179 protein-coding genes, 3 tRNA genes and 1 pseudogene (1 of these 183 only partly in view) are annotated in these 230,686 nt (G+C 38.7%); 82 read left to right on the top strand and 101 right to left on the bottom strand.

Annotated elements, in window-relative coordinates:
- Positions 1–184 precede the first annotated feature (184 nt).
- Together ACLLO5_RS19890 and ACLLO5_RS19885 are read right to left on the bottom strand one after the other, a co-directional pair.
- Positions 185–631: a type II toxin-antitoxin system VapC family toxin gene (locus ACLLO5_RS19890; RefSeq protein WP_413172223.1), complete on the bottom strand. Its 447-nt coding sequence runs from the start codon at positions 629–631 to the stop codon at positions 185–187.
- On the bottom strand, positions 628–873 hold the full coding sequence (locus ACLLO5_RS19885) for a hypothetical protein (protein ID WP_413172221.1): 246 nt from the start codon (positions 871–873) through the stop codon (positions 628–630). Before ACLLO5_RS19885 ends, ACLLO5_RS19890 begins: the two co-directional genes overlap by 4 nt.
- A 447-nt stretch (positions 874–1,320) precedes the next feature.
- Here ACLLO5_RS19885 and rpsO point away from each other — a divergent pair, with 447 nt between their 5' ends.
- The 3 genes from rpsO to aroF all read left to right on the top strand — a co-directional run bounded on the left by rpsO (position 1,321) and on the right by aroF (position 3,411).
- Positions 1,321–1,590 (top strand): 30S ribosomal protein S15, encoded by a 270-nt coding sequence (gene rpsO / locus ACLLO5_RS19880; RefSeq protein WP_347608929.1) that lies wholly within the window; start codon positions 1,321–1,323, stop codon positions 1,588–1,590.
- Between the two features lie 12 nt (positions 1,591–1,602).
- Positions 1,603–2,073 carry a PAM68 family protein gene (locus ACLLO5_RS19875; protein ID WP_413172220.1) on the top strand — a complete coding sequence of 157 codons (471 nt, stop codon included), beginning with the start codon at positions 1,603–1,605 and terminating at the stop codon, positions 2,071–2,073.
- A gap of 279 nt (positions 2,074–2,352) precedes the next feature.
- Positions 2,353–3,411 (top strand): 3-deoxy-7-phosphoheptulonate synthase, encoded by a 1,059-nt coding sequence (gene aroF / locus ACLLO5_RS19870; protein WP_413172218.1) that lies wholly within the window; start codon positions 2,353–2,355, stop codon positions 3,409–3,411.
- A 248-nt stretch (positions 3,412–3,659) separates the two neighbouring features.
- Here the strand turns inward: aroF and ACLLO5_RS19865 are convergent, their stop codons facing one another.
- From ACLLO5_RS19865 to ACLLO5_RS19855, 3 genes are all read right to left on the bottom strand, one after another.
- On the bottom strand, positions 3,660–4,538 hold the full coding sequence (locus ACLLO5_RS19865) for a hypothetical protein (protein ID WP_413172216.1): 879 nt from the start codon (positions 4,536–4,538) through the stop codon (positions 3,660–3,662).
- Between the two features lie 71 nt (positions 4,539–4,609).
- Positions 4,610–5,203, bottom strand: a complete 594-nt coding sequence (locus tag ACLLO5_RS19860; RefSeq protein WP_413172215.1) for a DUF1517 domain-containing protein — start codon at positions 5,201–5,203, stop codon at positions 4,610–4,612.
- 79 nt (positions 5,204–5,282) lie between these two features.
- Entirely contained in the window at positions 5,283–6,839 is a 1,557-nt protein-coding gene (locus ACLLO5_RS19855; RefSeq protein ID WP_413172214.1) for a pentapeptide repeat-containing protein, read from the bottom strand.
- Between the two features lie 82 nt (positions 6,840–6,921).
- On the opposite strand from ACLLO5_RS19855, the gene ACLLO5_RS19850 reads away from it, so the two are divergent.
- A complete protein-coding gene (locus ACLLO5_RS19850; protein ID WP_413172213.1) occupies positions 6,922–7,761 on the top strand; it encodes a prephenate/arogenate dehydrogenase in 840 nt (279 codons plus the stop codon).
- 196 nt (positions 7,762–7,957) lie between these two features.
- Here the strand turns inward: ACLLO5_RS19850 and ACLLO5_RS19845 are convergent, their stop codons facing one another.
- Complete coding sequence (locus tag ACLLO5_RS19845; protein WP_413172212.1) at positions 7,958–8,665, bottom strand: ROK family protein; 708 nt, start codon at positions 8,663–8,665, stop codon at positions 7,958–7,960.
- Between the two features lie 269 nt (positions 8,666–8,934).
- Between ACLLO5_RS19845 and ACLLO5_RS19840 the strand changes: the two genes are divergently transcribed.
- Both ACLLO5_RS19840 and ACLLO5_RS19835 read left to right on the top strand, forming a co-directional pair.
- The gene (locus tag ACLLO5_RS19840) at positions 8,935–9,441 is read left to right on the top strand and encodes a 2TM domain-containing protein (RefSeq protein ID WP_413172211.1); all 507 of its coding nucleotides are present in this window, start codon (positions 8,935–8,937) and stop codon (positions 9,439–9,441) included.
- A gap of 520 nt (positions 9,442–9,961) precedes the next feature.
- On the top strand, positions 9,962–12,025 hold the full coding sequence (locus tag ACLLO5_RS19835; protein ID WP_413172209.1) for a protein kinase domain-containing protein: 2,064 nt from the start codon (positions 9,962–9,964) through the stop codon (positions 12,023–12,025).
- Between the two features lie 29 nt (positions 12,026–12,054).
- Here ACLLO5_RS19835 and ACLLO5_RS19830 read toward each other — a convergent pair whose 3' ends face one another.
- Positions 12,055–13,320, bottom strand: coding sequence for a tetratricopeptide repeat protein (locus ACLLO5_RS19830; protein WP_413172207.1), 1,266 nt, complete (start codon positions 13,318–13,320; stop codon positions 12,055–12,057).
- 288 nt (positions 13,321–13,608) lie between these two features.
- On the opposite strand from ACLLO5_RS19830, the gene ACLLO5_RS19825 reads away from it, so the two are divergent.
- The 3 genes from ACLLO5_RS19825 to ACLLO5_RS19815 all read left to right on the top strand — a co-directional run bounded on the left by ACLLO5_RS19825 (position 13,609) and on the right by ACLLO5_RS19815 (position 19,532).
- Entirely contained in the window at positions 13,609–15,054 is a 1,446-nt protein-coding gene (locus ACLLO5_RS19825) for a TIGR03032 family protein (RefSeq protein WP_413172206.1), read from the top strand.
- Positions 15,055–15,177: 123 nt separating this feature from the next.
- Positions 15,178–18,855, top strand: a complete 3,678-nt coding sequence (locus ACLLO5_RS19820) for an FG-GAP-like repeat-containing protein (RefSeq protein WP_413172204.1) — start codon at positions 15,178–15,180, stop codon at positions 18,853–18,855.
- Positions 18,856–18,917: 62 nt separating this feature from the next.
- Positions 18,918–19,532 (top strand): hypothetical protein, encoded by a 615-nt coding sequence (locus tag ACLLO5_RS19815; RefSeq protein ID WP_413172203.1) that lies wholly within the window; start codon positions 18,918–18,920, stop codon positions 19,530–19,532.
- A gap of 77 nt (positions 19,533–19,609) precedes the next feature.
- On the opposite strand, the gene ACLLO5_RS19810 is transcribed toward ACLLO5_RS19815, so the two are convergent.
- Both ACLLO5_RS19810 and ACLLO5_RS19805 read right to left on the bottom strand, forming a co-directional pair.
- On the bottom strand, positions 19,610–20,278 hold the full coding sequence (locus ACLLO5_RS19810) for a 2OG-Fe dioxygenase family protein (RefSeq protein ID WP_413172202.1): 669 nt from the start codon (positions 20,276–20,278) through the stop codon (positions 19,610–19,612).
- Positions 20,279–20,508: 230 nt separating this feature from the next.
- Positions 20,509–21,621: a diguanylate cyclase domain-containing protein gene (locus ACLLO5_RS19805; RefSeq protein WP_413172201.1), complete on the bottom strand. Its 1,113-nt coding sequence runs from the start codon at positions 21,619–21,621 to the stop codon at positions 20,509–20,511.
- 164 nt (positions 21,622–21,785) lie between these two features.
- On the opposite strand from ACLLO5_RS19805, the gene sfsA reads away from it, so the two are divergent.
- The 5 genes from sfsA to ACLLO5_RS19780 all read left to right on the top strand — a co-directional run bounded on the left by sfsA (position 21,786) and on the right by ACLLO5_RS19780 (position 27,457).
- Positions 21,786–22,511 (top strand): DNA/RNA nuclease SfsA, encoded by a 726-nt coding sequence (gene sfsA / locus ACLLO5_RS19800; RefSeq protein WP_413172200.1) that lies wholly within the window; start codon positions 21,786–21,788, stop codon positions 22,509–22,511.
- Between the two features lie 281 nt (positions 22,512–22,792).
- The gene (locus ACLLO5_RS19795) at positions 22,793–23,977 is read left to right on the top strand and encodes an NAD(P)H-quinone oxidoreductase subunit H (protein WP_413172199.1); all 1,185 of its coding nucleotides are present in this window, start codon (positions 22,793–22,795) and stop codon (positions 23,975–23,977) included.
- A 359-nt stretch (positions 23,978–24,336) separates the two neighbouring features.
- Positions 24,337–24,876 carry a GAF domain-containing protein gene (locus ACLLO5_RS19790; protein WP_413176139.1) on the top strand — a complete coding sequence of 180 codons (540 nt, stop codon included), beginning with the start codon at positions 24,337–24,339 and terminating at the stop codon, positions 24,874–24,876.
- A 176-nt stretch (positions 24,877–25,052) separates the two neighbouring features.
- Positions 25,053–26,264, top strand: coding sequence for a class I SAM-dependent methyltransferase (locus ACLLO5_RS19785; protein ID WP_413172198.1), 1,212 nt, complete (start codon positions 25,053–25,055; stop codon positions 26,262–26,264).
- Positions 26,265–26,578: 314 nt separating this feature from the next.
- Positions 26,579–27,457: an NAD(P)-dependent oxidoreductase gene (locus tag ACLLO5_RS19780; RefSeq protein WP_413172197.1), complete on the top strand. Its 879-nt coding sequence runs from the start codon at positions 26,579–26,581 to the stop codon at positions 27,455–27,457.
- Between the two features lie 292 nt (positions 27,458–27,749).
- Here the strand turns inward: ACLLO5_RS19780 and ACLLO5_RS19775 are convergent, their stop codons facing one another.
- The 15 genes from ACLLO5_RS19775 to ACLLO5_RS19705 all read right to left on the bottom strand — a co-directional run bounded on the left by ACLLO5_RS19775 (position 27,750) and on the right by ACLLO5_RS19705 (position 41,692).
- Positions 27,750–28,298 (bottom strand): single-stranded DNA-binding protein, encoded by a 549-nt coding sequence (locus ACLLO5_RS19775; protein WP_413172195.1) that lies wholly within the window; start codon positions 28,296–28,298, stop codon positions 27,750–27,752.
- 326 nt (positions 28,299–28,624) lie between these two features.
- Positions 28,625–29,857 carry an FAD-dependent oxidoreductase gene (locus ACLLO5_RS19770; protein ID WP_413172194.1) on the bottom strand — a complete coding sequence of 411 codons (1,233 nt, stop codon included), beginning with the start codon at positions 29,855–29,857 and terminating at the stop codon, positions 28,625–28,627.
- A 226-nt stretch (positions 29,858–30,083) separates the two neighbouring features.
- A complete protein-coding gene (hypB, locus tag ACLLO5_RS19765; protein ID WP_413172193.1) occupies positions 30,084–30,920 on the bottom strand; it encodes a hydrogenase nickel incorporation protein HypB in 837 nt (278 codons plus the stop codon).
- Positions 30,911–31,252 (bottom strand): hydrogenase maturation nickel metallochaperone HypA, encoded by a 342-nt coding sequence (gene hypA, locus ACLLO5_RS19760; RefSeq protein ID WP_413172192.1) that lies wholly within the window; start codon positions 31,250–31,252, stop codon positions 30,911–30,913. Before hypA ends, hypB begins: the two co-directional genes overlap by 10 nt.
- Positions 31,253–31,382: 130 nt before the next feature.
- Positions 31,383–32,486 (bottom strand): hydrogenase expression/formation protein HypE, encoded by a 1,104-nt coding sequence (hypE, locus tag ACLLO5_RS19755; protein ID WP_413172191.1) that lies wholly within the window; start codon positions 32,484–32,486, stop codon positions 31,383–31,385.
- A 118-nt stretch (positions 32,487–32,604) separates the two neighbouring features.
- Positions 32,605–32,820 carry a tautomerase family protein gene (locus ACLLO5_RS19750; protein WP_413172190.1) on the bottom strand — a complete coding sequence of 72 codons (216 nt, stop codon included), beginning with the start codon at positions 32,818–32,820 and terminating at the stop codon, positions 32,605–32,607.
- Between the two features lie 24 nt (positions 32,821–32,844).
- A complete protein-coding gene (gene hypD / locus ACLLO5_RS19745) occupies positions 32,845–33,996 on the bottom strand; it encodes a hydrogenase formation protein HypD (RefSeq protein ID WP_413172189.1) in 1,152 nt (383 codons plus the stop codon).
- Positions 33,997–34,065: 69 nt separating this feature from the next.
- Entirely contained in the window at positions 34,066–34,314 is a 249-nt protein-coding gene (locus ACLLO5_RS19740; RefSeq protein ID WP_413172188.1) for a HypC/HybG/HupF family hydrogenase formation chaperone, read from the bottom strand.
- Positions 34,315–34,584: 270 nt separating this feature from the next.
- Positions 34,585–36,942, bottom strand: coding sequence for a carbamoyltransferase HypF (gene hypF / locus ACLLO5_RS19735; protein ID WP_413172187.1), 2,358 nt, complete (start codon positions 36,940–36,942; stop codon positions 34,585–34,587).
- Positions 36,943–36,981: 39 nt separating this feature from the next.
- Positions 36,982–38,127 (bottom strand): hypothetical protein, encoded by a 1,146-nt coding sequence (locus ACLLO5_RS19730; protein ID WP_413172186.1) that lies wholly within the window; start codon positions 38,125–38,127, stop codon positions 36,982–36,984.
- Between the two features lie 193 nt (positions 38,128–38,320).
- Positions 38,321–39,088, bottom strand: coding sequence for a Uma2 family endonuclease (locus ACLLO5_RS19725; RefSeq protein WP_413172185.1), 768 nt, complete (start codon positions 39,086–39,088; stop codon positions 38,321–38,323).
- A 127-nt stretch (positions 39,089–39,215) separates the two neighbouring features.
- Positions 39,216–40,028: a NifU family protein gene (locus ACLLO5_RS19720; RefSeq protein ID WP_413172184.1), complete on the bottom strand. Its 813-nt coding sequence runs from the start codon at positions 40,026–40,028 to the stop codon at positions 39,216–39,218.
- Positions 40,029–40,121: 93 nt separating this feature from the next.
- Positions 40,122–40,346 carry a hypothetical protein gene (locus ACLLO5_RS19715; protein ID WP_413172183.1) on the bottom strand — a complete coding sequence of 75 codons (225 nt, stop codon included), beginning with the start codon at positions 40,344–40,346 and terminating at the stop codon, positions 40,122–40,124.
- A gap of 9 nt (positions 40,347–40,355) precedes the next feature.
- Complete coding sequence (locus ACLLO5_RS19710) at positions 40,356–40,619, bottom strand: hypothetical protein (protein WP_413172182.1); 264 nt, start codon at positions 40,617–40,619, stop codon at positions 40,356–40,358.
- 89 nt (positions 40,620–40,708) lie between these two features.
- On the bottom strand, positions 40,709–41,692 hold the full coding sequence (locus ACLLO5_RS19705) for a hypothetical protein (RefSeq protein WP_413172181.1): 984 nt from the start codon (positions 41,690–41,692) through the stop codon (positions 40,709–40,711).
- Positions 41,693–42,398: 706 nt separating this feature from the next.
- Here ACLLO5_RS19705 and ACLLO5_RS19700 point away from each other — a divergent pair.
- The 5 genes from ACLLO5_RS19700 to ACLLO5_RS19680 all read left to right on the top strand — a co-directional run bounded on the left by ACLLO5_RS19700 (position 42,399) and on the right by ACLLO5_RS19680 (position 47,351).
- A complete protein-coding gene (locus ACLLO5_RS19700; RefSeq protein WP_413172180.1) occupies positions 42,399–43,361 on the top strand; it encodes a hydrogenase in 963 nt (320 codons plus the stop codon).
- A 129-nt stretch (positions 43,362–43,490) separates the two neighbouring features.
- A complete protein-coding gene (locus tag ACLLO5_RS19695) occupies positions 43,491–45,086 on the top strand; it encodes a nickel-dependent hydrogenase large subunit (protein WP_413172179.1) in 1,596 nt (531 codons plus the stop codon).
- A 215-nt stretch (positions 45,087–45,301) separates the two neighbouring features.
- A complete protein-coding gene (locus ACLLO5_RS19690) occupies positions 45,302–45,724 on the top strand; it encodes a hypothetical protein (RefSeq protein WP_413172178.1) in 423 nt (140 codons plus the stop codon).
- A gap of 346 nt (positions 45,725–46,070) precedes the next feature.
- Positions 46,071–46,946 carry an ABC transporter permease gene (locus ACLLO5_RS19685; protein ID WP_413172177.1) on the top strand — a complete coding sequence of 292 codons (876 nt, stop codon included), beginning with the start codon at positions 46,071–46,073 and terminating at the stop codon, positions 46,944–46,946.
- A 30-nt stretch (positions 46,947–46,976) separates the two neighbouring features.
- Positions 46,977–47,351: a hypothetical protein gene (locus ACLLO5_RS19680; RefSeq protein WP_413172176.1), complete on the top strand. Its 375-nt coding sequence runs from the start codon at positions 46,977–46,979 to the stop codon at positions 47,349–47,351.
- A gap of 79 nt (positions 47,352–47,430) precedes the next feature.
- Here the strand turns inward: ACLLO5_RS19680 and ACLLO5_RS19675 are convergent, their stop codons facing one another.
- Complete coding sequence (locus ACLLO5_RS19675; protein ID WP_413172175.1) at positions 47,431–47,868, bottom strand: peroxiredoxin; 438 nt, start codon at positions 47,866–47,868, stop codon at positions 47,431–47,433.
- Between the two features lie 234 nt (positions 47,869–48,102).
- Here ACLLO5_RS19675 and ACLLO5_RS19670 point away from each other — a divergent pair, with 234 nt between their 5' ends.
- The 4 genes from ACLLO5_RS19670 (at position 48,103) to ACLLO5_RS19655 (ending at position 51,023) form a co-directional block, all read left to right on the top strand.
- On the top strand, positions 48,103–48,507 hold the full coding sequence (locus ACLLO5_RS19670) for an Npun_F0494 family protein (RefSeq protein ID WP_413172174.1): 405 nt from the start codon (positions 48,103–48,105) through the stop codon (positions 48,505–48,507).
- Between the two features lie 276 nt (positions 48,508–48,783).
- On the top strand, positions 48,784–50,259 hold the full coding sequence (gene cobQ, locus ACLLO5_RS19665) for a cobyric acid synthase CobQ (RefSeq protein ID WP_413172173.1): 1,476 nt from the start codon (positions 48,784–48,786) through the stop codon (positions 50,257–50,259).
- Between the two features lie 17 nt (positions 50,260–50,276).
- The gene (locus ACLLO5_RS19660) at positions 50,277–50,516 is read left to right on the top strand and encodes a 2Fe-2S iron-sulfur cluster-binding protein (RefSeq protein ID WP_413172172.1); all 240 of its coding nucleotides are present in this window, start codon (positions 50,277–50,279) and stop codon (positions 50,514–50,516) included.
- A 135-nt stretch (positions 50,517–50,651) separates the two neighbouring features.
- Positions 50,652–51,023: a DUF6464 family protein gene (locus tag ACLLO5_RS19655; RefSeq protein WP_413172171.1), complete on the top strand. Its 372-nt coding sequence runs from the start codon at positions 50,652–50,654 to the stop codon at positions 51,021–51,023.
- 87 nt (positions 51,024–51,110) lie between these two features.
- On the opposite strand, the gene fmt is transcribed toward ACLLO5_RS19655, so the two are convergent.
- Entirely contained in the window at positions 51,111–52,112 is a 1,002-nt protein-coding gene (fmt, locus tag ACLLO5_RS19650; protein WP_413172170.1) for a methionyl-tRNA formyltransferase, read from the bottom strand.
- 952 nt (positions 52,113–53,064) lie between these two features.
- Here fmt and ACLLO5_RS19645 point away from each other — a divergent pair.
- Entirely contained in the window at positions 53,065–54,342 is a 1,278-nt protein-coding gene (locus ACLLO5_RS19645) for a hypothetical protein (RefSeq protein WP_413172169.1), read from the top strand.
- Between the two features lie 541 nt (positions 54,343–54,883).
- On the opposite strand, the gene ACLLO5_RS19640 is transcribed toward ACLLO5_RS19645, so the two are convergent.
- The 6 genes from ACLLO5_RS19640 to ACLLO5_RS19615 all read right to left on the bottom strand — a co-directional run bounded on the left by ACLLO5_RS19640 (position 54,884) and on the right by ACLLO5_RS19615 (position 58,581).
- On the bottom strand, positions 54,884–55,495 hold the full coding sequence (locus tag ACLLO5_RS19640; protein WP_413172168.1) for an exopolysaccharide biosynthesis protein: 612 nt from the start codon (positions 55,493–55,495) through the stop codon (positions 54,884–54,886).
- 39 nt (positions 55,496–55,534) lie between these two features.
- A complete protein-coding gene (locus ACLLO5_RS19635) occupies positions 55,535–56,410 on the bottom strand; it encodes a lipid kinase (RefSeq protein WP_413172167.1) in 876 nt (291 codons plus the stop codon).
- 607 nt (positions 56,411–57,017) lie between these two features.
- Positions 57,018–57,191, bottom strand: coding sequence for a hypothetical protein (locus ACLLO5_RS19630; protein ID WP_413172166.1), 174 nt, complete (start codon positions 57,189–57,191; stop codon positions 57,018–57,020).
- A 797-nt stretch (positions 57,192–57,988) separates the two neighbouring features.
- Positions 57,989–58,060, bottom strand: a tRNA-Thr gene (locus ACLLO5_RS19625).
- Positions 58,061–58,148: 88 nt separating this feature from the next.
- A tRNA-Tyr gene (locus tag ACLLO5_RS19620) sits at positions 58,149–58,234 on the bottom strand.
- A gap of 53 nt (positions 58,235–58,287) precedes the next feature.
- Entirely contained in the window at positions 58,288–58,581 is a 294-nt protein-coding gene (locus tag ACLLO5_RS19615) for a hypothetical protein (protein ID WP_413172165.1), read from the bottom strand.
- Between the two features lie 48 nt (positions 58,582–58,629).
- On the opposite strand from ACLLO5_RS19615, the gene ACLLO5_RS19610 reads away from it, so the two are divergent.
- A complete protein-coding gene (locus ACLLO5_RS19610) occupies positions 58,630–64,059 on the top strand; it encodes an AAA family ATPase (protein ID WP_413172164.1) in 5,430 nt (1,809 codons plus the stop codon).
- Between the two features lie 381 nt (positions 64,060–64,440).
- Here the strand turns inward: ACLLO5_RS19610 and ACLLO5_RS19605 are convergent, their stop codons facing one another.
- From ACLLO5_RS19605 to ACLLO5_RS19590, 4 genes are all read right to left on the bottom strand, one after another.
- Complete coding sequence (locus tag ACLLO5_RS19605; RefSeq protein ID WP_413172163.1) at positions 64,441–66,636, bottom strand: NAD(P)-binding protein; 2,196 nt, start codon at positions 66,634–66,636, stop codon at positions 64,441–64,443.
- Between the two features lie 98 nt (positions 66,637–66,734).
- The gene (locus tag ACLLO5_RS19600; protein WP_413172162.1) at positions 66,735–67,868 is read right to left on the bottom strand and encodes an acetoacetate decarboxylase family protein; all 1,134 of its coding nucleotides are present in this window, start codon (positions 67,866–67,868) and stop codon (positions 66,735–66,737) included.
- A gap of 285 nt (positions 67,869–68,153) precedes the next feature.
- The gene (locus ACLLO5_RS19595; RefSeq protein WP_413172161.1) at positions 68,154–68,354 is read right to left on the bottom strand and encodes a hypothetical protein; all 201 of its coding nucleotides are present in this window, start codon (positions 68,352–68,354) and stop codon (positions 68,154–68,156) included.
- Positions 68,355–68,372: 18 nt separating this feature from the next.
- Positions 68,373–68,867, bottom strand: coding sequence for an ureidoglycolate lyase (locus ACLLO5_RS19590; RefSeq protein ID WP_413172160.1), 495 nt, complete (start codon positions 68,865–68,867; stop codon positions 68,373–68,375).
- A 484-nt stretch (positions 68,868–69,351) separates the two neighbouring features.
- Between ACLLO5_RS19590 and ACLLO5_RS19585 the strand changes: the two genes are divergently transcribed.
- Complete coding sequence (locus ACLLO5_RS19585) at positions 69,352–70,743, top strand: response regulator (RefSeq protein WP_413172159.1); 1,392 nt, start codon at positions 69,352–69,354, stop codon at positions 70,741–70,743.
- Positions 70,744–70,930: 187 nt separating this feature from the next.
- Here ACLLO5_RS19585 and obgE read toward each other — a convergent pair whose 3' ends face one another.
- The 4 genes from obgE to ACLLO5_RS19565 form a co-directional block, all read right to left on the bottom strand.
- A complete protein-coding gene (obgE, locus tag ACLLO5_RS19580; protein WP_413172158.1) occupies positions 70,931–71,968 on the bottom strand; it encodes a GTPase ObgE in 1,038 nt (345 codons plus the stop codon).
- A gap of 105 nt (positions 71,969–72,073) precedes the next feature.
- On the bottom strand, positions 72,074–73,282 hold the full coding sequence (locus ACLLO5_RS19575; protein WP_413172157.1) for an RNA-guided endonuclease InsQ/TnpB family protein: 1,209 nt from the start codon (positions 73,280–73,282) through the stop codon (positions 72,074–72,076).
- A gap of 123 nt (positions 73,283–73,405) precedes the next feature.
- On the bottom strand, positions 73,406–73,534 hold the full coding sequence (locus tag ACLLO5_RS19570; RefSeq protein ID WP_413172156.1) for a four helix bundle protein: 129 nt from the start codon (positions 73,532–73,534) through the stop codon (positions 73,406–73,408).
- A gap of 107 nt (positions 73,535–73,641) precedes the next feature.
- Positions 73,642–74,301 (bottom strand): Mo-dependent nitrogenase C-terminal domain-containing protein, encoded by a 660-nt coding sequence (locus tag ACLLO5_RS19565; RefSeq protein WP_413172155.1) that lies wholly within the window; start codon positions 74,299–74,301, stop codon positions 73,642–73,644.
- Between the two features lie 110 nt (positions 74,302–74,411).
- Here ACLLO5_RS19565 and ACLLO5_RS19560 point away from each other — a divergent pair, with 110 nt between their 5' ends.
- Entirely contained in the window at positions 74,412–75,509 is a 1,098-nt protein-coding gene (locus ACLLO5_RS19560; protein WP_413172154.1) for a glutamate--cysteine ligase, read from the top strand.
- Positions 75,510–75,634: 125 nt separating this feature from the next.
- Here the strand turns inward: ACLLO5_RS19560 and ACLLO5_RS19555 are convergent, their stop codons facing one another.
- Both ACLLO5_RS19555 and ACLLO5_RS19550 read right to left on the bottom strand, forming a co-directional pair.
- Positions 75,635–77,464, bottom strand: a complete 1,830-nt coding sequence (locus ACLLO5_RS19555) for a peptidoglycan D,D-transpeptidase FtsI family protein (RefSeq protein WP_413172153.1) — start codon at positions 77,462–77,464, stop codon at positions 75,635–75,637.
- Between the two features lie 97 nt (positions 77,465–77,561).
- Positions 77,562–78,230, bottom strand: a complete 669-nt coding sequence (locus ACLLO5_RS19550) for a hypothetical protein (RefSeq protein WP_413172152.1) — start codon at positions 78,228–78,230, stop codon at positions 77,562–77,564.
- A gap of 291 nt (positions 78,231–78,521) precedes the next feature.
- Between ACLLO5_RS19550 and ACLLO5_RS19545 the strand changes: the two genes are divergently transcribed.
- The 4 genes from ACLLO5_RS19545 to glgB all read left to right on the top strand — a co-directional run bounded on the left by ACLLO5_RS19545 (position 78,522) and on the right by glgB (position 82,730).
- Positions 78,522–78,815 carry a hypothetical protein gene (locus ACLLO5_RS19545; protein WP_413172151.1) on the top strand — a complete coding sequence of 98 codons (294 nt, stop codon included), beginning with the start codon at positions 78,522–78,524 and terminating at the stop codon, positions 78,813–78,815.
- A 227-nt stretch (positions 78,816–79,042) separates the two neighbouring features.
- Positions 79,043–79,711: a glutathione S-transferase family protein gene (locus tag ACLLO5_RS19540; RefSeq protein WP_413172150.1), complete on the top strand. Its 669-nt coding sequence runs from the start codon at positions 79,043–79,045 to the stop codon at positions 79,709–79,711.
- 31 nt (positions 79,712–79,742) lie between these two features.
- Positions 79,743–80,057 (top strand): hypothetical protein, encoded by a 315-nt coding sequence (locus ACLLO5_RS19535; protein ID WP_413172149.1) that lies wholly within the window; start codon positions 79,743–79,745, stop codon positions 80,055–80,057.
- A gap of 381 nt (positions 80,058–80,438) precedes the next feature.
- Positions 80,439–82,730 (top strand): 1,4-alpha-glucan branching enzyme, encoded by a 2,292-nt coding sequence (glgB, locus tag ACLLO5_RS19530; protein WP_413172148.1) that lies wholly within the window; start codon positions 80,439–80,441, stop codon positions 82,728–82,730.
- Positions 82,731–82,871: 141 nt separating this feature from the next.
- Here glgB and ACLLO5_RS19525 read toward each other — a convergent pair whose 3' ends face one another.
- The 5 genes and pseudogenes from ACLLO5_RS19525 to ACLLO5_RS19505 form a co-directional block, all read right to left on the bottom strand.
- Positions 82,872–83,492, bottom strand: coding sequence for a hypothetical protein (locus tag ACLLO5_RS19525; protein ID WP_413172147.1), 621 nt, complete (start codon positions 83,490–83,492; stop codon positions 82,872–82,874).
- 67 nt (positions 83,493–83,559) lie between these two features.
- A pseudogene (locus tag ACLLO5_RS19520) lies at positions 83,560–85,404 on the bottom strand (type ISP restriction/modification enzyme); the annotation flags it as partial.
- An 8-nt stretch (positions 85,405–85,412) separates the two neighbouring features.
- Positions 85,413–87,122: an IS66 family transposase gene (locus ACLLO5_RS19515; protein WP_413172145.1), complete on the bottom strand. Its 1,710-nt coding sequence runs from the start codon at positions 87,120–87,122 to the stop codon at positions 85,413–85,415.
- A gap of 51 nt (positions 87,123–87,173) precedes the next feature.
- A protein-coding gene (locus tag ACLLO5_RS19510; RefSeq protein WP_413172144.1) for an ISKra4 family transposase occupies positions 87,174–88,240 on the bottom strand; the annotation gives its coding sequence in 2 pieces (ribosomal slippage) (positions 87,174–88,084 and positions 88,084–88,240; 1,068 coding nt in all).
- A gap of 120 nt (positions 88,241–88,360) precedes the next feature.
- Positions 88,361–89,545 carry an N-6 DNA methylase gene (locus tag ACLLO5_RS19505; protein WP_413172143.1) on the bottom strand — a complete coding sequence of 395 codons (1,185 nt, stop codon included), beginning with the start codon at positions 89,543–89,545 and terminating at the stop codon, positions 88,361–88,363.
- A 299-nt stretch (positions 89,546–89,844) separates the two neighbouring features.
- Here ACLLO5_RS19505 and ACLLO5_RS19500 point away from each other — a divergent pair, with 299 nt between their 5' ends.
- The 4 genes from ACLLO5_RS19500 (at position 89,845) to ACLLO5_RS19485 (ending at position 93,448) form a co-directional block, all read left to right on the top strand.
- Positions 89,845–90,168, top strand: a complete 324-nt coding sequence (locus tag ACLLO5_RS19500) for a DUF6825 family protein (protein WP_413172142.1) — start codon at positions 89,845–89,847, stop codon at positions 90,166–90,168.
- A gap of 136 nt (positions 90,169–90,304) precedes the next feature.
- Positions 90,305–91,990 (top strand): ABC1 kinase family protein, encoded by a 1,686-nt coding sequence (locus tag ACLLO5_RS19495; RefSeq protein WP_413176138.1) that lies wholly within the window; start codon positions 90,305–90,307, stop codon positions 91,988–91,990.
- A 17-nt stretch (positions 91,991–92,007) separates the two neighbouring features.
- Positions 92,008–92,742, top strand: a complete 735-nt coding sequence (locus ACLLO5_RS19490) for a Stp1/IreP family PP2C-type Ser/Thr phosphatase (protein ID WP_413172141.1) — start codon at positions 92,008–92,010, stop codon at positions 92,740–92,742.
- Between the two features lie 505 nt (positions 92,743–93,247).
- Positions 93,248–93,448, top strand: a complete 201-nt coding sequence (locus ACLLO5_RS19485; RefSeq protein WP_413172140.1) for an NblA/ycf18 family protein — start codon at positions 93,248–93,250, stop codon at positions 93,446–93,448.
- Positions 93,449–93,942: 494 nt separating this feature from the next.
- Here the strand turns inward: ACLLO5_RS19485 and ACLLO5_RS19480 are convergent, their stop codons facing one another.
- The 8 genes from ACLLO5_RS19480 to kdpA all read right to left on the bottom strand — a co-directional run bounded on the left by ACLLO5_RS19480 (position 93,943) and on the right by kdpA (position 104,641).
- Positions 93,943–95,544 (bottom strand): serine/threonine-protein kinase, encoded by a 1,602-nt coding sequence (locus ACLLO5_RS19480; protein WP_413172139.1) that lies wholly within the window; start codon positions 95,542–95,544, stop codon positions 93,943–93,945.
- A 199-nt stretch (positions 95,545–95,743) separates the two neighbouring features.
- Positions 95,744–96,190 (bottom strand): hypothetical protein, encoded by a 447-nt coding sequence (locus ACLLO5_RS19475; RefSeq protein ID WP_413172138.1) that lies wholly within the window; start codon positions 96,188–96,190, stop codon positions 95,744–95,746.
- A 151-nt stretch (positions 96,191–96,341) separates the two neighbouring features.
- Complete coding sequence (locus ACLLO5_RS19470) at positions 96,342–97,511, bottom strand: anhydro-N-acetylmuramic acid kinase (protein ID WP_413172137.1); 1,170 nt, start codon at positions 97,509–97,511, stop codon at positions 96,342–96,344.
- Positions 97,512–97,588: 77 nt separating this feature from the next.
- Positions 97,589–98,683, bottom strand: a complete 1,095-nt coding sequence (locus tag ACLLO5_RS19465; RefSeq protein ID WP_413172136.1) for a sensor protein KdpD — start codon at positions 98,681–98,683, stop codon at positions 97,589–97,591.
- A gap of 24 nt (positions 98,684–98,707) precedes the next feature.
- A complete protein-coding gene (kdpC, locus tag ACLLO5_RS19460) occupies positions 98,708–99,307 on the bottom strand; it encodes a K(+)-transporting ATPase subunit C (protein ID WP_413172135.1) in 600 nt (199 codons plus the stop codon).
- A 441-nt stretch (positions 99,308–99,748) separates the two neighbouring features.
- On the bottom strand, positions 99,749–100,351 hold the full coding sequence (locus tag ACLLO5_RS19455; protein WP_413172133.1) for an IS607 family transposase: 603 nt from the start codon (positions 100,349–100,351) through the stop codon (positions 99,749–99,751).
- 294 nt (positions 100,352–100,645) lie between these two features.
- On the bottom strand, positions 100,646–102,796 hold the full coding sequence (gene kdpB, locus ACLLO5_RS19450) for a potassium-transporting ATPase subunit KdpB (RefSeq protein WP_413172132.1): 2,151 nt from the start codon (positions 102,794–102,796) through the stop codon (positions 100,646–100,648).
- Between the two features lie 159 nt (positions 102,797–102,955).
- Entirely contained in the window at positions 102,956–104,641 is a 1,686-nt protein-coding gene (kdpA, locus tag ACLLO5_RS19445) for a potassium-transporting ATPase subunit KdpA (RefSeq protein ID WP_413172131.1), read from the bottom strand.
- An 873-nt stretch (positions 104,642–105,514) separates the two neighbouring features.
- On the opposite strand from kdpA, the gene ACLLO5_RS19440 reads away from it, so the two are divergent.
- From ACLLO5_RS19440 to ACLLO5_RS19425, 4 genes are all read left to right on the top strand, one after another.
- The gene (locus ACLLO5_RS19440) at positions 105,515–106,453 is read left to right on the top strand and encodes a DMT family transporter (RefSeq protein WP_413172130.1); all 939 of its coding nucleotides are present in this window, start codon (positions 105,515–105,517) and stop codon (positions 106,451–106,453) included.
- A gap of 468 nt (positions 106,454–106,921) precedes the next feature.
- Positions 106,922–108,589 carry an alpha/beta hydrolase gene (locus tag ACLLO5_RS19435; protein ID WP_413172129.1) on the top strand — a complete coding sequence of 556 codons (1,668 nt, stop codon included), beginning with the start codon at positions 106,922–106,924 and terminating at the stop codon, positions 108,587–108,589.
- Between the two features lie 140 nt (positions 108,590–108,729).
- The gene (gene truB / locus ACLLO5_RS19430; protein ID WP_413176137.1) at positions 108,730–109,605 is read left to right on the top strand and encodes a tRNA pseudouridine(55) synthase TruB; all 876 of its coding nucleotides are present in this window, start codon (positions 108,730–108,732) and stop codon (positions 109,603–109,605) included.
- 326 nt (positions 109,606–109,931) lie between these two features.
- Entirely contained in the window at positions 109,932–110,732 is an 801-nt protein-coding gene (locus ACLLO5_RS19425; protein WP_413172128.1) for a DUF928 domain-containing protein, read from the top strand.
- A gap of 9 nt (positions 110,733–110,741) precedes the next feature.
- Here the strand turns inward: ACLLO5_RS19425 and ACLLO5_RS19420 are convergent, their stop codons facing one another.
- The 9 genes from ACLLO5_RS19420 to ACLLO5_RS19380 all read right to left on the bottom strand — a co-directional run bounded on the left by ACLLO5_RS19420 (position 110,742) and on the right by ACLLO5_RS19380 (position 121,431).
- Positions 110,742–111,038 (bottom strand): hypothetical protein, encoded by a 297-nt coding sequence (locus ACLLO5_RS19420; RefSeq protein ID WP_413172127.1) that lies wholly within the window; start codon positions 111,036–111,038, stop codon positions 110,742–110,744.
- Between the two features lie 34 nt (positions 111,039–111,072).
- Positions 111,073–113,196: an ATP-binding protein gene (locus ACLLO5_RS19415; RefSeq protein ID WP_413172126.1), complete on the bottom strand. Its 2,124-nt coding sequence runs from the start codon at positions 113,194–113,196 to the stop codon at positions 111,073–111,075.
- Positions 113,197–113,623: 427 nt separating this feature from the next.
- Entirely contained in the window at positions 113,624–115,708 is a 2,085-nt protein-coding gene (locus tag ACLLO5_RS19410) for a TonB-dependent receptor plug domain-containing protein (RefSeq protein ID WP_413172125.1), read from the bottom strand.
- 325 nt (positions 115,709–116,033) lie between these two features.
- Positions 116,034–117,344 carry an energy transducer TonB gene (locus ACLLO5_RS19405; protein WP_413172124.1) on the bottom strand — a complete coding sequence of 437 codons (1,311 nt, stop codon included), beginning with the start codon at positions 117,342–117,344 and terminating at the stop codon, positions 116,034–116,036.
- Between the two features lie 57 nt (positions 117,345–117,401).
- Positions 117,402–118,319, bottom strand: a complete 918-nt coding sequence (locus tag ACLLO5_RS19400) for a tetratricopeptide repeat protein (protein ID WP_413172123.1) — start codon at positions 118,317–118,319, stop codon at positions 117,402–117,404.
- An 86-nt stretch (positions 118,320–118,405) separates the two neighbouring features.
- Positions 118,406–118,741 carry a cytochrome c6 PetJ gene (petJ, locus tag ACLLO5_RS19395; protein WP_413172122.1) on the bottom strand — a complete coding sequence of 112 codons (336 nt, stop codon included), beginning with the start codon at positions 118,739–118,741 and terminating at the stop codon, positions 118,406–118,408.
- A gap of 274 nt (positions 118,742–119,015) precedes the next feature.
- Positions 119,016–119,354, bottom strand: coding sequence for a cytochrome c6 PetJ (petJ, locus tag ACLLO5_RS19390; RefSeq protein ID WP_413172121.1), 339 nt, complete (start codon positions 119,352–119,354; stop codon positions 119,016–119,018).
- Between the two features lie 291 nt (positions 119,355–119,645).
- Positions 119,646–120,137 carry an N-acetyltransferase family protein gene (locus ACLLO5_RS19385; protein WP_413172120.1) on the bottom strand — a complete coding sequence of 164 codons (492 nt, stop codon included), beginning with the start codon at positions 120,135–120,137 and terminating at the stop codon, positions 119,646–119,648.
- A gap of 124 nt (positions 120,138–120,261) precedes the next feature.
- The gene (locus ACLLO5_RS19380; protein ID WP_413172118.1) at positions 120,262–121,431 is read right to left on the bottom strand and encodes an RpoD/SigA family RNA polymerase sigma factor; all 1,170 of its coding nucleotides are present in this window, start codon (positions 121,429–121,431) and stop codon (positions 120,262–120,264) included.
- Between the two features lie 751 nt (positions 121,432–122,182).
- Here ACLLO5_RS19380 and priA point away from each other — a divergent pair.
- The 3 genes from priA to galK all read left to right on the top strand — a co-directional run bounded on the left by priA (position 122,183) and on the right by galK (position 127,291).
- On the top strand, positions 122,183–124,717 hold the full coding sequence (gene priA / locus ACLLO5_RS19375) for a primosomal protein N' (RefSeq protein ID WP_413172117.1): 2,535 nt from the start codon (positions 122,183–122,185) through the stop codon (positions 124,715–124,717).
- Between the two features lie 287 nt (positions 124,718–125,004).
- Complete coding sequence (locus ACLLO5_RS19370) at positions 125,005–126,114, top strand: M24 family metallopeptidase (RefSeq protein WP_413172116.1); 1,110 nt, start codon at positions 125,005–125,007, stop codon at positions 126,112–126,114.
- A 124-nt stretch (positions 126,115–126,238) separates the two neighbouring features.
- Entirely contained in the window at positions 126,239–127,291 is a 1,053-nt protein-coding gene (galK, locus tag ACLLO5_RS19365) for a galactokinase (RefSeq protein WP_413172115.1), read from the top strand.
- A 191-nt stretch (positions 127,292–127,482) separates the two neighbouring features.
- Here the strand turns inward: galK and ligA are convergent, their stop codons facing one another.
- Together ligA and ACLLO5_RS19355 are read right to left on the bottom strand one after the other, a co-directional pair.
- Positions 127,483–129,537, bottom strand: coding sequence for an NAD-dependent DNA ligase LigA (ligA, locus tag ACLLO5_RS19360; RefSeq protein WP_413172114.1), 2,055 nt, complete (start codon positions 129,535–129,537; stop codon positions 127,483–127,485).
- A 452-nt stretch (positions 129,538–129,989) separates the two neighbouring features.
- Positions 129,990–131,051, bottom strand: a complete 1,062-nt coding sequence (locus ACLLO5_RS19355) for a hypothetical protein (RefSeq protein ID WP_413176136.1) — start codon at positions 131,049–131,051, stop codon at positions 129,990–129,992.
- A gap of 157 nt (positions 131,052–131,208) precedes the next feature.
- Between ACLLO5_RS19355 and ACLLO5_RS19350 the strand changes: the two genes are divergently transcribed.
- From ACLLO5_RS19350 to ACLLO5_RS19340, 3 genes are all read left to right on the top strand, one after another.
- The gene (locus ACLLO5_RS19350; protein ID WP_413172113.1) at positions 131,209–132,195 is read left to right on the top strand and encodes a glycerophosphodiester phosphodiesterase; all 987 of its coding nucleotides are present in this window, start codon (positions 131,209–131,211) and stop codon (positions 132,193–132,195) included.
- 214 nt (positions 132,196–132,409) lie between these two features.
- A complete protein-coding gene (gene chrA / locus ACLLO5_RS19345; RefSeq protein ID WP_413172112.1) occupies positions 132,410–133,582 on the top strand; it encodes a chromate efflux transporter in 1,173 nt (390 codons plus the stop codon).
- A 61-nt stretch (positions 133,583–133,643) separates the two neighbouring features.
- On the top strand, positions 133,644–134,384 hold the full coding sequence (locus ACLLO5_RS19340; protein WP_413172111.1) for a class I SAM-dependent methyltransferase: 741 nt from the start codon (positions 133,644–133,646) through the stop codon (positions 134,382–134,384).
- A gap of 300 nt (positions 134,385–134,684) precedes the next feature.
- On the opposite strand, the gene ACLLO5_RS19335 is transcribed toward ACLLO5_RS19340, so the two are convergent.
- Positions 134,685–136,121 carry an MFS transporter gene (locus ACLLO5_RS19335; RefSeq protein WP_413172110.1) on the bottom strand — a complete coding sequence of 479 codons (1,437 nt, stop codon included), beginning with the start codon at positions 136,119–136,121 and terminating at the stop codon, positions 134,685–134,687.
- A gap of 73 nt (positions 136,122–136,194) precedes the next feature.
- Here ACLLO5_RS19335 and ACLLO5_RS19330 point away from each other — a divergent pair, with 73 nt between their 5' ends.
- The gene (locus ACLLO5_RS19330) at positions 136,195–136,698 is read left to right on the top strand and encodes a phosphoribosyltransferase (protein WP_413172109.1); all 504 of its coding nucleotides are present in this window, start codon (positions 136,195–136,197) and stop codon (positions 136,696–136,698) included.
- Positions 136,699–136,855: 157 nt separating this feature from the next.
- Here the strand turns inward: ACLLO5_RS19330 and ACLLO5_RS19325 are convergent, their stop codons facing one another.
- The 3 genes from ACLLO5_RS19325 to dnaK all read right to left on the bottom strand — a co-directional run bounded on the left by ACLLO5_RS19325 (position 136,856) and on the right by dnaK (position 142,790).
- Entirely contained in the window at positions 136,856–138,970 is a 2,115-nt protein-coding gene (locus ACLLO5_RS19325; RefSeq protein WP_413172108.1) for a PhnD/SsuA/transferrin family substrate-binding protein, read from the bottom strand.
- Positions 138,971–139,574: 604 nt separating this feature from the next.
- The gene (locus ACLLO5_RS19320; protein ID WP_413172107.1) at positions 139,575–140,570 is read right to left on the bottom strand and encodes a DnaJ C-terminal domain-containing protein; all 996 of its coding nucleotides are present in this window, start codon (positions 140,568–140,570) and stop codon (positions 139,575–139,577) included.
- Positions 140,571–140,729: 159 nt separating this feature from the next.
- Positions 140,730–142,790 carry a molecular chaperone DnaK gene (dnaK, locus tag ACLLO5_RS19315; protein WP_413172106.1) on the bottom strand — a complete coding sequence of 687 codons (2,061 nt, stop codon included), beginning with the start codon at positions 142,788–142,790 and terminating at the stop codon, positions 140,730–140,732.
- 250 nt (positions 142,791–143,040) lie between these two features.
- On the opposite strand from dnaK, the gene ACLLO5_RS19310 reads away from it, so the two are divergent.
- The 3 genes from ACLLO5_RS19310 to ACLLO5_RS19300 are packed head-to-tail and all read left to right on the top strand — an operon-like array spanning position 143,041 to position 146,427.
- Positions 143,041–143,889: a M28 family peptidase gene (locus tag ACLLO5_RS19310; protein ID WP_413172105.1), complete on the top strand. Its 849-nt coding sequence runs from the start codon at positions 143,041–143,043 to the stop codon at positions 143,887–143,889.
- A 58-nt stretch (positions 143,890–143,947) separates the two neighbouring features.
- Positions 143,948–145,396, top strand: a complete 1,449-nt coding sequence (locus ACLLO5_RS19305; RefSeq protein WP_413172104.1) for a site-specific DNA-methyltransferase — start codon at positions 143,948–143,950, stop codon at positions 145,394–145,396.
- 5 nt (positions 145,397–145,401) lie between these two features.
- Positions 145,402–146,427, top strand: a complete 1,026-nt coding sequence (locus tag ACLLO5_RS19300; protein ID WP_413172103.1) for an XcyI family restriction endonuclease — start codon at positions 145,402–145,404, stop codon at positions 146,425–146,427.
- Between the two features lie 23 nt (positions 146,428–146,450).
- Here ACLLO5_RS19300 and ACLLO5_RS19295 read toward each other — a convergent pair whose 3' ends face one another.
- Complete coding sequence (locus ACLLO5_RS19295) at positions 146,451–147,359, bottom strand: bestrophin family protein (protein ID WP_413172102.1); 909 nt, start codon at positions 147,357–147,359, stop codon at positions 146,451–146,453.
- Between the two features lie 360 nt (positions 147,360–147,719).
- Between ACLLO5_RS19295 and ACLLO5_RS19290 the strand changes: the two genes are divergently transcribed.
- The 4 genes from ACLLO5_RS19290 to ACLLO5_RS19275 all read left to right on the top strand — a co-directional run bounded on the left by ACLLO5_RS19290 (position 147,720) and on the right by ACLLO5_RS19275 (position 150,106).
- Complete coding sequence (locus ACLLO5_RS19290; RefSeq protein WP_413172101.1) at positions 147,720–148,037, top strand: 2Fe-2S iron-sulfur cluster-binding protein; 318 nt, start codon at positions 147,720–147,722, stop codon at positions 148,035–148,037.
- Positions 148,038–148,187: 150 nt separating this feature from the next.
- Positions 148,188–148,370, top strand: coding sequence for a hypothetical protein (locus ACLLO5_RS19285; RefSeq protein ID WP_413172100.1), 183 nt, complete (start codon positions 148,188–148,190; stop codon positions 148,368–148,370).
- A 47-nt stretch (positions 148,371–148,417) separates the two neighbouring features.
- Entirely contained in the window at positions 148,418–149,515 is a 1,098-nt protein-coding gene (locus tag ACLLO5_RS19280) for a DUF3326 domain-containing protein (protein ID WP_413172099.1), read from the top strand.
- A gap of 6 nt (positions 149,516–149,521) precedes the next feature.
- Entirely contained in the window at positions 149,522–150,106 is a 585-nt protein-coding gene (locus ACLLO5_RS19275; RefSeq protein WP_413172098.1) for a CPBP family intramembrane glutamic endopeptidase, read from the top strand.
- A gap of 97 nt (positions 150,107–150,203) precedes the next feature.
- Here the strand turns inward: ACLLO5_RS19275 and ACLLO5_RS19270 are convergent, their stop codons facing one another.
- From ACLLO5_RS19270 to ACLLO5_RS19255, 4 genes are all read right to left on the bottom strand, one after another.
- Entirely contained in the window at positions 150,204–150,692 is a 489-nt protein-coding gene (locus tag ACLLO5_RS19270) for a plasmid segregation centromere-binding protein ParR (protein WP_413172097.1), read from the bottom strand.
- Between the two features lie 8 nt (positions 150,693–150,700).
- Positions 150,701–151,840, bottom strand: coding sequence for a ParM/StbA family protein (locus ACLLO5_RS19265; RefSeq protein ID WP_413172096.1), 1,140 nt, complete (start codon positions 151,838–151,840; stop codon positions 150,701–150,703).
- 234 nt (positions 151,841–152,074) lie between these two features.
- Positions 152,075–152,698 carry a DedA family protein gene (locus ACLLO5_RS19260; RefSeq protein ID WP_413172095.1) on the bottom strand — a complete coding sequence of 208 codons (624 nt, stop codon included), beginning with the start codon at positions 152,696–152,698 and terminating at the stop codon, positions 152,075–152,077.
- 163 nt (positions 152,699–152,861) lie between these two features.
- A complete protein-coding gene (locus ACLLO5_RS19255; protein WP_413172094.1) occupies positions 152,862–153,944 on the bottom strand; it encodes a Gfo/Idh/MocA family oxidoreductase in 1,083 nt (360 codons plus the stop codon).
- A gap of 520 nt (positions 153,945–154,464) precedes the next feature.
- Here ACLLO5_RS19255 and queC point away from each other — a divergent pair.
- Positions 154,465–155,139 carry a 7-cyano-7-deazaguanine synthase QueC gene (gene queC / locus ACLLO5_RS19250; protein WP_413172093.1) on the top strand — a complete coding sequence of 225 codons (675 nt, stop codon included), beginning with the start codon at positions 154,465–154,467 and terminating at the stop codon, positions 155,137–155,139.
- Positions 155,140–155,211: 72 nt separating this feature from the next.
- Here queC and ACLLO5_RS19245 read toward each other — a convergent pair whose 3' ends face one another.
- Positions 155,212–156,570, bottom strand: a complete 1,359-nt coding sequence (locus tag ACLLO5_RS19245; RefSeq protein WP_413172092.1) for a hemolysin family protein — start codon at positions 156,568–156,570, stop codon at positions 155,212–155,214.
- 54 nt (positions 156,571–156,624) lie between these two features.
- Entirely contained in the window at positions 156,625–157,326 is a 702-nt protein-coding gene (locus ACLLO5_RS19240) for a hypothetical protein (RefSeq protein WP_413172091.1), read from the bottom strand.
- A gap of 431 nt (positions 157,327–157,757) precedes the next feature.
- Here ACLLO5_RS19240 and ACLLO5_RS19235 point away from each other — a divergent pair.
- Together ACLLO5_RS19235 and ACLLO5_RS19230 are read left to right on the top strand one after the other, a co-directional pair.
- Positions 157,758–157,830: transfer RNA gene (locus ACLLO5_RS19235), tRNA-Ile, on the top strand.
- A 699-nt stretch (positions 157,831–158,529) separates the two neighbouring features.
- Positions 158,530–159,978, top strand: coding sequence for a glycoside hydrolase 100 family protein (locus ACLLO5_RS19230; RefSeq protein WP_413172090.1), 1,449 nt, complete (start codon positions 158,530–158,532; stop codon positions 159,976–159,978).
- Between the two features lie 165 nt (positions 159,979–160,143).
- Here the strand turns inward: ACLLO5_RS19230 and ACLLO5_RS19225 are convergent, their stop codons facing one another.
- The 4 genes from ACLLO5_RS19225 to ACLLO5_RS19210 all read right to left on the bottom strand — a co-directional run bounded on the left by ACLLO5_RS19225 (position 160,144) and on the right by ACLLO5_RS19210 (position 164,300).
- Complete coding sequence (locus tag ACLLO5_RS19225; protein ID WP_413172089.1) at positions 160,144–160,407, bottom strand: DUF4351 domain-containing protein; 264 nt, start codon at positions 160,405–160,407, stop codon at positions 160,144–160,146.
- Positions 160,408–160,410: 3 nt separating this feature from the next.
- The gene (locus tag ACLLO5_RS19220) at positions 160,411–161,235 is read right to left on the bottom strand and encodes a DUF2887 domain-containing protein (protein WP_413172087.1); all 825 of its coding nucleotides are present in this window, start codon (positions 161,233–161,235) and stop codon (positions 160,411–160,413) included.
- 838 nt (positions 161,236–162,073) lie between these two features.
- On the bottom strand, positions 162,074–163,897 hold the full coding sequence (locus ACLLO5_RS19215; protein ID WP_413172086.1) for an SUMF1/EgtB/PvdO family nonheme iron enzyme: 1,824 nt from the start codon (positions 163,895–163,897) through the stop codon (positions 162,074–162,076).
- Between the two features lie 7 nt (positions 163,898–163,904).
- Positions 163,905–164,300, bottom strand: coding sequence for a hypothetical protein (locus tag ACLLO5_RS19210; protein ID WP_413172085.1), 396 nt, complete (start codon positions 164,298–164,300; stop codon positions 163,905–163,907).
- Positions 164,301–164,570: 270 nt separating this feature from the next.
- Between ACLLO5_RS19210 and ACLLO5_RS19205 the strand changes: the two genes are divergently transcribed.
- Positions 164,571–165,911 (top strand): 16S rRNA (cytosine(967)-C(5))-methyltransferase, encoded by a 1,341-nt coding sequence (locus tag ACLLO5_RS19205; protein ID WP_413172084.1) that lies wholly within the window; start codon positions 164,571–164,573, stop codon positions 165,909–165,911.
- A 57-nt stretch (positions 165,912–165,968) separates the two neighbouring features.
- On the top strand, positions 165,969–166,391 hold the full coding sequence (locus ACLLO5_RS19200; RefSeq protein ID WP_413172083.1) for a TerB family tellurite resistance protein: 423 nt from the start codon (positions 165,969–165,971) through the stop codon (positions 166,389–166,391).
- Between the two features lie 138 nt (positions 166,392–166,529).
- On the opposite strand, the gene psb35 is transcribed toward ACLLO5_RS19200, so the two are convergent.
- On the bottom strand, positions 166,530–166,727 hold the full coding sequence (psb35, locus tag ACLLO5_RS19195; protein ID WP_413172082.1) for a photosystem II assembly protein Psb35: 198 nt from the start codon (positions 166,725–166,727) through the stop codon (positions 166,530–166,532).
- A gap of 341 nt (positions 166,728–167,068) precedes the next feature.
- Positions 167,069–169,360, bottom strand: coding sequence for a transglycosylase domain-containing protein (locus ACLLO5_RS19190; RefSeq protein ID WP_413176135.1), 2,292 nt, complete (start codon positions 169,358–169,360; stop codon positions 167,069–167,071).
- A gap of 385 nt (positions 169,361–169,745) precedes the next feature.
- Here ACLLO5_RS19190 and folK point away from each other — a divergent pair, with 385 nt between their 5' ends.
- Both folK and ACLLO5_RS19180 read left to right on the top strand, forming a co-directional pair.
- Positions 169,746–170,234, top strand: a complete 489-nt coding sequence (folK, locus tag ACLLO5_RS19185) for a 2-amino-4-hydroxy-6-hydroxymethyldihydropteridine diphosphokinase (RefSeq protein WP_413176134.1) — start codon at positions 169,746–169,748, stop codon at positions 170,232–170,234.
- A 103-nt stretch (positions 170,235–170,337) separates the two neighbouring features.
- A complete protein-coding gene (locus ACLLO5_RS19180) occupies positions 170,338–170,886 on the top strand; it encodes an NUDIX hydrolase (RefSeq protein ID WP_413172081.1) in 549 nt (182 codons plus the stop codon).
- A gap of 136 nt (positions 170,887–171,022) precedes the next feature.
- Here ACLLO5_RS19180 and ACLLO5_RS19175 read toward each other — a convergent pair whose 3' ends face one another.
- Entirely contained in the window at positions 171,023–171,559 is a 537-nt protein-coding gene (locus ACLLO5_RS19175) for a DUF1634 domain-containing protein (protein ID WP_413172080.1), read from the bottom strand.
- Between the two features lie 10 nt (positions 171,560–171,569).
- Entirely contained in the window at positions 171,570–172,394 is an 825-nt protein-coding gene (locus tag ACLLO5_RS19170; RefSeq protein ID WP_413172078.1) for a sulfite exporter TauE/SafE family protein, read from the bottom strand.
- A 543-nt stretch (positions 172,395–172,937) separates the two neighbouring features.
- Here ACLLO5_RS19170 and ACLLO5_RS19165 point away from each other — a divergent pair.
- Complete coding sequence (locus ACLLO5_RS19165) at positions 172,938–173,735, top strand: sulfite exporter TauE/SafE family protein (protein ID WP_413172076.1); 798 nt, start codon at positions 172,938–172,940, stop codon at positions 173,733–173,735.
- Here ACLLO5_RS19165 and ACLLO5_RS19160 read toward each other — a convergent pair.
- Positions 173,732–174,511: a phosphate ABC transporter ATP-binding protein gene (locus tag ACLLO5_RS19160; RefSeq protein ID WP_413172075.1), complete on the bottom strand. Its 780-nt coding sequence runs from the start codon at positions 174,509–174,511 to the stop codon at positions 173,732–173,734. The two genes, ACLLO5_RS19165 and ACLLO5_RS19160, sit on opposite strands and share 4 nt — an antisense overlap.
- A gap of 396 nt (positions 174,512–174,907) precedes the next feature.
- Between ACLLO5_RS19160 and ACLLO5_RS19155 the strand changes: the two genes are divergently transcribed.
- The 4 genes from ACLLO5_RS19155 (at position 174,908) to ACLLO5_RS19140 (ending at position 178,989) form a co-directional block, all read left to right on the top strand.
- Complete coding sequence (locus ACLLO5_RS19155; protein WP_413172073.1) at positions 174,908–176,131, top strand: tetratricopeptide repeat protein; 1,224 nt, start codon at positions 174,908–174,910, stop codon at positions 176,129–176,131.
- A 284-nt stretch (positions 176,132–176,415) separates the two neighbouring features.
- Positions 176,416–177,258: a DUF2382 domain-containing protein gene (locus tag ACLLO5_RS19150; protein WP_413172072.1), complete on the top strand. Its 843-nt coding sequence runs from the start codon at positions 176,416–176,418 to the stop codon at positions 177,256–177,258.
- Between the two features lie 154 nt (positions 177,259–177,412).
- Complete coding sequence (locus ACLLO5_RS19145; RefSeq protein ID WP_413172071.1) at positions 177,413–178,324, top strand: DUF2382 domain-containing protein; 912 nt, start codon at positions 177,413–177,415, stop codon at positions 178,322–178,324.
- Between the two features lie 137 nt (positions 178,325–178,461).
- Entirely contained in the window at positions 178,462–178,989 is a 528-nt protein-coding gene (locus ACLLO5_RS19140; protein WP_413172070.1) for a YsnF/AvaK domain-containing protein, read from the top strand.
- Between the two features lie 156 nt (positions 178,990–179,145).
- Here the strand turns inward: ACLLO5_RS19140 and ACLLO5_RS19135 are convergent, their stop codons facing one another.
- Positions 179,146–180,327 (bottom strand): MFS transporter, encoded by a 1,182-nt coding sequence (locus ACLLO5_RS19135; protein ID WP_413176133.1) that lies wholly within the window; start codon positions 180,325–180,327, stop codon positions 179,146–179,148.
- Positions 180,328–180,414: 87 nt separating this feature from the next.
- Between ACLLO5_RS19135 and ACLLO5_RS19130 the strand changes: the two genes are divergently transcribed.
- On the top strand, positions 180,415–181,323 hold the full coding sequence (locus ACLLO5_RS19130; RefSeq protein ID WP_413172069.1) for an ion channel: 909 nt from the start codon (positions 180,415–180,417) through the stop codon (positions 181,321–181,323).
- Between the two features lie 162 nt (positions 181,324–181,485).
- Positions 181,486–182,694: an RNA-guided endonuclease InsQ/TnpB family protein gene (locus tag ACLLO5_RS19125; RefSeq protein WP_413172067.1), complete on the top strand. Its 1,209-nt coding sequence runs from the start codon at positions 181,486–181,488 to the stop codon at positions 182,692–182,694.
- 509 nt (positions 182,695–183,203) lie between these two features.
- Here ACLLO5_RS19125 and ACLLO5_RS19120 read toward each other — a convergent pair.
- Positions 183,204–183,566 carry an ArsR/SmtB family transcription factor gene (locus tag ACLLO5_RS19120; protein ID WP_413172066.1) on the bottom strand — a complete coding sequence of 121 codons (363 nt, stop codon included), beginning with the start codon at positions 183,564–183,566 and terminating at the stop codon, positions 183,204–183,206.
- Between the two features lie 208 nt (positions 183,567–183,774).
- Here ACLLO5_RS19120 and hetL point away from each other — a divergent pair, with 208 nt between their 5' ends.
- The gene (gene hetL, locus ACLLO5_RS19115) at positions 183,775–184,488 is read left to right on the top strand and encodes a heterocyst differentiation pentapeptide repeat protein HetL (RefSeq protein WP_413172065.1); all 714 of its coding nucleotides are present in this window, start codon (positions 183,775–183,777) and stop codon (positions 184,486–184,488) included.
- A gap of 104 nt (positions 184,489–184,592) precedes the next feature.
- Here hetL and acsF read toward each other — a convergent pair whose 3' ends face one another.
- Positions 184,593–185,648, bottom strand: a complete 1,056-nt coding sequence (acsF, locus tag ACLLO5_RS19110) for a magnesium-protoporphyrin IX monomethyl ester (oxidative) cyclase (RefSeq protein ID WP_413172064.1) — start codon at positions 185,646–185,648, stop codon at positions 184,593–184,595.
- Positions 185,649–185,917: 269 nt separating this feature from the next.
- Here acsF and hemF point away from each other — a divergent pair, with 269 nt between their 5' ends.
- The 5 genes from hemF (at position 185,918) to ACLLO5_RS19085 (ending at position 190,186) form a co-directional block, all read left to right on the top strand.
- Positions 185,918–186,982 carry an oxygen-dependent coproporphyrinogen oxidase gene (gene hemF / locus ACLLO5_RS19105; protein ID WP_413172063.1) on the top strand — a complete coding sequence of 355 codons (1,065 nt, stop codon included), beginning with the start codon at positions 185,918–185,920 and terminating at the stop codon, positions 186,980–186,982.
- 88 nt (positions 186,983–187,070) lie between these two features.
- Entirely contained in the window at positions 187,071–187,910 is an 840-nt protein-coding gene (locus ACLLO5_RS19100) for an acyl-CoA desaturase (RefSeq protein ID WP_413172062.1), read from the top strand.
- 114 nt (positions 187,911–188,024) lie between these two features.
- Positions 188,025–188,669 carry a bifunctional 4-hydroxy-2-oxoglutarate aldolase/2-dehydro-3-deoxy-phosphogluconate aldolase gene (locus tag ACLLO5_RS19095; RefSeq protein WP_413172060.1) on the top strand — a complete coding sequence of 215 codons (645 nt, stop codon included), beginning with the start codon at positions 188,025–188,027 and terminating at the stop codon, positions 188,667–188,669.
- 161 nt (positions 188,670–188,830) lie between these two features.
- Positions 188,831–189,340 (top strand): L,D-transpeptidase, encoded by a 510-nt coding sequence (locus ACLLO5_RS19090; RefSeq protein WP_413172059.1) that lies wholly within the window; start codon positions 188,831–188,833, stop codon positions 189,338–189,340.
- Between the two features lie 312 nt (positions 189,341–189,652).
- The gene (locus ACLLO5_RS19085) at positions 189,653–190,186 is read left to right on the top strand and encodes a L,D-transpeptidase (protein ID WP_413172058.1); all 534 of its coding nucleotides are present in this window, start codon (positions 189,653–189,655) and stop codon (positions 190,184–190,186) included.
- 92 nt (positions 190,187–190,278) lie between these two features.
- On the opposite strand, the gene ACLLO5_RS19080 is transcribed toward ACLLO5_RS19085, so the two are convergent.
- The 3 genes from ACLLO5_RS19080 to ACLLO5_RS19070 form a co-directional block, all read right to left on the bottom strand.
- Complete coding sequence (locus tag ACLLO5_RS19080; protein ID WP_413172057.1) at positions 190,279–194,148, bottom strand: tetratricopeptide repeat protein; 3,870 nt, start codon at positions 194,146–194,148, stop codon at positions 190,279–190,281.
- Between the two features lie 172 nt (positions 194,149–194,320).
- Entirely contained in the window at positions 194,321–194,773 is a 453-nt protein-coding gene (locus ACLLO5_RS19075) for a TEK-like protein (protein WP_413172056.1), read from the bottom strand.
- A 238-nt stretch (positions 194,774–195,011) separates the two neighbouring features.
- Positions 195,012–195,464, bottom strand: a complete 453-nt coding sequence (locus ACLLO5_RS19070; RefSeq protein WP_413172055.1) for a TEK-like protein — start codon at positions 195,462–195,464, stop codon at positions 195,012–195,014.
- Positions 195,465–196,341: 877 nt separating this feature from the next.
- Between ACLLO5_RS19070 and ACLLO5_RS19065 the strand changes: the two genes are divergently transcribed.
- Complete coding sequence (locus tag ACLLO5_RS19065; RefSeq protein WP_413172054.1) at positions 196,342–199,650, top strand: hypothetical protein; 3,309 nt, start codon at positions 196,342–196,344, stop codon at positions 199,648–199,650.
- Between the two features lie 233 nt (positions 199,651–199,883).
- Here ACLLO5_RS19065 and ACLLO5_RS19060 read toward each other — a convergent pair whose 3' ends face one another.
- From ACLLO5_RS19060 to uvsE, 3 genes are all read right to left on the bottom strand, one after another.
- Positions 199,884–200,450 carry a hypothetical protein gene (locus tag ACLLO5_RS19060; protein ID WP_413172053.1) on the bottom strand — a complete coding sequence of 189 codons (567 nt, stop codon included), beginning with the start codon at positions 200,448–200,450 and terminating at the stop codon, positions 199,884–199,886.
- A gap of 156 nt (positions 200,451–200,606) precedes the next feature.
- Positions 200,607–202,202, bottom strand: a complete 1,596-nt coding sequence (locus ACLLO5_RS19055; protein ID WP_413172051.1) for an Hsp70 family protein — start codon at positions 202,200–202,202, stop codon at positions 200,607–200,609.
- Between the two features lie 57 nt (positions 202,203–202,259).
- Positions 202,260–203,204 (bottom strand): UV DNA damage repair endonuclease UvsE, encoded by a 945-nt coding sequence (gene uvsE / locus ACLLO5_RS19050; RefSeq protein WP_413172050.1) that lies wholly within the window; start codon positions 203,202–203,204, stop codon positions 202,260–202,262.
- Positions 203,205–203,375: 171 nt separating this feature from the next.
- Here uvsE and ACLLO5_RS19045 point away from each other — a divergent pair, with 171 nt between their 5' ends.
- The 4 genes from ACLLO5_RS19045 (at position 203,376) to glf (ending at position 210,602) form a co-directional block, all read left to right on the top strand.
- Positions 203,376–204,755 carry a hypothetical protein gene (locus ACLLO5_RS19045; RefSeq protein ID WP_413172049.1) on the top strand — a complete coding sequence of 460 codons (1,380 nt, stop codon included), beginning with the start codon at positions 203,376–203,378 and terminating at the stop codon, positions 204,753–204,755.
- 322 nt (positions 204,756–205,077) lie between these two features.
- Positions 205,078–207,342: a glycosyltransferase family 2 protein gene (locus ACLLO5_RS19040; RefSeq protein WP_413172048.1), complete on the top strand. Its 2,265-nt coding sequence runs from the start codon at positions 205,078–205,080 to the stop codon at positions 207,340–207,342.
- Positions 207,343–207,368: 26 nt separating this feature from the next.
- Complete coding sequence (locus tag ACLLO5_RS19035; protein ID WP_413172047.1) at positions 207,369–209,276, top strand: glycosyltransferase; 1,908 nt, start codon at positions 207,369–207,371, stop codon at positions 209,274–209,276.
- A gap of 174 nt (positions 209,277–209,450) precedes the next feature.
- Complete coding sequence (gene glf / locus ACLLO5_RS19030; RefSeq protein WP_413172045.1) at positions 209,451–210,602, top strand: UDP-galactopyranose mutase; 1,152 nt, start codon at positions 209,451–209,453, stop codon at positions 210,600–210,602.
- A gap of 100 nt (positions 210,603–210,702) precedes the next feature.
- Here the strand turns inward: glf and ACLLO5_RS19025 are convergent, their stop codons facing one another.
- From ACLLO5_RS19025 to ACLLO5_RS19010, 4 genes are all read right to left on the bottom strand, one after another.
- Entirely contained in the window at positions 210,703–211,443 is a 741-nt protein-coding gene (locus ACLLO5_RS19025; protein WP_413172044.1) for a DsbA family protein, read from the bottom strand.
- A gap of 124 nt (positions 211,444–211,567) precedes the next feature.
- A complete protein-coding gene (locus ACLLO5_RS19020; protein ID WP_413172043.1) occupies positions 211,568–223,462 on the bottom strand; it encodes a DUF4347 domain-containing protein in 11,895 nt (3,964 codons plus the stop codon).
- Between the two features lie 66 nt (positions 223,463–223,528).
- A complete protein-coding gene (locus ACLLO5_RS19015) occupies positions 223,529–224,299 on the bottom strand; it encodes a peptidyl-prolyl cis-trans isomerase (protein ID WP_413172042.1) in 771 nt (256 codons plus the stop codon).
- 509 nt (positions 224,300–224,808) lie between these two features.
- Positions 224,809–226,146, bottom strand: a complete 1,338-nt coding sequence (locus ACLLO5_RS19010) for a MurT ligase domain-containing protein (RefSeq protein ID WP_413172041.1) — start codon at positions 226,144–226,146, stop codon at positions 224,809–224,811.
- 190 nt (positions 226,147–226,336) lie between these two features.
- Here ACLLO5_RS19010 and ACLLO5_RS19005 point away from each other — a divergent pair, with 190 nt between their 5' ends.
- Both ACLLO5_RS19005 and ACLLO5_RS19000 read left to right on the top strand, forming a co-directional pair.
- The gene (locus ACLLO5_RS19005; protein WP_413172040.1) at positions 226,337–226,927 is read left to right on the top strand and encodes a thylakoid membrane photosystem I accumulation factor; all 591 of its coding nucleotides are present in this window, start codon (positions 226,337–226,339) and stop codon (positions 226,925–226,927) included.
- A gap of 330 nt (positions 226,928–227,257) precedes the next feature.
- Positions 227,258–227,866, top strand: coding sequence for a hypothetical protein (locus tag ACLLO5_RS19000; protein WP_413172039.1), 609 nt, complete (start codon positions 227,258–227,260; stop codon positions 227,864–227,866).
- A 53-nt stretch (positions 227,867–227,919) separates the two neighbouring features.
- On the opposite strand, the gene ACLLO5_RS18995 is transcribed toward ACLLO5_RS19000, so the two are convergent.
- Positions 227,920–228,537, bottom strand: a complete 618-nt coding sequence (locus ACLLO5_RS18995; RefSeq protein WP_413172038.1) for a metallophosphoesterase family protein — start codon at positions 228,535–228,537, stop codon at positions 227,920–227,922.
- Positions 228,534–229,745, bottom strand: coding sequence for a precorrin-6y C5,15-methyltransferase (decarboxylating) subunit CbiE (gene cbiE, locus ACLLO5_RS18990; RefSeq protein ID WP_413172037.1), 1,212 nt, complete (start codon positions 229,743–229,745; stop codon positions 228,534–228,536). The genes ACLLO5_RS18995 and cbiE overlap by 4 nt, the downstream gene beginning before the upstream one ends.
- Before the next feature lie 54 nt (positions 229,746–229,799).
- On the opposite strand from cbiE, the gene ACLLO5_RS18985 reads away from it, so the two are divergent.
- Together ACLLO5_RS18985 and ACLLO5_RS18980 are read left to right on the top strand one after the other, a co-directional pair.
- Positions 229,800–230,594: a PhzF family phenazine biosynthesis protein gene (locus ACLLO5_RS18985; RefSeq protein ID WP_413172036.1), complete on the top strand. Its 795-nt coding sequence runs from the start codon at positions 229,800–229,802 to the stop codon at positions 230,592–230,594.
- A gap of 50 nt (positions 230,595–230,644) precedes the next feature.
- On the top strand, positions 230,645–230,686 hold the 5' end (the start) of the coding sequence (locus ACLLO5_RS18980; RefSeq protein ID WP_413172035.1) for a DUF4332 domain-containing protein. 381 nt of this gene lie beyond the right edge of the window; only the first 42 of its 423 coding nucleotides appear in the window; its start codon is at positions 230,645–230,647; the stop codon falls past the right edge of the window.

Genomic DNA, 230,686 nt, shown 5'->3' with positions numbered 1-230,686 from the left:
CGGGATGTCATGTTTAGACTATCTTTCAACGCCTAAATCATGTCTGCTGCATCCTATATTTTTATATTAAGGTATATTTTCAATTTCGTCAAGTCCCTATTTGTCTGAAATGGCTAACGCCACGCTACGCGAACAGGATGACCAGGATGAAAGGATTTACAGGATAATTTTACTCACAATATTCTTAGCTATTAATACTTTGAGGATGAATAATCGTAATTTCTGGAACAGCTATAAAATCTTTGGGGTTTAAAGTTAAAATATGGCTGATATTATGAGCAAGCATCACTGCTAATATGTGTATATCGTGAGTGCGTTTACCAGAAATGTTATATGTTGTTACCAAGTTCAACCAAATAGAAAATACATCTGGTGTTTCTTCTAATAAATCAAATTGATTTATTAGCATTTGTACTGCTTGAGTTGTTTGTTCTACATTCCATCCTAATCCATTGACATTGACAGGACGAGTAGAAACAACCCAAAATTCAATAATTACTTGAGAGGTAATAAAACATTGACCACCTCGTAATAAAATTTCAGAAATATTATTCCGTATAAGGTTGTATTCCTGAGATTGAGAATTTACAAATCTAAGAATAATATTGGTATCAAGTAAATAGCTTTTCATATTCCTCTATCATCATAAATATTTTCTCGACGCAGTGCTTCATCTGATAGGGTAATACTGCTTTGAGGAAATTTAGATAACCATTCTTGAAATTTTGCGGCTTTTTCTACTGATGTTAAATTTTGTTTTTCTGCTGACGGAATTATATTTCTATGAGCAAGTTTAGATAAAAAAAGTTTCTGATCTTCGGGAGTTAATTTGGAAACAATTTCTACAAGGGAGTCAACAAGTTGTACATTCATAATTATTTATGTCATTTACTAGGTTATGGGCAATATTACACTGTATATCAATTATAAAGCCTAAACTGTCTGAATCAGGATACCCAGGATTAAAGGATTTACAGGATTGTAATTTGATGGTTGATAGATGAGACTCATGTATTTTATTCTTCCATTTTTGTATTGCGAGACATACATTTTATTCTCAAAAACCCCGACTCAGAAAAAATGCTCCTGTAATTCTTGCTATCAAAAACCTCACCCGCCAACTCAAACGATTAGCGATCGCACAACCACCCCAACAAAGTCTTAAATATATTTAATTTGTCCCAATTTATACTAAGTATTTACCGCTATCTCAATCCAGCCTTCCACCTATCACAAAGCTAATTCACCACAGACTTTAATGGCTGTGATATTATAAGAGACTGCTACATCCATTTAGAAAAAATAGAAATTTAATCGATCATGGCTCTGACGCAACAGCGCAAACAAGAACTAATCTCTGGCTTCCAAGTGCATGAAACCGATACCGGTTCTGCGGATGTCCAAATCGCTATGTTGACTGATCGGATCAACCGCCTCAGCCAACACCTCCAAGCTAATAAGAAAGATCATTCTTCCCGGAGAGGATTATTGAAGATGATCGGACAACGCAAGCGTCTTCTGGGTTATATCCAGAAGGACAATCGGGAAAAATATCAAGCTTTGATCGCTCGTCTCGGTATTCGTGGTTAGGAAGTCCCGCTTATGCCTGCTGAAGAATCAGAACGCAGTCGTTTACCTTTTGAGCCAAACAAAAAGCGTCAAAAACCTGCAAAAGCTAAAAGTCAATCCGTAGTCAAGGAACAGGAATCAAGCCAAAAACAGCAAAAACAGCCACCCTTTAACAAGGAAGAAATGGCGATTCCTGAAGTCGTCAGCCAGCGAATGATCCGCAGAGTGGCTGCATTTTGTGGTATACCCACATCTTTAGGCATTGCAAGTTTAGTGGCTAGTTATCTGCTGGTTGCCTACGCCCATATCCAATTACCTCCCATCGCCGTTTTATTGGTGAATATGGGATTATTTGGGTTAGGGGTGTTGGGGATAACTTATGGTGTTCTTTCTGCTTCTTGGGATGAAGAAAGACCTGGTAATTTAATTGGCTTGAGTGAGTTTAGTACCAATTGGGGACGGATGGCCGAAGTTTGGCGTGAGACGAGAAAAAAGAACGTCTGATCAGCGGCGCTCAGGTATTTTTACACAACTGTAATATTGGGTAAATTGGCGAATGAATGTTGAAGTTGAATTTTTATCACTTCAACATAAATTTTAAAAGCTTTAAAAATTTTAAACTTTTATACTGTCTTATTTATACCCAATATTCAGAAAAAGTACCTGGCGCTACATTTTTTATATATTTTTTGGCTTAATTATTGAGTAATTCCAGCAGGCAAAAATTAAAGTCAACATTCCTGAGTCGGTAAATAATTTACTAAAAAATACAGGGATTTTAAAATGATTGTTGTAATGAAAGTAGGTTCTCCACAGGCAGAAATAGACCGTGTAACGGAAGATTTAGCTGGCTGGGGGTTAACACCAGAAAAAATTATTGGACAACATAAAGTAGTAATAGGTTTAGTAGGTGAAACTGCGGATTTAGATCCGCTACAAATTCAGGAACTCAGTCCATGGATTGAGCAAGTTTTACGGGTGGAAGTACCATATAAAAGAACTAGTCGTCAGTTCCGCCATGGGGAAGCTTCTGAGGTGGTGGTGAATACTCCTGATGGGGATGTGGTGTTTGGTGAACATCATCCTTTGGTAGTCGTTGCAGGCCCCTGTTCGGTAGAAAATGAAGAAATGATTGTGGAGACGGCGCGGCGTGTAAAGGCTGCTGGTGCTAAATTTTTACGGGGTGGTGCATATAAACCCCGGACTTCTCCTTACGCTTTTCAAGGTCACGGTGAAAGTGCTTTGGAATTATTAGCTAAGGCGCGGGAAGTGAGTGGACTGGGAATAATTACGGAAGTGATGGATGGGGGTGATTTGGAGAAAATCGCCGAAGTTGCGGATGTGATTCAGGTGGGGGCGAGAAATATGCAAAATTTCTCCCTGCTGAAACAAGTTGGGGCGCAATCAAAACCCGTGCTGTTAAAACGGGGTATGGCGGCAACCATTGAAGATTGGTTAATGGCGGCTGAGTATATTTTGGCGGCGGGTAATGCCAATGTGATTTTGTGTGAACGAGGAATTAGAACTTTTGACCGTCAGTATACGCGCAATACTCTAGATTTATCAGTTGTGCCAGTGTTAAGAAAGCTGACGCACCTGCCCATTATGATTGATCCTAGTCATGGTGTGGGTTGGTCTGAATTTGTACCTTCGATGGCGATGGCAGCGATCGCAGCTGGTACAGATTCTCTCATGATTGAGGTACATCCCAACCCTGCCAAAGCCTTATCTGATGGACCCCAATCTTTAACACCAGACAAATTTGATAAATTGATGTCAGAATTAGCAGTCATCGGTAAAGTCATGGGACGTTGGCCGCAACCTGCATTTGCAACTGTGTAACATAGGTGACAGGGAGCAGGGGAGCAGGGGAGCAGGGGAGCAGGGGAGAGGGGGAAAGATTAATTCTTTCTTTTTCCTTCTTTCTTCTTCCTCCTGAACTCCTGCCTCCTGACTCCTGACTCCTGACTCCTGACTCCTGACTCCTGACTCCTGACTCCTGCCTTCTGCCTTCTGCCTCCTGCCTCTTGCCTCCTGCCTCCTGCCTCCTGCCTCCTGACTCCTGACTCCTGACTCCTGACTCCTATAAATTACCTTCTTCTGCTTCTGCTACCAAACCCAGAAGAACGGCTACCAGAACGTCCACCACTACCAAAACTGCTGCCAGAATTACGTCGGGGAGAACTGGAATTACCGGAAGGACGGAGGTTACTGCTACCAAAACCAGAACCTGTAGCTCGACCACTTGTATTTGTCCGTGGTGTCGTCCGAGTAGAGTTCCCAGATGATCTAATAGACCCTGTAGTGCGGAAAGCAGTCCGATTTCTCACGGCTGCGGGTGGTTCATTGTAGCGAGTGCGATAGCTAGAAACTGCTTGGTCATAAGTAGAACCATATCCACCATAACCACTCATAATTCCACCAGGTTGATAAACAGGGGGAACATAGTATTGAGGTCTAAATAAAAGACTACCAATAGCTTGACCCGCTAAGTTACCAGCCACAGCCCCTGCAAAAGGTGTCCAGAAGTTAGATTCTTGACGCACAACTACGGTTTCTCTTTGTCCCGTTTGGGGATTGGTTTTTGTCTCGGTGACATTATGAACGTACTCAATTTTAAAATCTTCCGTCAGGTATAAAGCCGGCTGGCCATTTTCTACCTTCAGGTAAGTTTTTTTACCTGCTTTGATTTCTTCATCTGTCAGCCTTGCCATTTGTAATTTTTCTGTGGCAAAGGTGGGAGGCTGACTACCGAGTAAAAACAGGGTATACTCCCCATTGGCATCGTTGTAGGTAGCCTGTTGTACATCATATTGTCCATCATTCAACTTGGTAGGAGTAGCACTTTGGCTGACACCTTGAGTTGAAGAAGATGTCTGTTGGTTTCCCCCACCACAAGCGACCGTTGTCAAGCACAAACTCAGGGCTAAACACACGATTGTAAATTTACGCATTACAGTTTTGATCATTGTATGATTGTCCTAATTTGTTAGCTATCATTGCTGATGGTAAGTGTAATAACTACAGACTAACCAACAAGTTACAATGGGATCAATTCCGGATAATACTGCAATAACTGATCGTTCGTCAGTTCGTCACCTAATTGGGCTGGTGAAAAATGCACTTGGATGGCTCGCAGTTTATGTTTTTGGTGTAAATTGATTAAAGCTCTCAACCCTGCTTTTAATGCTTGGATGTTAGAAAGGTCAGCTTCTAATTCTGGAACTTCTCCTTCATAAGCCACTGTTAGCATGATCACTACGTTGCGGGTAACAGGAATAGATAAAGGTTCATCAAATCCAGAGGAAGAACTTAAATCGAATTCAGCACCATATCTTTGGGCAGAATCAGTAAATAATTCATTGACATAATCCCCTGCTTCTCCTTCATTCCAGAAGACATCTCCTTCATTAGCTTCTGAGAGCCAATATTCATCATATCTAAGTAGAGTTTCGCAAATTTCTACCAATTCTTCTCCCAGAATTTCTAAATCGCCATCAGAGTCAATTGCTTCCCGTGCAGCACGATTTAAAATTCCTAAAATTGGTGCTACTTCACTTCCTGCTAAATGCAGAAATAGACGACAAACTACATACCGGGTTTTACCCATCATGCGGTTAAATAGATTGCTCATTTTTTTACTCCAGTTAATTGTTTTTTTAAGGATTTAGGAGTATGGCTATAGCTTGCATGACGTTGCAGAAGTCATACGCCTAGTGGATGAAATAAAAACTTTGGACAAAATCTATTATCGTCTTTAACGAAGGGATATTATATTCGGATTCGTTAGATGTATTATCAACAGAACTACTAGCAGGAGAACGATTCACAAATCGTTTGCCAAAGTTAGGGCTATCATAGATAGTCAAACTATGGGCGCTGGAGTTTGTTAATATTGTTTGTGTGGGTGCTTTGAAGAAATTTAATTTTGCTGCTACTTCTAGATGTTTTTTCGTCTGTTTAATAATCTTAGATTTATTCATAGCTTCCTCTAGCAAGATGATGAGTTTTTTTGCTAATGCGGGTGATTTAAAACTCTGGCTAGTGATGACTTCTTGACGAATTAAGTCTACCATTGTGTGGATGATTTTTTGGGTGGCTGTGGCATCTTTAAAAGGAAGAATTGCCATAAAGGCTGTAGATAATAAAGCTTCATCGTTTTCTACTCGAAATGTGAAAACAGTCCGACGATTGCTGTTTTCTACGCTGGGAGGTTGGATTAATCCCTCGTATTCTTGGGCAATTTGGTAATAAATACCAGCGATGACGAAGTTAGCTTCGTGTTCTAAGGGTAAGTCAACAATAATGCGAATAGTTGGTGGGGTAGTATTAAAGAACTCTCGCAATTCATCGCCATGAAAATTTTGAATAATTGTGCGATCGCCTGTGGGAGAAAGGTCAACCCATTCGCATTTTATCCCTTCAATTTTCAAACCAAACCGTGAGGTAGCATAAAGTTTTGCACCGGTTAAAGTTGCTCCGGTTAACTCCGCATTAACCCATTCAACTTTAATTATTTTTGCTTGAGTTAAGTTAGCGTGGACTAAACTCGCGTTTGTTAAATTGGCATGACTTAAATCTGCTCCTGTTAAGTTAGCTCCACTTAATTTTGCTCCACTTAAATCTGCCCAAGCTAGGTTAGCTCCTCTTAAATCCGCCCAACGCAGGTTAGCACCGCTTAAATCTGATCCACTCAGGTTAGCCATACAAAGATTTGCTTGTCTGAGTTCACTATCTCGTAAATTTGCACCACTCAGGTCTGATGAAGTCAGATCAGCGGCGTTGAGGTTAGCCATTTCTAAGTTGGCTTCTCTGAGAGAAGAACCTCTTAAGTTCGCTTCGCTGAAATTTGTACGACGGAGATTAGCTTGTCGCAGTGTGGCTTCTCGTAAATCGGCGCTGTTGAGGTTGGCTTCACACATATCAGCGCGACTAAAATCTGTGCGAATTAACTCGGCTCTAATTAAGGACGCTTGACGCAGTTGAGCGCGTGTCATATCCGCACGAATTAAATTGGCGACGTTGAGACTGGAATTATTCAGAATAGCCCCAGACAGATTTGCACCACTAAGTCTAGCTACATTTAGCTTGGCATAACTCAAATTAGCGTCAGCAAGATTGATGCCACTGAGATTAGCTACGCTTAAATTGGCATCGCTGAGATTAACACCACTAAGTTTAGTGCCACTCAAATTGACTTCAGCTAGTTCAGCACCGCTAAAATCTAAGACTCCCTTTGCATATTTTTCTAGTAATTCTTCTATAGTCATATATTTACCCGTTGGATGCCAACTTTATATAGTTGGAAAAGTATGCAGAAAATATGTAAAAGTTTAGTTGTCAAAGGCAAAAATGAAAATCGGTATTTTAGGACTAGGACTGATAGGCGGTTCGTTAGGTTTGGATTTACGCTCCCAAGGACATCATCTGTTGGGAGTTAGCCGCCGTGAATCAACCTGTCAAAAAGCGATTGACATCGGCAGTGTCGATCAAGCCTCTGTTGACTTGAAATTGTTAGCATCCGCCGATGTCATTTTTATTTGTACCCCCATAGGACTTATTGTGCCTCAAGTTGAGCAGTTAATGGTTTATTTACCAACGACTACTATTATCACTGATGTAGGCTCAGTCAAAGCACCTATAGTAGAGGCGATTTCTCCCCTTTGGCAGAATTTTATTGGTGGTCATCCCATGGCGGGAAATACGGATGTGGGCATAGAAGCCGCACAGCGTAATTTGTTTGTAAATCGGCCTTATGTACTTACACCAATGGAGACAACACCAAATAGAGCCGTTACTGTTTTGGAAGAAATTGTGCGATCGCTTGGTTCTATTATCTATCATTGTCAACCAGAAAAGCATGACCGCGCTGTGAGTTGGATTTCCCATCTACCTGTGATGATTAGCGCCTCATTAACAGCAACCTGCTTGAGTGAAACTGATCCAGAAATTTTTCAATTAGCCCAAAACCTTGCGAGTTCAGGATTTCGAGATACCAGCCGTGTTGGAGCGGGGAATCCAGAATTAGGAGTGATGATGGCGCAATACAATCGTCAAGCGTTGCTACATTCACTACACCAATATCGTCAAAATCTAGATGAATTTATTTACTTAATTGAACAAGAAAAGTGGCAAATTTTAGAGGACAAGCTGAAGTTAAATCAACAAAATCGTCCTAAGTTTTTGGAATAGTTTCAGGTGACAGGTGACAGGTGACAGGTGACAGGTGACAGGTGACAGTTAAGAGGGAATAGATGATCAATACATTATTCTCCCCTGCTCCTCTGCTCCTCTGCTCCTCTGCTCCTCTGCTCCCCTGCTCCCCTGCTCCTCTGCTCCTCTGCTCCCCTGCTCCCCTGCTCCCCTGCTCCTCTGCTCCTCTACACCCTCATTCTCTCCACAAAGCAATACCACCTAATAATCCGGTGATGTTAGGAATCAGCTTGACATTTAAGGGTAAATTCATGTTGACGCGCACGGCTTCACCACCACCGATGTAAAGACAATCATAGTTAAATAGACGTTGCAAAGATGCGATCGCTTTTTGTAACCGCTTATTCCATTTTTTATCCCCAATTTTCTCTAACGCAGCACGTCCTAGCTGTTCTTCATAGGTTTTCCCTTTACGGAAAGGATGATGTCCCATTTCCATATTGGGAACCAACTTTCCATCTACAAACAAAGCCGAACCAAAGCCAGTACCCAGAGTAATTACCAATTCTACGCCTTTACCTGTTATTGCCCCTAATCCTTGCATATCTGCATCATTAATTACTTTTACAGGTTTATTTAACTGTTCAGATAACGCTGTTGCTAAATCAAAATTTCGCCAACTAGCATCTAGATTCACTGCTGTTTCTGTAACTCCACACCGCACCACACCAGGAAAACCTACAGAAACACGATGATATTCGCCTTGAGACGCAGCTAACACAGCAATGGCACCAATGACTACTTCAGGTGTCGCTGGATGGGGTGTTTCTAACCTTCCTCTCTCTGTTAACGGTTTTCCGGTGATATCCAAAACCATCGCTTTCACACCACTACCACCGATATCCACAGATAAAGTACGTACTGAACCGTTATCTTCCGTCATTGGAGTTTCTCCCATTTGCTGCTAGTTCTTTGGCTATTATGCGCTGGTGTATTCCAGTCATTGGCAGATTTTTTGAGAGTCTTCAGCTTTTCGGTAAATACAGGGAATTAGAAATGGGGAATAGGTGAGAGAATCAACCATTGCCTATTATTACCCATTACCATTACCAATCACCTATCGCAACCCCCATATAGATTTGCTAGTGTAGAAGCAGTGCAGAACTTCCTGTGGCATAGCTATCTATTAAAATTTTTATCAGAGAAAGGATTATGACGGCTTTTGAATCTAACAGCTTGCGTTCTTACAGCCAAGAAGAGGTGCAGCAAATACTGCAACTTGCGATCGCACGTCAAACTGATGATGGTGATCAAGAATTTTCATATCAGCAAATCATCGAAATTGCTGCTGAGTTGCAAATATCACCAGAAGCTGTCAAACAAGCCGAGTGTGACTGGATATTACAAAAAAGTGACGTTCAGCAACGGAAAGCTTTTGACCTTTACCGCCAAGGAAAATTTAAAAAACGCCTGGGTAATTATGCAATTACCAATGGTTTTTTGATACTTATCAACTTACTTGGTGGAACTGGTCTTACTTGGTCACTATACATTTTACTGTTCTGTGGATTAGCAATTGTACTTGATATTTGGAATACCTTTCAAAGCAAAGGTGAAGAATATGAAAATGCATTCCAAAAATGGAACCGTAAGCATCAAATTAAACAAACTATTAACACAGTTTTGAATAAATGGTTTAAAGCTTTTCAAACATATTAAGTAAGCATTCAGCCATCAGTAGTCAGCTTTTTCAGGCTAACGCCAAAAATGCCTATTTGATCATTAACCAATTTCTCAAACATTCTGACTCCTGACTCCTGACTCCTGAATTCTTACCATATTAATAGTTGTCAGTTGCCAGTAGAGAGAGGATTGATTACATAATTTCAGTAGCTTTGATCACAAAACCAAGTTTATATTTTCTTTAAAAATTAATATATTGATGAATATTGTTTACTGATAAATCGCTAACACATATTTATCATTTTGTCGTGGCAATTTGACCAGTTTTTTAATTTTGGTTGTTATATAATCAGAAAAAGATTAATCATCAGACTCTTGTCATGTTCCTATATTTAGGACAAAAAAGTGCGATTTTTCAAGATTGAATATAATAAGTAATTCCCCAATCCCCACCAGGTTGATTTACTACCGTCTAAGTATACAAGAGTCTATAAAAATAAGGGAAAATGTGGAACAAACTTAGCATTATTTATCATGCAGTCACTACTCTCAGATCATGATATGTTGCTTAAATCCCGATTGCCAAAATCCTCAAAATCCAGACGGAAAAGAGTTCTGTCAAAGTTGTAATACTCCCCTCATACCACGTTTAAGAAATCGTTTCCGTGTGATCCGGGTACTTTCAGATGAAGGAGGATTTGGCAGAACCTATTTATCGGAAGATACAGATAAATTAAATGAAAGTTGTGTCATTAAACAGTTAGCACCAAAATTTCAAGGAACTTGGTCACAAAAAAAAGCAATGGAGTTATTTAGTGAAGAAGCAAAGCTGCTTCAAGAACTAGGGGAACATCCACAAATTCCCACTCTATTAGCTTACTTTGAGCAAGATAACTGCTTGTATTTGGTACAACAATTTATTGATGGAAATAATTTATTAAAAGAATTGCAGTTACGGAAGACCTATCGAGATTGGGATCTTCAATCTATTTTGCTGGATTTATTACCTATTCTCAAATTTATTCATAGTCGAGGAGTAATTCATAGAGATATCAAGCCAGAAAATATCATCCGCAGAAAAACTGATGGTAGATTAACTTTAATAGATTTTGGATCATCCAAACAATTAACAGCCAAAGTCCAGAAAAAAAACGGTACTTCTATCGGTTCTCATGGTTATTCTGCAATTGAACAAATCAGAGATGGTAAAGCCTATCCTGCTAGTGATTTATTTGGTTTAGGTGCTACTTGTTTTCATTTGTTAACAGGAATTTCTCCTTTTCAATTGTGGATGGAACATGGGTATAGTTGGGTCAAAAATTGGCAAGATTATTTGCGCTGTCCTCTGAGTAATGAATTAGCACAAATCATTAATAAACTTCTACAAATAGATATTCAGCATCGCTACCAATCTGCTGATGAAGTAATCCGAGATTTAAGTAAACATTACACACATCTACTTGCACCAGCTAGTAATTCATTTTTAACGACATCAGCCAAGAAAACAGATTTTTATCCTCAAAAATATTTGCTGATCAGAAATTTACTTTTAATAGTAGGGACAATTGTATTTTTAGGTTTGGGAGAATTCGGTTATAGAAACTTTGATCAACTACAAACGGTGATTTTTTCCAGTTTACATCCACTGCAACGTAGTAAACCTAATAGTGAAGCAGTTCTCTATCAGCCACCACAAGAAGATTTAGAAAAAATTGCTTTGCTGAAAACTATTGAGATAAAAAATGACGTAGTTTCATCTATTGCTATTAGTTCAGATAATCAAACTATTGCTAGTAGTGGTAAAAATTTGATTAAATTATGGAATATGAATACAGGTCAACAAATTTCAGCCCTGAATGGACATACAAAAAAAGTAAATGTAGTGGCTATTAGTCCAAATGGAAAAACTCTGGTAAGTGGTAGTGATGATTATACAATTAAAGTTTGGAATTTAAGCACAAAAAAATTAATTCATACCCTAAGCAGTCATACAGATGTAGTTCATGCTGTGGCTATTAGTAAAGATGGAAAAACTCTGGTGAGTGCTAGTGATGACAAAACAATTAAAGTGTGGAATTTAGGAACTGGAAAACTAATTCGTACCTTAAAAGGTCATTCTTACTGGGTTCGTTCTCTGGCTATTAGTCCAAATAATTTGACTTTAGCAAGTGGTAGTTTTGATAAAACTATTAAACTATGGAATCTTACTCAAGAAAAACCAATTCATACATTAACTCCAAATTCGCAAACTGTCACATCTTTAGCTTTTAGCCCCGATGGTAAAATTTTAGCTAGTGCTAGTCGCGATCGCAAGATTAAGTTATGGAATATTGGTACAGGTAAGGAAATTCGCACTTTACCAGGACAAAATAATAATGTCACATCTTTAGCTTTTAGCCCCGATGGTAAAACTCTGGTGAGTGGTAATCGCAATTGTACAGAATGTGATTACACCATTAATACTAATATTAAATTATGGGATGTGGCTACAGGTAAGGAACTTGCACCTTTTACCAGAAACACTAATACAGTCACATCTGTGGCTTTTAGTGCAGATGGACAAACCTTAGTGAGTAGTGAAGAGAATAATAAGATTAAAATTTGGCGATTTTCACGGTAATTGACTCCTGACTCCTGAATTCTTACCTATTACCGACGATCTCTTTCCAAATCATCAATCACTTTTTGTAAATACCATTCTTCCAACATTCCCGGATAAACATCTTTCTTTTGTTGAATTAATCTTTGGGCTATTTCCCAATGTCCACCCACCATGCGTAACAGTCTTTGACGTAATAGGTTATAGGTAGCTTTGTTTGTTGCTGGTATAGATGACTGAATTTTTTGTAAGCTATTTAATACCTGTTGATAATTTTCCCAATCTTCTTCTTCACAATAGATACTAGCTGCTTTTTGATAATCGGTTACTGCATTTGTCATTTCTTCTAAACAAGTATAAGACAAGCCACGATTATAGTAAGCTAGTGGATATTCAGGATTAATTTTGATAGCTTGGGAATAATCTTGAATTGCTGCTAAATAATTGCCCATTGTATGATAAATATTACCTCTAGCGATATAACCTAAATTATCTTGAGGCTGCATTTTTATGGCTTGATTAATATCAGCTAAAGCCCCTTGATGGTCTCCTATTTGAGAACGAGCTTTTCCGCGATTACGATAAACTATCGCATCTTGAAAATTTAATTCTATCGCTCGATTAAAATCTGTGATCGCATCTCGATAATTACCCATTTTGTAATATACTACTCCCCGACAGCAATAAGCATGAGCATCTTGAGCATCAGCTTTTAATATCCAGTTTAAATCAGCAAGTGCCGCTTTTGTATCTCCTTGTTCTGCCTTAGCTAATAATTGCGTGAAATAATCTTGTGTAGATATAATTGGTGCAGGTTTGGAACTAACTATATTTGGTGTAGGTTGTGATTTGGGTTGTAGTTGTTGAATCTTGTCCAAACAAAGACGAGCATTTTCTTTATCTTTTTGTATTATATATAACTCAGCAGCTTTTTTAAAATTAGCGATCGCATCCTGAATATTTCCTTGTTTGCGCTGCACTATTCCCCGTAAATCATAAACAGCAGCATCATTCAATTTAAGCTGAATCGCTTTTTCTACATCTTCCAAAGCACCAGCCAGATTTTTTAAAGTTACCTTTGCTAAAGCCCGACAATAATAAGCTTTGGCATTTTCTTTATCCAGCTTAATAGCTTCAGTATAATCAAAAACCGCTGGCAGAGTTGCACCTGAATTGTAATAAGCCAAACCCCGTTCCATATAAGCTGAACTAAAGTAAGGATCTAGCTGTATAGCCTGATTAAATTCCTCAATAGCACCAGCATAGTCTTTTTGTTTAGCTTTTTCTAAGCCGCGATTGTAGAAGTCTGAAGTCATAGAGACAGCCAAAACACTAATTATACAACTTTATGACTGTGGTGATCCTGGCAAACCCAAAATATTAACAAGTTGCCAGCTAGAAAACTCATGGTAAAAAAAATACGCGTGATAGCATTTATTCAGTTGTATGATAACAAACATTCATCATACAACTCAGATACAAACAGACTTTCAACCATTTTCCCTATTACAAGTTCCCTCTTCTCTACCATGAGGAAGATAGCGTTTTAACACTTAAGAAGCTAGACTTTTACTTAAGCAAATATACTAGTTTATATTTTTATAATGACTAACCGTAAAGATACTACCCCATCACTCCAACTCAGTGCTTCCGAGGGACTGTGGACATGGCTGCAACAAGAAAAAATCAGCATCGCCTTCACCACCTATCAAACCAATCGCCTACTACTCCTGGGTAGTAAACCCCAAGGAAGTTTAGCCATAAACGAAAGGCTATTCGATAAACCAATGGGACTCTATGCCCATGGTGACAGCCTTTACATGAGTACCCGCTATCAAATTTGGCGTTTAGATAACCGCCTAGCACCAGGGGAAATACACCAAGAAGCAGATCGCCTTTACATACCTAGTTATAGTTACACCACTGGCAACCTCAACGTCCACGACTTAGTTTTAGATCACACCAACACCCCCTTTTTCATCAATACTGACTTTAGTTGCCTAGCCACCATCCAAACAGGTTATAGCTTTGCCCCAGTTTGGCAACCACCCTTCATCACCAAACTAGCAGCAGAAGACCGATGTCATCTCAACGGCTTGGCAATGGTAGAAGGCAAACCCACTTATGTCACAGCTTGCAGCGCCACCGACACCCCGGCAGGTTGGCGCGACCATCGCATGAACGGTGGTATTATCCTACACATACCCAGCAACGAAATCATTGCCACCAACTTGTCAATGCCCCACTCCCCACGGTGGTATCAAGGTAAACTGTGGCTACTCAATTCAGGCACAGGAGAACTAGGCTACCTCAACGACAACCAATTTGTACCCATCACCTTCTGTCCTGGTTTTGTTAGAGGTTTAGCCTTTTGGGGCAACTTAGCCCTGGTGGGACTATCCAAACTCAGATCCCGCAACTTCACCGGATTAGCCCTAGAAAACCGCCTCACAGCCGAAGGGAAAGTACCCCAATGCGGGCTAATGGCTATTGATATCACCACAGGTCAAATCGTCCATTGGCTACATCTAGATGGAGTAGTTGAAGAACTCTACGATATCGTCATCCTTCCTGGTGTATCCCGTCCTAAAGCCTTGGGCTTCCAAAACGAAGACATAGAACGTCTAATCAACTTCCCCGATTCAGGAAAAATAATCACCACCAAGCCCACTGTCAAACGTCCCAGTCAAGGTCAAGCTGCACCCATAGTTGGACTGCCCAGACCCCAAATTCAAGATCAAAATTCAGACTCTCAACCATTGAAATACCAACGGGTTTATCACCTCAACCCCGAAAACCTTGCTCCCTACGATGCCATGACCTTTCCCAGTCTCCAGCAGCGTTGGCAAACCCAACCCCAAAGAGGCGAATTAGTGGGAATTTCAGCCTCCATAGAGGGCGAGATGGTGGGTTTTGTTGTTGGCGAACTACCACCAGACCAAAAAGCAGAAATCCTCTCCCTGTTTGTCTTACCAGCCTATCGTCATCAGGGAATTGGTACTCGGTTAGTTAAACTCATCCATCAGGCTTTAGCTGAACCAGATGTGTAAAGGTGTAGTTTCCGCACCTGCTGTGTAAATAATTTCCCCTTTGACCCTCTGCTTGCATATTTTTATCAACTTTAAAGTGAAACCGTATAAGTCATCTTTTCTGTTTTTTAAGGAAAACTACCAATGAACACACCCCTTTTTACCACCCCCCAAACCAACCCCTTTGGACTCACGGCTGTCGGGAATTTCAGCAGCCCCACCTTAGTCGATATAGATGGGGACGGCGACCTCGATGCTTTTGTGGGAAATAGAGACGGCAACACACTGTTTTACCGTAATGTTGGCAGTTCCACCAACCCCGTTTTTGTTACTCCCCAAACCAACCCCTTTGGACTCACGGATGTCGGATATTTCGGAAGCCCCACCTTTGTGGATATAGATGGGGACGGCGACTTCGATGCTTTTGTCGGAAATTTTGACGGCAACACACTGTTTTACCGGAATGATGGCAGTTCCACCAACCCCGTTTTTGTTACTCCCCAAACCAACCCCTTTGGACTCACGGCTGTCTGGGTTTACAGCAGTCCCACGTTTGTGGATATAGATGGGGACGGCGACCTCGATGCTTTTGTCGGAAATAGCAACGGCAACACACTGTTTTACCGGAATGATGGCAGTTCCACCAACCCCGTTTTTGTTACTCCCCAAACCAACCCCTTTGGACTCACGGATGTCGGGGTTTACAGCAGTCCCACCTTAGTCGATATAGATGGGGACGGCGACCTCGATGCTTTTGTCGGAAATGGCAACGGCAACACACTGTTTTACCGGAATGATGGCAGTGCCACCAACCCCGTTTTTGTTACTCCCCAAACCAACCCCTTTGGACTCACGAATGTCGGGGTTTACATCAGTCCCACCTTAGTCGATATAGATGGGGACAGCGACCTCGATGCTTTTGTGGGAAATTTGTACGGCAACACGAATTTTTACCGCAACATCAGTATTATTACCAACACCTTCTTTTTTGCCACGCCTCAAACTAACCCTTTTAACCTCACGAATTTTGGGCTAAATAGCAGCCCCACCTTAGTCGATATAGATGGGGACGGCGACCTCGATGCTTTTGTGGGAAATAGCAACGGTAACACGCTGTTTTACCGTAATGTTGGCAGTTCCACCAACCCCTCCTTTACCACCCCCCAAACCAACGCTTTTGGACTCACGGATGTTGGAGATTACAGCAGTCCCACCTTTATAGACATAGATGGAGACAGTGACCTCGATGCTTTTGTAGGCAATAGCAACGGGAACACACTTTTTTACCGTAATGTCGGCAATCGCACTAACGCCTCCTTTGCCACACCTCAAATCAACGCCTTTGGACTCACGGATGTCGGGTATTTCGGAAGCCCCACCTTTGTAGATATAGATGGGGATGGCGACCTCGATGCTTTTGTCGGAAATTTTGACGGCAACACGCTGTTTTACCGCAACGTCGGCAATCGCACTAACGCCTCCTTTGCCACCCCCCAAATCAACGCCTTTGGACTCACGGATGTCGGGAATTTCAGCACCCCCACCTTTGTGGATATAGATGGGGACGGCGACCTCGATGCTTTTGTCGGAAATGGCATCGGCAACACGCTGTTTTATCGCAACAACGGCAGTGACACCAACCCATTTTTTGCCGCCCCGCAAATCAACCCCTCTGGACTCACGGATGTTGGGAATTTCAGCAATCCCACCTTTGTGGATATAGATGGAGATGGCGACCTCGATGCTTTTGTGGGAAATAGAGACGGCAACGCGCTGTTTTACCTCAACGGCCTTCCTGGTGTCACCATCACTCAGTCTGGTAGTAGCACCAATATCTCTGAAAGCGGATTAACAGATACCTATACTGTCGTACTGGATAGCCTACCCACCGCAGATGTCACCATTACTCTTAACAGTGGCACTCAGCTTATTACCAATGTCACCACTCTCACCTTCACCCCAGCTAACTGGAATGTAGCTCAAACAATCACTATCACTGCTGTTAACGATACCGTGGGTGAAGGCACACATAGTGGAGTCATTACCCACACAGTCACAAGTAATGATCCTACATATAACGGCATTACCATTGATACTTTTATCACCGCCATTCAGGACAACGATTTAACCCAAGGCAACCCCTCTTTTGTTGCCCCTCAAACTAACCCCTTTGGACTTACAGATGTCGGGTTATTCAGCAACCCCACCTTTGTAGATATAGATGGAGACGGCGACCTTGATACTTTGGTGGGAGATGGATTCGGTAACACACTGTTTTACCGAAATGATGGCAGTTCCACTAACCCCGTTTTTGCTACTCCCCAAACCAACCCCTTTGGACTCACGGATGTCGGGTCTGTCAGCAGTCCCACGTTTGTGGATATAGATGGGGACGGCGACCTCGATGCTTTTGTGGGCAATTACTACGGCAATACGCTGTTTTTCCGCAACGTCGGCAGTGCTACCAACCCCGTTTTTACCACTCCTCAAACCAACCCCTTTGGACTCACAAATGTCGGGTATTTCACCAGCCCCACATTTGTGGATATAGATGGAGACGGCGACCTCGATGCTTTTGTGGGAAATAGAGACGGCAACACGCTGTTTTTCCGCAATGTTGGCAGTGCCATTAACCCCGTTTTTGCTACTCCCCAAACCAACCCTTTTGGACTTACGGATGTCGGATCTGTCAGCAGTCCCACCTTTGTAGATATAGATGGGGATGGTGACACTGATGCTTTGGTGGGAAATAACAACGGCAACACGCTGTTTTACCGCAACGTCGGTAGTTCCACTAATCCCATTTTTGCTATCCCCCAAATAAATCCTTTTGGACTCACAGATGTCGGGTTTTACAGCAGCCCCAGTTTTGTGGATATAGATGGGGATGGTGACTTCGATGCTTTGGTGGGAAATAGAGACGGCAACACGCTATTTTATCGGAATGGCAATGAAGCGCCTATTGTCAACAATTTAATTCCCTCCCAACGAACTGAAAATGGTCAAGCCTTCAGCTACACCTTACCGACCAATATCTTTAGTGACCCTGATGGTGACACACTCACTTTCAGCACACCTGGTCTTCCTGGTTGGTTATCCTTTAATGCCAACACTCGCACCCTGACCGGGACTCCTAGCAGTACAGGCAGCTATGCGATCGCACTACAAGCATCTGATAGCGTCGAAACTGTTTCTACCACTTTCTCAATCAACGTTGCCCCTGCAACTGTCAACCAAGACCTGAGTAGCAGCACTAGTGATGAAACGATTACAGCACCGGCAGGTTCAGAAGCCGCTACCTATAAAACAGGTTCTGGCAACGACACTATTGATGCCAGTGCCAGAACAGGATTAGTCACAGCCTACGCTAATGCCGCGAGTGACAACATTTTTGGTGGTTCTGGTAATGACTTCCTCTATGGTGGTTCTGGCAATGACAGACTCTATGGCAACAATGGCGTTGACAGACTCTATGGAGAAGACAATGATGACATTCTCTATGGTGGTGCTGGCAATGATTTACTCTATGGCGGTAATGGTAATGACACTTTTTATGGAGGCTTAGGCAATGATAACTTTTGGGGTAACGTTGGTGTTGATATCTTTGTCCTTGAACCTGGTAACCAAACCGATACCATCCGCGACTACGCAGACGGCATGGATAAGTTGGGCTTAAAAGATGGTTTAAGTTTTGGTGCTTTGTCTTTTGTTCAAAGTAGTGCTAATGCTCAAATTCGACTCACAAGTGATAACTCACTCTTAGCAACTTTGATTAATGTCAATATCAGTGTTCTTGAAATTTCTGATTTCGTCAATCTTTAGGTTGCATAACTCTCAATATCACTACTGATTAATTACTTCATTACTCCAAAGGAATCCATATCATGCGTCAATTTATAAAGTTTGCGCTCGGCGGCATCGCTTTTTTAAGTTGTTTTCAAACAGCATTATCAGCCCAGGCTCTCACTTATCAGTTTACTTGGACTGGAGATAATGGTTATTCAGCCGTGGGTAATTTCAGTTTCAATGATACGGATAATGATACCGTTGCTCGCACTAATAACTCAAATAACTTGAATGAATTCACAGTTTTTAATATTACCTTCAGGGATCTTGTGAGCAATTCTCTGGCAACCCTGACAACCTATGATTTGAATCAGCTGCAAAGTTTCAATCCAGCCTTCAACTTCAACTACGATATTGTGAATAATGTAGTGTTGCAAACTGGCAATCCCAGTGACTCTGATGGATTTTCCATTGGTGATGGTGATGCTGGCTTTTTGCTAACTAGCAACGGTAACGATGGAGTCAGTTTTGGTGACGCTAATGAGACTGTCTTTGATTTCGGTGGTATTGTCACTGCTACCCCTATACCTTTTGAGTTTTCACCAACTTTGAGTTTGGGCATATTGGGTGCTGTTTTCGCTATCCAGAAAGGGCGGAAAAGGCTGCAAATTAAGACAACATCAATCCCAAAACTAGAACAGGAACAAGACTAGATACAAAACTAATGTAATGATCAGATCCCCGATTTTTTGATAAAATTGGGGATATTTTTATTAGTTAATACCAGCATCTATTCTGTTATTAAACTAGGAGAAGTCAGCACGAAAACATCCCTAGTTCCTGGTGCTGGATTTTCAGATTTAATGGGAGTTGTAAAGTGAAAGAAATCATGGTCATTGACTACAACTAGTTCTCCCGGTTGAAGAATTTTGTTAAAAACAGGCTTTTCTTTTTTGGCAGTATATAAATGTGTTTCTCCACCTTGAATATTGTCCCTACCCACAGAGAAGATACCAATAAAATCTGTTCCATCTTGATGGATACCTTCTGGTGCAGGATTTCCTAAATGACCAGGTGAACAGGTGGTTCTGATTTGATGAATACCAATTTCTGCTTCTGGATGCAGTTTGCAAGAATCACTAAAAGCTAAAACTAAGTTTCTAAAAATATCCAGTTCTACCAGCGCATCTTCTAATTCTGCAAACTCTCTTTTAATATCACCCAATAAGGGATTATAGGCTTGGCTTTGGAATAGATGTCCGTGTGGGAGTTTGATCAATTTATTTTCCGCAACCGTCACTCTTGATAGTCTTCGTGAACGATATTTTCCCTTGATGTAAGGATCAATGGGTAAATTCTGAAAGAATGGCTGGAAACCTTCAGTATTAATCGAATTTACTTTTCTTAGAGTAAATAGAAAGGCATATTCTAACTCTGTCACTGATGATACTTGCTGCATAGGATATTTTTCCTTGCATTTTCAAATGCTCCCAAATTTTGGATGTGGGAGGGCTGTAATATCTATTATATGTAACTCTTCGATAAGTGCCGTAAATTTGACTACACAAATTGTTAATTTGGAATATTTAACGAGACATACAATCTACACATATAAGTACCTAAGCAAAATTAATTGAACATATTGATTGAAAACAAGAATGTCTGTATTCCTTACCTGTTCCCTATTCCCTATTCCCCATTCCCTATTCCCTTTTTTTGATAGATATGAATATGAGCTAATGTAATCAGGTCATCTAGTGAAATAGTCTGATTGATATCATAGGATTGAATGCCAATACTCACAGATAGGGGAATTGGTAACTGTTGAGTTTGATTGAATTGATCGATATTGGCTTTTAGTCGGTTTTGTATGACTTCACAACTAAGATCATGTCCTTGGATTAGCACTGCAAACTCATCGTCCCCGATTCGTCCTAATGTATCAGAACTGCGAAAACAGCGTTTGAGCAATCTGGCTGTGGCAACAATAGCATCTTGGCTGAGTTCATGACCCCAGGTTTGATTGATTTGTTCAAATTCGTTGAGTTCAATGAACATGAGATTAGTATAGATTTGCGATTGTGCGGAGTGCATTGCCATAGGCAATCGCTTGGCTAGTCTTAGCTGTTGTTCAGCCAATAGGTGAAAGCCTCGTCGGTTATGCAGTCCAGTGAGTTCGTCTGTTAGGGAGAGACGGCGATTTTCTGCTTCAATGGCTTTGCGTTCTTGTATTTCTTTTTGCAGAAGGGTCTTGGCTGCTTCTAAGGCAGTTGTGCGATCGCGCAATTGTCGCTCTAGTTGAGAATATATCTGTGTATTCTCCATCGCTAACGCTGTACTATCTGCTAGTAATTGCAGTAATTTGACCTCTTCCGTTGTAGCTTGATGTGGATGTCCCCAATAAGTACCAATAGCACCAACAGCTATTCTTTCTTTGGAAGAAATGGACACCATCGCCATACTGTTGATAAATGTGGTTTTATCAACAGCCCAGGAAATCCTTGGATCACTAAATATATCTTCAATAATCGCCGGCTGACGGTTCTGCATTACCCAACTAGCAATGCAGGTATTCATGGGAAATCGCTGACCCTTCCACAGGGGAGCAATAGCATTTTCATCAATGTAATAGGAAAAACCATTGTCCAATAACACAAAAGTAGCCCCATCAGAACTTGTCAGTTCTCGCACTGCTAGTAGCGTAATTGCTGTAATTTCTTCTAAGGTACGTGCTAAAGAAAGTTCTTGAACTATGATTAGTAATCGCTCTATTGACCGTAAATAATACTCAGTAGTAGCCATTGGTGATAAAATTTTGATGTTTATAACATTTTTTTAACGAGCATTTTATTAGTGACTCGGTTCTAAGCAAAAATATCAAAATTTTGCTAGAAATGTAATCCTCTTCATAACTAGTTTTATCGTATACTTACGTAAGTATTGAAATTCATAATTAACTTATCATAATGACTGATTGGCTTTATAGCTACCCAAAATTATACCCTGGTCTTTTACTCAAACGCTACAAGCGTTTTTTTGCTGATGTACAGATGACTTCAGGGGAAGTTGTAACAGCACACTGTCCTAATACCGGGCCAATGACAGGAGTTTCAAAAATTGGTAGTCCGGTACAGCTTTCTAAAAGTGATAATCCTAACCGTAAATTAGCTTATACATTAGAGTTGATTCAAGTACAAGAGCCAGAACCAACTTGGGTCGGTGTAAATACTGCCTTACCTAATCGAGTTGTAAAACTGGCTTTAGAAAAATTTCTTTTTCCCGAATTAGGTGATTATACACAAGTTAAAGGTGAGGTGGTTTATGGAAAAGATAAAAAAAGCCGTGTAGATTTTTACCTAACAGGAAGTGAGCAACAACGCCCAATTTATTTAGAGGTAAAAAACACAACTTGGACTCAAGGAAATTTAGCCTTATTTCCTGACACAGAAACCACAAGAGGACAAAAGCATTTACAAGAACTAATGGAAGTTATGCCCCACAGTCGTGCTGTGATGCTTTATTTTATCAATCGGGGTGACTGTCCAGAGTTTGCCCCTGGAGACAGCACCGACCCGGTGTATGGTAAATTGTTACGGCAAGCGATCGCACTCGGTTTAGAAGTCTTACCCTGTCGTTTTGACGTTTCTCCAGCAGGAATCCGTTATTTAGGGTTAGCAAAACTGAAAATGTGAACTAATTATATGAAACATCGCTGATGGCTTGCATCTGAAAAAAAAATCCTGCTTCTCAATCCCTGGAATCGCACACTCCCTATAATAATTGAAGTAGTGCAAGCTAAGAAAACATCAAATACAAAGTCCGACCCTGCTATCCTCTCTCCAACATAACCCTGTAGGGGCAATAGCTAAATTATCCCTACTAGTTTAAATTTTGGCAGAAACAACCAATCGGGTCTGGTTAGCATCGTAGCGGTTCCATACAAATTGTTGACAACGGAAGAACACCAAAATCTATGAGTAGAATAGAAACCCGCACTGAACCAATGGTGCTAAATATGGGACCTCATCACCCATCAATGCACGGAGTTCTGCGGCTAATTATGACACTGGATGGCGAGGATGTCGTTGACTGTGAACCAGTCATTGGCTACCTGCATAGGGGAATGGAAAAAATTGCCGAAAACCGTTCTACCGTCATGTATGTCCCCTACGTCAGCCGTTGGGACTATGCAGCGGGAATGTTTAACGAAGCAGTTACAGTTAACGCACCTGAAAAATTAGCAGGTATTACAGTTCCCAAACGCGCCAGCTACATCCGCGTGATTATGCTGGAACTCAACCGTATCGCCAACCATTTACTATGGTTTGGGCCTTTTCTCGCTGACGTGGGCGCACAAACCCCCTTCTTTTATCAATTCCGGGAACGGGAAATGATTTATGATCTGTGGGAAGCTGCCACAGGTTATCGGATGGTAAACAACAACTACTTCCGTGTTGGTGGTGTAGCTGCTGATTTACCCTATGGTTGGGTAGACAAGTGCTTAGAATTTTGTGAATACTTTATCCCCAAAGTAGACGAATACGAACGCTTAGTTACTAACAATCCCATTTTCCGGAGACGGATCGAAGGTATTGGTACAATTACCCGCCAAGAAGCAATTAACTGGGGTCTTTCTGGCCCTATGCTACGTGGTTCTGGCGTAAAATGGGACTTGCGAAAAGTTGACCACTATGAATGTTATGACGACTTCGACTGGGAAGTACAGTGGGAAACAACCGGTGATTGTCTCGCCCGTTACATGGTAAGAATGCGGGAAATGCGGGAATCGGTAAAAATCATCAAACAAGCTATCAAAGGTTTACCCGGTGGTCCCTACGAAAACCTGGAAGCCAAGCGTTTGATGGCTGGGAAAAAATCAGAGTGGGATGGTTTTGATTACCAGTTTGTCGCCAAAAAAGTTGCCCCCACCTTCAAAATTCCCACAGGTGAAATCTATTCCCGTGTAGAAAGCGGTAAAGGGGAACTAGGTATTTATCTAGTTGGTGATAATAATGTTTTCCCCTGGCGGTGGAAAATTCGCGCTGCCGATTTCAATAACCTGCAAATTCTACCTCATTTGTTACGAGGAATGAAGGTAGCGGATGTGGTGGTAATTCTTGGCAGTATTGACGTAATTATGGGTTCTGTGGATAGATAACCCAGATGGCTGTGATCTAGTTTAGGCAGGAGACAGGAGGTAATTAGTTTTTAATTATTTATTTTCTGCTCTCCTCCTCTCCGCATTATCAACGATGTTAAATTTAGTTAAAAGTTAATTTAAATAAAAAATATCATATATAATACGAGTCTAAAATATTAGATTCTTATATTCAAAAAATAAATTTTTAGTTAAAATTGCCATAAAATTCATTTTTATCCGTTATTTAATAATCATCAATGTCTCCATATCTCGAATAAGAAGATATTTTTGCGGTTTTAATTTCAACCCTTTGGCAAAACTACACTTAATTGTTTGTTAAAACTACTGGTAATTTACTAAGTTATTATTTGAAACCTGTGCAAATTCATCCTCATTCAGAATATGAGCATATCACCCATCGGCATAGTGAAGAGGGTTTGCGAAGACTGCTTACCCGCTTAATTAAAAAAATGCAACGGGATAAATTAGTCAGAGAAACGATGAATCAACTGAGAGAATCACTCCAAGTTGACCGTCTGATTTTGTATTACTTTTATGAGCAATGGCAGGGTCAGGTAACATTTGAATCTTTGAGTTCACAGGAATTCTCTATTCTGGGTTCAACTGGTGAAGATGATTGTTTTAATGACAATTATGCAGCTTTATATTTAGCAGGACGGGTCAGAGCGATCGCTGATATCGAGATAGAACCTATTGAAACTTGCCACCGAGATTTTCTTCGTAGTATGCAAGTTCGCGCTAACTTGGTAGTACCAATTTTGACACCAACAGGTTTATGGGGGCTATTAGCGGCACATCAATGTCAAGAAACTCGTTTGTGGTCTCCATTAGATATTGAACTGATGCAAACTGCTGCCAGAACTCTGGAAACAAGTCCTTATATTATTGAAAGTTAGAGCAGGAGTCAGGAGTCAGGAGTAAAGGGTAAAACTCTCTTCCTGTCTAAGTTTCAATTTAGATTCTGTACCTCGTTGATCTGCAATCTGCTGTATGTCATGATGAGCATTTAATTTTTAATTTTTAATTTTTAATTGCTACCTCCCCATGTTCCCATCTCTAAATTACCAATTTTATGGATTCCAACCTGCTACTGTGTGCAGCTATAGCCCAACGCATTAATACTAGTCCCCAACGCCGTATTACCTTTGCAGAATACATGGACATGGCGCTATACCACCCAGAACATGGCTACTATTCTAGTGATGCAGTCAAAATTGGGTTTCGGGGTGGTGATTTTTTTACGTCTTCTAGTCTGGGTAATGATTTTGGTGAATTACTGGCTGTGCAATTTTTCCAGATGTGGGAGATATTAGGACAACCAAGTCCTTTTCATCTGGTAGAAATGGGAGCAGGTCAAGGCACTCTGGCATCTCATATCCTCAATTACCTTAAATTACAACACCCAGATTTTTTGACGGCGCTGGAATACATTATTGTTGAGAAATCTCCAAGTTTACGAACACAACAGCAGCAAAAGTTAGAGGATTTCTCTGTGCGTTGGTGCAATTTGGAAGAGATTACACCTAATTCCATCGTTGGCTGCTTTTTTTCTAATGAATTAGTTGATGCTTTTCCAGTGCATCAGTTTATCCTAGAAGCAGGGGAACTGCGGGAAATTTATGTAACTACCCAGGAAAATGGGGAAAATACCGCTTCTGATTTTTCATTTATAGAGGTGGTGGGGGAAGTATCTACAGCACAGTTAGCAGCATATTTTGATTTGGTGGGAATTGAGTTAAATCCCAATGTGTATGAAGATGGCTATCGTAGTGAAATTAATTTAGCTGCTCTTGACTGGTTGGGTATAGTGGCAGACTGCTTGCAACGGGGGTATGTGCTAACTATTGATTATGGCTATCCTTCCAGCCGTTATTATCACCCCAGGCGATCGCAAGGAACTCTACAATGCTACTACCATCATCGTTACCATGATCATCCTTACATCAATATTGGGCGACAAGATATCACCGCCCATGTTGACTTTACGGCTTTGGAAAATTGGGGAAAAAGGTGTGGTTTAGATGTAGTGGGTTTTACACAGCAAGGTTTATTTTTGATGGCATTGGGTTTAGGTGAAAGAATAGCGTCCCTCTCCTATCAAGAACAACCCATTTCACAGCTGCTAAACCGCCGGGAAGCCTTACACCAACTAATTGAACCGACAGGACTGGGAAATTTTGGAGTTCTAGTACAAAGCAAAGGATTGAAAAATGAAGAGGCTTTGCGATCGCCTCTGGCGCTGGCGAAGAGCCAATCGCTCACAGGATTAACCATACCAAGCTAGAGGTGAAAGTCAAAGGTTAAAACTCTATTTAAGAATCCTGTATTAGTCTTTCTTCGACTAGGATAGCAGTGATTGCTTTGAAGTTAATAACCTTAAGGAAGTAATAACTATGACTGCTCATGACCTCATTGTCTTAGTAACTCTACTTAGTCCCGGTCTCTTACTTTCAGTTATAATTATGGCTACTTTTGCCGCAGGTGGCTGATTTTGGGGGGATTGGGGATTGGAGATTGGCAGGAAAAATTAAAAAAAATTCCCTATTCCCTATTCCCTATTCCCAATGACTAATAACCAATGACAAAGGAACATAAAACATGAAGGTGGCATTTCTGGGAACTGGATTGATGGGACTACCGATGGCTCAAAGGTTATTAGCTGCAAATGTAGAGCTAATTGCTTACAACCGCACCCCAGAAAAATTAGCACCACTGCAAGCAGCAGGGGCAAAAATTGCGACAAAACCACGTCAAGCAATTAGCTCCGCTGATTGTATAGTTCTGATGCTATCTAACGCCGCAGCTATTTATCATGTCTTGCTGACAGACACTTCTTGGCACACTTTATCAGGACGCAGTGTTATCCAAATGGGAACACTCACTCCTCCAGAAAGTCAAGAAATCAGAGATGCAGTTGTGGCAGCTGGCGGTGAATATATAGAAGCTCCCGTACTCGGTAGCATCCCAGAAGCAGAAACTGGCAAATTAATTGTCATGGTAGGTGCCCAATTAGAACAATATGAGCGTCACCTCAAATTACTACAACATTTTGGACCCGAACCTGTACACATTGGGCCAGTAGGGTCAGCCTCAGCATTGACATTAGCACTCAATCAACTCATTGCTTCCCTTACTACTAGCTTTGCGCTCAGTTTGGCTTTTGTCCAAATGCAAGGCATTGATATAGACTTGTTTATGCGAATCCTGCGCGATAGCAAACTTTACGCGCCAACCTTTGATCAAAACCTCAAACGGATGTTGGAAGGTAATTATACCAATGCCAACTTACCCACCAAACAATTGATCAAAGAAATAGATTTATTTATCTCTGAAGCTAAATCCCTGGGTTTGAATCTCAGCAGTATTGAGGGAGTTAGACACATCTTGAAATCAGCAATGAATATGTCCTATCCAGAAGATGATTATTCATCAGTCTTTCCCGCTATCCGAGAATGGGGTGAGGTCAGTGGGGAATAGGTGACAGGTGACAGGTGACAGGTGACAGGTGACAGGTGACAGGTGACAGTAAGAAGGGGAGCAGGGGAGCAGGGGGAGATGGGGAGGATGGGGAGGATGGGGAGGATGGGGAGGATGGGGAGGATGGGGGAGAAAATTAATTCTTTCTTTTTCCTGAAATTCTGCCTCCTGCCTCCTGCCTCCTGCCTCCTGCCTCCTGCCTCCTGCCTTCTGCCTTCTGCCTTCTGACTCCTGACTCCTGACTCCTGCCTTCTGACTCCTGACTCCTGCCTTCTGACTCCTGACTTCTGCCTTAAAATGGGATGTCATCTGGATCTGGTTCTGCTTCTGTGACAGGTTGATAAGACTGATGCTCAAAGGTTGCAGGTGCAGGTTGGTAGGTGGGTTGGGGGGTCGTTGGCTGGGGTGCTATACCTGTAAAATTTGTAGCTGGTGTTGGTGTGGATGGTGTTGGCGCTGAATAGGCTGGTTGATATGTTTCTGGGGGACGCTGTGCTTGAGGCGCTATGGTAGCGGCTGGTGGTGGAGTTGTACTCATAGCTCTACCGATCGCGTGAATTTTCTGTACGGTCAATTCTGCACGTTTTTCTTTAAAACCTTCAGGACGGTCAAAGGTGTTCATTCCTAAGCGTCCTTCGATAATAACGCGATCGCCTGGTTGATAGGTTTGATGAATTTCTTTAGCCAAATTACCCCAACCCACCACTTTTAACGGATGAGAAGGATCATCTGGTTTCACACCAGGGACATGAACTATCATTTCTGTCACTTCCAACCCGTCTGGTGTATGACGCAGTTGGGGTGCATCATAAATTTCTGCCATTAAAATACAACTGTTCATATATTTATTCCTTTCAAGAAAAAAAAGTTTAGGGGTTTAGGGGAGGAAAACGTTTTTTCATTTGTAAAAGGTGGATAGCGCCACCTGTGGGTCATAATTTTGTCACGCTTATTTTTTACTGATTTACTTTCAACACACTGCGATCGCTCAATCTAAGTTAACAGATTTAGGTTCCCTAAAGGAATAGGAGAATTTTGGTTAACCACCATATAACAAAAGTCAAGCGAGAACGTTGAACAGCTATGTACATAGTTGTTCAGGAACTGCGCCTGACCGAAACGAGCATTTAATTCTGCATGAATAGTACAAGTATACCATGAATAACTTTAAATCTGAACATGAACAGGAAAAATACCCAAAGCAATTAATCGGGCAGGGAGATCACGTAAAATAGGTAAACGTAGCAATAGAGGCGGCTGGAAAGTTTGATTTTCAGTCAGAATGGGGGCAAATATCCGCTTTTGGATCAAAGTCTGAAATGCTTGAATGATCCGTGTAGGTAACTCTCTGTGCTGCTGTACTTTTGCTAAATCGCTAATTTCTACACGATGTTTTTTAAGCGGTTGACTCAATATATTTGCGGTAACGACAGCATCTTGAATTGCATAATTTATACCCACACCACCCACAGGTGACATGACATGGGCTGCATCACCTATGAGTAGCAGTCCGGGACGATACCAACGCTTAACTAGGCTAGATTCAACACAGAGAAAAGCTATTTGTGACCAATCTCGTAAAAGTTCGATGCGATTAGCTAATTCTGGTACTGTATCAATAATGGATTTTTTTAATTCTTCTAAACCAGCAGCACGCAGTTTTTGATAACCACCTTTGGGGATAACATAGCCCATTTGCCACTCATCACCACGGTCTAGCATAACTACAATCTTACCAGAACCAAAGCGTCCCATACCCCCTGCAAATTCTTCTGGCTGACGGGGGAGACGAAACCAAAGCACATCCATAGGTGGCGAAGTTTCCACAGACTCAAAATCACCCAATTGTCTTAATTTTGAGTGACGACCATCCGCACCTATTGTTAATGTAGCGCGTACTTCATGCCAACCGCCTTGTCCACGATAACGCACACCTCCAATTATACCATTTTCTGTAATTAATTCCTGCACATTTGCACCCAAAATTAAATGGAAATTGGGGTATTTTTGTGCTTCTTGGGTGATAAATTCTAAAAACCGCACCTGGGGAAGCATCATAATATAAGGGTAAGGCGTTTTCAGGCGACTAAAATCTGCAAAAGTGATGGTTTCTTGGGGAGTTTTTACCTGAAGGTGGCGCATTTTGGTGTGGGGTAATTGCAAAAGGCTATTACTTAAACCCAACTCTTCCATAATTTGCATTACCGCAGGATGAATAGTATCACCACGAAAATCCCGGTCAAAATCTTTGTGTGTTTCTAGCAGATACACAGAAATTCCTTGACGTGCTAAAAGCAGAGAAAGCACAGCCCCCGCAGGGCCACCACCAACAATACAACAATCTGTATTTTGTACGTCTAAAATCTCGTGTTCTAAAGGAAGATTGTGATTTGTAGACATAAAATTGCCCCTGTTTTTTATATTTTCAATCAAGGTAGGGGCGAAGCATTCGGGTGATAAACTATAGCTGAAACCATTAATATTCTGTCCGAATGCTTCGCCCTTATGATTAATGAATCGGTATTCTAGCAAGCCGGGTGATAAACTATAGCTGAAACCATTGATATTCTGTCCGAATGCTTCGCCCCTATGATTCATGAATCGGTGTTCTAGTCAGCAACTTCATCTATTTTTCAGCAGTTGCGTGAACAGTGGACATTGATGGTGCAACCGAATTAAACAAAAACTTATACCAATCGTCCAAACCTTCTCCCGTAGTAGATGAAACTTGGAAGATTTGTATTTTTGGGTTGACTTGTTTGGCGTATTCTATACAGCGTTGTACATCAAATTGTAAATAAGGTAACAGGTCAATTTTGGTGAGAATCATAATTTCGCTATTCCGAAAAATATGAGGATATTTAATCGGTTTATCTTCCCCTTCTGTCACAGAAAGAATCACCACTTTAGCCTGTTCTCCTAAATCAAATAAAGCAGGACAAACTAAATTACCCACATTTTCAATCATTAGTACAGAATCTAATGGCGGGTTTAGTTGTTGTAAACCCCTTTCTATCATTGATGCATCTAAATGACAGCCTGTACCTGTGTTAATTTGTACCACTTTACAGCCCGTAGCTTTAATCTTTTCTGCATCATTGGTAGTTTCTTGATCACCTTCAATCACGCTGATAGATAATTTGTCTTTTAAATCATTAATTGTGCGAGTTAATAAAGTAGTTTTTCCCGCACCTGGAGAACTCATTAAATTTAAAGCGAGAATATTTCTACCTTTAAACCAGCCTCGATTTTGGGCGGCTAATAAATTATTTTTACCTAAAATTTCTTGTTCTAAGGATATCGTTGTATTATGAACCTTGGCGTGCATATTTGCTGGTTCTTCTTGATGATGGGTATGGGTGATGACAGTCCCATCTGCTAAAGTATGAGTGTGATGATGTTCATGTTCTAAGTTAGTAATTGTTGCTTCTTTATCATCAGAACATCCGCAGGTTACACACATAATTCCTCCACTTCTATTTCTTTAATATTTAATTCTTCACCCGTTATTAAATCCAGTTTAACACTACCACATTCACAAATTCCAAAGGGTTTATCTACATAAAATGTAGCACCACATTCACGACATCTAGCCATTCCCGGTATTTCTAATATTTCTAATGTCGCACCTTCTACTATTGTACCTTGGGCGCAAATATCAAAACAAAATTTAATGGCTTCTGGCATAATGGCGGAGAGTCTGCCAATTTCTAATAATACTCTTTGAACTTTTTTATTTTGGGCGTTTTCGCCAACTATGGCGATGATGTTTTGAGTTATTCCTAATTCGTGCATTTTAGTTGATAGTTGATAGTTGATAGTTGATAGAAATTGTAGGTTGGGTTAAGCAACAGCGCAACACAACAAATTTATGATAACTGTGTTTTGAAGATGTTGGATTTCCTTGTGTCAACTCAACCTACTGTTAACAAATTCTTGGGAGTTGATCACCTACTAGCATATCAACTATTCTTTCTGCACCAAAGGCGGTTTTTAATAGGACTATTCCTGGTGGTGTGGGGATTATTTCACCTATGATAGATGCTTGTTTTCCTGTGGGATGATTTTTCATGGTTGATAATATTAATTCGGCTTTTTCTCTGGGTGCAACTATAACTATTTTTCCTTCGTTGGCTAAATATAAAGGATCTAAGCCGAGTATTTCACACACTCCATTTACTTCTTCTCTCACAGGAATGGCATTTTCATTGATGCGTATTCCTACGTTGACTGTGAGGGCAAATTCATTTAATACTGTGGCTAAACCTCCTCTGGTTGCATCTCTCATGGCGTGAATTTCTGGACAAATATTAATAATTTCTGCGACTAATTCATGTAATGGTTGACAGTCACTTTTTATATCTGTTTCTAGTTCTAGTTCTCCTCTAGCAATTAATATTGCTGTACCATGATTTCCTATTTCTCCGTTAATAATTACTACATCTCCTGTTTGAATGTTGCGGGGAGAAATATCAATATTTGCAGGAATGATGCCAATGCCAGTAGTGTTAATAAATAGTTTATCGGCACAACCACGATTAACTACTTTTGTGTCTCCTGTGACTATTTGCACTCCGGCTTTTTGTGCCGCTTGCTGCATACTGAAAACTACACGACGCAATGTTTCTACTGGTAAACCTTCTTCTAAGATGACGCTACAGGTAAGATACAATGGTTTTGCACCACTAACTGCTAAGTCGTTAATGGTGCCATTAATTGCTAATTCTCCTATGTCTGAACCTGGAAAAAATAATGGGTCTACAACATAGGAATCTGTGGTAAATGCTAATCTATTTCCATGTTGGGAAAGACTGGCTAAGTCAAAACTTGCTTGGTCTTCTAATTGGGAAAGAATAGGATTATCAAAACTTTTGACAAAAATATCATCTATTAAATCTCGCATGGCTTTACCACCACTACCATGGGCGAGGTTAATATGTGTATCCCTGATTTTACCCTGTCGACGACGGACTTGTTCTATTTTTTGAAATAGGGGATTTTGAGATTCTTGATTGTTATAAATTGCCATCTTAAGTTGCTTAGTAAGTTACATCTAAAAAAATAATTGTGTTTTTCTTTTTTTATTGGCGACTTTGCGTAAAATATTTTAATTGGTGCGTTAACAATAGCGTAACGCACCCTACGAATTATCTACCTGTTTCTTCGTGTCTACCAGCGTGTTTATCGGAATGTAAAACACCACCAACAGCCCAGTTATCTCGTTCAAATTCATCAATATGGACAGTTATCCATTCGGGTTTAGTACCTAGAGAGGAAACTAAAGCATCAGTTACAGCTTGGACTAATTTCCGCTTTTTTTCTATGGAGTGACCTTTACCAATTTGAACAGTAACAAAAGGCATATATTTTTCCTCAAATTGTGCATTTTAGACTGATAGAGGTTCGGCAGATACACCTGATTTATCCCTTTTTGCCATAGTTGAAAGTCGCCCATATTTGTAATATGCTGCACAAGCACCTTCGGAGGAAACCATACAAGCCCCTATGGGGTTTTCTGGTGTGCAAGCTGTTCCAAATACTTTACATTGCCAAGGTTTTAAAACTCCTTTGAGAATTTCTCCACATTGACAGGCTTTATGATCTGCTATTTTTAAGTTAGGAATTGTAAATTTAGCTTCGGCATCAAATTGGGCGTATTCTTCCCGAATTTTAAAACCAGAATTGGGTATTTCTCCTAAACCACGCCATTCAAATTGTTCACGCACTGCAAAAACTTGATTCATGGCTGCAATAGCGTTTTTATTTCCGGCTGGTTCGACTAAACGGTTATATTGATTTTCAACTTGACAACGTTTTTCTACTATCTGTTTTAATAACATCCAAATTGATTGGAAGATATCTAATGGTTCAAAGCCAGAAATAACGATGGGTTTATGATATAATTGGGAAATAAATTGATATGGTTCTGTTCCTATAACCATGCTTACATGACCAGGCCCAACAAAACCATCAAGTTCTAAATCTGGGTTATCTAATAATGCTTGCAGGGCGGGAATAACTAATACATGATTGGAAAACATACTAAAGTTAGTGATGTTTTCTGCTGCTGCTTGGAGGATGGTAAATGCGGTGCTGGGGGCGGTGGTTTCAAAGCCTAAACCGAAGAAGACTATTTCTTTGTTGGGGTTTTCTTTGGCTATTTTGAGGCTATCCAAGGGTGAGTAAACCATGCGAATATCGGCACCCTGGGCTTTGGCTTGTAAGAGGCTGGTTTTTGAACCGGGTACGCGCATTGCGTCGCCAAATGTGGTGAAGATGATGTTGGGGTTTTGACAAAGTGCGATCGCATCATCTATCCTACCTTTAGGCATGACGCACACTGGACAACCAGGCCCATGAATGAGTTCGATATTATCCGGTAATATTTCTTCGATTCCATATTTGAAAATGGAATGGGTATGGCCTCCGCATACTTCCATTATTTTGAGGTGTTTGTCTATTTTTTGGCTAAGTTTGGCTATTTCTTTTTGTAATGCTTGGGCTTTTTCTGGGTTGCGAAATTCGTCTACGTATTTCATATCAATTTTTAATAAACCGCGAAGGCGCGAAGGACACGAAGGAAGAGGGAAGAAGGAAGAAAAGAGGTTTTAAGTGTAAGCTTGGGCTATTTCTTGGAGAAGTTGTAATGTTTCTGCGGCTTCTTGTTCGTTGATTCGGTTCATTGCAAAACCAACGTGAACTAATACCCAGTCTCCTATACATTTTTCGGGTGGGTGTTGTTCGTCAACTATACAAGCTATGTTTACTTGGCGTTTTACTCCTCCAACATTAACCATAGCTAGTTTATGTTCAGGATTGGTTATTTCAACTATTTGTCCGGGTATTCCTAAGCACATTTTTTATTTTCCTTTTTTAAGAGTTACTAACCATATAAACACAGAGGTTTTTATGTAAGTATTCAAGATAGAGAATACTTCAAGTCAAGAGAATAAAGGCTTTTTTAATCAATTTTGATGATTTTGACAAAATCTCTCTTCTCTCTATTCTTAATTTCATCAGCATTCTGACTCCTGACTCCTGAATTCTTACATTTTTATATAGGTTGTTAGTGGAATCAAAACATACATTTATCAAAAAAATAAAACGGTAAAAGCCTTTTCATTCTATTACCTGTCACCTGTCACCTTTAAGTAATTAGCAGCAGCTATAACAGCTTGTCCTAATGATAAACCACCATCATTTGCAGGGACTATGCTATGGGTGAGGACGTTTATTCCTGTTTTTTGTAAGCGTTTGGTTACTTGTTCTAAAAGAATACGGTTTTGAAATACTCCTCCTGTTAATGCAACTTGATTAAATTTGTATATTTGGGACAATTTTTTAACTATTGTAGTAATTACACTAGCTAAACTGATATGAAATTTAGCAGCTATTTCTGATGGTGAAATTTTCTGCTGTAAGTCGTTGAGTATCCCCAACCATAGAGGGGCAGAGTCTATACAATAAATCTTATCGGAATTTTCAAAATTAAAGGGATAATTTAGAGTTTCTTCATCATTGTTTAAAATATTTACATCCGCTATGGCTTCCATTTCTATTGCTGCTTGTCCTTCATAGCCGCATTCTTCCCGACAAATACCTATTGCAGCTGCTACTGCATCGAATAATCTACCTACTGATGATGTTAAGGGTGAGTTAATACCTTTGTCTATGATTTGGTTGAGTAATTTAGGATTTTTATTTTCTAGAAATCTTATTATTTCTAAATCACTATATTTTTGGTTTATTTCTTCCCATGTCAAAGCGTTGATTAATTGGGCATAAGCATTTCTCCAAGGTTGATAAATTGCCTGTTCTCCTCCTATCATGGGTATGGGTTTAAATGTGGCTATTCGTTCAAATTGATAATAATCAGCTAATAAAAATTCTCCACCCCATAATTTTCCATCTACACCATATCCTAACCCATCAAAAGCTATTCCTAAAACTGGTTCTGAGTCTAAAGGAATTTTATTTTCTGCCATGCAAGCGGCTATATGGGCATGATGATGTTGAATTTCATTTAATTGAATTTGGTTAACCGTTGCTAATTCTTTACCAAGTTTAGATGATAGATATTCTGGATGTTTATCAATGGCAATTATTTCTGGTTTATGGGCGAATAAGTTTAAATATAAATTTAGAGTATCTTGATAAGCATTAAAAGCCGCAGCATTTTCCAAATCTCCCAAATGTTGAGATAGAATAGCCTCACCTTCACGTAATAAACAAAAGGTATTTTTTAACTCGCTACCCATTGCTAAAATTGGTGGTACTTTCTCAAATCCTGATGGTAAAACAATCGGTGCAGGTGCATATCCCCTTGCACGTCTGAAAGTTTGTATTTTACTATCAATAACTCTCACAACAGAATCATCAACGCGGTTAACAATATCGCGGTTATGTAAAAGAAAATAATCTGCTATCTTTCCTAATTTTTCTTTTGCATCTTCATTATCTATACATTGAGGTTCATCGGAAATATTACCGCTAGTTAAGACTATTGGTAATTTCATTCTTCTAAGAATTAAATGATGTAAAGGCGTGTAAGGAAGCATAAAACCAAGAGAATTTTGTCCTGGTGCAACCGAATCAGCTACTTTTTTATCTTCTTTTAATTTTAATAAAACAATAGGTGCAGCGGGACTAGTTAATAATGCTTGTTCCAAATCATTAATATAACAATATTCACTAATTATATTGATATCTCTTGCCATTAAAGCAAAAGGTTTATGATAACGGCGTTTGCGTTCTCGTAATTTCTGCACTGCCGTTTCTTGAGTTGCATCACAAGCTAAATGAATGCCACCTAACCCCTTAATAGCAACAATATTTCCCTTTTGTAATAACGTGCAAACAGCATCAACATCATCCAACATCGAGAACATATCAGAAATGACAGGTTTACCATCAGCCCTTTCTATCCAAGCACGAGGTCCACAGGTAAAACAAGCTACGGGTTGGGCATGAAAACGCCTATTTTCCACATCTTGATAATCTTTTTCACACTCTCCACACATTGGAAACTTCACCATGCTGGTGTTATTTCTATCGTAGGGAATAGCGCGAATAATACTCAAACGCGGTCCACAATGAGTACAATTAGTAAAGGGATAACGAAAATAACGACTAAAAGGATCAAAAATTTCCTTTTGACATTGGGGACAGGTAGCCGCATCAGCAGCAATTTCTGTTTTTATAGTATTATTAATACTGTGAGAAATCACAAAATCATCAAAATCAAACTTTTCCAAATACCGACTTCTCACCAACTCATTAATTTTCGCCAAAGGCGGACATTCTTCATACAACTTATCTACGAACTCTTGTAGCTGTTTCTCACTTCCACAAACACGAATTAAAACCCCTTCCCCATCATTACAAACATCACCCTTTAAACCAAAACTTTTCGCCAAACGATACACCGTAGGACGAAAACCCACACCTTGCACAGTACCACGCACTCTAATTTCTTCAATATACATCTTTCCTCCTCCGTGCATCTGCGTCTCTGTGTGAAATAATCAAAACTTGCAAATCAAAACCCGATTATTACCCGAATCAGAAATTACCGCAATCTCACCACAAACCTTAATTCCATAACACCAATTTAAACTTTGTCGCGTTGGTAAACCAAAATTCCGATTTTCGCTTTTAGTTGTAAACTTATCTTGTCCCAGCACACCATCAGCATCCGCACCATGCAACAATAAAATAGATTCTCGTCTCTTCCATCCTAGCAAACGAGAATTAGCTGTATCTGCAACTATTAACCAATCTCCCGCAGCATCTACACCATAAGGCATACTTAAACTACTACGACTAGGGAAATAAACTCCTTGATTTAATTCCACAAAATTAAAGTTTTTTTGCCCTAAAACCACCGCACAAGGACTATTATTTTCTGTTGGTATACCATCCCAAATCATTACTCGGTTATTACCCGCATCAGCAACAACTAAATTCCCATCCCAAATCGTTATATCATGACACCAACGCATACTGGAAGCAGTGGGAGAAGCACCCCCATTTTCATTGCGATATATCATGTCTGGTTGTCCCAAAACTATATCTGCTGGTTGTCCATTTTCTGTTGGTATTTGATTCCAAATCAATAAACGGCGATTTCCGGTATCAGCTACAAATAATTTATTTTCATAACATAAAATCCCATAAGGCCAATGTAAAGTATTAGCCGCAGGTTGCTGACTTCCTCTATTATGTTCGTTATCAATAAAATTAGCTTGTCCTAATACTAAATCTGCTGGGACATTGCTATCTTCTGGGACATTATGCCAAATTAAAATGCGATGATTCCAAGCATCAGCTACGGCTAAACCTGTACCACATTTACAAATACCTGTAGGGACACTAACTGTAGATTTTCCAGGTGTACCTTTAGCATTTTGTCCTTCATGATAAAAGTCCGGTTGTCCGATTACCCAGTCAGCTGGTTGATTATCTTTTGTGGGTAAATTTCGCCATCCTAATAACCTATGGTGTCCTGTATCTGATACCCATAATGGTCCGGTTGGTGAGATTAAACAAGCTGCACGAGGTCCAAACATTGTTGAGGGAGTTGGTGCCAGGGGAACAGCCATTTTTTCAGTGGTGATGCTGTTTCCTAAGATTATTTCTGCACCGTTGGAAGATAGGGGTATTTGGTTCATTATTGATCTCACGCAGAGGTGCAGAGAGAAGGATAGGGTTTTTGGGTGTTTATTTATTTAAGAATATTTGTAGATGGAAAGATGTAGTTATAATGGCAATGGTGCGTTACATTTTATTAACGCACCAAATATTAACGCACCAAATTTTATGACTATACAAAAAATAACGCTGTAAACCTACCATCCAAAGATATTACTCTAGTTCTGGTTCTATTCCTAAAGCACGTAGTTGGGCTATGAGGCGATCGCTTTTTTGTCGTTCCTGTTCAGCCCGTTCTCGTTCCTGTTCAGCCCGTTCATCACCATCTAATAATAAATTACCATCTAAATCCCACCAACGTAACCAAGGTAATTCCACATTTTGATATTCACCTTGCCATAGACCTATCTCAACATTTAAATGTTTAATAGGATAATGTCCCCTTTCATTTGGTGATAACAATTCATAGTTTCCACCAATTAATTCATACATTTCCAAACTAGCTTTACTAGCTTCGTAAATACCATAAAAAGCAGGTTTAATTACCTGTTCATAAATCCAAAATTTACCCTTCCAAGGTGTTTTATCTCTTTCTTCTTCACCATTTCCAGACACAAATTCTAAGGCAATTAACGGGGAAATATATTCTTGCCACAGCACATAAGAACGGCGTGTTTGCCCTTTTAGAGTAGCAGGAACATTAGGAACATAAAACCAATCTGGAGCTTCTGCACCTCGTTCTGGTGGGTCAATAATGCGCCAGTAGATACCTAAATCTTGCCCAATACAATATTCCCCATCAGAATGTAATTGTTTGAGAACAGGGGTAATAGATGCTGTTAGTAGAATACTTTGGGGATGTTCTTGCCAATTTTGACCTACGGTACGCTTCGCTAACACAAATGTACCATTAGATTCTGGTAATTGGGTATGATCTGGGAGGCTGGTTTCTGTATAAGGACGATCTGTGGTAAATTGCATAATATCCTCAGATTTTATCTCAATTAGGTAAAAAATAGTCAGAGCGATCGCGTAAACCCTGACTTGTTAGTTCTCTGATCTTATCGTGTACGTTAATCAAATATAACCCACTAGATTTTATTTGTGTTTATTTTTCTACTTTTACATAAACTTTATCACCCTTGACTCTCACCTCATAACTTTGTAGGGAAACACCAGGTACAGTTAAGCATTCACCTGTCTTTAAATCATATTGAAACTGATGAGATGCACAAGTAATAATGTCATTTTCTACTGTTCCTTTATCTAAAGGAAAGCCCAAATGAGAACAAGCATTCCGATAACAATTTATCTTATCACCTTGTCGGTATAAAATCACGTTATGATTTTCCAGTCTAACTGATAATACATGATTTTCAGGAATGTCATTTACATTCGCCACTCCCATCCAATAAGAATTTGTGGAATTAGGAATAAGTGGCGAATTAGAACTATGATTAACGGCAACTATATTGGTGAGTTCTGGACAATATTTTTTAATAGTTTGTTCTACTAACTGAGTTAAGGTTAAAGTCGAACTAGCACAATTACTACAACTACCAATTAATTTAATTTCGACCCTATCGGGTGGTTTAATTGCTACTAATTCCACATCCCCATCATGACTTTGTAAACTGGGGCGAATTTCGGCTAATGCTGTTTGTATCCGTTCTGATAATGGTGGTTTGACTAAGTTGTGATATAACAAAACTGCATAAACTATTTCATCATCTACCGCATGACGTAAAGCTGATATATTTTCTTGTTTCAGAGTTTTAATTAAATTAGTTAATGCAGCTTTATGAAGAGATTCAATAGCCCGTTGCAACCCTACAGCCACACATCGTTGATTTTCATCCCACTCAGAAATAATTGCTTCAAATCTCTGAATATCAGCTATCAACTCATTTAAATTATCCATAAATTATCTGTGTTAATTTGTGGTTAATAATAATTCAATCCCCCAGACAAATCTGTAGGGATTGATAACTTTCAAATTTGTATTTATTAAAACTCATTTCATCCTGAAATCTTTAAGCAAAAAAGGCATCATTCCACCCGTAATGATACTGGATGCAGTAATGGGTATACACAGGGGAATTTCTAACTGTGCTAGTAATACTAATATTAGTGTACCGACACCACTAGCAATGGTTGTTTGCCGGAGAAAATAGACGGGATCACGAAATAGTTTACCCTTCAACAATAACTTCAAGGAAAACCAGCCAAGTTGCAACATATAAATCTCCTAGTAATTAGATAAAAAATTCATCATAAATAAACCTAAAATAATTGCTGGAATTACACCAGCAGGGGCTAATAAACTGCCAATTGTGGCAGCAAATTGATAGCCTATATCTTTACCTGCTAGGAACATTCCACCAATTGCACCGCCAATCATTGATAAAATTAAAGAGATAATTAACCAAGTGAATGCGGTTTGTAAATTTAAGTCCGTATTCAAACTATGTAAAAAATCTCTGAATCCCGGATTATTGATAAATTCCAACATAGTAATTTTCCTACCTTTGTGAATTTGTTGGCTTCAGAACAGAATTCAAGACTACGTAAATTAAGTCCGATGGGAGGGACTAAAGTTAATCAAGTTAAAATGCTAATTGCTTGAATTTCTGCTTGTAACTCTTCTAGTGCTTTGGCTACAATTTCAGCTTGTTCTGTTTGTTGATGTGCAGTGAATATTTGCCAAGCTTCTTGATAATATACTTGTGCTTTTAACAAGTTTTCTTGATTCCCTAACTCTGGCTTTTCGGGATTGTCTGGTAAGTTGAAAAGGGCGTTAGCTTTGTTAGAAATAGTGTTAGCATATTCTAAGGGTGTATCTCTGGGATTACGCACCTTTATGGCTTCGTTGTATGCCTCAATAGCCCGTAAATTATTCTCTACCGGGTGGGAACTGATTAAATATTGCAAAGCATTACCTAAGTTATTTTGCAACATTGCATATTCCCTGGGATGGTCAATGAGGTTAATATGTTTGAGTGCAACTTCAAAAGACTGTACTGCTAACCCTTGACGTAAATATTCCCGTTCTGATGCCATTGGCATAGAAAGATAGGCGATCGCAATGTTATTGTATAAAATCGCATATTCTTGGGGGTAATCCTGCCAAGTAAACACCCGCAAAGCCTCGTGATAGGCTTGGATGCTATCAGTTATCCGCGCTAAATTGTAGGGAACTAGGGATTGCAACACTAACCCTAAATTCATCTGGGCTTCTGCTACCTCTTCTGGTGTAGCATATTGGTGTAAAATTTCTAACGCTTCCTCATAATCGGCTTTAGATTGTTGTAGTAATTGAGGGGTAGAATCGGGACTAATTTGTAATATTCCCGCCATTCCTATTTTAGTTCGTGCTTTCAGTAAAGGATAGTCATCACCACACATTTGATAGGCGTGATAAAATAACCCCATCGCATTCCGTAAATCTTGTGAATTTTTCGGTTTCTTTTGAAAACCTTGGGCTATTTCTATCAGCATTTGGATTTTTTCCTCTGCTGTAGCCGACTCCGAAGATATGGCTGTAATAGCAGCGTTGACAGCTGAATCTGTAATACTAGGGGTCATAGTTGGCGGACTCTAGCCAGTTGGGGAATTTAGTCATGAATAACCGCACACGCGCGGTAAAAAGGCTGGTTTACGCAAGTTTCGAGATTCCCCAATCTCACATTTTTTCATCTGAAGATGAAACACAGAGAAGCCAAAAAGCCAAAATCAAAATTAGCAGGTATTTTTACCTAAAAAAACAATGAATGCTCCTTGATTTCCCAAAATCAATCTTTATCACTATAAAGCAAACACTTGATAAAATTCTAGAGGGAAATTACCAAGATTAATATTCGTTTTAATTAATTTTAAATTTCCAATACTGCTTTTGGTATCTCTATTTTACCAGTTAGCTATCAATTGAACAATTTCTAGGCTAATTTATATATGGTTTTCCTGATTATATCATCAGAATTAGATTTTTATTTCTGAGGATTTTTTTAACGCAGAGGTACGCAGAGGTAAGCGCAGAGGTTCTCGGAGGAGTTGGAGAGGTGTCAATCCAAGATCCTCAAGTTCTCAGGAAAATTTTAATTGATTTAAACAATACCTGAATTTATTATAAAATAATATATATTGATCCATGGGCTAAATTCTCCGCAATTTCTGAACAAGGATAGTTAAGAAGTGAATCATGTTTCTCATTTCCTTGCGTATCTCCTCATCCACACAGACAGAATAATTCTGTTTATCTCGCTACATCAACAACAGAAAAATATATCGGCCAATGACGAATGTACTCTGGCTTCAAGGTGGTGCTTGTTCCGGTAACACCATGTCTTTTCTTAATGCTGAAGAACCTACTGCTTGCGATTTAATCGCTGATTTTGGGATTAAAATTCTTTGGCATCCTTCCTTGGGTGTGGAACTGGGTAACAACCTACAAACTCTTCTATGGGACTGTGTTTTAGGTAAGACTCCTTTGGATATTTTGGTATTTGAAGGTAGTGTAGTTAACGCCCCCAATGGTACAGGTGAATGGAATAGATTTGCTGACCGTCCTATGAAGGATTGGTTAACAGATTTATCCCAAGCTGCTAAATTTATTGTGGCGGTGGGAGACTGTGCAACTTGGGGAGGAATTCCCGCTATGTCACCTAACCCAAGCGACTCGAAAGGATTACAATTTCTCAAACGAGAAGAAGGCGGTTTTTTAGGTAAGGATTTTGTTAGCAAAGCGGGTTTACCTGTAATTAATATTCCCGGTTGTCCAGCACACCCTGATTGGATAACGCAGATATTAGTGGCAATTTCCACTGGACGCATAGATGATATCGTTCTCGATGAACTACACCGTCCCCAAACTTTCTTTAACACCTACACCCAAACAGGTTGTACCCGCAATATTCACTTTGCTTACAAAGCCACAACAGCGGAGTTTGGACAACGCAAAGGTTGTCTATTCTACGACTTGGGTTGTCGTGGGCCTATGACCCATTCCTCCTGTAACCGCATCCTCTGGAACCGCGTATCATCGAAAACTCGCGCCGGAATGCCCTGTTTAGGCTGTACAGAACCAGAATTCCCCTTCTATGACCTCAAACCCGGAACGGTATTTAAAACTCAAACCGTTATGGGTGTTCCTAAAGAAATACCACCTGGAGTCAACCATAAAGATTACGCAGTCCTCACCGTTGTGGCAAAAGACGCAGCCCCAAAATGGGCAGACGAAGACTTTTTTACTGTTTAGGTAATGGGACTGGAGACTAGGGAATTAAAATTCTCCTGTTCTTCTTCCTCCTATTCTTCTTCCTTCTGAACTCCTGAACTCCTGAACTCCTGAACTCCTGAACTCCTGAACTCCTGAACTCCTATTATTATGCCAATTCAAACCTTAGATATTTCTCCCGTTGGTAGAGTTGAAGGCGATTTAGATGTCCGTGTCGAAATTGATAATGGATATGTAACAAATGCCTGGACTCATGCTGAACTTTTTCGCGGTTTTGAAATTATTTTACGCGGAAAAGATCCCCAAGCTGGTTTAATTGTCACTCCTAGAATTTGTGGAATTTGTGGCGGTTCTCACCTCAGTTCTGCATCTTGGGCATTAGATACTGCTTGGGGAACAGAAGTTCCTCGTAACGCAATTTTGGCGAGAAATTTAGGTCAAATTGTGGAAACAATCCAAAGTATTCCTCGCTATTTTTATGGATTGTTTGCCATTGATTTAACTAATAAAAATTATCGCCGTAGTCATTTTTATGATGAAGCCTGTCGGCGCTTTGCTGCCTTTACAGGTACATCCTATGAAATTGGTGTGACAATTTCCGCTAAACCTGTCGAAATTTACGCTTTATTAGGTGGACAATGGCCGCACAGCAGTTATATGGTGCCTGGTGGTGTGATGTGCGCCCCCACTTTGACTGATATTACCCGCGCCTGGGCAATTCTCGAATATTTCCGCACCAATTGGTTAGAACCTGTTTGGTTAGGTTGTTCTTTGGAAAGATATGAAGAAATTCAATCCTATGAAGATTTCCAAAAATGGTTAAATGCTGATGTTAAACATCGGGAATCTGATTTAGGTTTATACTGGCGCATGGGTTTAGATATCGGTTTAGATCGATATGGTGCTGGTGTGGGTAAGTATGTAACTTGGGGTTATATTCCCCATGAGGATAAATACAATAAACCCACCATTGAAGGACGTAACGCTGCTGTGATTATGAAAAGCGGTGTTTACGATAGCTTCACTGATACCCATGCTTTGATGGATCAAGCTTTTGCCCGTGAAAATTTAACCCATTCTTGGTATGATGAAGGTACAGAAGATTGGCATCCGAGCGATCGCACCACTTCACCTACTATCAACAATAATAAAGACTTTGGCGGTGCATATTCCTGGGCAAGTGCAGTCCTTCACCAAGACTTAGGACGTTTAGAAGCAGGACCCCTCGCACGTCAACTAGTTGCAGGTGGTACACACGGCGAATCTTGGCAACATTACGACCCCTTTATTCTTGATGTCTTCAAAAAAATGGGTGGTGCAAATGTTCACGTTAGACAACTAGCGAGAGTCCACGAAATTGTCAAGTTATATCGCCAAGCTGAACGCTGTTTACGGGAGTTTAAATTAAACGATCCTTGGTATATCAAACCTCAAGAAAAAGACGGTAAAGGTTGGGGTGCAACTGAAGCAGCAAGAGGGGCATTATGTCACTGGGTAGAAATCGAAAAAGGCAAGATTAAACAATATCAAGTTATCGCCCCCGGAACTTGGAATATTGGACCCCGTGACGGTGCTGGACAACGTGGACCCATAGAACAAGCATTAATAGGTACACCAATTGAAGATCCTAATGACCCTGTAGAAGTTGGTCATGTTGCGCGTTCTTTTGATTCTTGTTTGGTATGTACTGTTCATGCCCATGATGCGAAAACGGGAGAAGAATTAGCACGTTTTCGGACAGCTTAGGAATTTTATCACGCAGAAACGCAGAGGCACAGAGAGTTTTTCTTTGTATTCTTTGCGTTCTTTTTTCAATTTGCAATTACGAATTATTTTGTCGGTTGCATTACAAAAACTGCCTAACCATTAAGATAGGCTGATTTTAAGTGATTGGTAATTGACAATAATCATTTATTGGCAATCCAAAATCTAAAATCTAAAATCTAAAATTGGTAATGCTTGTGTCTAATTTAGAACTATACAAATATCTTCCTCAACTTCCTGATGCAGCACTGCAAGAATTTACACAATGGTGTATTTTAGAGCAGTCAACAGCCGCGGGATTAGAGTTTAAACCTGATGAAGCTAAGTTGAAAAACTTAGAACCATTAAATTACATCAAGCTGCTAATTGACCAATTCATGAAAGTAAAACCAGACCCAATTAGAGCAGGTTTAGTAGCTGTAATTGCGGGACAACAAGCTGATAAACACAATTTATCAGGTTTAGCTGCAATGGTTGATTTTGTTGCCCTTTATGTTAAATATTTAATTCCTAAAGATGGCACTAATCCTGAAGAAGCAGATCAGATTTTAGCTAAAGCATCCCAACACCAGTATGATAAATTAGCTGAAATTGCTAAACAACATGGTGTAAATTTATAGATTCCTGGAGTGGGCATTGCCCACTTTTAAAATTAAAAATTAAAAATTAAAAATTAAAAAATTAAACATTTTAAAAAATCGTAGTATATAAACTACCATTCTTGATTTCAATCAAAAATAAATCGTCAGCATATCATGGCCTATGATTCCTACGTGATCACGCCAGCTATAGCCATATTCCTAAATTTCTGAACTCCTAAATAAATCCTCATCAATTTTAAAATCATTTTTTGATATAATGTAATATGAAGAATTATAAATATTCTTTGCAGATTTTTGATTGCAGAGATGTTTATTATTCATACCGTTTAATTTTACACATTGTATATCTAATGTTTAAATTGCTATGAAGACAGATATGAATTGGCAGCAACTCGCCACACCTACCGTAGTTACAGAAACTACACCCAGTTTTTTGGGAGAAATTATCCAAGAAACCCTAGCTTTAACTCGTCGTCTGTTTATTCAATTGCAACGCCGTCCTTCTAGTCTGGTAGCGGGAATTATTCAACCGGTAATGTGGTTGGTATTATTTGGTGCTTTGTTCCAAAATGCACCCAAGGGTTTATTCGGTACTACGACAAATTACGGTCAATTTCTAGCTGCGGGTGTGATTGTTTTTACCGCTTTTGCAGGGGCGTTGAATGCTGGTTTACCAGTGATGTTTGATCGGGAATTTGGTTTTTTAAATCGGTTGCTGGTTGCACCTTTAGCTTCGCGCTTCTCAATTGTTTTTGCTTCTGCTATCTTTATTATTAGCCAAAGTTTACTGCAAGCAGCGGTAATTGTGGGTGCAGCGGCGTTTTTAGGTGCAGGTTTACCAGATGTAACCGGATTAAGTGCGATCGCATTAATAGTTTTCCTGCTGGCTTTAGGTGTAACAGCGATTTCCTTGGGTTTAGCTTTTGCTTTGCCAGGACACATTGAATTAATCGCGGTTATTTTCGTTACCAACCTACCTTTGTTATTTGCCAGCACAGCCTTAGCACCATTATCCTTTATGCCAGGATGGTTGCAGGTTATCGCCACTCTTAATCCTCTTAGCTATGCCATTGAACCCATTCGTTATTTGTATCTACACAGCAGTTGGGGATTAAATGATGTCGTGATGCAAGCTTTTTGGGGTGATGTTACCTTTGGAGGAGCATTGTTAGTCTTATTGGGATTTGCTATGGTGGCTTTAATTAGCATCCAGCCCCAATTACGTCGGACTCTTGCTTAAGATAAAAAGCAGAATGTGAGGGGAAATATCATGAAAAAACAGTCTTTACCAGTTCAAAAAATCTTGTTAGCTACTTTAGCAGGATTGAGTTTTGCGTCTTTGCTGACAGCACAACCCAGCTTGGCTGATACTAATCAACCCTTTAGTAGTTTGGAAAGCGACACTAATAGCAATCCTTTATCTGGTAATTCCTCAGATTTCAATTTATTTAACCTGATTCATCAGGCAAATTTCGGTACTCTCAACTGGAATTCTGAACAACAGAATGAACAATTGGATGATGCAGCAGCAGCGTTTAAAGCCAGACAACAAAAACTCATGCAAGGTCAGCAGCAGCAAAACTCCAATTCACCTACATCTGAACAAAATACATCACCATTGATCACTCTCCCTTCAGACAAATAACTCAGTGTCAGTTGTCAGTTGTCATTTTTGCATTTTGACTACTGACTCCTGACTTCTACCAAATCATCTGGTCAAAGAATTACAAACCAACTGCGGCTAAAATGTCATCAGCATGGGTAGCTGTGCTGACAGCACTGTCTACATGAATAATTTTACCAGTGGGATCTATTACGTAAGAAACACGCTTGGCATAACCACCACCATCAACATCGTAAGCAGTAATAATGCTTTTATTGGTGTCAGCTAGTAGGGGAAAATTCAAGTTATATTTTTGGGTAAATGCTTGGTGAGAAGTTTCATCATCTGCACTCACACCCAGTACAACAATGTTTTTATTGGTATATTGTTCCTGTGCATCACGGAAACTGCAAGCTTGTTTGGTGCAGCCTGGTGTATCATCTTTGGGATAAAAGTATAAAACTACGGTTTTACCCGCAAAATCAGATAATGATACGGTATTGCCGTTTGTGTCTTTGGTGGTAAATGCAGGTGCGACTGTACCAACTGCTAGAGGCATAATTCAGAGTTCCTGTATTAATTTCTGATGCATTACAGATTTTACAATAATTTACAATAAACAGAGAATATAAATAAGGCTTGCTGAATAAAGCATAGGGAAGATAGGAAATTTCCCCATCTCCCTTATCACCCCCATCTTCCACCGTCCCCATCTCCCTTATCTCCCTTATCTCCCTCATCTCCCTCATCTCCCCCATCTCCCCCATCTTCCACCGTCCCCAATATTAAACTTATGACTAGTGCTAACTACACCCATCCAAAACCCTTTGTTTATACCCAAGCTACAGTAGAACGAGCCAAGCGATCGCTAATTTGTTCTCCCTTCAAATTGGCATTATTTCTGACGATGCAGACAAAAAGTGTTCCCGTGAGTGCGATCGCCATGGAAAATGGGATCAAACAAGGTTATACCCAACGTCCATTATCAGAATTAGTCTGTGACAACAACTTAAACTGGCTGATTCAAGTGGGAGTATTGCGACGAGAAGTAGATGGACAAGGAATTACAGACAGTTTTCGTCTCACACCCCTTGGAAATCAATTATTAGAAAAATTACAACAACCAGAATTACCCATACCAACATTGGGCGATCGCCTCTATGATACCTTCATCCGTTGGGTTCGACTGCCTTTTTAACTAAAACCGCAAGAAGCCTACACTTACCGCAAAGCAAAAGTGTAGGAAGATGTCACTAAGGTATAGGGTATATGTGGGGTGTAGGGGAAAACAGGGAATATTTATCTTTTTACTAAAATCCTAAACTCGGCCGTATTTTCCCTGATACATCATATTTTTCCTGAAAAATTGACAAGCTAAGTAAAGCAAGTCAAAGTGAACTAGAGATAGAAAGCAACAATCCCAAGCGACAACCACCGAGAATAATTAATTACCATATCCCTAAAATTACAAATAATGAAATCAATTATGGTTGTGGGGACAACATCCCACGCAGGAAAATCACTAATTACCACAGCTATTTGTCGGATTTTGTCACGTCGTGGATGGCGAGTAGCACCCTTTAAGGGACAAAATATGGCTTTAAATGCTTATGTTACCGCCAGTGGAGGAGAAATAGGTTATGCCCAGGCCGTACAAGCTTGGGCAGCGGGTGTATCCCCGTTAGTAGAAATGAACCCAATTTTACTTAAACCCCAAGGGAACATGACCTCCCAAGTCATCCTCAAAGGTAGACCCATCGGTAAAGTTAGCGCCACAGATTATTATGAGCAGTATTTTGACATTGGTTGGCGAACAATAGAAGAAAGCTTAAAGCATTTAGGCACAGAATTTGATGTTTTAGTTTGTGAAGGTGCTGGTAGTCCCGCAGAGATTAACCTGAAACACCGCGACTTAACCAACATGAGAGTAGCAAAATATTTAGATGCACCCACTCTGTTAGTAGTCGATATCGACCGAGGAGGCGCTTTTGCTCATGTGGTAGGGACTTTAGAACTACTAGAACCAGACGAACGGGCTTTAATCAAAGGGGTAGTAATTAACAAATTCCGGGGAATACGATCAATCCTTGATCCAGGAATCAAATGGTTAGAAGAACGCACAGGTATTCCGGTTGTTGGTGTTATCCCCTATTTAGAAGAAGTATTTCCAGCCGAAGACTCGCTAGACCTGCTAGAGAGAAAATACCAGAAAACCAATGCTGAACTAAATATCTCAGTTATTCGCTTACCAAGAATAGCCAATTTTACCGACTTTGATCCACTGGAATCAGAACCGACCATTTCAGTAAAATACCTTAGTCCTAAGCAAGATTTAGGACATCCTGATGCAGTAATTATCCCCGGAACAAAGACTACTATTGCTGATTTAATCATCCTGCAAAAAAGTGGTATGGCAGAAGCAATCCAGAATTATGCAGCTTCTGGAGGAACAGTTTTAGGCATTTGTGGAGGGTTTCAAATGCTAGGGCAAATGGTCGCCGATCCAGAAGGTGTAGAGGGGCAAGCAGGCAGATATCAAGGGTTAAATCTGTTACCAATTAAAACTGTAATTACAGGGCAAAAAATAGCCCGTCAGCGTCAAGTCAGTTCTAATTATCCCCAAATGGGCTTACCAGTCAATGGTTTTGAAATCCACCAAGGGCGATCGCGCATAGAACAACCAACCGACAAACCCACCTGTCAACCACTATTTGATGATGTTAATTTAGGCTTAGTAGATAATTGTCAATCCGTTTGGGGTACTTATCTGCACGGAATATTTGATAATGGACCGTGGCGACGAGCTTGGATTAATCGCCTTCGTCAACAGCGGGGTTTGAAATCCTTACCCACAGGAGTTGCTAACTACCGAGAACAGCGAGAACAGATTTTGGACTCTTTAGCCACCGAAATAGAAAGCCATTTAAATTTAACTCCGTTTATATCTTAGATAATGGGTAATGGGTAATGAAGATCAACATCCGTTTTCTACCAGATGATGTCACAGTTAATGCCGAAGTAGGAGAATCCCTGTTAGATGTAGCAGATAGGGCAGGGGTATCAATTCCTACAGGTTGTTTAATGGGGACTTGTCACGCTTGCACAGTGGAACTAGATGATGGAGAAGTCATCCGTGCGTGCATTACACCAGTTCCACCAGGAAATGAGGAATTAACTATACATCTTTTTAGCGATCCAACTTGGTAGTTTATATCTAAACCAGTGTGAATGGATTAACACTCCATTTCAGTAGGAGAATTACAGCGTTTTAGTTAAATCCATTCATCCAGAGTCTGTTCTTACGATACCATTTTTATAATGTAAAGCACATAACATAAACTTATGGTAGAACCAGACTCTTTACCAACTGAGGTAATTCTCACAAACCCGCGTCAGTCTCTTGGTAAATTACTGCTTGATTGGACACCCCAACCGGGAAACTATCTTGATTTTGAAGGTAAAACCTACGCAGTTTTAGAGCGTCGTCATAGATATCAGCTTAAATCAGGGCGATACCACCTATATAATGTCGTTATTTACGTACAAAAAGCCCAACGACCATCAGAAAAAAGTTTAGTACAGGGACGCTGGGTAATAGGTGATGCTACTTGTGACTACAATGCTCATTCAGAAATCATCCGCTGTGCAGTCAACCCAGAAGGACCCTGTGAATCATGCCGTTTTTATGAAAATCAGGTGATAGTTGATAGTTGATAGTTGATAGTTAACAGGTGACAGGTGACAGGTGACAGGTGACAGATAAGAAAGAGTTTTTACCAATTACCAATTACCAATTACCAATTACCCATTACCCATGACCTCTCCCACAGTCAAACGAGTACCATTCACAAAATCCCATCCTGACTGGGGACGTTTCCCAGTTAGCTGTACTTCTCTCAAGAGCAACAAACCTTCTCCAGTTTGGACAATTGCTCCCATTCCCTTCACAATACTGACCACTTCCCCAGGTTGACCTGATATAGTTGACAAATCAGGTATTTTATGTATTTTTTCTTGTAGTTCTGTTGGTAATTGACATATATAAGCCGAACCTAGAGGAATAGTGGCAGTTATTTTCATTGTTTGATTACGAAAGGTCGCAATGCAGTTAGGATAAAAGCCTCTAATTTGATTGTGTAATTGTATAGCAGTCTTTGACCAGTCTAAATTGTAATCTGGCTTTTGAATCAAAGAGGCATAAGTTGCGGCATCGTTATCTTGAGGAATGGCTTGAATCTGTTGTTTTTCCAACTGGTACAAAGTTTCTATTAGTAAATCTGCACCAAGAATTGCTAATTTCTCCCCTAAAATCTGGGCATTATCTAGCAAGTTAATTGGTGTTATGGCTTTTAGCAGCATATCTCCTGTATCCATCCCTACATCCATTAACATGGTTGTGATTCCGGTTTCTTGCTCACCGTTATATAAACACCACTGAATGGGAGCAGCCCCCCGATATTGGGGTAAAATTGAACCATGTACGTTAATACAGCCCAATTTCGGCATTTTTAAGATTTTCTTAGATAAAATTTGTCCATAGGCAACCACAATAAACACATCTGCTCCTAGTTGTTGCAGTTGGGTTAAAGTTTCAGTATCTTTTTTGATTTTTTCAGGTTGCCAAACAGGCAGATTGTGAGCAGTAGCCAGTGCTTTTACTGGAGAAGGTGTTAATTTATTTCCTCGCTCTCGGCGTTTATCCGGTTGGGTTACAACTCCCAAAACCTCACATTCTGGATGATTCAACAATTTTTCTAGGGTGGGAACGGCAAATTGGGGAGTACCAAAAAATACAATTTTCATTAGTTATTAGTCATTAATCATTAGTCAATATTAAGTGCGTCACGAATCACTGACAACTGACTGCCTACAACTCACCAAATCACGATATCTATGAAAAAAACGCAGGGCAATTTGGCTGTGAGGATATTAAATTTTAGCTATTTAGTGGTAAAGTATTGATTATCGGTGCAACAAAAATCTCTTGATGAAGTACAATGCTTTGGCAAGCTGGTCAGTTAATTTTAATTACTGCTCCTTTTTTTGGCGAGTAAAAGTATTGCCTTATATCTCAAGGGTGGACAGTTTAGGATCTACTTATTTGATATTTTACCAAACTTAGCTTTATTGTAGTTATGCGATCGCACATAGTATAAATATTTTGTTAAATATTTTTTATTTATTTGCGAATAAACTAGCAATTTATAGCTTGGGATAGATAACAATGAGGTGTTCGTTGATTGTCCAATGACCATCCTAGATTTTCCAAAGACTAAATCGCCTTTATTAAGATAGTCTTTCGTGTTATCGAGGTTAACGTTGTTATAGCAGATTATTAATAGATAAAACTGTCTTAAATTCAGTAGCTAGAGCTAATGCGATTTTAAGCGATGAACCTCAACAATTTAGGCATGATTCTTATTTGCCTAAAAATCGGCTTATATCCTTTTTACAGTTACCTACTATTTAGTTAATGCTAAATACAGGTAGAACTTAAATTTATAGTCACATCAACAATACTGGAGTGAACAACAATAGTATTTTATGTGATCGGATTGTCCTGGAAAATTACAGATTTTAAAGATTGTAAAGGTGTGAATGATGATACTGAAACTTTTGTAAAGTGATGCAAAATTTAGAGAGATTATCTCGTTAGAGCTTCTAGTTTGTTGTTATACATAATAATAGCTTTTCCCAGTCGCCTTATATAGACATTGCTCCTCACCATAGCAACCGCCCCTTAGAGAGTCCACTCATGCTGAAATCCCTTTTGCTGTCAGGATGGTTCCGCGTACAACCATTTCTTAAGTACGCTGTTGTTATTATAGTAATTGCTCCTTTTGTAGGGGTATCAGTTCACACATCCTTAGCGAAACAATTACAGGTAGCAAAAAGTAGTTCTGGGCTGAACGAATGGGATTCAAAATCCCAAAAAACAATTGTTGCTAGAAAATCTAATTTAAATATAGGTGAAGTTACTTCTTTACCAGGCAAATTTGGGATTGGACTAGCAAATACATCTATAAATCAAAAAAGGGAAATATTAGCAAATTCTGGGGTAGGACAAAATAATTCTCACTCAAGCGATGATATAAATATTACTGGTAATTCCCCTTTCGTGAAACAGGCTCAATTACCAAATACGCCTGTTGTCCAAACTAGTTTAATTGAAAAATTAAAAGCAGCCAAAAATCAGGCTTTGGGTGGTATTAACTCTCAAGGGCGTGAAAATATCGATCAAGAGGGATTAGTAACATCTAGTATTAGAGAATCACAGCCACCCTTAATGAAAGAAGTTCCTATAGATGGACCACCAAGGGATGCCGACGCTTTACCAGATGATCCCATGGGTAGCCCCCATCCGATCCCTTGGAAGTGGATCATGATGACACAAGAGACAATGGGTGGTCAAGGGCGTTCTGGAGTGCGGCACTATCGCAGCATACCAGTGGTTTCCCCTGATGGTAGATATGCGGTCTATAGCCGTGTGCAACTGGAAGTCAACCCAGAAATGCACAATAGCCGAGTGACTAGCTTATTGTTTATAGAAGACCGACAAACCAAGAGTTTACGGGTAATGGCGAAAACATCTGACGTTAATGATCCTTTATTAAAACAAGCTGTCTCGGAAACACAATCTCAGGCTGAAGGAAAAATAGGGGTCTTAGTACCGATCAGTTGGTCTCAAAAAGGCGATCGCTTTTTAGCCCGCAAATTTGTCGGCATCTTCAACACAGCAGATGTCACAGACCAAGCTGTAATTTGGGATCGGCAGGACAATAATATCAAAACAGTTGCTCCCGTCCAAGCTGACGATGACCATGAAAAAATAGCAATATTGTTAGGTTGGAGTAAACAACAACCCGATCATGCCCTCTTCCGATCTGGTGAACTAGGTGAAGAAAATTGGCCTTTGGTGCAAGTTGCCAGCGATGGTAAGACAGTGAATGTTACCACCGACGGAGATCAACCAGTAACTTTTGGTGTCACAGAGTCACAAATTTGGGCAGAGCCACAAGTTGCTTCCAGATAACGTAAAATGAGCCTGTTTTTTCAGCAAATCAGGCTCATTCCTTATTTATTTACTCGCTCTTTTTCAAATTCATCCTGATGCAACAGACACACAAAGGGAAGTATATATACCTTAATTGATTAACTGCCCTCAGGTGGAACTGGGGGTTTAATTAAAACATTTCACGACTTTATACAAAAAACTATCTGATTAGATCAAACCTTCCGGATATAGTTATAACCTAGATGGATAAAAAAATAGTAGATGCACCTTAATTAGATTTTAGCCCTCATCTGAAACTGAGGGTTTTATTTTAGCAACTCTTAATTGCTTAATTCTGTATTGTGAAAGTATAATACAGAACTTTTCTAATTTGAGTCAGGATTCTGACAAAGCACAAGATGGAAAATTAACTTTTCTGTTCATTGACCTCAGCTTTTTAAGCTGGGTACTATATCATAGCAAGCCTCTGATGGGGATGGTATATATTTTTGTAACAATTATTCTCCCATCACAGGAATGTGGATTTTGAATTAGAAATTCCCAAATCTAAAATCCCCAATCAAAAATGCTGTAAATAAGAAGGGAGTAAACCGGGAGCCAACAATAGCGCATAACCAATAAACCCAAACAAGAAAGTAATCAAAGCTGTAAACACATAGCCGATACATATCAGCAAGCCATCAGATTCAATAGTTGCAACCGCTAAAAGTAAAATACCAATTGTCGGGATAGGATTGGTAAAAGGAATGGGCGCAATTAGTAAGATTGTCAACCAAGAAATACAAAACCCATTGAGTTGCCAAGTTAAAGGATGAGAAGCTATTTTTTTCAAGCGGGGACGGGTGATTTTCTCCAATACCCTAGTAACTCGACACAGGTTTTGTAAGATGATTTGAGCAAAAGTCCGAGGAAATTTATAGTTAGCGATTTTTTTAGGAAGCCAAGGCGATCGCCTACCTAAAAGCATCTGCACAGACAACAGCAAGCAAGCAGCCCCGAAAGGACCAGTTAGACCTGGGGGCATAGGGAAAAGAAAAGGTAAAACCAATAATGCAATGACTAAACTAAAACTCCGTTCTGAAGTTTGCCCCAAAATATCGCCCAGAGTTAGTGGCTGTTCGGCTAAACGTTGCAGTAAAGACTGAATATCTTGAGAAAACCTCAAATTCATTGTCGTGCTACTTTATAGGAATTGCCACATCTACACTCATTATAAAGGAGGGACTAAAACACTGATAGCCCTGGGCATCACTCGAAACACAGCCGGAGTATACCTGGTAATTTCCCCATCTGTATTAATAGGATAGGGTCTACGAGTATAAATCTCAATTTCCTGACCCTGGATAGCGCGAACACTCCGCCAATGAATATGTCTACCTTGACGTATAGCAGGCAATAAAGGTATGATTTGCCACCAATGGTTAATTTCTAAACTATAAAGATCCAATCTTTGGTCATCTATAGACGCATCATGAAATACAGCCATTCCACCACCATAATACCGCCCATTCCCCACAGCAATTTGTACAGTCTTGACGTGAAATGATTCGCCATTGGTGCGAATTTCTGCACTAAAAGGACGAGATTTCCAAATTACCTGCAAAGCAGCAGCCACATAAGCAAATATTCCCCAACGGCGTTTCACCTCTTTAGTTAATTGTTGAGTAATTTTTACACTCAAACCCAGACTAGCAACATTAAAAAAATACTTCCCATTTACCCAACCCAAATCAATACGTCGCAACTGTCCACCAGCGATAATTTGACACGCTTCCGCTAAAGAATTAGGAATACCTAAAGTTCTAGCCAAATCATTAGCTGTTCCCAAAGGTAAAATACCCAAAGGTAACTGAGTATCAACTATGGCATCAACAGCAGCATTAAGAGTACCATCTCCACCACCAACAATTACCAAATCAATTTCCTGCTGGTATCGCTTAATAACATCACCCAAATGTTCAGGATGTTCTGTAGACTCTTCAATCACATTAAAACCCAGCGTTTCCAAACAACGAATAGCAGCCAAGAGACGTTCTTTTCCTTGCCGAGAATGATGATTTACCAACAGTAGAGCGCGGGGATTCATGGGGCGTACCTTTTGTAGTTTAAATGTAAGGATTCTCCATGTCTTTCGACCTTGCTTGAATTTTAATCTCAAAGCTTGGTAAAGCGATCATCAAAATTACAAACAAATAAGGTTGGATCTGGTTAAGCCAGAGGAATAAAGACGCAATTACTATTAGGGTATCCTTTTCTGGAGTCGTAGGCATCTCTCATAAAGTAGGAAAAAGATATATAAGAATTCAGAAATCAGGAGTCAGGAGTCAGAATGTTTGAGAAATTGGTTAATGATCAAAAATCAAATAGGTATTGTTGACATTAGCCTGAAAAAGCTAACTACTGGTGGCTGAATGCTTACAAAAATATTAATTCATGGTTTGGACACAATACTGGAAACCTGCTGTATTGAAAAAGCTAAAACAAACCCCTACTTTGTTCAATAAACAAAATAGGAGCTATTTTTTTATTTGAAAATATAGGACTTCTATTTGATTTTTGATAGCTTGCGTGGCGTAGCCATACAGAACTCCGTACATACTGAAAGCCTTCTTTCCTGTTCCCTGCCTCCACGAAAAATATGGCTTACGCCACGCTACGCGAACATGAATCAAATCGGATCACTATATCAGCAATTACACAACAGGTGCATTTGTTGCTTCTGCTTGCTTGGTCAGCAAGTATGAAACTATGCTATATTGTGATTGATTGAAAGTATTGGTGTTGGTTAATTGTGACAGATGTAAATCAGACAATCTAGGCTGTGAAAATTGCCAATAAACAGTGTTTACAGTTTTTTGAAAATTCATTTGTAAATGCTCATCAATTAGTTCTTAACTGTGTTTTCAGCGCCAAAAACAGCAATAATAAAAATATATTGCTGGCACTATGATTACACTAGAACATATACATGATTTGTGAATTATGGTTATTCTCAAACATAAATCCTAGTTACCCTGGCACACAATTATTAATTCTGAATTGTGCCAGATGTAAGTAATATTCCAAAATATATAGGCATCCGGTTTGATTCCTGAATTTTCCTATGTAGGAAGGCAAGAGGCAAAAGGCAAGAGGCAAGAGGATTTGAGAATATAAAGGTGTACCGAGTTTTGTTCAAAAATCAAATAGGAGTCCTATATGTTTTTAGTCAAATAAAAACTTATGGCTCTTCGGTACATTTAGCATAACAAGTACCATAGAATCAAACTTATCAATCAATTTTGGCATATAAACCACGTCTACTTTGAAACCCATAGTTTTTTCTTAATCGGGTTTTGTTCCTAAATCTTATACTCGGGTAGGGGTTGTTAGTTAGAAGGGTGTTTTATTGTGTGCAATAATTCGTTAAACGAATCGTTATAGGAATTGTTGTACAAATCGTTAAACAATCTCAGGGACATACAAGCATATCTGAGTGAGATAATTGATAAGCAGAACCCCTCAAAGTTGTGGCGATCGCAAAAGTAAAACTTATATATAAAATCCCCTAAAAATCACCCTACTTGGTACTAATTTGGTACGATTTAAAGGTCAACACCACAAAAGCAATTATTCCAAAACCATTAAACTACCAAAACTCAGGCATACCAACACTTTCAATAAAAGCCCGTGACGAGGATTGAACTCGTGACCTCACCCTTACCAAGGGTGTGCTCTACCACTGAGCCACACGGGCATAGATTCGGATTTAAATCGCGAGTTATAAGTTACAAAGCTGAGAAGTTTTCTCGACACTCAGCTATTGTAACTCACATCTCTAGAAGTGGTGGGCCGGGCTGGATTTGAACCAGCGTAGGCGTAAACCAACGGATTTACAGTCCGTCTCCATTAACCACTCGGACACCGACCCGTTGTGTCCCACGCTTTACAATATTAGCAGCAGGTTTTGGATTTGGCAAGGGGTTAAGAAATTTTTTTTTGAGAAACTCCAGATGCTTTGCAGAAAGAGGGTTCGGTGAGGGCTTGGCTAAATTCGATCGCTTGTGTGTACACATAAATTATGTAATTGGAAACTGCCATAGGCGATCGCTCTCTTTTCAGATTTATCCCCCACAAGCGCATAAATGTAAATTTCCATATAATTACCCTTAAGTTTAATACTGTGATTATGTTTATAATCAGCAAAGACAGTGTTATGAAGGTGCGATCGCCTATAGCAATGGTGATAGCGTGGCGTAAGCCATAGCCAATTGCCACTCAACATAATAAAAATTGATATAAAAATATCAGAGGAGTACGGCTACGGTGAACATTACTGGGTATGAACTTTGCGAGCAACTCTACAATAGTTCAAAAACCTTGATTTATCGGGGTTATCGACAGAATAACCACAAATCGGTAGTTATCAAACTACTCAAAAACCCATATCCTACTTTCCAGGAACTGGTGCATTTTCGCAATCAATATACTATTGTTAAAAATATCAACTCACCCCTAATTATTAAAGTCTATAGCTTAGAATCATATCAGAATAGTTATGCCTTAATCATGGAAGATTTTGGAGGAATTTCTTTAAAAAAATATACTACCAAAAAAGAAAAATCTTTACAGGAATTTTTGCCCATAGCCATTGCCATTACTAATAGTTTAGAAATATTACATCAACATCATATTATTCACAAAGATATTAAACCTAGCAATATTTTAATTAATCCCGAAACCAAAAAAATTAAATTAATAGACTTTAGTATTGCATCTTTACTGCCACGGGAAACACAAGTTCTGTTAAATCCTAATGTTTTAGAAGGCACACTGTCTTATATTTCACCAGAACAAACAGGCAGGATGAATCGGGGCATAGACTATAGAAGTGACTTCTATTCATTAGGTGTAACTTTCTATGAATTACTCACAGGAAAGTTACCTTTTTCATCAGATGATCCAATGGAGTTGGTACATTGCCATATCGCTAAAACCACTTCCCCAGTACATCAAATCAACCCACAAATTCCTACATTAATTTCCGCCATTGTGAGTAAATTAATGGCAAAAAATGCAGAAGAACGCTATCAGAGTATATTAGGTCTAAAATATGATTTAGAAAAGTGCTGGCAGCAGTTAAGAGACACAGGTAAAATAGCAGAATTTAGCATAGCTCAAAGAGATGTAAGCGAAAAATTTATTATCCCAGACAAATTATATGGAAGAGAACTAGAAGTAAAAACTCTGCTTGAATCATTTACCAGAGTCAGCCAAGGGGCAACAGAAATGATGCTAGTTGCGGGATTTTCAGGAATTGGGAAAACAGCAGTAGTAAACGAAGTTCACAAACCAATAGTCAGGCAAAGAGGCTATTTTATCAAAGGAAAATATGATCAGCTTCAAAGGAATATTCCCTTCAGTGCCTTTGTACAAGCATTCCGAGATTTAATGAATCAATTATTAACAGAAAGTCAGGCACAAATTCAGGAATGGAAAAGCAAAATATCAGCAGCATTAGGTGAAAATGGACAAGTAATTATTGAAGTAATTCCTGAATTAGAAAAAATCATTGGTCAACAACCACCAGCAATAGAATTATCAGGAACATCTGCTCAAAATAGATTTAATTCATTATTTCAGAAATTTGTCCGGGTCTTTACAACAAAACAACATCCATTAGTAATGTTCTTAGACGATTTACAGTGGGCAGATTCATCATCATTAAACTTAATACAATTGTTGATGAGTGAATTAAAAGGAGGATATTTATTATTAATAGGAGCATATAGAGATAATGAAGTATCAGCCATCCATCCTTTCAGTTTATGTTTGGCAGAACTCAAGAAAGTAAACTCCATAATCAATACAATTACCCTAGTTCCCCTGAGTAACTATAGCTTAAATCAACTCGTAGCAAATACCCTAAGCTGTGCATTAGATATTTCCAAACCATTAACCAAATTAATCTATCAAAAAACTGAAGGAAATCCATTTTTTAGCACCCAATTTCTCAAAATACTGTACGAAGATGGACTAATTAAATTTGAACGAGAAAGTGGAAATTGGCAATGTGATATTACCAAAATTCAAGAATTATCCCTGTCCAATGATGTAGTAGAATTCATGGCGCAGCAATTAAAAAAACTGCCAGAAATTACACAGAATGTTTTAAAATTAGCAGCTTGTATCGGCAATCAATTTGATTTGACAACCTTGGCAATCGTCTTGCAACAATCAGAAATAGAAGTAGCTGCTTGTTTATGGCAAGTATTACAAGAAGGCTTAATTTTACCACAAAGTGAAATTTATAAATTTTATTTAGGCAATGAAGCACAAGAAATTAAGCAAGATAAATCAATAGCTAATTATAAGTTTTTACATGATCGTGTTCAACAAGCTGCATATTCTTTAATTCCTGAAGACCAAAAACAAATAACACATTACAAAATTGGACAACTGCTGTTAAAACAAATTTCTCCAATCAACAGAGAAGAGAGAATATTTGAACTAGTGAATCAATTAAACTATGGAATAGCCTTAATTTCCCAACAAAATGAACGCAATGAATTAGCCCAACTTAATCTGATTGCTTGCCGTAAAGCTAAAAATGCCACAGCTTATCAAACAGGAAGTGAATATGCCCGCATTGGATTATATTTATTAGGAGAAAATGCTTGGCAGCAACAATATGAAATGTGTTTAGAGTTCCATAATTTAGCCGCAGAATTGGCTTCCTTATGCGGTGATTTTGAAAGCATGGAACAATTCATAGAAGCGGTTGTCAATCAGACGAAATCTTTATTAGAACAGGTTAACGCTTATCGAATTAGAATTTTAGCGAATACCTCTCAAAATAAACTGAATGAAGCGATCGCTACTGGATTACAATTCTTAGAAAAGTTAGGTGTCACCATTCCCCAAACACCTACACAAAATGATATTCAACAGGCAATTACAGAAATTGGACAACTAATCGCAGACAGGAAAATCACTGATTTAGTTGATTTACCCATCATGACCGATAGGGAAAAAACAGCCATTCTTCAAATTAGCGGTAGCATTATCCCCTCTGCTTTCATTTCTAATCCTCCCTTGTTTCCATTACTAAGTGCTAATTCCATTAAAGTATCTATTCAATATGGTAATACATCTGCTTCAGTATATCCTTATGCCTGCTATGGCATCATTGCTTGTAATCTTTTACAAGATATTAATACAGGAGTAGACTTTGGTCAGTTGGCACTTCAAGTTGTTTCTCAACTAGATGCCAAAGCTGTAAAACCAGAAGCATTATTTATAGTGGGATGCTTTATCTGGCATCGAAAATTTCACATTAAGGAAACACTGCCTCTCTTACAAGAAGGTTACACAATCGGCTTAGAAGTTGGCAACCATGAGTTTGCTGGATTTAGCATTCAAGGTTTGTGTCACAATTCTTTGTGGCGTGGTCAACCCCTTCCTGGCTTAGAAGAGGTAAATCGTACATATTGCAATAAGCTAGTACAATTAAATCAATTAACAGCAGCCAATTGGTGTCGGATTTATTGGCAATGTATTTTAAATTTATTGGAGATATCAGATCATCCTAGTATTTTATCTGGAGAAGCTGTAGAAGAAACAATATTTCTACCTCTACTAATAAAAGCTAATGACTGGACTGGTTTATGTTTATTCTATTTATTTAAGCTGATGTTGGGCTACCTATTTGGGGAAATTGAAGTAGCCAAAAACTATGCATTTGAAGCTAGAAATTATTTAATGGGTATTCGTGGAACTTTTAATGAATCACCATTTTATTTCTATGATTCATTGGTTGCTCTATCACAATTGACTCCACAATCAGCAGAAATTTCACAGCTTTTAGAACAGGTGGAACAAAACCAAACCCAATTAAAACTTTGGGCGCATTATGCTCCTATGAATCACCAGCATAAAGTTGATTTAGTAGAAGCTGAAAAATGTAGAGTATTAGGACAAAAAATAGAAGCTATTGACTTATATGACAAGGCTATTGCTGGTGCAAAAGCTAACGAATACATCCAAGAACAAGCTTTAGCTAATGAATTAGCTGCTAAATTCTATCTTGATTGGGGTAAAGAAAAAATTGCCCAATCTTATTTGATTGATGCTTATAACTGTTATCATAATTGGGGTGCTAAGGCAAAGCTTGAAGATTTAAAAAAATCCTATTTTTATTTACTTAAATCTATTATTAATTTACAAATAAATGATATCAGTTTAAAAAATCTTAATGATCTCTTATCTGGCTCTACTAGTGATTCTAGTATTACTAGTACGAATATTTCCGCACAGCTAGATTTAGAAACAGTGACTAAAGCAGCTTTAGCTATTTCTTCGGAAATTCATATTGATCAATTAATTTCTAAGTTAATGCAAGTAACTCTAGAGAATGTCGGAGCAGATAGGGCTGCTTTAATTCTCCAGAAAGAAGAAAATTTAATTTTAGTAGCTGATTGTATCACTTTTCAACAATGTAATTTACAGTTTACTCTAATTAATACTATTCAAAATTTACCCATTAGTATTATAAATTACGTCTATAATAGTAAAGAAAATGTATTAATTAATGATGCTATAAGTGAGAATAACCTTTATTCAGATCCTTATATTATCAAGACTAAACCGAAATCTATATTATGTACTCCCATTCTCAATCAGGGGCAATTTATTGGTATTATTTATTTAGAAAATAGTCTCACTACTGGGGTTTTTACTCCTGAAAGACTGAAAATTTTAAAAATTCTTTCTTCCCAATCAGCTATTTCTTTAGAAAATGCTCAATTATACTCAAACTTGGAAGAAAAAGTTGCTAAAAGAACTAAAGAATTAAATGCTAAAAATCTACAACTCGAACAAACTTTAGATGAATTAAAACGCACTCAAATACAATTAATTCAAACTGAAAAAATGTCTAGTTTAGGACAAATAGTTGCAGGTGTAGCCCATGAAATTAATAATCCCATTAATTTTATTTATGGTAACATTGACCATACCAGTCACTATATCAATGATTTACTCCGCTTAATAAAAGTATATCAACAAGAAAATATTAAGCCTTCACCAATTATTCAAAAAATTACTAAAGAAATAGACTTGGATTTCTTAATTCAAGACTCGCAAAAAATTCTCGATTCGATGAAATTAGGTGCTGAACGTATCAGTAATATTGTCTTGGGGTTACGTAATTTTTCACGGTTGGATGAAGCTAAAATGAAACCTGTAGATATTCATCAGGGAATTGACAATACATTGATGCTTTTACAATCTCGATTTAGAGAAAAATTAGGTAGTGTAGAAAATATAGTTATTAAAAATTATGCACAGTTGCCTTTAATTAATTGTTATGCTTCCCAACTCAATCAAGTATTTATGAACATTCTCAATAATGCTATTGATGCGTTATTTAAGCGTAGCCAACAATCATTACTTATACAACAACAAAATGATCCTATCCAGATTATTATTTGTACTCAATTAGTTAATTCTGACTGGGTAAGAATTTCTTTCCAAGATAATGGTTTAGGAATGAATGAAGAAACTAAAAAACGCATTTTTGATCCGTTTTTTACTACGAAAGATGTGGGTGAAGGTACAGGTTTAGGTTTATCAATTAGTTATCAAATTATAGTAGAAAAGCATGGGGGTAAAATTGACTGTATTTCCCAACTAGGAAAAGGTACGGAGTTTTTAATTGATATCCCTATTAAACAATATAGCAGGAGTCAGGAGTAAAGGGAGCATACCAATTTTGCAAAAAGACAGAATTATCAAATTTTGAATCTCTTCTTTTCTTCTTTCTTTTTGTACTTTGCGTTCTTTGCGGTTAATTCATTCTTGAATGTGACGCATCTTTATACATACAGCAGTTTGCATAGTTAGGGCTTGCTTAATAAAGCTAAAACTTAGATATATCAAGAGTTGGAAGGTTAAAAAGGTGAATCAGATGCAAGGAATAAGCGTTGAAACTACCAAAAATCTATCACTGGATCTGATTCAAGACTATTTTTCTCTTCTTCTAATTCTTCCTCCTGACTCCTGACTCCTGAATTCTGCTGTAATTGGTATTAGTAATTTTAAGACCTTGCCTCCTATCTAGGAGGCATTATTACTCAATTAATCAGGGAAAAACCATTCATCGTTTTCACCAATGATTGATTTATTGTATGCAATCCCAAAACTTTGTTTCAATATTGCTCTGGCACATTGCATAGCAGACATAACCGTAGCCTCAAAACATCCTGAGTTGTAACCATTGTTCACCCAATCTCCAGCTAAATAAAGGTTTCTAAATCCTGATTCATCCACTTTTAGTCGATAAGCTGTACTCCCAGGAACAGACATAACATATCTGTCTGCTGGGTTGATATTGAATCTCCAATACTGAGAATAAAATTTATCACTGCCTTGTTTGTGCAGAGGATCTACTAACAAATCCCAATTCAAACCCTGTGGATTGCTTTTTGTCGTGGCTTTAGGCCACAAATAACCAATATCATTCTCTAAAAAGTTGATTACTGATAGATTAAGATTGTCGATTTCCTTCTGTGGGAAAGTTGGAGGAATTCCAGGATCTGGGATTACCCCTGTAAAGTAAGCAAGGGAGTAGGGGTAATTGTCTCCATTCCAATTCTCACATTTGATTACCTCAGTCATATCAGCGTATACGCTATTTGGCTCAACATAAGAACCTAGAACTGGACTTGGCTTTTTCCAACCAAGCTGGTTCAAAGGTGGTTTCAACCATAATTGACCCCCTTGTGTAGTTACAGTTTTCACTTGAGAAAGCATATCTTGCCACTTTTGTCCAGTAGATGATTTGCTTTCTAAAATTTCTTTGCAAATAAAAGATAAGGGAGAAAGGGAAGTAGATAAAACTGCAATATCAAAATCTTTGCCTTTTTGCAGTATATGAGTTTCCCCTTGCCATGTAGTCCAAAAAGACTCTAAATCAATATTTTCTTCTTGGAGTTTCTCGGCTTGATCATCCACAATCTGGTCATACAGAGGTTTATTTGGCCAACAGTCTAGCCCTTTAACGCTGATCAAAGGTTCGTATTCTGCTGTTTTGAGATCAACTTGCTTCTCAACTGTAATAGCATCAATGGTGTTGTCGCCAATATGTACCTGTTTGACTGTGTGGAAAAAGTTGAATTTTACTCCCCGACGTTGAAGAAGTTTGTAGATTGGCGAAACTATCACATCTGCAAAACCAGCTTGGGCTTTCCACATAATTGCACCATTATACTTAAATAGCACAGTGGTTAAAATTCTAATTGCTACTCCCGCAGCTAGACGTGGATTGCTGATATCACCTTGAGGAAAAGCATAAACAAGCTCATAAAGAACTCTGATAAAACAAGATTGCAAGCTTTCTTCTCTTGCTCCATGTTTTTTCAACCAATCTCGATAATCTAGCTGATCAAGAGTATCTAAGGACTTTTTACCAGAAACAATCTCATCAGCAAATAGTCCGCGAATGTTGGCTAATGCTAAGTCGATCAAAGTTAGTCGCCAACTGGTTTCAAAATTACTATTAGTAATTTTCAATACTTTTTGACTAAATTGCTCCAGAAGTTGCAATATTAGGTTTTGATGGCAAGGTTTTTTACTGTTAATACCAGATGCTGTATCAAGAACCTGAATTAATAAATTTTCAGGATTCAAATTTTCCCATTTTTTCTGCTCACTGAAAAGTTCTTTTTGTTGCTCACCTAAAAGTAGTGCTATTTCCTCTGTAATTTCCATAATTCCAGAGGCTAACAACAATTCGACTAAATCTTTACCCGATTCTAGTACGTTAAATATTGGACAGCTATTTACTGGTTGTTCAATCTTTGTATAAATTTGCAGTACAAATTTAATTGTTGTGAGAATATGCTCCCATAAGCCATCTGTATTTTTATGTTCCCAAGGAACTAATTTATTCTGCGGAAAATTGAACTCTAAAGTTTTCCATTCGTTCAAAAAGTATTCAGTTAAGAAGATATCTGAGTGAGGTTTAAAAGCATCTCCTATTTCTGAAAATGGACCTATTCCTCCCAATTCTTGATAACAAGTATTTAATAGTTTAAAAGCATTGGCATAAAAGCCAAAAAATATGTGTAGACCATGTTCTTCGGCTCGATAATCTGGAGGATTGCTGTCGTACTCTTTGACATTTCTACCAGTAGCACATTTTCCTCCTAATCTCCAGCCTTGTTGGTAAAATTCTATTGAATAGTAGTTTTGCCATCCGGGAATGCTGGTTAGTTCGTAGGCTAATGCTAATCCAGCTATTCCTCCGCCTAAAATCGCTATTTTTTTAGTCATGATTTCACCGTAAAATTGGATGTTTTATTTTGGGAATTGGATATGGGATGTTAGAGATTGATCAAGAATTACCGGTACTAATCTGTTTGTGATTCTTCCTATCTCTTCTGTCTCTCTTCTTCCCAAAGCACTGTGCCATTATCCAGTCGAAAATCAAAATTCAAGTAGAAGCTAAATAAAGGGGTGATCGTTGCTTTATCTGAGTTTGATTCTGATAATCCCAGTTCTTGGCAAATCTTGTGACTCGGATAGTTGAAAATGCTGACTGAAGAATCTGTACTGATTGCTGCTTGGTGAAACTTTGTGACTACCATTGAACTATTTACTATCGCTTTATAACAAGCAATAGATGGATCTTCTACATCCCGAAATTCTTTCAAGCTGATGACATTAACTTTTTCTTCTAGAATGCTAGAGATTAAGTTGAATCCAATATCAAAGTTAGGAATGTTCACTTGTTTGATTTGGATATTTTTGACGATATCGGCAAGGAATGCAGAAAAATCTTGATAGTTGTTACTTTGATTGTTTAGAGATTTTTCAGTTTGAACTTCTACTATTCGTGCTTCTTGCGCTGCTGAATCTGGGCTAAATTTCTTAAATACTAGAGTATCAACTGACAAGAAATCAGCTTTTCCTGGTTGTGATGGAAAAGTGAATTTTGCCAATTGTTTGGGAAAACCGTATATTTCTCTGCCAGAAACTAGAGGTGGGGTATTGTCTACAAATAGATATGACATAAACCAGACTAGTTTCTCTGGTTTAAAGAAAGTTCCAATTTTTGTTCCCATTAATATAGGAACCCAAAAAATGGCTTCTTGCTCTGATACGCTACCTTTTTCATAGTCAGGAGTATTAATAGATTGCAGAGATTTAATATTATTTAATGTCAAAACTACAAATGAAGCGGCTGGGCAGTAAAATTTAGAAGATCCTATATTAAAATATTTGTCACACAGTTTTTGTAAACTATCATATTCAGCCTTCATGACAAAACCGTACATTTCAGTACCTTTAATACTATAGGGTTGATTAAAGGCTTGCTCATCTACCCTTTCAATATACTTTCTATTGGGAGTTTGCTTGCAGAAATGTGTTTTCAGTAGTTGTGAGAAATCTTCTTCAATTTTCTGGCCTTTTAAATCTAGTTCTTGAATTAAAGTCAGGGGATTTTTGTCAATTAAAAATTCCCCAGCAAGAATTTTGCTTAAAGCACCTAATATTACTCTCATCAGAAATCCTCCGACAATATTTATACTATACTCGGAATGAACCAAAATTACATATTCTTATATATCTTACACTTACAGCAGTTTGCTTGCCATATTACCACTCATAAATATCTAAAAGGTTTATAGAGCAAGGTTTGTAGGAGTTAATGCTGTATCTGACTGTTGAACAAAGTGCTGTGGAAACACAAAGATTAATTTCTTAATCAAGTATTAAATTTTGCTTAATTTCGACTTAATAGAGGTTCATCTATCAAGAGGCAAGAAGTTTTGATATGTTTACTATGGCTATAGGTTGCGTGAGGATGTAGGAATTATACGCTTGCCAAGGCGATCGCGCACGTAAAATAATTTTCTCTTTTTTGATAAAATTGGCGATCGCACAGTCACATCTCCAGGCTGCATATAAAAAGATTCCATCGGAATCTCACCACTAGCAATCTTTTCTAGCCCCTCTTCTCGCGCTAGCAGATGAGTTCCTCGCGCCATTTGAAACGTTCTTTGGTATTACACCATCTCAAACGCTAATTGATGACTTTTGATAAAATCATGAGTAAAATGATCGACCACATTCGTATCACTTAATTCCAAATTATAAAAATCCACAAACTCATAGTCAAAATATGGGCCAGCGTGCCAAGTTCCCACCTCTAACTTAATAAAACAATTGCCCGGAATGCGGAAAGCAGCCAGTTCTTCTAAAACCGGATGATCAATATCATTATAAGGTGGACAAACTGCCATTAACCAATCCTTACCTTCCAAAGAACCCAAACATTGAGTACATTTTTCATGACGAGTAATTTTGTAAAACTTCTGTCCTTTATTATGCAATCGCATAATATAAAAACGAGGAATACCATTTTGTAAATTTAAACGTGCATCTTCCTCATTAAAACCCTGACCGTCTCCACTGGGAAATATTACCTGTCCATAACGCTGAAAATTTTCCGGTGTAATCCATTCTGCTTTTAACTGTTGGACTGTATGGGATGCACTCATAAAAAATCCTATTTATAACCTTGAATTAATTATTTCAGAAAACTTATATACAAGCAACCCAATTACTTCTAATCTAATTCATGAGTAGGGTCTGTTACAACTATGCAAGGATTTTGGAGTTTGAAAGAGTGAGGATTAGCCGTAATACACCAAGATATGAGGGGGAGCATCCCTATGAAAGCAAACATCACCGGACTGACCAGAAAAACTTTTTCACCATCTACTATCCAAATCTTATCAAATTTTGATAATGTAAGTTGAATCCTTTCTGGTAGTGGACGTTTATTTCTACTCTGCCAAGCTGTTCTTAAAATAGGTAACAAGTATCTCAATTACTTATCTATCATGAGTTTTACATTAGTTTTGACTTATGCAAATACCACTATTAACAATTTATCCTTTTCCTTAACTTTTCAAACACCCTCTTAGATAGTCACAAAACTACACAATTTTAATGCAAAAATTAGGAGTAAATTAAACAGTCATGGAAAACTTATCATTTAGTAAAAATACTATTTTAATAGTAGATGACAACCCTATAAATTTAGATGTAATATTTAAAGTCTTAGATGAAGCTGGGTTAGAAGTTTTAGTAGCTCAAGATGGTGAAAGTGCGCTGCAAACAATGGAATATGTTATTCCAGATTTAATATTATTAGATATTATGATGCCAGGAATAGACGGATTTGAAACTTGTTATCGTATCAAAAATAATGCGTCAACTTTGGAAATTCCCATCATTTTTATGACGGCTCTTGGTAACACCGAACAAAAAATCAAAGGTTTCAATCTTGGCGCTGTAGATTATATTATTAAACCCTTTCAAAAAGAAGAAGTATTAGCTCGAATTAAAGTTCATTTAGATTTAAGAAATTTGACAAAAGATTTGGCTAATAAAAATCAGCTACTCCAAGAAAAAATTATAGAAAAAACTGTTTTAGAAAAAACCTTGCAGCAATTAAATCAAGAATTAGAAAATCGAGTTGAAGAACGAACATCTCAACTACAAGAGGCTGTAAAAAACCTACAACAAATTCAACTTCAGTTAATTCAAAGCGAAAAAATGTCTTTTCTTGGTCAACTCGTAGCTGGAGTCGCTCATGAAATTAATAATCCAGTAAATTTTATTCATGGAAATTTGAATCATGCTGAAACTTATATTCAAGATTTATTAGAGATTTTTCAACTTTATCAGCAACAATTACCCTCTCCATGTGCAGAGATTACAACTCGTGCAGAGGAAGTAGATTTAGAATATTTAATAGAAGACTTACCAAAGGTGATTTCATCTATGAAGGTGGGGGTAGAAAAAATTCGCCAAATTAGCGTATCTTTAAGGACTTTTTCCCGCGCTGAGAGTACATCAAAAGTCAAAGCTAACCTGCATGAAGGAATTGATAGTGCATTACTAATTCTACAACATAGATTAAAAGCTAATGATAAAGGTCAAAAAATAGAAATAGTGAAAGAATATGGAAATTTACCTTTGGTACTGTGCTATCCTGGACAGATGAATCAGGTATTTATTAATATTATTGCCAATGCCATTCATGCCTTAGAAGATTCATCCCTGAAACGCACATCAGAAGAGATGAAAACGAATCCAAATCAAATTATTATTCACACTGAAATTAATCACAGCCAAAATAGTGCCATCATTCGGATAAAAGATAATGCTTTGGGAATGCCGGAAGAGGTACGCAGTAAAGTATTTGATTATCTATTTACAACCAAGTCTGCCCAAAAAGGTACTGGATTAGGTTTATCCATTAGCCATCAAATTGTTGTAGAAAAACATAATGGTCAGCTAAGTTGTTTTTCAGAAGAGGGTGTTGGGACAGAGTTTATTGTTGAAATTCCTTTAGAGGATGTTTGAAAAGTTTTGGGCGAATATAATAGAGCCTACGGCACGCTGGCGCGTTAGCGGAGCTTTCGCTTTAGCGATACACTACTACACAAGCCAAGTCCACCTGCGTGGACTAACGAAAAATAGGGGGTTTGAAACCCACGAAGGTGGGTTTTGTCTGTGTAGCCGCGACTTCTAGTCGCCAGGGTTCCAAAGATTAACTTCCTATTTCTTGCAACTCATTTGCTTCCACAGCATTAATTTCATCAATCACTCGCCAAATTTCCTGTAACATAGGCTCTAACCCAGTGCGAGTAACAGCGGAAATTATGAAAACAGGTGCATAAGACAGTTGATTTAATTGCCTAGCTAACTCCTCTAAATCAACAGTTTCCCTATCAACAGCATCAATTTTATTCAATGCTAAGATTTGTGGACGTTTTTCTAAACCCCGACGATATGCTTTGAGTTCTTGTTGGATAGTATGGTAATCACCTATTACATCTTCACTTGTCGCATCAATTAGGTGTAATAAAACCCTAGTGCGTTCAATATGGCGCAAGAAATCATGTCCTAAACCGGCACCGTGAGAAGCACCTTCAATCAAACCGGGAATATCTGCAAAAACTGTACCATCACCTGTGGGTTTTCTCACTACACCCAAGTTAGGAATGAGAGTTGTAAACGGATAATCAGCAATTTTTGGACGTGCAGCAGATAAAGATGAAATTAAAGTGGATTTACCAGCATTAGGTAAACCAATAATTCCCACTTCGGCTAACAATTTCAACTCTAAACGTAATACTTTTCTTTCTCCTTCCAAACCAGGAAGTGCATATTCCGGCGCACGGTTGCGGTTACTCAAAAAATGCTGATTTCCTAACCCACCTTTACCACCTTCAGCAATGAGAAAAGTTTGTTCAGGTTTAGTTAAATCACCTAAAATTTCATCGGTTTCCGCGTCATAAATTACAGTACCACAGGGAATTTCGATAATTAAATCCTTTCCTGATGCACCCGTACAATTATTTGATCCTCCACGACTACCGTTGTCTGCTTTGAAAATATGTTTGTATCTAAAATCCAGCAAAGTTTGCAGGTTTTCCACTGCTTTAAAAATTACGGAACCACCCCGTCCACCATTACCGCCAGAGGGTCCACCAGCAGGAACATATTTTTCTCTGCGAAAGGCAACAATACCATCGCCACCTTTACCAGCTTCTACTTCAATTAATGCTTGATCAATAAATTGCATAATTAGTTATTAGTTATTGGTCATTTGTTATTGATTATTGGTTGGTCATTCTGATTTTGGAAAATGACCAATTGAGTTTAGATAGGCATTTAATTGAATGGTGAACTACCCACACTGACCTGACGGTACAGTATGGGCTTCCTGTCCAACAGAAAGCGTAGTAGTAGATTTCTTGCGTCCTCTATTACTGCGACTTACATCTGGGCGACAGGCTGTATCCCCCGTTCCAGAGGTCAAAATTCGTAGTCCCTCATCTCTGAGGTTAATAGCTGCGTTCACATCTCTATCATGCTTTGTCTGGCAGGTTTCGCAAGTCCAGAATCTTACATCTAGTGGTAAACTACCAACTTGATTCAAGCACACATGACAGGTTTTTGAACTGGGAAAAAATCTATCAACTTCCTGATATATTTTCCCTTCCATTTCTGCCTTGTATTTCAGCATGGTGCAGAACATACCCCATCCAACCTGCTGGATAGACTTAGCCAAACAATGATTTTGCATCATGCCTTTAACATTGAGATTTTCGACCACAATAACTTGGTTTTCGTTAACTACCCTACGAGATAGCTTGTGCAGAAAATCCTCACGGCAGTTAGTTATTTTTCTGTGAACTCTAGCAACTTTTTTTCTAGCTTTGATCCGGTTATTAGAACCTTTCTGCTTTCTAGATAATTGTTGCTGTTTAAGTTTTAAATTCTTCTCATGCTTGTTGAGTATTCTAGGATTCTCAAACTTTGACCCATCACTGGTAACAGCAAAATGAGTTAGCCCCAAATCAATACCTATTGCTTTACCATCTTTATTTGATTCTGGTTTGTCTTTGCCATCGTCAAATAGAATAGCTGCAAAGTATTGATTAGAGCAGTTTTTGGATACAGTTACAGTTTTAACTTTCCCCTCAATTGGTCTATGAATTATTGCTGATACGTCACCTATTTTAGGCAGACTTAAATAATTATCAGCAACTTTGACGTTTTGAGGGTACTGTATTGACTGCTGACCATGTTTTGATTTGAATCTAGGGTATTTAGCTCGTTTCTCGAAAAAGTTATTAAAAGCTACTCCCAAATTCAAACAAACCTGTTGCAAGCATTGTGAGTAAGTTAGTGTTAACCACTCATACTCTTTCTTTAACTGCGGGATTATCTTTTTTACCGCGTATCCAGACAAACCCTTGCCAGTTTCTTTGTATGTTTGGTTCATCAAATTCAGACAATAATTCCAAAGCCAACGACAAGAGCCAAAAGCTTGTGCTAGTGACTGCTGCTGTTGGGTATCTGGATATAATCTGACTTTGACAACCTTTAACATTTTAGACTGAAATCAATTTGCTATAAAACACTATAACACAAGACTTGTTCGTTTCCTCATTGATGGTAACTTTTCGTGTGTTGACTTGTTTATCTGTTAACAGATTACGGCTATATGCTTGTCTTAGCCAGTGTTGAGCCTTATATAATGACTTCTTTCTACACCTTCTGCTATATTTGCACCAATGCTATCTGCTGAACGGATGATTTGTTTACCTAATGTATTTTGTGGCAGTGACTTCCATTCGTTCACGATTTTCCAAATCTTATCAGTGCATTTTTCTGATAACTGATATCCATTAATTCTTGAAACCTCCTAGTCTTCATTATCTCACCTAAGCACTGACTAGTAACTAATGATTAAATATATGGTGAAACATCCTCTCCACATTCATCCGCAAGGTAGGAAAGGGCGCGAAACCGTAAACCTACTAATTGTTCATACAATGGGTTAATTTTACACATGGGGGGAATATGAACTATTTTTCGTCCAAATAAGGTGACATCTCTTTCAAAGGGACATTGGGAAGGAATCATTTTACACAAAAACCTGGCTACTCTGGGATCATGAATTTCTAATCCGTCCAACCAGTCTCGCATCGGATGAAGTATGTCTGGTGGATGTGAGGTAGGGGCTTGTCCTTGTTCTGTATTTTCTAGGGTATGACGTAGTGATGTTAAGGCTTTGGTGTCTAGTTCCAATACTTGGCAAAACTTTTGTAAAAGTTCTTCTTCGCTCTTAGAATATATCCCATCTGCGATCGCTACCATCACCGCAGTCCGCAAAAAATTTTCCCCCATTGCTGTACCTTTACCCAATACAGCCACTAATTCCTCTGGTGTAATAATTTCCAGAGAGTCCCAGTCAATACAAGGCGCTAACTCATCTTTGGTAAGATTGGTAATTATATCCTGTTCTTGGACATCAAAATTACCATCAGCCCAAGCAATAGTCAGCAGTCCTCTTAACCAAGCAGCAATTTGTTCACTGCTGTAAGGGTTTTGAACAGCACTTATCATAAAAGCTTCAGCCTCAAATTTTTCTAAATCAATAGTAAGCTACCTTAATCGTCAGTTCTGTGTTAGGATTCCCTTGACAATAATTATTGAGAATAATTTCTATTTACTTTATGTTTTTTTTCGGAATTGAACACGAAGTCGCATTCCTTAACCATGAAGGAAAGTTTGCGGATTTTTCCTGCACAAAATTTGCTGATTTTCACCAAATTGTTGACAATTTACCTCTATACCCTAATGACTACCCACAATTAAGGGTTGGTGATGCTGGTATTAAGAAGAAGCGTTGGTATATTGAGGGGTTTGAAAGATTTGCTGATTCAGAAGAAGTAATTGACTGTCTAGCTAAAGGCATCGAAATCAGAACCACTATTCACTCGACTATTCAAGGTGCAATTGATGAATTAACTACAAGTTTTTCTTTACTGCGTGAGGTAGGGGCAAGTTTTGGATTTTCACCTGTTTTAGTCAGCTTCAATCCTTATACTAGCATTTTTGAACCCCAACCACCATTAAATGATTTTGAAATCCGCCAATTACAAGCTTATCCTGATGAACAAACTGCTTACATTTATATGGTTTCCTATGGACCAGATTTAAATATTTCTGTAGCAGATTTACCTATCGAAAGTGTCATTGATATTGGTCAAAAATTAACTTATTACAGTCCTTATATTGTTCCTTTTAGTTATAGTTCTCCTTTTTATAATGGGAGTTTATGGGAAGGTTTATCAGTCAGGACATTTATCAGAACTGGTAAAAGATCAGCAACACTGGTGTTTGTGGAAAAACCAGAACAATTAATTAAAAGTGTACCTTCCCTAACGAAAATTGCCCGCATTCCAGCAGAAGTAGGACGCATCGAATTTAAAGCCTGTGATAGCTGTGATGATTTTTCTATTTATGCAGGGTTATTAGCATTATTAAAAGGTTTGGCACTAGATAAAACTTTAAATGGTCGAGCTACCATACCCGATGCTAATTTACACCAAATTTCCGCCAAATTAGGATTTGATAATGAAGAAATTTTCCAAAATGCAACTAGGCTTTTACAAGCTGCTGAAAATGCTCTAGAAAATGATCCAGATATCGAATTTTTAACCCCATTAAAATTTATTTTGTCCCACAAAAAAACCAAATCACATCAACTAATTGCAACTTTCCAAAATTTAGGCTCAATAGAAGAAACACTCAAAACAACTTACGTTTAGGGTATTGCACCTAGCTACTTAGTTATTATTCTTTCCCCTCTGCTCCCCTGCTCCCCTGCTCCCTGCTCCCCTGCTCCCCTGCTCCCTGCTCCCTGCTCCCCTGCTCCCCTGCTCCCTGTCACCTGTCACCTGTCACCTGTCACCTTCTTACTCGGAGAAATCTTTTCCAACGGTATGAGGACTTCTATGACGGCTTTAACAATTGGTGCGGCTACGGTTCCACCATAGGCATTTGCACCTTTTGGTTCATCTACTATTGCCAAAACTACATAACGGGGAGCTTCTGCTGGCACAATACCTACAAAACTAGTAATTCTCGCTCCGGGAATATATCCACCGTTGGGACTGGCTTTTTGGGCTGTACCTGTTTTCCCTGCAATGCTGTATCCGTTGATTTTTGATGCTTTACCCGTTCCTTGAGAAACAACAGTTTCCATCATATCTACTACCTTTTGGGCAGTGGTGGAAGAGAAAATTTGGCGTGGTGCTGGTAGGGTCGGTGAATAATGCATTTTGCCTTGGCTATCAATTAGTCCTTGGACTACATGGGGTGTTACCAATTTACCGCCATTAGCTAAAGCGCCGTGCATTTGTACTAGCTGTAATGGAGTCAGAGAAAAACCCTGTCCAAAGGAAGTGGTTGCTGGTTCTATGGTTGAGGATAGAAATTCTTCTTGACTTTTGAGTCTACCACCAACTTCAAATGGCAAATCTGTATCAACTTTTTGCCCTAAACCCAGTTTTTCCAGCCAGTTATAGTAAAGTGTGGGGCGCATACGTTGAATGATTTGTACCATGCCCACGTTGCTAGAAGTTTGTAAAATCTGAGCAATGTTAATTCGTCTGTAACCGTTTCGTTCTGCGTTTTTGATCGTGCGGTCAGCGACTTTAATTGTACCTGGGTCGTTAAATGTATCATCTGGTTTAATCGCGCCATTTTCCAGTGCGATCGCCACATTCAAAGGTTTAAAAGTTGAACCGGGTTCATAAAGATCCGCTACAGTCCAGTTTCTAAACAGTCCAATATCAGATTTAGAGTATTCATTGGCATTATAAGTAGGCTGAGACACCAGGGCTAGTAAGGAACCATCCATAGCATCCATAACAATGACCGCCCCCCGCTTGGCTTGAAACTTATCAACTTGTTCTTTGAGCGCAATTCTAGCAGCCCGTTGTAAGCGATTATCAATAGTTAATTGCAGTTTTAAATCATCAAAATGTAGAAAACCTTCCGGTGCATGATCTGGCATTAGCGCCCCATTACCAGCCCGACTTAGACGCACCGTTTGGCCAGAGCGTTCTAGCAACTTCTCTTGACTATATTCCACCCCAGCCTGACCGCGACGGTCAAGGTTAACATAACCCACCACATTAGCTACTAAATCGTCTTGTGGGTAGAAACGGGAATATTTTTGAATAAATTCTAAGCCATTCAAGCGAAAAGAAATCAGGCGATCGGCAATATTCTCCGCCACACCATCAGCCAGAAGAATCCCACTTCTTTTACTTTGGAATGTCTGAACCAACTTACCAGCATCTTTATTGAGAATGGGCGCAAGTTGTTGTGCCATCGCCTCATTAGATTTATCAAACAGCTTAGGATGGGCGTACAAAGTATACACTGGACGGTCAATAGCCAATATATTGTTATTGCGATCGACCACAGGACGACGAGGCATAAAAGGGCGCAAATTCACCATTTGCTGATTTCTTGCCCTTTGTGTCAACTTTGATCCCTCAATAATTTGCAGCCGATACAAATTTAAAGCTAATCCCAACCCAGCAGCCATCAAAACACCCCAAACTATGAACAGTCGAGACCTCAGACTTGCTGCTGAAACTGTCGTTTTAGGAGTACCATTTCCAGATCCAGTTTGTCTAGAAAACTTCCTCTGCCTTGTAAACTCTAAATTTCGCCAATTTCTGAATTTCGTTCTACTTGGTGACTTTTGCATTGGGGTCTAGGGTATGGGGGATGGGGCATTGGGAATTACTTTCTTTTCCTCCTGACTCCTGATAGGGCAGTGTGGCGATCGCCATACTCCTAACTCATTAATATCCCATAGGTGTGGGAGCTTGAGGTTGTACTTCAGCACTGGGAGTGGTATTGGAGGATGCCGAATTAGGATTAAAAGAAGTCGGTGGCAAGAAAATTGTCCCTCCAGGACTGGGTGATACTAATCCTGCGGCTGGCTGTTCTCCCTCTTCAGCCATTTTGCTAGTTAGGGTAGCATTGGTTGTGTTTAACTGACGCTCATTGCGTTGCAGACTTTGCAGGGTACGGTAAGCTTGACTCCAAAGCTCTTGAGAATATACCGTCCAACCATAAACCACCAATGTTGCAGACACAAATAAAAACGCTGCTACTGACGAATAACGATAAACGGTATACAAGCGTAATAACCACACAGGTGCAGCCCCAGCAGTAGACATCATCGGTAAGCGTCCACCGGACTTTTCAGGAATATTAGCTACTGGTTGCTTCCCAGAGTCCTTAACTAAGTTCGGTTTCACTGCCTCCTTTGTGGGAGAAAATGATAAATTTCTAGAAGGATTCCGTCTTCTCCTGGAGCGTACTGCTGTCGATTCACTTGCTAGTGTAGAGGTGCTTTGAATACGTTGACCCAGGCTCTCAGAGCGCCGCTGATCCGAAGGCAAGGTAGAATCACGCCTGAACCAAGAACTTTTTGTAGAAACTGCCGATTTGCGGGCAACAGCCATAATTTTTGTAAAATGTAGATATTGTCTTTCAGGTTGCTTTATCCTATATCTCTAAGATTATGGCAATGTGGCACAGTCAGAGGCAATACCTGAATATGGTTTCTCCACGTAGATTATTGCCCTAGACCCAGTCCTAACCCTTGATTTTTCAAATTAATCCTGAAGTTTGCCTGGGTCGAAAAAATAGGTTTAAATTTCTAATCTCAAAGCATTTAACAAAAATCAACAAATAAGCTATCGTATTCAACAGGAGCAATATTTTTATTGCCTTTATTTGGTGAAAGAGGAGTTATGAAAACAAAAATCTTCGGTTTGGCTCTCGTTTTAAGTCTCGCTACCATGCTCGGCGCTTGTGAAGGTGGTGGCGAACCTGCTGGTACTGGTACACCCGCTGCAACACCTGGTGCGGGCGAACCTGCTGATACTGGTACTACCCCCAGCACTACCACTGCACCTGAAACTAGCCCTGCTGCGACAACTGCACCTGAAACTAGTCCTGCTGCTAGTCCTGCTGCTAGTCCTGCTGCTAGTCCTGCTGCTAGTCCTGCTGCTAGTCCTGCTGCTACTCCGACTAAAACTCCCTAATAATAGTTAGGACTGCGATACTCACTACATCGCTGTCACCTAATTTGCTCAGGCATCCACTAAACAATTAATAGTACTCTCGGTTTGAGAGTGCTAAGTTTTTGTTTAATTCAAGCAACAACTGTAGGACACGAGAAAAACCGGTTTCTACCGCTTCTCAGTGTCCATATATTAATTTAAACTAGTTGAAACTGGAAAAAATTCCTTTTCTTTAATTAAGTAGCTTTATGTTACTACTGCAATTTAGTACATCTCACTATTGTCGTAAAGCTCGCCTAGCACTAGGCTATAAAGGAATTCGTTACCAGGTAGAAAATCTTACTCCTGGCTTGCATACCCTGAAACTGAAGCCTCTAACTGGTTTGACTACTCTGCCTGTCTTGTTACCCCAAATCGAAGGACAACCGCAAGCTATTGGCGATTCTACCCAGATTTTAAGCTTCCTAGAATCTTATCAGCCAGAACCTACACTATTTTTAACCAACCACAAACAACAAACAGAAGCTTTGATGCTTGAAGATTGGTTAGATGAGAGCATTGGGACAGCAACAAGATTTGTGTATTATCACTTCCGTGCTGATGCAGGAAAACACATTGACCCATCATTATTTAGTCAGATAGTGATTGGTGTGGTTAGGAAACAGTATGGTATTAACAATGCTAGTGTAGAATTAGCTACTAAAAGATTAACTCTAGCCCTGGAAGAATTATCTAGCCGCTGGCAAAAAAGTAAATATTTGGTGAGTGATCATTTAAGTGTGGCAGATATTGCCGCAGCAGCTTTACTGAGTCCTTTAGCACTTATTCCTCATTACCGTCAAGGATATCCATGGTTGTTTGAGCGCATTGTGCAGATTCATCAATTGTGTGGAGAGCAACTACCTCCGGGACTTTAAAAAGTCAAAAGTCAAAAGTCAAAAGTCAAAAATGCACTGTATAAAAATTCTGCTTTTGGGTATTAGTACCACTATTATAGTAGTGTTTAGTAGCCATTGGGGTCAAGCAGTTATAGCATTACCACCGGCGGAAGATATACCAGAGGAGATATTGCGGACAGAGATTATTACCGAAGCGCGATCGCCCATTGATGGTAAACGCCTAACCGCTGCCGAATATGCAGAATTAAAAACACAACTGCAAACAAGTCCACCGCCAAAACTCAACTCCCAAATTCGAGAAAAAATATTTCTGTTACGCTTACGCAAAGCATTACTACAGATTTTCCCGTTTTTAGATATTTAGAAAGCAGGAGGCAGAAGGCAGGAGGCAGGAGGCAGGAGTATGGCTAACGCCACGCTATGCCTACGGCACACTACGTGAACGCTATCAGGAGTTCAGGAGTTCAGGAGTATGGCTAACGCCACGCTTCGCTATCAGGAGTTCAGGAGGATAAGAAGAAAAGAAGAACGAAGAACGAATTAATTTTTACCCTGCTCCCCTGCTCCTCTGCTCCCCTGCTCCTCTGCTCCCCTGCTCCTCTGCTCCCCTGCTCCCCTGCTCCCCAAGAAGATACATTCTGATGTACGATAACCGTGACGACAAAAGTGCAAATAAATGTAAAGAATATATATAGTTATAAAAAACTCAATTTAGTTAATCACCTTATTTTACGTAGGTAGCTTCATGTCCATCAGCGCGATCGCCCCTGAGCAAGTTAACCGTATCGTTTGGAATCAGCATCACGATCCATTTGAAGTACTTGGTTCACATCTCATAGAACAAAATGGGAAAAATGTCTGGGCTGTGCGAGCCTACCTACCAAATGCCAGTGCCGCATGGGTAGTAGTTCCAGAAGACAGAAAAGAATACCCCATGTACACAGTGCATGACCCCCACTTTTTTGAATGCATAATTGAAACGCCAGAACTTACCAACTACCAATTACGGATCAAAGAAGGGGAACATGAGCTTGTCACTTACGACCCTTACGCCTTCCGTTCCCCCCATCTCACAGACTTTGACTTACATCTGTTTGGCGAAGGCAACCATCACCGCATTTACGAGAAACTCGGAGCGCACTTAACAGAAGTAGATGGTATCAAGGGAGTTTATTTTGCTGTTTGGGCTCCCAACGCCCGTAACGTTTCTGTTCTAGGAGATTTTAACCTCTGGGATGGACGTAAACACCAAATGCGGAAAGGACATACAGGCGTTTGGGAATTGTTTATTCCCGAACTCGGTATAGGAGAGCATTACAAATATGAAATCAAAAATTTTGAAGGACATATTTACGAAAAGTCCGATCCCTACGGTTTCCAGCAAGAACCACGTCCCAAAACAGCATCTATAGTCACTGACTTAAATTCCTACACTTGGAACGATGAAAACTGGATGGAAGTGCGGAGGCACACAGACCCCCTCACCCAACCCATTTCTGTCTACGAAGTCCATTTAGGCTCTTGGTTACACGCTGCCAGTTCAGAACCCGCTCAATTACCTAATGGGGAAACTCAAGCAGTCGTTCCCGTTTCTGAACTCAACCCCGGCGCACGCTTTCTTACTTACCGGGAATTAGCAGACAGACTCATTCCTTACGTCAAAGAATTGGGATATACCCATCTAGAATTACTACCAATCGCCGAGCATCCCTTTGATGGTTCTTGGGGTTATCAAGTAACTGGTTACTACGCTCCCACTTCCCGGTTTGGTAGCCCTGAAGATTTCATGTATTTTGTTGACCAATGTCACCAAAACGGCATCGGTGTATTAGTAGATTGGGTTCCTGGTCACTTCCCTAAAGATGGTCATGGTTTAGCCTTTTTTGATGGTACTCACCTATACGAACACGCTGACCCCCGCAAAGGTGAACATAAAGAATGGGGAACCTTAGTATTTAACTACTCCCGTAACGAAGTTAGAAATTTCCTCGTAGCTAATGCCCTGTTCTGGTTTGATAAATACCACATTGACGGAATTCGCGTTGATGCAGTAGCTTCCATGCTTTATAACGACTATTGCCGTAAAGAAGGGGAATGGTTGCCTAACCAGTATGGTGGTAGAGAAAATTTAGAAGCTGCGGATTTCTTACGTCAAGTAAATCACAACATCTTCAGTTATTTTCCTGGAGTGCTTTCCGTAGCTGAAGAATCTACTTCCTGGCCTATGGTATCCTGGCCTACCTATACAGGTGGTCTAGGCTTTAACCTGAAGTGGAATATGGGCTGGATGCACGATATGTTGGACTACTTCAGCATGGATCCTTGGTTCCGCCAGTTCCATCAAAATAATATTACTTTCAGTATGTGGTATAACCACAGCGAAAACTTTATGCTGGCTCTGTCCCACGATGAAGTGGTACATGGTAAGAGCAATATCATCGGCAAAATGCCCGGAGATAAATGGCAAAAGTTAGCTAACGTAAGGGCTTTATTTGCCTATATGTTTGCTCACCCTGGCAAGAAAACCATGTTTATGAGTATGGAGTTTGGCCAGTGGAGTGAGTGGAATGTGTGGGCTGATTTGGAATGGCATTTATTCCAATATGAACCACACCAACAGTTAAAAGACTTTTTCCAGTCTCTCAACCATCTTTACCGTTCTGAACCTGCTTTGTACACCCAAGATTTTGCACGGGAAGGATTTGAGTGGGTTGACTGTAGCGATAACCGTCATAGTGTGGTTTCTTTTGTCCGACGTGCTAAGGATTCTGATGAGTTTATAGTTGTGGTTTGTAATTTTACACCTCAACCCCATTCTCACTATCGCATTGGTGTACCTGAAAAGGGTTTTTATACTGAGTTGTTCAATAGTGATGCTCGTCAATATGGCGGTAGCAATATGGGCAATTTAGGCGGTAAATGGACTGATGATTGGTCTTTACATAATCGTCCTTATTCCTTGGATTTGTGTTTACCACCTTTGGGAGTTTTAATGCTCAAGTTGGATAAACAAAAGACGGCTGAGGTGATGAAGTAAGGGTTTAATTTGTTGAAATAAATTGGTATTTTGTAGGGGTACGGCAATGCTGTACCCTGATTTTTTTTGTCAGAATCAGGATGTCCAGGATTTAAGGATTTACAGGATTTTGGTTGGTAGAATACTATTTATAGTTATTAATTATTTGTCATGATTTCCTGAATTTGTTGATAACATCCACATCAAAAATCCTAAAATTGGCTCAACTGGCGGTAATGGATATTCAGTAATATCAATAGTCACTGAATTACCATCCAATTTTAAAAATTTCCAAGCTGTTCCACTGGTGACAGAACCGAAAATAGTAGGAACATTTATATTATTAGCAACATTAAATTTTTGAGCAGCTACCATTTCTGCGATACACTGACCTAAACCACCATTAAGATTTTCTTTTTTTGCTTCTATAATGATAATAACTGGAGCTTGAATTTCTAATTGGGTGGGTGATTTACTAATCAGAAAGTCACAAATACCGTTAAGTCCCAGGTTGGGATCAACAGTAAAATCTTCTCCAGAAAACAGGCTTACTTGACGATTTAATAATCTTCTCACTGCTGTTAATACAGGGCTAATAATCCATTCGGAACGAGCTTTTTCGCTACCACGTGCAAGTACCAATGGTAGACCATCCTCTAGTTCTTGACGTAATAAATCATCTGCTTCTACAGGAGGAATGTCTGGAAAAAATCTTCCTCCTTCATGGATAGTAATTGCTAAATCTTGGCGGACTTTTTTTAGTGTAAAATCACTGTAAGGCATGGTTATAAATTAATTAGGGCTAAAAACGGTTAAGGAACTCCAACATTAATCAAAACTTTTGTTAGTATCAGACTTTCATTTCTCTAATAATATTCATTGTTTCGACGCTGACTGTACACACTCGCATCAATAATTCTATTACCTGTTCTTTGTAATCTGCAAAGCGGTAAGTGTTGAATTTTTCCGCAATTGTTGGGTCTTTTGGTTTCTTTTCTTTATATTGATCTAATATCCATTCTAACGCGCAACGATTACCAAGCATATATTCCCAAGCTATGTTAGGAATACCTTCTAATGTGGTGATATCGTCTAAGATAATGCTATTTTTAGTTTTATCGGCTTTTAGTTTGGGTTTTGGTGTTTTTTGGTTATCTTTTAAGGGAATATCAACACGGGTTAAGTTATAAGGTGTGACTGTTTCATAATTAATGTGTAATTCCATGAGTTGTTTACCCCAGTTAACCCATTTTTGGAAGTTTTCATAATAGGGTAAACGGGGAAAGTCGCGTTTGAGGTTGAGTTCGTATTTGCTGCGATAAGCTGGGTTGTGTAAGACTGCGTAGGTATAATGAAAGATGTCGATTTTGGTAATTGTTGTATCTTGATAATGGGTTTGAATTTGTTTTAGTCCCCAGTCGGTAATATTATCAATGCGGTTTCCTTCTTTGTCGTAACGATAGAGAGGGAGACATTGAGAATCACCTGTAAAATGTAAATCAACAATTGTATTACTACCTAAACAATGAAAAGGTTTAGTATTTCCTAAAGCGGCAAAAGCTATATATTTATTTTCTGTATCGTCTTCATTTAAAATATCAAACCATTGATAAGTCATTCCATTAAAATGCTCATCAAAGTAAAAATTCTGTTTATAAAAAGGACGATATGAACTTTTGATAATTTTTTCATATTCAAAAGTTTTACTAATTTTTCTATCTAAATACTTTGTTAATTCTCTATCCCATTTAATTTTCTCTCTTTCTGGATATTTTGAATCTTTTAATGTTGCTTGATAAATTTGAATTAAAAATTTAAGTTTTTCCTCTAGCGCGTTATCAGATAAATCATAAACCCATTCATCTCTCTGTGTTTTCAGACCTGAAGAAAACAACTTAAATACTGCTTCTTCTCCTTTACCCGCTTTCACATCCTTATTAACCAAAGGTAAAAGACTTTCAAAATCATTATCCGATTGATTTATCCAATTATGTTTTTCATCTGGTGTAATATGTTCAAAAGGAATTTGGTTAAATTTAGTTTGAGATAAGAACTTTAATTTTTCACTTGCTGTATCAAAATCTGGACGACGAATATAAAATATTTGACAAGCATTAAAATCACTATTCTGCTTTTTCACCATAAACATAATAGCGACACCAGTTTGAATCCCAAAAACATTATGTGTTGTTCCTGAAAGTTTGGGATTCTTCCTAACATCACCATGTAAATCTATTATGTAAATATAACTAAAATCATCAGTTACAGCTTTTCTGAAACCATCAAAGGTTCTAGCATCAATAAAAGAGGAATTAGTGATAAATGCAATAATTCCATTTTTACCTAGTCTATCAGAAGCCCATCTAATAAACCGAGTATACATATCATAAACAACGTTATTATTTTGCGCTTGACTATATTTAATGTAAGATTCCTTAATTAACTTATCTATGGCTTTATAATAACGATTGGCATTATTATCATTAAAGTTTTCCTGTTTTGCATTATAAGGAGGATTACCAATAATTACAGAAATAGTTCTATCATTCTGTCTTTTGATTCTCGCGGTATTCTCCACACTCATAGCAAACAAATCCAATTGCTTACCCGCAAAAGATGTATTATCTAAAGTATCCACAAAACAAATATTTTCAAACTCCTCATACACCCCCATTTTCTGCTTATAGGTGTATTCGTATCCCCTCAATATATCGGGGTCAGGAGTGATTCTGGCATCAATGAATAACCAAAGGAATGAAGAGAAGACTGCTCACGAATAATAGTTGCCAAAGAGGGAATATTCCCAAGATGAGAAATACGGTCACGAACATACTCAAAAAAGCTAATTCCTAACTTACGAGTAGTAGCAACAAGGGACATAAAAGTATCCCAAGCCTGAGTACCTTCTTGAGTTTGAGTAGCATAACTAATATTACGTCGCTGCACCATCGTCCTAGCAGCTAACTCAGCAGGATTATTATGCAAAGGCAATTCAGGATGCTCCAAGACTAAAAGCAACTCCGAAATTTTCAGCAACGTTAATTGTTTGCGCTCATCCAACTGTTGATAACCGCTTTTAGTATCAAAAAGTTTCCAAAACTCAGACCGGAGTTTTTCTGCGGTTTGTTGACTGGGTGCATCTTTGTAAGCCAGCAAGTCTCGGTAGTAATCCCAGAAATCACCCAGGAATTTATCAAGAGCTTTTTGGTGACAAGCAACATAAGGAGTCAACTTCTTATAATGTCTTCCCTCATGCACCCAACACAAAGTAATATTCTCAGTCAGTAATTTGAACTGAGGAGCATCATCACAAACCAGGGTTTGCACTACTGGCCAATCAGTTTGTTGATGATAGAACGCAATCGCTGCTGCTTCTATAATCCGAGTCCGGTGTTGAGAACCCAGTAGTGGTAGATATGTATCAAGTAGGGCATTAAACTCTGCTTCACTCAACACAGTTTCTTGAGGTAATAGTTTCAGCGCATTTTTCCATTTAGTGGGAATTTGGAAAGTCTCCAGTAAATTGTCTGTAAGTTGATTGAGAATCAACTCCAGTTCTGTGGCATTTTGCAATACTTTGACTACACTCAATCTGTCTTTTTTGGCAGTGGTTAAGTAGATTGTATATAAAGGGTTGCAGACTACATTAGTGGTGTAGTTCACTCCACCCACCCGCGCACCAGTTTGGTCGAAGTGTTGCCAAGGACTGCTCTCTAGTCCTGACGCATATACTTCATTTTTCTCTGTTTCAAACTCAACTTGGTTTTTAATTAGTAGGTTCGATAGATATCCGGCTGATATGGATATCCCAATATCTTCTAAAAACTCTAATAATTTGCCTTGGGTCATGTTGCCCCCGTAGTATAGGCTAATTACTAAGGCTTTTATTCCTGGACCGAATTCTCCTTCGTAACCACAAGGCAGTTCGGCTAAATAGGTTTTTCCTGCTGAGGGTGAGTAGTATTTCTCTTTTCGGAATAGTATGTTGTCAGTTGCAAGGGTGATGTCTTGGATGATTACTTCTTGATACCCTTTAAACTCTGCGTCTGCTGGCAGTTTATCTTGGGGGTATTTTACTATTTCTTCTCTATCTATTTTTATAGTCTCGTTCTTACTGCCTTTGCTGTGCTTTTTTGGGATTTTTCGCTCTTTTTCGGATGAGTGATTGTTGGTGAACCCTTTCTTGTTGGCTTTGATGTCTGGCTTACCTTTTTCTCCTTTGAGAAGGTTGTTTTCATCTTTTAACTGTTGATTTTCTGCTCGTAATTCTTTAACTTCTGCTTGTAATTGTTCTATTAAGTTCAGTAATATTTCTACTGTCCGACGCATTGATTCGTCTGCAATCCCTTTTGGCTCTATGGTTTGCAGTATCTCTTCTCCTGATTTCTTACTCGAATCTAGTTTTTGCGTCATGTGTCATATTTTATTATATTGGGAGCATCCACTTTTGGCAGAAACAAGCAATCAGACAGCAAGTAAACCATTAAGATAAGCACAACGAACAGAGAGGATGTGATTGACACTTTCAACATTCCACTGTGCGCCAGAAATTTTAATCCTCCTACCAATTTGTTTAATTGCAGACTCAACTGCACCAGAACCGATAGAACATAATTGTTCAGCCTGATAATAGCTGTAGTTGACAATGCGAGGAAGGTGTTTTTCTAGATAAGCGATGAAATTTTTAGCTTGTTTACCTCGGCAATTATGAAATAAAGTCTTAGCTTCTTCTACTCGACCTTGCCATAATAAAGTTTCAGCAGTTTTGAGTCGCTTTAAAGAACCACCAACTTTATAGAGATTTTCCTTGAGGTGATACCAATCCAAAATTTCACAGCGAGAAAACTGGTCTTGACCAAATTCCTTGACCAGATTCCACACACCATCATGACCGTCTCCCAAACAAACAAGGGGGTTTACCAATTGTTGGCTATTGACATAATCAATTAATGATTGGTTGTCATCAAAAAATGCACCATAGTAAATCCCTTGCAAACGCACAGTTTTATAATCTCGCCAGTGACAACCTGCTTTTGGTTCACCCCGCAGTCTAACTTTACCGCCATCTACACTTACTTCGGAAACGGCTTGTTTTGCTTGCGGTAGTTGAAAATCTTGTAACAGCACTAATTTTTGTTGCGTTGAGTGACCAACTTTTACTCCTGTTAATGCCTCTATTTCTAGTTCTGCATTTTGATATGAAACATTCGCTGATAGTCTCAAACAACATTTTTGAAGTAATGGACTTAACCTAATTCTTGGCTTTAAACCCAGTCTCTGTAACTGTTTCGTTTTTAATTTTAGTTCTCCCACCAGGCTTTTTATCTTCCTAGTTTTACCTATTTTCGTCCCTGTCTTTTGTTCAACAAAAAAAGGGCTATTCCCGGACTTACACTTTCTAGTATTTGGCTACGAACTTTTTTTTCTATACTTTCTAGGTCTGTTAACTGACTCTTATCTGCTTGTTCATACAGTAGTGTTGCTAGTTCTGTGACACAAGTATTTATTCTTTCTTGTATATCTTCGCTCATTGTCGTTGTTGCACTCTTTTTATCTCTTCTTCCATTCTCCCATATTTTGTATATCTTCCAAAAGTGGATGCTCCCATTATATTGCGTGTCCCTCGCTAACTTTATTTTTTTCTCCTACCCCTACTTATTGAGCGGATACGTGTATTCAATATTCAAATTTGCAATGTAATAAGGCAAAATTGCTACCTCATTACAATGAATTTCCTGTTTATATTTATGTTCTAAACTATGCTTAGGTAAATAATCAATTAACTCAGTAATAAAAGTCCCCGTTCCCGTCGCAGGATCTAAAATTTCTACGTCTTTATCTGCTAACAATTTTCCAAAATGTTTATGTACTAAAAAATCCACACTTTCAATCATAAACCGGACGATTTCATTAGGAGTATAAACAATTCCTAATCTATCCGCAGCTTTAGGATTATATGCTTTGTAGAAATTCTCATACAAGGCTTTGAGAAACTTCTGTTTTTCTTGATGATTATAAATATTAGCCGCAGTTCGTCTAATTACTGCATAGTATCTTTCAATTGTTCCTAGAGTATTTTTTTTCACACTTCCAGTAAAAAAGGTGGCTATGATTCCTTGTAATTCTCCCGCTACATTATTTTCTGTGTGAAATTGCGATTCGTTGAAAATATTGATAAATATATCTTCTGTTAAAATATGCTGAATCATCATTTCCCGAATATCAAATAATGTAATTTCTGGGTTAATTGATTCTTTGCAAATTCCCCAAAACTTATCTCGCGCAGTTAGGAATGATTTGTTATTTACTCCTTGACTATCAATCAAATCTCTGAGAGAATTTAAAATGGTCGGTAAATCTTCTTTAAAGATTTCTATCGCTTCTCGAAAATCTCTAACTTCAGGACGAACATAATTAATAAAACTGGTAATAATCCCATCTACTGCGTCAGCATCGCTCATGGATACGCGCTGGGTTTCCTGTCCCGATTGAATTAAAACCGCTGTTTGGGAATCTTCAAATAAAATATTACTATCGGGATAACCTTTATTAAGCTTCTTTTCTATTTCTTCGTCTAATTTATCGTATTGATCTTTGCTTTCCCAGTAACCCCAATCTAACCGCAAAGCATCTTTAATTGTGCCATCGGGATAAACAATTTTACCATTTGGTAGTTTATAATCTAATTCAGGAATAAGTAAAAAATCTCTAGGTTTGCAATATTCATTTAACAGGTTTTGAAAAGCGACGCGAATAGATGTTTCTTTCCGCGAACCACCATATTGAATAATTTTTTCGACTTCTGCTTGATATTGAGTAACCAATAATCTTGACATAGTTATACCGGAGGATTTATAAAAATATGCTTAATTTTAATTGAATGAAAGCCAATCAAATATTTATAATAATATATTTTAATATACATTAACTTAGGTATACATACTTGCGGTAGGTTGGGTTAAGTTACAGCGCAATCCAATAAAAATTTTTATTGTCAGTTTTAATAATGTTGGGTTTCCTGACATCAACTCAACCTACATTACTTTTGCTCCCTGCCCCTACCTCCTGAAGATGGTCAACACTAGAGGCTGAATGCAAGTTATAATCTTTTTGCGGAGCAACTTTACAAAAATTTATGAGTAATCCCCTTGTGCAAGCCTTTTTTGTAGGCAGAGCAGTAGCAGAAGTAATTAATGAGCGTGTAGAAGTCGCCTTGACTGATGCTTTGAGTGAATTGGGTAAGTTTGATGCTGAGGCTAGAGAACAGCTACGCCAGTTTACAGAAGAAGTGATAGTACGAGCTAACCGAGCCGCAGAAGCTGCGGAAACTGGAACAACTACTAGTAACAGTTCATCGGGTGGTGATTCAGTGGATTTACAGACAGAAATTGACGAATTAAGGGCAGAAATAGCTTTATTGCGAACTGAATTACAAAAGTATCGGAATACGGCAAAATAGGAGTAAGAGGCAAGAGGCAAGAGGCAAAAGTGATTTTGAATTTTGAATTGATTTCTCACTTTGCCTCTTCTCTCAATCTATTTTTACTGATTTTATTACAGATGACTCCGTGACAAACCGGCGGTATAAAAAAAATATGGAACAAGGTTATTCAGACAAAGCATACCGTTGGAATCGGGAAAATTACTCTAGCAAACGTCGCTTTGTAGATATTTGGTCTTTTGTTTTGACTTTAATGTTTAAGCTTTGGCGCTATAACAAAGCTTGGAGTTATCCAGGTGGTATTACAGAGGCTAAACAGGCTGCAAGACGTAAGGCTCAAGCTATTTGGATTAGAAATACTTTTTTGGATTTGGGTCCGACTTTTATTAAGGTGGGACAATTGTTTTCTACTCGTGCGGATATTTTCCCTGGTGAATATGTGGAAGAACTATCTAAGTTACAAGATAGAGTTCCAGCATTTAGTTATGAGCAGGTAGAAACGATTATTGAAGAAGAATTAGGTAAAAAAATTCCCCAATTGTTCCACAGTTTTGAACCTATTCCTTTGGCTGCTGCTAGTTTGGGACAAGTTCATAAGGCTGTGCTGCATTCTGGGGAGTCTGTTGTTGTGAAGGTACAACGGCCAGGATTAAAAAAACTGTTTGAAATTGATTTAAAAATTCTCAAGGGTATTGCTCGTTATTTCCAAAATCATCCTAAATGGGGACGCGGACGGGATTGGATGGGTATATATGAAGAATGTTGTCGCATTCTTTGGGAAGAGATAGATTATCTGAATGAAGGCCGCAATGCTGATACTTTTCGGCGCAATTTTCGGGCTTACAATTGGGTGAAAGTACCACGAGTTTATTGGCGTTATGGTACTTCTAGGGTAATTACTTTGGAATATATGCCCGGTATCAAAGTTAGCCAATATGAGGCTTTAGAAGCGGCTGGTGTGGATAGAAAGGCGATCGCTCGTTATGGCGCACAAGCCTATTTACACCAACTCCTCAATAACGGTTTCTTTCACGCTGATCCCCACCCCGGTAATCTCGCGGTTAGTCCTGATGGGGCTTTGATTTTCTACGATTTCGGGATGATGGGGCGCATTAAATCCAATGTCCGCGAAGGACTCATGGATACGCTGTTTGGGATCGCTCAAAAAGATGGCGATCGCGTGGTACAGTCTCTAATTGATTTGGGTGCGATCGCACCTGTTGATGATATGGGACCAGTACGTCGTTCTGTCCAGTATATGCTGGATAACTTCATGGATAAGCCCTTTGAAAACCAATCAGTGGCCGCCATCAGTGAAGACCTGTACGAAATAGCTTACAATCAACCTTTTAGATTTCCCGCAACTTTCACCTTTGTCATGCGTGCTTTTTCTACTTTAGAAGGCGTAGGTAAAGGTCTAGATCCAGAATTTAATTTTATGGAAGTTGCCCAACCTTATGCAATGCAGCTTATGACGGATAACAATGGTTTAGAGGGGAATAGTTTCTTGAATGAGTTAAGTCGTCAAGCAGTACAAGTCAGTAGCACTGCTTTAGGATTACCACGCAGACTAGAAGACACACTCGATAAAATCGAACGTGGAGATATTCGTTTCCGAGTTCGTTCCGTCGAAACAGAACGCCTAATACGCAGACAGAGTAACATTCAACTCGGAATGAGCTATGCTCTTATAATTAGTGGTTTCACAATTGCAGCCACCATTCTCTTGGTTGGCGAATATTTGTGGTTAGCAGTTTTCACAGGTTTAATTGCAGCAGCAGTATCATTCCTGTGGATTCGTCTGCTTTTACGCCTTGACCGTTATGATCAAAAGTATTAATTGTTGCTTGAAAATCTATGAAACTTAACTTCACGGGTTGTACCGATCCGGGACTTATTCGTTCTAATAATCAAGATGCTTTCTATATAGACCAAGAAGGGCGATTTTTTATAGTTGCTGATGGTATGGGTGGTCATGCAGGAGGTGAAGAAGCAAGTCGCATTGCTACCCAAGAAATAACAGCTTATTTGTTAGCAAACTGGGAATCATCTCAACCAGCACAACAACTGCTAGAACAAGCTTTGTGGTCTGCAAATAAAGCAATTTTACAGGATCAGGAAAACCATCCCGAACGTGGTGACATGGGTACAACTGCGGTTGTAGTTGTCTTCCGTTCTCAAGAACAGCCTTTATGCGCTCATATTGGTGATTCCCGTTTATATCGCTTTCGAGAATCACAACTGGAACAAATCACAGAAGATCATACTTGGATAGCCAGAGCAATCAAAATTGGTGATATCACTGCTGATGAAGCTAGAGTGCATCCTTATCGTCATGTTCTCTCACGCTGTTTAGGACGTGAAGACTTACACCATGTTGATTTGCAGCCACTAGATATAAAAGTAGGCGATCGCTTGCTTTTATGTACTGATGGACTCACAGAAGAACTCGTTAATCAAAAAATTTCCAGTTGTCTTCAAGATACACCAGACCTAGATAAAATTGCTATCTCTCTAGTAGAAGCCGCAAAAGAGCAAGGTGGACACGATAACATTACTGTCATCCTGGTTGCTGTAGAAGAAAATTCTTAATTTGGTGAGAGTATTGTTGACATCCTCCCCACCTGACTTCGTTGAAGGTGGAGATTCCAAAGATTGCTCTTTGGGTTTCCTCTTTCCACAACCCGACTTACTTGGAGGCGTTTCCCCACCCAAGCAGATGTCAATGTCTCCAAAGGCGTGAGTTCCGGATTAGCGGCAAGCACAGAGTTCGTTGAGGGAGGGGCATTCGGTAGCTTATGGTAAATATACTCAACATTTTGTTCAATTTGAGCATTTTTCCTATTTCTAAATTGATAAAAATATCTTTAAGCCTTTCAATTTACCTGAACAGGCTAAATTTACATAATCTAAAAAAATGAATCCCTGATCGAAAAGATTAAGATTAGCCAAAAGACACTGGGCATTTTGTGAAACAATTGTTATCTTTCTTAATACGGAGGTACAAATGTTTAGGACAAATCTAAGCCCAGGCTTTACAGCTTTGGCTTTTCTGTCACACATACCTCTTTTAAACGTTGTTTTGTAGGTTTTAGCTATGAGTCAACCAATTGAACTTTCCTTAGAACAGCAATTCAGCATTCGTTCATTTGCTACCCAAGTCCAGCAAATGAGCCACGAACAGGCACAAGATTTTTTAGTCCAACTCTATGAACAGATGGTTGTACGCGAAGCCACCTATAAGGAGCTTCTCAAACATCAGTGGGGATTAGATTCAGGTTCTTCCACTATGGCATAGAGTAGCTTTGCTTTTGTCGCAGTGGGCGACCTCCTTCTCTTGCTTTGTTCCAGGAAGGAAAAGAGCTGGGGATGCTGGGGCGTCAACTTCGATCACCAATAACCACTTACTCAAACCCACAAACTTTATTCAGGTAATCAATCCACTGTCTAATGACTGGGAATTTATCTGTGGCTTAGACTTGCTGCTGTGGACTTTGGATTGCCTATATTTGAACTATAGCCTGACTTTGGCATTTAAATCATACCAGATTGGTATGTCTATTTTTTTCAAGCTTTACATTTTTATATAACTATAATTTCCTAGCATAAAGATATTTTGTTTAAAAAACTTTACCTTAGCTGAGTAAACGCTCTAGTACCACAGGAAAAAATTAAAAGTTAAACATTAAAAATCAATACGGTGTAAGCTTTTGAGAGATTTGGAATATTCAGCTTGTTTACGCTTAATCGTAAAATAAATCATAAAAATACGTATATTATCCAATATCTAAACTAACCTGACATATCAAATGGGGAATCAGTATCAATTGTTTGCAGTTTAGCTAGTATTTGCGGTTTAATCTTTTCATATTCTTGTTTTAACAAAGTTTTACTAATTTGAGCATTTATGGATGTGGTTGTAATTTTGCTAATTTCCATCCACTCTTGTAGTCTTTGACACTGAGTAGGAGGAATAGTTGAAATCAGAACATGGCTACAGCGAGTGGGTGTTTCTCGTGCAAAGAATAACAAGCGATAATAACCTGTATGTTGCAATAGGCGAATCATTTCTTGACCAGAATTGGTTTTCAGATCAAGGTAGTAAGGTAGCCATTTAGCTCCATGTTCGCGGTTGTAGATAACTGTAATCCATAACACCATTGGATGTGGAACAGAAATAAACAGAAATTGATTGTAGCGATTACAAACTAAACGTTTTTGAATTTCCTGTTGAGGTAGCATTACCCACAAGGCGGGTAAGAAATCGCCACTGTTATAAATGGGTTGGGGAAAAACTATATCCGCAATTGGTTTATTGGATGGCCAACAAGTTAGACGAGTAATATCATCATTGATTGCTGATAGACGCAGTTCAGTTTTGGCTGTTTTTTGAACTACTGGTAATACCCGTTGTTCATCTTTTGTCTTATTTTCAGGTTTGGGGTTAATTTTTAATTTTTGATTGCTGGGAGGAGGAATATTTGGATTATTCTTTTGCAGAAGTTTGTTTTGTTGTTCTGCGACTGCTAAGACATTGAGGATTTCACTGATTGTTTGGGGGCGATCGCTTGGCTTTTTTTCCAAACAACTCATGACCATGTTTTCTACTGGCTTTGGTATTTTTAATGTGTAATTAGCCTCAGCCATAGACATTGGTTGTTGAAATTTATGGGCTTGATACCATGCTCCAAAGGAATGGGAAGATGGCATGAGCGGCATTTTGGTTGTGAGCATTTCAAACATCATCACACCCAAGCTATAAATATCAGAGCGACTGTCCAGTTCTTTTCCTTCAATTTGTTCAGGAGAAGAATAAGCCAGAGTACCCAAATAAAATTTGGTCTGATCACTATCAGACATGAGTAACTTGGCAATTCCAAAATCTAATACCTTGACCAATTCCCCAAAACTGGCATCTTGAATCACTAGCATATTGCTAGGTTTAATATCACGATGAATAATGGGGTAGATGGCTCCATCTACGGGGATACCATTGTGAGCGCACTGTAAACCCAGACAGATTTGCCTGGACATACTCAGGAATCTGGATAAAGAAAGATTTTGGTTGCGGATGATAGAACTTAAGTTTTGTCCTTGCAAGTATTCCATAACGTAGTATGGAGTATTATTTTCATCTACCCCATAGTCCATGACGCGGACAATATGAATACTTTTTTGACCTAATAAGGCACAGGTTTTGGCTTCTCGCTCAAAACGTTCTTGCAAACGCATTTTTTCGTTTTGAATTGATAAAGCAAGAAATTTAATGGCTACGGGGACACCTCCCAACAAAGTATCCTTCGCACGATAAACCCGTCCCATTGCTCCAGTACCAATTAATTCTTGAAGCTGGTAGCGTTTGCCGAGTAAGCGACCAGTGTTGGGGTCTGACATAAAAAACTTCGACTCCAATATTCAACAATACTTGGTAGATGAGTTTATTTGTGGCCTTTGATTTAATTCAAGGTGATTAACAATTAACACGATTCTGCTATGTAAAAAATAGACAAACCTAGATATTTATTTATTACTTTAACGGGAGCATGGGAGCAATTATCCCTTGAGTAATTAATTTTCTAGCTTATTAAGTTATCTATATTAATTGACGCTCTAGACTTGCTTCCATTGTACTAGTTAAGAAATGACCAGCTAAGATACCGCTAGTCAGATAGTAATTATCATCAGAAACCTGATGTAAGGTTTCAAACCCGCTACGACGTTCGCGATCGCCTAGTACCCAGTAACGCTGCACAATAGTATCCGGACAAATCCAGCCTTCACCTTCTATTTGCCCTAAGATATTGTGTTGTAACAGAAAAGTATACTGACGATCGCCGTCATGGAGTCTGCCTTTATATTGACAAGATATTTCCGAGCGATCGCTACCAGGAAATACCAACTTTGTGGCCATAGAAAACCAGTCATCACGATTCCAAACCACCAAAGTCATTCCTTTAAAGCTGATCGGCATACTATCGCGTTCCAGCCAACTTCCTTGCATAATCCAGCGTCCTGGTTCTAACAAAAAACTGTGAGCCACCTTGTAAATTCCTTTGAGTTTTTAAACACAGCAATAATTACTAGGAGGTCAGGAGTATGGCTCAAGCCACGCGGCGCTATCAGTATTTCAGCATTTCAGTATTTTACAAGTAAGAAAAAATTCTCACCATTCACCTGTTACCTGTCAACTGTCACTTATTACCTTTTACCTGATGCACTTCTCCCAACAAAACTTCTTGATTTGCTCCAGTTGCAGTAGGGAGATTGCCAGGAATACCTAACTGTTGCCAGTAGGCCAGGACTGCGAAGGCGATCGCTTCTTTAAACGTCGCACTCAACCCGACTTCATCTGTAGTTAAAACTGGCACTACTGCCAATAATGATTCTAACCGATGTTTTAAGTAAAGATTCTGACTACCACCCCCACATAATAATACCTGTTCTGGCATTTTTCGTAAATAAGTACGATAACTGTGGACAATAGAAGCGGCTGTTAGTTCTGTAATTGTTGCCAGCACATCTGCAGGACCAAGTTGATAGGTTTGTGCATCTTGTAAACAATCATGCAGATAACTAACACCAAATAACTCACGTCCGGTTGATTTAGGTGGTGGTAAATGGAAATAATCTTGATTGAGCCATTTGTCTACCAAGGTATGGCAAGGAGTACCACTAGCAGCCCAACTGCCGTTTTCATCGTAACTTTTAGCCCCATTGGTAAAATGCTGCACTGCCAAATCCAACAGACTATTTCCAGGGCCAGTATCCCAACCGCGAATTTGGGAAAGCCAGCCATGATTTCGGGGTGGTAAATACGCAACATTACTGATACCGCCTATATTTTGAATACATCTACTTTCTTGAGGATGACTGAGCAAAAAAGCATCAACTCGAGGAACTAGAGGCGCTCCGTGACCACCAGCAGCGATATCAGCTACACGGAAATTGCTGACCGTAGTGATATCTGTTAAGTGAGCTATGACAGCCCCCCGACCTAGTTGGAGGCTGTAGCCGAGAGATTGCTGATTCTCCCTATCTTTTTGTGGTGGTTTATGAAAAACTGTTTGACCGTGAGAACCGATTAAAGTAGCTGGGGTATGACCGATTTGAATATTTTGGGCTGCTTGGGCAAAAACAATGGCGATCGCATCATCTAATTCTGCTAATTCTGCCATTGATATCGCTTCACCAGCACAAATTGCTAAAATGCGCGATCGCAGTTCCGTCGGATAAGGGTAAGTTTCCCCTGCTAATAATTCAACTTTTATATCTAAATCTGTACCGATAATATCGACTAAGACAGCATCTATACCATCTACAGATGTGCCACTCATCAATCCTATAACGCGCTTTTGTTGCATCTACAAAGATTCTAGTGTGATTGCAACAGGTAGTTTAACTCAAATGTTACTCCAAGTCACATCAAAAGTTGCCACTATTAATTCTTCAACACAGATTTTTTCTCAGTGGCAATAATGTGCAAATCTATGTTTTTGAGCAATCTTACCAATTGTTGTGTTAGAGAACCTTTAAAAAGAAGTTTCCAGCGAGAATGTTTACTTTCGCCAATCACGATTTGAGTAATATGATATTTTTCAGCAACTTCTGCGATCGCCCCAGAGATATTACTACTGCTTGACCGAATAAAAGTCCCTGCAAATTCTTGACATAACTTTTCACAAGTATGAATGTGCAAGCTTTCCTCTTTAGTCAGAAACCGATCCGGACTAGCGACAAACAAAACATATAAAGGCGCATTCATGTAACCAGCCAACCTAGCACCCCGACGTAAAAGTTGCAGCGAATTAGGATAAGTAGATATACAAACTAATACCCGTTCTTGAATGCTACAAAATTGACCTTTAGGTGCAGCAGCGATCGCATCTTCTTCCACATTATTAGCCACTTCTCGCAAAGCCAACTCTCGCAAAGCGATTAAGTTACGGCGTTGAAAGAAGTTATCTAAAGCCTGTTGGATATTTTGGGGTGCATATATTTTTCCTTCCAGTAATCTTTCTTGGAGAGTTTCCGGTGTGATATCTACTAATACCACTTCATTAGCAGCTTCCAGAATGCGGTCAGGAATTCGCTCACGCACAACTACACCTGTAATTCTGGCTACTAAATCATTCAGACTTTCCAAATGTTGAACATTCATGGTGGAGTAAACATCAATACCCGCATCCAGAATAATTTCTACATCTTCATAGCGTTTTGCTCGTGGACAACCAGGAACATTAGTATGAGCCAGTTCATCAATTAAAACCAATTGGGGCGATCGCTCAATCACTGCTTCCGTATTCATTTCCGGTAACATTATATCCCCACGAGTCCATAACTGTGGCGGTATCACCTCTAAACCCTCAGCTTTTTCAGCCGTTTCCTTCCGTCCGTGAGTTTCCAACAATCCTATAACAACATCAATCCCTTCCTGTTTGAGTGCGTGTCCTTCCTCTAACATTCTGTAGGTCTTACCCACCCCAGGAGCCATACCAATAAATATTTTGTGTTTTCCCCTTCTTTGTGAATACATAAGTAGGTGATTAATTAAGAATTATTAATTTTGCTTACGGTTCAATTCCTGCAAATCCAGAGCATAATTTAACCGCAAAACATTGACACCAGGTTCACCAAAAATTCCTAAAAATCTGCCATCTGTATACTTATTAATCAAAGGAATTATTTCATCCTCTTTTATTCCTCTTGCCTGTGCTACTCGTGCTAATTGCTGTCGTGTAGCTTTCAAAGAGATATGAGGATCTAAACCAGATCCAGAAGAGTAAATTAAATCAGCTACAGGTTGTATAGTGTCATCCTGAAATTCTCCCACTTCCTCAATAATTTTATTAGTTAGTTCTGGATTACTAGCAGCAAGATTACTTCCTCCAGATATACCTGTCGGCTTGGCTTTTCGTCCCTGACTATATTTCACTACACTAGGACGACCATGAAAATATTTATCGGATGTAAAAATTTGACCAATCAAAGATGAACCTATTGGTTGAGCTTCTATATTTAAAACAATGCTGCCATTTGCGGAAGTTGGGAAAGCAAACTGACCAAATGCCAGAATAGCCAGAGGATAGATAATTGCTGTTAGTAACCAAAGTAATAAAGTCACCCGAATTGCTCGGATAGCTTCTCGAATAAACATCATAATTTAATTTTAGTAATTGGTAATTGGTAATAAAATACTTATTTTAATCCTGGAAATTCTGATATGGCTTGTGCTACGCTATCAGACAATTTTTCCTAACTCTAAGCATGACGAGCTACTTCACAGTATTTAACTATGTGTAAGTATTTAGGATACATAATACTCCAAGTCAGCAGAATAAAGGCTTTTTTAGTCAACTTTGATGATTTTGATAAAATCTCACTTCTGGACTATTCTTCATTTCATAAGCATTCTGATTCCTGAATTCTTACAACTATGTTTACTTCAGGACTTACGCAAATGGCATATTAGTAGGGTGCGTCAGACTTCATAAATCCTGCAAATAACCAGATATTTGATACCTGACGCACCATAAAATAGATGTTTGGTGTGACACTTGCGTAAGTCCTATACTTGTTAGTTTTTTTCTTTAACTCAGTTTTAAAGCCTAGTGGCAATATCTTTTAACTCCTCAATAATTTTTTTATTTTTATGATTTCTCGACCCATATAGTCTAGCAGAAAATATGGTGATCATTTCTAATACATCTTGAGCTAAATCCTCCTCAAAATTACTATCTTCTGTGCGATTAATGATAACTACTTCTGTTCCAAATTGTTCACATAAACTAAAGATCAATTCACTTCCAAATCTCAATAATCTGTCTTTGTGGGTAAGAACTAATCTTTCCACTTTACTTTCAGTGATGAGGCGAATTAGTCTCTTTAATCCTCTTTTAGTATAATTCAATCCTGAACCTAAATCTTCAATGATTTCAAATTGCCAACCATGTTGAGTGCAATATAATTCCACTACTTGTTTTTGGCGTTCTAAATCATCTTTTTGGTCATAGCTAGAAACTCTACAGTAAGCAATTGTGTAAGATAGTTCTGATTTTACTCCTAATAATTGAGCCAAATCATAACGTCTGTGTCCATTGGGGGTTCTTTCTGGTATTAATTTACCCTCTGATTCCCATCTCCTGAGAGTAGAAACACTCACACCTTTTAAATTGGCTGCCTCTGATATAGTTAATTTACTCATATTTGAAGTATAGCATACTTATTGAGTAGATATGAGTAGATTTAGACAATTATTTTGATTACAGATGTGTACGAGAAAGCAATAAAACCGCCTTGGGAAGCAGGGTGGCTGCGCGGGTTCTCTCCGGAAGAGATAAAGGTAGTAATAGCAGAGACGCTGTGTAAGACTCAGACCGGATTTAGTTCCGGGTACTTAGCAATAAGTACGCCCAACAGAGCAATAGCGAATGAGACGCGAAACGGTGATGGTTGTTTTTTCTGAAGCTCCGGCTTCAGCGGATCTTGCCAGAATACTTCACGCTAAACCTACAAATGTAATCAACACATCTATTAATTTAATGGCAATAAATGGAGCAATCATCCCACCCAAACCATAAATAAAAATATTGCGTTGCAGAAGTTGATTAGCAGTCAAGGGTCGAAATTTTACACCCTTTAAAGCTAAAGGTATCAAAGCCGGAATAATTAAAGCATTGTAAATCAGTGCTGACAGTACGGCCGAATTAACACTGGTTAATTGCATAATATTTAAGCTGTTGAGATTAGCAGCAGCAAAAATCACCGGGATAATGGCAAAATATTTAGCTATATCATTGGCGATGGAGAATGTGGTCAATGCTCCACGAGTAATGAGCAATTGTTTACCAATGCTGACAATATCAATTAGTTTTGTGGGGTCAGAATCCAAATCCACCATATTAGCGGCTTCTTTAGCGGATTGAGTGCCTGTATTCATGGCTACTCCTACATTAGCCTGGGCTAAAGCGGGTGCATCATTAGTGCCGTCTCCGGTCATCGCCACCAGTTTACCTTCTGCTTGTTCCCGTTGAATGATACTGATTTTATCTTCTGGTGTAGCCTCGGCTATGAATTCATCTACTCCTGCTTCTTTAGCAATGACAGAAGCCGTGATGCGGTTGTCTCCAGTGAGCATTACTGTTCGGATTCCCATGCGTCGTAGTTGCTCAAAACGTTCACGGATGCCAGGTTTAACGATATCTTTGAGATAAATGACACCATAGATTTCATTATCTAGGCAAACCGCTAGGGGTGTACCGCCTTGGTGGGAAACTTCTTCATAAGCAGTGTCTAGTTCTGGGGTTTCATTTCCGCGTAATGCTCCAGAAGAGCCGCTACGCGAAGTTCCTATGGAACCACTTCGTGAACGCACAAAACCTTTAATTGCTCCCACTGAGCCTTTCCGTGCTTCGTGTCCACCTGGCAAATTAGTGCCACTCATGCGAGTTTTAGCTGAAAATTCCACACCTTGGCATTTTTTGCGATCAATATCAAATTTTGCGCCACATTTTTCTGCTAGTCGGACAATAGATTTACCCTCTGGAGTATCGTCAAATATACTAGCGGCTAAAGCCACGTTGGCAATTTCTGCGATTGAGTGAGCATTGATAGGCAGAAAGGCTTCTGCTAAACGGTTGCCCAGGGTGATTGTACCTGTTTTATCTAAAACCAAAGTATTAATATCACCACAGGCTTCCACAGCCCTGCCAGAAGTAGCAATCACGTTAAATTGGGCGACTCTATCCATACCTGCGATACCGATCGCACTGAGTAATGCCCCAATGGTGGTGGGGATCAGGGCGACTAAAAGGGCAATTAGTACAGGGATGCTGACAGGACTTTTAACATAGTAGGCAAAGGCTGGCAAGGTGGCCACGACAATGAAAAATGCAGTGGTAAGAACTGCCAGTAATACTGTTAAAGCAATTTCATTAGGTGTTTTAGTACGTTCTGCCCCTTCCACCAAATCAATCATCCGGTCTATGAATCCTTTACCGGGGTCAGCAGTAATACGAATAATTAATTCATCGGAGATGATGCGTGTACCACCTGTAACGGAACTGGCAACGTCTGAACCTGATTCTTTGAGGACTGGGGCTGATTCGCCGGTAATTGCTGATTCATCTACAGAGGCGATACCCAGAATTACTTCGCCATCGGCGGGGATCATATCGCCAGCAACGACGTAAACAGTATCACCTTGTTTGAGGCTGGTAGAAGGCATTTCTGTGATTGTGCCATCAACAACTATTTTTTTGGCGATGGTTTCTGATCTGGTAGATCGTAATGCTTCTGCTTGGGCTTTACCTCTTCCTTCTGCTAAGGCTTCGGCGAAATTGGCAAAAATTACGGTCGAAAACAAAATTACGGTTAATAAACCATTGAATAGTTGGGGGTTTTTCTGGGTGACTGTCCCAAATAATGGTGGGTAAATTGTAGCGGCTAGGGTGGTAATTGTTCCTAACCAAACCAAAAACATGACGGGATTTTGAATAGCATATTTGGGGTGTAGCTTGATAAAGGTATCTCTAATTACCCTGCTATAAAGTCGTTTGGTACTGACTCGGACTTTTTTGCGTTTTTGGCGGCGATCGCTAGGACGAGAACGGGGTGATTTTGGTCTAGGAGTAGTTGCAGCGGAATTCATAAATAGGGAATAGGGTGTGGGGTGTGGGGTGTAGAGGAAGAAGAGGCAGGGGGGCAGAGGGGCAGAGGGGCAGAGGGGCAGAGGAGAATAATGTATTGATCATCTATTCCCTATTCCCTCTTAACTGTCACCTGTCACCTGTCACCTGTCACCTACCTTCTAACTTCCCGAAGCTAGTTTAAAACCTTCGGCTATGGGTCCTAAAGCTAAAACGGGGAAGAAAGTGAGAACTCCCAAAATAATAGTTACGCCAGCGGTGACGGTGGTAAACAGTAGGGAATCGGTTCTGAGAGTACCACGGGTTTCTGGTGCTTTTGGTTTATGGGACATACTATCAGCTAAGAGGAGCATGGCAATAATGGGAATGTACCGCCCTGCTAAAATGCTGAAACTTGTGCTTAGGTTCCACCACAAAGTGTTATCTTTTAATCCTTCTAAGCCTGAACCGTTATTAGCGGAGGCTGAAGCATATTCATAAACTACTTGAGAAATGCCGTGAAAGCCTGGGTTGCTGATTCCTGATAGGGAAATAGGATATGCTAGGGCGATCGCACTAGGAATCAAAACTACAATCGGGTGAATCAGTAAGACTACGCTGGCCAAAACGATTTCTTGTTGTTCAATTTTGCGCCCGAAAATTTCTGGAGTCCGTCCTACCATTAACCCGGTGATAAAAACAGTGAGAATTAGGTAAATAAATAGGTAGGCTGTTCCTGTTCCTTGTCCACCCCAAATAATTTGCAAAAACATATTAAATAAAGTCGAAAATATGCCAGAAGGCATCAGGGAATCCTGCATTCCATTCACAGCACCGCACATAGTAGCGGTAGTGGCAACAGCCCATAATGCTGTTTCTGCCCAGCCAAATCGTAGTTCTTTACCTTCTAAATTTGGTAATTCTACACCCAAGGCATTATTAATTAGGGGATTTCCTTGTAGTTCACCTGCTGCTGTAATCCAAATTAAAACTACGAAGATGATAAATACCGTCCAAAATAGCAACCAAGTTTGTTTGAGATTATTGGCAAATACGCCATAGGTGTAAATTAAGGATGTGGGAATAGCTAACATGGCGATAATTTCTATCAAGTTCGCAGCGCCATTAGGATTTTCAAAGGGATGGGCAGAATTCGCACCAAAAAAGCCGCCTCCGTTTTCACCTAACATTTTAATCATTTCAAAGGAGGCTACTGGCCCTCTAGCAATATATTGGGTTCCACCTTCTAAGGTTTGAACAACCAGAGTTTCGTTTAATGTTTGTGGTACACCAAGGGCTATAAGTGCGATCGCCCCAATTATGGAAAGGGGTAATAATATCCGCGTAATCGCACGGGTGATATCAACATAAAAATTCCCTAGCTTTCTTCCTGTCAACCCCCGAATAAAAGCTATACCTACGGATAAACCAGTAGCTGCTGAAGTGAACATCAAAAAACCTAAAGCTGCTGATTGGCTAAAGTAGCTTAAGGTTGTTTCCCCGGTGTAATGTTGCTGGTCAGTGTTAGTTAAAAAAGAGATGGTCGTGTGTAGCAATATATCCCATGGAGGTGTACCAAATCTGTTAGGATTCCAAGGTAATAATCTCTGAAAAGAGATTAGTGCATACACAGAAATACCCATGACTAAGTTACTATATATTACTGCTCGAATATACTGCCAAACAGTCATTTCCTCTTTTTTACGGACTCCTGCTAGTATATAAAGAATCTTCTCTATCGGGTTCAGGATCAAGTCAAGTATTGTGTTTTCTCCCAAGAAGACACGGGCTATGTATCTACCTAATTTGGGAGTAATTAATACGACAATAGATAGCGTTAACGCAATTTGTAAAAAACCTTGTCCCATGTACTTTTTACTCGATTAAACTTAAATTTTATAAAACTACTGCACAAAATATTAGTTCTTAGTCAGCACTATGGCTATAGCTTACGTGACAACATAGGAGTCATAACCCAAGCTGTGCTATCAGAAGGATAAAGGCTGCATTATTTCCGTTACTAGCCACCTTACACTTTTGAATGGGGTTGTTAATGGGGGAATGACTCCTGTAATAATATTTACTCTCACCTCAATGATTGAATTTGAGTGTAATTTTCTGATTAATCATTTTTTTTCTACCTACTTTGCGTAGTTTCCGTAAATTTAGATAAAATTTTATGCTACTTGATTTATTCCCTCAACAGTTAGATATTTTGACACAAGATTTGCAATTAATTAAATTGCATGTTAGATATAATTTCTGACTGTTTCCCATACATATTATTAATCTGATTCTATATATACAGGTATAAAATATATATTCACAGATATAAATTATCGGCAAAGTATGATCACGTCAATAGAGAAATATAGCTGGATTTGTGATAGCTTAGATCAGGTAGCCATACTTACTCTCTCCGAGACACTACGCGAACTTAGAGGCTTTTAACAAGGAATAGGGAACAAGAAAATAATGTGTATAATTAATGGAGAGAGCGATCGCCACCCAAACAAGATTATTTATACCAGAATATATTGATTAATTAAACTGGATTTAGAGCATATTTATAAAATAAATATAAAATAAATATTAAGCAGCGTGCGTTACTTACAACTATTTCAGGATTTAGGAATTTGAGAAAGTAAGAATTAGCCATAACGCACCCTAAAATTTAAAGAATTAGGGTTTCTGTTTATTTTAAATAGTTGCTCTCTTTACGCTGTACTAAATATAAATGAATGATGCATCAAACTTCCGGTCGCTGGCGTTTAGGACTAGGTTTATCCTTTCTAACGGTTTTTTTATGGGGTATTCTACCAATTGCCCTCAAGGTAACGCTACAAGCACTAGATGTCTATACTGTCATTTGGTTTCGCTTTTTGATGTCGTTTGTATTGCTGACCATTTATTTATCTGTGCAGCAAAAATTACCAAGTTTAGAACAATTACAGGCTAATTCTCGCAAATTATTAGCAATAGCAACAATATTTTTAGCAGCTAATTACTTTTTCTTTATGCAAGGTTTAGCATTAGCAGGTGCTGTTAATGCTGAAGTTATAATTCAGTTAGCCACCGTTTTATTAGGTTTTGGTGGTTTGATAATTTTTAAAGAGCGTTATACATTACGACAATGGTTTGGTGTTAGCGTCTTAACTTTAGGTTTTTTGCTATTTTTTAAAGCTCAATTAACGAATTTAATCACAGCACAGGGACAATATGTTTTAGGCAGTGGATTAATAGTCATAGGCGCAGTAGCATGGGCAATTTATGCCTTGACACAGAAGCAGCTATTACAATCTTTTTCATCCTCTAATATTATGCTCATAATTTATGGTGGATGTACTTTATTATTCACTCCTTTAGCAAAAATTAATACAATTTTTACGCTTGATATTCTTCATTTAGGAATGCTGTTATTTTGTGGATTAAATACTCTAATTGCCTATGGTGCTTTTGCTGAATCATTAGAACATTGGGAAGCTTCAAGAGTGAGTGCCATATTAGCTTTAGCTCCTCTGATAACTTTAATATCAGTTTGGCTAGTTGCAAATATTTTTCCTAATTTAATTACGCCAGAACATATAAACTTAATAGGAATTATTGGTGCATTGTTAATTGTTTCTGGTTCGGTAACTATTGCGTTGGGTAAATCTGAAAAAAAGAAGACAGAGGGATGAGGGAGATGAAGGGGGATATTTTTGTAAGCATTGACCCTTTTTTAATTAATTTTGGGTGCAAGCCCCCACTGATTGCAATTTTTAATTAATAATTTTTAATTAATAATTTTTAATTTTTAATTGGAGCAAAGCGACTTGACTCCTACATCGTCACGTAAGCTATAGAAATAGTTCTGAATTCCTACTATATGTCAAGTTATTTGATATTATCCAAAGCTACTAAATAGACACTGAGGTAAAGCATTTTTGAGTTTGTTAGGATTTTAAGGTGAAAAATCTCAAAAACATCCAGAAATCTCAGCGAACGAATAGTATATAAATTAATCAATATAATCAACAGGGTGTCTGAATAACTACCAAATTTAACGCCTCGCTAAACAACGTCACTGAAACATTTGAGCGATGAATAGTTTGTTTGGTAATTGGGCCAGCAGCCTGAGAAAAAATTCTCTATTGCTGGTACTTTCAATGCTGCTGCCAACATTGGGAATTAGTAATTCTGTCATGGCCGCAGAAAAAATCTATGCTTCTTATTCTATACTAGAAATTCCCATTCCCGTGATTAGTTTGGAAACTTATGTAAAAACGGGAGTAATTGATGATGAGTTAGCAATTTATCAGCAGTATATTTCATTTCAACAACTGCAAGAATTACGGCAAATTTTACTGAGGTCTGTAAAAATTAGTCCGGCTGTTGCTGCACAATTTCTTCACACGCAACAAGGAGAATTCCTACTGCGACGTTTAGCAGAAGTAATAAAAACTAAATCTTTGCCACCTGAATCAGAATTCGATGCTTTACGTGATGCGATTATCGCTGCATCTGGTGAACCGGAAGGCTTGACTTTATTAAATTTGTTACGGAAGTATCCCAGTAGCACTGTTTATCTTCAGTTAGCTGATAGTTTAGAAATAGCTGGTAAACTGGAACAACTAATTAGTGAAACTAATCAAGCGATCGCCGCAATTCAAAAGTTATCAAATATCGAAGCTGGTAATATTCAAAATGTAAATTTATTGCCATTGCCAGATTTACAAACTGAAGGAAATTTCAAATCAAAGAAGTACACGCTGGAATTTTTTGACTCTACCCGTAATCGGCGTTTGTTCACAGATGTTTATATTCCTAATGTTCACCATCCCACACCAGTAATTGTGATTTCTCATGGCTTAGGTTTAGACAGCAGTAACTTTCGTTATTTAGCTCATCATTTGGCTTCTCGTGGATTAGTTGTTGTTGTTCCTAATCATCCAGGTAGTCAGGATCAAAAATTGCCACGCCAGCCATCTCTCATTAAAAGTAATACGGGTAAAGTTATAGAGGCTGGTGAATTTTTAGATCGACCTTTAGATATAAAATACGTATTAGATCAACTCCAAAAATCTAACCAATCTGATCCAATTTTTAAAGGTAAATTAAATCTGGAACAAGTGGGAGTATTTGGTCAATCTTTTGGTGGTTATACTGCTTTAGCTTTAGCAGGTGCAAAGATTAATTTTGCACAGCTAGAACAAGATTGTCAACCAGATGCGCTGCAAGATACCTGGAATATGTCTTTACTGCTGCAATGTCGCGCTTTAGAATTACAAACGAAGTCCAGGCAAAAATATAATTTTAATCTCCGGGATAAAAGAGTTAAAGCTGCAATAGCTGTTAATCCCATCACTAGCTCTATTTTTGGTCAAGTTGGCTTGAACCAAATTCAAACTCCTGTCATGTTTGTTGGTAGCAGTGAAGATACTGTTGCACCTGCTTTATATGAGCAGATTTTACCGTTTTCCTGGTTAACTAATCCCCACAAATATCTGGTTATGCTTGTGGGTGGAACTCATTTTTCTACTATTGGTAATAGTAATTCTGGTAGTAAGCAAGTCCCCTTACCTACAGATATGATTGGTAATGCTTCCCAAGCGCGTAGTTATATAAATGCGTTTAGCTTGTCGTTTTTCCAAACCTATGTTTCTCAAAAGCCACAATATATTTCCTACCTGAATGCAGGTTACGCGAAAACTATTTCTAGTCAGTCTTTGGGGTTGAGTCTTGTGCAGTCTTTGAATAGTCAAGAATTCGCTTCAGTATTAGGTAGTAATATTCAGGAAGTTATCCCCGAAAAAAAAAACTTCCTACAACCATAATCAGGTTTGGATTTTGGATTTTAGATATTGGTGTATCCTTGCTTCATGTCATGATTTTTTTGTGATGTGTTTTTAATCTCTTCATCTTGCTCACTCCATCGAATATAATTAATTACGAATTACGAATTACCAATGATTTTGTGCAGGGTTTTCTAAATTTAAACAAACCTGATGGCTGGACTTCCCACGACTGCGTAGCGCGGGTACGTAAACTCTTGCGTCTAAAACGGGTGGGACACGCAGGAACTTTAGATCCAGCAGCTACTGGGGTTTTACCGATCGCTTTGGGTAAAGCTACTAGATTATTACAATACTTGCCTGGTGATAAAGCTTATCAAGCTACTGTTCGTCTTGGTGTACGTACAACTACTGATGATTTAGAAGGGGAAGTGATTGCTTCTCAACCTTGTGCTGGGTTAAGTTTGGCGGATATAAAAACAGCACTTTCACAGTTTACAGGTAAAATTGAGCAAATTCCCCCTAGTTATAGCGCCATTCAAGTTGATGGACAACGTTTGTATGATTTGGCACGAAAAGGGGAAATGGTGCAAGCACCAACGCGAACAGTAGAGGTTTTAAATATAGAGGTTTTAGACTGGCGTGATGGGGATTTTCCAGAATTGGATTTGGCGATCGCTTGTGGTGCAGGAACTTATATTAGAGCGATCGCACGTGATTTAGGTGTAGTTTTAAATACGGGTGGCACTCTCGCTGCTTTGATCCGAACAAAAAGCAGTAGTTTTTGCTTACAAGACAGTGTAACCCTCACAGATTTAGAAACCCAACTCCAAACTGGGACATTTACACCCATACCCGCAGATACAGCTTTACAAGCGTTACCATCTGTAAATTTACTGGGAACATTTGCCAAAAAATGGTGTCAAGGTCAGCAAGTACCTGTAGATATTGATTTGTTGGGACTGGTAAGAGTCTATGAAGAAACCCGCTTTTTAGGTATTGCCCAAATCCAAGACCATATCTTGATTCCCCAAATGGTTTTTGAACCTATTTCTTAGTTTCAAAGTCAGCATTCAGCTTTTTCAGGATAAAGCGCAAAAGACCTAATTGATAATTAACAAAGTTCTCAAAAATTCTCACTCCTGATAACGGATAACTGAATTCTTACTATCTTCTTCTTTCTTCTCTTCGCGTCCTTTGCGTCTTTGCGGTTTATTTAATCAGTATTCATCTAGTGGGAAGGGAGTATCTGGAAAAATCAGATGTGATTGTCGAGAGTGGAAATACACAATTTTCACCCTATCAGCAGCGATATTTTTGTGTAACTACGGAATTGGCTTTTCTGAATGTGAATTTTAAATAAAGTATTAAGGGCTATGTTAGTATGATGAATTTCCAAAAGTATATTAATACTGTCTTAAAAATTGTAGTTGGACTTTCTCCAGCCCTGATAATTTTATCAAATTTTTGTTTACCAACATTAGCCCAGTCCACTTCCAGTCCTAAACCTCCTCAACAACCTGACCGAGATAGCCCTGGAACTAGAGGTACAGCAGGATCAAGATTTGGTTTCCCATCTACCTCTGGCCGTGGCGCACCCAGCATAATAAGAGGAGGAGCAAGAAGAGGAAATTCTTGTGTGACAACTAAGAATGAAAAACTATCTCTCACTGCTTTAATGCCTACTTGGAATAATGAAGGGCAAACGGTTTCTGAAAATCCAAATTTGTATGTATATGTTCCTAAAACCACTTCAAAACTTGGAGAATTTCTGTTGATAGATGACAAGGGAAATGAAGTTTATCAAACCAATTTTATCCCGCCTGAACAAGCAGGAATAGTCCAAGTTAGCATCCCCGCTACTGCTGCTCTCAAAATAGGCAAAAAATATCAATGGTACTTTACAATCATTTGTAATTCTGAAGACAGAAGTCAGGATGAATATGTATCTGGCTTATTGGAGCGAACTACACTAGGTTCATTGTTGAATCTTTCTCTTCAGCAAGCAGTACCTCTACAACGGGCTGAAATTTATGCAAAGAATAAGATTTGGTATGACACTATTAGTAATATTGCTCCCTTCCGTCAAGAGAATCCAGAAGCATGGGCAGAACTTTTAAGCTCAGTTGGTTTAGAGCAGTTTATTAATGAACCATTCGTTGAGTTGGGGACAGCAAAACCTTAATTTTTTTCCTTACTCCCAAGTTGCCACATCCCGTAAAACATGAGGAATTTCCCCTTGTGATAGGGGAAACTCTAACACTGTTTCTCTATATCCCAAATATCCCGATTCAGTAAAAGACATCAGCATTCGCGCTAGTGCTAACCACACATCAGATTCATATTCCCAATCACTATAACGTCTAGAACGACCAGCAATTGAACGTAACGCCCAAAAATAAGAATTTCTCACCACGGAGCCACCTTTTTTAAATTCAGGTAAATCCTCGTGGTGAAGAAATAAAACATTATTTTGAATTCTGGCTCGCATAGCAAATTTTAGGTTTTAGAAACAGGTTGTTTAACTATAGAACTGATAATTTTACAACAGACGTAACCAATTTTTCTGCGTTCAGCGGCTTGGATAAATGAATTTGATACCCTGCTTGTAGTGCTTGTTGCTGATCATAATCTCTAGCATAGGCGGTTAAGGCGATCGCCGGAATTTGTCCACCTGCTTCTGGGGTCAAAGTTCTCACGTGACGGATGAGCATATAGCCATCCATATCTGGCATACTAATATCGCTGACCAAAACATCCGGCTTTGCTTGGGTTAAGACTTGCAATGCTTCAAAAGCCGAAGATACTGCGATCGCTTCAGCCCCCTCTTCCTCTAATACCAAAACCACAAAATCTCGCGAATCAGCATCATCGTCAACAATTAAAACCTTCACACCATTTAGAGATAAGGATTTAGATGTCAACAATGAAGATTGATTTTCTGCATCTGGCATACTTAAGCCTTGATCTTGACTAAGCGGCAAACTAACAGTAAATATTGCTCCCTTCCCCTCACCAGGACTTTCCGCTTTGACGATACCGCCATGCATATCCACAATATTACGGACAATAGCTAATCCCAACCCTAATCCGCCAAATTGTCTCACAGAACTACTATCTGCCTGTTGGAAATAATCAAACGCATAGGGCAAAAAATCAAGACTAATTCCCTTCCCTGTATCACTAACTATGATTTGAGCATATCCATCAACCCGCCTTATTTGTACTTCTATCTTTCCCCCCTTGGGCGTAAATTTGACAGCATTAGAAAGGAGATTCCACACGACTTGCTGCAAACGAGTAAAATCACCCAGAATTATGCCCACATTTGGTTCAAAGATAGTATTTACCTCAATAGACTTAGTTTCTAATGCTAACCGCATCGTGTCTAAAGCAGACAATACTGTAGATTGCAAATTAATATTTGTAATCTTCAGCGTTAATTTACCCTGCAAGATTCTGGAAGTATCCAACAAATCATTAATCAATTGCACCTGCAACCTGGCATTGCGCTCAATCGTAGCTAATGCTTGTGATGTCTTTGCTGGATCAAAATTATGGGTTAGCAATAACTGAGACCACCCAAGAATCGCATTGAGTGGAGTGCGTAGCTCATGAGAAAGTACAGCCAGAAATTCATCTTTAATGCGATTAGCCTTTTCAGCTTTAGCTCGTGCAGTTTGTTCTAATTCCAGCAGATGCGCTCGTTCTTGTAGTATTTGTTTTTGTTCATCAATATCCGTACAAGTTCCAAACCATTTCACTACAAGACCTTGCTCATCTTTGAGTGGTAAGCCACGCCCTAACAGCCAGCGATAAGAACCATCAGCAGCCCGTTTGAAGCGATATTCATTTTCATATAAAATCCCCTTACCTACAGCATTTAACCACACTTGACCCGCACTTTCCACATCATCTGGATGCAACGCTGCCAACCAACCAGAACCCAAAGACTCCTCCAGAGTTAACCCTGTATATTCACACCAATTTTGGTTAAAATAATCACAATTTCCATCAGCATCAGCAGTCCACACAAGTTGGGGAATTGACTCAGCCAAATAACGGTATCGCTCTTCACTTTGTCTAAGAACTGCTAGAATGCGCTGACGCTCAGTGATTTCTTGTTGCAATTGCTCATTGTATTTAGTAATCTCATTGGTACGAACAGCAACCAAATCCTCCAAATGATTTTGGTATCTTCTCAATTCTTCCTCTATCCGTAACCGCTCAACTATTTGTATTTGCAGTTCTTGGTTTGCTTGTTCTAATTGAGCCGGACTTTTAAGTGCAAGAGCTTGAGGAACCAAAGGTATCAGTTCTATTGCCGTAATGAAAGATATTATTGCAGTTAGTGCTTTCACTAACCCCGATAGCCAATAAGTTGGATACCAAAGTGTCCAAATCTCGATGATGTGAGTAGTGCCGCAAGCTAAAATAAATCCACTAAATAGCAGAAATATCCAATGAAAAGGCAAATCATACCGTTTGCGGACAAAGTAAAACAGTGTAGCTGGAATAGAGTAATAAGCTAGAGCAATGACTAAATCAGATACTAAGTGTAACCAGACTAAATCAGTTTTCCATAAATAGCAGTGTCCGTGAGGGATAAACGGACCTGCTGTAAATAAATTAGTCCATAATTCTGACATAAATGTAACTTTTGTTTAATTAAAAATTAATGCTATGAATTTTTTTTGTCCTACCGTACTTGTTATGCTAAATCACCAGTCTGAAAGAGGGAACTCTTAACAGGGTAAAAAAGCAATGTTTTGTAATAATGTTCAAAATTATGGCTTGTTTCTTATGCATACTCAGCTTTCCGATATTTTTCGCCTTAATTTTGCATACCAGGTACTGAAGAATCAATCTTTTTACTAGCAACTGATACTTTTATTGTTATTGCTCTTTCATTTGTAAAAAACGTTATTTAAAATACTAGAAATTATTGATTGCATAACAATATGCTTCAGCGAAGTCTACAATTCAACATTTACAGTTATCCTTCACTGAACCATATTCTCTGATAACCTACACCTCACACCCATTCTAAACAGATAAATTGATGTTTAACTGAAATTAGATATTTGCAGTTACACCCAAACGAAAAGTAAACCCAGGACTGTAAATCCGATTCACTCGTTCATATTGCTCACCTAATAAATTTTCTAAGTAAACAGTCACACCTAAATTTTTACTGACAGGAATGCGTCCACTTAAATCTAAATTCACAAAAGAGGGTGAAAAATCTGTATTTTTATCACCACCAGCAGTATTAGTAAAAACAGAACGACGAGTACCACTATTATAAGTCAAATACAAATTAGCTTGCCATCCTGAATTTTGATAACCAATCCCAGCTTGTAGTAAGGAGTAGGGAATTAGACCTAATTGCAACCCTTTTTCTGTTCCCGTTTTAATTTGGGCATCAGTATAAGTGTAGTTCACAAAAGTAGACCAATCACGCGCTATTTTTAATTGCAACGCGGCTTCTAAACCATTGGTATCTACCAAACCAATATTTTCCCATCTGCCGCTAATTATTCCTAAGCGATTATCTAAACTACTGCCAAAATAAGTAAACTGTCCTAACAAATTATTAGACAATTTGACATCCAATCCCGCAGTCCAAGTAGAACCAGTTTCTGGTTTTAAATCTGGGTTAGGATCCCAACCATGAACGGTATCATAAACATATAATTGATCTAAACCTGGATTACGTTGCGCCCCAGCCCAACTACCACGGACTGCAACGGCTGGATTAATGGCATAACGTAATCCCACACTAGGATTAAAATAATTACCAAACTGTCCATCAAAGCTTTGTCTTAACCCTAAATCAACTAACAAAGCATCACTAATATTCCAAGTATTCACAGCAAATAAAGCCGTATTTAAAACATTCCGATTTTCTTTTTCATTCTTATCAATTCGATTAGGGGCTGTACTCAAAACATCCCCCTTCAAATCAGTATTTTTTAAATCTACACCCCAACGTAATTGATTATTAGGGCTGAGTTTCCATTCATGATCAACTCTAGCTGTAATTTGTTGGGTATCTAAAACTCCTGTGCGATAAAATGTTGCTCCAGTCGGTCCATAAGTGCTAAAGTAATCTTGGTTATAACCAATTGTTGTGGTTAAATTGGATTCTTCTCCTCTTCCAAGTTTAGTTTTCCAAGATAAACCAATATTTAGACCATCATGATCAAGCCGGTCTTTTTGTAAAGGAAAACCAAAATAAATTAAACCCCGACGACTGCTGAGTGTAGTTACATCTAAGTTCAAAGAATTTTTAGCATCTAAATCTAATCCAATACTGCCAAAATAGGTACTGGTTGATGTATCAGCATTTGATAAAAATCCTTCAGAATCACGATTTGCTGCACCAACGGGAACACGGTAACGGTTATCTATAAAGTATCTCTCAAAACTAAAGTTGTATTTGACTTTATTAGCTGAACCAGCATAGCTTATCTGTTGGTTATTAAAATTTAATGAACCAAATTCTGCATGACCAGTTAATTTTGGCGCACTATAACCTTGTTTTGTGATGATATTAACTACTCCTCCAAACGCTGAAGAACCATATAAAGAGGTAGCTGCACCGCTATATAATTCAACTCTTTCAATGGACTCAATGGGAATGCTATTTAAGTCAGTTGCACCATGATAAGTGTTGATGTTACTATTAATTGGTCTGCCGTTAATTAAAAATACAGACTGATTTATGGATGCACCCCGGTAGTATGTACCTGTGTGGATGTCTGCACCATGACCAACATCATTAATTGCAAAACCAGGCATTTTTTTTAAAACATCAGCAACACTATTAGCACCTTGCTTTTGAATATCTTCTTTTTCAATTACATAAGTGGGTGTAGATTCGGGTAGAGCGTCTTTTTCTCCAATAGCTTCTAGAGAAATGTCTGCATCATCGGTGGGAGTTAAATCTTCTTCTGCTTGAGTTTCTTTCTCAATTTCATTTGCTGGAGGCTGTTGAGTTAATAGTTCAGCATTGGTGGCGGGTAGTTCAATTTCACTTAAACTAGAAATGTCTGAATTTCTTCTATTTTTCTCATTATCATTCTCAGCAGCCACAGCAGGAAAAGCCACCAGTAAACTTAGTAAAGAAACTGGCAGAAAAAAAAGACTTTTATTCATATTTTTGGACTCACACCTGATAAACACAAATGTAAGAATTTTCTCTATTTATCAGAAAATTGTCAAAAGACAAGCTGTCATATTTCCATCCACTTTATCTATTTTGTCTGGAATGTATAGGTAATTTACGTCCTGGACAGAACCCTTACTTATTAAAGAAGTCAGAGATATTTTAAGATCAGAACTTACGAAACTGGCATATTAATAGGGTGTATCAGATATATAAATTGGTTAGTTTCAACAGATTTTCAACATCTAATTCACCCTCCAAGAGATATTGAGTGTGACACTTGCGGAAGTCTTAAAGATGTTGGAATCTTCTGTTTTAATTACTATTTTCTGAATTTTGATTTGACTCAGGGGTGTTGGTAGCTGAAGGTGCTGGTGTTTCAGGTGTAACAATAGGAGTCGTTATTTTTAAGTTGGGTTTTGGAGATTCTGTTCCTGTCTGTCTTTTGCGTTGACGTTTTTGAAGTTGACGATGACGCTGTGATCCTTTGATAGCAAAATTAACTGAAGCTCGCACTCCTTGTCTACCACCATCTGTAGGTTTTAATTTCCACTCTTGTGCAGCTTGTTGAGCAGCTTCATCTAGTTCATTATCTCCACTAGAACGAATTAACCGCACAAAGGTGACAATACCATTAGCATCTGTATCCAGAGCAACTTCTGCTTGACCTTCTATACCACGTCGTCTGGCTTTATCTGGATATTTAATATCACATCTAATACAATCGGCTCGATTTAATTTTGAACCATTTTCTTTGGGAGGTTTTGGTGCTGTTGCTACTGGTGTTTCTTCTTTTTTTGGTTTATTCTCAATTTCATTACCGACACCATTTCCAGTACCGTTACCTGCTCCGTTCCCATTTCCAGTACCGTTACCTGCTCCGTTCCCATTTCCAATACCGTTACCTGCTCCATTCCCATTTCCAGTACCTTTATTGAAACTATTTTTTAACCGATTACCTAGAAGAGTACCTGAATTATTTCCACTAGATAAAGTTCTAGAGTTGGTGTTGGAATTAAAAGTTGCTAGAGTTGTTAATTTTGGTGCTTCAACATTTGAAGGTTTTGTGTTGGGTATTTCAGTTTGCTCAGATGTGGGTTGAGTCGTTGCTGGTGTGTCCAATTTTTCACTGAATTTTTCTATGGGTGGTTTTGTCGTCAATTCAGGAGTGGTTTTTTGTATGGGGGTAGGTTTTTCTGTAAGTGCTGTTGTCGCAAGTTTAGTAACAGTTGGCGTTTGCGGTTTTTTGAAGATAAAGCTATGAGTGGTTTTTGGTTGGGGTTGTTTGACTATAGGTGTGCTGGAGGGGGTTTGTGCTGAAATAGGATTTTTAGCGTTGTTATTACTACCACTGCGACCACCTCCTCCTCCACCAGAATTTATTTTTGGTGAGGATTTTTGTATTTCTTGTTGTGGGGTTATTTGTTGAGGGACATTTTCAATTATTGTAATTTCAATGGGTTGATCTTTGGGTTGAGAAATTTTTTGTAGAAATTTGCTAATACCTAATAAAGCCAAGATGCTTATATGTAATGCTAATGAACCGATAAAACTGAATAGCAGAAAAGATTTCAATGCTTCTGATTCTTTTTTTCGCTGTTTTAAAACAACGCTGTAAAAACCCATATTTTATTAGTAGGTGCGATATTTTTTAAGTATAATAGCATATATCAAATGTTAAGGTTATGCGGTTGCTGATGTTGATAATATTTCTTGTTGAACAATTTTAAGCAAGTCTAAAGTTTTCTGGGAAGCAAGTGTTTGTTCTTGTTTTGCAAAGTATTTAGATGCTTGTTGTAAGTCAGCGATCGCTCTTTGATAATATTCTAAGTTATAGTTAGCTATTCCTCTGTTTAGATAAGCTAGAGCATGACTATGATTGAGTCTGATAACTTGGGAAAAATCATGCCTTGCTCCCAGATTATCACCTATACGTCCACAAATGCAACCTCGGTTAAAATAAGCTCTATCATCATCAGGGTTTAATTCAATTGCTAGACCAAAGTCTTGCATAGCTGCTGATAAATTTTGCAAATCAAAATAAGCTAAACCTCTGTCATTATATATATCTGATAATAATACATTATTGTCTGGAGTAATATTGCTTAAAGCCTGGTTATAATCAATTATGGCTTGGAAATAATTCCCTTGTTTGGCAAAAGTGATACCCCGATTATAGTAAGCGCGGAAATCATCAGGTTTTATAGTCAGTGCTTGATTATAATCGGTAATAGCATCTAGATAATTACCTGTTCTGTATTTTGCTAATCCCCGATTGAGATAAGCTTCTGAGTCATCAGTTACTAAATTTAATGCTTGGGTACAATCTGCGATCGCTTGCGGGTAATCTTGTAGTTGCAGGTAAGCTAAACAGCGATTTTTGTAGGCTGCTGTATACTGATTTTGCATTTTAATAGCCAAATTAAAATATTCAATAGCAGCTTGGTAATTCTCTTGCTGCATTTGTTTTACACCCAATTTAAATAAATCAGTTGCTGTAATTTCGCTGTTAGTAACAGCTAATGAATGGGCAGTGGGAGTGATAAATATTAAAGAAAAAGCCATAATGGCACTGAAAATTAATCGCCAGAAATAAATCATAAACATCTCCTTTGATAATTTCAGTATGATAAAATTAGCGGGACAAAAAGCCCCGCACATTGTAAATTAGTCAAATGCTAATTAACTTACTTACCCCAGTTATTGCCTGCTTGTTCAAGTACATAAGCAGCTACATTTTCAATTTGGGCGGATGTTAACCGTTTACCAAAGGCTGGCATAGCATTTTTACCATTTGTAACTTGAGCAATAATTTTTTCTGCTGAGTACATACCGTACTTTTCCAAATCTGCTTGGCTCAAGGTTTTAGCAGGATTCACTGCATTCTTACCGCCCAAATGACAAGCATTACAATTAGCTGCAAATACGGCTTTTCCAGCAGCATCAGCTGCCAAAGCGGGACTACTGAAGGCAAATGTGAAGATGGTGATGCCTAACAGTATTACTGAAATAATCTTTTTCATCTCGTGTTCTCTCTACAACAATCGCTGATTAGGTGCAATATTCCTCCTAATTTTCTTTTGATTAAGTTGTATTAGTCAAACGACAGGCTGTAAAACTTGGAGTTAATACTTGAGAATTTGGGATTGATTGATTGTGATATCAAGGGTTGGCGAAAGATGTAAAATTATGTAAAGGAAAGAAGTCACAAGTCATACAGATCCCCGACTTACAAAATAAGTTGGGAATCTATTTAATTAACCTTTCAGGCTTAATTGTATTAACGGACGGACAAACTTATTTTGCCCAACCAGCATCTGCTTGTTCAATGACGTAAGCCGCTACATTTGCAATTTCGTCAGTTGTTAGATTATTTTTGAATGCTGGCATAGCATTTTTACCATTTGTAACTTGAGCAATGATAGCTGCTTCTGAGTAAATATTGTACTCTTGCAAATCTTCCTTGCTCAAGCTTTTGGCAGCATTAACTAAATTTTTGCCACCTGCATGACAAGAAGCACAATTAGCTGTAAATACTGCTTTTCCTGCTGCTGTATCTGCTGCTAAAGCAGGATTACTGAAGGCAAAAGTGAAGATAGTAATGCCTAACAGTAATACAGAAATTATCTTTTTCATTTTGTGTTCTCTCTACAACAAACAATTGCTGATTGGGAGCAATCTGCTCCATAATCCTCTTTTGATTGTGTTCTATTAGTCAGAATACAAACTGTTAAATTTGAACTTAATTATTGAGGTGAATAGATTAATAGCTTGTCATTTCAAGGTTTTTAAGGCAATGTTAATTTATAGTGAATAAGATTTTCGGTTTTTCAGTACCTAATATGTAAAATCAAGTCTAAAAAATCTCGTCAAGCTTACTATACCTAAAAAACAAGCTATAATTTTGAACATTTTTGGAACAAATTTTTATTGATTTGCTAATTGTGTTAATCCTTCCTCAGTAACGCGACAAATTCGCCAATTTTCTAAAATATCTGCTCCTATGTTGCGGTAGAATGTTTGTGCGGAAATATTCCAATCTAAAACGCTCCACTCTAATCGTCCACAATTACGTTCTACAGCTGTTTTGGCTAATTTAGTCAGGAGTGCTTTACCAATACCTTGCCGTCGATATTCTGGTAAAACAAATATATCTTCGAGATAAAGTCCTGGCTTGGTGAGAAAAGTTGAATAATTATGAAAAAATAAGGCAAAACCCACCGGTTGACCTGCAATTTCGGCTAAGATTGCTTCTATATATTTTGGTGAACTAAATAGATGGTCTTTCAATGCTTGAGCGTTACCAGTAACAGCATCAGATAATTTTTCGTATTCTGCTAATCCTTGAATCAATTCAAATAGTATGGTGCAATCACTGGGTTCGGCAAAACGCACAATTAAATCGCTATGGGATGTCATTAGTTTTGAGTCTATAGTCCACATTCCATAGTGTATAGTTACATTCGGTAATAGGGAACAGTTAACAGTGAACAGTGAACAGTAAAAATACCGCTGACTGATAACTGATAACTGAACTAATGACTCATATCAGCCACCCTTTTAAACGTTTAGCTATGTGGGGACGGCGTAATTTTCGCATGGCTTTACTTTGAATTTGGCGTACTCGTTCACGGGAAAGGTTGAACATATTACCAACTTCTTCTAGGGTGCAGGGTTCGCTGGTTGTTAGTCCATAGCGCAGAGAGATTACGTCTTTTTCTCGTGGGGTGAGGACATCTCCTAAGACTTCCCAAATCTCCTGACGCATCATGTTTTCGTTCATTTTTGCTTCTGGGGATTGGTTATCTTCGTCTTCTAGTAAGTCCATTAATTCGGTGTCTTCTTCTTTACCGACACGGTGGTTAAGGGAGAGTGCTTGACGACGCAGTTGTTGGAGTTGACGCAGTTGTTGGACGCTAATTTCTAAGGCTGCGGCCATTTCTGCTTCTGAGGGGTTACGAGCTAGTTTTTGCTTGAGTTCGCGTTGAGCTTTTTTGAGTTTGTTAAGTTTTTCAACAATATGTATCGGTAAGCGAATGGTGCGGGCATCATTAGCGATCGCTCTTGTAATTGCCTGTCTAATCCACCAATAAGCGTAGGTTGAGAATTTATATCCTTTATCGGGGTCAAATTTTTCTGTAGCGCGGTTTAAACCCATTGCTCCTTCCTGAATCAAATCTAGAAAGGGAACTCCCCGGTTAAGATATCGTTTAGCAATAGATACTACTAGCCGTAAATTGGAGCGAATCATTTTTCGCTTGGCTACCCGTCCTTGATATAAGCGGCTTTCTAGTTGTTTTTCTGTCATCTCAAACTTAGCAGCTACTTCGCTTTTGCTCGGTTGCTGTCCTTGTTCTTCTTCTAAAGCCGCTTGTAAGTCTTTTACTTCTTCTAAAAACCTAACTCGTCGCGCTAATTCTACTTCTTCATCAGGTTTGAGGAGGGGATAACGCGCCATTTCTTTGAAAAAAGCGCCTACAGCATCGTCATGTTCGGTTTTATTGTATCCCGAAGGACGAGCGGCGGCCATTTCGTCGCCATCGCGTTCATCTAACTCCAAATTTTCTATGATTGAAGAGTCTTCAAATACTACTGCTTCTAAACTATCTAGTGATGGTTCTTCATGATCAGCAGCAGTCTCTAGTATTTCCATTGTTCCCAATTCAGCAAGATTCATAGTTTCCTTTCGGGATTGTTGCTTTGTTTGGTACATAATTTAGTGATAGCTGCTCGTGTGAGGATTGGTAGTTTCCCTAAGAGTCAAATACACTCTTTTACTTGGCCAAATACTATTTTCTTGAAAATTCCAGAGTCGGAATAAAAATCTGTATCTGCCTGTCATGTTGTGGTTACTTTTAGATACAACTTATATGGTCTTTGCACCCAAAATACCATCTTTTTCCACTACCAGCAGACATATTCCTCATTTTTTCCCTAATCACCAACTATGTCAAACCCCCTCAAACATTCTCAACCTTAACAAATATAAAAATTCCATCTAAACAGTCTATACTCTTAAATTTTCATATATTTCCTAAATTTTGTTTGATTTAGAGGATAGATGAAGGATCGAAGTAAATGCTTCCCAAACAATACAAATTACAAAAATGATAGCTTAAAATCCGGATAATCTTGATTGTATAAAAGCATCTCATATTGAAAAACCATTGAATATCTATCAATAGGTGGAAAAACCATACTCCCTATTTAGTAGATAAAACAATCATTTTTTCACATTTAATATACTTTCATTTGTGTAGTTAGCATCAAATATTTATTGCACGTACTGTGGAAAATAATTTGTCTAGTAGATTACACAAATAAAAACTTATCAAGTATGGTTGGTAATAAAAGTATTGCTAAATACCGTTTGTCTGTAGTAAAGTAGGAAATTAAAGTTAAGTAAGTTGGCGTAATTTTTCTCCAGCTAGGTGAGTAAATATCTATTAAAAAAACTAGGAATTATGTATATTAAGGATGTAAGTTTATCTTCTATGGCTGTAGCTGAACCTGGTGAGTTATACCAGTCGAAAACAACTTTTCATCGCTGGATTGAAGTGCTTGTAGATTGTCCGGGAAGCTCAGACTTATTTACATATAAATTACCAGCACAGTTAGAAATCAAACCAGGGGATATTCTGACTGTTCCGTTTGGGGCGCAACAGGTCGGTGCGATCGCTATTCGTTTCTTGTCTCAACCACCGGCAGATTTAGCACCAGAGAAAATTCGAGAAGTAGAAGATGTGGTCAGCAGAGGTTTTTTCCCTAGCACCTATTGGGAATTACTCAATCGCATCGCCGCTTATTACTATACACCCTTAATTCAGGTCATTCGGGTGGCTTTACCACCGGGTTTATTAGGGCGATCGCAACGTCGTTTGCGTCTGACATCCTTGGGAAGAGATCAAGATGTCTTTAGTAATACTTCTATTTTTATGTCACCAACAGCGCAGCAAGTTTTACAACTCTTGCAAAAGACCTCTACAGGTGACTATAGCTATTACTACATTCAACAAAAAGTGAAATCTGCTTATCGGGGAACTCGTGAATTAATCCGTTTGGGATTAGCAGAAAACTACCTAGAACCGCCACGACTAAATCAACCAAAGCTGCAAAAAGCAGTCACCTTATTAGACCATAATGATGAAGATTTAAGCACCCGACAAAAAGAAATTGTGGAAGTGCTACGGCGATATGGAGGTGAGTTATGGCAAAGTGAATTATTACAAACTTGCAGCACTAGTACCTCTACTTTGAAAGCCTTAGAAAAAAAAGGCTATATCGTCATTGAAGAACGGGAAATATTACGGAGAGAACAAAGTCCCTTGATGGCTGGAGATCAAGCTAAATCTTTAACAGATGCCCAAACTGATGCTCTAGAAAGAATAAAATCTTTAGATGGATTTGCTCAAGTTTTATTACATGGGGTGACAGGTTCAGGAAAAACTGAGGTTTACTTACAAGCGATCGCACCCTTACTTAACCAAGGTAAATCCGCCCTGGTTTTAGTTCCCGAAATTGGACTCACACCCCAACTCACAGATAGATTTCGCGCCCGCTTTGGTAACAAAGTCCAAGTTTATCACAGCGCCCTCTCCGACGGTGAACGCTACGATACATGGCGACAAATGTTCACAGGTGAAGCCCAAGTAGTCATCGGGACACGCAGCGCCATTTTTGCCCCTTTACCCAACTTAGGTTTAATCATCCTAGACGAAGAACACGACAGCAGTTTTAAGCAAGATTCTCCCATCCCTACCTACCACGCCCGTACAGTCGCCCAATGGCGTGCAGAATTAGAAAATTGTCCCCTCATTTTAGGTTCAGCTACCCCCTCCTTAGAAAGTTGGGTGAGTGTTGGTAGTACCCCACCCCCTAACCCCCTCCCCGCGAGCAAGGAGGGGGGACCGGATTCTCTTTATCTTTCACTTCCTGAACGCATCAATTCCCGGCCATTACCACCTGTCGAAATTGTGGATATGCGTCGTGAGTTACAAGAGGGAAATCGTTCTATATTTAGTAGATCGCTGCAAGAAGCCCTAGAACAGCTAAAAGAGAGAAAACAACAAGGGATTTTATTTATTCATCGTCGTGGACACAGTACCTTTGTTTCTTGTCGTAGTTGTGGTTATGTGCTGGAATGTCCAAATTGTGATGTTTCTTTGGCTTATCACCATGTCGAAGAAGGCGCACCACAGTTATTAAGATGTCATTATTGCAATTATGGGCGATCGCATCCCCCCCATTGTCCCGAATGTAGTTCCCCTTACCTCAAATTCTTTGGTAGTGGTACTCAACGAGTAGCGCAAGAACTCAACAAACAATTTCCTCACCTGCGTTTAATTCGCTTTGATAGCGATACCACCCGCAATAAAGGCTCACATCGTAACTTACTCACTCAATTTGCAAACGGTGAAGCAGATTTATTAGTAGGTACACAAATGCTCACCAAAGGTTTAGACTTACCGCAAGTTACCCTTGTGGGTGTAGTTGCGGCGGATGGGTTACTACATTTATCAGATTATCGCGCTAATGAACGTGCATTTCAAACTTTAACCCAAGTTGCAGGAAGGGCGGGAAGAGGAGAAGATCCGGGAAGGGTAATTGTACAAACCTACACCCCAGAACATCCAGTTATTGAAGCAGTTAAAACTCATGATTATCAATCTTTCTGTGATGCAGAATTAGCACAGCGTCAAGCCTTGAATTATCCGCCTATGGGTAGGTTAATTTTATTACGTTTGAGTAGTGTTGATCCGATTCAAGTCCAGAATACAGCCCAAATCATTGCCACAAATTTCAGCAGCCAGGAAGGATTGGAAATATTAGGCCCAGCACCAGCTAGTATTTTACGAGTTGCTAATCGTTATCGTTGGCAAATATTACTGAAATTTGCTGCTGAGTCCCTACCTACTTTATCAGATTGGCAGGAAATCCGGGCGCTTTGTCCTGCTTCCGTAAGTTTAACAATTGATGTAGATCCTATCAATATTATGTAAGCAAATTAGGGCTTGATTAATTTATCAGTAAATAGGATGAAAACCCCGGAATGCCTTATTTACAGCAGTTTTCACCTAGCTAGACCACATTAGAGACGTTGCATGCAACGTCTCTACAAGGGTTTTGAAGACTTCATAACCTCAGACAGACGTAGACAGACGCAGATAAATTTGATAATCATAGCAGTGGACATAATGATTAGGACATAAATTAATAATGAAACTCTGACTACAACAGGGTTTTACTCCTGACTCCTGCCATATTTGTATCTATGTGAGTTGTTTAGATGAACAAAGAAGTCTCCATAAAACTGGGGTTAATCAGGGAAACTATCTCTCAAACTGAAGTTGGGGGTGTGCGTCTACGTGGTACAGATTGGTTTGCTTGGGCTACTGCTGGTGCTTCTAATACTGTGTTGCTGACTGCGGAAACTGGTGTAGCAGAAGTTTTAGTCACAGGCCAAGACGCATGGATATTGACGGATGAAATTGAAGCCCAGCGTTTAAAGGATGAAGAATTACCAACTAATTTTAAACTACACATCAATCCGTGGACTGATGCTGCTACTCGTGAGGCTTTTGTCCGTGATGCTACAGATGGAGAAACGGTAATCAGCGATATTTGTAACAACTGGAAGTGCGATCGCTCAACTCATTTAGAGCAACCAATACCCCACTCTCTACAACAACATAAGCGGGTATTATTGCCAACAGAGTTAGAAAGATATCGTCAAGTAGGACAACAAGCCAGCGCAGCCATGACAGAAGTGCTACAAGCTGCCCAACCTACTTGGACAGAATATCAATTAGCCGGTGCGGGTGCAGAAGCTTTGTGGGCGAGAGGATTGCATCCATCTGTGATCTTGGTAGCTGGGGAGAGGCGTTTACCTTTATATCGTCATGCTACACCCACAGGAGAAAAAATTGGACGGCAAGCAATGCTGGTATTTTGCGCGAGAGGGTATGGATTGTATGCCAACCTGACACGATTTGTTTGTTTTAGTAGCCTGACAAATGATGAAGCCGAATTACATCGTCATGTCCGGGAAATAGAAGCCGAAATACTTTCCTTATCTCAAAGAAAAACTACTCTGGACACAATTTATCACGCCCTAGCTCAAGCATATAAACAACATGGATTTCCTCATGCTATCCATGAACATCACCAGGGGGGGACTACAGGGTATTTAGCCAGAGAAATTGTAGCTACTCCATTGACAAAAGAGTTTTTAACAGAAAACATGGCGATCGCTTGGAATCCCAGTTTAAAAGGCGCGAAAGTAGAAGATACGTTTGTGATTCTCAAAGATGGAAACTTAGAAAACCTGACTTTTGATCAAAATTTTCCTAGTGTTGAGGTCAAAGGAAGATTACGGGCTTTACCCTTGGAAAAATAATACTAATTAGGGTTTGCTGAATGTAGAGAGGGAGATGAGAAGCAGGGGAGCGGTATTTTTGGTGTTAGTCTTCAAAAGTTAAAAAGCTTACTCCAGATGCCTGGTAGTTTATCAGAGAATAATTATGGATTTCCAACAAATATTTAATCAACCACCTGAAACCCAAGCCAGCGCACCAGGACGAGTCAATTTACTTGGTGAACATACCGACTACAACGATGGTTTTGTGCTGCCAACAGCGATTCCTCAACAGACAACGGTACAAGTAGGTTTCAGTAATGATGGACAACACCAACTGTATTCAGAAAATCTCCAAGAGCGTGCGAATATTTTAGAAATTCATCATACACCTTCTGGTTTCGCCAGTTATATTTTTGGTTGTATTGAAGTTTTGAAACAGGCAGGATATACCATTCCTTCGCTGAATGTGTATGTCAAATCTTCAGTTCCTATGGGTGCTGGCTTATCTAGTAGTGCAGCCTTGGAAGTAGCAACACTCAGGGCAATTCGTCAACTTTTGGATTTACCAATTGATGACGTGGAAATTGCCCAATTGGCACAACAAGCAGAAATTCACTATGCGGGCGTACAATGCGGCATCATGGATCAAATGGCTTCTAGTCTTGCTGACACTAAACATATTTTGTTTTTAGATACTCGCACTCTAGAACGTCGTGTGCTTCCTTTCCCCGACAAAACAACTATTTTAATTATAGATAGCGGTGTACCCCGCGCCTTGGCAACTAGCGGATATAACCAACGTCGTGCTGAGTGTCAACAGGGGGCGCATTTATTGGGAGTTCATGCCCTGCGAGATATTACTGTTGCTAAGGTGACAGAAAAATTACCAGAACCATTAAACCGTCGCGCTCGTCATGTGGTGACAGAAAATAACCGTGTTTTAGAAGTTTTGCAGGGAGTAACACCTGAGCGTTTTGGCGAATTGATGAATGCCTCCCATGCCAGTTTACGAGATGATTATGAAGTTTCTGTACCCGCGTTAGACACTTTGGTAGAGATTTTGCAGAAAACCCCAGGCGTATTTGGTGCAAGGCTTACAGGTGCTGGTTTTGGTGGGGCTTGTGTGGCTTTGGTTGCATTGGGTGAAGAAAAAGCGATCGCAACTCACGCTCTGGAACAATACAACTATGCTGGTTATACAGGACAAATTTTATAGCAGGAGGCAGGAGGCAGGAGTCAGGAGGCAGGAGTCAGGAGTCAGGAGTCAGGAGTCAGGAGGCAGGAGGCAGGAGTCAGGAGGCAGGAGTCAGGAGTCAGGAGTAAAACTGGCTTTGTGTATAAGTTTGAATTGAGATGTTGTACCTCCTAACTACGCAAACTGCTATAAATTAGATCTCGTTTGGCTAATCACTGATCATGTAAATCTAACATCTCTAATAACTGTGTTTCACTTAACTGAGAAATTCCCAGAGATTGGGCTTTTTCTAATTTAGAACCTGCGTCTGCACCTACAACTAAAAAATCTGTTTTTTTGCTGACGGAATCAGTTACTTTCCCACCAGCTTTTTGAATTAGTGCTTTTGCTTCGTCACGTTTTAAGGTGGGTAATGTACCTGTGACTACGAAAATTTTACCAGCCAAATTCGGATTGATTTCGCCTACTGGCTTTGCTTCTGCGGTGTTGGCTAATTGTAATCCGATGGCTTGGAGACGAGAAATTAAAGTTTGATTGGCATCATTACGAAACCACTGATAAACTGATTGGGCAATTTCTGCACCGATACCATAAACTCCTTCAATATCTGATTGTTTTGCGGTTGCTAATTGTTCAACTGTGGTAAATTTTTCAGTCAACAATTGAGCGTTAACGCTGCCAACATGACGAATTCCTAAACCGTATAATACTCTAGACCAAGGTTGATTTTTTGATTGAGCGATCGCACTCACTAATTTTTGTGCAGATTTTTGACCCATTCGTTCTAATGCACATAAATTTGATTCTGTCAAGTTATATAAATCGCCAACAGAACGCACTAACTCTTTATCTACCAATTGATGCACCAGTTTTTCACCCATACCTTTAATATCCAAGGCATCCCGACTTACCCAATGTTCAATTTCTCCTTTGAGAATAGCCGCACAGGAAGCATTTACACATCTTGTCACCGCTTCCCCTGATTCTCTCACCACCGCTTCATTACATACGGGACAATGGGTAGGCATAATGAATGGTGCGGTGTCAGCGGGACGGAGTTCTTTAATTACCCGTACCACTTCCGGGATAATTTCCCCAGCTTTGCGGACAATTACAGTATCACCGATGCGGATGTCTAATTGTTGAATGCGATCGCTATTATGTAAGGTAGCTCTAGAAACAGTAGTACCTGCTAATTGTACCGGGCGCATTTCCGCCAAAGGAGTTAAAGCTCCCGTTCTGCCCACATTAACAGTAATATTTTCTACACGGGTAGGCGCTTCCTCGGCTGCATATTTGAGTGCGATCGCCCACCGGGGAAACTTCTGTGTAAACCCCAATTGTTCTTGCAGCTTAAAGGTATTTAATTTTACTACAACCCCATCAGTCATATAGGGAGAATTTAACCGTTCAGTATCCCAATATTGGTAATATTCAGCAACTTCCCTAATCGAATGACACAGCCGATGGTTGGTATCAACACGAAAACCCAACCTTTGCAACAACTCCAAAGCTTCCCATTGAGTATTCGCGATACTTGCATCATCCATTCCCGGAATATGCAAAGTATAAGCAAAAAAATCCAACTGACGCTGTGCTACAATGCGGGAATCTAACTGTCTAAGTGTACCCGCCACCGCATTACGCGGATTAGCAAATAACTGCTCACCTGCTTTTTGTCTTTTCTCATTAATTTGTTTAAACACCTCCAAAGGTAAAAATACTTCTCCCCGTACTTCCACCTTTTCGATATTTTCCAACCCGTCAAAATTCAAACGTAGAGGAATAGAGCGAATAGTCCGTACATTTTGGGTAATATCTTCACCCATAACCCCATCACCCCTGGTTGCACCCCTCACCAGAACACCATTTTGGTAAGTTAGCGCCAAAGCAGCACCATCAATTTTCAATTCTGCAACATAGTCTACTTCTACAGGAGAATACTGAGGCGTTAAGTGTCTTCGCCAACGTTGTTCCCAACCTTGTAATTCCTCCACATTAAAAGCATTTTCCAAGCTATACAGAGGGATGTTATGCCGTACTGAGGTAAAATGCGTTGCAGGTCGTTCACCTACGCGCTGAGTTGGACTATCAGGAGTAACTAAATCCGGGTACTTAGTTTCTAATTCTTGTAATTCTCGATACAGTCTATCATAAACCGTATCTTCCATAACAGGTGCATCAAGAACATAATAAGCATAGCTGGCTTGCTGTAATAACCGACGCAATTCTTCTACACGCTTGGCTTCAGAAGTCATTTGTATCATGAGAAATATGACAAAATATAATTAAACAAAATATGGATTTTGGATTGAACCCAGGGATAAATTCGCGAACTTTTACTATCAAGGAATAGTTGGACAGAAGACAATATACCGAATAATCTAAAATACGGAATTAATTGTCCTTGATAAATAGTAACTTAATCTATGTCCACCATTCATCTATCCTCCCGATTGTTAATCTTACAAACCTAATATCCATTTTATGCCATGCTACACAGAATTATGAAATCCAGTAATTTATCCGTCTTTATCTGCGTTTATCTGCGGTCAATTATGATGGATATTTCATTCTATGCAGCTTCATATTAATTCGATATCAGCTAACGTTAGACTCCAGTAGGGACAGGTTGAGCAGATCACTTCACTTTTTTGTTCAAACAATCATTTATCCCACATTCCGCCCCTACAAATTCATAAATACACCATCTTGATCCTCAACTATCCCAATCTTCCACTTCATATAAAAATCTAGTTTTACCAATCAACTTGCGATTAGCTGACGTACTTTGCACAAATACCACATATTTTTCTAGATTACTAGGTTTTATCCGTATCGTGGCATCCATCGGTAGACCTAACATTTCCCTAGCTGAACTACCTTCAAATAAATCACCCGTCTCCCTATCCATTAAAATAATTTCTTTTTTGGCTTGGATAGTTTCTGTCTTTGTGAATTCATAGAAACCCCTACCTACTTTAAATCTTAAAGCATTTTCCAAAACAAAAGCCTTAATAGAAATATCTTGGTCAACATCTAAAACTTGAAAACGTCCCGGAGAAACCGCCCTTAAATCAGTGGACTCATAATAGGAAACTCCTTCCCGTTTCATCATGGTATTAAATATTTTATTTAACCCACGACTCATCCGCCCTTGTTCAATTATTTCTTGTTCATAAGCCTGTAGTTGTTCATTTGATGATTGTTGATAACAAACAGCTAAAAATAAATCAGTAATATAGGAAAATTGGTCAAGAGTGATATGGAAACCACCTGATTTTTCAGCTATTTCTTGATAAAAAGGTGTAGCATGAGAACGATTTAGTGCTTGAACTCCATAAACCGTAATTCCAGCATCACCTAACTTATCTAATTCTTTACGCCAATTCAGCTTTTGAGGATTATGTGCTGGTGCATGAGGAATATCATCACCAATTAAAACTAATGATTTATTTGCAGAATTTGACCAAGATAAAGATTGAGCTTCATGTAACACTAACTCATAACATTCTGGTGCATCTCCCCCACCAGTCGGTGCAACATTTTGAACAAAATTACAAATTTCATCAACATCACCAGAGAGATTCAAAATTTTTGTCACATAAGTTGAATCTGCATCACAATAGTCACCATGAGCTATAATTCCTATCTTGATCAAAGGAAGTTCATCCATCAGTCTGGTGACAGTATTTTTGATTTTCTTCCGCACCTGGGTTAAACAAGGATACATACTACCAGTTGTATCAAAGCTGAACACTACTTCTATATTATTGTTCATCATAACTGTAACGAAATTCTCAGTTATCTATGGTATATCTTTATTTTAAATAGCTAAAGGTTGTAAAAGCTGTTACTTTAAGATATTGTAATAATTAATTACTGCAAAAATAAATTCTACGTAATATTACATATACAGCAGATTGTTGTGTTAGGTTATGACTAAAAAAATCACCAACCAAACCCCTATTATTATCGCTCATCGAGGCGCTAGTGGATACCGTCCCGAACATACTTTAGCAGCATATCAATTAGCAATTGATTTGGGTGCTGACTATATTGAACCAGACCTAGTTATTACCAAAGACGGAGTTTTAATTGCTCGTCATGAAAATGAAATTTCTGAAACTACAGATATAGAAAATCATCCTGAATTCGTTCATATTAAAACTACAAAAATTATTGATGGTGAAGTTAAAACAGGCTGGTTTACAGAAGATTTCACTTTAGCAGAATTAAAAACCTTAACCGCCAAAGAACGCATCCCCCAAATACGTCCACAAAATACCATATACAATGGGCTGTTCACAATTCCCACACTGCAAGAGATCATTGATTTAGCCACAAATAAAAGTTTAGAACTAGGTCGAATAATTGGAATTTATCCAGAAACAAAACATCCAACTTATTTTAAATCCATTGGCTTGCCATTAGAAGAAAATCTATTAATAAATTTGCAAAAAACTAATATACCTATATTTATTCAGTCATTTGAAGTTGGAAATCTCCAAGAATTAGCCAAAAAAACAGATTTACCTTTAGTGCAGTTGATTAATGATTGTGGTAAACCTTATGATTTTATTACCAGCCATGATAATCGCACATATCAAGATTTAATTAAGACAGCAGGTTTAAAAGAAATTTCTCAATATGCACAAGCAATAGGAGTGAATAAAAATTTACTGATTCCCAGAGATGAAAATGGTAAATTAAAGTTACCAACATCCTTATTTAGAGATGCTCATCAAGCTGGTTTACTAGTTCATGCTTGGACATTTCGTAATGAAAATTTATTCCTACCCTTAAACTTTCAAAACAATCCCCAAGATGAATATAAAATCTTTTTTGACTTGGGTATAGATGGCGTATTTAGTGACTTTACTGATACTGCTGTAACCTGGAGAAATTACTATTCACAATTTTAGAGTAAATTGACTGTCAACCATAAATGCTAACAGTCAATTCTGCACAGTTTACCAAGTGCTACTACTGAAAGAGCCACTAGATTTTTAATGGGAGTTTGGATTATACTACACTAAATCAATCGGTTTAGTATACTTGGCTATTTTTTTTGTAATTCAAAACCTGGTTCTGCATCTCTTGTCTGTCTTTTAGATTATAAACATCATCAGAAATAAAATGAATAACTTGCCATTAAATCGTTTAGGGGAAATCGCTAAACTCTTTTTTAAACTGGGCATTATCGGCTTTGGGGGACCAGTTGCCCATATTGCCATGATTGAAGATGAGGTTGTTAAGCGTCGTCAGTGGTTAACAAGAGAACATTTTTTGGATTTATTAGGTGCGACTAACTTAATTCCCGGACCAAATTCTACAGAAATGGCTATTCATATAGGATACATTTATGCAGGATGGTTAGGCTTAATTATTGCAGGTGTTTGTTTTATTTTACCTGCTGTTTTAATTACAGGTATATTTGCTTGGATTTATGTTAATTATGGTACTTTACCCCAGTTTGCACCTTTACTGTATGGGGTTAAACCAGCAGTTCTAGGAATAATTATCAATGCCCTTTGGAGTTTATCTAAAAAAGCGGTAAAAACCCGACAATTACTAATAATTGCTGTAGCAGTAGGCTTGATAACTTGGTTTGCTAAAGTCAATGAAGTTATCGCTTTATTATTAGGTGGAATATTAGGAATGATTTGGTTACGAAATGGTAATCAAACTAATTTAGTTATAGCTGGTTTAACTATTGGTGCAACTTGGCAAGGAACATCTATAACAGCAGCATCTGTACCTTTATGGAAATTAGGTTTATTCTTTCTCAAAGTTGGTAGTGTCTTGTTTGGTGGTGGATATTTACTAATAGCATTTCTGCAAGGGGGATTAGTAGATGAATATGGCTGGTTAACACAACAACAATTATTAGATGCTGTTGCTATCGGTCAATTTACACCTGGTCCAGTGCTTTCCACTGCTACATTTATAGGTTATATAATTGCTGATATACCAGGGGCAATTGTGGCAACAGTAGGAATTTTTCTACCTTCATTCTTATTTGTTGCTATTTTAAACCCTCTCATTCCTTGGTTACGTTCCTCATCTTGGACAAGGGCTTTTCTAGATGCTGTTAATGTTAGTGCGGTAGCATTAATGGTAGTGACTACATTACAATTAGGAATAGTTACTTTAACTATAGAAAAAGTGCCTTATATAGATTTTTTTGGTTTAGTTATTTTCTTGATTTCCGCAGTTTTAGCTATTCGCTATCGCATCAATACAGCATGGTTGGTTTTAGGTGGTGGTTTAATGGGTTGGGGTGTTTCAGTTTTAGGTTATGTCCAATAACAGATGTATGAATTTGGTTTGGTTATTTAACTATAAATGTAGTCAGGAATAGGTCAAAAAAATGGTACAGCATTACGATAATATATCTCAAGAATATAAAAAATCTAAAGAGTTGCCAGTACGCCTCCATATTGAGAAATTTACATATTTTAATATGCTTGGTGATTTGACGGGTAAATCAATTCTTGATTTGGCTTGTGGAGAAGGATTTTACACCAGAAAATTCAAACAAAAAGGTGCGTCTCTCGTTGTAGGAGTTGATATTTCCGAGAAAATGGTGGAACTTGCAAGACAGGAAGAAGCTAAACAACAACTTGATATTGAATATATTGTCGGTGATGTACTTGAACTAGGAAAAATTGGCAGTTTCGATCTTGTTGTGGCTTCTTATTTACTAAATTATGCCCAAACAAAAGAGCAACTACTAAAAATGTGTGGAAACATATTCACTAATCTCAAACTGGGAGGTCGTTTTGTGACCTTAAACAACAATAGTGAACAATCTCCTAGTTCCTATCTCACAACTGAAAAATATGGTTTTATTAAAAGTATTTCTAAACCACTACAAGAAGGGACAGCTATACAATATACATTTTTTGTTGATGGAAATAAATTCAGTTTTGATAACTATTACCTCAGCAAAGATACATATCAATGGGCATTTCAAAGTGTTGGCTTTAAAGATATTTGTTGGCAAAAACCACAAGTTTCTCCTGAAGGAATAAAGGAATTTGGTCAAGAATTTTGGCAGGATTTTCTTGATTGTGAACCTTTAATTGGGATTGAGTGTTTTAAATACTGATACCATTACTTTAAATACGCTTCATTTGGGGATGTAAAGATGTTAATATAGCATTTTATAGCCTAATGTAGAGTTTCTGAAAGGAGAAAGCAAAAATTGTCAGGTTCAATTTATATCCACGTATCAAACAAAAATTGGGAGAGAAAACCTAAGAGGTTGTTTGAAAACTTTTTCGTGTGGGATTTAACACCCGCAGATCCCCCTAAATCCCCCTTTTTAAGGGGGACTTTGAGGAATTTAGACCCTTTTTAAGGGGGGTTGGGAGGATCTCGATTAATTCTGATACTTTTCAAACATCCTCTAAGAATTATTCTCTCTCCTTTCTTGCAACTTCAGCATAATTTCCGCGTGCATTTCGCGGGTAATGGGATAGAAAAAAGTCAAAATCAAGCCAATAATTAAACAAATTGTGGGTATGGGACCCACTGCAATTCTAATAGCTAACAATGCAGAATCAGGTTGTATAGGTAAGGTATTTTGTCCAATTACAGCTGCTTTAAAACCGGATGCTTGTAAAGCATTACCTACTAAAAATAAGCCAAAGGCTAAACCAAATTTTTGCAATAAGACCATGAAACCATAAAAAACTCCTTCCCGTCTTTGTCCGGTTTGGAGTTCGTCTAATTCAATGACATCGGGAATCATTGACCAAGGAATTAAATAAGCTGTAGAAACTCCACAACCTGCCATTATAGCCATCACATACATTAATCCAATTTGATTCGGCTGTAAAAAAAATAGTCCTCCAGCAGCGATTATCCATAAACTCATTCCTAGAAAATAAACAATTTTTTTACCATATTTTTTACTGAGATTACTCCAGACAAATAACATTAATAAAGCTGTTGCTTGGACTGCAATTAAAACTGTGGGAACTTCTGAATTTTTTAGTCCCATGCAGTAGAGTACAAAATAGGGAATAATACTAGCGGTAATTTGTACACCCAGCCAAGAGAAAAGATAGATAGCGATAACAAATAGAAAAGGTCGATTGCTGAAGGCAATTTTTATTTGTTCAAAGAAGGGAATTTCTGGAGGTTCTGCTAATTGAATGCGTTTGGCTTCAAAAGCCATGATGCGATCGCGTGTTCCATAAACGCACCAATATAAGGATAAAACCGAAATTACAGTACAAATGGCTGCTAATACTAGATACTGTTGTTGAGGATTAGCAATCACAGAAAAAACTATCTGGGCTAAAATCAGTGATAAAATACTGCCACCAATGGAAAAAGTAAAGCGATAGCTGTTTAAACTAGTTCGTTCATCGTAATCTTGAGATAGTTCTGGTGTCATTGCCGTATAAGGCAAATTGACCACTGTAAAGAACACTTGAGACATGACCCCAATAGCAACGTAATACCAAAACAATGGCCACATATTACTACTGGGTTCAGAGCTAAATTGTGGTACAATCCATTGCAAGAAAAAGAAAATCCCAAAGGGAATTGCACCATATAATAACCAAGGTAAACGACGACCCCAGCGACGAGATTTAGTTTTGTCAGTCAATAAACCTACAATTGGATCATTGACAGCATCCCAAATTTTACCAATCATCAAAATACTGCCTGCTAAACCAGCGGGAATCCCCGCTACATTAGTAAAAAACACCAGCAGAAAAAATATAGCAATATTAGAAGTAATAGCTGGGCCTAAATCTCCAGCACCATAAGCAAGTTTTGTTTTCAAATCTAACTTTTCATTGACTAATTTTTCACTATTAGAATTGTTCATAATTACTTACACTCATATTAAGATAGTTTGGATTTGCTTTCAGTGCTAACTAAAAAATATTTCCCTGAGTTTTATGTCAGACCTCCACGTTTCTTGGTCAGATTATCACCTTAAAATTGAACAATTAGCTGTCAAGATTTATCAATCAGGTTGGGAGTTCAATCAAATTGTCTGTCTTGCTAGAGGGGGACTAAGAGTAGGAGATATTCTTTCTCGGATATATAATCAACCTCTGGCAATTTTAGCTACATCATCTTACAGTGGTGGGGGTAAACAAGAAAGGAGCAGTTTAATCGTTTCCTCTCACTTAACGATGACTACTGACAAGTTAGGTTCCCGGATTCTGCTGGTAGATGATTTAGTGGACTCTGGGATAACTCTACAGCAAACTGTTCCTTGGCTAAAAGAACATAGTGAGTTTCCTATTGAGGAAATCCGTACTGCTGTAATTTGGTATAAAGCTTGTTCAGTTATTACTCCAGATTATTATACTGATTATCTAGCTGATAACCCTTGGATTCATCAACCTTTTGAAAAGTATGAACTTATAAATCCTGGTAATTTGGAGACAAGATAGGTCAAAGGTGTTGAAAAATTGGTGATTGGGGATTGTGGACTGGTAATTCTCTGGTGTTTCTCTGTCACCTGTCACTTTGTATTGAAGCGATCGCCTAGTCCTGTAAGTTTCAGATTTTGAGCATGAGTAGAGAACAACCCTAGATTCAAACTACCAACTATCGACCCACAGGAAGCTGAATCTTCAACTCTGTTCCCTGTCCAGGTTCTGAGAATAAATCCAGTTTACCACTATGCCGTTCAACTACGATTTGATAGCTAATTGATAATCCTAATCCTGTTCCTTGTCCAACTGGTTTAGTTGTAAAGAATGGGTCAAATACTCGTAGCTTGGTATCTTCTCCCATACCTAATCCGTTATCTGCAATGTGAATAAAAACCCACCTATCTATCATATTTGTCCTAATAGTAATGGTAGGAATAAAATTATTCTGCTTATGAACAATGGTTTCTTCCAAGGCATCTATAGCATTACTTAATATATTCATAAATACCTGGTTCAGTTGCCCTGGAGAACATTCGATGACTGGCAAATTACCATATTCTTTATTAATAACTATCGGAGATTGATGAAAATTACCCTTTAAACGATGCTGCAAAATTAACAGTGCATTTTCGATTCCTTCATGAATATCCACTGGTTTGATTTCTGCTTCATCCAAACGCGAGAAATTTCGCAGGGAATGGACAATTTTTCTAATTCGTTCGCTGCCAAACCGCATGGATTTGAGCAGTTGCGGTAGGTCGTTACTAACAAATCCGAATTCAAATTTTTCCATTGCTATCTGAACTGCATTTACGGGTTGGGGATAGCTTTGTTGGAAAGTTTGAACTATATTGAATAAGCCTTGAACATATTCTTCTAAATAGTTGAGATTGCCATAAATGAAGTTTACAGGATTATTAATTTCGTGAGCAATTCCTGCTACTAGTTGTCCTAAGCTGGACATTTTTTCACTGTGAATCAATTGCATTTGTGTTTGCTGCAACTCTTTCAATGCCTGTTGCAGATGCTGAGTTTGGGTTTTTAGCTGTAATTCTGATTGTCGCAATTCTTCTTCAGCTTGTTTGCGTTGGGTAATATCAGTGTGAGAACCTGCCATGCGATATGGTTGATCCCAAACATCGCGTAATAATGTGCCTCGGCAAAGTACCCAGAGATAATTGCCGTTACGATGTTGGAGGCGATATTCTTGTTCATAGGTGGCAAGTTGTCCTTTAAAGTATTGCTGAAAAGTTGTCAAAACGCGATCGCCATCATCTGGATGTAAACGCTGTTTCCATTCTTGAAAGTGATTGGATATTTCGGCATCAGCATACCCCAACATTTCTTTCCAGCGTGTAGAAAAGAAGACTTCGTTGGTTTCTAGATTCCAATCCCACAACCCATCATTTGAACCCTTGACGGCTAGTTGAAAACTGGAAGTTGTTTTGCCGAAATCTTTGTAAGGATGAACCTGTAAAACTTGAAAGCACTCATGAACAGATTGATAATTCAGGGGAATAGTCCAACCTTCTGATTTTGCTGCTGTTGCTGCGGGATGATTTTTTGGTAATTTCAGCAGTGCGATCGCTACTTGTTCTGCCAATTCACTCGGAGTTTTAGGAGTGACAGCAAACGGCCATTCTGGGTATAATTCCGTACTCAAAGCAAAGGGAAACTTTTCTCCATACTGCGTCTGCTGATTAATGATTTTGAAGGTTTTCAGGTCAACTTTTCCTTCCAATGCCATCTGTTCTATGACATTTGTGGAAATAGTTCCTGCATCTGCCTGACCTTGCTGAATGGTATAGACAACGGCATCATGACTATTGGTAAAGTGCAAACTCTGAAAATCTCGGTAAGGATTAATACCTGCTTCCGCAATTTCTCTCCATGCAGATCGCCATCCCCCAAGAGAATTTTCTGCTACAGCAACAAACCGTTTACCTCGTAAATCAGTTAGAGTTTGGATATGTTCACAATCAGCTTTACAGAAAATTACCCCACCAAACATGGTGTAAGCTTGTCCCATCCGCAAATGCTTGAGCGTTGCCAAACGATTTACTTCATAAAGAGCTTCAAATTCCACATATATCCCTGAACTTGTAATCACAAATTCCACCGCATTCTGTTCAATAGCTAACCCAATCTGGGTAAAATCCAGGGGAACAATCACAAAGTGATATTCAGGCAGTTCCGAAGAGAGATAATCCGCTGTTTTTTGCCAGGTTTGTAGCGTATGCTGTGTATCTCGATGTGCTAAAACACCAATTTTAATCAGGGTTTTCATAGCTTGTTATTGTTTATACCAAAAATTGGCAATCATCAACATAGGCCTCATTGACTGATTCCTCACTGAAGATAGAACGGAATTCTACGCCTATTACCAGTAGTCTGGAAGACCACCCTATCCTTAAGGGTATCATTTTCAAACCACGGTAACTTTATAGATTTATAGTAGTTTAAGGCTAATTTAACAGAAAATTCACAATAAGTACAAGAAATAAAGTTAATTGCTAGTCAGCAGTCATACGGTGTGACTTTAAGGTTGATACAAATAGGGGTGCAGGGAGTAGGGGAAAGAATTAAATAGGGTTTGCAGAAAAAGTCTTTTCGTTAGGGTTAGGAGTCAGGAGTCAGGAGGAAGAATTAGAAGAAGAGAAGAATAGTCTTGAATCCCAGATTCCGCAGTTCAATTTTTTATAAAAAAATAGCCTGAAATGTTTACCAGGTAATCATTTCAAGCTTTGTAAGCTTACAATTCATTATTATTTAATTTGCTTCATACTATAGCGGTATGCACTTGAATGACATACACGATTAACGTCAAAAATCCATACACTAAAAGACTTTCAACTCTGTTCCCTGTTCCCTGTTCCCTGTTCCCTGCTATATTAAATTAAATCCGCACGAGGTTTAAAAGTTTCTACTTCCCGCAATTTTTCATAAAGCTGTCTTTCTTCATCTGTAATATTTTTAGGTGTAACTATCTGAACTTCTACTAATTGATCACCACGTTTTCCGTTTTCACCTGGGTAGCCTTTGTTAGCTAAACGAAATCTTTGTCCAGACCGCACAGCAGGAGGAATGGTCATTTTGACAGGACCGTCAAGAGTTGGTGCTTCGACTTGTCCTCCTAAAACCGCTTCACTAGGAGTCACTGGAACTTGACAGAAGATATTTGCACCTTCTAATTTAAATAAAGGATGGGGTTCAACGGTAATTTTTAAGTATAAATCGCCACCAGAGATGCCTTGATTTCGTAAGCGGATGGTTTGACCTGTTACCATAGCAGGGGGCATAGTTACTTCGAGCGATCGCCCATCTTCTAATCGTATTCTTTCATTACCACCTTGATAAGCTTTTTCTAGTGGTAAAGTTAATCTGGCTTCTATATCCCTACGAGTGCTTCGGGGTGGGGTGTTAACTGTATATGAAACTTTGGTTCTGGGAGTCCTAAATGGGTCAGTAGTGGTTGTATTATCTGCTGTAGTTCTGCTATCTTTGCGACTGCTAACACCAATGACCTGATTAATAAAACTTTCAAAATCAGGAAATTCGCTAGGGTCTACATCTTGACCGCTGCGACCGTTAGCGCGATTATCTCCCCAAGCTTTGGGTTTTGGTGTCTGTTTACCACCAGCAAAGCCTTTTTGTTTCCAGTAGCGGCTAAACTGGTCGTATTGCGATCGCCGGCTGGGATCGGAAAGAATTTCATAAGCCTCCCCAATCGTCTTAAATTTTTCTTCTGCTTCTTTGTTACCTGGATTAAGATCAGGGTGATATTGCCTTGCTAACCTGCGATAAACCTTTTTAATTTCTTCGCTAGAGGCTTCTTTATTTACTCCCAAAATCTCGTAATAATCGCGGAAATTTTGCAAATTTTGCATAATGAGTTATCTGTAATCAGTTATCAGTGGGAACTCTTAACAGGGAACAGGGAACAGGGAACAGGGAACTGCTAATTAATATTTATCTTTCTTCTGCCTTCTGCCTCCTGCCTCCTGCCTCCTGACTCCTGAATCTAAAATCCAAAATCTAAAATTACCTTAGAGCCAATCATCGTCTTCATCCCAATTATCCTGGTAGGTGGGACGGCTGCGGCGTGGTGGAGGACTATCATAAGAGGGAGAACGATTGTCTCTACCATAGTCTTTACCATAGTCTCGACTATAGTCTCTGTTATTAGAATCGCGTTCCCGATAGGTTTCTCTGGGATAATCGCGTTCCCGTTCTTTATCACCAGTGAAGATGTCACGGATGGCACCAAATAGGTCTTCATCTTCATCTTCAGCATAATACTCACGGACTTCCCGATTTAGCTCATACAGAGCATCTTGTAGGTCAGAGTAAGCTTGGTCAATACCGCGATCATCATTATCTTTTAAACTGTCACGCAGTTCCCGGCAAATATTGTCAATGCGTTGACGACGGTTACGGGCGAACTGCATCCCCATTTCTAAGGCTACTTCCCTCAATTGCCGTTCTGCTTGTAAAATCAATGCTTCGGAACGAGTGCGTTTTTCTACCCGTTCTTTTCTTTCCCGGTCAACATCAGCATATTTTTGAGCATCTTGAATCATCCGATTTACTTCTGATTCACTCAAAGTCGAAGCGCCTTGAATTGTAATACTCTGTTCTCTACCGGTGGTACGATCTAAAGCCGTTACCTGTAATATACCGTTGGCATCAATATCAAAAGATACTTGAACTTGGGGTATACCTCTGGGTGCCGGGGGGATGCCATATAACTTAAATCGTCCCAAAGACTTGTTATTTGCTGCCATTTCCCTCTCACCTTGAACAACGTGGATTTCTACGCTGTTTTGGTTATTTTCTGAGGTGGAAAAAATGTCCGAGCGTCTTACTGGTATTGTGGTGTTACGGGGAATGAGTTTTTTCATCACACCACCAATGGTTTCCAGTCCTAAAGATAGGGGTGTGACATCTAACAGCAATACATCTTTGAGTTCACCGGCTAAAATCCCGGCTTGAATCGCTGCACCTACGGCCACAACTTCATCAGGGTTGACGTTTTCGTTGGGTTCAATGCCTATCAAGTCCCGCACTAGCTGTTTTACCATTGGTATCCTGGTGGAACCGCCTACTAGTACAACTTCTTCAATATCTACTGGGGAAAGTCCGGCATCTTTCAGCGCCCTTTTGACTGGTGTGCGTACCCGACTGATTAAGTCACCACATAAGCCTTCAAATTGCGATCGCGTCAAGCGTGTTTCCAGGTGTTTGGGACCATCCTCTGTGGCGGTGATGAAGGGTAGATTAATATCGGTGACACTGACAGCAGAAAGTTCAATTTTGGCTTTTTCTGCGGCTTCCATTAACCTTTGTAAAGCTTGGCGATCGCGTCTTAAATCTACACTCTCTGCTTCCAAAAATTGTTCTGCCAACCAATCAACTATCTTTCTGTCAAAATCATTACCACCTAATTGCGTATCTCCACTAGTGGCTTTCACCTCAAATATGCCGTCACCTACTTCCAAAATCGACACATCAAAAGTTCCACCACCCAAATCAAAAACCAAGATAGTTTCCGTTTCACCCCGATCTAATCCGTAAGCCAAAGAAGCCGCAGTCGGTTCATTGAGAATTCGCAAAACATCTAAACCAGCAATTCTTCCAGCATCACGGGTAGCTTGGCGTTGGGAATCATTAAAATAAGCCGGAACAGTGATTACAGCCCCGGTGACAGTGTCTCCCAAATAACGACCAGCATCATCTGCCAATTTCTTCAGCACCATAGCTGAAATTTCTTCTGGGGCAAATTCTTTATTTAAACGAGGACAGGCAACTTTAATACTACCCAGTTCATCTTTACGAATGGTGTATGGTACACGCTTAGAATCCGGGTTGAGTTCACCATATTTCCGCCCAATGAAGCGTTTAACTGCAAAAAAGGTATTTTGGGGATTAAGAACAGTTTGCCGTCGTGCCATTTGCCCAACCACCCTTTCACCTTCTTTGCTGAAGCCAACAACAGATGGAGTGGTTCGCATACCTTCAGCATTGGCAATCACCACCGGCTTGCCACCCTCCATTACGGCGACTACTGAGTTGGTTGTACCCAAGTCGATGCCGACTACCTTGCCCATGCGTTACTTGTCTCCTAAGCGTGTCCTGTACATCTATTATGATTGGATGGCGCTACTTCTAGCTTGCTGCTAAATGATAAAAACCGCCCAATGGTATAATTATCATCATTACATTCAATAATTTAGATAATTAGAGAAATTTTAGCTTAAGGTGCTACTTGCCAAACTAGGATAGCATTTGAAGAGAGGGAACAGGGAATAGGGAATAGGGGGAGAATATTTTCCCAATCACCAATCACCAATCACCAATTTGACTTTAAAACAACGATTACAAAATCATCTCCAAGAAATAGCACGGGAACGGGATCCCTATATGGCGAGTGCCGGACATTTCTTTGTTCAAGAATACATTCGCCAACAATTTGCACAATGGGGAAGTGTGGAAATCCACACCTTTCAAGTCAGGAGTAAAACCTGTAAAAACCTGATTTTAAATTTACCAGCCCAAGCAAAAAGGCAAAAAACAGAGTTACCACCCATTTTAATAGGCGCTCATTATGATGGTGTACCTGGTACAGTGGCTGCTGATGATAATGCTACTGGTGTGGCTGTGTTGTTAGAGTTTGCTCGCAGTTTTGCCCAAATACCAGCTAAATATCCTTTGCGACTTGTTGCTTTTGATATGGAAGAATACGGCTTATTAGGTAGTGCTGATTATGCTGATTCATTACGTAAACAAGAACAACCTCTACGCTTGATGATTTCTTTGGAAATGCTAGGCTATCGGGATTTTACTCCTGGTTCGCAAAGATACCCAGCTTTTTTAGACAAGTTTTACCCCAATACGGGAGACTTTATCGGTTTAATTGGTAATTGGCGGACTTTGGGCGATTTAATTAGTTTGAGTAGCAGTATTCGCCAAGCAGGTGTGTCTAGTCAATGGCTACCAGCACCCAATCGGGGTTTACTAGTTCCCCAAACTCGACTTAGTGATCATGCACCTTTTTGGGATCAGGGTTATCCAGCAATGATGGTGACAGATACTGCATTTTTGCGAAATCCCAATTATCACAAACCAAGTGATACTATTGCCAGTTTGGATTTAGATTTTCTTACTGGTGTCTGTGAGGGTTTGGAAATCGGGATTAGGCAATTGTAGAAAATTTTAGATGAAATACTGCGAACTGAATCTAATTTATTGAATACTTACTAAATTTATGCCTATATTATCTTCTTTATGTGCCAGAGCAATGCTTTATGAAAAATTTCAATCTAAGATCACACATAATCCTTCTTTAGATAGAAATTTGGTTAGTTATCAAGGTAATAAACAAACTCCTTTTTATTCTTGGTTAAAATATAGAGAAGGATTTTCAGAACGTCTAGTTACCTACATTCTGCAAACATTCAAGCCTAATCCAGGAATATTAATAGATCCATTTTCAGGAAGTGGAACAGCACTATTTACTGCTAGTGAATTAGGATGGATAACCACGGGGATTGAACTTTTACCAGTTGGTATTTTTGCTACTGAAGCTAGAATAATATCTCAAAAAATAGATATACAGGAATTTAAAAAATTAATATATAAACTGCAAAAAATAGATTACAAAAGCTACTGTAAAGATAGTTTTACCTTTAATCATTTAAAAATTACTCGTGGGGCATTTTCCGAAATTAATGAAAAGCAACTAGTAGGCTATTTATCATATTGCCATGATTTGATTACAGATCATAATATCCAAAAAATGCTGATATATGCAGCTTTTTGTATCCTTGAAGATATTAGTTATACTAGAAAAGATGGGCAATATCTCCGCTGGGATTTCCGTTCAGGACGTTCAAAAAGTAAATCTGAATTTAATAAAGGAGCAATTTTATCTTTTGAAGAAGCAATTGAACAAAAGCTTAAGCAAATTATATCAGACTTAGAGTTAAATTCCATACAATTAGATTTATTTAATGATAATCAGCTACCACAATTTTCTCATAACAAATTTGGTGATCTGGAAAATGTAGAACCTAAACTTTATGAAGGTTCATGTTTAGAAATTCTTCCTACTGTTCCAGGTGATAGTGTTGATTTCGTTATTACATCACCACCATATCTAAATAGATATGATTACACTCGTACCTATGCTCTTGAGCTTGCATTTTTAGGATGTGGTGAAGATCAAGTCAAAAATCTGCGTCAGCAAATGCTTTCATGTACAGTAGAAAATCGTGATAAACGCACATATTTAGAAGAATATTATAAAAGTAAACAATGTGAGCAAATTTTCTTAAAAATAGATTCTGTTTTTAAACAACAGGAGGCATTACAAGAAATATTAATGATTTTAGAAAAAAATAAGAATGAAGGGACTTTAAATAATAAAAATATTGCCAGAATGGTACATAATTACTTTTATGAAATGTGTTTTGTCATTTATGAACTAAGTCGCATTCTCCAATCAGGTGGCATAATCGCAATAGTTAATGATAATGTCAAATATGCAGGGGAAGAAATTCCTGTAGATTTAATTCTATCAGATATAGCAGAGTCTTTTGGACTGACAACTCGATATATTTGGACATTAGGAAGAGGAAAAGGAAATAGCAGCCAACAAATGGGAAATTATGGACGTACAGAACTGCGTAAATGTGTTTATATTTGGGAAAAATAAATATCATGACAGACGAGGATATTCGTATAAACTATCGTTTACGTTCAACATTCTTTTATCGCAAACTTAAAGAATACAAAACACTATCTTTTCAATCCAAAATTGCTGCCTTATTAGCAGTCAAGGATTTATATAGCTGGGAAAATTGGAAAAACTGGGGTATTGGAGAAGATGCGTTTAACTATATTAGTAACCATCCTGAATTGCAACTCATTCAAATATTTTGCCACCCCAGGTTAATTCGAGAATACTCTTCTTTATTAGCCTATTATCGGAATATAGCTGCACTTCCTCAAAAAGCAGTTCAGTATTTAGCTAAAATAAATTTAAAAAAAATTGAAGCTGATGAAGAAAATAACTATAATCTAACAGAAGATAAAGCTTTGGCACTTTCCCGATTATTTAATGAACATATATCTCTGATTATTGATAGTTCAATTGAAAGCCTGACACAAGCAGAATTATATGGCATACTACTAGCTTCAACCGGAGCGCAAATTGATGGTTCTTGGCGTAATGCTATTGGAGAAGAAGCTGAAAAGGTTGTACAGCGATTACTTATCAAAGAGGCAAAAGAACGTAATTTAATAGCTGCTTTTATTCCACGCAAGATTAGTGAACTTGAAGCATATAATCCTCATAAAATTGAAGAACTACTAGGAAATATAGAAGCTTATCGGGGGGTGAAATTAGCTAACCATAATTCCATTCTTTTCTCAAAAGAGCCAGATGTTTCATTTCTGAATAACCAGGGTGCAACAGTTGGTGTGATTGAAGTGAAAGGAGGAACTGATCCTGCTGGTGCATTAGAACGTTATGGTGCTGCTAAAAAATCTTTTGAAGAAGCATTGCGTATAAATCCCACAGTTACAACTATTCTTATTGCTAGTTGTATTACACCTGAAGTAAATAATCGGATTCAGAATGATCCTACAATCTCTGCTTACTTCAATTTGACAGAAATACTGGACAAAGAATCAACAATATATGATCAATTTATTGAAAAAGTATTTTCACTTCTACATAAATAATAGATATCAATATTATCTAGAAATCATATATTTTTGTGGCTATATGACTGCACACTAGGTCTTAAACTCATTAAATCATCAATGTTGCGTTTCATGTTAGTGCAAATATTATCCAAAGGTAAATCATTGGTATCATAACCAAAAGGATTTTCAATTTCTAAACCAATAGCTTCAATTCCTAATAAACTAAAACTCACTAAAGCCGAAATTATCCCTGTCCACAAATCCAAACTTGCGACAACTTGAAATGGTAGTAATAAACAATACAATAATAGTAATTGTTTTAAATGTATGGCATAAGCTAGAGGCATTGGTGTTTTCAGTATTCTTTCACTAGCTCCTAAGTTATCCACTAAATTATTCAATAATTCTTGCATGGATATTAATTGGTAACTATTTAAGTTATGGGAATTATACTGTTGTTGTAAATAATCGCCAATCCAAAAGGCAATTTCTATGGGTGGGTTATTGACAATTTTTAGATTCTGGAATTTTTCTGCTGGCATTAATTCTTCTAACTCTGAATTGATTTTTTCTCCTCTCAGGTGTAATTTTGTTGCTACGGCAAATGCTACTAATAAATTTAAAGCTATGATTTTGTTATCTTTATCTTCTAAAGAATTTTCATCAACTGATACCCAAATTTGTCGTGCTAGGTTACGGATAGTATTTACCATTGAACCCCAAATTTTTCTACCTTCCCAAAACCTTTCATAAGCGGTGTTGGTACGGAATACTAATAATAAACCTAAAACTATGCTGGGAATAACAGTCCCTAAAATTGGCTGAGAAACGGGTAGTTTATAATGATGAAGGATAGAAATAAATACGCCGAACATCCCGCAAAATATCACTTGTTGATAAATAGTTGAGATGACTGAACCTTTTATCTGGAAAGCTGTTATAAACCATTTCTGTTTCTTAGTTGCCATGCAATTCCCCTTAACTCAGATGTTTGCAAAAAAGCAATGATGTGGAATTATTAATTCTGAGTTAAAATATACAGGCGATCGCTACATTTGACAATTCTCGATTTACTAAGCAGCACTTCGTGAAGCATTAAAATGAACTTAGATTACTATATTGGTGTATAGCAATGTACTTATAAATTTTAGAATGGATTATTATTCTGTATGTAAGAATTAAATGCAGTCATAAAATGTAACAAATATTTACTGTACATTATGCCAGCATAAAAATCAGAAAATCTGTTTTTGGCATTGCAAAAGTTAGCCATGCCTATATATTATCAGATATAATGACCTATTTGTCCGTTGACTCTGCTGTGATATATGTCTACAACTTACGCCGTTGAAATTAACCACCAAGGCAAAATTTATAATTTGCAAGTTCCAGAAAATGAAACCATCTTAGCTGTTGCAGAAGCAGCTGGTTTAGAAATGCCAGCTTCTTGTCATGCTGGGGTTTGTACAACTTGTGCTGCTTTAATAACTGAAGGAATGGTAGATCAATCTGAGGGTATGGGTGTAGGTCTAGACTTGCAAAAAGAAGGTTATGCACTGCTTTGTGTCTCTAAACCTCTTTCTAATTTAAAAATTGAGACAGAAAAGGAAGATATAGTTTATCAAAAGCAATTTGGTAAAGAATAGTAAATTGGGGAATGGGAATTTAATTTTGGATTTGGGATTTTGGATTGTATTTAAATTAACTTCAATCTAAAATCTACGATCTAAAATTTTTGACCAATCACCAATATATAGTTGTATCCTGGAAATCACAAAGACATAGGTTTTACCATCATGACTACTCATTTTATTACTGCCGAAATCAACTTGCAAGAAACTCCTACAGAGTTGCAGAAAGCTATTGAAGTAGAATTGAAAAAACAAGGTGAACCCCTGCGCTGGGCTATTACTGCGGTGGATAAAGAACAGGAAAAAGCAACTGTTGAAGCTGTGGTGACTACAGGTAGTAATCGGTAAGAAATTATATGATTGTAGCGATTGATCATCGTCTTACCTAAATAATCATGCACCGACCATATACAGCGGTTTTAATTATTCCTACTGGCATTGGGGCTGCTATTGGGGGATATGCGGGAGATGCATTACCAGTAGCTAGAGTTATATCACAGGTGTGCGATCGCTTGATTACTCATCCCAATGTCTTAAATGGTGCAAGTTTATATTGGAATCTTCCCAACGCTTCCTATGTTGAAGGTTATGGACTTGATCAATTCGCTGCTGGATGCTGGGGTTTACGTCCTGTCCATAGTAATAGAGTAGGTTTGCTTTTAGACCAGGGGATTGAACCGGAATTAATGCTGCGACACCTGCAAGCCGCAGATGCAGCCAGAGCAACACTAGGATTAAATATTACAAATCATGTAATTACAGATTCGCCCTTGGACGTAGAATTACGCATTTCTGCTTCTGGCACAAGTTGGGGAACAATAGGCAACCCAGACAGCTTATTAAGGGCAGCGGAGATATTGATTAAAAAAGAGAAAGCAGAAGCGATCGCAGTTGTTACCCGTTTTCCCGATAATATAGATGAAGAAGCAGCCCAAAACTATCGCCATGGTCAAGGCGTAGATCCACTAGCAGGTGCAGAAGCCGTAATTAGTCATTTATTAGTCCGCACTTTTCAAATTCCATGCGCCCATGCACCAGCCCTTGCTCCAGCATCCCCAGATCCTGATTTATCACCCCGTTCCGCTGCCGAAGAATTAGGTTATACTTTTTTACCTTGTGTCCTTGTCGGCTTAAGTCACGCTCCCCAATTTATCACCAAAAGAGAAGTTATCAATTCTTTACAGGCAGATACTTGGGCTGATCAAGTTGATGCTGTTATAGTACCGGCAAATGCTTGTGGTGGTAGCGCATTGCTGAATTTAAGCCAGAACCAATGCCAAATAATTACAGTGGCAGAAAATAAAACTTTGATACAAGTCTCTGCCCCAGCTTTGGGAATCAAATCTATACAGGTAAACTCATATTTAGAAGCTGTAGGTATCCTAGTCGCTCACAAAGCAGGTATTAGTCCTTGGTCATTAGTCAGAGAAGAAGGAATAGGGAAGACCCAGTCCCCAGTCCCCAGTCCCCAGTCCCCAGTCCCCATTATCTAAACGCCTGTGGTTGAACAACAAAAACAAAAACCAGAAATTCCCTATCTTACCCGTACCCAAGTGCTTGTAGCTATGGGCGCAACAGCTATTCTTTTGTGGATAGTCGCCAAGCTGTGGTTACGCTTTAGCAATATTTCCTTATTTAAGTTGTATTGGTATCCCAGAGATTTATTTTTGGGCGTGGGGTTGGGTTTAATTATTACTATTTTAAGCGGTTTAGCTTATCGCTTTTCTGCTCCTTATCGTAAAAGTGCAGACTATTACCTAGAACTTGTACTCAAGCCTTTAGCTTTGCCAGACTTAATTTGGCTGGGATTGTTACCGGGGTTAAGTGAAGAATTATTATTTCGCGGTGTCATGCTACCCGCTTTAGGTGCTGATCATGTAGCGGTCATTGTCTCCAGTCTTTGTTTTGGTGTTTTACACCTCAGCGGTTCTGAACAATGGCCTTATGTGATTTGGGCAACTATTATTGGCATTATTTTTGCATATAGCGCCCTATTAAGCGGTAACTTATTAGTTCCAATTGTCGCTCACATCCTCACGAATTTGCTATCTAGCTCTTTGTGGAAAATGCGTCAATCCAGCTAAAAAAAATATTACACCTGGAAATTTTTCACAATTTCCAGGTGTAATTTTTATCCGTCTCACTCTCTTTTGTAAAAACGCTTACAAACTTGCTTGTTCCTTAGAAATCATCAAGATACTGACTCAGACGACTAATTACAGGGTCAACCTCTTGGGGAGTGGGATCAGGAGTAGAACCCGAATTATTAATCACTTCTACTATTGGTACTGATGAAGTGAGAGGCTGAGTAGATCCTCCTTGACTAACGATAATTGCCAGTTGTGCTACTTGTTGACTAAGCTGCACGATCTGGTTTTCCATTGTCTGCAAACGATGGGATTCCTTAGCAAAAAAACGTTCCTCAAGGCCAGCTAATTGACGTTGCAATTCACCGACTTGTTGTTCTATCGGCAGTGCTGCTGTATTCGGAGAAGGTCGTACAGAGTCCGGTACACATAAAGCTTGCCAAAGAGCTTCTTTACAGAGGTCGCTGAAAGTCTTTTCGGGCTGTGCCTCCAAGTAGCTTTCCACCTGTGCTAACAAACTCTCATCAGCAATTTCTGGATTAAAAGTGACGGATTTAACTACCTTTTTTGACCATTGGAACATCAGTTTTATTACCTAGCAGCGCGAACAGCAGATAATTGCGCCTCTCCATAGATATACTGCCCTAAAGCGTTAGCTTGGCGTGAGGGTGCCGCCAAATGGGCATTAATTTTGGCTTCTTTGAGCAGACGTTGTACATCTTCCCAGAAGAACTCGCCACCACCACCTGTGATGATTACATCAGTTACACGCTCTGGTAACCAGGCTAACACGATCGAGCAAATTTCCCGTGAGAACTGCTCTGTGAGGTTAGGGAGAAAATCGTCTAGGTTAGCGGGTTTGCTGGCACCTTTGGGACGATAAAAGCGATCGCCTTTGGGCTTGTTGACAGCAGAAATCAGTGCTAAAGATTGGCTATCAGCACCTTCTATTTCCTTAGCTACCATTTCATAAAACTTGCTCATACCGAAGTCTTCACTCTTAGAAGCACCTCTAGCAAAGCGGAAGTTATCCACCATCAACAAGTCAATGGTTTGATGTCCAATATCGACTATACCCACTGATACCTTTGTCAAATCAGGCATCGAAGCCCCTTTATTTGGTTGGGTTTCACACCACAGCAAGCTACCATAGCCTTCTGGCATTACCCAAACTTTAGTGACGTTTAAGGGTACATTTTCACCACGGAAATTCATCACATGGGGACCACTGATCAAACTCATCAGTTGCGCTTTTTCCCGTTCAAATTGCTCTAGAGAAAGGAAAGGCAAACCAACGATGACAGAAATTTCATCTTTGAGCTTAAAGTAACCAGCCGCAGCCAGAACTTTAGCTAGTGCATCTTCTACCTTAGATTGTCCTACTCCTAAATTAGCACCAAAATCTGCTGCCAGTTGACCCACAGCATATCCGTTACCTTGATATTCCATCCACAAATCCATCAAAGGATCTGTAGCTTTAGATTCAAACACACCACCGCGTATTTGTTCTATTGACATTTGCTTAACATTGGCAGGAATGAAAGCAACATTAGCCGGTTCGCGGTTGACACAAGTTTTGGTAGAGGTTCTACCTAAATCTACACTGAGAATGTTTTTCCCCGAAACACTGACTGGCTTATTAACATTGTTGTTTATAGGGGTTGCAGCTACTCGATTCATAGGGATAGCTGCGGCATTCATTGGGTTAGCTACGGGGGGTTGATCTGTCATAAAAGCTCCTATGTGGTGACTTAACTGTAAAAAGTTATCATGCCCATCTTACAAAAATGCAAGGTCAGAAAAATTTTCAGTTGGGTCAAGTGTAGCTAGAAATACGTCAAAAATTATTGTAGGCGATTGAAAATTTAGCATTATTTTGGCTTAATAGCCCAGACCAAATTTTCACATACTCTATGATTTAACTGTTAACTTACTCCTATCCTTCAAACCGACAGAGGACGAAATTCATCTGCGAGTTCGTTGGCGTTGGCGCTTGAGTACCCAAAAAAAGAATACTAACACTAAACCCCCCAACACTATTTTAGATACAGGGGCCAGGTACTTGTCCACAAGTTCATACTGACTACCCAACCAGTATCCTGAAAATGTTAACAAGGCGACCCAGGCTGCACTGCCCAGGGTTGTGTAAAATAAAAAGGAAGGCAAGGGCATATTACTCATACCTGCGGGAATGGAGATTAAGGTACGAATTCCCGGCACAAGGCGACCAATTAATACTGCTTTGCTACCTTGTCTATTAAACCAGCCTTTAGCCTTATCAATATCTTCGCTCGATATAGTCAGCCACTTACCGTACTTGTTAGCCAAAGCTTTCAAGCGTCTTTCTTCTAAAAACTTACCTGGATAGTACCAAATTAGTGCGCCCAGTACAGAACCTACAAGTCCTGACAAAAATACGCCTAATATATTTAGCTTTGCCCCTCCTGGTTGATACGGACTGGCTGTAAATCCTGCCAGTGGCATGATCAATTCAGAAGGTATGGGGGGAAAAAGATTCTCTAGGAACATCAACATAGCGATTCCCACATATCCCAGGGAGTTGATTGTGCTAGTTATCCATTCGAGCATATTGGGGAATAGGGAATAGGGGAGATGGGGGAGATGGGGGAGATGGGGGAGATGAGGGAGATGGGGGAGATGGGGGAGATGAGGGAGATGGGGAAAATCAACTTTCTACCTGTCACCTGTCACCTGTCACCTGTCACCTGTCACCTATCACCTACCCCATCTTCTAGACTGTTGGCGTTAATGATTGTACTCTTGATTCGGATTGCCAGTCTAATGGATTCCAAACCCGTTCTTCCAAAGCCATCTGCTCGATTAAGCTGGCTAATCTCAGAGCTTTGAGGGCTTGTTCACCACCCACTGAAGGCTGATTGCCACCATGCACGCAGTTGACAAAATGCTCTAATTCTGCACTGAGAGGTTGAACGTTACTAGTATAGACTTTTTCTATTAAACCATCTTGTCTGTAAAGGACTTGTCGATGGTCGTTGAGAGGGTTGGTATTAGTTTGGCGATGAATCAAAATTTCATTCTTGAGGAAATCGGCTTCCGTGAATGAGTTTTTGCAATGGGCAACAATGCGGCGGATTTTGCGGTGAGTGACTTTACTGGCGGTGAGAGTAGCGACAATACCGTTGGCAAAGCCTAAAGTGGCAGTCACGTAATCTAAATAACCAGAGTCTAGGGAACGAGTGCCGTTAGCTGTCAATTTCACCACGGGAGAACCAGCTAATTCGAGAAGTAGGTCAATGTCATGGATCATTAAATCCAGCACTACGGAAACGTCATTAGCCCTAGCTGAATAAGGACTCATGCGATGAGCTTCTAGGGCTAGTAATTCTTCCGTTTTCAGGACTTGACTGAGTTCTTTAAATGCTGGATTAAAACGCTCAATGTGACCTACTTGCAAAATACATTGGGATTCGGCAGCTGCGTTGACGAGAGATTCTGCTTCAGAAATACTTGCAGCGATCGGTTTTTCAATCAAAACATGAATTCCCGCCAACAGGCAGTTAATGCCCACGGCATAATGTAAGCGGGTGGGTACGGCAACACAAACTGCATCTACATGGGGTAGTAGGTCGCAGTAGTCTTCAAAAAAACGTACCTTGTATTTGCTTGCGGTTTCTAAGCCGCGCTCTACGTTAATGTCTGAAACGCCTACTAATTCAACATCTTTCATTGAACTCAGTACGCGGGTGTGATGTTGTCCCATGTTACCGACCCCAATCACGCCTATGCGGATTGATCGTGGCTGGTTGCGCTGTGAATATAGATTTGGTTCTGCCACTGACATGCTATTTTGCACTATTATTTTCTCCTCAACCACCAAATTTAAAGCCGCTACGGTCGTTGGCCTTTATACTGAAGTGCCAAGTGCGATCCGTCTAAAACCATCCAGATGGTAACATAGTGGTTCTATTTATGAAGAATTTCAAAGTTTGTGTTCAGTTCCCACTATCTGGCTATGTTTTAGATAGATAGTTATTAATTGCCGCATTTTTTGTAATTGACACAAAAGACAATGTGTTGTTTTGTTGACTTTACAACTTCTGTTAAACCTAAGTGAAAGTTCTCAGGTTGCAGTTGAGCAATTAATTACCGAAATATCTACTTTATTTTCGCACTGTTAGATTGAATACATTTAAATTCCAGTAAAATTATTAACTACAGTAATTTTCAGCAAGATTGTCTGTAAAAATGTTGCCATAGATACGGTAGATTATTGTTCTCATTTTGAATTTAATTTTCTGTTTGTTGCATTTTGTTGATTGTCTCACCTTTTGGGTGAAATTGGTGTTAGTGATTTTTTAGGGTGATTTTGAGTGATGAAAGCTGTTATTTTGTTGTCTGGGGGATTGGATTCTTCTACGGTTCTGTACCAAGCAAGGGCTGATGGTTGTGAGTGTTATGCTATTTCTTTTGATTATCAGCAGCGACACCGCCGAGAGTTGCATTCAGCTGTGCTTGTGGGGAAATCTGTGGGGGTGGTTCAACATCAGGTAGTCAATTTTGATTTACGGCTATGGGGTGGTTCTGCGTTGACTGATGATGCGATCGCTCTACCTCAAGAACGCTCTTTAGATGAAATGTCACAAAATATTCCTGTCACTTATGTACCTGCCCGGAATACTATCTTTTTAAGTTTTGCTTTGGGCTATGCTGAGGCGATCGCCGCTGAAAGGGTTTATATAGGCGTTAATGCTTTAGATTACTCTGGTTATCCAGATTGTCGTCCCGATTATATCCAAGCAATGCAAGAAGTTTTCCGCTTGGGAACCAAACAAGGACGTGAAGGACAACCAATAAAAATTGTTGCACCATTGGTTAATTTGAAGAAAACCGAAATTATCCAACTTGGTAATCAGTTGGGAGTTCCTTGGGAATTAACTTGGTCTTGTTATGCTGGTGGTGATCAAGCTTGTGGTGTGTGTGATTCTTGTCGGTTGCGGTTAGCGGCTTTTGCTGAGTTGGGATTGGTAGATCCTGTAGATTATTTGTAGCTGATCATAATTCATTGTCTTGAGCGATCGCTGCCAAATTATATTATTCCCGAAATGCGATCGCTAAAAAATTTAACCTGAAAATTCATCTAACAATCTTCTAATTTGAATTTGGTGTAAGCGTGGTCCAATAACTGAAACTACAGTAAATTCAAGATTATCATAGTGGAATATTTCGCCTTTAGCGGGGATTTTTTGCCACTGATAGAGTACAAAGCCTCCTAATGTTTGATATTCTCGCGTCAGCGGTAAATTGAGATGTAAAACCTCATTGAGTTCTTCCAGATTCACTTGTGCTTGGACTAAAAATGTTTGCTTATCTAACATTTGAATTAGCAAGTCATCACTAATTCCTGGTTCACCAGCATTACCAATAATTTCTGCAATTACATCTTGAATAGTCACTAATCCCACAGTACCGCCAAATTCATTTACCACAATCACCATGGCTGGTTTTTCTTGCTGCATCATTGGCAAAAGTTCACTCAAAAGAGTTTGTTCTGGAACAAAGCGAGGAGAACGCATCCAAGGTTGAATTTGTATTTCTAAATTCAGTTTTCCAGTAGCTAAAGGTTGTGCTAAATCTTGAAAATAAACAATACCGCGAATATCGTCTAAAGATTCACCAATAATGGGATAACGGGAATGGCCTGTTAAGATCATTTCTTGTAGTAAGGTGTGAAAACTAGCATCTTCTGGTAAAGCGATAATGCTAGTACGGGGAATCATCACATCTTCGGCGGTTATATCCCCAAATTCAAAAACATTATTCAGTAATTCTCGCTCTGATAACTCTAAACCGGTAGATTCTCGTTCTGTAGAGATGATTAATTGTAATTCTTCCGGAGTTACAGGAGGTCGCCAGCTTTGACCAGTGTATTCAATGCCAAATAATCGTAACAAGTAGCGTGTAGATTGGTTGAGAATCCAAATCACGGGACTGAAAAAACGAACTATGGCTTTGACAGAAGGACCCAAAAACCTGGCCAGTTTTTCTGAATACAGCATAGCCACTGATTTAGGAAATAATTCTCCTAAAACAATTTGTAAATAAGCAATTAAAAAAAAGGTAATCGGAACTGAGAGAGAATGCGCTAAAACATTGCTTAAACTGATGGGTACAGGCCAGGATTTTAACCATGCTTCCATCAACCCAACAATTGTACTTTCTCCAATCCAACCTAGTGCCAAACTAGATAGGGTAATACCTAATTGAGCCGTAGATAGTAACCTGTCAATACTACGTTGTAACATTTCCACTGCGATCGCCGGAATATCACCAGCCTGAACCAGCTGATGAATTCGAGTGCGCCGCACCGTCACCATTGAAAATTCCGCCGTGACAAAAAAGGCATTAATTGCAATCAGCAATAGCACTGATAACAATCGTAACCCCACATCTGTCCAAATTAACTGAGGAAAACCACTCACCACTAACGCTCGTGTAAAACTTACGCCGATACTAAAACGCTAACAATAGCATTTCTATTTTTCCACAGGAATATCAGACACCTGTAATTTCAGTTTTTGAGCAGGATAATCCGTTAGCGCCAGGGAGATGTTACCCACATCATCAAGTAAAGCAGTAGGAATGCTCACTGTACCCGTAAATGGCGCACTCTTTCCAGGTAATTCAGCCGGTAAACCTTCTGTAATGGCGCTCAAAGTTCTACCTTTATCATCTGTGACATCTAAAAAACTATATAAAAACCGCACAGAATCAGAGCCTTGGTTTTGCATTTTCACTTTTAGTAATAAATCACCACCAGAGTAGCGAGCCGATTGCACAGACAGCGTTACCCCCTCACTCTCAGCCACAACCGGAAATCCAGGTTGCAGTTTTTCTTCCGTCACTTCTTCGGGCTTATCCTCAGTTTTAGGCTTCTGGGTTTTTATTTCTTCATCTTCCTCCAGTTTTTTGGTCTTATTATCATTTTTCTTATCATCCATCCGCGATTTGACAGTTTTGAGAATATCCTCTTCCTTTAATAAGGTGATTCCTCCTCCACCCTGAGAGCTATTAGTCTTACTGCTGGCAAATTTACTTGCAGGACGACCATCTGGTGAGGTGACACCCTTGAGAGCAGAACTTCCCATCGAAAACCCTAAAAATGCGCTTACAGAACCCGCTCCCATCATTAGGGTCAACAAAATCAAGGTCAAAACTACAGTGGAATTTATTTTCATCGTTGACAAGCCATAACAAACTAACAATATTTTATTTACAAGTCTTAACAAGGCAGAAAATAGAAGACGTATGGCTTACGCCCAGCTACGCTATCAGGAGTATGGAAGTAATACATTACAGCAGATTGCAGATCAATGAGGTACAGCATCAAAATTGAAACCTATACACAAAGCCAGTTTCACTCCTGACTCCTGACTCCTGACTTCTGCTGTAATTCTCCCCTACCACATCTCCCCATACACCCCACCCTGTTTTCAGTCAGATTCTAGAACCTAATTAAATTATTTTAATTTTGCCACGGTTATAAAATCATGCTATACTTATAGACGTGCATTTGTCTAAAAGTCAAAAATCATTGACTCAAGCTCAAATAATAACAAAGAGTTAGCATTTAGGCTTAAGTAGACAAAACTAAAATCTAGCACAACAAGCGCCTTTGGCCGATTGGGGAGGCAACGAACTCATAATTCGTCTTCAGGCTGGTTCGATTCCAGCAGGGCGCACTTAAATACAAAGTAAATATAATCACAGGCGTTGCATAATTTAAGTATGAATTGTGTTTCGAGCAAAGACCCAAAGGAAGAAATTTATTAATTCCAGGTTTGCTCTAAATACATGAAAACTGCTGTAACAAGCTAGTGATTTATTCTCTTATTTGATAATTGAGTTAAAATATACAGATTTTTTAAGAAACATTGACATTCTAACTTTTTTAAGCATCTATATTGCATATTGCGAAAAAACGTTATAAATTGTTAATTTATAGGGGAATAATTTAACTTGCAGTTTCAAACAGTCAATCCTACTCAATTAAATATACTTCAACGGGTCTAAACTTCACACAAACCTCAAACAGTAATAGGGATGCGTTTTTGTTTAGTAAAGTCCCAAGCTTTATCATGGGACTATGCAGGATTGAAAAATGTGTCCTTCTTTAACTGGATTGAGGTCAATTTTTATCTCTGGTTGTGAATCACCAGATAACTGTTATTCAACCGAAGATAATTAATAAAAGGCTAATTAATCATCAATTAATTTGCTACTATGCAACAGTTATAACTGTTAATGTTTGAGTATTTCTGTCCATAGTTTATATTTGCTATTCCGATAATCAGCCTTGTCATCGTGAGAATAGCAAAGGCAAATAATAAATAAAGGCGCATCTACCACCAATTTACTATCTAAATGGAGTTATTCTGGCGATGCAACTAAATGAATTAAGCGCAACTGGAAATTTAGAGAAAGAAGCATGGCAAGCATTAGAAAATTCGATCCTTTATTATAAAGGTCGCCCCATTGGAACTTTAGCAGCTTATGATCCATCTGTAGAAGCTTTGAATTATGACCAGTGTTTTATTAGAGATTTTGTCTCTTCTGCACTGATTTTTCTAATTAAAGGAAGAACAGATATTGTTAGGAATTTCCTAGAAGAAACATTAAAGTTACAGCCTAAAGAAAAGGCTTTAGATGCCTATAAACCTGGTAGAGGTTTAATTCCAGCCAGCTTTAAAGTTGTATCTATCAATGGAGAAGAACACTTAGAAGCTGATTTTGGTGAACACGCGATCGCCAGAGTTACACCAGTTGATTCTTGTTTATGGTGGCTGATTTTATTACGTGCTTATGTAGTCGCTACAAATGATAATTCTCTGGCTTATCAACCTGAATTCCAAACAGGAATTAGGTTAATAATGGATATCTGTTTGGCGAATCGTTTTGATATGTACCCAACGCTATTAGTTCCTGATGGCGCGTGTATGATTGATAGACGCATGGGAATTTATGGACATCCTCTAGAAATTCAAGTTCTATTTTTTGCGGCTTTACGTGCAGCCAGAGAACTACTAATTTGTCAAGGTAATCAAGATATTGTGGAGGCAATTGATAACCGCTTACCTTTATTATGTGGTCATATTCGTCAGCATTATTGGATAGATATTACTCGTCTGAATGCAATTTATCGTTTTAAAGGTGAAGAATACGGAAAAACTGCTATCAATCTTTTCAATATTTATGCAGATTCTTTACCTTATTATGACTTAGACAAATGGCTACCCAAAAAAGGTGGCTATTTTGCTGGAAATGTCGGACCATCACAATTAGATACTCGTTTCTTTACTCTCGGTAACTTGATGGCTGTGATTTCTGATTTGTCTACTGAAGAACAGTCCCAAGCAATTATGAATCTAATTGAAAAACGCTGGGAAGACTTAGTAGCAGATATGCCCATGAAAATCTGTTATCCTGCCTTACAAGGTGAAGAATATAGAGTTGTCACAGGATGTGATCCGAAAAACATACCTTGGTCATATCATAATGCTGGTAGCTGGCCTGTTTTAATGTGGATGTTAGCAGCAGCAGCAGTGAAAACCAAGAAACCACATTTAGCAGAAAAAGCTATTGAAATAGCTAAAGCTAAACTGAGTGAAGATGAATGGCCAGAATATTACGATGGTAAAAAAGGCAGATTAATTGGTAAACAAGCTAGGAAATATCAAACCTGGACAATTGCCGGATATTTATTAGCACAAGAACTAATAGATAATCCTGATTATTTACCATTAGTTAGTTTTGGTAAATTATCCCCAGAAACAATTTCTAGAGCTTGTGAATTTGAAGTTGGTAGTTTAGATTCTTATATGAATCTTTAAACCTAATTTTATGTGAAACCCGTAGGGTGGGATGGCTGCAAATAATTCATCCTACGGGAAGCTATCAGGCTGATTTTGCCAATGTTGTTGAGGTTGATATTGATTGATATTAATGTTTATGTCTGTGATTAATTTCATAGAAAATATAGTATTTGTGTACATAATCTATGATTTCGTATGAGATTTTAACCATTGTTCCAGGTCGTTAATGTCCACAAAATCAAATAATGCTTCCCCCAGGTCTTCTAGTTGTTCTATGGTCAGGTTGTTGATATTTTCGATGTAATTACTGCTCAATTTTCCAAATCGCTTGGATAACAGACGCACCAGTAAGTTTGTCTCCCATTCTTGTCTACCTTCCTCCTTTGCTTCTTGATATACCCTGGTTTGCTTGATACCATTCACTAAAAATATCAGGTCTGTGTGCATTTTCTATAATTCTATGTGGGATTTGAGCCATTGTTCTAGGTCAGTAATATCCACAAAATCTAGCAACGCTTCTCCCAGGTCTTCTAGTTGTTCTATGGTCAGTTTTTTGATATTTTCGATGTAATTATCGCTCAATTTACCAAATCGCTTGGATAACAGACGTACTAGTAAGTTTGTCTCACCTTCCTGCTTTGCTTCTTGATATACCCTTGTTTGCTTAATATCACTGACTAAAAACATCGCTTCAATCTCCTGACGGCTTAATTGTGAGAACTTGGACAACAAAACAGTCTCTAACAACTCTATAATACCTTGTCTTTCTCTGTTGTTGGTAATCTCTGTTTTTGTTCTTTGCATCAATTTTTGAACTAATGCTGGTGCTTGGGTTTCTTTACTGACAATTAATTCAATTAACCCCATACCAATTGAACCTGATGGAATTTCATCTAAATAAATGCGTTTGATGCGACCATTGTTAATTAATTCTTGCTGGTAAGTTGTTACTACTTCTACATCCAGACTTCTTTTTGCAAACAAAGCTACCGCTTGCCAATCTTGCGGGGGTTTATATTGATTGAGATAAATGTTGATTTCTGTAATTAATTCCCAATAAAAATCAGGTTTGGGTTGAAATTGCACTTCGACGAAATAGATGGGTTTTTCTAAACTATCTGGCATGAAAATACCATCAAATCGAAAGGCTTTTTCTTTGACTTCTACAGATGTGAAATTATAGCCTTCTGCATTTTCTGTGGGTTGTCCCAACAATTCAAATAAAAGGGTGTGGAAGGTGAGAAAGATTTGATAGAATATTGTATCTGTGTGCATATTTTTATTAATAGTAAATCGGCGGCTAGAAACCGCATCTATACAGGCAAAACCCACGCAGGTGGGTTGGATTTATTTATTTTTTCCTAGTCCACGTAGGTGGACTTTGTTTGTGTAGCCGTGATTTCTAATCACCAGGGCTTAAATTGAAAAAAACATAAGGTTAAATTTAAAAATAATATAAATAGGACTTACGCAAGATATAATTGAAAGCCTTATTCTTGCGTAGGGGTAATTCATGAATTACCCCTACTTTCGTTCTGTTTTGCGTAAGTCCTAATAAAATAATATAATTAATTGAGCCAGTTAAGTCTTCGGTTTCCCTACCAAGCTAACTGGCTCGGTTTTATATTCGGATATAGTCACCCACATCACTGGGTTTGAGTCTGGACTCTCTGGTGTACGCTCGATAAAATCCCTTTTACCAATTCTGACTGTAGAGAGTGCTGGCGAGCAAGACCCGAACACAACACGAAAACCGAGATCATTATTCTGATCGTGCGCGTTGTTCCTGTTACGATTCGCCGAACGGCAATTGATAGCATTGTTGTACCAAGAACCGCCTCGTTTAATAACTCAACCCCAAGCTATGTGCCATAAGTTCTAAGACTTATAAACAAGGATAGCCACTGTTAATTTTACAGTGTTGAAATATTAATCAGCGATATTGTTTACAAGTCTTGATTGTGGGGTGGGTCAGAAATGATAACTTCGGTAAAAATAAACATTTGGATATCTGACGCACCCTACTAAATTCAAAAAAAATTTTATCGCCTGACGGCGAGGGGAAGGGTAAAGGAAAGAAGGGCAGAGGGCAAAAGGGCAAGAGGGCAGAGGGCTAAGAAAGTCCTGGCGAACAAGACCCGAACACAACACGAAAACCGAGATCATCAGACTGAACGTGCGCGAAGCTCCTGCCACGAAGCGCCGAACGGCAATAGAAAGCATCGGTGTACCAAGAACCGCCTCGACATATATAAGCACGATTATCTTCTTTACTTACATTTAATTCTCCCCAAGGTTCATTACCATTGTTTTTTAAATGCGCTGGTTTTTCACTATAACTATCATGAAATTCATCTAAACACCATTCCCAGACATTACCGTGCATTTGATATAAACCCCAGGCGTTGGGGGTGAAAAAACTATCCACATTCACAGTACATTCTCGATATTTGCCCTTTGGAGCATCACCATAAGGATAATTGCCATCATAGTTAACTTGATCAGTTGTAATGGTCTTCCCAAAGGCAAAGGGCGTGGTTGTACCAGCACGACAGGCATATTCCCATTCTGCTTCTGTGGGCAATCTGACAGCCCGCTTTGTTTGCTCAGATAGCTTTTCACAAAATGCCCGTGCTTCATGCCAGGAAACGCCAACTACAGGCTGTTTATCGCCTTGAAATTTCTTGTCATATTTCTCAGATGGCTTAGTTTTCATGACGGCGTACCATTGGGCATTGGTAATGGCATATTTACCCATTAAAAACTCTTGCAGATACACCTCATGCTGCGGGGTAGACCAGTCTAACCATCGTTCAACATCCTCACGTTTGACGTTATATTTCAGAGCATTTTCTAGGGCTATTTGACGTTCTTCTGGTGGCATTCCCATAGTAAATTTCCCTGCTGGTACACGCACCAGTTCCAGGGTTATGCCTTGACCTAAATCTACAGTCAATTCACGAGTTTTTGCTGCTGCTATTTTCTGTCCCTGTGCTTCTGCTTCTCGACGCTGTTCTTGTTGACTTTGAGATTGCTTGTTTGCTAAACGCTGAAAGGCTGTAATGGCTTTCATATCTTGTCCACCTGCGGCCACATTCACACGCACCCATAATTGAAAAGCTAAATCGAAATTTCCTTCAATTTCTGCATGAAAAGCATCTTCTCTGAGGGCGCTAATATCTCTGTCGTTAGCAGATTTGGGCAGTAAAATATAATGCAGTTTTGTAGCGGGTTCTATGGCTGCATAGGGTGTCTGTATATAATTTTTATGCTTTAGGGTCAATTGGGGAACTTGATGGCGCAAATAGTTATACAAACGTTCAACTGTTGCACAGTTGCTTTCACCTTGAATTTGCAAACCATTGAGTAAAACGTGGGTAAATGCACCTTGTTGAATTTCCTCAATTTCGTAGGAAACTTGACTGGGACTACAAGAATAGAAAGTAATTACACCTTGCTGTTTTTCTTCACCAATTCCCAAACCTGCATTTCTTTGCCCAGTGCTGCGACAAGCATCAATAAATAAGACTATGTTATCCGCACCACTCCGCCGCAAGCGTTCTGTAATGTAGGTGATGGGGATGGCTAAATTGGGAACAGTGCGAGGATTTCCATCTATAGGTAATAAATAATCTCGTCCTTCGTGGGGTATTCCATGACCGCTAAAGTAAAACCAGAGGGTGTCTCCAGGATTTAAAAAAGGTTCTGCAAAGCGATCGCCTAAAAATGAAATTAGATTACCGTAAGTTGGTATAGTATCAACTCCATGACTATCAGGTGGCGAATCATCAGAGAAAAAATATAGATCATTTGGGTCTACACCCAATTTATGCAAGAAATAACCCCGCATCTTTTCTGCATCAGTTTTCGCATAGTTGAGGGGCTGAATTCGATTATATTTATTGATACCAATAACAAAAGCGCAATTTTTTGCCATCTTGTAATCAATTTTCAGGGATTTGGGGCGATGAACGCTTAAATTTTAGCTCAATTGCGCCTTTACCAGCAGCTTTTACACCCGTACCCATCAATTTAATTTCACCTTCACTACTAATTTCTACGGTGAGGGTGATTTCATCTAATTGAATACCTGCTTGGGGTTGAACCTGTTTCTGGACATGGTTAAATAAATGACTGACTACACCCACAAATTGCGACATTTGCGTGGCTAATTTTCCTGCTTTGACACGATTTTCTTTGATTTCTTCATCAGTAACTGTAGGACTACCGTAAGGATTTCTATTGGGTGTGACAGCTTTCATCCCTTCTTTTGAACCATTATCAGAACTACTTGCGGTGACAATCCATAGTTCTTCGTCTTGCCAATTTTTGTCTATCATGTTACATTCTCAACACCTGCTTTGAGTATTTTCGCATATATTGTCAGAATCAGGATGTCCAGGATTTAAGGATGTACAGAATTAAAACAGGAACATTCAAAATATATTATGTGAATAATTTCGTTATTTGGTTCTTAGAACACCGATTTATTAATCATAAGGGCGAAGCATTCGGACAGAATATCAATGATCTAAGCGATAGATTATCACCCGAATGCTTCGCCCCTACAGGTATAATGGCTACTCTGAGTCAAATTCTCATTACCTTCCATGACTAATTCCCGTCAAGTAGCTTTTATCGCCCTCAAAGAAGTACACAAAGGGGCTTACGCTGATGTCGCCCTCGACCGTGTATTACAAAAGTATAAATTACCCGACAATGACCGTCGGTTAATGACAGAATTAGTTTATGGTAGTGTGAGAAGACAACGCACTCTAGACGCTATCATTGACCAATTTGCTACTAAAAAATCACACCAACAACCGCCAGAACTCCGCACAATTTTACATATCGGTTTTTATCAACTGCGCTATCAAGAAAAAATTCCCGCTTCTGCTGCTGTTAATACTACTGTTGAATTAGCAAAAGCAAATGGTTTTTCTGGTTTAACTGGTTTTGTTAATGGTTTATTACGTCAATATCTACGTCTTGTAGAAACATCATCTGAACCGTTAAAATTACCAGAAAATCCTGTAGAAAGATTGGGAATTTTACACAGTTTTCCTGATTGGATAATTGAAGTTTGGTTAAAACAATTGGGTTTGGAGGAAACAGAAAAACTCTGTGCGTGGATGAATAAAACTCCAACTATTGATTTAAGAGTAAATATTCTTAAAAGTTCCTTAGAACAAGTAGAATTAGCTTTTGAGTCTGCTGGTGTTTTAGTTAAGCGTATTCCCCATTTACCCCAAGCTTTACGATTAATTGGTAATAATGGTGCAATTCAAAATTTACCTGGTTTCGCTGAGGGTTGGTGGACTGTTCAAGATAGTAGCGCCCAATTAGTTGGTCATTTGCTTGACCCTAAACCTGGTAATGTGGTGATTGATGTTTGTGCGGCACCTGGTGGAAAAACAACTCATATTGCTGAGTTAATGGGAGACAAAGGCAAAATTTGGGCGTGTGATAAAACTGCTTCCCGCTTACGTAAACTCAAGGAAAACGCCCAACGTTTAAATTTGCAATCTATTGAAATCTGTACAGGGGATAGCCGCAATTTGACCCAATTTTACAACATTGCTGACTGTGTATTATTAGATGCTCCTTGTTCTGGTTTAGGAACTATGCACCGTCACGCCGATGCACGTTGGCGACAAACACCGGCTTCTGTACAAGAACTTTCCCAATTGCAAAAAGAGCTATTATCACATACTGCTAATTTTGTCAAGACTGGAGGGGTTTTAGTTTATGCGACTTGTACATTACATCCAGCGGAAAATGAAGAAGTAATTTCGGAATTTTTAGCTGCAAATCCCCATTGGCAAATTGAGCCTCCCAGCATTGATTTAGGTAATTTTACTTCCCCAGGGTGGTTAAAAGTCTGGCCTCATCAACGGGATATGGATGGTTTTTTCATGGTGCGCTTAAGAAAAACCAAGGATTCCGAGTGAATACTGCTAGGGATTGTACCATTTGATGAAAGCCCGAATCTACTAGAGGAGGCGGTAATGGTTAATCATTCCCATGTAAAAAACTTAGTTAAAATTCTGATCGGAGCCGCTTGGATTGATGGTAGAATCCAGCCGGAGGAACGGCAATATTTGCGGGAAATAGCTCAGGCTAAAGGCTTGGCTAATGATCCAGAGATTAAGCCTTGGTTATATGAATTAGTACCAGTAAAGCCAAATCAATGTTATGAATGGGTGAAGGACTATTTAGGCGATCGCCCAAGTCTGGAAGATTACGAAAATTTAATAGAAGCTATTAGTGGCTTAATTTACAGTGATGGTGAAGTAGCAATTGAAGAAGCAAGATTGCTGACTACATTGGAGGAGTTGAGCAAATCTCATGAATCAACCCAACCTGGTCATGTAACCTTGCTTAAACAAATTCAAAAACTGTACCGTCGTTGGGTTGATGTGCAGAATTAGGTAATGGGGAGATGGGGAGCAAAGGAGCAGGGGAGCGGGGGAGCAGGGGAGCAGAGGAGAAAGATTAATTACTTCTTTTTCCTTCTTTCTTCTTCTTTCTTCTTTCTTCTTCCTCCTGAACTCCTGACTCCTAAACTCCTATGACTCTTTATCAACCTTGGGTACAAAGTCAGGGCGATCTTTGCTTTCCCAACCGGGTGGACGTTTTGAGTTGTACCAAGCTATTGAACCGATGGTGACAGCAGCAATAAAACCAACTACATACACCAATGTAAAAGCTAATGGAAAATGTGGGCCTGCGGCGACTGGCGCTGCTGTTTCTAGTAATAATTGCACGAGTATATTCTCCGACTTTATTTTACACTTCTTTACAAAGTATAAAACGAGCTTGTCACCTACATCTCTCATCAGTTGGAAATACTTGATCTAGGAGAGGGAAAAAGGAGTAAGGAGGCAGGAGGCAGGAGTCAGAAGGCAGAAGTTCAGGAGTATGGCTAACGCCACGCTGCGCTATCAGGAGTCAGGAGTCAGGAGTCAGGAGTCAGGAGTCAGAAGAATTAAGTAAGGAGAGGAAGAAAATATTTCTCCTCTGCTCCCCTGCTCCCCTGCTCCCCTGCTCCCCTGCTCCTCTGCTCCTCTGCTCCCCTGCGCCCCTGCTCCTCTGCTCCCACGCCTAATTACTCGGATGAAGAAGAACCTGGTTTTAGTCGCTCGCGCCAAGAAGGTTGAGATGGGGAAGAATTGGCAGGACTATTACTTCTACCAGAGGAAGAACCTGAAGAGTTAGATTCTTGACCTTGGTTGCGCCGTCCAGAAGAAGAGCTACTACTTGAGCCTTCATCTTTGCGCCGTCTTCGGGGGGTTGTATCTTCTTGTTGTTGTTTATATCGTCTTCTGCGTCTTGGGGTGTAGTCTGATTGCTGCTCTACTTCACTATTAGTTCTTCTGCGTCTGCGTCTTCTGGATGAATCATCATTTCTGGTATTATCTTCATCTGATTTTTGATCATTATCAACAGAAACAGAACGATTGACAATTTTGTTTGGTTTGATAGGCTGGGCTTTGATTGTACCTTTGCGATTTTCTAATTTAGGTCGTTCAGGAAACTTTTCAACTGGCATTCCTGCGATCGCTTTTTCCATAAATTCATGCCAGGTATAAGCGGCGCTACTACTGCTACCATAAGTCGGGCGATTGTTATCATTACCTAGCCAAACGCCTGTGACTACTTGGGGAATATAGCCAATAAACCACAAATCACGGGATTCATCTGATGTCCCGGTTTTTCCTGCTACCTGTCTATCATTTAATTGGGCTGCACCACCAGTTCCGTTATTGACTACGTTGCGTAGCATCCAGGTCATAATGGCTGTGCTATCAGCATCTAAAGCTCGTTTGGGTTGAAAATTAGCAGACCAGATTACTTGACCTTGACGGTTGAGGATACGACGAATACCGTGTACTTCTGTATGTAAGCCTTGTGTGGCAAATGAACCGTAAGCACTGGTTAATTCTAGGAGATTGACTTCATTGGAACCAAGAGCTAAAGAATAGGTAGGCTTAAGTTCTGATTTAATGCCCATATCTTTGGCTAATTTAATGATTGGCTCATATCCCACATCTATTAATATTCTCACTGCGATTGTGTTAATAGAACGGGTGAGAGCATCTCTCATAGTCATATAGCCATAGAATTTTTCACTGTAGTTCTTTGGTTCATAACCATCTACTACTAATGGTGCATCTAGATAGCTGTCATAAGGACTCTTTCCTGTGGCGATCGCTGTAGCATAGACAAATCCCTTAAATGTCGAGCCTGGTTGGCGCTGTGCTTGAGTGACGCGATTAAACTGATTTTTGCTAAAATCTTCACCACCAACCATAGCTTGGATTTCACCATTACGAGGATCGATGGATACTAAAGCTGCTTCTTTAAAATTTTCCCATCTGCCTTGATTTTTGAGAGTTTTAGCAACTGCTGCTTCTGCCGCCTTTTGCCAAGTTGGGTTTAAGCTGGTTTCTACCACTAACCCTCCTGCTGCTAACACATCAGGCGAAACATATTTTGGTAATTCTTGTTGAACGTAGGTAGTAAAGTAAGGAAACTCGACTTGAAAGCGTCTGGGTAAATTGCTTTTAACTGTGAGTGGTTCTTGGGATGCAACTTGTCTTTCTGCTGGTGTAATTACTCCGTCTTCTTGCATCCTTTGTAGCACCAGATTGCGCCTTTCTAGGGCTGCTTCTGGATTTTTGTCTGGGGCGTAAACATTAGGTGCAGGAGCGAGTCCAGCGATGGTGGCCATTTCTGATAAGGTGAGTTGATCCACTGATTTACTAAAGTAAACCCAGGCTGCATCTCCCACACCATAAGCACCGGAACCCAGATAAACCAGATTCAAATATCTCTCTAAAATCTCGTCTTTGGTGAGTTCTTGCTCCATTTTCTGAGCCAAACGAACTTCTTTGAGTTTGCGCCAGATTGTCCGTTCTTGGGTAAGGAAAAGGATTCGTGCTACCTGTTGGGTGATGGTACTACCACCTTCGACCACATTTTGCGATCGCAAATTATTCACAACGGCTCTAAGAATACCCTGAGTATCCACACCACCGTGTTGTAGAAATCTTCGGTCTTCTGAAGCGATAAAAGCTTTCTTGAAGTCATTGGGAATTTTTTCTAGCTTTAGCTGTTCTCTCGTCGCTTCTCCTTGCTGCTGGAGAACAGTACCATCACCAGCTTTAATAGTTAGTGTTTGCTCCCGCACAACTGCATTGAGTTCAGATTTATCTGGCAAAGAACTATCTATGACACCAATACCATAACTAACAGCAATGATCCCACCACCTAAACCCAAGCTTGTCCAAAACCAAACCCGACGATAAAAAGGTTTATCGCTCCTACCAATTCTGGCAACCATCCCAGATGATAAACTCGACATCTGGCTCAGTAAATGCTTCGCCTTTACCAGCATTGTCGGTAGTAAGTTTTCATGTGTGGATTCCTCGTTTTTTTGATGATTCCCAAGAGGCAAGAGCGGTTTCTCCTCATCAGAGTTACTTAAGATTTATTAATTTTTCTCTCAAGATATAGCCACCTAACTGCCTTGTAAAAACGCCAGGTTGGTGCAATAACTTCGTGTTAGTATAATATCCCATAAATAATCAAGTTAATTCAGTACACAAGCCTTGTTATTCCCAAAACTGTTAATGAAAGTGGGTTCTGCAAATTCTTAAATAATTTTTGGGGCATCAAAACCATTGGAAACCACTACAAACGATGAAGCAAGATTGATCCCCATCGAGATAGACAAAGGATTAGCTCTAGCTGATGGGTCTACAAAATCGTCGCAAACTACGATGCCTGGGGCGGGCGTTGCGATCGCTCTCGGCAGTAATATGGGTGATCCCCAAGTAATTTTAGCAGCGGCTCTAGAGACTTTAGCCCAAACTCCTGGTATTATTCTCGAAGCCAAATCCAGTTGGTATCAAACTAAAGCCATAGGTCCACCTCAGCCAGATTATTTAAATGGCTGTGCCATACTGCGAGTAGCAATGCTACCTCAAGCATTGTTAGCCAAATTGTTAACTATTGAAAATAAATTTGGGCGTGTGCGTCAGGAACATTGGGGACCGCGAACCCTAGATTTGGATTTGTTGTTATATGATGACTTAATCTTGAATCAACCAAATCTTCAAATCCCCCATCCCCGGATGCATAAACGAGCTTTTGTATTAGTCCCATTGGCTGAAATTGCCCCAACGTGGATAGAGCCAGTATCTGGGAAGATAATTGAGAATCTGCTTTCAGAGGTTGACCGTTCTGATGTACATTTAGTTAAGGATTAATCAACGGTTGTTAGAAATTACCATCACTCAACGCAGAAAAACCCTGATTTCATCACACCACCCCGTATATATTCTGTGTATTTGCAGACAATAGAATTTTACTATGCCACTAGGTAGAGAATTACCACAGCTACTCAAGCAACGTTTGTTTCATAAAGGACGCAAGTTTGACTTTGAAGTTAATCGCTTGCGTTTACCCAATAAATCTGAAGGAGAATGGGAGTGCATTCGTCATCCTGGTGGCGCTCTGGCTATTCCCGTTACCTCTGAGGGTAAACTGATCCTTGTGCGCCAATATCGTTTTGCAGTTCAGGGAAGATTGTTAGAATTTCCCGCCGGAACTGTAGAATCCAATGAAGAACCCTTGGAAACCGTGAAAAGGGAAATTGAAGAAGAAACAGGCTACCGCGCTCATAAGTGGGATAGGTTAGGAGAGTTTTTCTTGGCTCCTGGCTATTCCGATGAAATTCTTTATGCTTTTTTGGCTAGAGATTTGGAAAAGCTGGAAATGCCTCCACAGCAAGAAGAAGATGAAGATATTGAAATAGTATTTTTCACTCCTGAAGAACTAGAAACAGCCATTCGTGACGGACAACCTGTAGATGGTAAAACTATAGCCAGCTTTTTTCTAGCTCGCTCGTTTTTAATGTAATGTGTCACGAAATTCTGTTTTTTCAGGCTTTTAGTGATTAAATACTGAAATAAATAGCGATTGCGTGGAGTGTAGTACCAGTGGCAATCGCTAAAAAAATCCTGAAAAATTAAAGTTTGGACTCAAGCATCTATTTTTAATTAAATGGACTAATCAGGCTATAAGTTAAACTAGCCATAACTAAAGAAGTGATAATTACATAAATAAATTCTCTCTGGACTATAAAAGTCAGAAGAGAAATAATCACCCGTAAAATGGGAGTTGCAACTAATAGTAATAATCCCAATTGAATAATGCCACAACTGCTACCTGATGCGATCGCACTGATCACACCCATCGGTGAGCGAAACTCAGATGCTGCACCTCGAAAAAACTCATATTCCGCAGGTTCGGAGCCATGACTAATTAAGTACAATATCCCACCCACAAAAACAACTACACTAGCAATTAAAACCCCATATTTGAGCAAATTACTCAATAAATATTCTAATTGCTGCTCACTTTTTGTTTTAGTCCAGTTATGATTACTGTCAATTTCACAGCAATTGTTTAACATCTCAACATTACTTTGGCGCTGCTGTTCTAACTTTTCTGGCAGTAAAACCATTGTGACAATCTCACTGTTTATGTCTGCTGTTGAAGTCCACCGAAAACCTGAATTAATTTTATACATAAAAATTCACCTAGAGGCTGTTATAAATCATCTTCAAAGCCATTACTACCAAAACCAAACTAAAAATAGTTCTCAATATTTGCGTTTTAGCGCCAATTAAGATTCTTGCTCCCAAAAAAGCACCAGGCAATACCCCCAAAACTACTGGCATTGACAACCCAGGATCGATATAACCTCGTGTCAAGTAAACTCCTGCTGATGCTGCCGCTGTTACACCAATCATAAAATTACTGGTGGTAGTAGAAACCTTAAAAGGTAAACGCATGGCTTGATCCATTGCTAATACCTTAAATGCTCCTGAACCAATTCCTAGTAAACCAGAAATTACTCCCGCTATTAACATAATGCTAAACCCAGCCGGGATAGAACGTGCTTGGTAAGACATTAATCCGTCAGGAGTAGGGTAAGTTCCATTCAGTTTGAAATATGCTGCTAAAGGTTCTGCACCATCAGTTTCAAATTGCTCTAGTCTAGGTCGCTGAGATAGATATGCTGAATAAATTAGCACAATTGCTAAGATAATTCCCAGAACTTTAACTGAAACAAATGTGGCAACCATCGCTCCCACAATCGCTCCAATTGTTGTGGCTACCTCCAGAAACATTCCCAAACGCAGATTCGTATAACCCTCTTTAATATACGTAGATGCTGATCCTAAAGATGTGGCAATAACAGACACTAAGGAAGCACCGACCGCATAACGGATATCAACTCCAAAAACAGAAGTTAATAAAGGAACTATTACTACTCCACCACCTAAGCCAGTTAATGCTCCTAGTAACCCAGCACTAAATGATCCCAACCAGACTAGTATAGAAAATGCCAGTATACTCAATGTCTATTCCTCTTGATTTTCAGATGTATTTTGCTTGAGAACTTAAAATAGACATCGACCGAATTTAAATTTGCGTATCCTAGAACCCTTGTAGAGACTTTCCATGGAACGGCTCTATATTCTTTTTCATCAGATGTCTAATGGTAAATGGAAGTTTATGAGTAAATTAAACGATAATTAAATTAAAAGATAATTAATAGTTATAGGAAAACCGATTTAGTATTTACGAAAAATCTATATTTTCGTGCTATGTCAATACTTTAATCCTCGAATTTATCAATATATTCTAGATACTATAGCCGTTACTAGCCCTGAATACACCCTACAACTTGTTTTCGGTTACAAAAGTAATTGATGATTTTTGATAAAATCCAGATTTTAATCCTGGAAATCATGATTTAGGGCGTTACTAGGAGGGATAAATAAGTGCCTAATCTCACACCACTTTTCAAACAACCTCTGAAAGGAGCTTTTTTTAGGAATAAAATACGGAAAAGCGATAAATTTACTGTATTTTATATATTTATACCCCAATACTGATTTATGCACTATTTATTACTACCTCTCTTCAGCTTTTTTATTGGCATCATGGTTGGTTTAACCGGAATTGGCGGGGCTTCTCTGATTACTCCCATGTTGATTTTTGTTTTCCAAGTGCCACCTTCTGTGGCTGTGAGTTCTGATGTTGTAGCAGCCACATTAATGAAGTTAGTTGGTAGTGTTAAACACTGGCAACAGCAAACCTTAGACATAGAAATTGTCAAATGGTTAGCAATGGGTAGTGTTTCTGGTTCACTAACAGGGGTGGGAATCTTACACCTGATTCGACAGAGTGGTGAATATAATCTAGATCAAATTTTGCTGCGGATATTGGGGATCATGATTTTGTTAGTCACATTGTTGGCACTTATACAATTATTATTCATGACTTTTTTCCCCAACTTCAATTTACCTGAATTGCCCAAATTAGATATCACAACCAATTGGGGAAGATTTTTTACTATAACTATAGGAGCAATTTTAGGCTGTTTTGTCGGTTTAACTAGTGTCTCTTCTGGTTCAATGTTTGCCTTAGTTTTGATTGGCTTTTTTCGCCTTGATGCCCGTAAATTAGTGGGTACAGATATTGCACAAGCAGCAATTTTATTACTGTTTACATCCCTTGGGCATTTTACTTTAGGGACAGTTGACTGGAGTTTAGTTTTACCGATATGGTTAGGCTCTGTTCCGGGAGTTTTATTAGGTGCAAAAATTTGCCAGATTGCGCCTCAACGTCCGTTGCGGTTTATTGTTTATGCCATTTTGATGATGGTAAGTTGGAAGTTAGTAGCTTCTGTTTAACGAAAACTTCCAGAAATATAATCACGACTGCGGTAATTAAAAGTATGGGGTACGAGTTTCTTGGTAGGGGAAAATTCTAGTAGTTGCCCAATACGATTTTCGTTGTAGTGAAATAAGGCTGTGAAATCTGATAAACGAGAAACTTGCTGGGCGTTGTGAGAAATAAATACAATTGTTAATTCAGAACGCAAACATTCGATGAGTTCTTCAATTTTCATGTTAGCTGCGGGATCAAGTCCTGAACAAAGTTCATCCATGAGGAGAACTTGCGGTTTAACTGCTAAAGCACGGGCAATACACAATCTCTGTTGTTGTCCATAAGATAGTTCTAAAGCAGACTTATAAAGTTTGTTTTTTACTTCTTCCCAGATATCTGCTGATTTAAGTGCTGATTCAACAATCTCATCTAATTCGACTTTTGGATGCCATCCGATTAATTTCACTCCATAGGCAACATTGTCATAAATGCTCATAGGAAAAAGATTTGGTCTGGCATAAATCATACTAATTTGACGGCGCAGTCTATTTAAGTTGACACGACGACCGTAAATATTTTGCCCAAAAAATTCTACTTTACCTTCAATTTTCACTTCTTCTTCTAATTCATTCATCCGATTGAGAGATTTCAGAAAAGTAGATTTGCCACAACCACTTGGCCCCATAATAGCTGTGATTTTATTTTGGGGAATATCCATTGATACATCTTCAATGATTTTTTGGGTGTCGTAATAAAAGCTAAAATTTTTGACTCTGATGGCCGGAATTATTTTACTCATGTTGAAAAAACGTATACAACAACTATTAACTGGTAAAGATAGTAAGAAAAAAATCGCTGCTAACGTTTAATTATGATGTTTTGTTGAATGTGTGACGAGCAGATGAGAGGGATAAACAGCAAATGTCCGGTCATTAGATGATGAGAGTATTCTATGATATGAGTATAGTTTTATCTTTTGGAGAATTTTAATCACCACTTTTGTCTATATTACTGTGTTTGGTGACATAAAAAATGACACATTCAAGAATTTTAAAAATAAAGAGTTGATAAAGATAATTCAGAATCAGGAAGAAAATTTAATGGATGATGGGGATATTTATCAATTTGATGTGCGTCAAACCAGTTGTTATGCTAAATTCTCTAGACAATTTTGAACAGGAATAGTGGGTTGTTTATGTTAAGACGTTTCAGTGTGATAGTTGCTACTTTTATTTTCTGGCATCTGTGCAGTTTTGTCACACTGGCAGAGGGTAAAAAGCCAGAAGAAATGGATAAATTTCCTCCAGGACCGTTGGAGATGACTACTCCGGATCCGTTGGTACGGGGTTCTGTGGACAAACAGCCGTTAACCTTGGAAGAGTTGCAAAAGTTGGAAACTTCCTTAGATGAGTTAAATCAAGAAGCTACGACGACTTTACAAGCAGGGGATAAGCTGAGTGCTTTTGAGATTTGGAATCGAGAATTACGATTACGGCGTTTTTTGGGTTCATTGGCTGAAGTGCAAGCGTTATCACGGGTGGGTGCGATCGCATGGAATGAAAATGAGCGTCAACAGGTAAAATATATTACCCAGAGATTGCAGGTAATTGAAAAACAGATGCTCAAGCAAACAAGCACTGATTTAGAATTATGGCGATCGCTTGGTGAAGCTTACCAAAATATTCGTGTTCCTAAATTGGCTGTGGGAGCTTATCAGCAAATTTTAACATTGTTCAGACAGCAAAATAATACTACTTCTGAATTAGAAACTCTTAATAAAATTGGGGAATTGCATTTAAGTTGGTTTGATTATTCCCAAGCCGCTACAACTTACCAAGAACTGTTAAATTTTGCTATTAGTCAAGGTGACAGACCGAATGAAATAAAATACTTGCAACAACTGGTTTACATTTTTGAAAAAGCAAAACAGCATCAACAAGCAATTAATGTATTGAGTAAGTTAGCAGCAATTTACACCAGTGATGATAATCTTACCCAAATTCCAGCCTTAAAAATTGCGATCGCAGAAAATTACCAATCTTTAGCGCAGGAAAATCCCAACTTTCTACAAGAAGCCTTTAACAAATACCAAGAAGCTTATGTGACAGCATGGCAATCACAACAATATGTTACTGCTAGTGAAGCTTTGCAGAAATTAATCAAGCTTTACAGTTCCCAAAACCAAATTGATGAAGCTTTGCAAACTAGTCAAATTTTGTTAGAAACAGAAACACTAGCTACTAATTTTTATGGTTTGATGCAAGCTTATGATCAAATAGGACAATTGTATTTAGAAAAAAAAGAAGATGCAAAAGCACTAACAGCTTTTCAACAAGGATTAAAAATAGCCCAACAACTCAAATATCAAGAAACATATTTTGCCCAGAAAATTGAAACATTATCAAAAGGTAACTTTTAAGCACCTACAGCAGAAGTCAGAATTCAGATGTTAATTAAGCAATTTTTCCAACATTATGACTCCTGACTCGTTAATTCTTGCCTTTTTTCTCTTCTTATTTTTATCTATCATTAGATATATTCCTGAGGATAAAAAAACATAACTTTGTTTAATTTCTCCTTACAAGTATGAAATATAACTATACCGTAATTCACTAGTATTATGTCATGAGCTAGAGGAAAAAGATTCAGAAAATTCCTAAGATTTTAAGTAAATAAATATTCTGAAACTTGGGAACAATTATAATGCCACTTTATAAACTTGAAAACTACGATCCAAATTATCGAGAAACCTTTGGAGGAGACGATGTAAAAACCTTGCATCTCTATACCGAAGGAGGAGTAGAAGTTGGTGCAGTGGACGATGTTTTAGTTGATGATAATGGGCGATTTAGATATTTAGTTATTGATACAAGTTTAGATACTGTTGGTAAAAAAATATTACTACCCATTGGATTAGCTCGGATTAATTATCCAGCTAAATGCGTCTATGTCGATGGACTTAGCAAGCAGCAGGTAGAACAGTTACCAGAGTATCAAGAACATATCATTGTGGATGAAGAATTTGAAGAAAAAGTACGCAATGTTTATCGCGCTCCCATCAGTAGCAGCAATTATGATCGAGAAAGCTACACTTATGAACAAGAACCAAATTTATATGGTTTGAATGAACAATATCATCAAACTCTCAGACTGTATGAAGAACGTTTAATAGCCGATAAACACCGAATTAAAACTGGAGAAGTTGCTGTTGGGAAACACATTGAAACTGAAACAGCAAGAGTTAGAGTACCTATTCAAAGAGAACGGATTGTAATTGATAGAGTTCAAGCGACAGCTACTAGTACAGTAGTAGATCCGAATGAAATCAAGTTCCAAGAAGGGGAAGTAGCCCGCATAGAAGTTTATCAAGAAACACCAGAAATTCATAAAGAAACATTTGTCCGGGAAGAAGTGCGAGTGAGAAAAATGGTAGATCGGGATATGGTGGAAGCACAAGATATCATTCGTAGGGAAGAGTTAGATATTAATACTTCTGGTGATTTCAATTTGCAAGAACATGGTGTAGATGATTATCAATCCTCTTGAATTAGGGTCAAATCAGTCCAAAATCTGAGAAACTAACCATAAATAAATTCAAAGCTCATTCAAAATTAAATTCACTCAAGAGAAGGAGGTAAAAAAGTTAATAAATCTCTAATGTGGAAATTAAGAAATGCTATGATAGTTTGAGGAAAAATATATGGTACTTTACAAATTAGAAGATTTTGATCCTCAGTACCGCGATTCTTTTGAAGGTAATGAAATCAAAGGTTTGGGAGTTTATACAGAAGGAACTGACGAAAAAATTGGTACAGTTCATGATGTTTTAGTTGATGATCAAGGACATTTTCGTTATTTAGTAGTTGACTTAGGTTTCTGGATTTTTGGTAAAAAAGTCTTGCTTCCCATTGGTCGGAGTCGCATTGACTATGGAAGCGATCGCGTTTACTCTATTGGTTTAACCAGAGAACAAGCAGAAAATTTACCAGAGTTTAACGAACGTCTAACTACAGATTACGACTACGAGGAACGAGTGCGCGGAGTATATCGCAATCCTCAATACCGGACTCCACCACTAGAAACATCAGCCGCTGTAGAATCGCCAACACCTGTAGACGCAGCACCGATAGCAACCACCACTACTGCCCCTGTACCCACACCCACCTATACCCCTGATACCTACCGCTACGAACAAGAACCGGATTTGTTCGACTTAAATGAGCGGAATAATCAAAAATTGAAATTGTATGAAGAACGGCTGATTACTAATACACGCCGCCGCAAAACAGGGGATGTTACTGTTGGCAAGCACGTAGAAACTGAAACAGCACGAGTATCAGTACCCGTACAAAGAGAACACATTGTGGTTGAACGCACCACACCTACAGATGCGGGTCGAGTAGTTTCTCCTGCTGAAGCTAACTTCCGAGAAGGTGAAGTTGCACACATGGAAATCTATGAAGAAACACCGGAAGTTCGTAAAGAAGCATTTGTTCGGGAAGAGGTGAATGTTAGAAAAGTTGTGGAGCATGATACAGTTGAAACACAAGCAACTGTGCGTAGGGAAGAGTTAGATGTAAATGCTCCTAATCTACCAATCGAAGAGCGATAATCACATAAGTTAGGAGTGGAGGAGGCAGAAATTTATTAATTTTGTTAGCGTAGCTTACAAGAAGCAATATTTTGATATTTTCTCTCTCCTATCCCCTGACATTAATCAAACCGGACTGCTATCTTGAGGATTGCTATATGCCTGAATATTTAACCTCAGAAACACCAGGGGAACAGCAATTAATTAGCAATACCCCGATAGCAGAGGAAGAACAAATTATTCCTCTTTTAGAAGAAAGAGTGTTAGTTAATAAACACAAACAAAAACTAGGAGAGGTAATTGTTCGTAAACAAATCGAAACTCAGATGATACAAGTTCCCGTCCGTAGGGAAAAATTGATTGTTGAACAAGTTAGCCCAAAACATCAACAATTAGCAGAAATTGATTTAGGGGAAAGTATAGTTGCGGACGGAATAGATGAATTAACTACATCAAAAATTCCAGATTCTGCATATTCTGACAGTGGTTTCAGAGTGAGTGGAGAGTTTAGTTCACCTAAAATTGCTAGTTTGTTGTTAAATGCGATCGCACTAGAAAAAAATCACGGCTGTCAGCAGGTAAAAGTGACAATTTCAGTAGAGAATGAAACCCAACAACAAAAATATCAAGAATGGTTTAATCGCTGTTCTCATAGTGTAAGTAGTCAGGATAGAGAATACTCCTAGTCATGAGAATAAAGGCTTTTTTCATCATCTGTGATGATTTTGATAAAATCTCACTTCTGGACTATTCTTAATTTCATAAGCATTCTGACTCCTGAATTCTTACCTCATAGTTAATGAGTAGGTGGGAAATACCCACCTTTTTAAGTAGGGCTGTAATTACGAATTACGAGGTGTATATCTTTGTCGATTATTGATAGCAAAAGCTAAAACTAAAAATGTTAAACCTCCTGCTAAATATAAAGGATAACCATAAGTTATAGGTTGAGATTGATGTACAATCAACCCGGCAATTACCGGACCAATACCATTAGAAATACTTAAATAAGAAGCATTCAAACCCAAAGCAGTTCCTTGATCTTCCGCTTTAGCATTAAGAGAAATTAACGTAGTAATCATTGGTTGTACGAGAGAATTAAAAATTGAAAATAATATACTAACAATCACAAAATAGTTAATATTAGCCCAAACAGGCATTAATACAAAAGACAAACTGCGAAAAAATAATCCTAAAAATAATATTTTCACTACATTAAATCTTTTGCTCATCACAGATACGCCCCAAGTTTGCATAATTACGCCTACTGCACCAAAGCTTAAAAACAATAGCGTTAAAGATTGACTATTTTGCTGTAAAACTCTCAAAAAATACGGTTGAAAAGCATAGGTAAACATAGTAAAAGTCGTCCCTATTAAGAAATTAATTAATAGCAAAATGCCTACTCCTGGCATGAATAAACCTTTAACTAAATTTCCTAAACCCAAATCAAAGATATTACTAGATTTTTTGGACTTATTTTGCAGAGTTTCTGGTAAAAAGAAAATAGTCATTAACAAAGCTACAAATGCAACTCCAGCAGAAGCTAAAAAAGCAGCCCCTAAAGACAGTTGCTGTGCTAACAAACTCATAGCTGGCCCCAAAACAAAGCCTAACCCCATCGCTGCACCGAAAATGCCAAACGCTTGGGCGCGATTTTTTTGACTGGTAATATCAGAAATTACCGCCTGAGCAACAGACATATTCCCACCGGTGATACCATCTAAGAATCGTGCAAAAAATAGCAGAATCGCTGTTGAGGCCGTTCCCGCAATCAAGTTAGCAATGACAGTCCCGGCTAAACTGATGATTAGTAAAGGTTTACGTCCAAAGCGATCGGACAATTTACCAATAACAGGAGTTGCAAAAAATTGAGCTATGGAGTAAGTGGAAAATAATAAACTGGTTTGAAAATCACTCAAACCGAATTGTTTGCCATAAAGATAGATAATAGGAATTAAAATTGTCAAACTAAGGGAGTTAACAAAGGCGATTAAGGCAGTAATCCAGAAATTGCGATTCATCAGGAATAAATAACCACCAGGTTTGTATTTTATGGCTGTATTCAACTCTAGTCATATTACCATTCATCTTGCTTTTAATGACTCCCCATGAAATTTCGATTGCATAGACTCTCAAAGCGTCAAAAAAAAGTTACAATTCCACGAGTTGATATCAAGATCACCAATGGAAAATTTGAGATTATGGGTATGGGTGCATGGCATTCTTACTGGCGTGATCCCTACCATTTGCTATTAACGATTCCTTGGTTTGGCTTCTTAATCCTGATTTGTATTTTTTATGCGGCTATTAATGCTTTTTTTGCCTTTGCTTACTGGCTAGGAGGCGATTGTATAGCTAATGCTCAACCAGGCTCTTTTTCTGATGCCTTTTTCTTCAGTGTGCAAACTTTGGCATCTATTGGTTACGGTGCAATGTATCCAAAAACAACTTATGCCAATATCATTGTTACTATCGAAGCCATGATTGGTGTGGTGGGAATTGCTGTGATGACAGGATTAGCCTTTGCGCGTTTTTCTCGACCAACTGCCCGTGTGATGTTTAGCTGTGTGGCTGTTATTACTACCCATGAAGGAGTTCCGACGCTGATATTTCGCACTGCTAACCAACGCCGCAATATGATTTTAGAAGCACAGATGCGAATGTATTTAATGCGCGATGAAATCACAGCAGAAGGATATGCGATACGTAGAATTTATGATCTCAAACTTGTGCGCCATCAGACACCTAATTTCTCTTTATCCTGGCTGGTAATGCATACTATTGATGAGTCTAGTCCTCTCTATGGAATGACTCCAGAATTACTAATTCATACCCATTCTTTATTGATGGTTTCTGTTAGTGGTATTGATGAAACGGTGGCACAAGTTGTCCATGCTCGTCATAATTATGGTGCTAATGATATTTTATGGAATAAGCGATTTGTGGATATTATGCACCACACATCTGATGGACATCGCTATGTTGATTACAAACATTTTCACGATGTCTTACCATAAGCCACCGAATGCCCCTCCCTCAACGAAGTAGGAAGGAGATGAAAGGTGGGTTAAAATCTCCACGTTCTTGAAGCATCGTTTTGCTTTGCAAAACAAGTAAGAGAACAATGGAGATTTTAACAACTTCCGTGTTATAATTACGCCATTGACTTGAGCGTAATAATGCTGGTATTTGAAGCAAAACTGTCAGGAACGAATGAACAGTATGGGAAGCTGGATGAAGCTATCCGCACTGCTCGTTTTGTTCGTAATAGTTGTGTTCGATACTGGATGGATAATAAGGGCATTGGCAAATACGAGTTGAGCGCATACTGCGCTGTACTTGCGGCTAATGATGAGTTTCCCTTCGTTTCCAAGTTGAACTCAATGGCTCGTCAAGCTAGTGCCGAAAGAGCATGGTCTGCGATCGCTCGGTTTTTTGATAACTGCAAGAAAAATAAACCAGGGAAAAAGGGATTCCCAAAGTTTAAGAAAGAACAGACATATAGTTCTGTAGAATACAAAACTAGTGGTTGGAAACTTTCTGAAGACCGTAGGTACATCACTTTTTCAGATGGTTTTCAAGCAGGAACCTTTAAACTGTGGGGAACTCGTGACCTGCATTTTTACCAACTCAAACAGTTCAAAAGAGTCCGGGTTGTGCGTCGTGCAGATGGCTATTATTGCCAATTTTGCATTGACCATGAACGAGTTGAGAAACGAGAACCAACAGGTAAAACTATTGGTATTGATCTGGGATTGAACCACTTTTACAGCGATAGTAATGGGGAAACAGTTGCTAATCCTAGACATCTTCGTAAATCAGAGAAGTCTTTGAGACGTTTACAACGTCGGATGTCTAAGACTAAAAAAGGTTCTCAAAATAGAATCAAGTTTAGAAACAAACTTGCACGGAAGCACCTCAAAGTAAGTCGCCAGCGTAAAGATTTTGCTATTAAGACAGCAAGGTGCGTGGTGAGGTCTAACGACCTTGTGGCGTATGAAGATTTGATGGTGCGAAACATGGTTAAGAATCATCGTTTAGCTAAGTCTATTAATGATGTTTCCTGGTCGCTATTTCGTGAATGGGTTGAGTATTTTGGTAAAGTTTTTGGTGTGGTGACGGTTGCCGTTCCGCCTCACTTCACTAGCCAACATTGCTCTAACTGTGGTGAGGTTGTCAAAAAGACTCTTAGCACTAGAACTCATATCTGTCCTCATTGTGGACATATCCAAGACCGAGACTGGAATGCAGCGCGGAACATTTTAGAAAAAGGTCTAAGTACGGTGGGTCACACCGGAACTCACGCCTCTGGAGAGACTGATCAATACTTGAGTGGGGAAACTCCTTCAAGCAAATCAACTCGTGGAAAGAGGAAACCCAAAGAGTGATCTTTGGAATCTCCACCTTCAACGAAATAAGGTGGAGAGGATGTCAATGCTTTTCAAGTCCCATTCATTTGCTTTCACAATGGGATGAGTGAAAAAGAATTTGCGGCAAGTCCAATGGATGCCCAAAAAAGTTAAACTGACTAAGGTGAGTAAAATTACTCCAAAAACTGTACTGTATGCGTGGAAATGCCACAATAGTTTCTTGAATTGGGATTTACCTATTGTCCAGAAATAGACTGCATTGCTCGGCTGGGACTTGTATATATTCATGTTTTATAAAGTTTGGTGTGTTCTGCTGTGCGATCGCTGCCAACGGTAGCTTTGGGCTTTTGCTTGGCATCTCTAAGACAATCACCATTTCAAACTACGGTAATTCGATAGATATTATGGTGTATTTATAGAGTATGACATAGCTGGCTTTGATAAGCAAGAGAACAAATTGCTGTTGGGATAGCAATTACTTGGGAGTGTAGTTGTCACGTCCGAGATGTAAGTTTTACGGAATTGGTTCAAAAAACTCCAGCTTTGTTGCGAAGAGCTTTTAGGCTTTCAGCTTGTTGTAATACTCGTTCTGTAATGCGATCGCACGCTAACTCACAAAGCTCAAAAATCACCGGGTCAGCAATCTCGTAATATGCGCTAGTCCCTTTCGGCTGACGAGACAAAATCCCCGCTTGAGTTAATACTTTCAGATGCTTAGATAGATTTGCTTGTCCCAAACCCGTGGCCTCTGCAATCTCCATCACATTCATCGAACCTGACTTCAGACAGGTCAAAATCTGTAGCCGACTCCCCTCTGATAGCACCTTGAAATAGTCAGCAACTGCCGCGAGAATAGCAGGATCAGTCTTGGATAGCTTCGTTTTTGGCATAGGAAAACTCAATCTTTAGCACAATAATTGTTTAATAACTAATTGGCATTATAACTAACTGTCAATTAACAGCGACTAACAAAACTGATTTCTTGGGATCAATTAGCACTAATATGCTAAAATAACTAAAAAGCTATTTAGTTAATTAATAATTTTGTTATCGCTTTCATTCTCTTGTCAGTATCCAATCACAAACTTGTAATTATTTATGGATGTAAATGAAATTTTAACCCGTTATCTTGCGGGGGAACGAAGTTTTCAGCAAGTCAATCTCCTAGAAGCAGAGTTAACTAATGCAAATCTCAGCGGTGCAGATTTTAGCTATGCCGATTTACGTCAGACACGGTTGGGAAAAACCAACTTTCACCAAGCTTGTTTACGAGAGACAGACCTGAGTGAAGCCATCCTCTGGGGAACAGATTTGAGTCAAGCAGACTTGTATCGCGCCATTCTTCGTGAAGCTGATTTAACTGGCGCAAAACTAACTCAGGCTCGTTTAGATGAAGCCAATTTGATTAAGGCTAGTTTATGTGGAGCTAATTTACACGGTGCAAAACTTTCTCGTGTGCTGCTAATTAAAGCAGATTTTCGTCCTAGTTCCGACCAGTTAACTGATTTGGGATATGCGGTTTTGACTGGTGCAGACTTGAGTTATGCCGACCTCAGAGCAACTTCACTTTATCACGCCAATTTAGACGGAGCAAAGTTGTGTCGAGCCAATTTGAGCCAAGGAATACAGTGGGGAGATATGGCGGCTGATTTGACTGAGGCTAGTTTGCAAGGTGCAGATTTGAGCTATGCAAATCTCAATGGTGCTATTTTGCGAGGGGCTAATCTTTGCGGTGCAGATTTAACAGGAGCAATTCTGACAGATGCTGATTTAGAGGGGGCGATTATGCCTGATGGTAATGTTGCTGGATAGTTTTTTTTAACGCAGAGGAACGCGGAGGTTAGCGCAGAGTTACGCAGAGGTTTTGTTTGAAGTTGGGTTGTCTGGTATCAACCCAACCGAAATCATGAGTGAATCTAACGCACTGTTCCCCGCAATGCTTCTGTATCTATCGGTTTAATCAAGTAGATGATTAGGAGATTCCAGACAATTGCGGTTATTAAGGGCAGTTTGCGGATAAATTTCACTACTTTGTTGCTAGAACTGCGGGAGATTTCGGCTATTTTTAAGTTGTAATGGGAGCAGTTTTGCAGACGTGGGAAAAATTGGGGATGTTCTGTATTGAGCATTACTGGGAAAGCACGTCCCGCAGTTTCGTTGGTGTTGCGAACTACTTGTTGATCAAAATCTGTGGGGTCAAGTCCTAGTAAATGGTAAAAGCTGGCCCGTTCGTGAACTGTCAAAGTGTGGGTAGCAAATACTGATAATAGGAAAAACCGGCTCCAAAGTCTTGATTTCCAATTGTTCCAGAGTTTGGGTTGCGATCGCAATAATGCCTTGAATATGTCCCCATGTCGGTTTTCGTCCTGACACCAACTCTCAAATTTACGGAAAATGGGGTAAAACTGATGCTCTGGATGCTTTTGTAAGTGATGATAAATGATGATGTAACGCCAGTAACCAATTTTTTCTGATAAATAGACTGTGTAAAGCACCCACTCAATCGGGAAAAATGTATAGGTGCGGGTTTTAGTCACCAGACCCAAGTCCAGGGAAAGTTTGAAGTCACCCATTGCTTTGTTGAGAAATCCTGCATGACGGGCTTCATCACGCGCCATCAGTTGAAATATTTCTGCTAATAAAGGATTACGTTGTTTCAGCTTCCGGGATAGTTCTTTAAACAGCAAAAACCCAGAAAACTCGGAAATACAAGAGCGTTCCAAATACTCAATAAAAGCGCGGCGTGCTTCTCCGTCAATATGTTCCCAAGACTGCTCAAACTCTTCATCCCGCATGAAATGATGGCGGTTGTAGTCGGCCTGCATTTCTGCCAACATCGCCTGTAATTCCGTTTCTTGGGCTGAAAGATCCATACTCGCAGCGGTTTCAAAGTCTGTGGTGTAAAACCGGGGTGTAAGTACGGTTTCTTGGGCTGGGGCTTTAATTCCTGGCTTGGGTAGGGTATTTACCATGATTCCTCTATTAATCTCTTAAATACTTAAATAGCTATCAAGTTATGATAACTATAATTCCTTAGATAAGGTCTGGATATAAAACTTTTACAATCCTTAAGCAAAGTTTAGATTTATCCATCTAGTGCCGGAAAAGTTAACAGAGGAAGGAATCCGCCCCCAGAAGGCATTTATTAAGTTTTGAAACGTTAGTAAGTTTTTGAGTTTGATAGCTATATAGTTATTAATCGAATCTACTAGGTTTACTCAAAAATTCTGAGGTCTTCAACATGGGTCGTCATTTAGAGAATCATCTGCGGGAATCCACAACTCAAACAATCTTGCTTTCATCTCCAGCCGATGCAGTCAACGCACCACCACCTGATTCTCGCCAACGGGCAAAGCAGTTTATGCAGGATATACAGGATGAAATTTGCGCTGGTTTGGAACAACTTGATGGGGAAGCGCGTTTTCATGAAGACCTCTGGAATCGAGCCGAAGGTGGTCAAGGACGCACCCGTGTGATTCGGGAAGGACGGATATTTGAACAAGGTGGTGTGAATTTTTCGGAAGTTTGGGGAGATAGCCTACCAGCAGCGATTTTGACCCAACGCCCGGAAGCAGCCGGACATGACTTCTTTGTGGCTGGAACTTCGATGGTGCTGCATCCCCGTAATCCATATATACCTACGGTACACCTCAATTACCGTTATTTTGAAGCCGGTCCAATTTGGTGGTTTGGTGGTGGGGCTGATTTAACGCCATATTATCCCTTTGCTGAAGATGCTGTTCATTTTCACCAAACTTTAAAAGATGCTTGTGATGCTTCCCATCCAGAATATTATCCGGCGTTCAAACGCTGGTGTGATGAATATTTTTATTTGCAACATCGTCAGGAACAACGGGGTATCGGTGGTATTTTCTTTGATTATCAAGATGCCAGTGGCAAGCTTTACGTGGGTTCTCGAACAGATACTCCAGCAGCACTCTACAGTCAACAAGTGGGTACGGTATCTCGTAGCTGGGAAGAGATGTTTGCGTTTGTGAAACGCTGCGGTAAGGCATTTTTACCCGCTTATTTGCCCATTGCGGAACGACGACAAGGAATGGAATATGGCGATCGCGAACGTCAATTTCAATTATACCGTCGGGGTCGTTATGTTGAATTTAACCTGGTATATGACCGGGGAACAGTTTTCGGCTTGCAAACCAACGGCCGGACGGAATCTATTTTAATGTCTCTACCACCCCTAACACGCTGGGAATACGGCTATCAACCAGAACCAGGAAGCCCCGAAGCACAACTCACAGAAGTCTTCCTTAAACCCCAAGATTGGGTGATTGGTAATTGGTAATGGGTAATTGGTCAAAACCTATTCCCTGTCACCTGTCACCTGTCACCTGTCACCTGTTCCCTATTCCCTGCTCCCCATCTCCCTATTTATGACATTGAATTTTTCATCAAATCAACTAGAAAACCCTCAACCTCTAAGGCTTAATTGGGTGGCTGTAGCATTTTTCGGTGCTGTTCACGCTTTAGCGTTACTAGCCCCTTGGTTTTTTTCCTGGAGTGCGGTGGGTATAGCTGTGTTTCTCCACTGGCTGTTTGGCAGTGTGGGAGTTTGTTTAGGTTATCATCGTTTGTTGAGTCATCGCAGTTTTCGAGTTCCCAAGTGGTTAGAATATGCGATCGCAATTTTAGGTGCATTATCCATCCAAGGTGGTCCCATTTTTTGGGTGGCTGGACATCGTTTACATCATGCTTATACTGAAGACGAAGACAAAGATCCCTACTCTGCGCGGAAAGGTTTTTGGTGGAGTCATATTCTCTGGATTTTCTATCCTCGTTCCGAGTTTTTTGATTATGAATGTTACCAGCGATATGCTCCTGATTTAGTGCGAGATCCTTTTTACGTCTGGCTAAATCGCTATTTTTTGCTTCTGCAAATTCCCGTTGCATTGTTACTTTATGCCCTGGGAGGCTGGTCATTTATCATTTATGGCGTGATTTTGAGGTCTGTGTTTCTTTGGCATACTACCTGGTTCATAAACTCCGTCACCCATATGTGGGGATACCGCACTTTTGAAAGCAATGATAATTCCCGTAACCTTTGGTGGGCAGCTATTCTCACCTATGGAGAAGGGTGGCATAACAATCATCACGCCTATCCTCATGTAGCCAAGTGTGGTTGGCGCTGGTGGGAGATTGATGTTACTTGGTGGGAAATTGCTTTGTTAAAAACAGTCGGTTTAGCAACTAATGTCAACTTACCACCTGATTAGGTGATGAATTCTGGAGATTTTTGACAGCATAGCGATTAGTTATAAACTTGTGATTTACCTCAATGCAAAAAATAATTGAGGTAATTTTTGTGTGTTTATTCCTATTCCGTCAAAATGTCCAATCAAGTTTGGTTATCACAGTTGCAGCAAAATCGAGCGATCGCAGTTATTCGCGCTCCTAAAATGGTCTGGGGTGAAAAAATGGCTGTAGCTGTGGCTGATGGAGGTATGCATTTAATTGAAATTACCTGGAATAGCGATCGCGCTGCTGATTTAATTTCTCAACTCCGTACTCAGTTACCGCACTGTCTGATTGGGACAGGAACGCTGTTTAATGTCCAACAATTACAAGATGCGATCGCCGCTGGGGCGCAATTTCTCTTCACTCCCCACACTGACCCAGAAATGATCAAAGTTGCAGTTGCTAAAAATGTACCGATTATTCCTGGCGCACTCACACCTACGGAAATTGTTACCGCTTGGACTCAGGGTGCAAGTTGTGTCAAGGTGTTCCCTGTGCAAGCAGTAGGAGGAAGTAATTATATTCAAAGTTTACAAGCTCCCCTTGGGCATATTCCCTTGATTCCTACCGGGGGTGTAACCTTAGAAAATGCTCAGGATTTTTTACAAGTTGGAGCTGTAGCTGTGGGCTTAAGTGGGGAATTATTCCCCAAAAAATGGGTATTAGCAGAAAATTGGAATGCGATCGCACTCCAAGCTAAAAATCTCATGGAGAAGTTAAATAACCCAAGTTGCTAGTTATAGGCAAGAGCGATCGCATTATCAGTTACGGAAATCTGACTCAATTAAATTTACACTAAGTTACAAAAAGATAAGATGAGCTTTAGCAGTGGGACAATAATACTACACTTAATTTAATCAGCTTTCAGTAAGTTGTTTAAGGTAGGAGTGTGTTTACCATGATAAATCTTATTTATCCTCACTGGATGCGTCCTTTAAAAATGTTACTTGCAGGTGCAGTAGTTTCTGCTAGTATGTGGAATCCTGTATCAAGTCAAGTTTGGGCAAATTCCGACAATAATAAAATTGCTACCGCTATTCAAACACTCAAACAATCGGATCAACGCTGGATTCAAATTGACCTATCAAAGCAAAATTTAATTGCTTGGGAAGGCAACAAACCTGTTTATGCAATCACCATTTCTTCTGGAAAACCTTCTACACCTACTCGCGTCGGGACTTTTAAGATTCAAACGAAGCACAAAAAATCACGGATGCGCGGTAGAGGTTATGACGTTCCCAATGTCCCCCACACTATGTATTATCAAGGTGGTTATGCCATTCATGGGGCATACTGGCACAACAGATTTGGTACTCCTGTGAGTCATGGCTGTGTAAATCTTGCACCTAATCATGCTAAATGGGTATTTGAATGGGCTGATGTAGGAACTCCAGTAGTCATACAGTAATAGGTGATTGGTGATTGGTAATAGGTGATTGATGAGGAGACAAAAAGCAGAAATTTTTTAATTCATTTTTCCCCATCTTCCCCATCTCCCCCATCTTCCCCATCTCCCCCAGTCCCTAAATCACAAGAAATCAAAACAATTAAACGGTTCGCGGCTCTCTAGGATAAGTAAGATAGAGAGGGGGTATTGAAAATCTCTATGTTCCATAATTTGGCGTAAATCCTGATGAATCCTGTGCGAACTGATAATTGCAAATCTTCAATCAAAAAAAGTTCGCCTCTACTAATTAGATAATTAAAAGGTAATTGGATTATGCCAATGTGGATTCGCAGTGCTTTAATACGTGGCTCTGGAACTGTTTGTACAGGTATAGTATTAATGCTGATGGCTTGGTTTTCCTGGTCATCACCAACCAGTAACCTTAAAACTACTACAGCTAACGCTTACACAGTAAAACAAAGTATTACTGGTTCTAAAAATTATCAAATATCCCAATCTCGCTGGATTGAAATTGATTTATCTGAACAAAGATTACGGGCTTTTGAAGGGAAAAGAGTGGTTTATTCTTACCGAATTTCCACTGGAAAGAGACGAACTCCCACACCCATTGGTAGATTTCAAATTAATTCTAAATATCGCACTCACCGGATGCGTGGTCCAGGCTATGACATTCCTGATGTTCCTTACGCTATGTATTTTTATCAAGGCTATGCCATTCATGGAGCTTACTGGCACAATCGTTTTGGAACTCCAGTCAGTCATGGTTGCGTTAATTTGCCAGTTAGTCAAGCACGTAAGTTATACAATTGGGCTGGAACAGGAACTGTTGTAGTTGTGCGTCGGTAGGTAATTAAATTTTGGGATTTGGGATTTTAGATTGACAGGAGACAAATTCCCGATTTCGTAGAGAAGTCGGGGATTCGATTGTATTGCAACAATCATTTTTCTGCAATTATATTTAAGCTGATTAAAGTTCCCTTGTAAATCATTGAACTTGTGTCTCGGAAGATGTTGAATTCTTTCACTTTGCGAATATTGGCAAATCCTGCTATTTTTAATTGTCTTGTCAGAATTTCTTCATTAAATCCTCCCAGATGATAGTCATATTCATCTACATGACCACCAAAAATCATGCGTATAATATTAAAACGTTCTTGATACGTTAATTTATCTTTCTGGAGCAGTAAAGAAGCTAAAACATCTAAATCAGGAACACTCACATAAATAGTACCACCAGGGGCTAAAACTCTCCGCCATTCTTGTAAAGTTTTTTCGAGTTCATAAGCATAATCAAAGTGTTCTAATACATGAGATGAGTAGAGTGCCAGAAAAGTATTATCTGCAAATCTGGATAAATCTTTAGCATTGCCTATGTGATCTACATGAGAACCAGGTATAGCATTTAATATTTCCCAACCTTCTACAGCTTCAGTTCCACCAATATGCAGTTTTCTTTGCTTACCTTTAATAGTTATTTCTGAAATAAAAGAAGTATCAATGATTTGTGATTTTTCTAGATCTTCAGAAGGTTTAGAATTTTTCAAAAAAGCAGGAGTAATATTATTAGCGGGGGTTTCACCAAAATTATTGAACAAAATTTTTAAATTTTGCCGTATTTCACTATTATCCGGTTCTACTAACACCGCACAACGATAATATTTTTCCGCTTGATCAATTAATTCTTGTTCTTCCAAAAGTTTGCCTAATGCTTGATAGGTTGCAGCAGAAGAGCGATTAATGGACAGGGATTGTAAATAAGATGGAATAGCATTTTCTACATCATCTAATTTTTGATAAGTCTGACCTAAATAATAGTAAGCCTGAGCATCACCAGGATGATCTTTGATATACTGCTGATAATAATTAATAGCCTCATCAGAATCTAAATCAACAGAAAAAGAAGCCTTATGATCAGAATTCTGGCTGTTAGATGCTGTGGATTCCTGTTGAATATAAATTTGCCACATTTGGCGATAAGCTGCTTCTAAACTGCTGGCCATATTTTTCACATCTAGCAGAGGAGAATGCAGCACTCGTTCCCGCATGGTTGAGCGTAAAGATTGTAGATAATCTGGATTTTGAGCTAATGCGATCGCTCTTTGTACATATTCTGTGGCACTATGGGCAATGCAATCATCCAAACCAACGCTGTGCAAAATACTAGCACTCATGCGTTCCATTTTTCGAGTCCCTGCTAAGGTAACGGTGGGTACTCCCATCCACAGGGCTTCACAAGTTGTAGTACATCCTGTATAGGGCATACTATCCAAATGCAAATCAACCTGGTTATAAAGATTCAGGTGGTCTTCATCCGCAGCATACCCACCATATAAAAAGATGCGTTTGGGATCAATACCCTGTTCCACAAAGGGTGTTTGGATTTTTTCCGCAACTAAGGAGCTAAATACATCGGAACTCGCGCATTTTAACACCAAGCGAGAATGAGGGACTGCTTTGAGAATTTCACTCCACAAAGCAAAAGTTTCTGGTGTGAGTTTGCGTAAATTATTAAAAGATGCAAAAGTAAAAACACCTGTTTTTTTATAAGGTAATTCAACAACTTTAGGAGCAGTTTTCAATGGTTCATATCCAACATAACAACGGGGTAAACGCCATATAGTTTCGCTGGTTTTTTCCTGTGTATCATGGGGATGGAGAATCTGATCAGTAATCCAATAGTCAATGCTTGGTAAACCAGTGGTAGAAAAATATCCTAAATAGGTAGCTTGAATCGGTGCGGGTTTCATCCCCAAGACTATCATCCGATTGTTTGCCGTATGTCCAGCTAAATCAATTAAAATATCTATGCGGTCTGTTTGAATTAACTCAGCTACTTGTAAATCAGAAAGACCGACAGTAGAACGCCAAGCATCACAGATATCAATAATTTCATCTGTAATTGCATCAGGTTCATTTACTTCTCCATAGCAGAAAACTTCAACTTGGGTGCGGTCATGATGTTGGAAAATAGGTTTAATAAATGCGCTTACAGAATGTCTGCGGAAATCAGGGGAAATATAGCCAATGCGTAAACGTCGTTGTGGATTTTTATTGTTATTATGATGAGTGAGAGTTGGTAGCCATTGATTAACTACCTGTTGCTGATACCACAGTTGAGCAGAATCTAATATCTCTTGAGGTGTAAAAGTAATCAGCGAACTTAAGTTAAACAGGAAACAAGAATGTAATTTAGGATTATTGGGATTAATTTTTAAAGCTTCATTTAACAGATTTATACAATCTGACAATTTCCCTTGTTCACCGGCAATAAAGCCCAAAAGTTCGTAAGTTTCACCATGATTGGGGTCTAATTTCAGGATTTTTTGGAAACATTCTTGGGCTAAATCACTCTGTCCATTTTTATAGTACACATAACCTAAGTTTTTGATTGCATCAATGTAATTAGGATCAATTTTTAAACCTCGCTGATAAGAAGATATAGCTTCTGAATAATATTTTTGATTTTGCAAAACACAACCGAGATTATAGTGAGCTAAAACACAATCTGGGTCTAAATCTATCACAGATTGAAAATAGCTTTTAGCTTGTTCCCATTTGCGTTGACGCACCAACATTGCACCAGTATCGTTGATGTTTTCTATGAGTTGAGGCAGCAATTCCAACTCTGTTTCCCCTAGCAGATTTTGAATAAAATCTGCTCCTTCTCCTTGTTGCCAAAGTAAAGCCAAATTGAATTTTGCACCTTGATGATCAGCGTCTAGTTGCAAGACTTGAGAAAACTGTTCTATTGCTTTGATAAAATTCTTTTGCCGTTTAAAAATCAATCCTAAATGATAATAAGCTTTCGTATAATTGGGATTGATAGTGATAGCATTTATATAACTATTAATAGCTCTTTCCCATTCGTCCTGTTGTTCATATATAAAACCTAAATTATAGTGGGATTTGGCTAACTGAGGGTGGATACTCAGAGCGCGTAAATACCATTGTTCTGATAGTTGTAAATTATTTGTTAAAGTTAAAAATTTCCCCATGAGGTGGCATACTTCAGATGCCTCCTTTAAAAGTCCCTTGTTCGTTAAAATAGTAACCAGATGTTTATCAATAGATTCATAAAAATTTGACCTGGCTTCTTGTGACTTTATCTTCTGAATTTGCCCCAAAAGTTTATCAATTTGTATAAGTAAAGATTCTAATTGAACTGATCCAAAATATTTTTCTAGTTTTGCAGATGAACCTGCCTCATCTTCATCATGAAAATGCAGTAATAATGGGCTGAGTAAAGTTTCAATTAGTAAGCATTGCTGTGTATTCAGAATATCTTGCCATTCTTCTGTTATCTCTTGTTCCAAAGGATAATCTTTTAATAAATTTTCAATTTCTGCTTCTGTAACTCTAATTTCTAAATATTTTGCTAACCACGAAATAGCTAAATGTGGGTTATTAAGTAAGTTACCTTTGTGAATTAATAAGCTGGTTTTAACATCAGGAAGGCACTTTTCATGGTATTCTTGCCAAAGATTAATGAAGATAGATTCAAAGTTTGCCTTCTGCTTTGGTGATGTAATAGCAGCAGCGAGAATTTCACGCGGATCTTGATGTATGTAAATACTTTTAGCTTGATTTTGCTTAATTTTTTCTAATGCTGATTCTGAAAGAAATTGATATTGAATTAAGGTGGTAGTTGTTGGTTCTCCGATGATTTTAAAATACGCATCAATTTCAGTTGCAGTTTTACAAGTTGTACCTTGAACCTTGATTTTACCAGTTTGAGTGAGCAGGGCTTGGCAAAGGTCATAAGACAGAGTTTTCAAATGCTGAGAAGATCCACCACAAAATATAATCATAATTACCTTTCAATCCTGATAACTCATGTAAAAAATCAAACCAAGGATACTGTCATGAATGCAAATAATCAAATAAACAGTTTATTTTTTAGGTAGAGAATTTTGCTGATTAGTAATATTTGGGTGGGCAAGATGCCCACACCAAAAAATTGTATAATTTATAAAAACATGATTAGTCTAGAGCAGCAGAACCTCCACTTTGCCATGATTTGACAATGCCAATAATGTCACCAAAGCGATAATCGTTAAGAGCAGCATCAATGGCGCGAGCGATCGCAGCTTGAATAGTTTTGTCTGTATAATTGGTTGTACCAGCATACATATTTCCCTTAGTAATTGTCACCTGGCTAGGATCATGGCCTACAGCACCATAATTAATTCTTAATGTCAGTTGACCAGTAGGTGTAATCGAATTTTGGGGAAATACAATTTCTGATGCAAAGCTGTTAGTTGTACCATTCGATAAAATGCTAGTCACTGCCGCAGAAGCTCTAGACTGGGAATCAGTACCTATAAACTGAGCGTGAGCAGGTTTACCTGTCATAAATGAGGTTGCAACTGTTCCCCCTACCAATAAAAATGCAATAGCTGATACTTTTGATATGTGAATACAGTTGGTTTTCATGGTTGGGATACTCTAGTTGTTGACTATTCCAACCTTTCCCAACTTAAATTTTCATATCTGGAGAAAAGATAACAGACATTAACTCAAATTCAGAATAAAATAAACTCATCCCCCAGTTGACGCTGAGGGGATGAATCATGGAACATATTGTTGTAAATTTCCTGCATTATGTCCCATAAAGGTAGTTGACGATTCCTTCTATCTCCTTTTATTAGTAGGAGTCGCCGACTTTCCCAAATTAGTCCAACGCCGCAGAACCACCACTTTGCCATTGTTTAACGATACCGATAATGTCACCGAAGCGAGTATCCCCTTCAGCAGAATCTATAGCGCGAGCAGTAGCAGCTTCAACTGTACTAGCAGAATAAGTTGCTGTACCAGCACTCATATTTGCGGTTGTAATAGCAATTTGGCTTGCATCTCCACCAACACTAGCATAGGTAGCACTAATTGTTAAAGCACCTGTTGAAGCTATAGACTGCTCTGGAAATACAACTTCCGCAGCAAAGCTGTTAGTTACACCATTCGATAAAACGCTAGTAACCGCACCAGATACTCTGGACTGAGAATCAACACCAATAAACTGAGCTTTAGCTGGTTCAGCAGAGATGAATGAAGCAGCAACTGCTCCACCTGCTAAGAGAGAAGAAATAGCAGCTGCTTTTAATGTCTTGTTGGTTTTTGCGTTCATGATTGATAACTCCTAATTTTTTTCTAAAACTTACACACTACAAAAAGTTGCCATCATCTGTATCAAAAAAATTCTTTATTTCAGGTTTTGACTGTTTAGATAGATATGAATTTTTAAAGAGGATGACAAAATGACGTTGTAGTCAGACATCTTCATAAAAATCATGAAAGAAAAATTCAACTTATACCTGAAGTTTTACAGATTGATGTTTTATTGCTTTGGCTGTGAGTAAGAATCTATGTTCAATACTGTACAGGGTAATTTTATATATTGTCAACAAGAGAATTTTCTGTTTTTTAACATTTTCTTTGGCGTGCAAACACCTAATATTATTGATTAAATATCTCCATGTATTTTGGAAAATCAATCTAGAAAACCAGTATTTATATCACCGTGTTTATGGGCTAATACCAGTTTTGGTTAGACTTGAGAAATATTTTTTATCTGAAGGCAATAATAACTCTTAGATTGACAATTTGATTCAGTCGTGTATTTACGTAAGTAATTAAATCTCTACTTAGTAGGCAATACTTATTAAATTGATATCTACGGTAAAAACAATCAGTATTTTACTAAATATAACAAGTTTCAGAAAATATTGTTAGGAGCGAAATAAAGTGCGATCATCTTGATCATATAGAGTATTTTGAATAGATAGAGGAGATGTAAAACCCTTGCTATTGTTGCTTTTTAGGTAATGCTGCCCAGAACAAAGGTTGCACCATGAGGATGAACTTGCTTTCTAATCCTACTCATCATTGATAAATGAATACATTTTTGTCAATGCCTTGCCCGAAGGGCAGATAATCAAGGGACACAAACTAAAAAAATCAGATATCAAACAGAATTTGGACTAATTTCAATATTTGCAATTAATATGAAAAGAGAAGATATTTTCTGGAGGGCTGGGCTGTTTATAACTCTGTCGCTAACGGCGCTGTTTCCAGCAAAAGCTATTGCAACCAAGCAAGAAAAAATTGATGCCCTTATTAGTGTCGATACCAACAATCAGGATAGTAAAAATAAAAGTCCGTTAGAATCAAAAACGGTATTTTTGGAGCAAACACACTTGAGTGCTTCTCCTCCAAAGAAAGTAGCTGTTGTTCCTTTCTCACCAGAGCAAAAGTTAATGAATGCAGAACTCAATCTTAGTGAAGTTTATACATATAAGTTACCAGAAAAGATTCTGCACACGACTTCTAATTGTCGAGGACCCACCTTGGGAAATTCTCCACAAATATCTGTCACTATCGAAGATAACCTCCAGACTCAGGAAGAGTTGAAGCCAGAAATTTCTGATTGTGAAGAGAACAGTGCTTCTTTGGGACTATCTGATTACGGTAACAGCAAGGTTTTTGAGAACAATTCCAAGCACAATGCTAATATAAAATACCATATTGCTACTCAACAAGATGAAATTAATCTAAACTTGTCTCTTATTGATAAGAATTTTTTAGCGCAAGCACAAAATACTCAGAACCAAGCGCAACTCAATCCAGTTGAGCCAAATTTGCCTATAGTTCCCAAGGAAATACCTTCTTTACCCGTTCCAGAGGAGAAACCAGAGGAGAAACCAGAAAAGAAACCAGAGGAGAAACAACAATTAACACCAGAAGAAAATAAAAAAGTTTTGCGAGCTTTAATGCGTAACTTGTTAGATAACAGTGCTTCAAGATATCCCTTTTTTGTTAATACAAGTGATAAACTAATTATTAATCCTCGGAATTTTCAACCCTTAAAATTTGAGTTTTATTCAGATTTTAGTCTTGATTTAGATAAATTTAAAGCGGGTAATTCGTTTCAGGAAGGAGAATTTAGTGATCCTATTATTAAATCAGCTAATATTTCTTTTTATCCTGAAGATGAACAATTTTATTGGGTGTTAGATGGCAACCGAGTTGTGATTGAGACTGAAGGTAGACATCTCAATGTTGGTTATCAAGGATATTCCACTCAACAGAAAATTAGACAAATTGCTAAAGTATCTACGGTTTTTTGGGGAGTACAAACAGTATTTGGTCTTCCTAACATTTTTGAAGATTTGGTTGGAGATAAAAAGTTAGATGATGTGAATATTATTACTGGTGCTGCGGAAATTATTCTACCAAATGGAGAAAGTTTAGCTGATAATGCTAGTTTTAATATTAATATAACTCGACTTGATGGTAGTTTTTTTCAAAAATTTATTCCCCTAGATGATACCCGAAAAGCTACTACAAACGCACTTCAAGGAGGAGGTTCTTTTTTTGGTAATTTAGATGCTACAAATGCACCTACATTTTTACAAGGTTTTCCAACTGTCAATTTACAACCTTTATTAAATAATGGTGTGAAGCTGGAAATCGGCAGTATTATACCCCGTGAAAATCTTGTTGCGGCTGGACTGACGTTAGGTGATTTTTTTACTAAACAGGGATTTGCTTTTAACAATCCTATTAGTTCTTTGCCAGGAATCAAAACTTTACAACTTGATCAAAGTGACAACGATGACATTGTTGCTGTTCTTAGTAATCCTTTTTTAACTAAGGAACAAAGAGATTTTCATTATCTTAATTCGTTGATGTGGTATAACCTTGGTCAACAAAATCCTGAAGTTGCCACTTTTTCGATATTAGAACCTCAAAACCAAGATTGGTATAGATATACTTTGAGTTGGTCACATAACCGGACTTTACTACAATATGATCCAGAAAAAATTAAATTGAATTATTTAAATGTTTTTTCTAATCCTGGTTTATCTATAACTACATCCCAATGGAAAGATACTGATTTTAATCAAACTATAAATGCTAGTTTAGGTTTATTATTGGGTGGTGTTTTTAAGTTTATTAATCCTGGTAATTTAAATGAATCTATTAGTGAAGCGAAAGAGAAATATAATAACTTGCAACCTTTATCTAGTCTAAATACGAAAGCTACTTCTCAACAACGAAGACAGATGAATGAACGGTTAAATAATACACTTAATTATAGTAATACTAATAGTAATCTTGCCCAGGTTTCAGGAAGTTATACTTTTGCGAGTAATATTACTCCAGACAGTTCATTGTTATTGCAATTCAGAACAGGTCTTTATAAAAGAAGTGTGCAGTTCCTTGAACAAAAAATAGAACCTTGGACTCCAGAAACTCCTGTGGTGATAGATTTTGTACGTCCTAGTGATTTAGGTCCAATCTTTTACACAGGTGTTAATGTTCCCAGGAATTTAACTCAAATTGATGCCCCAGAAGCTTTTGAAGTTACTTTTATTCGTGGTGAAACTTCAGATGGAGAAGTTTTATTTGATCAATCTTATGTTTTTGATAATAACCTGGCTAATATGTTTACAGCAGTTCCTATTGTGGGACCTGGAAAAAGCTATGATCTTGATTTTGGACGGATAAAACTGAGTACGTTTCGACAAAGAGATATTGAAACATCTTCTTATACTGGTAATCTTTATTTGCCAGCAGTGGAATTTGCTATGTCTGGAAGTATTGATAATTTTAGTTATGCTTTATCTACAGGAATGTGGTTTAATTTATTTCCCGATTCTGCACCAATGATTGATAGTAATTTGGGTATTTTGAATCCGAATGCTACAGCAGAAAGTCCCATGGGAGGAATGTTTAAGTTTGCTGCTAAGGCAGATTTTCGCAATATATTTTATGATCAAGATAAGCAATGGAACACTATTATAGCTAATTCACCTTTTTTTTCATTAGCTTATAACACTAATCCTAATCGCTTAAATATGTCGAATATTTCTCTAGGGAATGTGTTTCAGTTTGTGAAACCAGATTTTAATATTACTTTTTATCCGGTGTTGAATTATTCTCCGGTCTTCCTCAATCCTGATGTTAAATCTAGTAGTTTGGGTGATGTTAGTGCTTTTTTCCTCCTCAATTTTTCCCATAAAGTAGGTTTTAATTTTAATAGTTCTCTTTCTCTGGGTAATCAGACTTTATACCAGGTTGAGGCTACCTATGATATCATCAAAAACAAAAAATTTGGGACTTTCACAATAGGCCCTTATTATGCAAATAATTCTATGGCTACTAAAGGGTTTGAAAGTCAATTAGTAGATCCTAATTATGGGATGATTTTCCGCTATGAAAGTGCTAATTCTGGTTTGGTGATCGATTCTCGTTTAGGTAATAGTGATTATGGGTTTAGAGGACAATTGAATATGGAATTTAAATTTTAAGATGTTGGACTTTTAAATTGCAGAATTACAGGGGGCAAGATGCCCAACTCATATAGAGTTTGATCAAGTTTATACTGCAAACGGTTCATAGTTTAACCAAATATGGAACCCCTCTCCAAACCTCTCCCTGCAATGGTGAGAGGCTTTGAACTTGTTTTTTGTATTATCAAAAAGTCCAGGTTTCAGCCGTTTAGAGTATAGATATGCAAATGCAGGTTTAATGAAATCGAAAATTAATCTAACACTGGTAACGGAAATGAAAGATTAACACTGTTTATAAGAGAACCCAAGTTAGGAATTGCTGTTGTGTTGACACCAACATTCAAGTTGACAGTTCCAGGATTAACAATATTTGTAGAAGGTACAACTACATTAATATTAGATAGTGTTGTAGTGGCGGTGGGAATATTAATAGTGGTATTGACTGTGGTCTTTCCAGTAACTGTGGTCTTGCCTATACCTGTCTGAATTTGAGGTAGATTGATGCCGTTTTGGGTAACGGATATAAAACTAGGGCGTGTATTATTTTCTGCACCTTTGATGACAAAAGTAGTTGGTTGCTGAAAGATATTTTTTTGAGCATTTGCTATGGATGGAATTTCTATTTTAATGGTGGGTTTTGGGACTGTAATTGTGGGTTTTGGGATGTTGATTGATGGTTTAAGAACGGAGATATTAGGTACGTTTATGGTGGGGATTGATTGAGCTTGAACGGTTTCTGATATTAGGGCTGTGAGTAAGAATGTTAATATTAAGCTCTTAACTTCAAGATTGGTAATGGATTTGATTTTGATTTTCATTGTATTTAGTGAGCTATTTCAAAATATTGATTTTAGGTAAAATGATTCTAAGTTCAGTATTCATAGGTACAGAAGGGGGAAGAGGATTTCCATCTGACAATTGTTGTAAATTTTGTCCTATTCCTGATTCCCAATTCCCTGCTGTGATCCAAATGCTTAACTCAATTGTGCGACAAGTTGATTTTCTACTAGGGTATCATTAGTTAACAAGTCTTCTACAGTAATTCTTAAAAAACGTTGTTCATCGACTTGAAACTGGATTTTGATGCGATCGCTCCCTGGAAAGCCTGGGGGTGTGAGTCGGGCTATATTTCTCGCCCCTTCTTTATCGTTGAGGGGTTTGACTGTGCTTCCTAGACATTTAATGTTGCGAGTAATTAAGCGATCGCCATCAAAATAAACTTCTGTTCCCCCTGTTTCGGCTCCTAATTCCCCCAAAATTAACTCTATACTGGGTTGATTTTCCATGGAAGCCCCTAATACTAATTCTACTGGTTGGGTCATGGGGTAAGCTTGTCCGGCTTTGACTATGGGTTGCCAACTGTGACGTTGGTTGCGACGATCCCAATAACGTACACCATAACTGTGATAGAGATAGTCTTTAATTTCCATGCCTTGGGTGATTTGCAAAGCACCTTGGGCGATCGCTTCAAAGGGACGTTCACAACGGATTTTTTCTGGTTCAAAATATTGGCTTACATAAGTCTGCACTGCGTGCAACTGTACAGAACCACCGACTAACAAAACAGCATTAATATCATTGAGTTCTATTCCTTGTCGTCTGGCTTGCTGTAATAGTGCCATCATGGCATCATGCAATCTATCAAAAAAACCATTTCCTTTGAGGAGTTCTTCTAATCCCTTGCGATTAAGTTCCATCTCATAACTTTCAAAAGTCTCATTATCAAAAAAAAATTCACTAGCTTTTTCTTGGGTAGATAACTGAATTTTTAACCGTTCTGCCAGTCTCGTTGTTAAGGAATTAACTGGCAATCCTTGACTTTTAGCAAAGTAATCTACTATCCAATTATCAATATCTGTACCGCCTAAATTTTGCCCAGCTTTAGCTAAGACACGGGCTGTTTTTACCTTTTGTTTTGAGTCTGTAGCCAGGGATTTATTACCCCATTTCAGCAGAAATCCCACAGGTTTTGTATCTGCTACCTTTTTGTCTAAACACACTAAAGACAAGTCTAAAGTCCCGCCGCCAAAGTCAATTACCAACAGATTTTCCTGTGCTGATAAACCATAACCCAAAGCTGCTGCTGTAGGTTCATCTAACATCCGTACCTGTTCCACAGGCAGTGCTTGACAAATTTTGCCTAACCAGTAACGATAAGCTTCAAAGCTATCTACAGGTACGGTTAAGACTAAAGAATCTAAACCGCCTTCTATGGGTGATAATTCCGTAATCACCTTGGTTAAAAACCATTCTCCTACTTGTTCAAAGGTGATATTTTTGCCATCTAGTTCTGGTAAAAACCCTTGGATATTTGCACCTATACCCCGTTTAAAACTGCGGAAAAATCTTTGATCAGCTTTAATATCCAGCCCGCGATCGCGCACTTGTTGCCCAACTAAGATTTTTTCCTGGGTAGCATCTTCTACATAGACTAAGCTGGGAATCAGTGGGGGATTGAGATTTTGTTGAATTGATAAACCCGGTAAACTTAGGGTTTCTGGTTGCTGGGTGACGGGATTCCAGCGGGTAATTACGGTGTTACTGGTACCAAAATCAATAGCGATCGGCATATCTTATTTTATTATTTTGCATCAGGAGGAAAATACGTAAGTACAGTTAATATATCGTTAATTATTTTGAATTAACCACCAATCTTGCAAATAAGTGATAGCTTTTTCCTTGTGTTTGGCTTCTACCTCTATCCAAGGTACTTGGTGGTAAGCATTAGGCATAGCAGTAATTAAATCACTGTGCTTTCTATCATTAAAACCTGAGTCACCATTGGAAATATGTACTAACTGCCAATCTGGATTTGACCAAGTTTCTCGCGCTGCCAAAAGCATAGACTCTACACTTGGATGATCATAAGAATCTAAATTTTCATAGCAAATATGATGATGGGCATCAAATACCATCGGAATACCAGCCTGCTCACATACATCTAAAATATCTCTAGCGTTATAGGCATATTCATCATTTTCTAAAGTTAAGCGGTTTTTTATACTTGGTGGTAGTTCAGAAATTACTTTTACCAATTTTTCTGCACGTTGAGATTTGCCACCATGAATATTCATTAATGCCCAAGGTGACTGGGGTAAACCGAGTAAATCTAATGTGCGGGCGTGCCTTGCTAAAATTTTGATACTAGTTTGCACAACTTCAGATGAATCAGAACTCAACACCACAAATTGATCTGGATGCAACACCATTCTGATCCCTAAAATTTGGGATCTTTGCCCAATTTTACCTAAATCATTACTCATTTCCTCCAAAATATTTGCGCCAATTTCATCTTCCATATCACTGAGAGGAAATAAAGCTGAAGACATTCGATATAGTCGAATATTCTGCTGTTGACAAAAAGACAAAGCGCCATCTAAGCAACGCAAATTATGTTGATAAAGTTCTTTCAGGGTATCTTCACGTTGTTGAAGAGACAGTTTTAAATAACGGGTGCGGGTAATAGTGCGAAAGCGCACTTGCTTATCAAAAGTGATGCAAACCAGACCTAAATAAGGCATAGTGATGGTTTGCTGTGATGTGTTGATTTCTGGTAACTGGATTTTAGTCATCCGATTATGGATTTGGGACTTTGGATTGAAACCACAGATAAATCCAGAGGTTTCTACCATCAAGGAATTATCATTAAATTTAACAATCTATTCCTAGTATTTTTGCAGAAACTTTTGGGAAATGACATCTGTCAAAGTGCTTAAATTAGCTAAAAATTTCCATATCTGCCCATGACACCATCTGCCCAAGGCATTCCCGGATTGCCAGATTTGACACATCCCGATCAGTTAGTGCAGTTTGGCACTAAATTAGTACAAGGTTCATTGTTATTTGTATTTTTGATTGTAGCTTTAGGAGTGGCGATCGCACTAATCAGTTTTTCCCTCAGACGCAACACCACAGAACAAGCAGTTTTCTTTGGAGAATGGTCTATTCGTTATTCCCAACTACTCAAAGGACTACAACATTTAGCCCTAATCTTAGTTTTATTAATTACCGGATTTTTCCTAACTTCCACCTTAAGCAACCGTTACCACCACTGGGAACAAGCGAAAGTGGCACAAATAGCCGAAAGTGTCGCCGGAGATAAATTAGAACAAAACGCACCCCAAATACGTTACATCACCGAAGAACCATATACCTATACAACCCAAGTTAACAACAGAATAGTTAAAGTTAACGATAAACAAAAAGTTACCCGCTACCTCAATTTAGCCGGCTCACAAATTCAAGTCAAAATTGACCAAAGTGTCAACGTTCAAAATCGCAGCGCCATTTATAATACTGACTATACCGCTGATTACAAAGTTGTCAATCAACTAAGTGATATTAATAGTTTCTTCTTTGAAGCATCACCACCTGAAGGTTACTCACTACTAGCTAATTACAAAGTAGAACGAGACGGAACTAGATTAAAACAAACAAATCCCGGCGATTATGGTTTTCCCTTTCGCTTAGAACCAGGACAAGAAACCACATTTAGAGTTACTTATCAGGCGCAAGGTGGTTCGCGTTGGGTATATAATGCCGCCAATCAACTACTTTCTCAATTCCGTCTCACAGCAACAGCTAACTTTAAAAATGCTGACTTTGCTAGTGGTATTGTTCCTACAGAAATTAAAGGTGATGGAAACAGTACCCAATTTACCTGGGTATTTAATGATAATGTTTCTGTAAAAAATCCCTTTGGTGTTTTTACAAGCACTAGTCAAGTTAAAAACACAGGCATTATTCCCCGGTTGTTATTGTTAGCACCAGCCATATTTTTGTGGTGGATATTATTGCTGTATTTATCTCTACCAATGAGTTTAAAAAATATCGCTATAGCCGGCGGTATTTTCTTTGCGTGTTTATTAACACTAACCTATATAGCGCGCGTAGTTAATCCTGAACCAGCTTGGATAATAATTTCATTAATTTTACTAGGTTTAATCTATGGATTAGGTTCAAATAGTCGCGCTTCTTTAGCAGCAATTATTTGTACTATTGCGGGAGCAATCTTACCTGTTTTGGCTTTATTGATACCATTTAGTGGTTTAACCTTGAGTCTTGCAGGTCTGCTTTCAGTAGCGTGGTTAGCGGTACATCATTGGTATGCAGAGAACAGGTAACAATTCAGAAATTTACAAATTAACCATAATTATAAATACGGAACACCGACAAAATCCTCATCCACTTGTGGGCGAGGATTTTTACATGAATAATCTTTTTTAATTCCAGAGAATCACTCTATAGACAGGCAACTTTAAAAATATAACCTGGTAACTTTTTGGACAATATCACCTTTTGATGGTTTCAAAATAATTATCTTTTAGCAAATTATGTAAATAAAATTACGTACTTAAAGAACATGGCAGATTGGTATTGACGAAATAAAAATATTTAGTTATAAACTGCTAATGCAAACTAAATATAAGCATATATATCAATTAAATGAAAATTACTCAAGTTGCTACAATTATTGTTACATGGAATAAAATACAACAAATTTGTTTGCTCCTAGAAGACCTTAAAAAACTGGAATTAAAAAATATTAATCTCGATATCTATGTGATAGATAATGCTTCTACAGATGGTACTCAAACTTACATAGAAAAATATTATTCTGAGCAAGTAAAGGTTTTACAAACTGGTAATAATTTAGGTGGTTCTGGCGGATTTTCTTACGGGTTACAATTTGTTAGCAAACTTGATTATGATTATATTTGGCTACTTGATGATGATGTTCGCCTAGATTCCCTCGCACTAGTAGCATTAATTAACACATTACAGAATTATCAAGAAGTTGGTGTAGTAGGTTCACAAATTCGCAAGCTACAGAACCCTAATACAATTCAGGAAATTGGTAGCTTTGTTAACTATAAAAAAGCACACTTAAAAATCAACTTTGGCAATCAAGTAAACATATCCACAGCAGAAATTCTTCAGGGTAAACCATACGTTAATGTAGATATCTGTGCAGCAGCATCATTATTAATCAGGTGTAAAATTGTACAACAAATAGGAGTATTTGAAGATTACTTTTTACACTTTGATGATGTGGAATGGTGTTTACGAATCAAAAAAGCTGGATGGGTCATTGCTGTCAATCCACATTCAATAGTTTGGCACGATTCTCCTGATTTTAAATCCAGACCTTGGATTAATTATTATGACGAGCGTAATCTTTGTTACTGTTGGCAAAAACATCGACCAGAACTTTTATTAAAAAGGGTATTGGTAAGTGTTCCCCGACTAGTTTATTACGCTGCTACAGGAAGATACTTTCTAGCTGAAATTTCTATCGCAGGTTTTCAAGACTTTATCAACGGTATTCAGGGAAAGATGCTCAGAAAAATTAATTATACTGAGTATGCTTTAGAAGAAATTATTCATGAATCAGCTAAAGTTTTTGTGCAATCTACTATCTATCAAGACGAGTTCCAAAGTCAAAATCTCAAAAAGATAGAAGTTGACAAGAAAGTTACTTTTTGGACTTTACCTAATAAATTCAGTCGCATTTGGTTCTGGATAATTGCTTGGTTTTGCAAACCAATTGATATTGCTATTGTTACTTATCAACATCCAACTCTTGACGTTATCAATCTTGCAAAACGGGTTTACTACTTTACAGGTAATGGTTATGTGCCTGTTGTGATTAATCCTTTAGTATTGACAAAGGCAGTTATTAAGACTAGCAACCAAATGTGGCAGATATACTGGCAAATTCGCAAACTGAAGTTATCGTCAATGCCAAAAATCATGCCTATTCCCTTATCTCCCCTAGTTTCAATCATAATTTGCACGAGTGACCGCCCCAATTATTTAGAAAAGGCTTTGCAATCACTAGAACTAATTCGCTACCAAAACTTTGAAGTGATTGTGATTGATGCTTCGTCAACAAACCAAACCAGTGAAATAGTCAATAAATTATCTAGCCAGAATAATTTGCAGATCAACTTTCTACAAGTTGAACAAAAAAACATCAGTTATTCCCGCAATATGGGCATCAAATTAGCAGCAGGTTCAATAGTGGCATTTCTTGATGATGATGCCATTCCGCCGGCTGAATGGATTGAAAAATTGCTAGATATTTATGCCCTACATGGTGAAAAATGTGCAGCAGTTGGAGGTACTGTTCGTGATTTAACTCGTCCTGGTTATCCCCTACAATTCCAGCGCGGAATCACAAATATTTTCAGCGAAACTATTGCTATTCGTTCTACTGATTCTACCAACTATAACCAAGCAAATGGCTTATGGTTTAACGGGTTAATGGGAACAAATTGTTCTTTTCGCAAAGACATTTTAGAAAAAATTAATGGCTATGATGAATTTTTTGATTACTTTCTCGATGAAACAGATGTTTGTTTACGTTTAATTCAAGCAGGATATGAAGTTCACTATGCTGATGTGGTAATAGATCATTATCCCCAACCTAGCCACAATCGGATTGATCAAAAACATCTCACCTGTTGGTATTCCTTAGCAAAAAACACCACTTACTTTGCTATCAAGCATGGATTAACAAGAGGTTTATTTCCTATATTCGTTACTCGGCTGTTTTTGCTAATTACCTATCGTTGTTGGTTGAGAATTATCCGCCTTAAATTCACCCATCATATTCCTAACTCAATTTTAATCAAGTATATTCAACAAACCATTGAAGGAATTAGAATTGGTTGGAAAAGCGGTATGAAACTGCATCAAGTTAATTAACTTGTTAATTAGTAACATTCTCTCTAATGGCAATTTCAATTTCAATTGATTACAAGGAAAGATTTAAAATGTCACAATCTTTACTAAATTCACTACCCATTCATCAAAATCTACAAACGACTGTGAAATTGCAAAATATGATTTTGCCTAATTTAGATATATGCACTGTCGAAGAACTGTATTTTCGATTAAATTCTAAATTTCCTATGAATTATGAAAAAAATATTATTGAAATTAATAAATCTGAAGTTATTAGTTTTGATACTTATTTCAATTCTTTTTCAATTCAAAAATGGCAAGAACATACCAATATAGAAGCGATTAATATTAACCTGAATGTAAAAGGCAAATTTAAGATTAGTCTGCTGAATATCAATTATTCTTCACAAGTCAAGGGATTAGTCCATCAAAAAATAATTACTAACACCGAACTTAAAGAAGTATGTGTATTTCAAGATGTAGACATACAACCATATAAAGGATTATTGTATTTAGAAATTGAAGCCTTAGAAGATAATTGTATTGTCGCTGGTGGATATTTTTATGCAAATATTAATAATTTTTGTAAATCAAATCAAAAAATAGCTATTGTCATTTGTACATACAAGAGAGAATCTTATGTATATAGAAATGTATCTTTGTTAGAGAAACATTTACTTTCTCAACCAGACATAGGAAATAACTTTGAACTATTTATCATTGATAATGGCAGAACCATCAAAGATTTTTATAATAGTAAAATCCACGTTATACCTAATAAAAATGCAGGTGGTAGTGGTGGATATTGCAGAGGTATTATAGAAGTTCTCAAGCGGAAGTCTGATTTTTCACATATTGTATTTATGGATGATGATGTAGTTATTAATCCCGAAGTATTCGAGCGTATTTATAATTTTCAAACTGTCGCTCATGATCAGAATCTATGTCTCGGTGGTAGTATGTTACGCCTAGATACAAAATATATTCAACATGAAAATGGCGCAGTTTGGAATAAGGAAGTAACTAGACTCAAGCCTGATTTAGATTTAAGAAATGTCAAGAATATTTTATTAAATGAAATAGAAGAACACCTTAGTTACAATGGTTGGTGGTTATTTTCTTTTCCCGTAAGAAGTATAGATGATTCCAAATTACCTTATCCATTTTTTATCAAAATGGATGATATGGAGTTTCCGATTAGGTTAAATCATAAAATTATTACCTTGAATGGTGTGTGTGTTTGGCACGAAGCATTAGAAAATAAATACTCACCCATGATGAACTATTACTTAAAAAAGAACGAATTAATTTTAAATGTGATTGCCTCTGATGATTTTAGTAAAGTAGATGCAATCAAACGAATTATTAAATTTACCCTGAGAGAGGCATTTTGCTATAAATACCAAAGTGCGAATATTATTCTAAAAGCTGCTGCTGATTTCTTGAAAGGTCCTAGACATTTAACAGAAATTGATCCGGAAGAGAAAAACAGAGAAATTAGAAGTATGGGAGAAAAATCTGTTAAAAATACTGAATTACCTTTTATGTATATCAAGTATGAAGAAAGCGTGAACAAATTAGAAAATACAATTCATCGCTGGCTGAGATTTATTACTCTAAATGGACATTTGCTACCTTCTAGATTTTTCTATCAAGATATTAAATTAACTGGACAGGGATATAAAGTAGTTCCTATGCAGGATTATAGACCTACAAATGTATTTAGAGCCAGAAAAGCCTTGTATTATAACTTAATCAATCAAGAAGGATTTGTGGTTAGCTTTTCTAGAGGAGAATTTTTTAAAGTTTTGCTCAAAACAATATCTTTATCCCTAAAAATATACTTAAAATTCTCTAAATTAAAACAAGACTATAGAGAAACATTACCTGAACTAACTAATAGAGAGTTTTGGGAAAGCTATCTAGAAATTAATAAATACTCTAAACAGAGTTAAAGATTTACAGCAGGAGTCAGGAGTGAAACTGGCTTTGTATATAGGTTTCAATTTTGATGCTGTACCTCTTACGAATTCAGAACCTGCTGAAAATATCTTTGAAAATCTCGTTTCTTGGTGGTTTGTTTTGACTCTAAAATTCAGCAACTTAACAATAATTATTGAGCATAAAAAATGGAAACTAATTACAGTTCTGCTACCGTTACTCCAGACACATTTGAGAGAGATTTTGTATTTGATTATTTAATAGTTGGTGCGGGATTTTCTGGCAGCGTTATTGCTGAACGTTTAGCTAGTCAGTCTGGGAAAAAAGTGTTGATAGTAGACAAGCGTAATCATATTGGTGGCAATGCCTATGATCATTACAATGAACATGGCATACTTATTCATAAATATGGTCCTCATATCTTTCATACCAACTCCCGCGAAGTTTTTGAATACCTTTCGCGCTTTACTCAATGGCGGACTTATGAACATCGTGTGTTAACCAGTGTAGATGGTCAATTAGTTCCCATACCCATTAACCTGGACACAATTAACAAACTCTATGGAATGAATCTCAATTCATTTGAGGTAGAGGAGTTTTTAAAATCCCTTGCAGAACCGAAAGAATATATCCGCACTTCTGAAGATGTGGTAGTTAGTAAAGTTGGCCGAGATTTGTATGAAAAATTTTTCCGGGGGTACACCCGCAAACAATGGGGACTCGACCCGTCTGAGTTGGATAAATCAGTAATTGCCCGTGTTCCTACTCGTACCAACCGCGACAATCGGTATTTTACAGATACTTATCAGGCTATGCCTCTGCATGGTTTTACCCGGATGTTTGAGAAGATGTTGGCACATCCTAATATTAAGGTGATGTTGAATACAGATTACCGGGAAATACTGCGGGCTATACCTTGTCGAGAGATGGTTTATACCGGTCCAATTGATGAGTTTTTTAATTATCGTTATGGCATTTTACCCTATCGCTCCCTCGATTTCCAACATGAGACTCATGATACTGCCGTGTTTCAATCAGCACCTGTTATCAATTATCCTAACGAACATTTATATACCCGTGTGACAGAGTTTAAATACTTGACTGGACAGGAACATACTAAAACTAGTATTGTTTATGAGTTTCCGAAGGCTGAGGGAGATCCTTACTACCCAGTACCACGTCCTGATAATAATGAAATTTACAAGCAATACAAGGCGCTGACAGATGCGATGCTAGGGGTATATTTTGTTGGCAGACTGGCAACTTATAAATATTACAATATGGATCAATGTATTGCTCAGGCGCTTTCTGTGTATGCAAAAATTGCTCTGAAAGTTTAAGTATTAGGGCAAAAATTCAATATTCAGAATTTGATTAATAGTGATCTATAAAAAACTTTTAGATCCCCCTTTTTAAGGGGGACTTTGATTCCTGCTGTATTTACTGATTGAGGACGCTTTCAATTTCTGATAGCTGAACTGGACCAGAGAAATTCTTGCTATTAATGATAAAAGAAGGTGTGCCAGAAAGACCCAATTTATATACTAGTTGCAGGTCTTTTTGAATTGCTTTATTTGCTAAGTCTAGATCACGTTTGAATTTTGCTAAATCCAAATTCAATTTTTTAGCGGTATCTAAATATAAGGTTTCTCCCAGTTGTTTTTGATTGGTAAATAAAGCATCATGATATTGCCAAAATTTACCTTGTTGATATGCTGCCCAAGATGCTTTTGCTGCTGGTAGTGCTTGGTCATGAATTTGAATTAATGGGAAATGTTTGTACACTAAGGTAAATTGATTGGGATATTTTGCTAATAAGTTTTTGAGAGTTGTATGTGCTTCGGCACAATAGGGACATTCAAAGTCTGAGAATTCGATTAATACTGTTTGTAATTGAGTTGAACCAATGGTGGGAGAATCACCAATTACAGCTTTGGGATTAGTTTTTAAATCCTGTAAAAATTCCTGTCTGAGTTTTTGTACTTTCTGTTGTTGTTGTTCTTGATAGGCTTGAACAGTTTCGATAATGACTTCGGGATTTTTGCGAATGATTTGTAATACTTGCTGTTCTAGTTTTGGGTCAATTTTTTGATCAGCTTGTGCAGGGAGTGTCCAGCTAAGACTTAAACACAGTAAAGTGGCGATCGCCCAAATACGGAGATTCTGAAAAATTGTGAACATGAAAAAATACTCATTTAAGTTGCTATAGCAATCCTAAATCATCTTGAGTCCAGTCAATATCGTGTTCGGTTCAAGGCAAAAGGTAAAGGAAAACCTTTACCCTTTCACCAACGTCAACATCAAGCTACAGAGGTAAAGCCGTATTGCGGTCGTCTTCTGGATTTCCTTGGGTGTCACGTCTAGCTTGGGTATTACCAGCTTGGGGGTCACGTGGTGAACCGCTTTGGTCTTGCCATTCGGGATCTCCTTGGGAAACTAAACCGAGTTCACCGTTGGGTTCAGTTCGTGTTTGGTCTGCACCACTTTCTTTACCCAAATCCAGAAGGAACTGTTTAATGTGTGGAGATGGAGAACGGTAAACAGTGGGTTCGCCGAAGGGACTGAAGGGAACAAGATAACTGTTAAATTCACCAATCCAGTCAAATAAGCGATCGCCTCCTGTATTGGCAATCAATACGTCTAATCCCCCACCACCAAAGGCAAAGTCTCGATCTGCAAATTGTGTACTATCTGTGCGGTTATTCAATCCACCATTAGTATCGTGATTATCATCGCCGTTGATTACGTCGTCACCTTTACCACCAAACAGACGGTCGTTTTGTGTACCACCTACTAACCAGTCATTACCAAGATCACCAAAGATGCGGTCTTTACCATCATTGATTTTGTTGTTGCCATTTTCAACAGCATCAAAGTTGAGGAAGAAATTATTAATCCGCGTCATGGGATTGTTGGCATCGTAAGCGGCTAATTTGCGTGTAACTGGATCATAGTTGAGAGGATTGGTGTTAGTAACTGAGTTGCTGTTGTAGAAATTAGCTTGGGCTTCTGCACCGGAAATACCATCATCACCAGCACCACCATGGAGGAAATCATCTCCTAAACCGCCGTAGATCACGTCATTACCGCCTTGTTCCCAAGCTGCTAAGTCAACAGTTTTATGCAAACGACCGGTGATATAAATCCAAGCACCTGTAAAGGGTCCTGGGATGCTGATGTTGGTTTGGGCATTAATTTGGGTGATACCGTTGAGGGTTTCGGTTAAACCATTGCGGCTGGTGTAGATTTTGCCGTCATCACCCAAGATCCCATCTTCACCTGTACCACCGTAAATGCGATCGCTACCTGCACCACCATAGATATCATCATCTTGACCATCACCAAAGATGACATCATTGCCGGTCATACCGTAAATTACATCATCACCGGCTTCACCACGAATCAAGTCATCATTACCCAAATCAGAACTATTCCCACCCAAGGTGTAATCTAGCTGTTCCACCGCACGGGGAATAATCTTCAGATTACCGTAATTATCATAGGTAAAGGTGAGGAATTTTCCTTGACTGACACCGTTAGTACCCACTAAGCGGAAGATATTTGCATTGTCACCGATAATTACATCGGCATCACGGGCATGACCATTTGCAGAGGTATCACCTACGTCATTACGGTTAATGCTTGTACCTGCACCACCAAAAATTACATCTTTACCATCTGGACGTTGACTAGCTGTGGTATTGCCGAACAAACTAGAACTACCACCAATGATATCATCTTGACCCAAATTACCGAAGATGAGGTCATCACCACCGCCACCTTCAATGTAGTCATCACCATCACTAGCAGCAGTGACAGAATAATTCGTTGGGCTGACGGTTTCGGCTGTACTGCTGTCACCTTGAATCACGTCATTACCCAGTTGTCCAAAGATCAGGTCATCATTTGCACCACCGGCAATGAGATCATTACCAAAAGTACCAACCGCAGCGTTAATAGAGTGATCAAATAGTTGAATATTGCGTTCTGCTGCACCTGTGGGGTTGAGTTGTCCATTAGCAGTAACTTGGGGGTTGCCGTTACTGTCGTAAATTACTGTGCCACTAAGAACTCGGATTCTAGGACTGCGAGTATCGGCACGACGTAAAACAGAGGCATTGTCACCTGCTATGACATCGTTACCTGTGCCACCGTCGATTTCATCATTGCCATCAAAACCACCAGCGACGTTATGACCACCGATTAAATCATCATCTCCCTCATTACCAAACAGGCGATCGCTACCTTGTTGACCGAGAATGATATCATCACCACTACCACCAGAAATTGTTTCATCACCACCTAAATCAGCTTGTTGGGTATCAATGGCAGTGAAAGTGAAGGGGGGATTAACTTGATTTAAAGGTAGTGCATTCAGGTCAATATTGCCCTCAGCTTTACCATGATCACCAAATACTAAATCATTACCAGCCCCGGCGGAAATATTATCACTTAGAGTACCGCCAAAGATCAGATCGTTACCGTCACCAGTGGCAATAATATCTTCACCACCCAGTGTTGGGTTAGTGGTAGTCACCAAATCAAGGGTGTTTAAGTTGGCATCTAGTTTGTAATCTAAACAACCATTATCTCCCAAAGCAATATCATTACCAGCACCGCCATCAATGGCATCCTTACCAACACCACCAATCAGGATATCGTTACCATCATCACCTGTAATGGTGTCATCTCCACCCTTGTCTGGGAAGATAGTCTTAATTTGTTCAATGGTATCAGCATTATTGCGCGTGATATAGGCGTGATCACCAATGACCACATCATTCCCCGCATTACCTTGCAGGTTATCTCCGAAAGTACCACCGATGATAATATCGTTACCTGCACCACCTGTAATGGTATCTACTCCGCCCAAATCAGGAGACTGACTGAAGATATCATTGGCATCAACACTACCATCATTACGAACTACTGTCCCGTTATCACCCAAGAGGATATCATCAGCAACATCATCACCACCTGTAATGATATCGTCACCAATTCCACCCAAGGCAATATCCCCATCTTCGTTACCGCTGATAGTGTCATTACCACCGTTATTTTCCAAGGTAGTAGTGATGCGTTCTACCACATCAGCAGCATTGCGTTTAATCCGTCCATGATCTCCTAAGAGGATATCTTGACCGCTATTACCTTGAAGAATATCCCCGGCAGTACCACCGATGATAATATCGTTACCTGCACCACCTGTAATGGTATCTACTCCACCGCTATTGGGACACTTGCTGATGATATCATTGGCATCAACGCTGCCATCGTTGCGAACTACTGTCCCGTTGTCACCCAAGAGGATATCATCAGCGACATCATCACCACCTGTAATGATATCGTTCCCAAACCCACCTAAAGCGATATCAGCATCTTCGTTACCGCTGATGGTATCGTTACCACCGTTATTTTCCAAGGTAGTAGTGATGCGTTCTACCACATCAGCAGCATTGCGTTTAATCCGTCCATGATCTCCTAAGAGGATATCTTGTCCGCTATTACCTTGAAGAATATCCCCGGCAGTACCACCAACAATAATATCGTTACCTGCGCCTCCAGTGATGTTATCAATGCCACCTTTATTGGCACAGGTTGAGAAAATATCATTAGCCAGGGAACTACCATCATTTCGGACGACTGTACCGTTATCACCTAAAAGGATATCTGCACCGTTATCGTCACCACCTGTAATGGTGTCATCACCAGTACCACCAATTACTACATCGTCGTTATCACCACCTGTAATAATGTCGTTACCACCTTTATTCGCAACGGTACTGGTAATGCGGGTGACAATGCCACTATTAACAGAAAGTGTACCGTAGTCACCAAGGAGAATATCTGCACCACTATCACCGGTGATGTTGTCGTTGCCATCTCCACCTAAGACGATATCATTACCACCACTACCAGAAATGGTATCGTTACCGCTTGAACCTGCTACCGATGAGAATTGAGAAGCAATTTCTGTGGCGTTGAGGTAGCCTTGATCGCCGATGATGATATCGTTACCTATGCCTGTAGCAGAATCACCGACTAAGATATCTGCTTGACCACCACCAAAGATAATGTCGTTGCCATCACCACCAAAGATGTTATCTGCCCCAGAACCGCCGTTAGCGTTGGTATTTGCGGCTGTGACAACGTTACCAGTTAAGGTAATTACGCCGTTATCACCTAAGATTGTGTCATTACCGATATCACCAATAATGGTATCAATTCCATCGAGTTTGCCATTCAATGTTGTTAAATCGGCAACACCACCAATAATGGCATCATCTCCTGTACCACCGGAAATTTCGTCATTATTTGCACCACCTTCGATGTAGTCATTACCTTCTTGACCGCGTAAGATGTCGTTTTCTGTACCGCCAAACAGGTTATCTTCGCCAAGACCACCTTCAATTAAGTCATCACCACCTTGACCGTAGAGATTGTCATTACCATCATCACCAAAAATGCGATCGCTACCTGCACCACCAATGAGAATGACAGAACCGAATTTAGCGTTATCACCAGTAATGGTGTCATTACCACCTTCACCGTAAATCACATCATTACCATCAGCGTCCGTGGGTAAGGCAGTAGAAGAACCACCAATTACTTTATCATCTCCACTACCAGCTTTGATATTGTCATCACCAAATCCACCTTCGATGTAGTCATTACCACCACCAGCATTAATGGTATCGTTTTTCCCACCACCGTAAATTATATCTGCACCGTTACCAGTGATGATGCTGTCGTCTCCTTCACTAGCAGTAGAAGTTGGCACACCTTGGCTATCTTCACCATCACCGTAGATTTGATTATTTCCTTCTAAGGCTTTGATGTCATCATTGCCACCGCCACCCCAAATCTTATCATTACCACCTGTGCCAGCTTTAACCTTATCGCCTTCACCCAAGAGGATATCATTACCAGCGCCGCCGTAGATATCATCATCACCAGCACCACCTTCAATTAAGTCAGTGTCCGCACCACCTTCTAAGGTGTCATTACCTTCATTACCAGCAATATTATCGTTACCGTCGCCACCTGTGATCCTGTCATTGCCTAAATTACCGACTAACTCGTCATTACCATTACCACCGTCAATGGTGTCATCGCCATCATTGGCATTAACTTTATCATTGTCACCACCATAGATGTTATCGTCACCGTCATCACCAAACAATTGGTCAGCACCAGCATTACCGAATATTAGGTCATTACCTACACCACCGTGGATGATATCACTAGACGCACCACCAGTAATTTGATCTCGGCCAGCACCGCCATCAATATTATCAACACCGGAACCACCTTTAATTTCATCATCACCATCACCACCGGTTAGAGTTGTATTAACTGTAACGCTCGCATCTATGGTGATGACATCATTACCTTTACCACCATCCCAGAATATGGAAGTTACTCCTGTGTAAACTTGAGTTTCACCAAAACCTTTAACTTCGATTTTTCCTGGTTCTAGCTGTCGCACTTGTAAGGTTTCGTCTCCATCTGTGCTGTAACCAGGTTGGCGTTTACCCGCATTACTGCCTGTATATAATGTCAGCTTACCAGAACCATCAACGTGGCCTAATACTGGTGGGGGTAAGGGAGGACAACTGTGGCTAAAGTCAAGTAAAGTTACTGATGCTAAACTAAAGGATTTCTTGAAGAGAGTCACAAAACCAAAGGGTGTATCAAAACCTATCTTCACATAGGCTTCTAAAAATGCTTTTAATGAACCTTCTAAATCAAAGATACACTCCAGACCTCTTTGGGCATTATCTATTAATTCATCGAAATATAGTTTACCATCCCCATTGGGGTCATTCCAGTCAGCGAAGACACCAGCACGGATACCACCTCGTACACCAGCAGAAGCAACAACTATATTCAATTCTGCACCGGCGCTAAATTCGGCTATTAACCCTAGTTCGGGAACATCGACACCACCAACTTTATCACCGAAGTAGAAGCCATCGAGGAAGTTACCAGTTTTTAGTCCTCTGGTATCAAGTCCGACAAAGAAATCAGCGAATACTTCTAATTGACCAGAAATTCTCGCAAAGATGGGGATAGGAGGAATAATTGGGCCAAAGAGTTGACTAAAGGAGAAACCAGCTTTAAATGCGGGAATATCCCAGGTAATGAGGTCAGCAGTTTGACCGAGTAAGAGTTTAAAGATATTGGATGGGTCGGTAAAGATGGGGAATGCTAAACCAAGTCCAGTATCAGCAGTACCGACAGATGAAGTGAAGAAGTTTTCTGCTGCTGTAGCATCAGCACTACCAACTTGAGATAGTGCATTTTTTACACCATCTATACCCTGTTTGATGACACCACTAATTTTATTGGAATCGACATTAATAGTGGTAGCGTTGCGAATGTCAGTAGCTATATCTGCCAAACTACCTAAAGTGATTTCAATGTTTTTCCCATTGAGTGCAGCAGCATCTTCAACAAAGTCAGAAATTTCTTTGAAAATGCGAATGACTTTAGCAACTTCTGCACCACCTTCACCTAATGCACCAATAGCATCTAAAAATGTAACTTTCCCTTGTCCTAACAGTTTTGATAAATCGGAAATGACGGGAATTTCTTTATCTAAGATATCAAGAACTGGTCGAATAGGTTCTATGTATTTGTTAACTTCTTCTAGAATTGGTCCAATAGCTTTGCTAATGAATTCTCCCAAATCTAACCGTGCATTATTGAGGGAGAAATTAGGTGCTGATTGGTCGCTAAGAGATTTACTATCATCTAATGCCCAGTCAATTAATAAATCAGCTTTTATTGAGGGGAGATTGGCATCATCATTAATATTGGCTGTTAGTAATAAGTCAATTTCGACGCTGGCATTAAATTTAGGATCAACGTCAATGCTGCCAATATCTAGCAGTCCAACGCGATTATCTAGTGTGCCATCATCATCTATTAAATCAACACCAAAGCCACCTTCAATACCTGTATATTTGCCATCTCCATCTGAATCTTGATTGGTAGCAATGACATTCAGGAAGAAGAGGTTTCCTTGCAGTTCAAAATCATTGCTGAGAGAAACACCCAGTCCAAAATTAATTTCTGGATCATTGGCATCATTATTCAGTTGAATGAATGCACCTTGTTTTTTATTCAGTCCAAACCCGACTTGGAAACTAGCATCTAATGTGATATCTACTGCCCCCGTAAGAGATAAACCAATAAAACCAAGTCCATCAAATCCCAAATCAAAATTATTGGTGCTTAAGGTGTCTTGGAATCCAAAGTTTAGATTCAGTAAAATTTCCAGATTCGTATCTAGGAGATTGACAGCATTATTCGGGTCGGTGTCATTATCAATGATAAATTCTACGTCTTGCCAATTAGCTTCAATGTCTGCTATGCCATCATTTCCTTCATCATGGAAGTCTTTATTGAGGATAATTAAATTTAGTCCATCTGGCCCAATGGTTTCAAATACTTTTTGCTGGACTGCTTCTTTAATAGCTGCTGCACCATCTCCCAGGGTTAAAGTTTCAATTAAATCTCCTAGAGGTTTAACAAAAGTATCATTCAGTTGACCGATAGTTGAACCGGTGAAGTCTAAACCATCACCAATAATGGGAAGTGAAGATAAGGCTTTACTTTGGAGTGCATTTTCTAGCAGTGTCAGGAATGCTTCCACACCTTTAATAATGGTGAGAAGGTCTAAATCCCCAGCAAATAAATCGTCGAAGAAGTTTGCAGAAGGGAGGGACAATTCAAAGTTAGAGAAATCATTGATATCTGGCAGTGTGGCAGTGATAGCACCAATACTTGAACCTAAAACTTTGATGGGTAAATTAACTTCAAATTTGCCATCTGCTGTTAAATTATAGGTGCTAGTGGTAGCTAGTTCACTGAGAAGAATTTTTCCATCCGTATTTGCATCATTTAACCCAATTGTCAAACTAGCAGCTTTATTATTATCGGTGTCATCTGTGAAGCGGATATAACCATTTTCAATTTCTACACCACCTACACCACCAATGGTAATTGCTGCATCTAAATCAGGAAGATTAGCATAAGCCGTCAGTGCTAATTGAGTGGTGGGTAAAATGTAAACTGCTTCTGCTAGTGATGCCGGGGTTAAATCAACACCAAAATCTAAAACAACACTACCACCAAATTCTATTTCCAGTTCTCCGTTAGTTTCAAAGCCTATTGGTAAAACACCTAAATTTGTATCCTCTAAGGAGAAGTTTAAGGGTAGGGTGTAGGTTAAATCAACAAAGTTGGCTAAATCAATATCTAGGGAGAAATCAAGACTTAAATCTGAGTTGAAGTGTAAGCCTAAACGAACTGGTAAGGCTTCTGAAAAACTGGTTAATGAATCCAGTAAATCGTTGATATTATCTGTAAATGTCGCGGCACTAAATGCAGTTTCTGCATCTTGAATAGCATCATAAATGGCGCTAAATGCTGATACCAAGGAACTGAGGCTTTCTAAATCAACGGCTGTATCGAGTTTATTCCAAGCTGCTTGTAAGGCATTTAAAACATTTTGTTCGGAGGTACTAGGTGTGGGTATTTCTGCAATTAAGGCATCAATTCTGGTTTCTAAGTTATTTCTAATGCTGCCAACAGTTGTAAAGATATTAGCAGTACCTAAACCTACGGCATCGAGGATTTTTTCTAGGATGAAATCAGTGGCTTTTTGAACGGAGGGGACTGCTTTGAGTATGTCTGTAAAATTATCTTTTAATGCTGCTAGTTTGGTATTAAATGCGGCACTTGCACCTGTGATTTCGCTTTCAATTTCATCAATTACTGTACCTAAACTATCAATAGCACTGAGGAGAAGTGCTGGAACTTGGAAGGTGAGGCCATTAATATCTTCTGGTAAAGTGTTGATGACATCAACTATTCTTTCTATAGCGTGGAATAGTTCATCTTGGAGGTGTTCATGTGCTGCTAGTTCGCTGAGGAAGTCTGGACTAGCAATAATATCTTGAATTCCTGTTCCAGTAGCAGTGACTTCATTCAGGAGAGTTTCGCGTAAGTCTGCAACTGAACCGACAATACTGTTAATAGTGTCAACGAATGGTTTGGTAAATTCCAGTAATTCGTTGATTGATTTGTCGATTAAGGGAATTTTTTGATTAAAGATGCCTAATTCTTGAGTATTGAGTAATTCAATTACTTTGCCTAATACATTAATTAGATCATCTGTGGAGAAGTCAGTAAAGGATTGGATAATTGATTCTAAATTAACGTCGGGAACGTTGAAACTGGTGGTAATACCACTTAAACTAGCAGCAAATCCTAGTTCAATGGCAGTATTCGCAGGTAAGGTAATTCCTAAATCATCTAAACCAGATAAAACTAAAGGTAGGTTAATATTACCGCTTGCAGTGGGGGTATTGATGTTAACTAAACTGCTAAGGGGATTATCTAAAATTTCTTGCAGGGTGATTTTACCATCTGCACTTGGGTCTTTTAAGGAAATGCCTGTACCAATATTCAGATTGGCTGTACCATTGGCTATTCCTACTTGTAAAATACTAATGGCTGCGGCTAAGTTTATATCTGATGCGGTTAAGTTTAAGTTGGCATCAATACCGCTATTTTCAGCGATGAAAAGTCTATCTAAGATGGATTCACCATGTAATGCTGCACCTTCTATTTTGCCATCTTCATCTAAGTCAACACCGATAATTCCTAATTTTGCTCCTGCGGTGGAATTGTTAGCGGCTAAAATGGCAAATGGTCTATCTGTGCCTCCTGATAAGTCTTTGATGATTAATGCTTTTCTCTCGGTATCTATGGTGACTTCAACTTGAGAGGTAGCATTTTCAATGAGTTGAATGATATCACCTATTGTTGTAGCTGTACTCAAGTCTACTTGAATTGGTGCAATATTATCATCTGCTAAAATAATCTGAATATCTGCACCTGGAACGGTGGTGACAGGATTAGGTAATGCTGTTAATAAAGTCGAATTATCGAGGGTAAAACTTCCCCCAATTGGTGATAAATCTATTCCTAAAGATAAGCTGAAGTTGACATCTCCACCGATTTCACCATCTGCACCTCCGCTAATGGCTAATTTACCAATTCCTAAATCAAATTCTTGGTTAAAGTCAAATTCCGTTTCTTCTTCAATGCTGTTTGTAAAGTCCAGGTTAAATTTCAGGGTGTTGGTATTAGCATCGTAGGTGAAATTGGGGTTAGACCCTAAGAGGTCTTGCAGAAGAGGAATTAATTCTTGAATGTTGGCAAATTTTAGTAATGAACCTGTGTTGAGGGAGGGTTCAAAACCAAGTTCTGACATTCCTATGCTATTAGCTGCAAATTTAATTGCTAATTTATCTGCATTGTTGATGGTTGCAAAGACGATGCGATCGCTATCTAGTGTAGCCTCAACTATGCCATTTAGCCCCGCAGTATTCAATGCTACATTAATAGCATTTACTAAAGCAGTACGGTCGGAGTATGTACCAGCAGCAAGGACAACATTAACTGGTGTGTTATCGTTAATTGCTATTTGGAAGTTAGCAGCTTGGGAAAGTTTAGGAATTTCTGCAATAATATCACCCGTATATTCACTTAATCCCAGTAAAACTGCATCATACAATCCCCTGATTTTGGCTTCAATTGACTGTGCTAAATTAACTATTTCCCCAATTGTGGTGTCAATAAAGGGAATTCCACCGGGAATATTTAAACCAGAAGCTAGTTTTTCTAGTCCGCTACCTAGTTGGGAAAGTAAACCAATCAAATCTGATGGTGTGAGGGTTTTGAAATTAAGTAATTCTTCTAAATCTGAAGTGGTAACGGTGGGTGCAGTGCTATCAAAAATGTTATTATCTGCGATTGTCAGTTTGGGATTACCAGAAATTGGCAAGAAACTACTGCTAACAGTAAAATCTAATTCCCCATTTAATGTTCCTGTGGGGGTAATATTTGCCAAACTTGCCAGGTTGGTACTTTGCAATTCATTGATGGTCAGATATCCATCGCTGTTAGGATCATTGAGAGTTACATCTAATTGGGGATTTAAATCTAATGTTCCTCCTGTAATTCCTACTCCCAAAAATCCTAAGTTAGCATTGAGAGAATTAGTAGCAAAATCAACTCCTAAATCTGCACTTGCTGTTAAATCATTTACTTGGATAAAAAACGCTTCTGATGGTGCTAAACCGGCAGTTAAATCAACACCAAAGGCAAAATCAAAGTTGAAGATAGCATCTATATCAAAGTTGCTGGTGTCATCTGCATCTAATCCAAATTGGTCTAAATCCAAATTCACCGTTTTGGTGACGGTGGGATTATAAGTTAAGTTGTAGGTTAATTTATTATTAGCAGTTGATAAATTTACTCCTGCCACATTAGCTAAACCTTGAATTAAGGTTAGCAGGTCATTAGTAGTCAGACTGGGATGAGTATCTAAATATGTTTTAATAGGGTTGACAATTTGTGTCCTAACTAAATCTCCAGCATCTAATAAACTGCCTAGTTTTTCATCAATAATAGGAATATTTTCAGCCAGACTACCAAAATTATCAAGGGTATCTAACCAGTCTGCTAATGATTGCAAACCTTGACGAATAGTTTGAGTTTGTGTTGCAGAAATTAAAGTATCAAAAACACTATTATAATTGGTGATTTCTAAGGAAGATGCTTCAATTATGCCGATATTTTCTTCTAATACCCAATCACCACCTAAAGCGGCATTTCCCGTTTTATCAGTGGAAGCAGCTATATCTGCACCTGTAACATCAGCAATGTTCTGAAGTAGTGATATTCCTTGTGCATTTTCAGCTAAATTACAGCCATATAAAAGAATATCGGCATCAGCAGTTAAATAATTATTCCAGGTTGCTAGTTGATTTGTATATTGGTTAAAATTATTGAGATTAAGTTGAGTATTACCAACTTGGATATTTCCAGGATTTGCAAAAGATAAAATATGAATGGCTTCAATATCGTTATACTTAGATAGTGTATTCGTTATTTGTAGAATACCATCTTGATTACTATTGATCTCCACTACCGTCATTTGTGGATCTATTGCTGCAATCAAACTTTGGTAATTACTAATTCCTTGATCAACAAATAGGAGTTGTTGATTATTGTTGATTTGGGGAAAACCTATTTTTAGAGGATCAAAATCTAAACTACCAACTTGAAGATTGGGAAGAGAATTATTATTAATATTTAAATCCAAATTAAATGCTTCCATGACTTTAGCTCCTGATTAACCCTGTTAGAAAATGTTTGTTTAGAAAATGTTTGTGCTGTTATTTGTTTAGAGATTAAAAGCAAAATTAACTGGTAGATGCTGCATTTTTTCAGCTAACCATTCTTGTAATATCTGGTTCTCAATTTCTTTTTGTAATTGTTTATCTAAAACCGCAGGGATAACTTGCTCAATTTTAAACAAACACCATTTCCCTACCATTTCTACTGCACCTACTAATTCACCAACCTTAGCTGAAGTAATGGCTTGTCTAATTTCTGGTGATAAATTTTGCCGACGAGTTAAACCCCTGAGTACCTTCACTTGAGAAGTATTCATCAATGAATATTCTTTAACAACTTGTTCTAAAGTAGTCTTATTTTCTACAATTTGATTTTTAATACTGGTAGCTAATTCTTGTTCATCAAATATGAGACAATTTAGTTCAACTTGTTCAAGTAAAGATTTTTGTTTTAAAAAATATTCTTCTAACTTGGGTGCAGCCATTTGAGTTCTTAGTTTATCTAACTTGAACCCTAATAGAACCCGATTTTGAAATCCTGCATAGTTCATCCCTTCTTGAGTTAGCCACTTTTGAAAATTATCTGCATTTGTTAAATTTTGCTGCAAACGAAATTCAATTACTGCTTGTTCAAATTCAGCACTACTAATATTCAAATCTTCACGTTTTTGAATTTCTTGGATGAGAATATGCTGGGTAACAATTTCTTGCACCATTGGACGTAATCTGCCAAATGTTTGCAAATAACCCAAACTTTGTTTTAAATCAATTTGTTCTTCTCCAATAGTTAAGAAGGGTAAAGAATAAATATCGTCCATGATTTTTAAGAATTGATAATAAACATCAAATAACAGCACTACTCCCAATGTAAGGAAGTAATGAAGTTTTGTTGAATTTGATACAAAAATGATTGAACCTTCAAGATAGTATAATTCAGTGAATCCCGCAAGATGTTATTTGTAAAGATTGCGTGAATCTAGCATTGACTTTTGTATCTTACATAAAGTCGATTAAGTATCCCTCAGTATTTCCTAGTACAAGTTTTTGTTGACCAAGGTTTGTTTAGATGTAATGCGTTGTGAAAAGTCAAATTCCCAACTTCTTAAAGAAGTCAAGGTATTTATACATATCTAAACTAGATTAACTTTAAATAATAGCTTGAAAGCCAGGAAATAAAGGAGCTAATTTAATATAAACTTTTTTCATTACTTCCTCTGGTGCTTGTTCAATAAACTCTATATCTCTTAACACCTACTAGGAAATTTTGGTCGTGAACAATTGTTACTGGGGTAGTCTTCACTTCCCCCAGAATCACAAAATAGAATTTTTAAAGAATTTTCCTCCCTGTCAACACTTCCCGCACCTCTAACATTGCAGAATAAGTAGGAAGAATGTGCAGAGTTTCATTTGCTGGTGTATGTTCCAAAGCTGTTGTAATAGCTTTCCTTAAATCTTCCTCGACAATCAAGTTAATCTTACTCTCAACAGACTTCTCGCTATAACGCAATCTTAACGCCATATCATACACGCGATCGCCACTCACCACCAAAGTTCCACCCCGTTCAACCAACTTTTCAGTATCCACATCCCAAATCCATGATACATCAGTACCATCAGGAGTGCGATCGTTCAAAACCAACAAAGTAGTTTTATCTGTACTTTGAGTAACAACGCGAATAGTTTCATTCGTTCCCACAGGATTTTTAGATAACAAAATCCTCACCCGTTTACCATCAATTACCAAATCTTCCGCACGACCAAAAGCAGCTTGGAAATTATTAATAGTTTCCCTAATTGTGATTTCATCAACTCCCAATTCTTTTGCAGCAGTAGCAGCGGCTAAAGTATTATATTTATTGTACAAACCCACCAGAATTTGTGACCACTGACCACTTTCCAAACTTGGTTTACTCTTACTAAACCCGCAACTAGGACAAGTGAAATCTCCTAAATGAGAAAGATAAACACCTTGATAATCTAGAGAATGTCCACATTTCGGACAATAGATAGAATCTACCGCGTGAGGAATCGCTTCTAAATAATGTTCTGGTTCATTTAAACCAAAAAACAACACCTTTTGATTTAACTGCTGACCCAAATACGATAAAGTCGGATCATCAGCATTAGGAATAACTACGGTTTCCTTTGGTAAAGTAGAAATAACCTTTGTCCAGCGTTTACTAATCGTGTCAACTTCCCCATATCTATCAAGTTGGTCACGAAACAAATTTAAACAAAGAATAATCCGTGGTTGCAGAGGTTCTAAAACCTTGGGAACAATATTTTCATCAACTTCCAAAATCGCGTAATCAACATTTAAAGAACCTAATAAACTAGTATTCTCTATCAAAGCAGTTGCTAAACCATTTTCCAGATTTGCACCAGTAGAATTATGGGCAATTTTGAAACCTTTGTGTTCTAAAATAGTGCATAATAACAGGGCTGTGGTAGTTTTCCCATTCGTTCCCGCAATTAAAATTACCCCGTTTTTAACCTGCTGACTCAATAATTGCAAAAGTCTGGGTTCAATGCGTCGCGCAATAGAACCTGGTAACACACTAGCAGCACCAAGACCCAGAGAACGTACAATAAATGTGACACTTTTAGCAATGGATACAGCTAAACCCAGTCGGACTCTATCTATAAGTTGTATTTTCTTTCCCACAGCAGTTCTTAAGTAATAGTCTTTAATTACAAAATTAATCTTGCCAGTGTAGCTAATCTTGGCAAAAAATACCAGCCATCAAGAATTTAAAATTGATGCTAGAGATAAGACCACTACAAGTTATGGTTAAAAAATAGCGTCCAGATGTAATTATATATCTAGGCAAAAGAGTTGAATAAGGTTCCTGTTGATGAATAGCATAAAGTGGCTTTTTTTACAAACTAAAATAATTGCTAACTGGCGACGGTTGGTGTCAAAATGCCTCTTATTGCTGCTTTGCATATTCATGATAGGTATGCAGCCAGCTTTTGCAGGTATGAAAGATGATAGGTATGAAGGTAATATTTTCGTAGTTTTTGCTGGTAATGGTTCCCTAGTACCTTCCAAACTAACTCTAGCTCAAACTTTAGCAGAACATAAACCCGCAATGCTGGCATTTTATGTGGATGATAGCAGCGATTGTAAACAGTATGCGGTGTTTATTTCCCAAACTCAAGCATTTTATGGACGCGCTGCGGAAATTATCCCTATCAGTGTTGATACTATTCCCCTGAAGGAAAGCTATGACCCCACAGAACCAGGATATTACTATACAGGGGTTGTGCCGCAAGTTGTCCTGTTTGACCAGTCGGGAAAAGTCATCTTGAATAAAACAGGTCAAGTACCTTTTGAAGAGATAGACGATAAATTTAGAGAAGTGTTTAATTTTTTACCCCGTGACCAGTCAATTGAGTTCAAGCAACGTTCATTTAATGAATATAGCAGTGAGTTGAGTCAGTAGATACAACAGGAGTCAGCAGTAAAATATCTGCAATCTTTTGTATAGCACTAGATAGGTTGATTAGGACATCAATTAAAGGTGAAATTCAGACTACAAAAGGGTTTTACTTCTGACTCCTGACTCCTGACTCCTGCTATATTTTTACAAACAATACACAAAAGACTTAACTTATCTACAAGTCCGCTGGTGTGGACTTATTTTCTATCTTCATCATTTCTCATCTCCAGGTGGAAAATTTTCGTTTGTTCTGATACTGCATTTCCATTGCTGTCAAGAGATAATATTTAAATTACAGCTGACAATAACTAATAACTAATTAGGTTTGTTCCGATGTCCAAAGTTTATACTACCCAGGAACTCATCCAAATTTTAGCAGCAGAACGCCAAGCTTGCTTGAAAGGAGAACGCCTAAAGTTAGAGGTGAAAGTTTCAGGCAATCCTGTTATAGACCAGTTTATCACAACCGAAGGGCTACAAAAGTTCACAGCTTATCAAGATTTTAAAGCCTCTATTCATGAATATCAAAGAGAAAATCTAGTTTCGGGAATTGTCTGGAAAGAACTGACTATTAAAAGTAAAACTTTGCATTATCCAGAAGTTGACGCGCAGTTAATTGCATTAAACTCTGATTTAGAAATATTGAAAGCAGCGAAAAATTCCATCTTTCAATTTTGGCAGGAGATTACAGGAGACATGGAATTATATTTAAGTATTAGTAATGGCAAACAACACGAAAAAATCAATAAATTAGATGTAGAAAGAATTGCCCAAAGAACAGAATGGGCAAGTTTAATAAAATGGGAAAATACGAACTTTTTAGAAGTCATTTTGCAAATGGGTTGGGGAAAACCAGAAGAAGCTGCTTATAAAAGAGGAAGACCACATTCCGGTAGTGAATTTATTCATGCAGTCAACCCTGGTAATTATCCCATTGGTTGATGTCAAAATGATCAAAAGGCGCTACTACGCAGACCTAACTTTTGACCTTATTTCTATTGTCCGTAAGGTAAAAGTTCACCCTCTAATTTAATAAATTCAACGGAATTTTTTACAGAGTCATAAATACCGTAGCGAATAAATTTACCTCCACCACGCGCATAGCCAATTGCACCAAAAGAAATGATATAACGGTCTGTGGGATCTAAAATAATTTCACCATAATCTACATTATAAGGACAAGCTTCACCAAACAAATCATATCTGTTCCCAAACATAGCGGGAAAATGCAAATGTCCGATAAACACTAATCTAAACTTTACTTCTTCCAATACATTCCAAGCTTCTATATTATCTTGAATGGCTCTTTTATTTAATCGTGGTGAAATGTGAGTAAACATAATACCATTTTCAATTATGGTTTCTGGCAAATTGCTTAACCAATTTTGGTTATCTGGCTGGAGTTGACAATCGTTATTTTCATCATGATTACCACGAACCGTTAAAATATTCTTATTTTTAATAAATTCGACTACAAAATCATTATCTTCTCCACCTTCTACCAAATCACCCAAACAAATAATTCTATCCACATCTTTTGACTGGATATGCTGAACCACAATTTCCAGTCCTGGCCAATGTCCATGAATATCAGAAATTATCGCTATTTTCATAATTTATATCCTACCCATTGGGTAACTTGCGACATTCCCTTCCAACCTAAAAATTTACCAATAGGTTCTGCACGTTGAATAGAAATGCGGGTGAAATTTCCCCCCACCTTTTCATACCACCGAAATAAAGTTTGTTCTCCTTCCAAAGTCACAACATTAGCAACTATTCTTCCCCCAGAACGCAATGCATTCCAACAAATATCAAACAGTCCTGGTGCTGTCACACCTCCACCGATAAAAATAGCATCAGGTGTGGGTAAATTTTGGATAACTTCTGGTGCTTTCCCAGCAATGACTTGTAAATGGGGAGTACCCAAAGCAGAAGCGTTATCAGCAATATATTTGAGTCTAGTGGAATTTTGTTCAATTGCGATCGCACGACATCTCACATGACCCCGCATCCATTCTATAGAAATAGAACCACAACCAGCCCCAATATCCCAAAGTAACTCCCCCGGTAAAGGTGCTAAACTCGATAAAGTCACTGACCTCACTTCCCGCTTCGTCAACTGTCCGTCATGGTGAAAAGCACTATCTGGTAAGCCGGGAAACCTTGATAAAGCAACTATTCCCACATCAGCAATACATTCCACCGCAAGAGTATTTAAAGCCGCGATATCTGTTTCATGCCAACTAGCAGCAACACCTGTTAGAATGCGTTCATGAATACCGTCCATTCTTTCTAAAACAGTAACTTTACTATCACCATAACCCCGGTTTGTCAACATTCCTGCAACAATTCCCGGTGTATTTTTACCCTCACTCAAAATCAATAACTTCGCACCAGGATAAATATAAGATTGCAACAGAGAAGCAGGACGACCACATAAACTCAAACATTCAACTTCTGTGAAATTCCATCCCAACCGAGAACAAGCCAAACTAAAAGCCGAAAGCGAAGGAATAATAGTAACTTCAGAAATAGGAATATGTTTAAGAATAGTTGCACCCACACCATAACACATAGGATCGCCACTAGCTAAAATGCAAATTGATTCACCGCGACGTTGAATAATTTCTGCTATAGAATCCTGAAAAGGAGACCTCCAAATAAATTTTTCCCTAGAATCATTTGGGGACAACATCGCTAAATGACGTTCCCCACCCATGATAATATGAGCTTGGTCAAAAAGAGAACGAGCCATCAGACTTAATCCCTCAATTCCATCCTCACCTATTCCCACAATAGACAACCATTTTTTATCCAAAAAACCCTCCTTTTTCGCGTTCTCGTAAAATAATTTTTAATTTTTACTGATTTTATGAACCAAATCATTACCCAAGTAGATGCATTTACCAACATACCATTTAAAGGAAATCCTGCGGCGGTATGTGTATTAGCAACTCCTCAAACAGACGACTGGATGCAAAAAGTTGCCCAGGAAATGAACTTATCAGAAACAGCCTTTTTAATCAAACAAAACGACATATTTAATTTACGTTGGTTTACACCCACTGTAGAAGTTCCCCTCTGTGGTCACGCCACTTTAGCCAGCGCCCATGTATTATGGTCACAAGGGCATTTATCACCCGATGAAGAAGCACAATTTGCCACTAAAAGCGGCTTATTAACTGCTAAACGCCAAGGTGATTGGATAGAATTAAATTTCCCAGTCAATCATTCCCAAGCAATTGCCACACCAGCAGAATTAAATGATATTTTAGGCATAGAATGTCAGGGTGTATATTTAAATTCACTCGGTTATTTAGTAGAAGTTGCATCTGAAGATTTGGTGCGAGAAATGCAACCGAATTTTCAACAAATGAAAAACTTACCTATTAATAATTTAATAGTCACAAGTATTTCTCAAACTGGATATGATTTTGTATCTCGCTTTTTTGCACCAGGTTTAGGGATTGATGAAGACCCAGTAACTGGTGCAGCCCATTGTTGTTTAGCACCGTTTTGGCGAAATAAGTTAAATAAAGATGAATTTTTAGCTTATCAGGCTTCTAATCGAGGTGGTATAGTTAAGGTAAGGTATATGGGCAATGAGCGTGTGTTTTTGGCTGGACAAGCTATAACTGTGATGCGTGGTGAATTAATTACAAATTAATTTTTTTCTCACGCAGAGACGCAGACACGCAAAGAAGAGGAAGAAATTATATGAATTTAAGATTAAATGCAGACTGGCCGATTGAAAGTTTA

This window comes from Anabaena azotica SJ-1 (assembly GCF_047275885.1).
In the GTDB taxonomy this organism is placed as follows: domain Bacteria; phylum Cyanobacteriota; class Cyanobacteriia; order Cyanobacteriales; family Nostocaceae; genus Trichormus_B; species Trichormus_B azotica_A.
This window is presented reverse-complemented; position numbering and strand designations above follow the sequence as displayed.

Coding starts and splice junctions, on each gene's coding strand:
- ACLLO5_RS19890 (WP_413172223.1), bottom strand. CDS start 631: ATGAAAAGCTATTTACTTGATACCAATATTATTCTTAGATTTGTAAAT.
- ACLLO5_RS19885 (WP_413172221.1), bottom strand. CDS start 873: ATGAATGTACAACTTGTTGACTCCCTTGTAGAAATTGTTTCCAAATTA.
- rpsO (WP_347608929.1), top strand. CDS start 1,321: ATGGCTCTGACGCAACAGCGCAAACAAGAACTAATCTCTGGCTTCCAA.
- ACLLO5_RS19875 (WP_413172220.1), top strand. CDS start 1,603: ATGCCTGCTGAAGAATCAGAACGCAGTCGTTTACCTTTTGAGCCAAAC.
- aroF (WP_413172218.1), top strand. CDS start 2,353: ATGATTGTTGTAATGAAAGTAGGTTCTCCACAGGCAGAAATAGACCGT.
- ACLLO5_RS19865 (WP_413172216.1), bottom strand. CDS start 4,538: ATGATCAAAACTGTAATGCGTAAATTTACAATCGTGTGTTTAGCCCTG.
- ACLLO5_RS19860 (WP_413172215.1), bottom strand. CDS start 5,203: ATGAGCAATCTATTTAACCGCATGATGGGTAAAACCCGGTATGTAGTT.
- ACLLO5_RS19855 (WP_413172214.1), bottom strand. CDS start 6,839: ATGACTATAGAAGAATTACTAGAAAAATATGCAAAGGGAGTCTTAGAT.
- ACLLO5_RS19850 (WP_413172213.1), top strand. CDS start 6,922: ATGAAAATCGGTATTTTAGGACTAGGACTGATAGGCGGTTCGTTAGGT.
- ACLLO5_RS19845 (WP_413172212.1), bottom strand. CDS start 8,665: ATGACGGAAGATAACGGTTCAGTACGTACTTTATCTGTGGATATCGGT.
- ACLLO5_RS19840 (WP_413172211.1), top strand. CDS start 8,935: ATGACGGCTTTTGAATCTAACAGCTTGCGTTCTTACAGCCAAGAAGAG.
- ACLLO5_RS19835 (WP_413172209.1), top strand. CDS start 9,962: ATGATATGTTGCTTAAATCCCGATTGCCAAAATCCTCAAAATCCAGAC.
- ACLLO5_RS19830 (WP_413172207.1), bottom strand. CDS start 13,320: ATGACTTCAGACTTCTACAATCGCGGCTTAGAAAAAGCTAAACAAAAA.
- ACLLO5_RS19825 (WP_413172206.1), top strand. CDS start 13,609: ATGACTAACCGTAAAGATACTACCCCATCACTCCAACTCAGTGCTTCC.
- ACLLO5_RS19820 (WP_413172204.1), top strand. CDS start 15,178: ATGAACACACCCCTTTTTACCACCCCCCAAACCAACCCCTTTGGACTC.
- ACLLO5_RS19815 (WP_413172203.1), top strand. CDS start 18,918: ATGCGTCAATTTATAAAGTTTGCGCTCGGCGGCATCGCTTTTTTAAGT.
- ACLLO5_RS19810 (WP_413172202.1), bottom strand. CDS start 20,278: ATGCAGCAAGTATCATCAGTGACAGAGTTAGAATATGCCTTTCTATTT.
- ACLLO5_RS19805 (WP_413172201.1), bottom strand. CDS start 21,621: ATGGCTACTACTGAGTATTATTTACGGTCAATAGAGCGATTACTAATC.
- sfsA (WP_413172200.1), top strand. CDS start 21,786: ATGACTGATTGGCTTTATAGCTACCCAAAATTATACCCTGGTCTTTTA.
- ACLLO5_RS19795 (WP_413172199.1), top strand. CDS start 22,793: ATGAGTAGAATAGAAACCCGCACTGAACCAATGGTGCTAAATATGGGA.
- ACLLO5_RS19785 (WP_413172198.1), top strand. CDS start 25,053: ATGGATTCCAACCTGCTACTGTGTGCAGCTATAGCCCAACGCATTAAT.
- ACLLO5_RS19780 (WP_413172197.1), top strand. CDS start 26,579: ATGAAGGTGGCATTTCTGGGAACTGGATTGATGGGACTACCGATGGCT.
- ACLLO5_RS19775 (WP_413172195.1), bottom strand. CDS start 28,298: ATGAACAGTTGTATTTTAATGGCAGAAATTTATGATGCACCCCAACTG.
- ACLLO5_RS19770 (WP_413172194.1), bottom strand. CDS start 29,857: ATGTCTACAAATCACAATCTTCCTTTAGAACACGAGATTTTAGACGTA.
- hypB (WP_413172193.1), bottom strand. CDS start 30,920: ATGTGTGTAACCTGCGGATGTTCTGATGATAAAGAAGCAACAATTACT.
- hypA (WP_413172192.1), bottom strand. CDS start 31,252: ATGCACGAATTAGGAATAACTCAAAACATCATCGCCATAGTTGGCGAA.
- hypE (WP_413172191.1), bottom strand. CDS start 32,486: ATGGCAATTTATAACAATCAAGAATCTCAAAATCCCCTATTTCAAAAA.
- ACLLO5_RS19750 (WP_413172190.1), bottom strand. CDS start 32,820: ATGCCTTTTGTTACTGTTCAAATTGGTAAAGGTCACTCCATAGAAAAA.
- hypD (WP_413172189.1), bottom strand. CDS start 33,996: ATGAAATACGTAGACGAATTTCGCAACCCAGAAAAAGCCCAAGCATTA.
- ACLLO5_RS19740 (WP_413172188.1), bottom strand. CDS start 34,314: ATGTGCTTAGGAATACCCGGACAAATAGTTGAAATAACCAATCCTGAA.
- hypF (WP_413172187.1), bottom strand. CDS start 36,942: ATGTATATTGAAGAAATTAGAGTGCGTGGTACTGTGCAAGGTGTGGGT.
- ACLLO5_RS19730 (WP_413172186.1), bottom strand. CDS start 38,127: ATGAACCAAATACCCCTATCTTCCAACGGTGCAGAAATAATCTTAGGA.
- ACLLO5_RS19725 (WP_413172185.1), bottom strand. CDS start 39,088: ATGCAATTTACCACAGATCGTCCTTATACAGAAACCAGCCTCCCAGAT.
- ACLLO5_RS19720 (WP_413172184.1), bottom strand. CDS start 40,028: ATGGATAATTTAAATGAGTTGATAGCTGATATTCAGAGATTTGAAGCA.
- ACLLO5_RS19715 (WP_413172183.1), bottom strand. CDS start 40,346: ATGTTGCAACTTGGCTGGTTTTCCTTGAAGTTATTGTTGAAGGGTAAA.
- ACLLO5_RS19710 (WP_413172182.1), bottom strand. CDS start 40,619: ATGTTGGAATTTATCAATAATCCGGGATTCAGAGATTTTTTACATAGT.
- ACLLO5_RS19705 (WP_413172181.1), bottom strand. CDS start 41,692: ATGACCCCTAGTATTACAGATTCAGCTGTCAACGCTGCTATTACAGCC.
- ACLLO5_RS19700 (WP_413172180.1), top strand. CDS start 42,399: ATGACGAATGTACTCTGGCTTCAAGGTGGTGCTTGTTCCGGTAACACC.
- ACLLO5_RS19695 (WP_413172179.1), top strand. CDS start 43,491: ATGCCAATTCAAACCTTAGATATTTCTCCCGTTGGTAGAGTTGAAGGC.
- ACLLO5_RS19685 (WP_413172177.1), top strand. CDS start 46,071: ATGAAGACAGATATGAATTGGCAGCAACTCGCCACACCTACCGTAGTT.
- ACLLO5_RS19680 (WP_413172176.1), top strand. CDS start 46,977: ATGAAAAAACAGTCTTTACCAGTTCAAAAAATCTTGTTAGCTACTTTA.
- ACLLO5_RS19675 (WP_413172175.1), bottom strand. CDS start 47,868: ATGCCTCTAGCAGTTGGTACAGTCGCACCTGCATTTACCACCAAAGAC.
- ACLLO5_RS19670 (WP_413172174.1), top strand. CDS start 48,103: ATGACTAGTGCTAACTACACCCATCCAAAACCCTTTGTTTATACCCAA.
- cobQ (WP_413172173.1), top strand. CDS start 48,784: ATGAAATCAATTATGGTTGTGGGGACAACATCCCACGCAGGAAAATCA.
- ACLLO5_RS19660 (WP_413172172.1), top strand. CDS start 50,277: ATGAAGATCAACATCCGTTTTCTACCAGATGATGTCACAGTTAATGCC.
- ACLLO5_RS19655 (WP_413172171.1), top strand. CDS start 50,652: ATGGTAGAACCAGACTCTTTACCAACTGAGGTAATTCTCACAAACCCG.
- fmt (WP_413172170.1), bottom strand. CDS start 52,112: ATGAAAATTGTATTTTTTGGTACTCCCCAATTTGCCGTTCCCACCCTA.
- ACLLO5_RS19645 (WP_413172169.1), top strand. CDS start 53,065: ATGCTGAAATCCCTTTTGCTGTCAGGATGGTTCCGCGTACAACCATTT.
- ACLLO5_RS19640 (WP_413172168.1), bottom strand. CDS start 55,495: ATGAATTTGAGGTTTTCTCAAGATATTCAGTCTTTACTGCAACGTTTA.
- ACLLO5_RS19635 (WP_413172167.1), bottom strand. CDS start 56,410: ATGAATCCCCGCGCTCTACTGTTGGTAAATCATCATTCTCGGCAAGGA.
- ACLLO5_RS19630 (WP_413172166.1), bottom strand. CDS start 57,191: ATGAATTTTCAAAAAACTGTAAACACTGTTTATTGGCAATTTTCACAG.
- ACLLO5_RS19605 (WP_413172163.1), bottom strand. CDS start 66,636: ATGACTAAAAAAATAGCGATTTTAGGCGGAGGAATAGCTGGATTAGCA.
- ACLLO5_RS19600 (WP_413172162.1), bottom strand. CDS start 67,868: ATGAGAGTAATATTAGGTGCTTTAAGCAAAATTCTTGCTGGGGAATTT.
- ACLLO5_RS19595 (WP_413172161.1), bottom strand. CDS start 68,354: ATGGCGCGAGGAACTCATCTGCTAGCGCGAGAAGAGGGGCTAGAAAAG.
- ACLLO5_RS19590 (WP_413172160.1), bottom strand. CDS start 68,867: ATGAGTGCATCCCATACAGTCCAACAGTTAAAAGCAGAATGGATTACA.
- ACLLO5_RS19585 (WP_413172159.1), top strand. CDS start 69,352: ATGGAAAACTTATCATTTAGTAAAAATACTATTTTAATAGTAGATGAC.
- obgE (WP_413172158.1), bottom strand. CDS start 71,968: ATGCAATTTATTGATCAAGCATTAATTGAAGTAGAAGCTGGTAAAGGT.
- ACLLO5_RS19575 (WP_413172157.1), bottom strand. CDS start 73,282: ATGTTAAAGGTTGTCAAAGTCAGATTATATCCAGATACCCAACAGCAG.
- ACLLO5_RS19565 (WP_413172155.1), bottom strand. CDS start 74,301: ATGATAAGTGCTGTTCAAAACCCTTACAGCAGTGAACAAATTGCTGCT.
- ACLLO5_RS19560 (WP_413172154.1), top strand. CDS start 74,412: ATGTTTTTTTTCGGAATTGAACACGAAGTCGCATTCCTTAACCATGAA.
- ACLLO5_RS19555 (WP_413172153.1), bottom strand. CDS start 77,464: ATGCAAAAGTCACCAAGTAGAACGAAATTCAGAAATTGGCGAAATTTA.
- ACLLO5_RS19550 (WP_413172152.1), bottom strand. CDS start 78,230: ATGGCTGTTGCCCGCAAATCGGCAGTTTCTACAAAAAGTTCTTGGTTC.
- ACLLO5_RS19545 (WP_413172151.1), top strand. CDS start 78,522: ATGAAAACAAAAATCTTCGGTTTGGCTCTCGTTTTAAGTCTCGCTACC.
- ACLLO5_RS19540 (WP_413172150.1), top strand. CDS start 79,043: ATGTTACTACTGCAATTTAGTACATCTCACTATTGTCGTAAAGCTCGC.
- ACLLO5_RS19535 (WP_413172149.1), top strand. CDS start 79,743: ATGCACTGTATAAAAATTCTGCTTTTGGGTATTAGTACCACTATTATA.
- glgB (WP_413172148.1), top strand. CDS start 80,439: ATGTCCATCAGCGCGATCGCCCCTGAGCAAGTTAACCGTATCGTTTGG.
- ACLLO5_RS19525 (WP_413172147.1), bottom strand. CDS start 83,492: ATGCCTTACAGTGATTTTACACTAAAAAAAGTCCGCCAAGATTTAGCA.
- ACLLO5_RS19515 (WP_413172145.1), bottom strand. CDS start 87,122: ATGACGCAAAAACTAGATTCGAGTAAGAAATCAGGAGAAGAGATACTG.
- ACLLO5_RS19505 (WP_413172143.1), bottom strand. CDS start 89,545: ATGTCAAGATTATTGGTTACTCAATATCAAGCAGAAGTCGAAAAAATT.
- ACLLO5_RS19500 (WP_413172142.1), top strand. CDS start 89,845: ATGAGTAATCCCCTTGTGCAAGCCTTTTTTGTAGGCAGAGCAGTAGCA.
- ACLLO5_RS19495 (WP_413176138.1), top strand. CDS start 90,305: ATGGAACAAGGTTATTCAGACAAAGCATACCGTTGGAATCGGGAAAAT.
- ACLLO5_RS19490 (WP_413172141.1), top strand. CDS start 92,008: ATGAAACTTAACTTCACGGGTTGTACCGATCCGGGACTTATTCGTTCT.
- ACLLO5_RS19485 (WP_413172140.1), top strand. CDS start 93,248: ATGAGTCAACCAATTGAACTTTCCTTAGAACAGCAATTCAGCATTCGT.
- ACLLO5_RS19480 (WP_413172139.1), bottom strand. CDS start 95,544: ATGTCAGACCCCAACACTGGTCGCTTACTCGGCAAACGCTACCAGCTT.
- ACLLO5_RS19470 (WP_413172137.1), bottom strand. CDS start 97,511: ATGCAACAAAAGCGCGTTATAGGATTGATGAGTGGCACATCTGTAGAT.
- ACLLO5_RS19465 (WP_413172136.1), bottom strand. CDS start 98,683: ATGTATTCACAAAGAAGGGGAAAACACAAAATATTTATTGGTATGGCT.
- kdpC (WP_413172135.1), bottom strand. CDS start 99,307: ATGATGTTTATTCGAGAAGCTATCCGAGCAATTCGGGTGACTTTATTA.
- ACLLO5_RS19455 (WP_413172133.1), bottom strand. CDS start 100,351: ATGAGTAAATTAACTATATCAGAGGCAGCCAATTTAAAAGGTGTGAGT.
- kdpB (WP_413172132.1), bottom strand. CDS start 102,796: ATGAATTCCGCTGCAACTACTCCTAGACCAAAATCACCCCGTTCTCGT.
- kdpA (WP_413172131.1), bottom strand. CDS start 104,641: ATGGGACAAGGTTTTTTACAAATTGCGTTAACGCTATCTATTGTCGTA.
- ACLLO5_RS19440 (WP_413172130.1), top strand. CDS start 105,515: ATGATGCATCAAACTTCCGGTCGCTGGCGTTTAGGACTAGGTTTATCC.
- ACLLO5_RS19435 (WP_413172129.1), top strand. CDS start 106,922: ATGCTGCTGCCAACATTGGGAATTAGTAATTCTGTCATGGCCGCAGAA.
- ACLLO5_RS19425 (WP_413172128.1), top strand. CDS start 109,932: ATGATGAATTTCCAAAAGTATATTAATACTGTCTTAAAAATTGTAGTT.
- ACLLO5_RS19420 (WP_413172127.1), bottom strand. CDS start 111,038: ATGCGAGCCAGAATTCAAAATAATGTTTTATTTCTTCACCACGAGGAT.
- ACLLO5_RS19415 (WP_413172126.1), bottom strand. CDS start 113,196: ATGTCAGAATTATGGACTAATTTATTTACAGCAGGTCCGTTTATCCCT.
- ACLLO5_RS19410 (WP_413172125.1), bottom strand. CDS start 115,708: ATGAATAAAAGTCTTTTTTTTCTGCCAGTTTCTTTACTAAGTTTACTG.
- ACLLO5_RS19405 (WP_413172124.1), bottom strand. CDS start 117,344: ATGGGTTTTTACAGCGTTGTTTTAAAACAGCGAAAAAAAGAATCAGAA.
- ACLLO5_RS19400 (WP_413172123.1), bottom strand. CDS start 118,319: ATGATTTATTTCTGGCGATTAATTTTCAGTGCCATTATGGCTTTTTCT.
- petJ (WP_413172122.1), bottom strand. CDS start 118,741: ATGAAAAAGATTATTTCAGTAATACTGTTAGGCATCACCATCTTCACA.
- petJ (WP_413172121.1), bottom strand. CDS start 119,354: ATGAAAAAGATAATTTCTGTATTACTGTTAGGCATTACTATCTTCACT.
- ACLLO5_RS19385 (WP_413172120.1), bottom strand. CDS start 120,137: ATGACATCCCATAGCGATTTAATTGTGCGTTTTGCCGAACCCAGTGAT.
- ACLLO5_RS19380 (WP_413172118.1), bottom strand. CDS start 121,431: ATGTACCAAACAAAGCAACAATCCCGAAAGGAAACTATGAATCTTGCT.
- priA (WP_413172117.1), top strand. CDS start 122,183: ATGTATATTAAGGATGTAAGTTTATCTTCTATGGCTGTAGCTGAACCT.
- ACLLO5_RS19370 (WP_413172116.1), top strand. CDS start 125,005: ATGAACAAAGAAGTCTCCATAAAACTGGGGTTAATCAGGGAAACTATC.
- galK (WP_413172115.1), top strand. CDS start 126,239: ATGGATTTCCAACAAATATTTAATCAACCACCTGAAACCCAAGCCAGC.
- ligA (WP_413172114.1), bottom strand. CDS start 129,537: ATGATACAAATGACTTCTGAAGCCAAGCGTGTAGAAGAATTGCGTCGG.
- ACLLO5_RS19355 (WP_413176136.1), bottom strand. CDS start 131,051: ATGAACAATAATATAGAAGTAGTGTTCAGCTTTGATACAACTGGTAGT.
- ACLLO5_RS19350 (WP_413172113.1), top strand. CDS start 131,209: ATGACTAAAAAAATCACCAACCAAACCCCTATTATTATCGCTCATCGA.
- chrA (WP_413172112.1), top strand. CDS start 132,410: ATGAATAACTTGCCATTAAATCGTTTAGGGGAAATCGCTAAACTCTTT.
- ACLLO5_RS19340 (WP_413172111.1), top strand. CDS start 133,644: ATGGTACAGCATTACGATAATATATCTCAAGAATATAAAAAATCTAAA.
- ACLLO5_RS19335 (WP_413172110.1), bottom strand. CDS start 136,121: ATGAACAATTCTAATAGTGAAAAATTAGTCAATGAAAAGTTAGATTTG.
- ACLLO5_RS19330 (WP_413172109.1), top strand. CDS start 136,195: ATGTCAGACCTCCACGTTTCTTGGTCAGATTATCACCTTAAAATTGAA.
- ACLLO5_RS19325 (WP_413172108.1), bottom strand. CDS start 138,970: ATGAAAACCCTGATTAAAATTGGTGTTTTAGCACATCGAGATACACAG.
- ACLLO5_RS19320 (WP_413172107.1), bottom strand. CDS start 140,570: ATGCAAAATTTGCAAAATTTCCGCGATTATTACGAGATTTTGGGAGTA.
- dnaK (WP_413172106.1), bottom strand. CDS start 142,790: ATGGGCAAGGTAGTCGGCATCGACTTGGGTACAACCAACTCAGTAGTC.
- ACLLO5_RS19305 (WP_413172104.1), top strand. CDS start 143,948: ATGCCTATATTATCTTCTTTATGTGCCAGAGCAATGCTTTATGAAAAA.
- ACLLO5_RS19300 (WP_413172103.1), top strand. CDS start 145,402: ATGACAGACGAGGATATTCGTATAAACTATCGTTTACGTTCAACATTC.
- ACLLO5_RS19295 (WP_413172102.1), bottom strand. CDS start 147,359: ATGGCAACTAAGAAACAGAAATGGTTTATAACAGCTTTCCAGATAAAA.
- ACLLO5_RS19290 (WP_413172101.1), top strand. CDS start 147,720: ATGTCTACAACTTACGCCGTTGAAATTAACCACCAAGGCAAAATTTAT.
- ACLLO5_RS19285 (WP_413172100.1), top strand. CDS start 148,188: ATGACTACTCATTTTATTACTGCCGAAATCAACTTGCAAGAAACTCCT.
- ACLLO5_RS19280 (WP_413172099.1), top strand. CDS start 148,418: ATGCACCGACCATATACAGCGGTTTTAATTATTCCTACTGGCATTGGG.
- ACLLO5_RS19270 (WP_413172097.1), bottom strand. CDS start 150,692: ATGTTCCAATGGTCAAAAAAGGTAGTTAAATCCGTCACTTTTAATCCA.
- ACLLO5_RS19265 (WP_413172096.1), bottom strand. CDS start 151,840: ATGACAGATCAACCCCCCGTAGCTAACCCAATGAATGCCGCAGCTATC.
- ACLLO5_RS19260 (WP_413172095.1), bottom strand. CDS start 152,698: ATGCTCGAATGGATAACTAGCACAATCAACTCCCTGGGATATGTGGGA.
- queC (WP_413172093.1), top strand. CDS start 154,465: ATGAAAGCTGTTATTTTGTTGTCTGGGGGATTGGATTCTTCTACGGTT.
- ACLLO5_RS19240 (WP_413172091.1), bottom strand. CDS start 157,326: ATGAAAATAAATTCCACTGTAGTTTTGACCTTGATTTTGTTGACCCTA.
- ACLLO5_RS19230 (WP_413172090.1), top strand. CDS start 158,530: ATGCAACTAAATGAATTAAGCGCAACTGGAAATTTAGAGAAAGAAGCA.
- ACLLO5_RS19225 (WP_413172089.1), bottom strand. CDS start 160,407: ATGCACACAGACCTGATATTTTTAGTGAATGGTATCAAGCAAACCAGG.
- ACLLO5_RS19220 (WP_413172087.1), bottom strand. CDS start 161,235: ATGCACACAGATACAATATTCTATCAAATCTTTCTCACCTTCCACACC.
- ACLLO5_RS19215 (WP_413172086.1), bottom strand. CDS start 163,897: ATGGCAAAAAATTGCGCTTTTGTTATTGGTATCAATAAATATAATCGA.
- ACLLO5_RS19210 (WP_413172085.1), bottom strand. CDS start 164,300: ATGATAGACAAAAATTGGCAAGACGAAGAACTATGGATTGTCACCGCA.
- ACLLO5_RS19205 (WP_413172084.1), top strand. CDS start 164,571: ATGACTAATTCCCGTCAAGTAGCTTTTATCGCCCTCAAAGAAGTACAC.
- ACLLO5_RS19200 (WP_413172083.1), top strand. CDS start 165,969: ATGGTTAATCATTCCCATGTAAAAAACTTAGTTAAAATTCTGATCGGA.
- ACLLO5_RS19190 (WP_413176135.1), bottom strand. CDS start 169,360: ATGCTGGTAAAGGCGAAGCATTTACTGAGCCAGATGTCGAGTTTATCA.
- folK (WP_413176134.1), top strand. CDS start 169,746: ATGCCTGGGGCGGGCGTTGCGATCGCTCTCGGCAGTAATATGGGTGAT.
- ACLLO5_RS19180 (WP_413172081.1), top strand. CDS start 170,338: ATGCCACTAGGTAGAGAATTACCACAGCTACTCAAGCAACGTTTGTTT.
- ACLLO5_RS19175 (WP_413172080.1), bottom strand. CDS start 171,559: ATGTATAAAATTAATTCAGGTTTTCGGTGGACTTCAACAGCAGACATA.
- ACLLO5_RS19165 (WP_413172076.1), top strand. CDS start 172,938: ATGCACTATTTATTACTACCTCTCTTCAGCTTTTTTATTGGCATCATG.
- ACLLO5_RS19160 (WP_413172075.1), bottom strand. CDS start 174,511: ATGAGTAAAATAATTCCGGCCATCAGAGTCAAAAATTTTAGCTTTTAT.
- ACLLO5_RS19155 (WP_413172073.1), top strand. CDS start 174,908: ATGTTAAGACGTTTCAGTGTGATAGTTGCTACTTTTATTTTCTGGCAT.
- ACLLO5_RS19150 (WP_413172072.1), top strand. CDS start 176,416: ATGCCACTTTATAAACTTGAAAACTACGATCCAAATTATCGAGAAACC.
- ACLLO5_RS19145 (WP_413172071.1), top strand. CDS start 177,413: ATGGTACTTTACAAATTAGAAGATTTTGATCCTCAGTACCGCGATTCT.
- ACLLO5_RS19140 (WP_413172070.1), top strand. CDS start 178,462: ATGCCTGAATATTTAACCTCAGAAACACCAGGGGAACAGCAATTAATT.
- ACLLO5_RS19135 (WP_413176133.1), bottom strand. CDS start 180,327: ATGAATCGCAATTTCTGGATTACTGCCTTAATCGCCTTTGTTAACTCC.
- ACLLO5_RS19130 (WP_413172069.1), top strand. CDS start 180,415: ATGAAATTTCGATTGCATAGACTCTCAAAGCGTCAAAAAAAAGTTACA.
- ACLLO5_RS19125 (WP_413172067.1), top strand. CDS start 181,486: ATGCTGGTATTTGAAGCAAAACTGTCAGGAACGAATGAACAGTATGGG.
- ACLLO5_RS19120 (WP_413172066.1), bottom strand. CDS start 183,566: ATGCCAAAAACGAAGCTATCCAAGACTGATCCTGCTATTCTCGCGGCA.
- hetL (WP_413172065.1), top strand. CDS start 183,775: ATGGATGTAAATGAAATTTTAACCCGTTATCTTGCGGGGGAACGAAGT.
- acsF (WP_413172064.1), bottom strand. CDS start 185,648: ATGGTAAATACCCTACCCAAGCCAGGAATTAAAGCCCCAGCCCAAGAA.
- hemF (WP_413172063.1), top strand. CDS start 185,918: ATGGGTCGTCATTTAGAGAATCATCTGCGGGAATCCACAACTCAAACA.
- ACLLO5_RS19100 (WP_413172062.1), top strand. CDS start 187,071: ATGACATTGAATTTTTCATCAAATCAACTAGAAAACCCTCAACCTCTA.
- ACLLO5_RS19095 (WP_413172060.1), top strand. CDS start 188,025: ATGTCCAATCAAGTTTGGTTATCACAGTTGCAGCAAAATCGAGCGATC.
- ACLLO5_RS19090 (WP_413172059.1), top strand. CDS start 188,831: ATGATAAATCTTATTTATCCTCACTGGATGCGTCCTTTAAAAATGTTA.
- ACLLO5_RS19085 (WP_413172058.1), top strand. CDS start 189,653: ATGCCAATGTGGATTCGCAGTGCTTTAATACGTGGCTCTGGAACTGTT.
- ACLLO5_RS19080 (WP_413172057.1), bottom strand. CDS start 194,148: ATGATTATATTTTGTGGTGGATCTTCTCAGCATTTGAAAACTCTGTCT.
- ACLLO5_RS19075 (WP_413172056.1), bottom strand. CDS start 194,773: ATGAAAACCAACTGTATTCACATATCAAAAGTATCAGCTATTGCATTT.
- ACLLO5_RS19070 (WP_413172055.1), bottom strand. CDS start 195,464: ATGAACGCAAAAACCAACAAGACATTAAAAGCAGCTGCTATTTCTTCT.
- ACLLO5_RS19065 (WP_413172054.1), top strand. CDS start 196,342: ATGAAAAGAGAAGATATTTTCTGGAGGGCTGGGCTGTTTATAACTCTG.
- ACLLO5_RS19060 (WP_413172053.1), bottom strand. CDS start 200,450: ATGAAAATCAAAATCAAATCCATTACCAATCTTGAAGTTAAGAGCTTA.
- ACLLO5_RS19055 (WP_413172051.1), bottom strand. CDS start 202,202: ATGCCGATCGCTATTGATTTTGGTACCAGTAACACCGTAATTACCCGC.
- uvsE (WP_413172050.1), bottom strand. CDS start 203,204: ATGACTAAAATCCAGTTACCAGAAATCAACACATCACAGCAAACCATC.
- ACLLO5_RS19045 (WP_413172049.1), top strand. CDS start 203,376: ATGACACCATCTGCCCAAGGCATTCCCGGATTGCCAGATTTGACACAT.
- ACLLO5_RS19040 (WP_413172048.1), top strand. CDS start 205,078: ATGAAAATTACTCAAGTTGCTACAATTATTGTTACATGGAATAAAATA.
- ACLLO5_RS19035 (WP_413172047.1), top strand. CDS start 207,369: ATGGCAATTTCAATTTCAATTGATTACAAGGAAAGATTTAAAATGTCA.
- glf (WP_413172045.1), top strand. CDS start 209,451: ATGGAAACTAATTACAGTTCTGCTACCGTTACTCCAGACACATTTGAG.
- ACLLO5_RS19025 (WP_413172044.1), bottom strand. CDS start 211,443: ATGTTCACAATTTTTCAGAATCTCCGTATTTGGGCGATCGCCACTTTA.
- ACLLO5_RS19020 (WP_413172043.1), bottom strand. CDS start 223,462: ATGGAAGCATTTAATTTGGATTTAAATATTAATAATAATTCTCTTCCC.
- ACLLO5_RS19015 (WP_413172042.1), bottom strand. CDS start 224,299: ATGGACGATATTTATTCTTTACCCTTCTTAACTATTGGAGAAGAACAA.
- ACLLO5_RS19005 (WP_413172040.1), top strand. CDS start 226,337: ATGAATAGCATAAAGTGGCTTTTTTTACAAACTAAAATAATTGCTAAC.
- ACLLO5_RS19000 (WP_413172039.1), top strand. CDS start 227,258: ATGTCCAAAGTTTATACTACCCAGGAACTCATCCAAATTTTAGCAGCA.
- ACLLO5_RS18995 (WP_413172038.1), bottom strand. CDS start 228,537: ATGAAAATAGCGATAATTTCTGATATTCATGGACATTGGCCAGGACTG.
- ACLLO5_RS18985 (WP_413172036.1), top strand. CDS start 229,800: ATGAACCAAATCATTACCCAAGTAGATGCATTTACCAACATACCATTT.